General features: G+C 70.5%; 146 protein-coding genes, 3 tRNA genes and 3 pseudogenes. 78 read left to right on the plus strand and 74 right to left on the minus strand.

The genetic code is table 11. The features are described 5' to 3' along the window. Nucleotides 1–365: 365 nt before the first annotated feature. Nucleotides 366–479, plus strand: a pseudogene (locus ACIBW9_RS02795) (NAD(P)-dependent oxidoreductase); the annotation flags it as partial. 236 nt (nt 480–715) lie between these two features. On the opposite strand, the gene ACIBW9_RS02800 reads toward ACIBW9_RS02795, so the two are convergent. From ACIBW9_RS02800 to ACIBW9_RS02815, 4 genes are read right to left on the minus strand one after another with little or no spacing between them, the layout of a single operon-like run. Then, nucleotides 716–1,969: an MFS transporter gene (locus tag ACIBW9_RS02800; RefSeq protein ID WP_398950525.1), complete on the minus strand. Its 1,254-nt coding sequence runs from the start codon at nt 1,967–1,969 to the stop codon at nt 716–718. Then, complete coding sequence (locus ACIBW9_RS02805; protein ID WP_398950527.1) at nt 1,966–3,279, minus strand: GH1 family beta-glucosidase; 1,314 nt, start codon at nt 3,277–3,279, stop codon at nt 1,966–1,968. Before ACIBW9_RS02805 ends, ACIBW9_RS02800 begins: the two co-directional genes overlap by 4 nt. A gap of 58 nt (nt 3,280–3,337) precedes the next feature. Continuing rightward, the gene (locus ACIBW9_RS02810; RefSeq protein WP_398950529.1) at nt 3,338–3,604 is read right to left on the minus strand and encodes a protealysin inhibitor emfourin; all 267 of its coding nucleotides are present in this window, start codon (nt 3,602–3,604) and stop codon (nt 3,338–3,340) included. A 21-nt stretch (nt 3,605–3,625) separates the two neighbouring features. Next, nucleotides 3,626–4,693 (minus strand): M4 family metallopeptidase, encoded by a 1,068-nt coding sequence (locus ACIBW9_RS02815; RefSeq protein ID WP_398950531.1) that lies wholly within the window; start codon nt 4,691–4,693, stop codon nt 3,626–3,628. Nucleotides 4,694–5,013: 320 nt separating this feature from the next. Between ACIBW9_RS02815 and leuA the strand changes: the two genes are divergently transcribed. The 6 genes from leuA (at nt 5,014) to ACIBW9_RS02845 (ending at nt 13,123) form a co-directional block, all read left to right on the plus strand. Beyond that, a complete protein-coding gene (gene leuA, locus ACIBW9_RS02820) occupies nt 5,014–6,735 on the plus strand; it encodes a 2-isopropylmalate synthase (RefSeq protein ID WP_398950533.1) in 1,722 nt (573 codons plus the stop codon). A gap of 364 nt (nt 6,736–7,099) precedes the next feature. Beyond that, nucleotides 7,100–7,795, plus strand: a complete 696-nt coding sequence (locus ACIBW9_RS02825) for a TerB family tellurite resistance protein (RefSeq protein ID WP_398950535.1) — start codon at nt 7,100–7,102, stop codon at nt 7,793–7,795. A 159-nt stretch (nt 7,796–7,954) separates the two neighbouring features. Further along, nucleotides 7,955–10,036 carry an MMPL family transporter gene (locus ACIBW9_RS02830; RefSeq protein ID WP_398950537.1) on the plus strand — a complete coding sequence of 694 codons (2,082 nt, stop codon included), beginning with the start codon at nt 7,955–7,957 and terminating at the stop codon, nt 10,034–10,036. 56 nt (nt 10,037–10,092) lie between these two features. Then, complete coding sequence (locus ACIBW9_RS02835; protein ID WP_398952070.1) at nt 10,093–11,271, plus strand: sensor histidine kinase; 1,179 nt, start codon at nt 10,093–10,095, stop codon at nt 11,269–11,271. Continuing rightward, complete coding sequence (locus ACIBW9_RS02840; protein WP_398950538.1) at nt 11,268–11,930, plus strand: response regulator; 663 nt, start codon at nt 11,268–11,270, stop codon at nt 11,928–11,930. Before ACIBW9_RS02835 ends, ACIBW9_RS02840 begins: the two co-directional genes overlap by 4 nt. A gap of 2 nt (nt 11,931–11,932) precedes the next feature. Further along, on the plus strand, nt 11,933–13,123 hold the full coding sequence (locus ACIBW9_RS02845) for an exo-alpha-sialidase (RefSeq protein ID WP_398950540.1): 1,191 nt from the start codon (nt 11,933–11,935) through the stop codon (nt 13,121–13,123). Nucleotides 13,124–13,328: 205 nt separating this feature from the next. Here ACIBW9_RS02845 and ACIBW9_RS02850 read toward each other — a convergent pair whose 3' ends face one another. After that, nucleotides 13,329–14,264 (minus strand): dihydrodipicolinate synthase family protein, encoded by a 936-nt coding sequence (locus tag ACIBW9_RS02850; RefSeq protein ID WP_398950542.1) that lies wholly within the window; start codon nt 14,262–14,264, stop codon nt 13,329–13,331. 137 nt (nt 14,265–14,401) lie between these two features. Here ACIBW9_RS02850 and ACIBW9_RS02855 point away from each other — a divergent pair, with 137 nt between their 5' ends. Both ACIBW9_RS02855 and ACIBW9_RS02860 read left to right on the plus strand, forming a co-directional pair. After that, nucleotides 14,402–14,830: a protein phosphatase gene (locus ACIBW9_RS02855; protein WP_398950544.1), complete on the plus strand. Its 429-nt coding sequence runs from the start codon at nt 14,402–14,404 to the stop codon at nt 14,828–14,830. Nucleotides 14,831–14,929: 99 nt separating this feature from the next. Further along, nucleotides 14,930–16,072 (plus strand): abortive phage infection protein, encoded by a 1,143-nt coding sequence (locus tag ACIBW9_RS02860; RefSeq protein ID WP_398950546.1) that lies wholly within the window; start codon nt 14,930–14,932, stop codon nt 16,070–16,072. A 7-nt stretch (nt 16,073–16,079) separates the two neighbouring features. Here the strand turns inward: ACIBW9_RS02860 and ACIBW9_RS02865 are convergent, their stop codons facing one another. The 3 genes from ACIBW9_RS02865 to ACIBW9_RS02875 form a co-directional block, all read right to left on the minus strand. Further along, nucleotides 16,080–17,555, minus strand: a complete 1,476-nt coding sequence (locus ACIBW9_RS02865; protein ID WP_398950548.1) for an alpha/beta hydrolase — start codon at nt 17,553–17,555, stop codon at nt 16,080–16,082. A gap of 91 nt (nt 17,556–17,646) precedes the next feature. Continuing rightward, nucleotides 17,647–18,477, minus strand: a complete 831-nt coding sequence (locus tag ACIBW9_RS02870; RefSeq protein WP_398950550.1) for an ABC transporter permease — start codon at nt 18,475–18,477, stop codon at nt 17,647–17,649. Beyond that, nucleotides 18,474–19,388: an ABC transporter ATP-binding protein gene (locus ACIBW9_RS02875; protein WP_398950552.1), complete on the minus strand. Its 915-nt coding sequence runs from the start codon at nt 19,386–19,388 to the stop codon at nt 18,474–18,476. Before ACIBW9_RS02875 ends, ACIBW9_RS02870 begins: the two co-directional genes overlap by 4 nt. 134 nt (nt 19,389–19,522) lie before the next feature. Between ACIBW9_RS02875 and ACIBW9_RS02880 the strand changes: the two genes are divergently transcribed. Both ACIBW9_RS02880 and ACIBW9_RS02885 read left to right on the plus strand, forming a co-directional pair. After that, nucleotides 19,523–20,719 carry a sensor histidine kinase gene (locus ACIBW9_RS02880; protein ID WP_398950553.1) on the plus strand — a complete coding sequence of 399 codons (1,197 nt, stop codon included), beginning with the start codon at nt 19,523–19,525 and terminating at the stop codon, nt 20,717–20,719. Beyond that, nucleotides 20,716–21,378 (plus strand): response regulator, encoded by a 663-nt coding sequence (locus ACIBW9_RS02885; protein ID WP_398950555.1) that lies wholly within the window; start codon nt 20,716–20,718, stop codon nt 21,376–21,378. Before ACIBW9_RS02880 ends, ACIBW9_RS02885 begins: the two co-directional genes overlap by 4 nt. 37 nt (nt 21,379–21,415) lie before the next feature. Here the strand turns inward: ACIBW9_RS02885 and ACIBW9_RS02890 are convergent, their stop codons facing one another. Further along, nucleotides 21,416–21,916 (minus strand): GNAT family N-acetyltransferase, encoded by a 501-nt coding sequence (locus tag ACIBW9_RS02890; protein WP_398950558.1) that lies wholly within the window; start codon nt 21,914–21,916, stop codon nt 21,416–21,418. Nucleotides 21,917–22,192: 276 nt separating this feature from the next. Here ACIBW9_RS02890 and ACIBW9_RS02895 point away from each other — a divergent pair, with 276 nt between their 5' ends. From ACIBW9_RS02895 to ACIBW9_RS02940, 10 genes are all read left to right on the plus strand, one after another. Further along, on the plus strand, nt 22,193–22,987 hold the full coding sequence (locus tag ACIBW9_RS02895) for an SCO2525 family SAM-dependent methyltransferase (RefSeq protein WP_398950560.1): 795 nt from the start codon (nt 22,193–22,195) through the stop codon (nt 22,985–22,987). Nucleotides 22,988–23,056: 69 nt separating this feature from the next. After that, nucleotides 23,057–24,910, plus strand: a complete 1,854-nt coding sequence (locus ACIBW9_RS02900; protein ID WP_398950561.1) for an SCO2524 family protein — start codon at nt 23,057–23,059, stop codon at nt 24,908–24,910. A 4-nt stretch (nt 24,911–24,914) separates the two neighbouring features. Then, on the plus strand, nt 24,915–25,832 hold the full coding sequence (locus ACIBW9_RS02905; RefSeq protein WP_398950563.1) for an SCO2523 family variant P-loop protein: 918 nt from the start codon (nt 24,915–24,917) through the stop codon (nt 25,830–25,832). Next, on the plus strand, nt 25,829–26,815 hold the full coding sequence (locus tag ACIBW9_RS02910; protein ID WP_398950565.1) for an SCO2522 family protein: 987 nt from the start codon (nt 25,829–25,831) through the stop codon (nt 26,813–26,815). Before ACIBW9_RS02905 ends, ACIBW9_RS02910 begins: the two co-directional genes overlap by 4 nt. Before the next feature lies 1 nt (nt 26,816). After that, nucleotides 26,817–27,788 carry an SCO2521 family protein gene (locus ACIBW9_RS02915; RefSeq protein ID WP_398950567.1) on the plus strand — a complete coding sequence of 324 codons (972 nt, stop codon included), beginning with the start codon at nt 26,817–26,819 and terminating at the stop codon, nt 27,786–27,788. Nucleotides 27,789–27,825: 37 nt separating this feature from the next. Continuing rightward, on the plus strand, nt 27,826–28,860 hold the full coding sequence (locus ACIBW9_RS02920; protein WP_398950570.1) for a DUF6879 family protein: 1,035 nt from the start codon (nt 27,826–27,828) through the stop codon (nt 28,858–28,860). A gap of 371 nt (nt 28,861–29,231) precedes the next feature. Then, nucleotides 29,232–29,447, plus strand: coding sequence for a hypothetical protein (locus ACIBW9_RS02925; protein WP_030933991.1), 216 nt, complete (start codon nt 29,232–29,234; stop codon nt 29,445–29,447). Nucleotides 29,448–29,577: 130 nt separating this feature from the next. Beyond that, complete coding sequence (recO, locus tag ACIBW9_RS02930; RefSeq protein WP_344402374.1) at nt 29,578–30,324, plus strand: DNA repair protein RecO; 747 nt, start codon at nt 29,578–29,580, stop codon at nt 30,322–30,324. 23 nt (nt 30,325–30,347) lie between these two features. Further along, nucleotides 30,348–31,199, plus strand: coding sequence for an isoprenyl transferase (locus ACIBW9_RS02935; RefSeq protein WP_398950572.1), 852 nt, complete (start codon nt 30,348–30,350; stop codon nt 31,197–31,199). 44 nt (nt 31,200–31,243) lie between these two features. After that, nucleotides 31,244–31,777, plus strand: a complete 534-nt coding sequence (locus ACIBW9_RS02940; protein WP_398950574.1) for a YcxB family protein — start codon at nt 31,244–31,246, stop codon at nt 31,775–31,777. 3 nt (nt 31,778–31,780) lie between these two features. Here ACIBW9_RS02940 and ACIBW9_RS02945 read toward each other — a convergent pair whose 3' ends face one another. From ACIBW9_RS02945 to ACIBW9_RS02960, 4 genes are all read right to left on the minus strand, one after another. Next, on the minus strand, nt 31,781–32,197 hold the full coding sequence (locus ACIBW9_RS02945) for a Fur family transcriptional regulator (protein ID WP_398950576.1): 417 nt from the start codon (nt 32,195–32,197) through the stop codon (nt 31,781–31,783). A gap of 186 nt (nt 32,198–32,383) precedes the next feature. Beyond that, nucleotides 32,384–33,286, minus strand: a complete 903-nt coding sequence (locus ACIBW9_RS02950) for a metal ABC transporter permease (protein WP_398950578.1) — start codon at nt 33,284–33,286, stop codon at nt 32,384–32,386. A 10-nt stretch (nt 33,287–33,296) separates the two neighbouring features. Next, nucleotides 33,297–34,082: a metal ABC transporter ATP-binding protein gene (locus ACIBW9_RS02955; RefSeq protein WP_398950580.1), complete on the minus strand. Its 786-nt coding sequence runs from the start codon at nt 34,080–34,082 to the stop codon at nt 33,297–33,299. A gap of 17 nt (nt 34,083–34,099) precedes the next feature. Then, entirely contained in the window at nt 34,100–35,059 is a 960-nt protein-coding gene (locus tag ACIBW9_RS02960; RefSeq protein ID WP_398950582.1) for a metal ABC transporter substrate-binding protein, read from the minus strand. 149 nt (nt 35,060–35,208) lie between these two features. On the opposite strand from ACIBW9_RS02960, the gene ACIBW9_RS02965 reads away from it, so the two are divergent. Both ACIBW9_RS02965 and ACIBW9_RS02970 read left to right on the plus strand, forming a co-directional pair. Beyond that, nucleotides 35,209–36,591 carry a glycine--tRNA ligase gene (locus ACIBW9_RS02965; RefSeq protein ID WP_115908288.1) on the plus strand — a complete coding sequence of 461 codons (1,383 nt, stop codon included), beginning with the start codon at nt 35,209–35,211 and terminating at the stop codon, nt 36,589–36,591. Nucleotides 36,592–36,745: 154 nt separating this feature from the next. Then, nucleotides 36,746–37,357: a LysE family translocator gene (locus tag ACIBW9_RS02970; RefSeq protein WP_398950585.1), complete on the plus strand. Its 612-nt coding sequence runs from the start codon at nt 36,746–36,748 to the stop codon at nt 37,355–37,357. 22 nt (nt 37,358–37,379) lie between these two features. Here ACIBW9_RS02970 and ACIBW9_RS02975 read toward each other — a convergent pair whose 3' ends face one another. After that, on the minus strand, nt 37,380–38,423 hold the full coding sequence (locus ACIBW9_RS02975; protein WP_398950587.1) for a chitinase: 1,044 nt from the start codon (nt 38,421–38,423) through the stop codon (nt 37,380–37,382). 166 nt (nt 38,424–38,589) lie between these two features. On the opposite strand from ACIBW9_RS02975, the gene ACIBW9_RS02980 reads away from it, so the two are divergent. Next, on the plus strand, nt 38,590–39,612 hold the full coding sequence (locus ACIBW9_RS02980) for an aldo/keto reductase (protein WP_398950589.1): 1,023 nt from the start codon (nt 38,590–38,592) through the stop codon (nt 39,610–39,612). A gap of 25 nt (nt 39,613–39,637) precedes the next feature. Further along, nucleotides 39,638–40,228 (plus strand): TetR family transcriptional regulator, encoded by a 591-nt coding sequence (locus ACIBW9_RS02985; RefSeq protein ID WP_398950591.1) that lies wholly within the window; start codon nt 39,638–39,640, stop codon nt 40,226–40,228. A 188-nt stretch (nt 40,229–40,416) separates the two neighbouring features. Here the strand turns inward: ACIBW9_RS02985 and ACIBW9_RS02990 are convergent, their stop codons facing one another. The 3 genes from ACIBW9_RS02990 to ACIBW9_RS03000 form a co-directional block, all read right to left on the minus strand. Further along, nucleotides 40,417–41,550 carry a serine hydrolase domain-containing protein gene (locus ACIBW9_RS02990; protein WP_398950593.1) on the minus strand — a complete coding sequence of 378 codons (1,134 nt, stop codon included), beginning with the start codon at nt 41,548–41,550 and terminating at the stop codon, nt 40,417–40,419. 85 nt (nt 41,551–41,635) lie between these two features. Continuing rightward, entirely contained in the window at nt 41,636–41,851 is a 216-nt protein-coding gene (locus ACIBW9_RS02995) for a hypothetical protein (protein ID WP_398950595.1), read from the minus strand. 109 nt (nt 41,852–41,960) lie between these two features. Next, nucleotides 41,961–43,388, minus strand: coding sequence for an MFS transporter (locus ACIBW9_RS03000; protein ID WP_398950597.1), 1,428 nt, complete (start codon nt 43,386–43,388; stop codon nt 41,961–41,963). Nucleotides 43,389–43,489: 101 nt separating this feature from the next. Here ACIBW9_RS03000 and ACIBW9_RS03005 point away from each other — a divergent pair, with 101 nt between their 5' ends. Next, the gene (locus ACIBW9_RS03005; RefSeq protein WP_398950599.1) at nt 43,490–44,398 is read left to right on the plus strand and encodes a helix-turn-helix transcriptional regulator; all 909 of its coding nucleotides are present in this window, start codon (nt 43,490–43,492) and stop codon (nt 44,396–44,398) included. Between the two features lie 333 nt (nt 44,399–44,731). Here the strand turns inward: ACIBW9_RS03005 and ACIBW9_RS03010 are convergent, their stop codons facing one another. Continuing rightward, nucleotides 44,732–46,177 (minus strand): MFS transporter, encoded by a 1,446-nt coding sequence (locus ACIBW9_RS03010; protein ID WP_398950601.1) that lies wholly within the window; start codon nt 46,175–46,177, stop codon nt 44,732–44,734. Between the two features lie 123 nt (nt 46,178–46,300). On the opposite strand from ACIBW9_RS03010, the gene dusB reads away from it, so the two are divergent. Further along, nucleotides 46,301–47,467, plus strand: a complete 1,167-nt coding sequence (gene dusB, locus ACIBW9_RS03015; protein WP_398950603.1) for a tRNA dihydrouridine synthase DusB — start codon at nt 46,301–46,303, stop codon at nt 47,465–47,467. A 16-nt stretch (nt 47,468–47,483) separates the two neighbouring features. On the opposite strand, the gene ACIBW9_RS03020 is transcribed toward dusB, so the two are convergent. The 3 genes from ACIBW9_RS03020 to ACIBW9_RS03030 all read right to left on the minus strand — a co-directional run bounded on the left by ACIBW9_RS03020 (nt 47,484) and on the right by ACIBW9_RS03030 (nt 53,268). After that, entirely contained in the window at nt 47,484–49,202 is a 1,719-nt protein-coding gene (locus ACIBW9_RS03020) for a sulfatase-like hydrolase/transferase (RefSeq protein WP_398950605.1), read from the minus strand. Nucleotides 49,203–49,819: 617 nt separating this feature from the next. Then, complete coding sequence (locus ACIBW9_RS03025; protein WP_398950607.1) at nt 49,820–51,757, minus strand: glycogen debranching N-terminal domain-containing protein; 1,938 nt, start codon at nt 51,755–51,757, stop codon at nt 49,820–49,822. Next, complete coding sequence (locus tag ACIBW9_RS03030) at nt 51,754–53,268, minus strand: MGH1-like glycoside hydrolase domain-containing protein (RefSeq protein ID WP_398950609.1); 1,515 nt, start codon at nt 53,266–53,268, stop codon at nt 51,754–51,756. Before ACIBW9_RS03030 ends, ACIBW9_RS03025 begins: the two co-directional genes overlap by 4 nt. A gap of 120 nt (nt 53,269–53,388) precedes the next feature. Here ACIBW9_RS03030 and ACIBW9_RS03035 point away from each other — a divergent pair, with 120 nt between their 5' ends. Next, nucleotides 53,389–54,585, plus strand: a complete 1,197-nt coding sequence (locus ACIBW9_RS03035) for an ROK family protein (protein ID WP_398950611.1) — start codon at nt 53,389–53,391, stop codon at nt 54,583–54,585. A 417-nt stretch (nt 54,586–55,002) separates the two neighbouring features. Then, entirely contained in the window at nt 55,003–57,723 is a 2,721-nt protein-coding gene (gene ppdK, locus ACIBW9_RS03040; RefSeq protein WP_398950613.1) for a pyruvate, phosphate dikinase, read from the plus strand. 123 nt (nt 57,724–57,846) lie between these two features. Here the strand turns inward: ppdK and ACIBW9_RS03045 are convergent, their stop codons facing one another. Next, nucleotides 57,847–58,398 (minus strand): DUF4232 domain-containing protein, encoded by a 552-nt coding sequence (locus tag ACIBW9_RS03045; RefSeq protein WP_398950615.1) that lies wholly within the window; start codon nt 58,396–58,398, stop codon nt 57,847–57,849. A gap of 162 nt (nt 58,399–58,560) precedes the next feature. Here ACIBW9_RS03045 and ACIBW9_RS03050 point away from each other — a divergent pair, with 162 nt between their 5' ends. From ACIBW9_RS03050 to ACIBW9_RS03060, 3 genes are all read left to right on the plus strand, one after another. After that, nucleotides 58,561–59,487, plus strand: coding sequence for an oxidoreductase (locus tag ACIBW9_RS03050; protein ID WP_398950617.1), 927 nt, complete (start codon nt 58,561–58,563; stop codon nt 59,485–59,487). A 223-nt stretch (nt 59,488–59,710) separates the two neighbouring features. Then, nucleotides 59,711–61,045, plus strand: a complete 1,335-nt coding sequence (locus ACIBW9_RS03055; protein WP_398950619.1) for a S8 family peptidase — start codon at nt 59,711–59,713, stop codon at nt 61,043–61,045. Then, entirely contained in the window at nt 61,042–61,290 is a 249-nt protein-coding gene (locus ACIBW9_RS03060; RefSeq protein ID WP_398950621.1) for a hypothetical protein, read from the plus strand. Before ACIBW9_RS03055 ends, ACIBW9_RS03060 begins: the two co-directional genes overlap by 4 nt. 98 nt (nt 61,291–61,388) lie before the next feature. Here ACIBW9_RS03060 and nirD read toward each other — a convergent pair whose 3' ends face one another. The 3 genes from nirD to ACIBW9_RS03075 are packed head-to-tail and all read right to left on the minus strand — an operon-like array spanning nt 61,389 to nt 65,580. Continuing rightward, nucleotides 61,389–61,739, minus strand: coding sequence for a nitrite reductase small subunit NirD (gene nirD, locus ACIBW9_RS03065; RefSeq protein ID WP_398950623.1), 351 nt, complete (start codon nt 61,737–61,739; stop codon nt 61,389–61,391). After that, entirely contained in the window at nt 61,736–64,354 is a 2,619-nt protein-coding gene (nirB, locus tag ACIBW9_RS03070; protein WP_398950624.1) for a nitrite reductase large subunit NirB, read from the minus strand. Before nirB ends, nirD begins: the two co-directional genes overlap by 4 nt. Next, nucleotides 64,354–65,580 (minus strand): NAD(P)/FAD-dependent oxidoreductase, encoded by a 1,227-nt coding sequence (locus ACIBW9_RS03075; RefSeq protein ID WP_398950626.1) that lies wholly within the window; start codon nt 65,578–65,580, stop codon nt 64,354–64,356. Before ACIBW9_RS03075 ends, nirB begins: the two co-directional genes overlap by 1 nt. 253 nt (nt 65,581–65,833) lie before the next feature. Here ACIBW9_RS03075 and cpt point away from each other — a divergent pair, with 253 nt between their 5' ends. Further along, nucleotides 65,834–66,367, plus strand: coding sequence for a chloramphenicol phosphotransferase CPT (cpt, locus tag ACIBW9_RS03080; RefSeq protein ID WP_398950629.1), 534 nt, complete (start codon nt 65,834–65,836; stop codon nt 66,365–66,367). A 126-nt stretch (nt 66,368–66,493) separates the two neighbouring features. On the opposite strand, the gene ACIBW9_RS03085 is transcribed toward cpt, so the two are convergent. Both ACIBW9_RS03085 and ACIBW9_RS03090 read right to left on the minus strand, forming a co-directional pair. After that, entirely contained in the window at nt 66,494–67,117 is a 624-nt protein-coding gene (locus ACIBW9_RS03085; protein ID WP_398950631.1) for a class F sortase, read from the minus strand. A gap of 117 nt (nt 67,118–67,234) precedes the next feature. Then, a complete protein-coding gene (locus ACIBW9_RS03090; protein WP_398950633.1) occupies nt 67,235–67,759 on the minus strand; it encodes a hypothetical protein in 525 nt (174 codons plus the stop codon). Nucleotides 67,760–68,038: 279 nt separating this feature from the next. Here ACIBW9_RS03090 and ACIBW9_RS03095 point away from each other — a divergent pair, with 279 nt between their 5' ends. Continuing rightward, entirely contained in the window at nt 68,039–68,638 is a 600-nt protein-coding gene (locus tag ACIBW9_RS03095; protein WP_398950635.1) for an NADPH-dependent FMN reductase, read from the plus strand. A 119-nt stretch (nt 68,639–68,757) separates the two neighbouring features. Continuing rightward, a complete protein-coding gene (locus tag ACIBW9_RS03100; RefSeq protein ID WP_398950637.1) occupies nt 68,758–69,336 on the plus strand; it encodes a hypothetical protein in 579 nt (192 codons plus the stop codon). Between the two features lie 69 nt (nt 69,337–69,405). On the opposite strand, the gene ACIBW9_RS03105 is transcribed toward ACIBW9_RS03100, so the two are convergent. Next, the gene (locus ACIBW9_RS03105; RefSeq protein WP_398950639.1) at nt 69,406–71,058 is read right to left on the minus strand and encodes a M4 family metallopeptidase; all 1,653 of its coding nucleotides are present in this window, start codon (nt 71,056–71,058) and stop codon (nt 69,406–69,408) included. 162 nt (nt 71,059–71,220) lie between these two features. On the opposite strand from ACIBW9_RS03105, the gene ACIBW9_RS03110 reads away from it, so the two are divergent. Then, on the plus strand, nt 71,221–71,631 hold the full coding sequence (locus ACIBW9_RS03110; RefSeq protein ID WP_398950641.1) for a gamma-glutamylcyclotransferase family protein: 411 nt from the start codon (nt 71,221–71,223) through the stop codon (nt 71,629–71,631). Between the two features lie 15 nt (nt 71,632–71,646). On the opposite strand, the gene ACIBW9_RS03115 is transcribed toward ACIBW9_RS03110, so the two are convergent. Together ACIBW9_RS03115 and ACIBW9_RS03120 are read right to left on the minus strand one after the other, a co-directional pair. Next, complete coding sequence (locus tag ACIBW9_RS03115) at nt 71,647–73,746, minus strand: molybdopterin oxidoreductase family protein (protein ID WP_398950643.1); 2,100 nt, start codon at nt 73,744–73,746, stop codon at nt 71,647–71,649. Between the two features lie 102 nt (nt 73,747–73,848). Beyond that, the gene (locus tag ACIBW9_RS03120; protein ID WP_398950645.1) at nt 73,849–74,520 is read right to left on the minus strand and encodes a vancomycin high temperature exclusion protein; all 672 of its coding nucleotides are present in this window, start codon (nt 74,518–74,520) and stop codon (nt 73,849–73,851) included. Between the two features lie 211 nt (nt 74,521–74,731). Between ACIBW9_RS03120 and ACIBW9_RS03125 the strand changes: the two genes are divergently transcribed. The 5 genes from ACIBW9_RS03125 to ACIBW9_RS03145 all read left to right on the plus strand — a co-directional run bounded on the left by ACIBW9_RS03125 (nt 74,732) and on the right by ACIBW9_RS03145 (nt 81,859). Next, nucleotides 74,732–75,643 carry a sirohydrochlorin chelatase gene (locus ACIBW9_RS03125; RefSeq protein ID WP_398950647.1) on the plus strand — a complete coding sequence of 304 codons (912 nt, stop codon included), beginning with the start codon at nt 74,732–74,734 and terminating at the stop codon, nt 75,641–75,643. A gap of 61 nt (nt 75,644–75,704) precedes the next feature. After that, on the plus strand, nt 75,705–76,958 hold the full coding sequence (locus ACIBW9_RS03130) for a deoxyguanosinetriphosphate triphosphohydrolase (RefSeq protein WP_398950648.1): 1,254 nt from the start codon (nt 75,705–75,707) through the stop codon (nt 76,956–76,958). A 174-nt stretch (nt 76,959–77,132) separates the two neighbouring features. Further along, complete coding sequence (locus ACIBW9_RS03135) at nt 77,133–78,398, plus strand: NAD(P)/FAD-dependent oxidoreductase (RefSeq protein WP_398950650.1); 1,266 nt, start codon at nt 77,133–77,135, stop codon at nt 78,396–78,398. Nucleotides 78,399–78,549: 151 nt separating this feature from the next. Next, the gene (gene dnaG / locus ACIBW9_RS03140) at nt 78,550–80,454 is read left to right on the plus strand and encodes a DNA primase (RefSeq protein ID WP_398950652.1); all 1,905 of its coding nucleotides are present in this window, start codon (nt 78,550–78,552) and stop codon (nt 80,452–80,454) included. Nucleotides 80,455–80,557: 103 nt separating this feature from the next. Then, nucleotides 80,558–81,859, plus strand: coding sequence for an RNA polymerase sigma factor (locus ACIBW9_RS03145; RefSeq protein WP_398950654.1), 1,302 nt, complete (start codon nt 80,558–80,560; stop codon nt 81,857–81,859). A gap of 195 nt (nt 81,860–82,054) precedes the next feature. Here ACIBW9_RS03145 and ACIBW9_RS03150 read toward each other — a convergent pair whose 3' ends face one another. The 4 genes from ACIBW9_RS03150 to ACIBW9_RS03165 form a co-directional block, all read right to left on the minus strand. After that, the gene (locus ACIBW9_RS03150) at nt 82,055–83,986 is read right to left on the minus strand and encodes an ABC transporter ATP-binding protein (RefSeq protein ID WP_398950656.1); all 1,932 of its coding nucleotides are present in this window, start codon (nt 83,984–83,986) and stop codon (nt 82,055–82,057) included. Further along, complete coding sequence (locus ACIBW9_RS03155) at nt 83,986–85,719, minus strand: ABC transporter ATP-binding protein (RefSeq protein WP_398950658.1); 1,734 nt, start codon at nt 85,717–85,719, stop codon at nt 83,986–83,988. The genes ACIBW9_RS03150 and ACIBW9_RS03155 overlap by 1 nt, the downstream gene beginning before the upstream one ends. Nucleotides 85,720–85,833: 114 nt before the next feature. Next, on the minus strand, nt 85,834–87,276 hold the full coding sequence (locus ACIBW9_RS03160; protein WP_398950660.1) for an FGGY family carbohydrate kinase: 1,443 nt from the start codon (nt 87,274–87,276) through the stop codon (nt 85,834–85,836). A 78-nt stretch (nt 87,277–87,354) separates the two neighbouring features. Beyond that, nucleotides 87,355–87,660 carry a YtxH domain-containing protein gene (locus ACIBW9_RS03165; RefSeq protein WP_115908323.1) on the minus strand — a complete coding sequence of 102 codons (306 nt, stop codon included), beginning with the start codon at nt 87,658–87,660 and terminating at the stop codon, nt 87,355–87,357. A gap of 134 nt (nt 87,661–87,794) precedes the next feature. Between ACIBW9_RS03165 and ACIBW9_RS03170 the strand changes: the two genes are divergently transcribed. From ACIBW9_RS03170 to ACIBW9_RS03190, 5 genes are all read left to right on the plus strand, one after another. Next, a tRNA-Asn gene (locus tag ACIBW9_RS03170) sits at nt 87,795–87,867 on the plus strand. A 5-nt stretch (nt 87,868–87,872) separates the two neighbouring features. Next, nucleotides 87,873–87,945, plus strand: a tRNA-Asn gene (locus tag ACIBW9_RS03175). Between the two features lie 166 nt (nt 87,946–88,111). Further along, nucleotides 88,112–88,188: transfer RNA gene (locus ACIBW9_RS03180), tRNA-Ile, on the plus strand. Nucleotides 88,189–88,517: 329 nt separating this feature from the next. Then, nucleotides 88,518–88,751, plus strand: a complete 234-nt coding sequence (locus tag ACIBW9_RS03185; protein WP_020136336.1) for a type II toxin-antitoxin system VapB family antitoxin — start codon at nt 88,518–88,520, stop codon at nt 88,749–88,751. Next, nucleotides 88,748–89,155: a PIN domain nuclease gene (locus tag ACIBW9_RS03190; protein ID WP_398950662.1), complete on the plus strand. Its 408-nt coding sequence runs from the start codon at nt 88,748–88,750 to the stop codon at nt 89,153–89,155. Before ACIBW9_RS03185 ends, ACIBW9_RS03190 begins: the two co-directional genes overlap by 4 nt. Before the next feature lie 613 nt (nt 89,156–89,768). Here the strand turns inward: ACIBW9_RS03190 and ACIBW9_RS03195 are convergent. After that, nucleotides 89,769–90,038, minus strand: coding sequence for a transposase (locus ACIBW9_RS03195; protein ID WP_398950664.1), 270 nt, complete (start codon nt 90,036–90,038; stop codon nt 89,769–89,771). A gap of 665 nt (nt 90,039–90,703) precedes the next feature. Here ACIBW9_RS03195 and ACIBW9_RS03200 point away from each other — a divergent pair. After that, nucleotides 90,704–91,219 (plus strand): annotated as a pseudogene (locus tag ACIBW9_RS03200) (transposase); the annotation flags it as partial. Nucleotides 91,220–91,241: 22 nt separating this feature from the next. Continuing rightward, nucleotides 91,242–91,946, plus strand: coding sequence for a hypothetical protein (locus ACIBW9_RS03205; protein ID WP_398952141.1), 705 nt, complete (start codon nt 91,242–91,244; stop codon nt 91,944–91,946). 55 nt (nt 91,947–92,001) lie between these two features. Here ACIBW9_RS03205 and ACIBW9_RS03210 read toward each other — a convergent pair whose 3' ends face one another. Next, nucleotides 92,002–92,883 (minus strand): helix-turn-helix transcriptional regulator, encoded by an 882-nt coding sequence (locus ACIBW9_RS03210; protein WP_398950666.1) that lies wholly within the window; start codon nt 92,881–92,883, stop codon nt 92,002–92,004. A gap of 202 nt (nt 92,884–93,085) precedes the next feature. On the opposite strand from ACIBW9_RS03210, the gene ACIBW9_RS03215 reads away from it, so the two are divergent. The 4 genes from ACIBW9_RS03215 to ACIBW9_RS03230 are packed head-to-tail and all read left to right on the plus strand — an operon-like array spanning nt 93,086 to nt 96,906. Continuing rightward, nucleotides 93,086–94,522 (plus strand): MFS transporter, encoded by a 1,437-nt coding sequence (locus ACIBW9_RS03215; RefSeq protein WP_398950668.1) that lies wholly within the window; start codon nt 93,086–93,088, stop codon nt 94,520–94,522. Next, complete coding sequence (locus ACIBW9_RS03220; protein ID WP_398950670.1) at nt 94,512–95,405, plus strand: alpha/beta hydrolase; 894 nt, start codon at nt 94,512–94,514, stop codon at nt 95,403–95,405. Before ACIBW9_RS03215 ends, ACIBW9_RS03220 begins: the two co-directional genes overlap by 11 nt. Further along, complete coding sequence (locus tag ACIBW9_RS03225; RefSeq protein ID WP_398950672.1) at nt 95,402–95,923, plus strand: hypothetical protein; 522 nt, start codon at nt 95,402–95,404, stop codon at nt 95,921–95,923. Before ACIBW9_RS03220 ends, ACIBW9_RS03225 begins: the two co-directional genes overlap by 4 nt. Then, on the plus strand, nt 95,920–96,906 hold the full coding sequence (locus ACIBW9_RS03230; protein ID WP_398950674.1) for an MsnO8 family LLM class oxidoreductase: 987 nt from the start codon (nt 95,920–95,922) through the stop codon (nt 96,904–96,906). The genes ACIBW9_RS03225 and ACIBW9_RS03230 overlap by 4 nt, the downstream gene beginning before the upstream one ends. A gap of 144 nt (nt 96,907–97,050) precedes the next feature. Here ACIBW9_RS03230 and ACIBW9_RS03235 read toward each other — a convergent pair whose 3' ends face one another. Further along, nucleotides 97,051–97,476, minus strand: a complete 426-nt coding sequence (locus ACIBW9_RS03235) for a hypothetical protein (protein WP_398950676.1) — start codon at nt 97,474–97,476, stop codon at nt 97,051–97,053. Nucleotides 97,477–98,267: 791 nt separating this feature from the next. Continuing rightward, the gene (locus ACIBW9_RS03240; protein WP_398950678.1) at nt 98,268–99,257 is read right to left on the minus strand and encodes a helix-turn-helix domain-containing protein; all 990 of its coding nucleotides are present in this window, start codon (nt 99,255–99,257) and stop codon (nt 98,268–98,270) included. 246 nt (nt 99,258–99,503) lie between these two features. Between ACIBW9_RS03240 and ACIBW9_RS03245 the strand changes: the two genes are divergently transcribed. The 3 genes and pseudogenes from ACIBW9_RS03245 to ACIBW9_RS03255 form a co-directional block, all read left to right on the plus strand. Next, on the plus strand, nt 99,504–100,541 hold the full coding sequence (locus ACIBW9_RS03245; protein WP_398950680.1) for a phenylacetaldoxime dehydratase family protein: 1,038 nt from the start codon (nt 99,504–99,506) through the stop codon (nt 100,539–100,541). A 36-nt stretch (nt 100,542–100,577) separates the two neighbouring features. Next, nucleotides 100,578–101,597, plus strand: coding sequence for a carbon-nitrogen hydrolase family protein (locus ACIBW9_RS03250; protein ID WP_362671043.1), 1,020 nt, complete (start codon nt 100,578–100,580; stop codon nt 101,595–101,597). 227 nt (nt 101,598–101,824) lie between these two features. Further along, nucleotides 101,825–101,917 (plus strand): annotated as a pseudogene (locus tag ACIBW9_RS03255) (TetR family transcriptional regulator); the annotation flags it as partial. 173 nt (nt 101,918–102,090) lie between these two features. Here ACIBW9_RS03255 and ACIBW9_RS03260 read toward each other — a convergent pair. The 5 genes from ACIBW9_RS03260 to ACIBW9_RS03280 all read right to left on the minus strand — a co-directional run bounded on the left by ACIBW9_RS03260 (nt 102,091) and on the right by ACIBW9_RS03280 (nt 106,335). Further along, nucleotides 102,091–102,936, minus strand: coding sequence for an ABC transporter permease (locus tag ACIBW9_RS03260; protein WP_398950682.1), 846 nt, complete (start codon nt 102,934–102,936; stop codon nt 102,091–102,093). Then, nucleotides 102,933–103,712, minus strand: a complete 780-nt coding sequence (locus tag ACIBW9_RS03265; protein ID WP_398950684.1) for an ABC transporter permease — start codon at nt 103,710–103,712, stop codon at nt 102,933–102,935. The genes ACIBW9_RS03260 and ACIBW9_RS03265 overlap by 4 nt, the downstream gene beginning before the upstream one ends. Continuing rightward, nucleotides 103,709–104,581: an ABC transporter ATP-binding protein gene (locus tag ACIBW9_RS03270; protein WP_398950685.1), complete on the minus strand. Its 873-nt coding sequence runs from the start codon at nt 104,579–104,581 to the stop codon at nt 103,709–103,711. Before ACIBW9_RS03270 ends, ACIBW9_RS03265 begins: the two co-directional genes overlap by 4 nt. A gap of 80 nt (nt 104,582–104,661) precedes the next feature. After that, nucleotides 104,662–105,765 carry an ABC transporter substrate-binding protein gene (locus tag ACIBW9_RS03275; RefSeq protein WP_398950687.1) on the minus strand — a complete coding sequence of 368 codons (1,104 nt, stop codon included), beginning with the start codon at nt 105,763–105,765 and terminating at the stop codon, nt 104,662–104,664. A 132-nt stretch (nt 105,766–105,897) separates the two neighbouring features. Then, the gene (locus ACIBW9_RS03280) at nt 105,898–106,335 is read right to left on the minus strand and encodes a 2Fe-2S iron-sulfur cluster-binding protein (protein WP_398950689.1); all 438 of its coding nucleotides are present in this window, start codon (nt 106,333–106,335) and stop codon (nt 105,898–105,900) included. Nucleotides 106,336–106,698: 363 nt separating this feature from the next. On the opposite strand from ACIBW9_RS03280, the gene ACIBW9_RS03285 reads away from it, so the two are divergent. Continuing rightward, entirely contained in the window at nt 106,699–107,304 is a 606-nt protein-coding gene (locus tag ACIBW9_RS03285; RefSeq protein WP_398950691.1) for a TetR family transcriptional regulator, read from the plus strand. Between the two features lie 44 nt (nt 107,305–107,348). On the opposite strand, the gene ACIBW9_RS03290 is transcribed toward ACIBW9_RS03285, so the two are convergent. After that, nucleotides 107,349–108,188, minus strand: coding sequence for a TauD/TfdA family dioxygenase (locus tag ACIBW9_RS03290; RefSeq protein WP_398950693.1), 840 nt, complete (start codon nt 108,186–108,188; stop codon nt 107,349–107,351). 111 nt (nt 108,189–108,299) lie between these two features. Further along, the gene (locus ACIBW9_RS03295; RefSeq protein WP_398950696.1) at nt 108,300–108,968 is read right to left on the minus strand and encodes a TetR/AcrR family transcriptional regulator; all 669 of its coding nucleotides are present in this window, start codon (nt 108,966–108,968) and stop codon (nt 108,300–108,302) included. A 206-nt stretch (nt 108,969–109,174) separates the two neighbouring features. Here ACIBW9_RS03295 and ACIBW9_RS03300 point away from each other — a divergent pair, with 206 nt between their 5' ends. The 3 genes from ACIBW9_RS03300 (at nt 109,175) to ACIBW9_RS03310 (ending at nt 112,543) form a co-directional block, all read left to right on the plus strand. After that, entirely contained in the window at nt 109,175–109,762 is a 588-nt protein-coding gene (locus tag ACIBW9_RS03300) for an isochorismatase family protein (protein ID WP_398950698.1), read from the plus strand. Nucleotides 109,763–109,976: 214 nt separating this feature from the next. Continuing rightward, nucleotides 109,977–111,110, plus strand: coding sequence for a twin-arginine translocation signal domain-containing protein (locus tag ACIBW9_RS03305; RefSeq protein WP_398950699.1), 1,134 nt, complete (start codon nt 109,977–109,979; stop codon nt 111,108–111,110). 101 nt (nt 111,111–111,211) lie between these two features. Then, on the plus strand, nt 111,212–112,543 hold the full coding sequence (locus ACIBW9_RS03310) for a CynX/NimT family MFS transporter (RefSeq protein ID WP_398950701.1): 1,332 nt from the start codon (nt 111,212–111,214) through the stop codon (nt 112,541–112,543). 120 nt (nt 112,544–112,663) lie between these two features. Here the strand turns inward: ACIBW9_RS03310 and ACIBW9_RS03315 are convergent, their stop codons facing one another. Continuing rightward, nucleotides 112,664–113,146 (minus strand): hypothetical protein, encoded by a 483-nt coding sequence (locus ACIBW9_RS03315; protein ID WP_398950703.1) that lies wholly within the window; start codon nt 113,144–113,146, stop codon nt 112,664–112,666. A gap of 122 nt (nt 113,147–113,268) precedes the next feature. Between ACIBW9_RS03315 and ACIBW9_RS03320 the strand changes: the two genes are divergently transcribed. The 3 genes from ACIBW9_RS03320 to ACIBW9_RS03330 all read left to right on the plus strand — a co-directional run bounded on the left by ACIBW9_RS03320 (nt 113,269) and on the right by ACIBW9_RS03330 (nt 116,623). Then, nucleotides 113,269–114,144 carry a DUF6424 family protein gene (locus ACIBW9_RS03320; RefSeq protein ID WP_398950705.1) on the plus strand — a complete coding sequence of 292 codons (876 nt, stop codon included), beginning with the start codon at nt 113,269–113,271 and terminating at the stop codon, nt 114,142–114,144. A gap of 13 nt (nt 114,145–114,157) precedes the next feature. Then, entirely contained in the window at nt 114,158–115,273 is a 1,116-nt protein-coding gene (locus ACIBW9_RS03325; RefSeq protein WP_398950707.1) for a DUF2235 domain-containing protein, read from the plus strand. 396 nt (nt 115,274–115,669) lie between these two features. Further along, nucleotides 115,670–116,623 carry an anti-sigma factor RsbA family regulatory protein gene (locus ACIBW9_RS03330; RefSeq protein WP_398950709.1) on the plus strand — a complete coding sequence of 318 codons (954 nt, stop codon included), beginning with the start codon at nt 115,670–115,672 and terminating at the stop codon, nt 116,621–116,623. Between the two features lie 34 nt (nt 116,624–116,657). On the opposite strand, the gene ACIBW9_RS03335 is transcribed toward ACIBW9_RS03330, so the two are convergent. From ACIBW9_RS03335 to ACIBW9_RS03350, 4 genes are all read right to left on the minus strand, one after another. Continuing rightward, complete coding sequence (locus ACIBW9_RS03335; RefSeq protein ID WP_398950711.1) at nt 116,658–117,695, minus strand: rod shape-determining protein; 1,038 nt, start codon at nt 117,693–117,695, stop codon at nt 116,658–116,660. 394 nt (nt 117,696–118,089) lie between these two features. Further along, a complete protein-coding gene (locus ACIBW9_RS03340; RefSeq protein ID WP_398952072.1) occupies nt 118,090–119,484 on the minus strand; it encodes a carboxyl transferase domain-containing protein in 1,395 nt (464 codons plus the stop codon). Nucleotides 119,485–119,506: 22 nt separating this feature from the next. Continuing rightward, on the minus strand, nt 119,507–120,952 hold the full coding sequence (locus ACIBW9_RS03345; protein ID WP_398950713.1) for an acyl-CoA synthetase: 1,446 nt from the start codon (nt 120,950–120,952) through the stop codon (nt 119,507–119,509). A gap of 70 nt (nt 120,953–121,022) precedes the next feature. Next, on the minus strand, nt 121,023–122,078 hold the full coding sequence (locus ACIBW9_RS03350; protein ID WP_398950715.1) for a MerR family transcriptional regulator: 1,056 nt from the start codon (nt 122,076–122,078) through the stop codon (nt 121,023–121,025). A 141-nt stretch (nt 122,079–122,219) separates the two neighbouring features. On the opposite strand from ACIBW9_RS03350, the gene ACIBW9_RS03355 reads away from it, so the two are divergent. Continuing rightward, on the plus strand, nt 122,220–123,095 hold the full coding sequence (locus tag ACIBW9_RS03355) for a RimK family alpha-L-glutamate ligase (RefSeq protein ID WP_398952074.1): 876 nt from the start codon (nt 122,220–122,222) through the stop codon (nt 123,093–123,095). Here ACIBW9_RS03355 and ACIBW9_RS03360 read toward each other — a convergent pair. From ACIBW9_RS03360 to ACIBW9_RS03405, 10 genes are all read right to left on the minus strand, one after another. Next, the gene (locus tag ACIBW9_RS03360) at nt 123,058–123,687 is read right to left on the minus strand and encodes a hypothetical protein (RefSeq protein ID WP_398950717.1); all 630 of its coding nucleotides are present in this window, start codon (nt 123,685–123,687) and stop codon (nt 123,058–123,060) included. The two genes, ACIBW9_RS03355 and ACIBW9_RS03360, sit on opposite strands and share 38 nt — an antisense overlap. Continuing rightward, entirely contained in the window at nt 123,653–124,486 is an 834-nt protein-coding gene (locus tag ACIBW9_RS03365; RefSeq protein WP_398950719.1) for an FkbM family methyltransferase, read from the minus strand. Before ACIBW9_RS03365 ends, ACIBW9_RS03360 begins: the two co-directional genes overlap by 35 nt. After that, nucleotides 124,483–124,707, minus strand: a complete 225-nt coding sequence (locus tag ACIBW9_RS03370; protein ID WP_398950721.1) for a Trm112 family protein — start codon at nt 124,705–124,707, stop codon at nt 124,483–124,485. The genes ACIBW9_RS03365 and ACIBW9_RS03370 overlap by 4 nt, the downstream gene beginning before the upstream one ends. Beyond that, nucleotides 124,704–125,624, minus strand: coding sequence for a hypothetical protein (locus ACIBW9_RS03375; RefSeq protein WP_398952076.1), 921 nt, complete (start codon nt 125,622–125,624; stop codon nt 124,704–124,706). The genes ACIBW9_RS03370 and ACIBW9_RS03375 overlap by 4 nt, the downstream gene beginning before the upstream one ends. A 24-nt stretch (nt 125,625–125,648) precedes the next feature. Next, the gene (locus ACIBW9_RS03380) at nt 125,649–126,398 is read right to left on the minus strand and encodes a class I SAM-dependent methyltransferase (RefSeq protein WP_398950723.1); all 750 of its coding nucleotides are present in this window, start codon (nt 126,396–126,398) and stop codon (nt 125,649–125,651) included. Then, on the minus strand, nt 126,395–127,849 hold the full coding sequence (locus ACIBW9_RS03385) for a condensation protein (protein WP_398950725.1): 1,455 nt from the start codon (nt 127,847–127,849) through the stop codon (nt 126,395–126,397). Before ACIBW9_RS03385 ends, ACIBW9_RS03380 begins: the two co-directional genes overlap by 4 nt. After that, entirely contained in the window at nt 127,846–132,183 is a 4,338-nt protein-coding gene (locus ACIBW9_RS03390; RefSeq protein WP_398950727.1) for an alpha-(1->3)-arabinofuranosyltransferase, read from the minus strand. The genes ACIBW9_RS03385 and ACIBW9_RS03390 overlap by 4 nt, the downstream gene beginning before the upstream one ends. After that, nucleotides 132,180–132,983 (minus strand): class I SAM-dependent methyltransferase, encoded by an 804-nt coding sequence (locus ACIBW9_RS03395; protein WP_398950729.1) that lies wholly within the window; start codon nt 132,981–132,983, stop codon nt 132,180–132,182. The genes ACIBW9_RS03390 and ACIBW9_RS03395 overlap by 4 nt, the downstream gene beginning before the upstream one ends. A gap of 23 nt (nt 132,984–133,006) precedes the next feature. Further along, nucleotides 133,007–134,158 carry a glycosyltransferase family 4 protein gene (locus ACIBW9_RS03400; protein WP_398950731.1) on the minus strand — a complete coding sequence of 384 codons (1,152 nt, stop codon included), beginning with the start codon at nt 134,156–134,158 and terminating at the stop codon, nt 133,007–133,009. Nucleotides 134,159–134,364: 206 nt separating this feature from the next. Further along, the gene (locus ACIBW9_RS03405) at nt 134,365–135,339 is read right to left on the minus strand and encodes a DUF3068 domain-containing protein (RefSeq protein WP_398950733.1); all 975 of its coding nucleotides are present in this window, start codon (nt 135,337–135,339) and stop codon (nt 134,365–134,367) included. Between the two features lie 198 nt (nt 135,340–135,537). On the opposite strand from ACIBW9_RS03405, the gene ACIBW9_RS03410 reads away from it, so the two are divergent. Beyond that, entirely contained in the window at nt 135,538–135,690 is a 153-nt protein-coding gene (locus ACIBW9_RS03410; protein ID WP_389070201.1) for a hypothetical protein, read from the plus strand. Between the two features lie 3 nt (nt 135,691–135,693). Then, entirely contained in the window at nt 135,694–136,938 is a 1,245-nt protein-coding gene (locus ACIBW9_RS03415) for a helix-turn-helix domain-containing protein (RefSeq protein ID WP_398950735.1), read from the plus strand. Here ACIBW9_RS03415 and ACIBW9_RS03420 read toward each other — a convergent pair. Further along, the gene (locus ACIBW9_RS03420; protein ID WP_398950737.1) at nt 136,935–137,969 is read right to left on the minus strand and encodes an NAD-dependent epimerase/dehydratase family protein; all 1,035 of its coding nucleotides are present in this window, start codon (nt 137,967–137,969) and stop codon (nt 136,935–136,937) included. The two genes, ACIBW9_RS03415 and ACIBW9_RS03420, sit on opposite strands and share 4 nt — an antisense overlap. A 126-nt stretch (nt 137,970–138,095) precedes the next feature. Between ACIBW9_RS03420 and ACIBW9_RS03425 the strand changes: the two genes are divergently transcribed. Further along, the gene (locus ACIBW9_RS03425) at nt 138,096–138,869 is read left to right on the plus strand and encodes an IclR family transcriptional regulator (RefSeq protein ID WP_398950738.1); all 774 of its coding nucleotides are present in this window, start codon (nt 138,096–138,098) and stop codon (nt 138,867–138,869) included. Further along, nucleotides 138,866–139,711, plus strand: a complete 846-nt coding sequence (locus ACIBW9_RS03430; protein ID WP_398950740.1) for an SMP-30/gluconolactonase/LRE family protein — start codon at nt 138,866–138,868, stop codon at nt 139,709–139,711. Before ACIBW9_RS03425 ends, ACIBW9_RS03430 begins: the two co-directional genes overlap by 4 nt. On the opposite strand, the gene ACIBW9_RS03435 is transcribed toward ACIBW9_RS03430, so the two are convergent. From ACIBW9_RS03435 to ACIBW9_RS03445, 3 genes are read right to left on the minus strand one after another with little or no spacing between them, the layout of a single operon-like run. Then, the gene (locus ACIBW9_RS03435) at nt 139,701–141,104 is read right to left on the minus strand and encodes an NAD(P)/FAD-dependent oxidoreductase (protein ID WP_398950742.1); all 1,404 of its coding nucleotides are present in this window, start codon (nt 141,102–141,104) and stop codon (nt 139,701–139,703) included. The two genes, ACIBW9_RS03430 and ACIBW9_RS03435, sit on opposite strands and share 11 nt — an antisense overlap. Next, nucleotides 141,097–142,326 (minus strand): MAB_1171c family putative transporter, encoded by a 1,230-nt coding sequence (locus ACIBW9_RS03440; protein WP_398950744.1) that lies wholly within the window; start codon nt 142,324–142,326, stop codon nt 141,097–141,099. Before ACIBW9_RS03440 ends, ACIBW9_RS03435 begins: the two co-directional genes overlap by 8 nt. Beyond that, nucleotides 142,323–142,883 (minus strand): toxin-antitoxin system, toxin component family protein, encoded by a 561-nt coding sequence (locus ACIBW9_RS03445; RefSeq protein ID WP_398950746.1) that lies wholly within the window; start codon nt 142,881–142,883, stop codon nt 142,323–142,325. The genes ACIBW9_RS03440 and ACIBW9_RS03445 overlap by 4 nt, the downstream gene beginning before the upstream one ends. Nucleotides 142,884–143,067: 184 nt before the next feature. On the opposite strand from ACIBW9_RS03445, the gene ACIBW9_RS03450 reads away from it, so the two are divergent. Further along, nucleotides 143,068–144,582 carry an alpha-N-arabinofuranosidase gene (locus ACIBW9_RS03450; RefSeq protein WP_398950748.1) on the plus strand — a complete coding sequence of 505 codons (1,515 nt, stop codon included), beginning with the start codon at nt 143,068–143,070 and terminating at the stop codon, nt 144,580–144,582. Nucleotides 144,583–144,586: 4 nt separating this feature from the next. Here ACIBW9_RS03450 and ACIBW9_RS03455 read toward each other — a convergent pair whose 3' ends face one another. Beyond that, nucleotides 144,587–147,598 (minus strand): beta-galactosidase, encoded by a 3,012-nt coding sequence (locus tag ACIBW9_RS03455; RefSeq protein ID WP_398950750.1) that lies wholly within the window; start codon nt 147,596–147,598, stop codon nt 144,587–144,589. A 91-nt stretch (nt 147,599–147,689) separates the two neighbouring features. On the opposite strand from ACIBW9_RS03455, the gene ACIBW9_RS03460 reads away from it, so the two are divergent. Next, complete coding sequence (locus ACIBW9_RS03460; RefSeq protein ID WP_115908355.1) at nt 147,690–148,148, plus strand: Rrf2 family transcriptional regulator; 459 nt, start codon at nt 147,690–147,692, stop codon at nt 148,146–148,148. A gap of 4 nt (nt 148,149–148,152) precedes the next feature. Here the strand turns inward: ACIBW9_RS03460 and ACIBW9_RS03465 are convergent, their stop codons facing one another. After that, nucleotides 148,153–148,647: a DUF3515 family protein gene (locus ACIBW9_RS03465; protein WP_398950752.1), complete on the minus strand. Its 495-nt coding sequence runs from the start codon at nt 148,645–148,647 to the stop codon at nt 148,153–148,155. A gap of 117 nt (nt 148,648–148,764) precedes the next feature. Here ACIBW9_RS03465 and ACIBW9_RS03470 point away from each other — a divergent pair, with 117 nt between their 5' ends. From ACIBW9_RS03470 to ACIBW9_RS03480, 3 genes are all read left to right on the plus strand, one after another. Next, a complete protein-coding gene (locus tag ACIBW9_RS03470) occupies nt 148,765–149,232 on the plus strand; it encodes a hypothetical protein (RefSeq protein WP_398950754.1) in 468 nt (155 codons plus the stop codon). After that, a complete protein-coding gene (locus tag ACIBW9_RS03475) occupies nt 149,229–149,786 on the plus strand; it encodes a TlpA family protein disulfide reductase (protein ID WP_398950756.1) in 558 nt (185 codons plus the stop codon). Before ACIBW9_RS03470 ends, ACIBW9_RS03475 begins: the two co-directional genes overlap by 4 nt. A 160-nt stretch (nt 149,787–149,946) precedes the next feature. Continuing rightward, a complete protein-coding gene (locus tag ACIBW9_RS03480; protein ID WP_398950758.1) occupies nt 149,947–150,597 on the plus strand; it encodes a DUF4360 domain-containing protein in 651 nt (216 codons plus the stop codon). Between the two features lie 108 nt (nt 150,598–150,705). On the opposite strand, the gene ACIBW9_RS03485 is transcribed toward ACIBW9_RS03480, so the two are convergent. From ACIBW9_RS03485 to ACIBW9_RS03520, 8 genes are all read right to left on the minus strand, one after another. Further along, nucleotides 150,706–152,319: a pyridoxal phosphate-dependent aminotransferase gene (locus tag ACIBW9_RS03485; protein ID WP_398950761.1), complete on the minus strand. Its 1,614-nt coding sequence runs from the start codon at nt 152,317–152,319 to the stop codon at nt 150,706–150,708. Nucleotides 152,320–152,506: 187 nt separating this feature from the next. Further along, nucleotides 152,507–153,607, minus strand: coding sequence for an aldose epimerase family protein (locus tag ACIBW9_RS03490; RefSeq protein WP_398952078.1), 1,101 nt, complete (start codon nt 153,605–153,607; stop codon nt 152,507–152,509). Nucleotides 153,608–153,621: 14 nt separating this feature from the next. Continuing rightward, nucleotides 153,622–154,869 carry a multiple monosaccharide ABC transporter permease gene (gene mmsB, locus ACIBW9_RS03495; protein WP_398950763.1) on the minus strand — a complete coding sequence of 416 codons (1,248 nt, stop codon included), beginning with the start codon at nt 154,867–154,869 and terminating at the stop codon, nt 153,622–153,624. Then, nucleotides 154,866–156,416 (minus strand): multiple monosaccharide ABC transporter ATP-binding protein, encoded by a 1,551-nt coding sequence (gene mmsA, locus ACIBW9_RS03500; RefSeq protein ID WP_398950765.1) that lies wholly within the window; start codon nt 156,414–156,416, stop codon nt 154,866–154,868. The genes mmsB and mmsA overlap by 4 nt, the downstream gene beginning before the upstream one ends. An 85-nt stretch (nt 156,417–156,501) precedes the next feature. Then, nucleotides 156,502–157,611, minus strand: coding sequence for a multiple monosaccharide ABC transporter substrate-binding protein (gene chvE, locus ACIBW9_RS03505; RefSeq protein WP_398950767.1), 1,110 nt, complete (start codon nt 157,609–157,611; stop codon nt 156,502–156,504). 139 nt (nt 157,612–157,750) lie between these two features. After that, nucleotides 157,751–158,719, minus strand: a complete 969-nt coding sequence (locus tag ACIBW9_RS03510; protein WP_398950769.1) for a hypothetical protein — start codon at nt 158,717–158,719, stop codon at nt 157,751–157,753. A 109-nt stretch (nt 158,720–158,828) separates the two neighbouring features. Next, a complete protein-coding gene (locus ACIBW9_RS03515; RefSeq protein WP_398950772.1) occupies nt 158,829–159,836 on the minus strand; it encodes a zinc-binding dehydrogenase in 1,008 nt (335 codons plus the stop codon). Further along, on the minus strand, nt 159,833–160,996 hold the full coding sequence (locus tag ACIBW9_RS03520; RefSeq protein ID WP_389070147.1) for a mandelate racemase/muconate lactonizing enzyme family protein: 1,164 nt from the start codon (nt 160,994–160,996) through the stop codon (nt 159,833–159,835). The genes ACIBW9_RS03515 and ACIBW9_RS03520 overlap by 4 nt, the downstream gene beginning before the upstream one ends. 409 nt (nt 160,997–161,405) lie before the next feature. Here ACIBW9_RS03520 and ACIBW9_RS03525 point away from each other — a divergent pair, with 409 nt between their 5' ends. From ACIBW9_RS03525 to yjfF, 6 genes are all read left to right on the plus strand, one after another. Further along, on the plus strand, nt 161,406–162,050 hold the full coding sequence (locus tag ACIBW9_RS03525; protein ID WP_398950775.1) for a hypothetical protein: 645 nt from the start codon (nt 161,406–161,408) through the stop codon (nt 162,048–162,050). 1,109 nt (nt 162,051–163,159) lie between these two features. Next, complete coding sequence (locus tag ACIBW9_RS03530; RefSeq protein ID WP_398950777.1) at nt 163,160–164,206, plus strand: LacI family DNA-binding transcriptional regulator; 1,047 nt, start codon at nt 163,160–163,162, stop codon at nt 164,204–164,206. Nucleotides 164,207–164,341: 135 nt separating this feature from the next. Continuing rightward, nucleotides 164,342–165,349: an ABC transporter substrate-binding protein gene (locus ACIBW9_RS03535; protein WP_398950779.1), complete on the plus strand. Its 1,008-nt coding sequence runs from the start codon at nt 164,342–164,344 to the stop codon at nt 165,347–165,349. A 97-nt stretch (nt 165,350–165,446) separates the two neighbouring features. After that, on the plus strand, nt 165,447–166,985 hold the full coding sequence (locus tag ACIBW9_RS03540) for a sugar ABC transporter ATP-binding protein (RefSeq protein WP_398950781.1): 1,539 nt from the start codon (nt 165,447–165,449) through the stop codon (nt 166,983–166,985). Beyond that, a complete protein-coding gene (locus ACIBW9_RS03545; protein ID WP_398950783.1) occupies nt 166,982–168,091 on the plus strand; it encodes an ABC transporter permease in 1,110 nt (369 codons plus the stop codon). Before ACIBW9_RS03540 ends, ACIBW9_RS03545 begins: the two co-directional genes overlap by 4 nt. Further along, a complete protein-coding gene (yjfF, locus tag ACIBW9_RS03550) occupies nt 168,091–169,113 on the plus strand; it encodes a galactofuranose ABC transporter, permease protein YjfF (protein WP_398950785.1) in 1,023 nt (340 codons plus the stop codon). The genes ACIBW9_RS03545 and yjfF overlap by 1 nt, the downstream gene beginning before the upstream one ends. Nucleotides 169,114–169,269: the final 156 nt, after the last annotated feature.

The raw sequence follows: 169,269 nt of genomic DNA on the forward strand, positions 1-169,269 counted from the left end.
CACCGACCCCGACCCCTGGCTGGCGATCACCTCCACCGACCGCGTCCGCCGGGAGCTCGGCTATCGCCCGCTGTACCCCAGCGTCTATGCGGCCAGGGACGCCGGGGTCTTGTGAGGCTGCGCGAGTCGCGTCGGCGTGTCGGTCGATGTCTTTGATCCGCTGCGTGAGGGCCGCTCGGGCCGACCGACCCCGACCCCTGGCTGGCGATCACCTCCACCGACCGCATCCGCCGGGAGCTCGGCTATCGCCCGCTGTACCCCAGCGTCTATGCGGCCAGGGACGCCGGGGTCTTGTGAGGCGGCGTGAGTCGCGTCGGCGTGTCGGTCGATGTCTTTGATCCGCTGCGTGAGGGCCGCTCGGGCCGACCGACCCCGACCCCTGGCTGGCGATCACCTCCACCGACCGCGTCCGCCGGGAGCTCGGCTATCGCCCGCTGTACCCCAGCGTCTATGCGGCCAGGGACGCCGGGGTCTTGTGAGGCGGCGCGAGTCGCGTCGGCGTGTCGGTCGATGTCTTTGATCCGCTGCGTGAGGGCCGCTCGGGCCGACCGACCCCGACCCCTGGCTGGCGATCACCTCCACCGACCGCGTCCGCCGGGAGCTCGGCTATCGCCCGCTGTACCCCAGCGTCTATGCGGCCAGGGACGCCGGGGTCTTGTGAGGCGGCGCGAGTCGCGTCGGCGTGTCAGAAGCGCGCCGGATCGTCGGGGACGGTTCAGTCCACGCCTCTGATGCGGCCCACCAGCACCGCCCCCGCCAGCCCGATCACCGCAGACACCAGGTACAGCACCCGGTAGCCGCCGAGATAGGTCACGATCGGCGCGGCGAGGGCGGGGGCGGCCACCTGGGGGAGGGCGTTGGCCACGTTGATGACCCCCAGGTCCTTGCCGCGGTCCAGGGCCTTCGGCAGTACGTCCGTCATCAGCGCGAAGTCCACCGAGGTGAAGACGCCGAAGCCGACCCCGAGCACCGCCGCCGCGACGATCGCGCCCGGCCAGGTCTGCCAGCCGGCCAGCGCCGCCGTCGCCACCGCCATCAGCACCCCGGACCAGATCACGAACGGCTTGCGCCGCCCCACCCGGTCCGACCAGACCCCGCCCACGACGACCGTGGCGAGCAGTGTCACCCCGTTCACGGCCGTCAGGATCAGCACACCCTGGTCGGGGTCGCCGTAGTGCAGGCGGTCCCGCAGGTAGTAGAGCAGGTACAGCAGCACCAGCGCGTTGCTGAGGTTGATCAGGAAGCGGGTCAGCCACGCCCAGCCCAGGTCCGGATAGCGGCGCGGACTCAACCAGAACCCGGCGGCGAAGGACCGCCACGACCACTCCGGCCGGTCCGCCACCGCCAGCCGCAGGTCCTCGTAGCGCAGGACGTACGGCAGCACCCCCACCACCGTGAACACCGCGCACGCCGCATACCCGGCCCCGACGCCCCCGGCCATCGTCGCGAGCCCCGTCCCGCCGACCACACCCAGGATCTGCGCGGCGCCCAGCCAGCCGCCCACCGAGCCCCGCTGGAGCCGCGGCACCCGGTCCGGCACCGCGGCCGTCACCGCCGCGAACGCGGCGTTCAGCGTCAGCTGGACCAGACACCAGCCCGCCGTCATGGTCCACACCCCGCCCGCGCCCGCGAGCAGCAGCAACGACAGCGCGCCGCCCGCCGTGCCGGCCACGATCCACGGCGTACGGCGGCCCCGGCGGGACGTCGTCCGGTCCGAGAGGGCGCCGAAGAGCGGGTTGGCGACCAGGGACACCAACGCCCCCGCCCCCGTCACCCACGCCAGCATCGTCTCCTTGGACATGCCGGAGCCGGGCGCGAAGTCCTTCGCCTGGGAGGCCAGCAGGATCTGCAGGGGGCCGTACCAGCCCACCCAGATCGCCCCGTTGGCGAGCGAGAGGGCGGTCGTCCAGCCGCGGCCGACCCGTTCGACGGGCTCGGCGAGTGCCTCCACGGGCCGGGTGGCGGTCATCTCTGCGCCCGCAGCACATCCCGGAACCAGCCGTACGAGGACTTCGGTGTCCGCTGCTGCGTCGCGAAGTCGACGTGCACCAGGCCGAACCGGCGCTCGTACCCCTCCGCCCACTCGAAGTTGTCCAGCAGCGACCACACGAAGTACCCGCGCACGTCCACGCCCGCCTCGACGGCCTTGTGCAGGGCCCGGAGGTGGCCGTCCAGATAGGCGATCCGGTCCTGGTCGTCGACGCCGGGGTACGAGCAGCCGTTCTCGGTGATGACGACGGGCGGGAGGCGGTCGCCGTAGCGCTCGCGGAAGCCGGTGAGCAGCTCGGTCAGGCCTTCCGGGACCACGGGCCAGCCGAAGTCCGTCACCGGCACGCCCTCGATCTGCCGTACCGAGAAGGGGAGTTCGGCCGGGATGGTCAGCCCGCCGAACTCGATGTCCTCGCCCTGCGGGGCGCCCACCCGGGTCGGCGCGTAGTAGTTGACGCCGTACCAGTCGAGCGGTTCCGCGATGACCTTCAGGTCGGACTCGACATCGCCCGGCATCAGCTCGCCGATGCCCTCCGGGTACTGGCCGAGCAGCAGCGGATCGGCGAACAGGCGGTTCAGCAGCAGGTCGTAGAAGCCCGCCGCCTCCACGTCCGCGCTCTCCTCGGACGCCGGCCAGGTCGGCCCGTGCGAGTTGGCGATCCCGATGTCCGTGGCGCCGGACGCGCGCAGGGCCCGTACCGCCAGACCGTGGGCCAGCAGCTGGTGGTGGGCCACCGGCAGCGCGTCGAAGAGGAGCTGCTTGCCGGGTGCGTGCGCGCCCAGCGCGTGCCCCAGAAGCGTGTGTTCGGCGGGCTCGTTGAGGGTGATCCACTTCTTCACCCGGTCACCCAGCCGCTCGACGACGACGGACACGTACTCCGCGAAACGGGAGGCCGTGTCCCGCTCCAGCCAGTCCATCCCCAGCGGCAGGTCCCAGTGGAACAGGGTGGGCACCGGCCGTACGCCCGCGGCCAGCAGCTCGTCGACCAGACGGTCGTAGAAGTCGAGGCCGCCCGCCGAGCGCACCCGCGGCCAGGAGACCGAGAAGCGGTACGCGTCCACGCCGAGGCCGGCCAGGAGGGCCACGTCCTCGGGGTAGCGGTGGTAGTGGTCGCAGGCCACCGCCGCGGTCGAGCCGTCCTTGACCCGTCCCGGCTCGGCCGTGAAGGCGTCCCACACGGACGGCTCGCGCGCGTCGACGGCGCCCTCGATCTGGTGGGCCGAGGTCGACACGCCCCACACGAAGCCGGCCGGGAAGCGGGGTATCGGGTTGCCTGCATCAGAAGCCATGGGCGGGATCATCCTTACCGGCGGTAACGGAAGTCAACGCCCAGGCATGAACTGCCGGTTACGCCCCTTCCTTCAGCACCCGGCGGATCAGTTCGCGCTGCTCGTCCGTGAGCCGGGGATCGGCCGCGTACACCGTCTTCCCGTCCACCGTGATCTCGTAGCTGAAGCCGTCCGGCACCCCGAGGGGAGGCGTGCCCCGGCCGGACGCGAGCGCGCGTTCGGCCAGGGCCTGCCATTCCTGGGCGTCGGGCCGGCCCGAGGTGTCCACCTCGGCACGGCGCTCGATGCCCGCGAACCCACCCGTACGCCTCACCTGAATACGCATGGGTCCCTGTCTAGTACGCGGTCAGAGGATGCGCACCCCTACCTGTTCCCACGCCTTCTGCACGGCCTGCAGCTCCTCGCCCTCGTTGAAGCGGGCCTTCGCCGCCGCGACCGTGAGCTTCGCGAAGTCGTTGAACAGCGCCTGCGAGGACAGCTCGCCGCTGGTCAGGACGTCGTACCAGATCTGTCCCGCCTTCTCCCAGGCATGGCCGCCGAGCGCGGAGGCCACCAGGTAGAACGCGTGGTTGGGGATGCCGGAGTTGATGTGGACGCCGCCGTTGTCGCGGCCGGTGCGGACGTAGTCGTCCATGGTCGCCGGCTGCGGGTCCTTGCCGAGCACGTCGTCGTCGTACGCCGTGCCCGGTTCCTTCATGGAGCGCAGGGCCTTGCCGGTGACGCTCGGGGCGAGCAGCCCGGCGCCGATCAGCCAGTCGGCCTCGGCGGCGGTCTGGCCGAGCGTGTACTGCTTGATGAGCGAGCCGAACACGTCGGACATCGACTCGTTCAGGGCGCCCGGCTGGCCGTAGTAGGTGAGGTTCGCGGTGTGCTGGGTGACGCCGTGGGTCAGCTCGTGGCCGATGACGTCGATCGGGATGGTGAAGTCGAGGAAGATCTCGCCGTCACCGTCGCCGAACACCATCTGCTCGCCGTTCCAGAAGGCGTTGTTGTACTGCTCGTCGTAGTGGACGCTGGCGTCCAGGGGCAGGCCGTCGCCGTCGATCGAGTGGCGCTGGTAGGCCTTGAGGTAGAGGTCGAAGGTGGCGCCGAGACCCGCGTAGGCGCGGTTGACCGTGGCGTCCTTGACCGGGGCGGCACCTTCGGCGCGCACCTTCTTTCCGGGCAGGTCGGTCCTGTGCCCGGCGTCGTAGATGGTGCGCAGCGGCTGGTCCGCCGGTGCCTTCGCCGCCGGCGCGGCCGCGAGGCCGAACTCGGTGGTCACGCGGCGGCGGCCGCGCAGCTCGCTGTCGCGCATCAGGGTGCGGCGGGCGGGACCGGAGAGTGCGGGGTCGTCGTGCCGTGCCAGCTTGTCCAGGACGTGTGGCGGTACGACGGTGCAGAAGACGGGCTCGAAGCCCCCGTTGGTCGTCATGCCCGGCACCCTTGCACTGAGTCATTCCGGTGTCACTACCCGCAACCATGATTGGTGAAATATGCGGACAGGGAAGCGCACGCTCCGTGACGAAGTGGTATGGCGCACTTTTTGTCCCATTCATCCTTCGGGTCCCGCATACTGAAACGGCGCCCCGCATTCGAAGGGGCTCGGCTAGCATGCTGTGCATCATGCGTTTCGGGCTGCTTCTTCTTAGCTGCCGCGGCGAGGGCCTGTAGTCCAGGTCGACTCCCTCCCCGCGGAGCTTGGCGTTGCGTCGTCGGCCGTCCTTCCGGACACCCTGAGGAGCCCGAGTCATCATGGCGAACCGCCAGCAGCCCAGCACCATGCCGATCCACAAGTACGGACAGTACGAGCAGGTCGACATCCCCGACCGCACCTGGCCCGAGAAGCGGATCACCCAGGCCCCCCGTTGGCTGTCGACCGACCTGCGTGACGGCAACCAGGCCCTGATCGACCCGATGTCGCCCGAGCGCAAGCGCCGGATGTTCGACCAGCTGGTCACGATGGGCTACAAGGAGATCGAGGTCGGCTTCCCCGCCTCCGGCCAGACGGACTTCGACTTCGTACGGTCGATCATCGAAGAGCCCGGCGCCATCCCCGACGACGTGACCATCTCCGTACTGACCCAGGCCCGCGAGGACCTGATCGAGCGGACCGTCGAGTCACTGAAGGGCGCGAAGCGCGCCACCGTCCACCTGTACAACGCCACCGCGCCCGTCTTCCGCCGGGTCGTCTTCCGCGGCTCCAAGGACGACATCAAGCAGATCGCCGTCGACGGCACGCGCCTGGTCATGGAGTACGCCGAGAAGCTGCTGGGCCCCGAGACGGAGTTCGGCTACCAGTACAGCCCCGAGATCTTCACCGACACCGAACTGGACTTCGCGCTGGAGGTCTGCGAGGCGGTCATGGACGTCTGGCAGCCCGGCCCGGGCCGCGAGATCATCCTCAACCTGCCTGCCACGGTTGAGCGTTCGACTCCCTCCACGCACGCCGACCGCTTCGAGTGGATGGGCCGCAACCTGTCCCGCCGCGAGCACGTCTGCCTGTCGATCCACCCGCACAACGACCGCGGCACCGCCGTCGCCGCCGCCGAGCTGGCGCTGATGGCCGGTGCCGACCGCGTCGAGGGCTGTCTGTTCGGACAGGGCGAGCGCACCGGCAACGTCGACCTGGTCACCCTGGGCATGAACCTGTTCTCGCAGGGCGTCGACCCGCAGATCGACTTCTCCGACATCGACGAGATCCGCCGTGTGTGGGAGTACTGCAACCAGATGGAGGTCCACCCGCGCCACCCGTACGTGGGCGACCTGGTCTACACGTCCTTCTCCGGCTCCCACCAGGACGCCATCAAGAAGGGCTTCGACGCGATGGAGGCGGACGCGGCCGCCAAGGGCGTCACCGTCGACGACATCGAGTGGGCGGTCCCGTACCTGCCCATCGACCCGAAGGACGTCGGCCGCTCCTACGAGGCGGTCATCCGCGTCAACTCGCAGTCCGGCAAGGGCGGTATCGCCTACGTCCTGAAGAACGACCACAAGCTGGACCTGCCCCGCCGGATGCAGATCGAGTTCTCCAAGATCATCCAGGCGAAGACGGACGCTGAGGGCGGCGAGGTCACCGGCGGCGACATCTGGGCAGTCTTCCAGGACGAGTATCTGCCGAACCCCGAGAACCCCTGGGGCCGTATTCAGGTCAAGAACGGCCAGTCGACGACCGACACCGACGGCGTGGACACGCTGCGGGTCGAGGCGACGGTCGACGGCAAGGACACCGTGCTGACCGGGTCCGGCAACGGCCCGATCTCCGCCTTCTTCGACGCGCTGCAGAAGGTGGGCGTGGACGCCCGGCTGCTGGACTACCAGGAGCACACGATGAGCGAGGGCGCCTCCGCGCAGGCCGCCTCCTACATCGAATGCGCGATCGACGACAAGGTCCTGTGGGGAATCGGCATCGACGCGAACACAACGCGTGCGTCGCTGAAGGCGGTTGTCTCCGCCGTCAACCGAGCCGCCCGCTAGGACCTGGCCTCAAAGGTGACGTCGTCCGCCCGAAGGGCGGGCCGCGCGGCGTCTGGTGCGTGCAGATGCACGGCGGCGGAGGAGGTAGTCGACGCGGAGCGTCGGCGACTGACGACAACGCGGCAGATGTGCGTGCCAGGCGCCGTGCGGCAGGCGGCACCTTTGACGCCAGGTCCTCACCCTTCTGACCGGCCGTTTCGGGTCCCTGATCGCCGTATACGACGATCAGGGACCCGCCCCTTTCCGGCCACCTGTTCGTGGAGGTCACGGAAAGGTCTCTTCCGGGGTACTGACTGCGCCTCCCCGATGTGGCTAACATCACGGACACCGCGACGATGTTGCCGCGGTGTTAAGGAGGTGCGACGTGCTGCCAGTACGGGGACGAAACGGCCGAGCCGCCAGGCCTGCGCGCCTCCTGGGTACCCGCACCGCGTGGACACCCGTCGGGGACGGCGAGTTCTTCTGCCCGGGCTGCGGGGGCGACCGCAACTACCAGCGGCTGACCGGCCACCGCCGTTTCATCCTGCTGGGGGTGCCCGTGCTGCCGCGCGGCGAGACCGCGCCGGTCGTCGAATGCGCCGCCTGCCGCCGCCACTTCGGCACGGACGTCCTCGACCACCCCACCACCACCCGCTTCTCGGCGATGCTCCGCGACGCCGTCCACACCGTCGCACTCGCGGTGCTGGCCGCGGGCGGCACCTGTTCCCGTACGGCCCTGGAGGCCGCCGCGAGCGCGGTGCGCACGGCGGGCTTCGACGACTGCACCGAGGAGCAGCTGAACGCGCTCGTCGAGGCGCTGGCCGCGGACACCGGCCGCGTCTACGGCCAGTCCTGCGGAGCCGGGCTCGCCATAGAGCTGCACGAGGCCCTGGACCCGCTGGCCCCGCACCTCGCCCCGGTCGGCCGCGAATCGATCCTGCTGCAGGGCGCCCGCATCGCCCTCGCCGACGGCCCGTACACCCCCGCCGAACGCGACGTCCTGGCCACGGTGGGCGCGGCCCTGACCATCTGCTCGGACGACGTGACAAGGCTGCTGGCGGCGGCGCGTACGCCGTCCTGAGCCGTACGCCGCTCTCGCCGTTACTCCCGTGGGAGTAACGGCGCCGCCGGACCACCCCCGGCAGTACCCCCCAACTCGCCCTCACGCCCGACGAACCGCCCCCCGCGTGCCGGGAGTCTGGAACCGACCCAGACATCCCGGCCGGAGGGAGGCCCGTTCATGGGGGCCGCAAGGACAGGAACACGGGGACGGCGTGCCGTGCCGTGGGTGGTGCTCGGGCTGTGGCTGGCGGCGCTCGTACTCGCCGGGCCGTTCGCCGGGAAGTTCTCCGGCATCCAGCAGAACCGGGCCGTGGACTACCTGCCCGACAGCGCCGACTCCACCCAAGTGGCCCGCGTCCAGGACCGGTTGCCGGGCGGGCAGGCCACCGACCTGGTGCTCGTCTACCACCGCGACGGCGGCCTCACCGCCGCCGACCGGGAGAAGGCGGGTGCACAGGTCGCCGAGATCGGGCGCACGTACCAGCTCACCGGCGCCCCGAAGGCGGTCCCGTCCCGTGACGGCAGCACCCTCATGTACCCGGTCTCCAGCACCCGGCCCGGCCAGGACGACAAGGCGCGGGACGCCTTCGTCGACGGCGTGCGCGCGCTTGCGAACGGCGGCGCGGGGCTCAGCGTGGAGGTCGGCGGACCGGGCGGCCTGCAGACCGACATGAGCAAGGTGTTCGGCTCCATCGACGGCACCCTGCTCTACGCCACCCTCGGCGTCGTCACCGCCCTGCTGATCCTCATCTACCGCAGCCCGTTCCTGTGGCTGGTGCCGCTCGCGGTCGCCGGGGTCGCCGCGGGCATGGCGATGGCCGCCGCGTACGCACTGCACGGGGCGTTCGGCGTCACCGTGACCGGCCAGAGCGGCGGCGTGATGACGGTCCTGGTGCTCGGCGCCGGCACCGACTACGCCCTGCTGCTCATCTCCCGCTACCGCGAGGAACTACGACGCCACGAGCGCCCGTACGACGCCATGCGCGCGGCCCTGCGTGGCTGCGGCCCGGCGGTTCTCGCCTCCTCCGGCACCGTCGCGGCCGGACTGCTGTGCCTGCTCGCCGCCGACCTCAACAGCAGCCGTGGCATGGGGCCGGTCGGCATGGTGGGCGTGCTCGCCGCGCTCGTCGCGATGATCACCCTGCTGCCCGCCCTGCTGGTCCTCCTCGGCCGCCGCGTCTTCTGGCCGCTGATCCCGGCCCTCGGCAGCGAGCCCAAGGCACGGCGGTCGCTGTTCGCGGCGATGGGCGGCTCGGCCACGCGCCGCCCGGTCGTCGTACTCGCCGGCGGAGCGGTCCTGCTCGGGGCGCTCGCCCTCGGCGCGCTCCAGCTTCCCGGCACCCTCAAGCAGGAGGACTCCTTCACCTCCAAGCCCGAGTCCATCTCCGCGGGCCAGACCCTGGCCCGCGCCTACCCCGGCCACAGCAGCCAGCCCATCACCGTCATCGCCCCCATCGCCAAGGCCGAAGCCGTCCTGGCCAAGGCCCGCACCACCGAGGGGGTCGCCCAGGCGACGACCGGCCGCACCGGCTCCGGCTGGACGGAGATATCCGTCTACGCCACCGCGGCCCCCGAGTCGGAGGGCGAGACCCGCACCATCGAGGCCCTGCGCGCCGGGCTCGACGACACCTACGGCACCTACGTCGGCGGTCCCAGCGCCCAGCAGCTCGACCTGGCGGACAGTCAGGCCAGGGACCGGGATGTCGTCGTGCCACTGGTTCTCGCCGCCGTGTTCGTGATCCTCGTAGGCCTGCTGCGGAGCCTGATCGCACCGCTGATGCTGCTCGCCGCCGTGGTCGCGGTGTGGGGCGCGGCACTCGGGATCGGCGGTCTGGTGTTCGGGCCGGTGCTGGGCTTCGCCGGCACCGACTCGGGGCTCGGGTTGTTGTCCTTCGTCTTCCTGGTGGCGCTCGGCGTCGACTACGGCATCTTCCTCATGCACCGCATGCGCGAGGAGTCGGTCGCCGGTGCCGAGCCCGAGGCGGCGGCGCTCACCGCCCTGCGCACCACGGGCGGGGTCATCGCCTCCGCGGGTGTCGTACTGGCCGCGACCTTCGCGGTGCTCGGCACGCTGCCGCTGGTACCGCTGGTCGAGCTGGGGTTCGTGATCGCGGTGGGTGTGCTGCTGGACACCTTCCTCGTCCGGACGTACCTGGTGACGACGGCGAGCGTGCTGCTGGGGCGCCGGGTGTGGTGGCCGGGGCGGCTGTCGCGGGCGCCGGAGCCGGTGCGGGTGGAACGGCAGCCGGAGACAGTGTGAGGCTGAGCCCCGTGCAGCAGACGACAGCGACGGGAACCCGGCGGGGCGAGCGGATCATGGCGGTGGTCAACCGCGACCCCCGCACCGCCCCGCACGGCACCCGCAACGACGCGATCCTCGCCGTGGTCCTGGCCGCGGCGGGGGTGTGCCTGGCGCTGTTCACCGCCCCGCACGACCGCCCCGACGCGCTCGGCTGGACCCTGCTGCTCGCCGCACACGTGCCGATCGTCTGGCGCCGCCGCCATCCGCTGCTCGCGCTGGCGGCGGTGGTGGCGCTCGTCGCGCCGTACCACGCGCTGGACAACAACCACGGCGCGCCCGTGCCCGCCACCTGCGTCGCGCTGTACACGGTCGCCGTCACCGGCCGCCCGCTGCGGACCGTGCTGACCGCCGTCGCCGTCCTCGGTGTCACGGTGGCCGCGATGTTCGCCGTCGACTACCACCAGGGCCTCGAACTCCTGCGCGTCTCCGGCTGGGTCATCGCCACCCTCTTCTGCGGCGTCGACGTCCGTTTCTACCGCCAGTACGTGGCCGCGATCGTCGAACGCGCCGAGCGCGCCGAACGCACCCGCGAGGAGGAGGCCCGCCGCCGGGTCGCCGAGGAACGCCTGCGCATCGCCCGTGACCTGCACGACCTGCTCGCCCACACCATCACCCTCATCGGCGTGCAGACCTCGGTGGCCGCGCACGTCCTGGCCGCCGACCCCGAACGCCTGGACCGGGAGACGGTGGCGAAGGCTCTCGACGACATCGCCGAGACCTGCCGGACGGCACGGGGAGAGGTGCGCACGACGCTGGAGGTGCTCCGCGAGAACGACTCGGCGGAGGGCCGCGGCCCCCTCCCCGGCCTCGACGGCGTGCCCGATCTGGTGGAGACGGCACGGCTCGCGGGCGCGCGCGTCGAGCAGACGGTACGGGTGCAGGAGGCCCCGCCCGCCGTCGGCGCCGCCGCGTACCGCATCGTGCAGGAGGCGCTGACCAACGCGGTACGGCATGCGGGCCCCGAACCGGCCGTACGCGTCGACCTGTACGAGGACGAGGGCGCCCTGCACCTGGCCGTCACCGACGACGGCACCGGACCCACTCCCGGCGGCACACCCGGCTTCGGGCTGGTCGGCATGCGGGAGCGGGCCCGCAGCGTGGGTGGCACACTCGACGCCGGGCCGCGGGCGCAGGGCGGTTTCGAGGTCACCGCCGTACTGCCGCTGACGACCACGGGGGAAGAGAACGCATGACCATCCGCGTACTGCTCGCCGACGACCAGACCCTGGTACGGGCCGCGTTCGCCATGCTCGTCGAGTCGGCGCGGGACATGGAGGTCGTCGGACAGGCGGGCACCGGCAGGGAGGCCGTGGCGCTGGCCCGCGGCGAGCGCCCCGACCTGGTGGTGATGGACATCCGGATGCCGGACCTGGACGGCATCGAGGCGACCCGGCTGATCGCCGCCGACGAGGACCTGACGGGCGTACGGGTGCTGGTCCTCACCACCTACGACACCGACGAGAACATCGTGGAGGCGCTGCGCGCGGGGGCCTCCGGCTTCCTGGTGAAGGACACCCGCCCGGCCGAACTCCTGGACGCCATCCGTACGGTGGCCGCGGGCGAGGCGCTGCTGTCACCGGGGCCGACGGCACGGCTGATCGAGCGGTTCCTGCGCAGCCCGTCGGCGCCCGCGACCGGCGGGCCGGAATGCCTCTCCGGCCGGGAGCGGGAGGTGCTGACCCTGCTGGCGCGCGGGCTCAACAACACCGAGATCGGTGAGGCGTTGGGGCTGAGCCCGCTGACGGCGAAGACCCATGTCAGCCGGATCATGGGGAAGCTGGGGGCGCGGGACCGGGCGCAGCTGGTCATCGTGGCCTACGAGTCGGGACTGATCACTCCGGGCACCATCTGACGGTGACTTTCCTGAGCCGCACCCTCCTCGCAGCCACCGTGCTCCTCACCCCGCTCACGGCCCTCGCGCCGGCGCACGCGGCCGCCGGCTGCACGTCCTCCGTCCCCTTCGTCTCGGGCGAGGGCGGCTACGACACCTACCGCATCCCGGCGACGGTCACCACCGGTCGCGGCACGGTGCTGGCCTTCGCCGAGGGCCGGCACAACGGCGCCGGGGACACCGGGAACATCGACGTCGTCCTCAGACGCTCCGCCGACGGGGGCTGCACCTGGGGCCCGCTGCAGGTGGTGGCCGCCGGGAAGGGGGACACCCGGGGCAATCCCGCCCCCGTCCTCGACCCGCGCACCGGTGCGGTCGTCCTGTTGACCTCCTACAACAGCGGTGCGGTCACCGAGCGGCAGATAATGCGGGGCGAGGTCACGGCGGAGCAGAGTCGGCGGGTGTTCGTGCAGCGCAGCCGGGACGACGGGCGGCACTTCACTCCGCCGCGGGACATCACGGACGAGGTGAAGCCGCCGGGCTGGCGCTGGTACGCGACCGGGCCCGGCCACGCGGTCGCCTTGACCCGCGGCCCGCACGCCGGCCGCCTGGTCGTCCCCGCCAACCACTCCACGGCGCCGCCCGCCGGTTCGCCCGACACCGGGCAGGAGGCCGGGTACTACGGCGCGCACGCCATCTACAGCGACGACGGTGGGCTCAGCTGGCGGCTGGGCTTCGTGGGCTCCTCGTACGACGGTATGGACAACGCGAACGAGTCCACGGCTGCCCAACTCCCCGACGGGAGGCTGTACTTCAGCGCGCGGGACCAGAAGGGGGCGAGTGTCGGCAACCGGCTCGACGCGTACTCCGGTGACGGTGGGGAGTCGCTGGAGCGCCCGTACGCGGTACAGCCCACGCTGAACGACGTTCCGGTCGTCCAGGGGAGCGTCCTCCAACTCGCGGGTGGTAAAGCTCCGCCGTTGCTGTTCTCGGGGCCGTCCGTGCCGACCGCTCGGCGGGCGATGGCGGTGTGGCGGAGTGAGGACGGTGGGGGGACGTTCACCAAGGTGCTGACGGTGTCGGCGGTGCCGGCCGCGTACTCCGACCTGGTGCAGGTCGATCGGGGGACGGTGGGGCTGCTGTACGAGACGGGGGTCTCGGGACCGTACGAGACGATCGAGTTCCGCAGACTGCCGGTGTCCGCCCTCGGATAGCCATTCCTCGCCCCCGCCGCCCCTTCCCGTCCCGGGGGCCGGCCCCCGGGCCCCCGCTCCTCAAACGCCGGAGGGGCTGGATTCGGCTCAGCCACCTCAGCCCCTGCGGCGTTTGAGGACGAGGCCGTTCAGGCCGAAGCGGGGGTCTGGGGGCGGCAGCCCCCAGGGGACGGGAACGGGTAGGGGCGGCGGGGGCGAGAACCTCCTACAGGAGGCCCGCAGCCGCCAGGAACCTGCCGACCTGCCCCACCTCGTCGGGCGACAGCGGCACCTGGGGCTCCGCGGTCGCCGGGCAGTCGATCACACCTCGCAGGTGCAGCGCCGCCTTGAAGGCACCGAGGGCAGAGGAACTGCCACCCATACGGGAACGGTCTCCGGCCCGCACCATACCGAACAGGGCGCACAGCCGCTCCTGTTCGGCACGGGCCCCCTCCCAGTCCCCGGCCCGGCACAGCGCATCGAGGCGGACGTAACCGTGCGGGTCGACGTTGCCCAGCCCCGGCACCGCTCCGTCGGCGCCGAGGGCGAGGGCGGCGTCGACGACCAGCTCCGAGCCGGTCAGGACGCTGAAGCCACGGATGTCGGACCGGTTGCGCGCACCGCTCACGACCTCCCGGAAGCCTCCCAGATCACCGCTCGAGTCCTTGAGCCCCGCCAGCACGCCCTCACCGGCCAGATCGAGCACGACGTCCGCCGGCAGCTTCGTGTGCACGGCGACCGGAATGTCGTACGCGACCACCGGCACCGGCGACGCCGCCGCGATCAGCCGGTAGTGGCGGGCGATCTCCGCCGGATGCGTGCCCGCATAGAACGGCGCCGTCACCACCACCGCGTCCGCCCCGGCAGCCGTCACCGCCGCCACATGATCCAGCACCCTCGGCGTCGTCATGTCGATCGCGCCGGCCAGGACGGGCAGCTGTCCGGCCACATGAGCCACCACCGTCTCCACCACCAGCCTGCGCTGCCCGTCCCGCAGGAACGCCGCCTCCGACGACGACCCCAGCACGAACAGCCCGTGCACCCCGCCACCCACCAGGTGGTCGACCAGCCTGAGCAGTGAGGGGACGTCCACCTCGCGGTCCGGTGTCAGGGGTGTGCAGACGGGCGGGACAACACCGGTCAGCGGGGCGGGGAAGGTCATGAGGGCTCCGTGGGGGTGGTTCTGGCGTACAAGGTCCTGCGTCGACTGGTTCTCCTCCCCAGGATGGTGACAGCGGAAGCGGTGTCCCGCGAAGGACGCGGCCCACAAGTGCCCCGCAGCGCCCGTACGCTGATCCGATGACGGACACCTGGCATCCCGCGGACCCCGGTGTGCTGCGGCTCCCCTCGGGCCGACTGGTCCGCGGCCGCGGGCTACGGCGCCCCCTTGCCCCGGGGGCGCCCACGCCCTCGTACGCCCTCTACCTCCTCGGCGGACAGCCCCCACCCGTCCCCTGGGAGTCCACCTGGATCCGCTGGCCCGACTTCCGCCTCCCCACCGACCGCCCGGCCGCCCGCGCCGCGCTGACCGCCGCCTGGGAGCGGACGGCGACCGAACGCGTCGAGATCGCCTGCGGGGGCGGCCGCGGCCGAACGGGCACGGCACTGGCGTGTCTGGCGATCCTGGACGGCGTATCACCGGAGGAGGCGGTGGCCTATGTACGGCACAACTACGACCGGCACGCGGTGGAGACGCCGTGGCAGAGGCGGTACGTCCGGGGGTTCTGAACCGCTCGGTCAACCGACGCCGTACGTCATCCCTTGGTTGCCCGGCCGTAGACCATCGGCGGACGGCGGTGCGGGCGCGGCCTCTCCACAGTGAGAGGCATGGAGAAGACGAAGGGGATCAACCGGGCGCAGTTTCTGGCGGGGGCGGCGGCCCTCGGTCTGTCGGCGGCGGTGCTGCCGGCCGGCCCGGCCGCCGCCACCGGCCGCGGCCTGCGGCACCGCGGTGTCGTCTACACCGTCGGCGAGGGCGAGACACCAGGGACCGCGTGGAGTGCGGCCCGGATGCGCGGGGACATCCGCGTCATCCGCGACCGGCTGCACGCCGACGCCGTCGACGTCACCGGCGACGGCGTCGAACGCCTCACCGCCACCGCCGCCGAGGCCGCCGAACGGGGACTGCACCTGTGGCTCCAGCCGACCCTCGCGGACGCCCCGCAGCGCGACACCCTCGAGCACCTGGCCGAGTGCGGCCGGTTCGCGGAGCGGCTGCGGCGGCAGGGCGCGAGCGTCGACCTCAGCGTGGGCTGCGAGTTCTGGCTGCTGGTGCCCGGGATCGTGCCGGGGGAGACGGTCCTGGACCGCGTGCAGACCATGCTGAAGGGCAACTTCGACCCGGTGAAGATGCAGCGCCGCCTGGACCGGTTCACGGCGAGGGCGGCGGCCGTGGGCCGGTCCGTCTTCCGCGGCAGGCTGAGCTATGCCGCCGCTCAGGACGACAGGGTGGACTGGCGTCTCTTCGACATCGTGGGCATCGACTACTACTCGTACTTCCACCAACGCTCGGACTACGTACGGGAGTTGAGGAAATACCTGCGCTGGGGCAAACCCCTCGCCATCACCGAGTTCGGGACCTGCACCTACGTCGGCGCCCCGGAGGCGGGCGGCATGGGCTGGAACGTCGTCGACTACGACAAGAAGCCACAGGAGATCAAGGGCCACCTCGTCCGCAGTGAACACACCCAAGCCGACTATCTGACCGGCCTGCTGGACGTCTTCGAGTCGATGGGCCTGTACGCGGCGATGGCCTTCGAGTTCGTCACCCCGGACGCCCCGCACCGCACCGACGACCCGCGCTACGACCTCGACATGGCGAGCTACAGCATCACCAAGACCATCAAGGACCGCCCCGACGACCCCCGTTCGGGCTGGCACTGGGAGCCGAAGGAGGCGTTCCACGCGCTGGCACAGCGATATGGGCGGGCCTGCGCGAGCCACCGGCTGTCACCGGCTGCCCGGTGGTAGGGCGGGGTCAGCGGCAGTAGGTGTCGTGCCGCGGCCGCTTCCCCGTCGCCAGGAAGCGGGAGACGGTCTCGTCGCCGCACCGGGTGCCGTTGGCGAGGTAGGCCTCGTGGCCGGTCGAGTCGTTGGTGACCATGACGGCGCGCCGGCCGAAGGCCTCGCGCATCTTCCGGGCGCTGCTCAGCGGGGTGGCCACGTCGCGCGCGTCCTGGACGAGCAGGACGTTCGACGGCCCCCGGTCGCTGATCCGCACCGGTGCCTGCTTCGGCTGCCACGGCCAGGCGGCGCACACCATCGCGTTACGGGGCATGCCCGCCGTCAGCGGGTACTTGGTGCGGCTCTCGTCGACACCCTTCTGATACACGGCGGCCGACCGGGGCCAGGCGGCGTCGTTGCAGATGGTGGCGGCGCCGACCGCGGTGTAGTTCTGCATCACCTCGTCCGGCGGGGTCTGTGGCGCGGGCAGCGCCCCGCCCTTCTGCACGGCCATGATCAGCCGGGCTGCGGTGGGATAGTCGTCGGGGTCGTAGAGGCTGTTCAGCAGGGTCTGGCGCAGGACGTCGCCGTTCAGCTCCTCGGGGTTGGCGCCGGGCCAGGGGATCGGCTCGCGGTCCAGGCGAGCGGCGAGGCGCAGGAAGAGAGGGCGCACCTCGGCGGCCTTGGCGGCGAGGCGGTACTGGTTGCCGGGCCTGGACGCCCACGTGGCGAACTCGGGGAAGTTGTCCTCGACGCCGACCTCGTACGCCTGCAGCCAGGCGCGTTCGGCCCGGACGGGATCCGGGTTGCCGCTGCTGTCGAGCACGATCCGGTCGGTGCGCTGCGGGAAGAGCTGGGCGTAGACGGCCGCGACGTACGTCCCGTACGAGACCCCCCACGCGGAGAGCTTCCGGTCGCCGAGGGCGGCCCGGATCCGGTCGATGTCACGGGCGTTGTCGACGGTGCTGATGTGCCGCAGCAGCTCGCCGCCGTTGCGGGCGCAGGCGTCCGCCATGCGGCGGGCGGTGGCCATGTTCCGGTCGACGGATCCGTCGGGGCCGGGCCAGGGGCGCAGCGCGGTGACGGCGAGGTCACGGTGTTCGAGGCCGCAACTGACGGACGTGGAGGGCGCGTTGCCGCGTGGGGCGAACCCGATCAGGTCGTAGGCGTCCCGGACGCCCTGGGGCAGCTTCTGTCCCTTGCCCGAGGGGTCGTCCAGGCTGTCCCCGCCCGGCCCGCCGGGAACGAGCAGCAGCGCGCCACGGCGGGCGGACGGTTTCTCGGCGGGGATGCGCGAGACGGCGATGTCGATCGTGGGGCCGCCGGGGTGGCCGTAGTCCATGGGGACTTCGAGGGTCGCGCACTGCTGACGGGGGTCGAGGCCGCTGCCCGCGCACCTGGTCCATGTGAGCCGCTCCTGCGCGGCGGACGCGGTGAGGGGCGTGAGGGCACCGAAGACGATGCCGGAGGCGGCGGCGATGAGGACCGCGCTTTTCGTGATCTCCTTCATGGACACGAGACTCCCGGATGCGGCCTGCGCATCCCATCCGGTCAACTGCCTTGTCCAGAGGGGGGTTTACCCCCGGCCGTCGCCGGGTTTCTCATACGTCCCGCCGGTCCACGACCACCACCGCCACGACGGCCGCCACCGCCGCCCACACCGCGAACACGACCCACCCGCCCGTGACGGTCGCCGGATACTTCGGGACCAGCAGATAGCGGGACTGCCCGTACCCCACGTCCACGATCCGCTCCCAGGCGTTGAACGGAAAGGCGTGCCGGACCGACGCCGTCCAGTGGTAGCGGTCCGTGACGAAGGACGGCAGGAGCAGCAGGACGAACGTCGTCAGGACCATCGTCGTGGCGCTGTGCCGGATCACCGTGCCCAGCCCCAGGCCGGTCAGCGCACACACCGGGGCGAGCAGGGCCGACGCCACGACCACCCGCCAGGCGCCGGGATGGCCGAGCGGCACGCCCAGGCCCCGCCCGTCGAGGATGGCCTGCGAGGAAGCGTAGGAGGCGGCCGCGAGGAGCGCGCCGTACACCGTCATGACCGCCGTCAGCACGACCACCTTGGCGGCCATCAGCGCCCGTCGGTCCGGCACGGCGGTGAACGTCGTACGGATCAGGCCCGTCGCGTACTCGCCGACGACCGTGATCGCGCCGATGCTCGCGCACACCAGCACCAGGATCATGGCGGACCCCTGGGTGAAGGCGTCCCGCAGCGCCCAGTACACGAAGTCGTCGCGGATCGGCCCGCCGTAGTGCGGGTAGTTCACGTAGTCGGCGCGGGCCGCGTTCGCGTTGAAGCCGACGACGGCCAGAGCGCCGGAGCCGAAGGCCCAGTAGGTGGAGCGCAGGGAACGGAGTTTGATCCACTCGGCGGCGAGCAGGTCCGCGAAACGGGCGGCGGGCAGGGCGAGGGTGGTCATCGGGTCTCTCCAGCCGCGTACTCGACGCTGTCGGCGGTCAGTTCCATGAAGGCCGTCTCCAGGGAGGCCGCCTGTGTGGTCAACTCCCAGAGCAGGAAGCGGTGTTGGTGCGCCAGCTCACCGACCCGGACGGCGCTCACCCCGTCCACCTTCAGCGTCTCCTCGTCGTGCGGCGCCACCACCGCACCCGCCGACTCCAGTACGACGGCCAGGGCGCCCGCGTGCGGCGAGCGCACCGTCACCGTCGGCGCCGTACCCCGCGCGGCGAACTCGACGAGGCTCTCGGCCGCGATGAGCTCCCCGCGGCCGATGACGATCAGCTCGTCCGCGGTGTTCTCCATCTCGGACATCAGATGGCTGGAGACGAAGACGGTACGGCCCTCGTGCGCGAGCCTGCGGAACAGCCCCCGCACCCACAACACCCCTTCCGGATCCAGCCCGTTGAGCGGCTCGTCGAACAACAGCACCGGAGGATCCCCGAGCAGCGCGGCCGCGATGCCGAGCCGCTGCTTCATGCCCAGCGAGAAGGAGCCGACCCGGCGCCGGGCGGCGGCCTGGGTGAGTCCCACCTCGGCGAGCACCTCGTCCACCCGCGCCCGCGGGACGCGGTTGCTGCGGGCCAGCGCGTGCAGATGCGCCCGCGCACTGCGCCCGCCGTGCACGTCATGGGCGTCGAGCAGGGCGCCGACGTGCCGCAGCCCGCGCGGATGCCGGCGGAAGGAGTGCCCGCTGATCGTGGCGGTACCGGCGCTCGGCTCGATGAGCCCGAGCAGCATCCGCAGGGTCGTGGTCTTGCCCGCGCCGTTCGGGCCGAGGAAGCCCGTGACATGGCCGGGGCGGACGGTGAAGGACAGATCGCGTACGGCGGTCGTGGGGCCGTACCGCTTGGTGAGCTGCTCGACTTCGATCATGCCGACCACGGTGGCGCGCGCGACGGGCGCGGGGCATCGGCCGGGCGCTGACACTCGTACCGGACGGCTGTCGACCGTGGTTGTAAGCCCACGGGCCGATGACCGCGCCCCGCAGCCGCGCCTACGATCACCGCATGTCCGCCACCGCTGCTGAGCCGCCCCTGGTCAAACGTGTGCCGCCGGCCGGGTGGACGGCGATCGTGTGGGTCGCGAGCACGCTGTTCACGCTGCTGACGACGTTCCGGCTGCCCGGTGAGATGCAGCCGGAACACTGGCCGGCGGCCCAGTTGTACCGCTGGGACGGCCTGACGATCCTCGCGCTGTCGACCGTGATGGCGATCCAGGGCGGCAGGCTGCTGCACCGCAGGCCCCTGCTCGCGATCACCCTGACGATCGCGGCCGGGATCTTCGAGACGAGCACCCTCGGCGTCGGTGAGCTGCCGATGGCGCAGTACCTCACGACCATGGTGGCGCTGTACTTCGTGGTGGCCGCCCACCCACGGCGCACCGCGCTCATCGGGCTGGCCATGGCGATCGGCAGTCTGATCGTGTACATAGCCGTACGGCTGCTGCACAACTGGCCCGCCGGCACCTCCGCCGAACTGGCCGTCGCCCTGGTCACCGTGATCGTCTGGTTGCTCGGCAACTCGGCGCACCAGTCCCGCGTGCACGCCGAACGCCTCAGCGCCGAGCACGCGGCCCAGGCGGTCACCGCCGAACGGCTGCGCATCGCCCGCGAGATGCACGACACCGTCGCCCACAGCATCGGGATCATCGCCCTCCAGGCGGGCGCGGCCTCCCGGGTGGCGACGGCACATCCCGAGGCGGCCCTGGCGGCGATGCGGGCGGTGGAGAACGAGGGCCGCCAGACCCTGGCGGGCCTGCGCCGCATGCTGGTCGCACTGCGCGCGGCCGACACCGTGCAGGACCCGGACCTCGCCCCCGCGGGCCTGTCGGACGTCGACCGACTGGCGGCCACGACCACGGCGGCAGGCGTGCGGGTCGAGGTGCGCCGCCTCGGCGAGCCACGCCAACTCCCGCCCGACATCGACCTGTCCGCCTTCCGGATCATCCAGGAGTCGGTCACCAACGTCGTACGGCATGCGGGCACACGCGCGTGCCGGGTCGCCCTCGACTACCGTGAGGACGAACTCGCCCTGGAGATCACCGACGACGGCCTGGGGTGCGGCAGCTCGACCGACACCGGGTTCGGACTGGCCGGGATGCGTGAGCGGGTGGCCCTGCTGCACGGCGAGTTCTCGGCGGCCCCGCGCCCGGAGGGCGGCTTCCGCGTGACGGCCCGTCTGCCCCTCCCGGTGGCCGTCCGATGACCGCGGCCCCGAGGATCCGGGTCCTCCTCGTCGACGACCAGGAACTGATCCGCACCGCGCTGAGCATGGTCATGGCCGACATCGAGGACGTGGAGGTCGTCGGCGAGGCGGCGACGGGCAAGGACGCGGTGCGGCTGGCCGGCGAACTCGCCCCCGACGTGGTGGTGATGGACATCCGCATGCCGGGGATGGACGGCATCGAGGCGACCCGCCGCATCACGGAGACCCAGGCCGAGGTACGGGTGGTCGTCCTCACCACCTTCGACGACGACGCCTACGTGTACGGGGCGCTGCGCGCCGGTGCGGCGGGCTTCCTGGTCAAGGACATGGCGCTGGACGACATCATCGGCGCGGTACGGGTGGTGGCGGCAGGCGACGCCCTGATCGCCCCGAGCGTGACCCGTCGCCTGATCCAGGACTTCGCCTCCCGCCCCGAACAGACCGTCAAACGCCGGGAGTTGAAGGCCATAACGGACCGCGAACGCGAGGTCCTCACCCTGGTCGGCAGCGGCCTGTCCAACGCCGAGATAGCCGCCGAGCTGTGCATCAGCGTGGCCACGGCGAAGACGTACCTCACCCGCCTGCTCACCAAGCTGGACGCGCGGGACCGGGTCCAGCTGGTGATCATGGCCTACGAGGCGGGGCTGGTGTCCCCCTGATCCCCCTTCATCCCCCTCATCCCGTGATCCCGCTGTCTCACAGCCCCAACGTCATGATCAACCGGTCCTCCCCGGGCCCGAAATAGCCCTTGCGCACCCCGCCCTCGAACGTGAAGCCAAGGGACTGGTAGAGCGTGATCGCGGTCGCGTTCGTCGGTTCCACCGTCAGGCGGACCTGATGGACGCCCTCGGTGCGCAGCCGGCGTATCACCTCGAGCATCAGCCGGCGGCCCAGCCCGCGTCCGCGCAGTTCGGGGGTGACGGCGAGGCTCTTGATCCAGTTCACATAGCCGTCCGAGGTGGTGACGAACAGGACGTAGCCGTGCAGGCTCTGGCCGTCGTCGAGGACGAGGATGCGGTCGCCGTGGATGTCGTAGCTCTGGCGCAGCTCGAAGTAGTGGTACGGCTCCTCGGGGAAGGCCTCCCGGTCGACGCGGTGCAGTTCCGGCAGGTCGGCCTCGACGACGCCCCTCATGGTCAGGGGGCGGTCGATGCGGTCGGCCGTGGAAGGAAAACGTTTCTCTGGAAGAGCCGTCATACCGCCCCCTGCGGGTTGGGAGTCAAGGGTGCGTTGACACCCGTACGAGTGGTACGGGTGAGACGCCTGTTGTCTGCCTTTCTGGTGTGTTCGGCAGAGTTCCGACCATCTTGAGCGGGACAATCCGGCCGTTCAAGGCCGGATCAGGCCGCGCGAATGCATTCGCCACGGTGCGCCCCCAGTGCGCCCCGTCCTCCTGCCGGGGACATGACGTAATTCTCGGGACATTGACCGCAGGGGGATCCGGAGGGCCTCCGGTGTTGGTACCGTAGGTAAATGACCTTGAGATCGTCGGGGGATGCCCAGGTGAAGAATGCGGACGCGCCCTGGGACTCATTCGACCCGATCGCCTACGTTCGGCACAACTACCGCTTCTTACAGGCGGAGGACGAGGAGATCCTGCATATCATCCGAGGTCATTTCGGCGGTCATTTCCGGAAGCAGGGCGTCGGACCGGTTTACGGCATCGACGTGGGCGCCGGGGCGAATCTGTATCCCGCGCTCTCCATGCTGCCCTGGTGCGACGAGATCACCCTCTTCGAGCACTCGCTCGCGAACGTGGAGTACCTCGAGCGCCAGACACGCGGCTACGACGAGAACTGGGACCCGTTCTGGAACGCCCTGTGCGAGCACGAGGCGTACGGCTCCCTGTACTTGGACCCCCGTGAGCGGTTCAGCAAGGTCGTCAAGGTCGAGCAGGGCAACATCTTCGGGCTCGAGCGCTTCGGCGGGCGCTGGTCGGTCGGGACCATGTTCTTCGTCGCCGAGTCGATGACCACCTCTCAGCTGGAGTTCGACCTGGGAGTCGAGCGCTTCATGTGCGCTCTGGCCCCCGGAGCCCCCTTCGCCGCCGCCTTCATGGAACATTCGAAGGGCTATCACGCCGGGGAGGAGTTCTTCCCGGCCTGCGACGTGGGAGAACCCGAGGTGCGGGCGAGCCTCGCACCATTCGCGGGCGACTTCGAGGTGCACCGGCTCAAGTCTGCGGCAGGTGTGCGCGACGGGTATTCGGGAATGATCCTGGCCTACGGTTGGCGACGGAATACGGACGCAGGCATTCCGGCCGTCTAAAAAAATCTTCACAACAGAAAAGGGTCATTCCTCAAATGACGGCAGTGCGGCCTGTGTGAGGGGCATGGGATGCAGATCAAGCCACGCCAGCATTTGCTGGACATCTGGCAGGCCATCGCCCGCCACTCCTTCGAACGGGAGCAGTGGGCCTGGGGCGAGTGGGGCGGGCAGAGCAGCGTCGCCGACGCCGAGCGGCTGCTCTGCCTGCTGTACCCGGCCACGGAGATCCCCGCGTTCCGGCTGGACGACCCGGACACCACACAGGAGGACGTCCAGCAGGCCCTGAGGAAGGCCGGCGGGCGGCTCGACCTCCCGGCCAACCTCGTCAAGGCCACCTCCGACTTCATGCGCACCCACACCGGCGAGGACAAGAGGCCCACCTTCGCCGGGGGGTACTACTTCGGATCCCAGGACAAGGCCCAGGGGGAGCCCACCGAGGAACAGCGCCAGCTCGGCGTGGTCGACTCCTTCTCCATGTCGATCACCCTCTGCCTGGCCACTCTCGGCTTCCTCAAGGTCTACGAGACCAGGACCAGACGCAGCGACATCCAGGAGACGATCGCCGAGCTGCGTTCGGCCACCAGCAACCGGCTCACCGCCGCCATGGTGAGCCTGCTGCGCTCCTTCACCGTCAACGCCTTCGACGCCGACTCCACCCAGGGCCGCAACCTGGTCGAACTCCTCGGCCAGGGGCGGCTGTCGCAGCGGCAGGTACTGAACATGTACCAGAGCCGCTTCCGCGCGCTGCGCGCCGCGATCGTGGAGAGCCTCACCCTCGGCATCGACGTCCAGGCCGGTCTCAAGGACGAGAACCAGTTCTTCGAGTGCGGCTGGTCGTGGAGCCTGGTGAAGGACGCCCCCGAGGTCGAGACCGACGAACTCATCGGGCCGCAGCCCAAGGGCGCCGCCGACCCGGTGCCGTATCTCTACTTCACCGTGGTGGCGCTCGACGGCATCCAGGACCTCTTCTCCGACCGCACCCTCACCCTGGGCCTTCTCAACGCCGAACAGCAGAAGCTCGCCGAGGCGCTCCGGCTGCGCTGGGAGCTGACCCAGCAGTACTGGTCCGGCATCGCCCGCTTCGACCCCGAGCGCTGGCCCCTGGAGGACATCCCCTGGCGTACGACGGGACAGGAACTGGAGTCCGAGTACTTCTCCCTCTCCGTCGCCGCCATCCTCGTCCACGACCTGATGCGGCGCCGGGCCACTGACGACGACCTGGCCCGCACCGTCACCGTCATGGAACGCCTCGCCGAACGCGGCCGTATCACCAGCCGTATGACCCGCGACGACCGCACGGTCTTCGAGCTGCACAACGCGGGCGTCAAACTGCCCCTGCAGGGCAGCGAGCGGCTCGGTCCGCCGATGGTGTGGTCCCTGCACGACTTCTCGGCGCAGCTGCTGAAGCGGACCATCCAGCTGCGTGCGCTCTCCCGCAACCTCGACTCGCACGACCGGCTGCTCAGACTCGCCGAGGACGTCTTCGACCACATGTGGCGCCGCCGTATCCGCGAGGGCGAGGGCACCGGCCTGTGGGACTACGTGCACGCCGCCTATCCCGAGGCGGAGATCGTCACGCGCCGGGTGCCGGTGTCGTGGAACATCACCGAGCGGGTCGCCGAGGTGATGGTCCAGGTCCACCAGATGTACCGGCAGCCCCCGGTCCGCAGCCCCGAACTCACCGAGCTGGCAGGGGCGTTGCTCAGCGAGTCCGCCCATCTCCTGGGCAACGAACAGATGGAGCCCGCGCCCAGCGACGACGGCCGGCACGGCATGCAGCTCAGGAACATCGAGGTCAAGCTGCGCCGCGCCCGCAGTCTGCTGGACCAACAGCCCGGTACCGCCTACGCGTTGGCGCTCGATGTGCTGGGACAGCTCGACGCGCTCACCCGGGCTCGCGAAGCCGCGGCCCAGGGACGGTGACCGCGTGCTGATCTTCGCCGCCTCCGACAAGGGGGGCACGGGCCGCTCCGTCACCAGCGCCAACCTCGCCTACCACCGCGCGCTGGCCGGGGACGACGTGTGCTACCTGGACTTCGACTTCGGCTCGCCCACCGCCTCGGCCGTCTTCGACGTGGCCGACGCCCGCGCGGCCGTCGAGGACCGCGGCCTGCACTCCTATCTGATAGGGGAGGTCGGCGAGCCGGAGCGCATCGACGTCTGGGCCAGCACCGAGCACCAGGTGCTGCGCGACCCGCCGCCCGGCTGCGGCCGGCTGGTGCTGATGCCCGGCGACGTCAGCGGCGGCGAGTTCGCCACCACCGGCGACCACGTACGGCTCTGCGTCGACCTGCTGATGAAGCTGTACTACGAGTTCGACCTGGTCGTCGTGGACCTCAGCGCCGGCCGCTCCTATGCCGTCGACATGGCCCTGGAGGCCACCGCACAGCCCGAGATGCGGGAGATCACCGCCCGCTGGCTGGTCTTCCACCGCTGGACCCGCCAGCATGTGGCGGCCGCCGCCAGCCTGGTCTTCGGCGAGCGCGGCATCGTCGCCGGCGGTGTCGACCGCGGCCACGAGGAGGAGGCGCTGCGCGGCGCCATCCGCTTCGTCCGGGCCGCCGTACCCGATCCCGAGTCGCCGCTGTGGTCGCAGGTCTCGCCCACCCAGTCGGCGTGGATGCGCAAGACCGACAGCGACCTCAAGCAGCTCGCCTCCACGCACGGCATCGGCTACAGCCAGGTCCTCGGCTCCATTCCCCTCGAACCGGTCCTGCAGTGGCGTGAGCAGCTCATCACCGACGAGGACGTGCTGGACAGCCAGATCGCCAACATGGAGACCTGGCGGGCGCTGAACCAGCTGGCGGCCCGGCTCACCGACGACAAGTACTGGGAGCAGGCGTGACAGAGGCCGTCTTCCGGGAGACCACGGCGGAGCTCCGCACCCAGTCCGTGCCGCTGTCCCACCTCTCCCTGGAGCTGGGCCACCTCTACATGGAGGACTTCGAGGCGGGCCCCGAGCGACTGCGGGAGCACTTCGCCGAGGTACGGCTGTGGGTGGACGCGGCACGCGCCTCCGCCGCCCGCCGCACCGGCGGCAAGCGTCCCCGTATCAGCACCTGTTTCCTCGTCGACGACTACTTCACGCGCTTCTCCACCCCCGCCGAACTCGTCCCGCTGGTGCTCAAGGAGGCCGAGAAGGCCGGCCTGGTCATCGACTACCTGGCCCGCGAGTCGGGCTGCGCGGTCGCCGACCGGATCGAGCTCGCCGAGTCCGTCATGCACCGCCTGGTCGAGTCGCCGCCGCCGGGCAGCTACGGCTCCCGCCCTTCCGTCAGCCAGACCGGCTGGCTCGCCAACGGACAGCGCACCCCCACCACGAAGCGCGCCGCCCTGGGCGAGGTCAAGGGCTGGGAGCCGCCCCAGGAGACGGCGGCCCGCAACCACTCCGTCTTCATGGACGTCGAGCTGTGGTCCGAGAAGGACGGCCGGCGGCTGTGGTCCTGCCCGTTCCTGGCCGCCGTATGGCAGCTGGCCAGACTCGGACTCCTACGACACCTCGGTGAGCCGGTGCTCGTCCCGCGCCAGTGGAACGGCGAGGACTTCCCGCAGGACTGGGACCGGCTGCCGCCCCTGCTCCAGCTCAACCCGCAGGCCGCGGCCTTCAGCGCCTACCGCACCTGCACCCTGATGCCGAACCGCTTCCTGGCCGTCGAGGACGCCGTACGGCTCATCCTCGACCAGACGGAGGTCGACTCCGGGGCGCTCAGGCAGGTCGCCGAGCGCTCGGCCCGGGAGGGACTCGCGGTCCCGGCCGCGGTCGCCCAGCGCGCGACGTACGTCTTCTACGAGGAGCCCGTGGGCGCCCTCGCCGGCGAGGGGCCCTGACATGACGACGGCCCTCGGACAGCCCGCGCGCCCGGTCCTCGCCTGTGGCGAGGTGCGCACCTGTCTGCTGCCGTCCTTCCAGGCGCTGGACGGCAGGGCCGCCGCCCAGCTGCTCAGGCTGCGCGCCGACGAACCCGTCCGGGTCTCCGAGCGGCCCAACCTGTACGCCCTGTCCCCGGAGGTGCTGACCGGGGTGGACTGCCGGCTGCCCACCTCCAACGGCGCCAAGGTCCGGGCCGTCGGCACGGTGGCCACCCGCGTGGCGCTCACCGAGGGCCGGCTGCTGCAGTCCACCGCGTACTTCGGCGCACCGGCAACGGGTCCCGACGCGCGCCGCCCCTGGGGGCACTACCTGGTACGGCCCGGGGTGGTCGAGCCGTTCGGGAAGCTGCCCGAACAGGCCACCGCCGAAGGCGTGCTGCGCGGCGCCGGGCGCGGCGAACTCGACCTGGGGATGATCGCCGAGTCCCTGCTGACGCGGCTGCTGCGCCACCCGCTCCTCGATCGCAAGGTTCCCTTCAAGTCCCGCCGCACACACCTGCGTTGGGTCGCCCGCCGGACCCCGGCGGGCGAGCGGGCGGAACTGACGCGGTTCACCCTGGCCGAGAACGGGCTGCGGACCGTGGAGCTGCGGCTGCCGGAGGACACACCGGTCTCCGCGGCCGCGGGTCTGTGCGAGGACCTCGCGCTGCACGACTGGCTTTTGACGACGGTGGTGCACATGCTGGACAGCAGTCGGCTCGCCGCGGCGGACGGGCGGGCCGTGGTCCAGGCGCTGCGCCCGGCCGTCGACCATCTGCTGCATCTGTGGATGCCGCACGCGCAGGTGGACCGCTCGCTGGTCCACCTGTGGGAAGTGCTGGAGCGGGAACCGGGGTTCACACGCCAGTGGCAGAACCTGGTCCAGCGCATCCGGGACCAACTGGCCGTCCAGGCCATACCGCTGCTGCACCAGGCACTGAGCACGAGCTGAGGGGCGGCACCCACCACATACCCGACGGGGGAGAGACATGAGCGGAGCGACGTTAGGGCCCGGGGACAACGGAGCGGGGCCGCAGCGGCAGGGCATACCCAAGCTGTTCTGGAAGATCCTGATCACTGCGTCGGCGGCGGGCGGCGCCTTCCTGCTGACCATCCTGCTGAACGGCGACAACAACGACATCTGGCAGTGGGTGGCGTCCATCGTCCTCGGCAGTGCCACACTGATCGTCCAGTACCTCGTGGACTTCGGGGAGCGCCTCGAGGTGGTCGAGGAGAGCCAGCGCCACCACATCGACGACATGAAGCGGAGCCTGGCCAACCACCACGCGGAGATGCGCACCGCGGTCGAAAAGAGCTTCGCCAAGATCAACGAGGCGACAGAGCTGTTCAGCAAGGTCGACGGCTCCGTGCTGCGCTCCGAGGAGGTGACCCGGCTGGTCAAGGCGTACACGCAGGTCGGTGACGAGGCGCCAGGGATCGTCAAGAGCTTCGCCGAGGAGGAGCTGAAACGTCTCGCCGAGCTGATGGAGGACCTCATCAGCGGAAGAGCGGACTCCTCGTTCGAGAACCACGAGTGGCTGATCGACCTCGCCCTGTGCGTCAAGAAGACCCTCTACGCCACGAGCACCACCGTCGACCGGGACTTCTGGGCCAGCGAGCCCGCCAAGCGGTATCTCAACGCGCAGGAGAAGGCCATCAAGACCCGCGGTGTGGAGGTCCGGCGGCTGTTCCTGGTGGACGAGCCGGAGGAGGTCACCGAAGCCCTCGAACAACTCTGCGCGCGCCAGCGCAGGTACGGCATTGACGCGCGTATAGGCGTGCAGTCGCAGCTGGATCCGGGCGGCACGGTGATGGACTACATCATCTTCGACGGGGAGCTGTGCTACGAGACCCGGCCGGACAACCACGTCCGCCCCGACATGACGATGCTGAGGATGAAGCGGGAGCACGTCGAGGACCGCGTCAGCCAGTTCAACGAGCTGTGGGCGGCGACGGAGCCCGACCACGAGCCCGAGCCGGAACAGGGGACCGTCCGCCGCCGGCTGCGCCGGGTGGCCGACTGACTGCTTTTTTCATATAGGCGGCCAGTCGCGCGCCCCGCGCCCCGTCGAACTCCGTCAACCGCTCGAAAATACCGTCGGTTTTTGCAGGGCCTGGTCAATGCGCATCGCGATTTCGGGCTGAGGCTTTTCGAAAGGTCTGCTCGAACTCCCGGATTGCGAGCCGTGACGCGTGCAAAGCGTTGGCCACGGCCCAACCACCTCTCCCTGGCCTGCACTTGTGGAGAACAGACTCCAGCCGAGTGTAGGGGCAGCGGCCTGCGCCGGAGACGAAAAGCGTGAAACTCAAATGGAAAGGGGAGCACGCTGTAGGCGCAACGAACACGGTGCCCGCAATTATGAGTCGTGTTCGTTACGGTCGTTAAGGAGAGGAAATGAAACCGCCCGTCGGGACTCATGTCGTGGACACGCGAACTGGAAAGGTGGGAATCGTCATGGGGCACGAAGGGCCGTACGTGCAACTGAGACCGTACGGGGGCGGCAGGGAGTGGGACGCCGATCCCGCCGCCGTGCGCGGGGCCACCCAGGCGGAGCGGCTGAGCGCGGCGACCGCGTACGCCAACGCCCGCAGCCGGGGGGAAGTGCCTTGAGCAGGCAACCCGGCCCCCGGGGCACCCTCAGCCACCCCGGCCGTCCCCGCTGAGCCCGGCGGTACGCGAGAATGGACCTCATGAGTCTGTTCCGCGACGACGGCCGACCGGAACCCTTCGGGGGCCGGCGATGAGTCTGTTTCGCGATGACGGCATCGTGCTGCGGACCCAGAAGCTCGGGGAGGCGGACCGGATCATCACGCTGCTCACCCGGGGGCACGGCCGGGTGCGGGCCGTGGCACGTGGGGTGCGGCGCACCAAGTCCAAGTTCGGCGCCCGGCTCGAACCCTTCTCCCATGTCGACGTGCAGTTCTTCGCGCGCGGGAGTGAGCTGGTCGGGCGCGGGCTGCCGTTGTGCACGCAGAGCGAGACCATCGCGCCGTACGGCGGCGGGATCGTCGCCGACTACGCCCGCTACACCGCGGGGACCGCCATGCTGGAGACCGCCGAGCGGTTCACCGACCACGAGGGCGAGCCGGCGGTGCAGCAGTACCTGCTGCTGGTGGGCGCCCTGCGCACCCTCGCCCGCGGCGAGCACGCCCCGCACCTCGTCCTCGACGCCTTCCTGCTGCGCTCCCTCGCCGTCAACGGCTACGCCCCCACCTTCAGCGACTGCGCGAAGTGCGGAATGCCGGGGCCGAACCGGTTCTTCTCGGTGGCCTCCGGCGGAGCCGTCTGTGTCGACTGCCGGGTGCCCGGCAGCGTCGTACCCTCGCCGCAGACCCTGGAACTGCTGGGCGCGCTGCTTACGGGAGACTGGGAGACCGCGGACGCGTGCGAGCCGCGGTACGTCAGGGAGGGGAGCGGACTGGTGTCCGCCTATCTGCACTGGCATCTGGAACGCGGGCTGCGCTCGCTGCGTTACGTAGAGAAGTAAGCCGAAGAGGAGACGAGAAGCACATGGTCGTACGCGGGATCCTGGGACGCCAGCGCCGCGAGTACAGGGCACCGGAGCCGCACCCGTCCGGCGCCCGCGCGCCGAAGCTGCCGGGCGAGCTGGTCCCGAACCACGTGGCGATCGTCATGGACGGCAACGGGCGGTGGGCGAAGGAGCGCGGGCTGCCGCGCACCGAGGGCCACAAGGTGGGCGCCGAGCGCGTCCTGGACGTGCTGCAGGGCGCCGTCGAGATGGGCGTCGGCAACATCTCCCTGTACGCCTTCTCCACCGAGAACTGGAAGCGCTCGCCCGATGAGGTCCGCTTCCTCATGAACTTCAACCGGGACTTCATCCGCAAGACCCGCGACCAGCTCGACGAGCTGGGCATCCGGGTGCGCTGGGTGGGCCGGATGCCCAAGCTGTGGAAGTCGGTCGCCAAGGAGCTCCAGGTCGCGCAGGAGCAGACCAAGGACAATGACAGGCTCACGCTGTACTTCTGCATGAACTACGGCGGTCGCGCGGAGATCGCCGACGCCGCGCAGGCCCTGGCGGAGGACGTGAAGGCGGGGCGGCTCGACCCCGCCAAGGTCACCGAGAAGACCCTCGCCAAGTACCTCTACTACCCGGACATGCCGGACGTGGACCTGTTCCTGCGGCCGAGCGGCGAACAGCGCACCTCCAACTATCTGCTCTGGCAGAGCGCCTACGCCGAGATGGTCTTCCAGGACGTGCTGTGGCCGGACTTCGACCGCCGCGACCTGTGGCGGGCCTGCGTCGAGTTCGCCTCCCGCGACCGCCGCTTCGGCGGCGCCGTCCCGAACGAGGAACTGCTCGCCATGGAACGGGACATGCAGGGCGGCCCGGCCACCTCGTAGAGCGTTCATCTCCCGGCCGGAAAACGCCTGTACGATCCCGCCCCATGGTCATGGACATGGGGCGGGACGCCGAACAGGGCGTGGTGGAGCTGGCATATCAGCCGGTCGCGGGGGATTTCGCGGGGGCACTGCGGGAGCGCAAGCGGTTCAACCGGGCGGGGAAGCTGCAGAGGTGGGCGCTCGGCTTCATCGCCGTGGCCTTCCTCTTCGCGGTGGCGAGTGCGCTCGCCGGGGGACACGTCGACTGGTTTCCGCTGATCTACCTGCCGCTGGTCGTGGGTCTCCTGTTCCTCGTACCGCGGTTGCAGGCCCGTGCGTTCCTCAAGATCGCCGCTCGCAACGGCAGGTACCGTGCGACGGTGACGGACGCCGGGCTGACGACGACGACCGACAACAGCACGACGTCGGTCAAGTGGGCCGCGCAACCCCGCTATCGGGAGACCAAGGACGCCTTCGTCCTCTACAGCGACGACAAGAACGCGACCTGCTTCACGGTGCTGCCCAAGCGGGGCCTCGCGGACCCCGCGGACGCGGACCGGCTGCGGGAGATCCTCGACCGCAACCTGACCCGCGTCTGAGCGTCAGTTCCCGGCGGAGGCGCACTCCGCGCAGGTGCCGAAGATCTCCACCGTGTGCGCCACGTTGACGTACCCGTGCTCCGCCGCGATGGCCTCCGCCCACTTCTCCACCGCGGGACCCTCGACCTCGACCGCCTTGCCGCAGACGCGACACACGAGGTGGTGGTGGTGTTCACCGGTGGAGCAGCGGCGGTAGACGGACTCGCCGTCGGAGGTGCGCAGGACGTCGACCTCGCCGGCGTCGGCGAGGTTCTGGAGGGTGCGGTAGACGGTGGTCAGGCCGACCGAGTCCCCCTTGTGCTTGAGCATGTCGTGGAGCTCCTGCGCGCTGCGGAACTCGTCGACCTCGTCGAGCGCCGCCGCCACAGCGGCACGCTGCCGGGTGGCGCGGCCCTTCACGGGCGGTCCAGCGGTCGTCACCGGTTCCTCCTCTTTTCGGCTCGGTCGCCTGCGGGGCGCCTTGTGCCGGTGTCGAGACCGCGACCGTGCTCAGCCCTTCGGGCCTCCGCGCGCTCGCGCCCTCGACACCGGCGCGCCCCCTTCGGCTCCTCGCGCCTCCTACGTCTGCGCTTGCCGGGCCATTGTGCCAGCCCGGCCTGTGCGCAGTCAGACGCCGACCTTCCCCTCGGGGGCACGCGCGGCCGGAATTGCACACTCCGCCGGGTCGCCGGCGGGCTGGGCGGCTGCTGCGGCGCGGGCGCGGCGGCGGGCCAGCGGGGCCGCCAGCGCGGTCAGCGCCAGGAAGGCCGCGATGGTCAGCAGCACGATCGTCGCGCCGGGCGGCACGTCCTGGTAGTACGACGTGATCGTGCCGCCGATGGTCACGGACACCCCGATCGCCACCGCGATCGCGAAGGTCGCCGCAAAGCTGCGGCTCAACTGCTGTGCCGCCGCCACGGGCACCACCATCAGGGCACTCACCAGCAGCAGGCCCACCACCCGCATCGCGACCGTCACCGTCACCGCCGCCGTGACGGCGGTCAGGAGGTTCAGGGCACGCACCGGAAGGCCCGTCACCCGTGCGAACTCCTCGTCCTGGCTGACCGCGAAGAGCTGCCGGCGCAGACCGAGGGTGACCAGCACCACGAAGCCCGCGAGCAGGCAGATCGCCGTCACGTCCGACTCCGACACGGTCGACAGCGAGCCGAAGAGGTACGAGGTCAGGTTGGCGTTGGAGCCGCCCGGCGCGAGGTTGATGAACATCACGCCGCCGGCCATACCGCCGTAGAAGAGCATCGCGAGGGCGATGTCGCCGCGGGTGCGGCCGTACCAGCGGATCAGCTCCATCAGGACCGCGCCGAGCACGGAGGTGAGGGTCGCCATCCAGACCGGGGACGTGGAGAGCAGGAAGCCGAGGCCGACGCCGGTCATCGCCACATGGCCGATGCCGTCGCCCATCAGGGCCTGGCGGCGCTGCACGAGGTAGATGCCGATCGCCGGGGCGGTGATGCCGACGAGGACGGCGGCGAGCAGGGCCCGCTGCATGAAGGCGAAGTCGAGAAAGTCCATTACCGATCCATCAGCTCAGCAGGCCGGTGCGCACGGGCGTGTGTTCGTGGGGGTGTACGTGGTCGTGGCCGGGCAGCGCGTGCTGGCCGACGGCTCGCGGGGGCGGGCCGTCGTGCAGGACGCAGCCGTCGCGGAGCACCACCGCGCGGTCGATGAGGGGCTCCAGCGGCCCCAGTTCGTGCAGGACGAGCAGCACCGTCGTACCGGCCGTGACCTGCTCCCGCAGCGTCTGCGCGAGCACCTCCTGGCTGGCCAGGTCCACGCCCGCCATCGGCTCGTCCATGATCAGCAGCTCGGGTTCCGCGGCGAGCGCACGGGCGATCAGCACACGCTGGTGCTGGCCGCCGGAAAGGGCGTTCACCGAGTCCTTGGCCCTGTCGGCCATGCCGACCAGCTCCAGGGCCCGGCGTACGGCCGCGTGGTCCGCCTTGCGCAGCACGCCGAAGCGGGCCCGGGACAGCCGCCCCGACGACACGATCTCGGTGACGGTGGCCGGGACGCCGCCCGCGGCGGTCGTGCGCTGCGGCACGTACCCCACCCGCGCCCAGTCCCGGAACCGCCTGCGCTCCGTGCCGAACAGCTCGATCGCGCCGGCGCTCACCGGCACCTGGCCGATGATCGTGCGGATCGCGGTCGACTTGCCGGAGCCGTTGGCGCCGAGCAGCGCGACGACCTCACCGCGTGCCACGGTGAGGTCGATCCCGCGCAGGACGGGGCGCGAGCCCAGGTCGGCGCGGACCCCGCGCATCGCTATGACGGGTTCCGTGCCGGGTTCACCTGCAGCGCCCACGCCCATGTCGTCCTCCGTAAACGTCATTTGGATCCCAGGGCCGTCTGCAGCGCCTTGAGGTTGGCCTCCTGGACCGAGAAGTAGTCCTTGCCGCGGGACTTCGACGTGATGCCCTCGATCGGGTCGAGGACGTCCGTCTTCAGTCCGGCGTCGGCGGCGATGGTCTTCGCGGTCTTGTCGCTGACGAGCGTCTCGTAGAACACGGTCGTGACGCCGTCGGCCTTCGCCATCTTCTCAAGGTCCTTCACGCGGGCCGCGCTCGGCTCGGACTCGGGGTCGAGGCCGTTGATGGCCTCCTCGGTCAGGCCGTAGCGCTCGGCGAGGTAGCCGAAGGCGGCGTGCGTGGTGATGAAGACCTTGGACCTGGTCCCCGAAAGGCCGTCCTTGAACCGGGTGTTGAGCGCGTCGAGCTTCTTGACCAGGGCCGCGGTGTTCTTCCTGTAGTCGGCCGCGTGGCTCGGGTCGGCCTTCTCGAAGGCGGCGCCGACGCCCTCGGCGACCTGGGCGTACCTCACCGGGTCGAGCCAGATGTGGGGGTCGAGGCCGGCCAGTTCCTCGTTCTTGGAGCTGTCGTGGGAGGCCGCGTGGCCGCCGACCTCGTTGCCGTGCTTCTCCAGCGAGGTGAGGGCGCCGGCGTCGATCTTCGTCTTGACCTCGGACTGGGCCACCGCGTCGTCGACGGCGGGCTGGAGGTTCTTCAGGTAGAGCACCGCGTCGGACTCCTGGAGCTGCGCGGTCTGCCGGGCGCTGATCTCCAGGTCGTGCGGCTCCTGCCCGGGCTGGGTCAGGTTGGTGACGTGCACATGGTTCCCGCCGATCTGCTCGGCGAGGAACTCCAGCGGGTAGAACGACGCGACGACGTCGAACTTGCCGGTGTCGCCCGCGGCGGCGCTCTCACTGGAGCAGGCGGAGAGGGTGGTCAGGCCGAGGGCGGCGACCGCGGCCGTGGCCGCGGTGGATATGAGGCGTCGTCGTACGTTCATGACAGTCATTTTCAACAAATATGGAAACCGTTGTCAACAAACATCTGAGGGGCACCGATTTGATTGAGGGGGAGCCCCCGCCGGTACCCTGAAGCATTCGCTCTGAAGCGTCTCGCTTCCTCGCCCGTCGTCGTAATGAAGAGAGCACCGTGGCCGCCGACAAGATCGACACCATCGTCAGCCTGAGCAAGCGCCGTGGCTTCGTTTTCCCCTGTAGTGAGATCTACGGCGGCCAGCGCGCCGCCTGGGACTACGGACACCTGGGTGTCGAGCTCAAGGAGAACATCAAGCGCCAGTGGTGGCGCTACATGGTGACGTCGCGCGAGGAGGTCGTCGGTATCGACTCGTCCGTGATCCTGGCTCCCGAGGTCTGGGTGGCCTCCGGTCACGTCGCCACCTTCTCGGACCCGCTGACCGAGTGCACCTCCTGCCACAAGCGCTACCGCGCGGACCACCTGGAGGAGGCGTACGAGGAGAAGAAGGGCCGCCTCCCCGAGAACGGCCTCGCCGACATCAACTGCCCGAACTGCGGCACGAAGGGCCAGTTCACCGAGCCCAAGCAGTTCTCGGGTCTGCTCTCCACGCACCTCGGCCCGACCCAGGACTCCGGTTCCGTCGCGTACCTGCGCCCGGAGACCGCCCAGGGCATCTTCACCAACTTCGCCCTGACGCAGACCGCCGCGCGCAAGAAGCCGCCGTTCGGCATCGCGCAGATGGGCAAGTCCTTCCGCAACGAGATCACGCCCGGCAACTTCATCTTCCGCACCCGCGAGTTCGAGCAGATGGAGATGGAGTTCTTCGTCAAGCCGGGCGAGGACGAGAAGTGGCAGGAGTACTGGATGCAGGAGCGGTGGAACTGGTACACCGGCCTGGGTCTGCGTGAAGAGAACATGCGGTGGTACGAGCACCCGCAGGAGAAGCTCTCCCACTACTCCAAGCGCACCGCCGACATCGAGTACCGCTTCCAGTTCGGCGGCAGCGAGTGGGGCGAGCTGGAGGGCGTCGCCAACCGCACCGACTACGACCTCACCGCGCACTCCAAGGCCTCCGGCCAGGATCTCCACTTCTTCGACCAGGAGGCCGGCGAGCGCTACACCCCGTACGTCATCGAGCCCGCCGCCGGTGTCGGCCGCACCATGCTGGCCTTCCTGCTCGACGCCTACGTCGAGGACGAGGCGCCCAACGCCAAGGGCAAGATGGAGAAGCGCACGGTGCTGCGCCTGGACCACCGCCTCGCGCCCGTGAAGGTCGCGGTGCTGCCGCTGTCCCGCAACCCCGAGCTGTCCCCGAAGGCCAAGGGCCTCGCCCAGGCGCTGCGCCAGAACTGGAACATCGAGTTCGACGACGCCGGTGCCATCGGCCGCCGCTACCGCCGCCAGGACGAGATCGGTACCCCGTACTGCGTGACGGTCGACTTCGACACGCTGGACGACAATGCGGTGACGGTGCGTGAGCGTGACTCCATGAAGCAGGAGCGGGTGTCTCTCGACCAGATCGAGGGCTACCTGGCCGGGCGGCTCGTCGGCGCCTAGGTTTCCGGGGGCTGCCGCCCCCAGACCCGCGCTCTCGGCCCTTGAGGGCCTCGTCCTCACACGCCGGACGGGCTGAAGAGCTCCCGTAGTGGCCCCCGATACAGGTCTCGCATCGGCCCTGTATCGGGGGCCGCGGCGTTGCCAGGCTGGCGCCATGAGTCTCGCTTTTCTCCTCACCACCCTTGTCGTCGTCGCCACGCCCGGCACCGGCGTCGTCTACACCCTGGCCGCCGGGCTTTCGCACGGCCGTCACGCGAGTGTCGTCGCGGCCTTCGCCTGCACGCTCGGGATCGTGCCGCATGTGCTGGCCTCCGTCACCGGGCTCGCCGCGCTGCTCAACGCGAGCTCGGTGGCCTTCCAGGTCCTCAAGTACGCCGGTGTCGCCTACCTCCTCCACATGGCGTGGGCGACGGTGCGGGACAAGGAGGCGATCGTCGTGGACGAGGAGGCCGCCCCCGGCTCGGCGGGACGCGTGATCGTGCGGGGCGTGCTGATCAACATCCTCAACCCGAAGCTGACGATCTTCTTCTTCGCGTTCCTGCCGCAGTTCGTGGACCCGGGTGCGCCGCATGCGCTGCCGCGGATGCTCTGGCTGAGCGGCGTGTTCATGCTGGCGACGTTCGTCGTCTTTTCCGCGTACGGGATCCTCGCCGCGACGGTCCGCAGCCACGTCACCTCGCGGCCGCGGGTGATGACCTGGCTGCGGCGGGGGTTCGCGGGGTCGTTCGTGGCGCTGGGGGCCAAGTTGGCGCTGACTGCGCGGTAGTGGCTCCGGGGCGTGCCTGGGCTCAACGGCCCTGCAGTGCCTTCACGTTGTCGCCGAACGTCCAGTTCTTCGAGCCGTCCCAGTTGATCGACCAGGTCATCAGGCCCTTGAGTGCGGTGCCGTAGTGCTTCCAGGCCTGGGAGACGAGGGACGGCGACATGTAGCCGCCGCCGGCGCCCGGCTGGGCGGGGAGGCCGGGGGCCTGTTTGTCGTACGGCACCTTGATCGTCGTGCCCTGCACGACCAGGCCCTTGTTGAGGCAGTCGGTCTGGGCGACGAAACCCGCCACCGTGCCGGCCTGGTACGAGTCGCCCGAGCAGCCGTACATGCTGCCGTTGTAGTACTGCATGTTCAGCCACCACAGGCGGCCGTTGTCGGCGTACTTCTTGATGATCGGCAGGTACGCGCCCCAGATGGAGCCGTAGGTGATGCTGCCGCCGGTGACGTAGGCCGTCTCCGGGGCCATGGTGAGGCCGAAGTTCGACGGCATCCGGGACAGGATCCCGTCGATGATGCGGATCAGGTTGGCCTGGGAGGTGGAGAGCTGGGTGATGTTCCCGCTGCCCACCAGGCCCGTCTCGATGTCTATGTCGATGCCGTCGAAGTTGTACTTCTTCAGGATCGGGACGATCGTCGAGACGAACCTGTCGGCCACCGCGGACGAACTGAGGTCGATGCCGGCCGCCGCGCCGCCGATCGACAGCAGGATCGTCCGGCCGGACGCCTTCGCCGCGCACATCTCCGCGGGCGTCGCCACCTTCACACCCGAGTCCATGCCGTCCTCCCAGAGGGCCGTTCCGTCCGAACGGATCACCGGGAAGGCCGCGTTGATCACGTTGTAGCCGTGCGTGGCGATGCGGGAGTCGGTGATCGGGGTCCAGCCGAAGGGCGGGTGGACGCCGTTCGCGGAGCCGTCCCAGTTCTCCCAGTAGCCCTGGAGGACCTTTCCGGCGGGCCTCGACCTGACCGCGCAGGTGTCGGCGGCCGAGGCGGCGGGGGCGGGGAGCTGGGTGACGGCCGCGGTCGCGAGCGCGGTGGCGAGCAGGGCCAGGGTGCGGCGGAGCATCGGGCCTCCCGGTGGGGGATCGGTGAGGTGTCTTGAGGTGTCGTAGGCATGACAGTGCTCTGGTCCAGACCTCTCGTCAATAGGTCTGGACCAGCCTGAAGGTGAGAGGTGCCAGTTGGAATGACAGATATTGAAATCTGTCAGCTGTCATGTCAGGGTGGGATGCATGACGATGCGAACCCGAAACCTCGGAACCACCGGCCCCCAGGTCTCCGCCCTCGGCCTCGGCTGCATGGGCATGTCCGGCATGTACGGCGAGGCGGACCGCGCCGAGTCCATCGCCACCATCCACGCGGCCCTGGAAGCCGGCGTGACCCTGCTCGACACCGGCGACTTCTACGGCATGGGCCACAACGAACTGCTGATCAGCGAGGCCCTGCGCACCGCCCCGCCCGCCCTGCGGGAGAACGCGCTGCTCAGCGTGAAGTTCGGCGCCCAGCGTGGCCCGGACGGCGACTGGTACGGCTTCGACGGACGCCCGGCCGCCGTGAAGACCTCCGCCGCGTACTCCCTCCAGCGCCTCGGCGTCGACCACATCGACGTCTACCGCCCCGCCCGCCTCGACCCGGACGTGCCGATCGAGGAGACCGTCGGTGCCATCGCGGAACTGGTCGAGAAGGGGTACGTGCGCCACATCGGCCTCAGCGAGGTCGGCGCGGACACCATCCGCCGGGCCGCCGCCACCGCCCCGATCGCCGACCTCCAGATCGAGTACGCGCTGATCTCCCGGAGCCCCGAGCGGGAGATACTCCCCACCCTGAGCGAACTGGGCATCGCGGTCACCGCGTACGGCGTGCTCTCCCGCGGGCTGATCTCCGGCCATGTCACGGCCGGCCAGGGGTTCGCCGCGAACGACTTCCGCGCCCACTCGCCCCGCTTCCAGGGCGACAACCTCCAGCACAACCTCACGCTGGTCGAGTCGCTGCGCAAGATCGCCGAGCAGAAGGGCGTGTCCGTCGCGCAGATCGCCATCGCCTGGGTGCTGTCGCAGGGCCCGCGGCACCACACGGACATCGTGCCGCTGATCGGCGCCAAGACCCGCGAGCGGCTCGGCGAGGCGCTGGGCGCCCTGGACGTGAACCTGGACGCGGCAGACCTCGCCGCCGTCGAGGCCGCCGTACCGGCCGAAGCGGCGGCCGGGGAGCGGTACGCCCCCGCCCAGATGGCCATGCTCGACAGCGAGCGCTGATCACCGTGCCGGGTACCGTCTAGCCATGCCTGCCACCAGCGAGACCCTGACCGCCGAGCGCATCCTCGAGGCGACCGAGGAGGTGCTGCGCCGCCATGGCCCGGCCAAGGCCACCGTGGTCGACGTGGCCCGCGCGCTCGGCGTCAGCCACGGCAGCGTCTACCGCCACTTCCGTACGAAGGCGGCGCTGCGGGAGGCGGTGACCAAGCGGTGGCTGGACCGTGCGACCCAGGAGCTGGCGGGCATCGCCGCGGACGCGGAGCGGGATCCGGAGGCGCGGGTGCGGGAGTGGCTCGCGGCGCTCTTCGCGGCCAAGCGCCGCAAGGCGGGCGGGGATCCCGAGCTGTTCGCCACGTACTCGGTCCTGGCCGGTGAGGCGGGGGAGGTGGTCAGCGGGCATGTCGCCGAGCTGACCGGCCAGCTGACGCAGATCGTGCGGGCGGGGGTCGAAGCAGGGGTTTTCGCTGTCGCGGACCCGGTGACTGCCGCGCGCGCCCTGTTTCAGGCCACCGGTCGCTTCCATGACCCTGGTTACGCCAAGGAGTGGGAACGGCCCGGGGCGGAGGGGGAGTTCGAGGCGGTGGTGGATCTGTTGGTGCGGGGGCTGCGGCGCTGAGCGCCCTCCATGGCGGATGTGCCGTTGACGGGTCGTCGGTCGCCTGCGGGTTCGTTGCGGCTGGTCGCGCTCGCGCGGCGGAAGCCGTAAATTCAGTACAGCCCCGCGCCCCTTTGGGGCGCGGTTGCACCGGAGGGGACGTCGCTCGCCCTGCCTGGCGCCGCCCCCGCCTGAACCCCGGGCAGGCGTCAGCCTCGTGCCACGCACCGCCAGAAGTCCCGCATCACCGGTGTCGGTGTCGGGTTTGTCATCGACGCCTGGGTGAGCAGGATCGTGACCGTTCCCGTCGGCGGGATGATGTGGGCCGTCGTGCCGGTGCCGCCGACCCAGCCGTAGCGGCCGGGGACGTTCCAGGGGTCTGCGGGGGTGACGTCGACCTGGCCGCCGTAGCCCCAGCCCTGGCCCTCCAGGAAGAGGGGGACGGCGTCCCGCTGTGCGGCCGTGAGGTGGTTGGTGGTCATGCGGCTGACCGAGGTGGGGGAGAGGAGGCCTCCGCCGGAGTTCAGCAGCATGCGAGCGAAGGCGAGCCAGTCGTCGGCCGTGGAGACGAGGCCCCCGCCGCCCGAGTGGAAGCGCGGGACGCGGCTCCAGTCGCCGTCCGGGGCGTCCACCAGCTGGAGGGTGCCGTCCTCGGCCGGGGCGTACGACGAGGTGAAGCGGTGCCGTTTCGACGACGGGACCTCGAACGCCGTGTCGCGCATGCCCAGCGGTTCGAAGATCCGTTCCGCGAGGAATCCGGGGAGCGTACGGCCTGATGCCCGGGCGATCAGGATGCCCTGCAGATCGGACGAGGTGCCGTAGAGCCAGGCCTCTCCCGGCTGGTGGAGCATCGGCACCTGGGCGAGGAGGCGCAGCCAGGTGTCGTGGTCCGGCCAGCCCTGGAGGCTCCGGCCGTCCTTCTGGACCGTGAACAGGGACTGCACGGCGGGGAGCGAGAAGTCGGCGGGGAAGCCCCAGCCGGTGCGGGAGCTGAGCAGGTCCTCGACGGTGATCGGGCGGGCCGCCGGGACCACGTCCTCGACGGGCGCGCCGGGGGTGCGGACCACGACCGGTCCGGCCAGTTCCGGCAGCCACTCCTCGACGGGTGAGTCCAGGCCGAGCAGCCCGTCCTCCACCAGCATCAGCACCGCCGCCGCCGTGATCGGCTTGGTGATGGAGGCGATACGGAAGAGGGAGTCCCTGGCCATCGGGGCGGTGCCCTCGGTGTCCACCGAGCCGACGGTCACCACCTCGACGTCGTCGCCGCGGGCCACCAGGGCGACGGCGCCCGGCACGGAGCCGTCGTCGACGTGCCGTCGCAGGGTGTCGTACAGAGCGCTCATCGGTCGGCCTTCCGGTGGGGGCGGTCGTCCTGGGTACGACTGCCGGGACGGCGGAAAGTCATCGGGCCGCTCGCTCCCAGGAGCCCTACGCCTCCGACGCCCCCGCCGGATCCACCGTCGCCTGGTGCTCCTGGGCCAGATGCTCCTCCGCCTTCAGCCAGGGCAGGAACTGCGCGCCCTTGCGCCAGCCGCACGTGTCACATCTGATCGTGCGCTGCGCGCCCTTGCGCTGCACTCGGACGACGTGCTCGCGCCCGTGCTGGTCCCAGCGGCTCACCTTGCTCGTGTTGATCTCCAGCATGATGTCTCGCCTCCGGCACAGGAGTGTGCAGCAAGACCAACATCAACAGGGACTTCCGCACGGCGAGTTGACCAAGCCGTGGCCGATTCCACACAGGATCGCGCGGGCGTCAGCCGATGGTGCGCGGCAGGCGCAGGCTGAGCAGGCCGGTCAGGACCACGCAGCCCAACTGGGTCAGCAGCGTGGTGACCAGGGCGTCCCGCATGCCCAGCCCCGGGACCAGGGACAGGAAGAGGGTGCCCAGGGCCGCCACCCCGAGGGCCAGGGAGGACTGCTGGGTCGTCATCATCACGCCGCTGCCGACACCGGCCCTCGCGGGTTCCACCTCGGACAGCACCACCCGGAAGATGATGGGGAGTTGGAGCGCCTGACCGGCGCCGGCGAGAGCCGCTCCGGGGAGCAGTTCGACGAAGCCGAGGTCCGGCCAGGACCGCCAGGCGGCCAGCGCCATCAGGCCCACGCCCGCCCCCTGGAGCAGCGCACCGGCGGTCACCACCCGGGTGCCGTACCGGGCGACCAGCCGCGGCCCGGCGAGCGAGACGAAGAAGAAGACGACGGCCATCGGCGCGAGCGCCAGCCCCGCCGGGACGGGCCCGAGCCCCGCGCCCCGCTGCAGCGCCACCGCGACGACGAACATGAAGCCGCTGAAGCCGACGCCGAACGGCACGATCATCACCAGTCCGCGGCGCAGCGAGGTGAGGGCGAACAGGCTGGGCGGGACCAGCGGGGTTCGGCCCCGGCGGTCCGCCCGGCGCTCCACCGCGTAGAACGCCCCCGCGAGGAAGGGGAACGCCGCCAGCGACAGCCACGTCCACAGCGGCCAGCCCGCCGAACGGCCCTCGGTGAGCGGGGCCAGCAGCGCGAGGAGGGAGGCGGTGAGCAGGACGGTGCCGGGACCGTCGACCGGCTCCGGGTGCTGGGACCGGGTCTCCGGGACGGCACGGGCCGCGAGGACCAGGCCGGCGATCACCACGGGCACGTTCACCAGGAACACCGAGCGCCAGCCGGTGCCCGCGATGTCGGCGGCCACCAGGATCCCGCCGAGGATCTGCCCGGCCACCATGGACAGCCCGGCCGTGGCGCCGTACAGGCCCATGGCCTTCGCCCGCCGCTGTCCCGAGGTCGCCGCCTGGATGGTGGCGAGGACCTGCGGCAGCATCGCGGCGGACGCCGCGCCCTGTGCGACCCGAGCCGCGACCAGGGCCCAGGCGTTGGGGGCGAGCCCGCAGGCCAGCGAGGTCAGCCCGAAGGCCGCCACACCGCCGAGGAAGAGCCGCCGCCGCCCGAACAGATCGCCCAGGCGGCCGCCGAGGACGAGCAGCACGGCGTACGCGAGCCCGTACCCCGCGACGACGAGTTCGAGGACGGCCTCGCTCGCGTGCAGATCCCTGCCGATGGTCGGCAGGGCGACATTGACGATGAAGAAGTCGATGAGAGGAAGTGCCGCTGCCAGCAGCACGGTGAAGAGTCCGAGGCCGCCGAGCGAGGGTGGCGCGGTCGGCGGGCGGACGGTGCGTGTAGCGATGGTTTCGGTCACGCTCCTGAGCGTGCGCCCCCTCCCAGGCTGGTACCAGAGTCTCCTTATCCTGGTACAAGAACCACCTGGAAACAGTGTCCACGAGGCGGCAGGCTGGAGGCATGGCGACGATGACTCAGGTGACGACCCGGGAGACCGCGGCCCCGCGCTCGCACGGCACGGGCGCCGAGGTGCGGCGCCATGAGCTGGCGGCCTTCCTGCGCAGTCGCCGTGAGCGCATCACCCCGGAGGAGGTGGGGCTCCCGCGCGGCCGCCGGCGCCGTACGCCCGGTCTGCGCCGTGAGGAGGTCGCCCAGCTCTCCGCGGTCGGCGTCACCTGGTACACCTGGCTCGAACAGGGCCGTGACATCCAGGTCTCCGTCCAGGTCCTCGACGCCCTCGCCCGCACCCTGATGCTCGACGCCACCGAGCGCGCCCACCTCTTCCAGCTGGCCGGCGCGGTGGACCCGACCCCGGCCCTGATGTGCCCGTCGGTGACACCCGCGCTGCGGGCCATGCTGGAGCAGCTGGAGCCGTACCCCGCCAGCGTCCAGAACAGCCGGTACGACATCCTCGCCCACAACCGCACCCTCGGCCTGCTGCTGTGCGACCTGGAGGCGGTACCGTCCGAGGACCGCAACTGCATCCTGCTGTCCTACACGAACGAGGACTGGCGCAACTCGATCGTGCACCTGGAGGACACCCGCCGCCTGATGGCCGCCCGCCTGCGCGCCGCCATGGCCGGCCATCTCACCGAACCCGCCTGGAAGATGCTCCTCAAGCGCCTGCGCGAGTACCCGGAGTTCTGCGAGGCCTGGGAGCGCCACGAGGTGGTGGCCGCCCACAGCAGACGCAAGGAGTTCCTCAACCGCCTGGTGGGCCGGGTGGTCCTGGACCAGTCCGAACTGTGGCTGGGCCCGGAACTGGGCTCCCGGATGGTGACGTATGTCCCGGCGGACGAGGAGTCGAGACTGCGGCTGGAGAGGCTCCATGAGATTGCCCTCAAGAAGGGCACGACTCGACCGGCGTAGGTGCAACGGCTTTTTTAAAGGGCGCCGGGGCCGTTGCGACGCTTCCACGAGCGGTTCGGCTTGAGCGAGGGGCAGGATGAGCGCCCCGTGAGGGGCGCGGGGAACTGGCGTGGGTGGGGCGGCTTTCAAGGGGTGCGGGGAGGCTGGCGTGGCTGGAGCGGTCGTTAGGGGCGCGGGGGAAGTGGCGTGGGTGGAGCGTCTTTTAAGGAACGCGGGAAAGCCGGCGTGGCCGGAGCGGTCGTTAGGGGCGCGGGGAAACCGGCGTGGGTGCAGCGGCTTTCAAGGGGCGCGGGGAACTGCGCGACAAGCCCCCACTCACCCGCACCCGCCGAACTACGCACTGACCCCCGCGGCTTGGCGCACCTCAGCAGAGTCAAGCTGCGCAGCGGCGCGCTCAGCACTACGCCGAGCCCACCCCCCACTGCTCAGCGCCCCAAGGCCGAGCACGGCAACCCCACACCCCGTGAGAATCCACCACCCCGGCACGGAAGCCGAGACGAACACGTCCCTGTACGACGAGGCCCCCACACCGGAGGCCAGCACCGCCCCCACCACAGCGACGCCGAGCGTCTGCCCGAGCTGCCGGCTGGTGGACGCAACGGCGGCGGCAACCCCCGCCTGGGCGCGAGGCATCCCCGACACCGCGGTGTTGGTGATCGGCGCGTTCACGAACCCGAACCCGATGCCGAACAGCAGGTAGGCGACGAACAGCGTCACGTTCGACGTCTCGGCCTCGAACCCGGCGAACAGCACCCCGCTCGCCGTGATCGCCGCGCCGGCGACAAGCAGCGACAGCCGCGGCCCCCTGCTCCCCACCAACCGCCCGGACAGCGGTGCGCACACGAACGTCGGCACCGCCATCGGCAGCATCCACAGCCCCGCGTGCAGGGCGTCGTACCCACGCACGTTCTGCAGATACAGCGTCGACAGGAACAGGAACCCGCCCAGCGCGGCGAACGCGCTGATCGCGATCACCGTCGCCCCACTGAACGGCACCGACCGGAAGAACCGCAGGTCGATCAGCGGTTCGTCGCGACGGGGCTCGTACCAGAGCAGCCCCGCAAGTGCGGCCAGCGCGACCGCGACGAAGGGCAGCACGTAGTCCGCGCCCGAGTTCGGGGCCTCGATGATCGCGTACGTCAGGGAGCCGAACAGGGCGATCACCAGGAGCTGGCCGACCGGGTCGGGGCGGCGGGCCTTGGGCGCGCGGGACTCGGGAACGTAGCGCAGCGTCAGCAGCAGGGCCGCGAGCCCCACCGGCAGATTGACCCAGAAGATCGAGCGCCAGCCGACCGACTCCACCAGCAGCCCACCGGCCAGCGGACCGGCGGCCATGGAGATGCCGACGACACCTCCCCAGACGCCGATCGCACGGGCGCGCTCGGCCGGCTGCGTGAAGGTGTTGGTGATGATCGACATGGCGACCGGGTTGAGCATGGAACCGCCCACCGCCTGGATCATGCGGAAGGCGATGAGCGAGTCGAGGTTCGGGGCGAGGGAGCACAGCAGCGAGCCCGCGGTGAAGATGATCAGACCCGCCATGAAGACCCGCTTGCGGCCGATGCGGTCGGCCGTGGAGCCGGAGAGCATCAGCAGCGAGGCCAGGACCAGCGTGTACGCGTCGATGGTCCACTGCAGCCCGGCGGTGCTCGCGTGCAGTTCACGCTGCATCGACGGCAGGGCGACGTTCAGAGCGGTGACGTCGAGGCTCACGATCAGCAGGCTCATACAGCAGATCGCGAGGACCAGGAAGCGTCGGCGGTGGCTGAGCTCAGGCATGCGTGTCACTCTACGCTCGCATCGATAGTGTGTCTAACTAATAGTGCTGCTAACTAATGGCTGCTACATGATCGCGCCCCGACGGCTGCTACATGATCACTGCCGATGCGCGACAATGGGCCAATGCCCACGCCCGTGTCCCCGCTGCAGATCGGCCCGCACACCGTCGAGCCGCCCGTCGTCCTGGCCCCGATGGCCGGAATCACCAACGCACCCTTCCGCACCCTGTGCAGAGAGTTCAGCGGCGGCAAGGGCCTGTTCGTGAGCGAGATGATCACGACCCGGGCGCTGGTCGAGCGCAACGAGAAGACCATGCAGCTGATCCAGTTCGACGCGACGGAGAAGCCGCGCTCCATCCAGCTGTACGGCGTCGACCCGGCCACCGTCGGCAAGGCCGTCCGCATGATCGCGGAGGAGGACCTCGCCGACCACATCGACCTGAACTTCGGCTGCCCGGTCCCCAAGGTGACGCGCAAGGGCGGCGGCTCGGCCCTGCCCTACAAGCGCAACCTGCTGCGCGCCATCCTGCGCGAGGCGGTCTCCGGCGCGGGCGACCTCCCGGTCACGATGAAGATGCGCAAGGGCATCGACGACGACCACATCACCTTCCTCGACGCCGGCCGGATCGCCGTCGAGGAGGGCGTGACGGCCATCGCCCTGCACGGGCGCACCGCCGCCCAGCACTACGGCGGCACGGCGGACTGGGACGCGATCGCGCGGCTCAAGGAGCACGTGCCGGAGATTCCGGTGCTGGGCAACGGCGACATCTGGTCGGCCCAGGACGCGCTGCGGATGGTGCGGGAGACGGGCTGCGACGGGGTGGTCGTCGGCCGCGGCTGCCTGGGGCGTCCATGGCTGTTCGCGGACCTGGTGGCGGCCTTCGAGGGGCGTACGGATGCCCGTGCCGGAGGCACTGATGGATGCAGTGCGCGCCCCGCTCTCCGTGAGGTCGCCGACATCATGGTCCGGCACGCCACCCTCCTCGGCGAGTGGATCGGCGACGAGTCCAAGGGCGTCGTCGACTTCCGCAAGCACGTGGCCTGGTATCTGAAGGGCTTCGCGGTCGGCAGCGAGATGCGCAAGCGCCTCGCGATCACGTCGTCCCTCGCCGAACTCCGCGCGGGGCTCGACGAGTTGGACCTCGACCAGCCCTGGCCCGCCGGCGCCGACGGCCCCCGCGGCCGTACGTCCGGCAACAACCGGGTGGTCCTGCCGGACGGCTGGCTGAAGGACCCGTACGACTGCGCGGGGATCGGCGAGGACGCGGAGCTGGACACCTCCGGCGGCTGAGCCCCCGCCCTGCCCCTCAGTTCTTCTTCGGGTGCGGGGTCGAGCCGTATGCCATGAGGAACTTGTCGCGGAACGCGCTCATCTTCCAGACCGGGGCGTTGTGCGCCGGGCGCAGGCCGTCCGACCAGCCCCAGCTGTCGATCTTGTCGAGGACCTTGGGGTCCTTGGCGACGATCGAGATCGGCACGTCACGGCTGGCGTGGTTGCCGCTGACGCGGGCGATGGGCTGGTGGTCGCCGAGGAAGACCAGAACGGTGTTGTCGTTGCCGTAGCGCTCCAGCCACTCGGTGAGGGCGGTCACCGAGTACTGGACCGACTTGCCGTACTCCGCCTGGGACCTGGGCGAGCTGGCGATGATGTCGGACGGCTTGTTGCCTGCCTTCTGGATGGCCTTGAAGACCGAGCCGTCACCCAGGTCGTCCCAGGGGACCATCTTGGGGATCGGCGCCCACGGCTGGTGGCTGGAGGTCAGGATGACCAGCGACATGAGGGGCTTGCTGCGCTTCTTGGCGTGCTCCAGGTTCTGGAACTGCTGGAGTGCGTACTGGTCCGGCATGGTCGACCAGCTGAACTTCGGGCCCTTGTAGCCCATCTGGAAGGCGTTGCGGTAGGAGTCCAGGCCGTAGAACTTCGACTCCGGCCAGCTCTTCTGCACGCCCGGCATGATGCCGACCGTGTCCCAGTCGCCCGTCTTCTTGAACGCCTCGGTGAGGCTCATGTGGTCGCTCGCCATGAGCGTGCGGTAGCGCTGCTGGTTGCTGATCCACAGGCCCGACATGGTGGTGGAATGCCCGAGCCAGCTGCTGCCGCCGTAGGTCGCGGACGTCAGCCAGCCGCTCTTGGCGTGGAAGCCCGCCTTGGCGAGAGCCTTGGTGCGGGCGTCGAGCGTCTTGTCCACGCCGGGCGCCTCGACCGGGTCCTCGATGGCGCTGCGGCCGTAGCTCTCGATGAAGGTGAAGATCATGTCCTTGCCGCGCAGGTCCGGCACCAGCTGACCGGGCGGTGTGTTGCCGAACTCGTCGACCTTGGCGACCTTCTGGAACTCCGCCTCGTCCCGCAGGGTGTCCCGTACCCGGGCCGCCTGGACGGCGACTGCCCCGGCCGTACGGTCGGAGGCCAGCGGAACCCCGGCGATCTGCAGCCCCAGGGCGGAGCAGGTGACCCAGACGACGGCGGCGGCCAAGGTCCCCCGGGTCGCGATCTGTTTGTGCAGCGCGAGCAGGTTGCTGAGCCGCACCATCGCCAGCGCCATCACGCCGAGGACCACGAAGATGAGCACGAAGACCCCGATGGTCGCCCCGACCTCCACCGCCTTGCCCATCGAGTCCGCGATGTACGACTGCGCGTCGGGCAGCAGCTCCCAGTCCAGTACGACGTTGAAGGGCCGCCCCAGGTACTCCACGAACCCCATGTCCAGCAGGTTCAGGACCACCATCGCCCCGAGCGCCGCCCCCGACAGCGCCGCCACCACCAGCCTGGGCCGCCGCGGCAACGCCAGCGCGACGGCCGCCCCGATGATGGCCTCCACGGGTATCCGCGTGAGCCACCGTCCGGCCTCGAGCGTGGTCAGACGGTTCGGCAGCAGCAGCGCCCCGAGGACGAGCACGGCGGCGAGCACGGTGACCGCCCACCGGATGGTGCGTACGGCGGTCGGGTGGCGCTCCCGCCGGGCGGAGGGCGGCTCGACCTCGGGTGCCGTGCCTTCTATGACGTTCTCGACGGTGTCCGGCTGCACCCGAAGGTCCTTCCGCGCATGGCCCGTGACAAGGCGGCGGGCCACGCTGGGGAGGCACGCGGATCGGTCTCAGGACCCGCTTGGCCCGCCGCCCTTCCGTACGCAGTGCCACCCGGGCCTGTTCACGGGACCTCGGCAAACACCGGGCAAACGCCCGGTCAACGCCGCGGCCACGTCCGTTGAGGGATGCGCGGATCTGTCTTCAAGGGGCGTGGGGCTGTGTCGATGTGCGGCTCCGCCGCGTGGGCGCGACAAGCCCCCACGCACCCGCACTCGCCACACGACCCACGCAGCCCACCCCCTAGGCCCCGTCGTTTGGATCAGCTCGGCGTCGCGGGCCCTGGCACGCACTCCCCCACTGCCTCAAGGGCGTGGGGGGACCCTCAGCGGCGTTGTCGTCACTCTCCCCCACTCTCGAATTCGCTCGAGCGGGAGGGGCCCCCATCGCTCCGCGTCGCCCGCCGCGGCAGCGGCTGATGTCAGAGCCTCCTCCGCCTTGCAGCTGCACGCTCCCCCACTCTCGGCTTCGCTCGAGCGGGGGGACCCCTCATGACCCCGCTCGAGGCGGCTGCAAGGCGCGGTTCCCTACGGCCGACCTGATCCAAACGACAGGGCCTCTAGGCGCCCCCAACCGCCGTCAGCAAGGCAAGTGGCGCCGCCGCAGACCGAGACTCCCGCACACACGCGTGCGGATACGGCACAGGCTCCGCATGCGTATCCCGCCCGTACCCCGCTATCACCTCCGGCAGCCGATGCCCGGCTGCCGTAGCCGCGTCCACCAGCCCGTGCGCCACCGTCCGGGCTTCGTCATGCAGCCCGTACCGCGCCAGCCCCAGCGCGATCAGCGCGTTGTCGTGCGGCCACACCGACCCCCGGTGGTACGACAGCGGGTGATACGCCGCCTGGCCCGCGGCCAGCGTCCGTACACCCCACCCCGAGAAGAAGTCCGGCTCCAGCAGCCGCCGGCCCACCAGCTCCCCGTACTCCTTGTCCAGCAGCCCCGACCACAGCAGATGCCCGGCGTCCGAGGCGAGGGCGTCCACCTGGTTGCCCTCGCCGTCCAGAGCCAGCGCCGGGAAGGACCGGTCCGGCATCCAGAAGTCCCGCTGGAAACGGTCCCGCAGATCACCGGCCGCCTGCTCGAGCAGCGCCGCGTACACCTCGTCCTCCCAGACCGTGCGCGCGACCCAGGCCGTGCGGCGCAGCGCGTCGTAGGCGTACCCCTGGGCCCCGGCCGCCATCACGGCCCCGGTCGCCCGGGTCCCGTCGGCGGAGCAGATCGCGCCGGGGGAGTCCTTCCAGTTCTGGTTGGCGAGGCCGCCCTGGTCGGCGCGGTAGACGAGGTAGCCGCGGGATGTGAGCCCGCCGTGATCCAGCATCCAGCCGATCGCCGCCCGCGCGTGGGGCTCCAGCCGGCGCGCGAGAGCCAGGTCCCCGGTCTGCTCGACGTAGGCACCGAGCAGCACGAGGAACAGCGGCGTGGCGTCCACGGAGCCGTAGTAGCGCCCGTACGGCACCTGTCCGAAGTGCGCCAGCTCCCCGTGCCGTACCTCGTGCACGATCTTGCCGGGCTGGGACACCGAGTCCACGCCGGTCTCGGTCGCCTGGGTGGCGGCGAGGGCGGGCAACGTGGCGGCGGCGAGCTGCGGGCGGTAGGGGAGGGCGAAGAGGGAGGTGAGCAGGGCGTCGCGGCCCAGCAGGGTCAGGAACCAGGGGGCGCCGGCCGCCGGTACGCGCAGCTCCTCGCCGTCCGGGCCGGTCGCGGTGACCTGCAGCGAGGCCAGGTCCGCGAGTCCGCGTGCGCAGGCCGCCGCCAGCTCGGGCCAGCCGGTCGGGAAGGGCACGCCCTCCGCGAACTCGCCCTCCAGCGCGAGGAGTTGGGCGTTGGCGGCGGCGGGCGAGTCGGGGATACGGGGGCTCGGCACCGCTCCGTGCGGGCGGGCGGCCGCCCGCAGCGCCACCTCCGCGGTGCCGTGCGGCTCAAGTTCCAGTGTCCACACGAGGCGCCGGGCGCCCGTGCCCGTCTCCTCGACGCCGTCCGGGGCGGGTTCGGCCGTCACCGTCGTACAGGAACGCCATTCGCCGCGCTGGTAGCTGAACTCCACGCCGTCGTCGAGGACCTTGCGGGAGCGGACGGCGCCGATCTTGGTGTACGTGCGGTGGTCCGAACGCAGCTCGAACTGGTCGGTGAAGTCGGCGTCCGCGGTGACCGCGAGGCGGATCGTGGTCGGCACCGGGCGGTTGCTGGTCACCCGCAGGGACTCGACGAACGCGCTGTCGCCGACGGCCTGTTCGCGGAAGATCGTGTACGCGGGCGGCTCCTGGCGGCCGCCGCGCGGGACCAGGACACACCGTGCCGTGTCCCCGTCGGCGACCGGTGTGAGCGACTCCGGCACCGCGCCGTCGACCGTCAGCTGCCAGCGGCTCAGATGCCGGGCGTCGCGCACGAACAACCCGTCGGGGGAGCCCGATCCCCGCACGCCGCTGATGTCCCCGCCGTCGCCGACGGCCGCGAACGTCCCGCCGTGCACGAGCAGATGATGCCGGTCCGTCATGCCCGGTCGCCTCCCCTGACTTCCTCGTCGCTCCTGGCGTAGTCACTTCCGTCGCAGCGGCTTCCGCCGAAGTCGCTGCCGTCGACGTCACCTCTGCCGACGTCACCTGTGTCGAACGTGCCGATGCCCGTGCGGGACACGCCGTGTCCGGGGCGCTCGTGGAGCAGGTCCAGCGCGAGCGCGGCGGTCCAGCCGAACCCCCTCGCGCCGCACGCCTCGCCGGTGAACGGGTCCACGTACTCGGCGAACCCGGAGGCGCCGGCGATGTCCAGGACGGCCTCCCGCAGCGCGCCGGCCCGCGACTGCTCGCCGTGTGTGCGCAGCCCCCGTTCCAGCAGCCAGCTCGTGTTGAACCAGGCCGGGCCCCGCCAGTAGCGGTGCGGGTCGAAGGCCTCGCCGAGCAGGTCGTAGGAGGGCGCGAGGCGGGTCGTGTCGCCGAGGCCGAAGTGCGGGCCGCAGGCCGTGCGGACGAGGGCGGCGGCCGTCTCGCGCGGGAGCGTGGGCAGCAGGAGCGGGACCAGGCCCGAGACGCTCCGCTCCCGGATCAGCCGACCGCCGCGCACGTCCCGGCAGAAGAACATGCCCTCCGCCGGGTCCCAGAGCCTCTCCAGCAGCGCGCCCGTCAGCCGCTCCGCGCGCGCATGGCGGGCCGTGCCCGGCGCGCCCAGCTCGTGCGCGATCCGGGCCAGAGCGTGCTCGGAGGCGATGAGCAGGGCGTTGAAGGACGGGTCCTCGACCGCGAACTCGGCGCCGTGGTCGGCGTAACCGCGGTCCCGGTAGTCCGTCGCCAGCCGTACGTACCGCCCGTAGTCCAGATCCGTCGGCCGGTCCTCGGCGGCCCCGTGGTCGAGGTCGGCGCGGCGGAAGGAGCGGGCCGGGGCGGGGGTGATGCGGGCGAGGGGTGCGTCCCAGCAGGGGCTGTTGTCCATGCCCTGTTCCCAGGGGTGCACGACGGACGCCAGGCCGCCGCCGCCCAGGTCGCGCCGGTGCAGCAGATAGCGGTGCCAGGCGGCCAGCCGGGGATACATCCGGGTGAGGAAGCCGCGCGCACGGGACAGCCCCGGGTCGGCGCAGTGCACCAGCCATGCCGCCAGCGCGTGCACCGGTGGCTGCACGATGCCGGAGGTCTGTACGGTGCGCGGGGCGCCCGCAGCGCGCCCCGCGGTCGAGGAGCGCCAGAAGTCGGGGCTCGGGAAGTACGCGTCGAGGGGTACGGAGGGGTTGAAGACGATGTGCGGGATGCGCCCGTCCTCCCACTGGGCGGCCAGCAGCGTCTCCAGTTCCGTCTGGGCCCGTAACGGCGACAGGTGCCTGAGGCCGATCGCGATGAAGGCCGAGTCCCAGGACCACTGGTGGGGGTACAGGCTGCGCGAGGGGACCGTGGACGCTCCCGTCCAGTTGTCGGCCAGCACCCGGGCGGCCCTGACGTGCAGCGAACCCGGCTCCGCGGGCGGATCGTATGCAATGGGGTGCTGTGCGGCACGGTTGGTGAGTTGGGCAGTGCGATCCACTCGGGGCTCCCCGAAAGACGTGCGGTCGACCGGTTCGGTCGTGGCTACCGTAGAGTTACGTCTATTTAACACGCAAAACCCAGGATGTAATGCAAGCTTGAGAAACACAAGGGGGTGTGCATGACCGGACGGAGCCAGGCCAGCGCCGGAGATCTGCTCGAACTGGTGCGAAGCGGGCGTGCGACCACACGCGGCGCACTCCAGCAGGCCACCGGACTGTCCCGTGCCACCGTCGGCCAGCGCCTCGACCGGCTCTTCCGCGCGGGCTGGCTGCGCGAGGGCGCCGGCGGCCCCGTCGACTCGCCCCTCGGCGGCCGCCCCTCCATCACCCTGGAGTTCGACGACGAGCACGCCGTGGTCCTCGCCGCCGACCTCGACACCCGCCACGCCCGCGCCGCCGTCCTCACCCTGACCGGCGAGATCCTCGCCGAGCACTCCGGCACGCTGGTCATCGAGGACGGCCCGGACGCCGTACTCGGTGAACTCGGACGCTGGTTCGCCGAGTTGCTGGAGAAGGCCGGACAGCGGACGCAGTCGGTCTGCGGGATCGGACTCGCGGTGCCGGGGCCCGTCGACAGCGAGACCGGGCGGGTCGTGCAGCCGCCGATGATGCCGGGCTGGGACGGCTACGACATAAGAGGCCGCCTCGCCAGATCCTTCACCGAGCACACGGGCGCAGGTCCGGTGCCGGTGCTGGTGGACAACGACGCGAACCTCATGGCGTACGGCGAACAGCGCACGGGTCACCCCGACTGCTCGGCGTTCGTGCTGGTCAAGGTGTCGACCGGTATCGGCGCCGGGGTCGTGGTCGACGGCTCGATCTACCGCGGCATCGACGGAGGCGCCGGCGACATCGGACACATCCGGGTGGGCGCGGAGGCGCTGTGCCGGTGCGGCTCGTACGGCTGTCTGGCCGCCGTCGCGAGTGGTGGCGCCGTGGCGCGGAAGCTGGCGGAGGCCGGAGTCCCGGCGGCGTCCGGTTCGGATGTCCGCGATCTGCTGGCCGCCGGACACCCGGAGGCGGTCGGGCTCGCACGTGAGGCGGGGCGGCGGGTCGGGGACGTACTGGCGACCGTCGTCACGCTGCTCAACCCCGGGGTTCTGATGATCGCGGGGGATTTGGCCGGAACCGCATTCCTCACCGGTGTACGGGAGCTGCTGTACCAGCGGGCGCTGCCGCGCTCCACGGCCCATCTCGACGTCGTCACCTCGCGGCTCGGCGAGCGGGCCGGGCTGGTGGGGGCCGGTGCACTGGTCGTGGAGTACCTGTACGCGCCGGAGCGGGCGGAGGAACGGCTGCTGGCGATGGGTGTGTGACATCCACGTTCTGTCCCGGTTTCCGTCCCAGAACGCGTCCGCATGGTGAAATCCGGCGCTCTGTGGGAGCGTGATTCTTGCCACCCTTGATAAGGGTTGCGCTCAGATGAGCGGATCTTGAGCGACTGCACTTCTCCAAGGGGTGGCACTCGGTGCCACCCCTTGATCGTTCATCGATCGAAATCAGGCGTGCAGGATGTCCGCTCATCTGAGCGTAATACCGTGCTCATGGGCGGTCTTGCGTTCAAGAAGTGAAAACATCTGCCCGTCACCGCTTGCCAAGCTTTGACTTTCGATCCGCTGGCGGACGACTGGTTACGGGCGCATGACACGCGAGTAGACGTACCCAGACGCCTTTGATCTGGGTATGTTCCTCGCCGTCAGGGCAGCCACCGCGTCCTCGAGGGAGTCGAGACCGTGTCGGAAAACAAAGAACCCCATGGAGTGAAGTTCGTTTACGACTTCACCGAGGGAAACAAGGACCTCAAGGACCTCCTGGGTGGCAAGGGCGCGAACCTCGCCGAGATGACCAACCTGGGACTCCCCGTTCCTCCTGGCTTCACCATCACGACGGAAGCCTGCAAGGTCTACCTCGACAGCGGCGAGGAGCCGGCGGCACTGCGTGACGAGGTGAGTGCGCACCTCGACGCGCTGGAGCAGCGCATGGGCAAGAAGCTCGGCCAGGCCGACAACCCCCTGCTCGTCTCGGTCCGCTCCGGCGCGAAGTTCTCGATGCCCGGGATGATGGACACGGTCCTCAACATCGGGCTCTCCGACAAGTCCGTGAAGGGCCTCGCCGAGCAGGCCGGCGACGAGCGGTTCGCCTGGGACTCCTACCGGCGCCTCATCCAGATGTTCGGCAAGACGGTCCTCGGCGTCGAGGGCGACCTCTTCGAGGACGCGCTGGAGGCGGCGAAGGCGGCCAAGAAGGTCACCGTCGACACCGAGCTGGAGGCGGCCGACCTCAAGAAGCTGGTCACCAAGTTCAAGAAGATCGTCAAGACCGAGGCCGGCCGGGACTTCCCGCAGGACCCGCGCGAGCAGATGGACCTCGCCATCAAGGCGGTCTTCGACTCCTGGAACGGCGACCGCGCCAAGCTCTACCGCCGCCAGGAGCGCATCCCGCACGACCTGGGCACCGCCGTCAACGTCTGTTCCATGGTCTTCGGCAACCTCGGCCCGGACTCCGGCACCGGCGTCGCCTTCACCCGCGACCCCGCCTCCGGCCACCAGGGCGTCTACGGCGACTACCTGCAGAACGCGCAGGGCGAGGACGTGGTCGCGGGCATCCGCAACACCGTGCCGCTCGCGGAGCTGGAGCAGATCGACAAGAAGTCGTACGACCAGCTGATGCAGATCATGGAGACCCTGGAGAACCACTACAAGGATCTCTGCGACATCGAGTTCACCATCGAGCGCGGCCAGCTGTGGATGCTGCAGACCCGCGTCGGCAAGCGCACGGCGGGCGCCGCCTTCCGTATCGCCACACAGCTCGTGGACCAGGGGCTGATCGACGAGACCGAGGCCCTGCAGCGCGTCAACGGCGCCCAGCTCGCCCAGCTGATGTTCCCGAAGTTCGACGAGGACGCGAAGGTCGAGCAGGTCGGCCGGGGCATCGCCGCCTCCCCGGGTGCGGCGGTCGGCAAGGCCGTCTTCGACTCGTACACCGCGGTGAAGTGGTCGCGTTCCGGCGAGAAGGTCATCCTGGTCCGCCGGGAGACCAACCCCGACGACCTCGACGGCATGATCGCGGCCGAGGGCATCCTGACCTCGCGCGGCGGCAAGACCTCCCACGCGGCCGTCGTCGCGCGCGGCATGGGCAAGACCTGTGTCTGCGGCGCCGAGGAGCTGGAGGTCGACACCAAGCGGCGGCGGATGACCGTGCCCGGCGGGCACGTGGTGGAGGAGGGCGACCTCATCTCCATCGACGGCTCCAGCGGCAAGGTCTACCTGGGCGAGGTCCCGGTGGTGCCCTCCCCGGTCGTCGAGTACTTCGAGGGCCGGATGCACGCCGGCGCCAACGACGCCGACGAACTCGTCGAGGCCGTGCACCGGATCATGGCGTTCGCCGACCGCAAGCGCCGGCTGCGGGTGCGCGCCAACGCGGACAACGCCGAGGACGCGCTGCGCGCCCGCCGCTTCGGCGCCCAGGGCATCGGTCTGTGCCGCACCGAGCACATGTTCCTCGGTGACCGCCGTGAGCTGGTGGAGAAGCTGATCCTGGCCGACACGGACGCCGAGCGCGAGGAGTCGCTGAAGGAACTGCTGCCGCTGCAGAAGCAGGACTTCGTGGAGCTGTTCTCCGCGATGGACGGCCTGCCGGTGACGGTCCGCCTCCTGGACCCGCCGCTGCACGAGTTCCTGCCCGACATCACCGAGCTGTCGGTCCGGGTCGCCCTCGCCGAGGCCCGCAAGGACCCGCACGAGAACGAGCTGCGCCTGCTGCAGGCGGTCCACCGCCTGCACGAGCAGAACCCCATGCTGGGCCTGCGCGGCGTACGCCTGGGCCTGGTCATCCCCGGCCTGTTCACCATGCAGGTACGGGCGATCGCCGAGGCCGCGGCCGAGCGCAAGAACGCCAAGGGCGACCCGCGCGCCGAGATCATGATCCCGCTCGTCGGCACGGTGCAGGAGCTGGAGATCGTCCGCGAGGAGGCCGACCAGGTCATCGCGGAGGTCGAGGCGGCGACCGGCACCCAGCTCAAGCTGGCCATCGGCACCATGATCGAGCTCCCGCGCGCGGCCCTCACGGCCGGCCAGATCGCGGAGGCGGCGGAGTTCTTCTCCTTCGGCACCAACGACCTCACCCAGACGGTGTGGGGCTTCTCCCGGGACGACGTGGAGGCCTCGTTCTTCACCGCCTACCTGGAGAAGGGCATCTTCGGGGTGTCGCCCTTCGAGACGATCGACAAGGACGGCGTGGGCTCGCTGGTCGCCGCCGCGGTGAAGGCGGGCCGCCAGACCCGTCCCGACCTGAAGCTCGGCGTCTGCGGCGAGCACGGCGGTGACCCGGAGTCGGTCCACTTCTTCCACGAGGTGGGTCTCGACTACGTCTCCTGCTCGCCGTTCCGGATCCCGGTGGCCCGCCTGGAGGCGGGACGCGCCGCCACCCAGTCGGCGGGCAGCGACCACCGCTAGGCCTCACGGCCACGAAAACCCCGGAGCCGCCGCCCGTCCCCGACCCTCAATACCGATGGGCGGCGGCTCCGGATCACCAAGAGGGGCGGCACCTTGTGCGGAGGTGCCGCCCCTTCGGGCTGCTCAGAGGGCGCCCTGGGGGTTCACCGGGCCGACCTGGAAGAGGTGCGAGCAGATCGTCCAGGAGGCCGGGACGAGAACCGCCCGGAACGAGGCCGGTGGGTAGACCCGCAGATAGGTGCCGGTGCGCAGACAGGGCCCGCCGACGGGGCCGTTGGTCGTACGGATGACCGCCGAGACGGAGTGGGCGGGGGCGAGGACGACGGTGGCGAAGGGCCGGCCGCTGTGGGTGGCCGCCGGGCCGATCTGCCGGTGCGCCGGGTCCAGGACGCTGACGCCCGGATAGCCGCGCAGGGTGCAGCTCGTCGCACTGGTGTTGGTGAACCGGATCGGCCAGTACACCGAGCCCGCCGCGCCCTCCTTGCGGCCCATGGAGAGATAGAGGTCGCTCATGGCGCAGGTACGCGGGCCCTGTGCCGCTGTGGCCGCTGTGGCCGCCGTGGTCGTCGCCGGCGTCGCGCTCCATGCCGCTCCGGCGCCCGCGAGCCCCAGGAGGCCGGCGGACAGCAGGGCGGCTATGCCGCGTCCGGATCGTCGCTGAGAGTGAACAAACATGGCATATCCGCCTCCGTCGGGCGAAATGGGTGGATGTGTGCGTTCTGTTGGATGAGTGCCCAGCGGAAAAAGTTGTACCGGGCGGCCGACGAACCCCTCGGGCGACATGCCCGGACCCCTCTCCTACGCTGGGAAGCACCCGCACCCGGAGGGAGCCCGCCCATGCCCGGCTGGAACGAGAAGGCCGTCCCCGACCAGAGCGGGCGCATCGCCGTCGTCACCGGGGCCAACAGCGGGCTCGGCTACGTCGTCGCGCGGGAACTGGCGCGCAAGGGGGCGCGGGTGATCCTCGCGTGCCGGAGCGAGGTGCGGGGAAACGCGGCGGCGGACCGGATCGTTGCTGAAGTGCCGGGAGCGATCGCGGAGTTCGCGCGGCTGGACCTCGGTGACCTGGGCTCCGTACGGGAGTTCGCGGCCTCGTACCGCTACGACTACCTCGATCTGCTGGTCAACAACGCCGGGGTGATGGCGCTGCCGTACGGGACCACGGCGGACGGGTTCGAGACGCAGTTCGGGGTCAACCACCTCGGGCACTTCGCGCTCACCGGGCTGCTGCTGCCGACGCTGCTCGCCACCGCCGGCGCCCGCGTCGTGAGCGTCTCCAGCGAGATGCACGCGCTGGCCAACATCGACCTAGACGACCTCAACGGCGAGCGCCGCTACCGGCGTTGGATCGCCTACGCCCGCTCCAAGACCGCCAATCTGCTCTTCGTCCACGAGCTCGCGCGCCGGCTCGCGGCGCACGGCGCGGACGTGGTGGCGGCCGCGGCCCATCCCGGGTACGCGGCCACCAACCTGCAGGGTGCCGCGCCCCGCATGGAGGGGCGCAGGCTCCTCGGACGGGTGATGGAGCTCGGCAACCGGGTCTTCGCGCAGTCCGCGAAGGCCGGTGCGCTGCCCGTCCTGTACGCGGCCACGGCGCCGGAGGTGCGGCCGGACTCCTTCACCGGACCGTCGTTCATGATGTGGCGCGGGGCGCCCGCCCCGTCCTGGCGGGCGCCGTGGACGCTCAACGACGCGGCGGGCGAGCGGCTTTGGGCCGCGTCCGAGCGGCTCACCGGGGTGGCGTACGACGCGTTGAAGGGGTGACCGGGCACGTCCTGCGAGCCGTCGTGTTGCGGGCCTCCGTGCGCGATGCGACGGTGTACCGGGGGGCGATGCCGACGGCCTGGCGAAGGTAGTCCTTGCCGGTCACGGCAGTACGCGTCGATCCACGCGACCGATCCGCGCCCCCGTTGTCCGGCGCCGGCCCTGCGTGTCCCGACGTGTGTCCACGAACGGGGGGAGCAGCGCACAGAAAGCGGGAAATTCAATGGCGAACGGACCCATGGACAGGCGCGCCTTCGGCGAGCACCCCGATCGGCCCCACCCCCGATTCGAAGGCCAGGGAGCGGAGTACACCGGCCGGTACGTGGTGTTGCTCGACCAGAGCAACCAGGAGAGCGGGTTGAACGCGCTGCGTTCCTCCGCGGACATCGCGTCCGTCGAACGTGTCCGCGGAACCGACGTCGAGAACGTCTCCGAACTCCTCGAGCGCCCCGACGTCTCGGTGCACTTCGAGGAACTCGGCGCGGCCGTCGTCGAGGTGCGGCCCGAGCAGCGTCATGCGCTGGTGACCACCGCGGAGAGGGAGTCGTCGATCATCGCGGCGGAGCCGGAGCGCAAGGTGTACGCCTTCCCGATCACCGCCCCGACGCAGGCGCCGACCGAGTTCTACCCGGCCTACCGCAGCGACGAGGACGTGGTCGGTCGCCATTCCAGGGCCGAGATGGCCGCCGCCCAGGGCCCGGCCTGGGACGAGCAGCACTGCACCTGGGGCCTGCAGGCGATCCGGGCCCAGTTGTCCCAGCTGACCGGACGCGATGTGAAGATCGCCGTGCTGGACACCGGCGTGGACACCGACCATCCGGACTTCGCCGGCCGCATCGAGGCGACGGCCTCGTTCGTGCCCGGCGAGCCCGTCAGGGACGGCCACGGCCACGGCACGCACTGCATCGGCACCGCCGCCGGACCCGCCCATCCCCAGCAGGGACCCCGGTACGGCGTGGCCTGCGAGGCCCGGATCCTCGCGGGGAAGGTGCTCAACAACCAGGGCTCCGGCAGCGACGGCCAGATCCTGGCGGGCATGGCCTGGGCCGTGGCCCACGGCGCGAAGGTGATCTCCATGTCGCTGGGCTCCGGGGTGCAGCCGGGTGAGCTCTTCCCGCAGACGTACGAGAGGCTGGCCCAGCGCGCGCTGGAACGCGGGACGGTGATCGTCGCCGCCGCGGGCAACGACAGCCACCGCCCCACGGAGGTCATGCCCGTGGGCCGGCCGGCCAACTGCCCCTCCATCCTCGCGGTGGGGGCGCTGGACAAGGCGATCCGGACGTCGTTCTTCTCCAACGGCGCCATCAACGGGCAGGGCGGCGAGATCGACATCGCCGCGCCCGGCTGGCAGGTGTTCTCGGCCAAGCCCGGCGGCGGGCAGCAGGAGATGAGCGGTACCAGCATGGCCACCCCGCACGTGGCCGGTGTCCTGGCACTGCTCGCCCAGGCGAACCCCGACGCCTCCGCGAAGGAGCTGTGGAACGCCCTGAAGTCCGGTGCCTACCCGCTGATGCAGCCGAGCAAGGATGTCGGCGCGGGCCTCCTCCAGGCCCCGTGACCGACTCCTCCCACTCCGCTCCGGTCGGGGTCGTCCTCGCGGTCGACCCCGACCGGTTCGCGGAGGTCGTCGCGGCCCTGCGGCGGGCCGGTCTCACGGTCACGGGCGAGCAGCCGATCCTCGGCACGCTCTCCGGCACCGTCGCGGAGGACCGGATCCCCGCCCTGGAAGCCGTCGACGGCGTGGACGCCGTCGACCGCGAACTCACCGTCCAACTCCCGCCCCCGGACGAGCCGATCCAGTGACCCCGCCGATCAGGCCGTCGCCCCCGCTGTCCCCACCGATGCCGCGTCGTCGGAGGCCAGGGACAGGACGGCGGCGGCCAGAACCTCGGGGCGGGGGCCTACGCCGCCCGTACCTGGTACGTCGCGATCCGTACCGACTCGTCGTCCAGGCACTGCCCCGACCGCAGGTCGAACCGCTGCTTCAGCAGGGGCGAGGCGACGAACGGGCGGCCCTGGTGGGTGCCCGTCAGGCCGCGGGAGAGGACCGCCGCGCCGCCGAAGGGATCGCGGTTGTCGATGGCGTACAGCTCGCCGTTGCGGTCGCGGAACAGGGCGACCTGGCGGCCGTCGGGCAGCAGCGCGGCCACGCCGCGGCCGGGGAGCAGCTGGTTGAGTTCGCAGACCGTCAACCAGTCGTCGTCCAGCTGCAGTTCGACCTTCAGGTCGGTGGTCTCGGGTGCCAGGGTCATCGCTGGGCGCTTCCTTCCAGGAGGTCTTCAGAGGGGCGCATGCCGATGGACAGCAGCGGAAGGTCGGGCTTGATCTGGTCGCGCTCCGGGACGAAGCCCACGACCGGGTCGGGGGTGTCGGGCGCGTTCACGAAGGACACGAACCGGGCGAGCTTGTCCGGGTTGTTGATGGTGGTCGCCCACTCGTCCGCGTAGTTCGCCACATGGGCCGCCATCAGGGACTCCAGCTCCTCGCAGATGCCGAGGGAGTCCTCCACCACCACGTCGCGCACGTGGTCCAGGCCGCCGGGGATGCGCTCCAGCCAGGTCGAGGTGCGCTCCAGGCGGTCGGCGGTGCGGATGTAGAACATCAGGAAACGGTCGATCAGACGGACCAGCTCGGCGTCGGAGAGGTCCTGCGCGAGCAGGTCCGCGTGGCGCGGGGTGGCGCCGCCGTTGCCGCCGACGTACAGGTTCCAGCCGTTCGACGTGGCGATCACGCCGAAGTCCTTCGACTGGGCCTCGGCGCACTCGCGGGCGCAGCCGGAGACCGCCGACTTGAGCTTGTGCGGGGAGCGGAGCCCCCGGTAGCGCAGCTCCAGGTCGATCGCCATGCGGACGGAGTCCTGGACGCCGTAGCGGCACCAGGTCTGACCCACGCAGGACTTGACGGTGCGCAGGGCCTTTCCGTAGGCGTGGCCGGACTCGAAGCCGGCGTCCACCAACCGGGCCCAGATCAGCGGGAGCTGCTCGACCCGCGCGCCGAACATGTCGATCCGCTGACCACCGGTGATCTTCGTGTAGAGGCCGAAGTCGCGGGCGATCTCACCGATCACGATGAGGCCCTCGGGGGTGATCTCACCGCCGGGGATGCGCGGGACGACCGAGTACGAGCCGTTCTTCTGCAGGTTGGCGAGGAAGTGGTCGTTGCTGTCCTGCAGCGAGGCCTGCTCGCCGTCCAGGACATAGCCGCTCGCGCCGATCGCCGGGGCGAGGGAGGCGATGATCGAGGCGACGGCCGGCTTGCAGATCTCGCAGCCGTCGCCACCCCTCGCCTCGTCGCGGCCGTAGCGGTCCAGCAGGTCCTGGTAGGTGTTGATGCGCAGGGCGAGGACGATCTCGTAGAGCTCCTCGCGGGTCTGCGAGAAGCAGCCGCACAGGCCCTTGTCGACCTCGACGCCCGACGCCTCCAGCTCGGCCGTGACCAGCTGGCCCAGCACCTTGACACAACTGCCGCAGGTCGTACCGGCCTTGGTGCACTTCTTCACCTCGGGCACGGTGGTGCACTGGTGGTCGGTGACCGCGGCGCGGATGGTGCCCTTGCGGACGTTGTTGCAGGAGCAGATGATCGCGTCGTCCGGCAGCGCGGTCGGGCCGAGCTGCACCGACTCACCGGCGCCGGCGGGAAGCACCAGCGACTCGGGCGAGACCGGCGGCACCGAACCGGTGAAGGCCTTCAGCGTGCCGTAGGCCTCCGCGTCGCCGACCAGGATGCCGCCGAGCAGCGTGCCGTCCCGGCCGATGACCAGCTTCTTGTACAGGCCCGCGCGGGAGTCGGAGTAGACGACGTCCAGGCAGTCCTCGGTGGTGCCGTGCGCGTCACCGAAGGACGCCACGTCCACGCCGAGCAGCTTCAGCTTGGTGGACAGGTCGGCGCCGGTGAACGTCAATTGCTCGGTCTCGTCCTCGGCGATCGTCGCGGCAGCCGTCTCGGCCTGCTCGTAACCGGGGGCGACCAGGCCGTACACCCGGCCGTCGGAGGCCAGCGCGCACTCGCCGATCGCGAAGACGTGCGGGTCGGAGACCGTACGGCACTGCTCGTCGACGGTGATGCCGCCGCGCTCGCCGACGGTCAGGCCGCAGTCGCGGGCCAGATGGTCGCGGGGGCGGACACCGGCGGAGAACACCACCAGGTCGGTGGCGAGTTCGGAGCCGTCGGAGAGCTTCATGCCGGTGACCGCGCCGTCCTCGCCGACGACGATCTCCTGGGTGCCGACGCCCGTGTGGACGGTCAGGCCCATCTCCTCGATGGTGCGCAGCAGGGCCGCGCCGCCGCCCTCGTCGACCTGCACCGGCATCAGACGTGGCGCGAACTCCACGATGTGGGAGGTGAGTCCGAGACCCTTCAGCGCCCCCGCGGCCTCGAGTCCGAGCAGACCGCCGCCGACCACCGCACCGGTCGTCGCCTTCGTCTTCGCGTATTCCTCGATCGCGAGCAGGTCCTCGATCGTGCGGTAGACGAAACAGCCCTCGGCGTCCTTGCCCGGGACCGGCGGCACGAACGGGTACGAGCCGGTGGCCAGCACGAGGGTGTCGTACTCGAAGACCTGACCGGACTTCGCGGTCACCTTCTTCGCCTCACGGTCGACCGTCACCGCCGGGTCGCCGACGTACAGCTCGATGCCGTGGTCGTTGATGAACTCCATGTCGGTCATGGAGAGCTCCTCGGGCGTCTTGCCCGAGAAGTACGAGGTCAGCGCCACGCGGTCGTACGCGGGACGAGGCTCCTCGCACAGCACGACCACGCGGTGCGTGGCGGTCAGGCCGCGCGCGGCGAGCGCTTCGAGGAAGCGCTGGCCGACCATGCCATGGCCGACGAGCACGATCGTGGGGGTAGCCCCGCGAGTGGCGGACATCAGGAGCCTCCATCGTTGGTGAGCAGGTGGAGCAGAGGGGCACCGTCGGCGGGGAGCGGCTCTGCCCCCTCCCAGGCGCGGGCGAGTGCGCCGACGGTGCCGAGTTCGCCGACGAGGACCCCGCCGACCAGGCGGTCGCCGCGGACGACGACCTTGCGGTAGGTGCCACGAGTGGCGTCGGCCAGCTGGACGACGTCGTCGCCGGGCCGGGCCTCCGTCTCGCCGAACGCGGCGAGGTCGAGACTTCCCAGGGGAGCGTCGTGCCCGGCGAGCGTGAGCCGGGTCAGGGCACGGGTGCCGGTGTAGCGGGCGTTCGTGCGGCCGGACAGCAACTCGGCCAGGACCTCCGCCTGTTCGAGCGCCGGGGTGGCCAGCCCGTAGACCTCGCCGTCGTGCTGGACGCAGTCGCCGATGGCCCGGATGTGCGGGTCGGAGGTGCGCAGCTCGTCGTCGACGACGATCCCCTTGCGGACCTCGAGACCGGCGGTCTGCGCGAGGCCCACCCGGGGGTGCACCCCGCAGGCCAGCACCACCAGGTCCGCGTCGAGGGCGTATCCGTCGTGCATCTCGACCGAGCGGACCGCGCCGCCCACGCAGCGCACGTCGCGCACCCGGCACTCGGTGTGGATCTCGACGCCGAGGTCCTTCAGGTGCCGCTGCACGAGCTTCGAGGCGCTCGGGTCGAGCTGGTGCTCCATGAGCCGCTCGCCCTGCTGGGCGAGGACGACCTGGGCGCCGCGCCGGGCGAGCGCGCGGGCCGCGGAGACCCCGAGGAGCCCGCCGCCGATGACGACCGCCTTGACCCCCGGCCGTACGGCCTTCGAAAGACCCAGGCAGTCGTCCATGGTCCGGAACGCGTGCACGCCCTCGGGCAGCACATGGTCCGGCGTGAACAGTCCGCGCAGGGGCGGGAGCACCGGGTTGGAGCCGGTGGCCAGGACCAGCGTGTCGTATGCGATCTTCGAGCCGTCCGCGCACTCGACGGTCCGCTCGGCGCGGTCGATGCCGGTGACCCGGGCGCGGGTCAGCTCCGCGGGCGCCGGCAGCGCGATCACCTCGGGGCTGTACCGTCCCGCCAGCACCTCGGCGAGCAGCACCCTGTTGTACGGGCGGTGCTCCTCCTCGCCGATCAGCGTCACGGGCGTGCCGAGCTCACCGAGCCGCTGGGCGAGACGGACGCCCGCGAGCCCGGCGCCGATCACCACCACACGCGTATTCGAGGTCATGTCTAGGAGCGTGCGGTGCCGGTGTTACCCGGCAGCATCACATCTGTTTCCCGCGAGGAACGCTGCCCTCAGCTCAGGCCCGGCGGGAGTGTGAGGGTTCGGAGTGCACGTGGGGGGTGTGATGTGAGGTGGCGGCGGCCTCGGCGCTGCCGCCCGCCCGGTTCCGTGCAGGCACCATCGTCTACGACGCCCTGGTCACGGGCAGCCCGAAAACGGGTGGGGAGCGTTCCGCTCGTTCCTCTACGGTGGCCCGATGGCGACCCAGGTGATCGTGCTCAACGGTGGATCCAGCTCCGGCAAGTCGGGGATCGTGCGGTGTCTGCAGGCGGTGCTGCCGGAACCGTGGCTGGTCTTTGCGATCGACACCCTGGTCGACTCGATGCCCGCGTCCCTGCAGGCCTCGCTCGTCGCGCCGGACGGCGGGGTGAGCGTCGGGCCTGAGTTCCGGAGGCTGGAGACGGCATGGATGGAGGGCGTCGCGGCGACCGCCCGTGCGGGCGCCCCGGTCATCGTCGACGACGTGTTCCTCGGCGGTGGCGAGTCCCAGGACGGGTGGCGGAAGGCCCTGGCCGGTCTGGACGTCCTGTGGGTCGGCGTGCGCTGCGAGGCCGCGGTGGCCGCGGGCCGGGAGATCGCGCGGGGCGACCGGGTGCGGGGAATGGCCGGGCAGCAGGCGGAACCGGTCCACCGGGATGTGCAGTACGACATCGAGGTGGACACCACGCACACGGAGTCGCTGGACTGCGCGCGGACCATCGCGGCGGCGGTGCTCAACGGGTTGCGGTAGCCGGTCGGTCGCGGATGGGCCGAGGTCGAGGGGGACACCGCGCGCACGGGGTGCAGGAGTGCGTGCGGAGCGTCGCGGCGGCGGTGCTCAGCGGCAGTCGTCCTCAGCGGCTCGCGACAGCCCTCCTCAGCGGCTCCCGGTGAGGTGCGCGAACACCACCACGTTCCCCTCGTAGCCGGTCGACCGTGAATACCCCCCGCCGCAGGTGATCACCCGCAGCTCGGGGCGGTCCGCCGCGCCGTACACCTTCTCGTCGGGGAAGTGCTCGGCGTCGTACACCTCGACCGCGTCCACCGAGAAGAGCGCCGTGCTGCCGTCCCGCCGGTCCACCTCGATGCGGCTGCCCTTCTTCAGGGCGCCGAGGTCGTAGAAGACGGCGGGGCCGTCGGCGTTGTCGACATGGCCCGCGACGACGGCGGTCCCCTTCTCCCCGGGGGTGGTGCCGGCCTCGTACCAGCCCGCGAGGTTCCGCTTCGCGGCGGGCGGCACGCCGAGGCTGCCGGACGGGGTGAGCGCCAGGCCCATGAGCGGCGCGTCGACGTGGATCGACGGGATGCGGATGCGGTGGGGCGGGGACGGGGGCAGCGCGGGCGCGCCGCGCGGCTGGCCGCCGTGGCCGGTGCGGGCCGCCTGCGCGGGGGACGGCTGCGGCGGGGCGTGCGTCCCGGCGCCGCCCCCGAGCAGCCAGGCGCCGGAGCACAGGGCGACCACGGTGACGGTCCCTATCGCGCCGTTGCTGACTCTGCGCACGCGAGCCTCCTACCTGACTCGAGCGGTCGTACCCGGCCCCCTCCGAGCCGCGAGGGGCGTCGGACCCGGAGGGGGAGGGACTTGCGGTACCGGTGGACGGACAGCGGAGGGTGTCCGTCAGATCCCGTCGCCTCTCGCCCGGCGATGCAGGAGCCAGGTACCGCCCGCGGCGGCGACGGCGAGAGCCGTCACGCCGGCCGCGGTCTGCACGGGATCGGGGCCCAGGGCGCCGCCGACCCCCGTCCTCACACTTCCGCGGGGCTCCTGCCCGTGGACCGCCGTCAGGGTCACCACCAGGTCACCCGTGACCTGCCGGTCGCCCTCGGCGCACTGCGCGACGATCTCGTACGTCCCCGGCTGGGCGCTCGGCGGCACCCGGAACTGGCCGACCGCCTCGCCGTCGTGCGCACTCGGCGCCAGGGTGAAGACGCCGGCCCCCACCGCTCCGGCGTCGCCCGCCGCCGTGCCCTCCGTGCCGCACTCCGCGGTGTTCACCGTGATCTGGGTGCCCGGCACGGCCTGGGAGGGGAACACCTCCAGACCACCGCCGCCGTCGTCGTCGGCGTACGCGGGCGCGGCCACGAAGCCCGCGGCTGCGACGGCGAGGGCGGTACCGGTCAGCAGACGGGCGGTACGTCGCATCGATGCTCCTCCGAGCTCTCTTCGGTGTCCCCTGCCCTTCCGAGGTAAGTGCCAGCTGCCCGAGCGCGCTCCCTGAAGGTCTGTCAGAAATGCGGTGAATGGGTGTCAGATCCGTGCGCCTTACGGTCTCTCGGGCGGAATTTCAGCAGGTCACCGGCGTGCGACGAAGGCTCCATGGAACAGCACCCGATGGGCGCAGGGCGCACGTGTGAACGGGTGACCCGGAGCTCACGGCCTCGGCTTGACCTCAATCAAGGTCGAGGTACGAGGCTGGGCGGCATGCAGATCACAGACGCACCCCTCGATACCGAAGCCCCTCTCGCCGTCACCCTCGTCATCGGCAGCAATCGCCACGGCCGCTTCGGCCCCGTCGTCGCCGACTGGCTCCTGGACCGCATGCGCGACCGCGACGACCTGCTCCCCGAGGTCGTCGACGTGGCCGACGCGGACCTGCCCACGACCTTCGCCCCGACCTCCGAGGCGAGGGCGGCACGCTCCTCGGTCACCCCGAAACTCGCCGCCGCGGACGCCTTCGTCGTGCTCACCCCCGAGTACAACCACTCCTTCCCGGCAGGCCTCAAGAACCTCATCGACTGGCACTTCACCGAATGGCAGGCCAAGCCCGTCGCCCTCGCCTCCTACGGCGGCCTCTCGGGCGGCCTGCGCGCGGTGGAACACCTCCGCCAGGTCTTCGCCGAACTCCACGCGGTCACGATCCGCGACACGGTGTCCTTCCACAACGCGGGCGCGTCCTTCGAGGAGGGCCGCCTCAAGGACCCGCAGGGGCCGGAGGCGGCGGCGAAGGTGATGCTGGATCAGCTGGTGTGGTGGGGGAGGGGGTTGCGGGAGGCGCGGGTGAGGCGGCCGTACGGGGCATGAGACGCACGCAGCCTGCGGGCAGTCGTGAACATGGGTCCCCACAGGAGCCCCGGAGCGACGATGTGCCCCTTCGGCCCTCAGCTATGCTGCCCGCCGAAGATCGGGGAAATGAGGGGGACATGGCGAAGTTGACCGTTCGGCGCAGAGCCGCTCTGGCTGTCGCGGCCGGCATCGTCGGCACACTGCCCGGCACCGTCGACGCGGCTGCCCAGTCGGCGGTCGCCTCGACGGCTGTGTACGACTGCAGGTACGACGCGGTGTCGGTGTCCGATGCCGCGGGCTCGGTGGTTCCCGCCGCGCGCAAGACCGGCGTACCGCTCCACGCCCACCTGCGAGTCCACAACGCCGAGGCCGTGGCTCTGACCAAGGCCACCTACGTCTTCGCCATCGGCAACCTCACGAGCAACCGCGGGCCCGCCCCCGTCGTCCAGTGGCGCATCGGCAGCGGTCACTGGCACAAGATGGGCCTGCACTGGAACAACAGGACCAACGGCTCACTGCCGCTGTGGAACTCGGACACCCTGTCGCTGGGAACCATTCCCGCACGGGGCACCGTCACCACCGAGATCTCCGTGACGTTTCCCAAGAGGTCGGTCAAGGCCGTCTACTACGACTTCCTCGACATTCACAGCGGCATCTGCGGCCACACCCGGCTGGACTGGTACCAGGGTAACGGCTTTGAGTACTGGCCCTGGTGAGGAGAACGGCAGGACGGCCGCCCCGGTCGATCACCGAGGTGGCCGTCCGCGCGCTCACCGCACGGTCGATCAGTTGACGTTGACCGCGCTCCAGGCCGCCGCCACCGCGTTGTACTCCGTACTCCCCGCCCCGTACAGATCCTTCGCCGCGTTCAAGGTCGCCGTACGCGCACCCGCGTAGTTCGTCGACGACGTCATGTAGACCGTCAGCGCCCGGTACCAGATCTGGCCGAGCTTCTCCCGGCCGATGCCCGTCACCGTTTTGCCGTTGTACGTCGGGGAGTCGTAGCTGACACCGTTGATGGTCTTCGCGCCGCTGCCCTCCGCCAGGAGGTAGGCGAAGTGGTTGGCGACGCCCGAGGAGTAGTGGACGTCGAGATTGCCCACCGAGGAGCTCCAGTAGTCGGCCGACTTGCCGTCCTTGGAGGGCTTGTCCATGTAGCGCAGGGCGGCCTGGCCGAAGCCCGGCCGGACGATCTTCTCGCCGATCAGGTAGTCCCCGGGGTCGGAGGGGTTGTTGGCGTACCACTCCACCAGCGTGCCGAGGACGTCGGAGGTCGCCTCGTTGAGGCCGCCGGACTCGCCCGAGTACGTCAGGGCCGCCGTCTTGGAGGTGACGCCGTGCGTCATCTCGTGGCCGGCCACGTCCAGGCCGACCAGCGGGCCGAGGGCGGTGCCGTCACCGTCGCCGTAGGTCATGCAGAAGCAACTGTCGTCCCAGAAGGCGTTGTTGTACTTGTTGCCGTAGTGGACGCGGTTGTACGAGCCCTTGCCGTCGTTGGCGATGCCGTTGCGGCCGAAGGAGTTCTTGTAGAAGTCCCAGGTCATGTTGGTGCCGTACTGGGCGTCCACGGCGGCGGAGGCGCGGTCGGCGTCCGTGCCCGACCCCCAGTGGTTGTCCGTGTCCGTGAACACGGTCGACGGGGCACGGCTGACGCAGATGCTGGTCAGGAAACACAGGTCCGTCTGGTTCGCCGCGTCACCCGTGTACGTGCCGCCGCGCGTCGGGTCCTTGAGCTGGTACGTCGATCCCGACGCCGTCGTCTCCAGCGGCACCGTCCCGCTGTACAGCGACTTGCCGTCGCCCGTCGCCGTCTCGATGTCGTCCCAGGCGTCGATCTGACGGCCGGTGCGGGCGTCCGTGAGGACGGTGCGGGAGACCGGGTTGCCCAGGGAGTCCTTGGCCGCGACCCGCGTCCGCCACGCCAGCTTCGGCGTTCCGTGCAGTGCGTCGACGACCAGCTCCGGCCTGGCCGTGAGCTTCCTCAGGGTCTCGCCGAGGTTGACCGCGCGCAGGGCGTTCGCCGCGAGGTCGGCGGCCTTCGGGGCCGATATGGAGGGGACGATCGAGGCGAGGGATATCTTGCTCCGGGTCGCCCGGTTCGCGCTGCGATACGTTCCGTCCGAGGCCATGTGGACCACGAAGTCGCCGCCGAGCACCGGGAGTTGACGGTACGTCCGGTCGTAGCGCACATGCTGGGTGCCGTCCTTGTCGACGATCACGTCCCGCACCTTCGTGCCCTCCTCGGGGGTGAGTCCGAGGCTCGCGGCGTGTGCCAGGAGCGCCGATGCCGCGTTCGCGATCGCGCCCGCCCTGGTCGGTCGTTCATCGGCCACCGCGGCGGGGGAGAGGGCCGCTGCCAGCAGACTGGCGGTGGTGGCGGCCACGCCGAGGGCGGCGAGCCGACGGGAACCTCGGACGTCGATACGTATCCGGCTCATCGATCTCCTCGAGAAGGCGCCGAAGGGCGCGTGGGGGCGCGCGGGAGGCGTGGGGGGCGTGCGCAGGTGTTGACGACGATTTAAGGGGCCATGACACAGCGAGGTCCATAGCGCGTACTGGGAGGTATGGGAGGGGGAATGTGAGGAGAGAGAATCGTTTTTGTGAGACTCCCGTTCTTCGTCTACGGCACCCTCCTCCCCGGCGAGGTCAACCACGACCTGTTCCTGCGCGGTCGCACGGCGGCCGAGGAGCCGGCGCGGCTCAACGACGCGGCCCTGTACGACGGACCCGGATATCCGTACGCCGTCGAGGAGCGCGGCGGAGTGGTGTACGGGGAGCTCGTGACCGCAATGCCGGAGATGTACGAGGAGTTGCTCGTCGCCCTCGACCGGCTGGAGGAGTACGCCCCCGGGGATCCGCGCAACCTCTACGAGCGCGTCGAGCGCGAGGTGCTCCGCGAGAGCCGGAACACAGCCGTACGCGCCTGGGTGTACGTCGCCGCCCCCGCCGTCGCCGCACGTCTGCGCGCCCGCGGGAAGCCGATCGAGAGCGGGGACTGGCGGGTCAGATGAGTCCGTCGGCCCCGGCTACGACTGAACCGCCTCCAGCCGCACCGCACACGCCTTGAACTCCGGCATGCGTGAGGTCGGGTCGAGGGCGGGGTTGGTGAGCGTGTTGGCGCGGCCCTCGCCCGGCCAGTGGAACGGCATGAAGACCGTGTCCGGGCGGATCGAGGTGGTGATGCGGGCCGGTGCCACGGCCCGTCCCCGGCGGGAGACCACCGCCACCGGGTCGCCCTCCGCCGCCCCGAGCCGCGCGGCCAGCCGCGGGTGCAGCTCCACGAACGGCCCCGGCGCCGCGGCGTTCAGCTCGTCCACCCGGCGGGTCTGGGCGCCGGACTGGTACTGGGCGACGACCCGGCCGGTGGTCAGCAGCACCGGGTACTCGTCGTCCGGTTCCTCGGCGGAGGCCCGGTGCGAGACGGGGACGAAGCGGGCCCGGCCGTCCGGGGTGGCGAAACGGTCGAGGAAGAGGCGGGGGGTGCCGGGATGGCCCTCACTCCGGTCCTCACCCTGGCTTTCCGCACTCGGGCAGGGCCAGAACACCCCGTTCTCCTCCGCCAGCCGGCGGTAGGTGATCCCCGAGTAGTCGGCCGGCCCTCCCGAGCTGGCCCGCCGCAGCTCCTCGAAGACCTCCTCCGGGTCGGTCGGGAAGCCCTTCTCCACGCCGAGCCGGTCGGCCAGTTCGTGCATGACCTCCAGATCGCTGCGGACACCGTCGGGGGCGGTGATCGCGCGCCGCCGCAGCAGCACCCTGCCCTCCAGGTTGGTCGTGGTGCCGGTCTCCTCCGCCCACTGGGTGACGGGCAGCACGACGTCCGCCAGCGCCGCCGTCTCCGACAGGACGACATCGCAGACCGCCAGGAAGTCCAGCGACTTGATGCGCTCCTCGATGTGCGCGGCACGCGGCGCCGAGACGACCGGGTTGGACCCCATCAGCAGCAGGGACCTGATGTCCGTACCCAGGGCGTCCAGCAACTCGTACGCGCTGCGCCCCGGCCCGGGAAGCGAGTCCGGGTCCACGCCCCACACCTCGGCCACATGCCGCCGCGCCGCCGGGTCGTCCAGTTTGCGGTAGCCGGGCAACTGGTCGGCCTTCTGGCCGTGTTCGCGTCCGCCCTGTCCGTTGCCCTGCCCGGTCAGACAGCCGTACCCGGACAGCGGGCGGCCCGCGCGGCCGGTCGCCAGGCACAGGTTGATCCACGCGCCGACCGTGTCGGTGCCCTTGGACTGCTGCTCGGGGCCGCGCGCGGTCAGCACCATCGCGTTCTCCGGCTCGCAGAACATCCGTACCGCTTCCCGCAGTTGGGGAACGGACACCCCCGTGATCCGTTCCACGTACTCGGGCCAGTGCGCCATCGCCGCCGCCCGGGCGTCCTCCCAGCCGGCCGTGCGCTCGGCCACGTACTCCTCGTCCACCCGCCCCTCGGCCACCACCAGGTGCAGCAGGCCGAGCGCCAGCGCGAGATCCGTACCGGGCCTCGGCGCCAGATGCAGATCGGCCTGCTCGGCGGTCTTCGTGCGGCGCGGATCGACGACGATCAGCGTGCCGCCGTTCTCCTTCAGCTCATTGAAGAACCTGAGCGAGGGCGGCATGGTCTCCGCGAGGTTCGAGCCGACCAGGATCACACAGCCCGTCTTCGGGATGTCCTCCAGCGGGAACGGCAGCCCCCGGTCCAGGCCGAACGCCTTGGTGCCGGCCGCCGCGGCCGACGACATGCAGAACCGCCCGTTGTAGTCGATCTGCGAGGTGCCGAGCACCACCCGGGCGAACTTGCCGAGCGTGTACGCCTTCTCGTTGGTGAGGCCGCCGCCACCGAAGACGCCGACCGCGTCCGGGCCATGTTCCGTACGCGTCCGGCGCAGTTCCCCGGCGATACGGTCCAGTGCCTCGTCCCAGGTGGCGGGCACCAGAGTGCCCTCGGAGCGCACCAACGGGGAGGTCAGGCGCACCCGGGACGAGAGCACGGCCGGCGCGCTACGGCCCTTGCCGCACAGCGCGCCCCGGTTCACCGGGAAGTCCGCGCGCTCGCTCACCTCGACCGTGCCGTCCGGCGCGGGCGTCAGGTTCATCCCGCACTGCAGGGCGCAGTACGGGCAGTGCGTGGGCGTCGCGGAGATCTGCATGCCACTCAGCGTGCTTCGGCTGTGTTACATGCGGGACGGCTCCTTGTTACACGGGCGGCACGGCGACCTCCCGGCCGGCCGGGAGCGGCGGTGAGGCGCCCTTCACCGGGCGTCGGCGAGCGCCTTCGCGACCCCCGTCTCCTTCGGCCCGAGGAAGCGCGGGTCGGGGTGGAACACGGCGTCCAGGGCCGCCTTGCCGGCGGCGAAGATCTCACGCGTACCGCCGTAGTACCAGGTCGCGTCGTGCTTGGCGTCGACCCCGACGCCGTACGAGTCGACACCCGCCGCCTCGCACAGGGCGACCGCCCGCCGGATGTGGAAGCCCTGGCTGATGAGCACGGCCCGGTCGACCCCGAAGATCTTCTTGGCGCGGACACAGGAGTCCCAGGTGTCGAAGCCCGCGTAGTCGCTGACGATCCGCCCCTCCGGGACACCGTGCTTCTTCAGATACGTGCGCATGGCGTCGGGCTCGTCGTAGTCCTTGCGGCTGTTGTCGCCGGTGACGAGGACGACCTCGACCCGGCCCTCGCGGTACAGCTGCGCGGCCGCCTTCAGACGGTTCGCGAGGTATGGGGACGGCTCGCCGTTCCACAGGCCCGCACCGAAGACCACGGCGACCTCGGTGCGCGGCGCGTCGGCGGTCGTCCGCAGCCGGTCGCCCGTCGTGACGTACAACCAGGTCACGGGCAGCAGCGCCAGCACACACCCGGCCATCACGGCCTGCACCAGCCTCCGCTGCCCGGCACGCGTGCGTGGCAGGCGTGGTCTGCGCATCGGTCCCCCTCCTCCGGCTGCTTTTCGACAGTCAGAGACGTCCTGTCAGGCCGCGCGGTTCGTCACACGATACGTGACCAGGTTCACTCCGAGGCAGGAAACCGCAGGTCAGTCCCCCTCACACACCCCATGCACCCCACCGTGAACCGCCGGAAAACACCCGTCATTCCCGTGCAACGGGGCGGCAACCTCCGGCCGCCACCATCGGTCCATGACGGCGTCGAACCCTCCTCGCGACGAGTCCCCGACCGCCCACCTCGACAGTACGGCGCATCTCATGAACCGGATCAGCAGCCAGCTCGCCAGCCAGCTCAGCCTCGTCTCCCTGGACGGCAGGCGACGCCCGGCCGCGCCCGCACTGGTCGTCGTCGCGCACGGCAGCCGCGACCCGCGCGCCCTGAGCACCGTCCGTACGCTCCTGGACCGCATCCGCGAGCAGCGCCCCGGCCTCCCGGTCCACCTCGGCCACATCGAGCTGAACGACCCGCTGCTCCCCGACACCCTCGCGACCCTCGGCACCCGCGAGGCCGTCCTCGTCCCCCTGCTCCTCAGCCGCGGCTACCACATCAAGCGGGACATCCCCGAGATGGCCGCCGAGTCCGAGGTGCGCGCGCGCGTGGCCGGCGCCCTCGGCCCGCACCCCCTCCTGGTCGAAACCCTGCACGCCCGTCTGGTCGAGGCCGGCTGGGACACCCCCACGGACGAGACCGCCCGCCGCACCAGCGCGGTCGTCCTCGCCGCGGCAGGCTCCCGCGACCCGGAGTCCAAGATCGACACCAACCGCACGGCCCAGCTCCTGTCGGAACGCCTGGGCGTCCCGGTCGTCCCGGCCTACGCCACCACGGCCGCCCCCACGGTCCCGGACGCGATCCGTGCCCTGACTGAACGGGGCCGCGACCGAGTAGCCGTAGCCTCCTACTTCACCGCCCCCGGTCGCTTCGCCACGGAGTGCACGGAGGCGGCACCTTGGATCGCATCAGCTCCACTGGGCACACACCCCGCGATGGCAAAGCTGGTCCTGCACAGATACGACCAGGCACTGGCAACCCCGGTTGCGACAGCTGCCGCAAGGGGCGCGGGGAACTGCGCGACCAGCCACGAACTACCCGCAATCGCCATATAACGGCACCCGGCAGACGGACAGGCACACCCCAATTGTCACTGCCTGCGCTTACTGTCGAGACATGTCGTACGACGCGCAGTCAACAGAACGCTGGGCCCCTGAACCCGACAAACGCCCCGGCCGCACAGCCTTCCAACGCGACCGCGCCCGCATCCTGCACAGCTCAGCACTGCGCCGCCTGGCAGGCAAGACCCAGGTCGTCACCCCAGGAACCCGCAGCCAGGCATGGGACGCCAGTCCCAGAACCCGCCTCACCCACTCCCTGGAGTGCGCCCAGGTGGGCCGCGAACTGGGCGCAGCCCTCGGCTGCGACCCCGACCTGGTGGAAGCCGCCTGCCTCTCCCACGACCTCGGCCACCCCCCCTTCGGCCACAACGGCGAACAGGCCCTGAACGAATTCGCCGAGGACTGCGGCGGCTTCGAGGGCAACGCGCAGTCCCTGAGACTCCTCACCCGCATCGAACCCAAACGGTTCACCCCGGAAGGCTCCGTAGGCCTCAACCTCACCCGCGCCGCCCTGGACGCCGCCACCAAGTACCCCTGGTCCCGAGGCGCCCACCCCACCGACCCGGCCTCCCCCAAGTTCGGCGTCTACGAGGACGACCGCCCCGTCTTCGACTGGGTCCGCAAGGACGCCCCGGGCACCCGCACCACCTTCGAGGCGCAGGTCATGGACTGGTCCGACGACGTGGCGTACTCGGTGCACGACGTCGAGGACGGTCTGCACGCCGGCCACATCGACCCCAACTGCCTGCACGCGGAGCCCGAGCGCCGGGCGGTCTTCGCGGTCGCCGTCGGACGCTACGTCCCCGCCGGCACCGACCCGGCCGAACTCGCCGCCGCCCTGGACCGCCTCCAGGACCAGGAGTGGTGGCCGCACGGCTATGACGGCTCCGCGGTCGCCCAGGCCCGCCTCAAGGACGCCACCAGCCAGCTCATCGGCCGCTTCTGCCTCGCCGCCGAGACCGCCACGCGCGAGGCGTACGGCGCCGGCCGCCTCACCCGCTACGACGCCGAACTGGTCGTACCGCACGAGACACGGCTGGAATGCGCGGTCCTCAAGGCCGTGGCCGACCGGTACGTCATGCAGCGCGCCGAACAGGAGCTGCTGCGGGCGGACCAGCGGATCGTGGTCGCCGAGCTGGCCGAGGCGCTCACCGCCCGCGCCCCGGACGGCCTGGACCCCCAGTTCCGCGCCCTGTTCGACCAGGCGGGCGACGACCGCGCCCGCAAGCGGGTGATCGTCGACCAGATCGCCTCGCTCACCGACGCATCGGCGCGTTCGCTTCACGCGCGTCTGACGGGGCATCTGTGAGACTGACGGTACGCGGGGACGCCGAACGAGCCCGAATGTGACCCTCCGTGGCCTGATCGGGCCACTCCCTCTTCCCCCCTCACGCTCCGTGCGGGACGCTCGCATATGGCGGCACCCGCTGTGTGCTGTGCTTTCTGGGGGGACACCCCCAGACCCCCGGCTAGGAGGCATCAAGTGGTCGACGCGGATCAGACATTCGTCATCGTCGGAGGCGGTCTCGCCGGCGCGAAGGCGGCCGAGACGCTCCGAGCGGAGGGCTTCACCGGGCGCGTGATACTGATCTGCGACGAACGCGACCACCCGTACGAGCGCCCTCCCCTCTCCAAGGGCTATCTGCTCGGCAAGGAGGAGCGCGACAGCGTCTTCGTGCACGAGCCGGCCTGGTACGCGCAGAACGACATCGAGCTGCACCTCGGCGAGACCGTCGACGCCATCGACCGCGAGGCGAAGACCGTCCGCTTCGGCGAGGACGGCACCCTCGTCCGCTACGACAAGCTCCTGCTGGCGACGGGCGCGGAGCCGCGCCGCCTCGACATCCCCGGGACCGACCTGGCCGGCGTGCACCATCTGCGCCGCCTCGCGCACGCCGAGCGGCTCAAGCACGTGCTGACCGCCCTCGGCCGGGACAACGGGCACATCGTGATCGCCGGCGCCGGCTGGATCGGTCTTGAGGTGGCCGCGGCGGCCCGCGAGTACGGCGCCGAGGTCACCGTCGTCGAACCGGCGCAGACCCCGCTGCACGCCGTCCTCGGCCCCGAGCTCGGCAACCTCTTCGCCGAGCTGCACCGCGAGCACGGCGTCCGCTTCCACTTCGGCGCGCAGCTGACGGAGATCGTCGGCCAGGACGGCATGGTCCTCGCGGCCCGCACCGACGACGGCGAGGAGCATCCCGCGCACGACGTCCTCGCGGCGATCGGCGCGGCCCCCCGCGTCGGCCTCGCGGAAGCCGCCGGCCTGGAGATCGCCGACCGCGCACACGGCGGCGGCGTGGTGGTCGACGAGCGTCTGCGCACCTCCGACCCCGACATCTACGCGGCCGGCGACGTGGCGTCCTTCCCGCACACCCTCTTCGGCACCCACCTCCGCGTCGAGCACTGGGCCAACGCCCTCAACGGCGGCCCGGCGGCGGCCCGCGCGATGCTCGGCCTGGACGTCACCTACGACCGGGTGCCCTATTTCTTCTCCGACCAGTACGACCTGGGGATGGAGTACAGCGGGTGGGCGCCCGCGGGGTCGTACGACGAAGTGGTGATCCGGGGGGACGCGGGCAAGCGTCAGTTCATCTCCTTCTGGATCAAGGACGGCCGGGTGCTGGCCGGGATGAACGTGAACGTGTGGGACGTCACAGAGCCCATCCAGAAACTGATCCGCTCGAAGACACAGGTGGACACGGAGGCCCTGGCGGACCCGCACGTCGCTCTGGAGAGCCTGATCGCCTAGTCATCTGCCTGGTTCGGTCGTCTCGCGTGTGCGGGCCGTGTGGGGCTGGTCGCGCCCACGCGGCGGAGCCGCATGTCGACACAGGCCCGCGCCCCTTCGGGGCGCGACCAGCCGCCCCAGATGTGTCAGTCCGGCACCGTAGAATTCACGCGTGGCAGGACGGATCAACGACGAGGACGTGAAGGCGGTACGGGACGCGGTCCCGATCGACGCCGTGGTGTCCGAGTACCTCCAGCTGCGCAACGCGGGCGGTGGCAACCTCAAGGGCCTGTGCCCGTTCCACGACGAGAAGTCGCCGTCCTTCCAGGTCAGCCCGAGCAAGGGGCTCTTCCACTGCTTCGGCTGCCAGGAGGGCGGCGACACCATCACGTTCGTGATGAAGGTCGACCACCTCTCCTTCTCCGAGGCGGTCGAGCGCCTGGCCGGCCAGGCCGGCATCACCCTGCGCTACGAGGAGGGCGGCTACAACCCGTCCCACCAGCGCGGCGAGCGCATCCGCCTGGTCGAGGCCCACAAGATCGCCGCACAGTGGTACGCCGAACAGCTGGCGACCAGCCCGGAGGCCGACACCGGCCGCACGTTCCTCGCCGAGCGCGGCTTCGACCAGTCCGCCGCCGAGCACTTCTCCGTCGGCTACAGCCCCCAGGGCTGGGACCACCTCACCCGTTACCTCCGCGGCAAGGGCTTCACCGACAAGGAGCTGCTCCTGTCCGGCCTCTCCCAGGAGGGCCGCCGCGGCCCCATCGACCGCTTCCGCGGCCGCCTGATGTGGCCGATCCGCGACATCGGCGGCGACGTCGTCGGCTTCGGCGCCCGCAAGCTGTACGAGGCGGACAACGGGCCCAAGTACCTCAACACCCCCGACACGGCGATCTACAAGAAGTCCCAGGTCCTGTACGGCATCGACCTGGCGAAGAAGGACATCGCCAAGGCCAGCCGCGCGGTGGTGGTCGAGGGCTACACCGACGTGATGGCCTGCCACCTGGCCGGTGTCACGACCGCGATCGCGACCTGTGGCACGGCCTTCGGCGGCGAGCACATCAAGATCCTGCGCCGGCTGCTGATGGACAACGGCAGCGCACGGGTCATCTTCACCTTCGACGGTGACGCGGCCGGCCAGAAGGCGGCCCTGCGCGCGTTCGAGGACGACCAGAAGTTCGCCGCCGAAACGTACATCGCCATCGCCCCCGACGGCATGGACCCCTGCGAACTGCGCCTGGCGAAGGGCGACGAGGCGGTCGCCGACCTGGTCGAACCGCGTACGCCGCTGTTCGAGTTCGCGCTGCGCCAGATCGTCGTGCGCTACGACCTCGACACCCCGGCGGGCCGCGCGGCCGCCCTGGACGAGGCCGCTCCCATCGTCGCCCGCATCAAGAACAGCGGCGCCCAGCACGAGGTCGCCGTCCAGCTCGCCGGCATGCTCGGCATCCTCGACACCCAGTTCGTGGTCAAGCGGGTGGCGCAGCTCGCCCGTTGGGCCCGTGACCGAGGCGGCAAGGGCCCGGCGGCCCCGGCGCGTGGCCCCCAGTCGTACGAGGCCTCACCCCGCTCCTCGGGCCCGTCCGGCCCGGCGCTCAACCTCCGCAACCCCGTCTACGCCACCGAACGCGAACTCCTCAAACTCGCCCTCCAGCGCCCGGAGTTGGTCTCCCCGGCCTTCGACGCCTACGGCATCGACGAGTTCACCGCCGCGCCCTACGCCGCCGTACGCCAGGCGATCATGGAGGCGGGCGGCGCGGAGTACGGCGTCCAGGACGCCCAGGACTACCTCGTCCGGGTCCGGGAGGCCGCCCCCGACGACACGGTCCGTGCGATGGTCACGGAACTGGCCGTCGAGGCGATCATGCGCCGCACCGTGGACGAGAACTATGCGGGCGAGCAGCTCGTGACCGTCCGCCGCCGTGCCGTGGAGCGCCGCGTCCGTGACATCCAGAGCACCCTCACCCGCCTCGGCACCCATGGGGACCCGGCGCAACTGGCAGCCGTACAGAACGAGTTGTGGGTGCTCCAGCAGTACGACCAGGCGCTGCGCGAGCACGGCGCCGCAGCCCTGTGACCTCTTCGCGTACGCCGCGGTAACCGCGCGGTCACGGCACGATTGCAAAAAGTCACCGCACGCCCCTCGTGGCGGCGATGTGTCGTACTCCACACTGGGTCCGGTGCCTGAGTCCTCGGAGCGCGGCCGACCCGTCCCCCACGGGTCGCACAAGCCCGCGGTTCCGCTCATCGCGTACGGGACGGACAGCGGCGAGGCCGTCGACTCCGCTCCCGAAGCAGCGCTGCCGCACACCTCAGCAGCGATCATCCTGGAGGTCGCCCCCGTGCAGACCCAGACCCTCACCCAGACCGACACACGTACGGACGGCACGGAGCCGGACGCCGCGACCGACGTTCTCGTCGCGGTCCCCCCGCAGACCCGTGTCGCGCACCACCCCGAGGCGGAGCCCGAGAGCCCGCACGAGCCGGCCGAACCGCCCGCGGAGGAGCTGGAGGCCGCGGAGGACCCCGAGCCGGTGGCGCCGTCGCGTGCCCGCTCCGCCGACACCGGCGGCCCGTCCTCGGACCTGTTCCGCCAGTACCTGCGCGAGATCGGCCGTATCCCCCTGCTGACCGCGGCCGAGGAGGTCGAACTCGCCCGCCGTGTCGAGGCCGGCCTGTTCGCCGAGGAGAGGCTCAGCACCGCACCCGACCTGGACAGCCAGCTCGCCCTCGACCTGGACCGCCTGGTCGTCATGGGCCGGATGGCCAAGCGCCGCCTCATCGAGGCGAATCTGCGGCTCGTCGTGTCCGTGGCCAAGCGGTACGTCGGCCGCGGGCTGACCATGCTCGACCTCGTCCAGGAGGGAAACCTGGGGCTGATCAGGGCAGTTGAGAAGTTCGACTACGCCCGCGGGTACAAGTTCTCGACGTACGCGACCTGGTGGATCCGCCAGGCCATGTCCCGGGCCCTCGCCGACCAGGCCCGCACCATACGGGTCCCGGTCCACGTCGTCGAGCTGATCAACCGGGTCGTCCGCGTCCAGCGCCGCATGCTGCAGGAACGCGGCTACGAGCCCACCCCGGAAGAGGTCGCCGACCACCTCGACCTGCCGCCCGAGCGGGTCAGCGAGGTCCTGCGCCTGGCCCAGGAGCCCGTCTCCCTGCACGCCCCGGTGGGCGAGGAGGACGACGTGGCCCTCGGCGACCTCATCGAGGACGGCGACGCCACGTCCCCCGTGGAGTCGGCAGCCTTCCTGCTCCTGCGCGAGCACCTGGAGGCGGTCCTGTCCACGCTCGGCGAGCGCGAACGCAAGGTGGTCCAGCTCCGGTACGGCCTGGTCGACGGGCGCCCCCGCACGCTGGAGGAGATCGGCCGCATCTTCGGCGTGACCCGGGAACGCATCCGCCAGATCGAGTCGAAGACCCTGAACAAGCTCCGGGACCACGCATTCGCGGACCAACTGAGGGGCTATCTGGACTGACGCCGTCTGCGGGCCGGCGGGGCTGGTCGCGCCCACGCGGCGGAGTCGCAAATCGATGCAGCCCCGCGCCCCTCAAAAGCCGCCGTAGCTGCGGGCAGTCGTGCAGCTAGGGGCGGCACGGGTGGGCGCAGGCGGCACCCCGCGAGCGCGGGCAAGTGCACCCACCCGTCCCCAGCCCCAGCACCGGGCAACGGCTCAGTCGACCTCAGCCACCGCCTGCGCGAACTGCGCCTTGTACAACCGCGCATAGGCACCGTCCGCGGCCAGCAGCTCCGCATGCGCGCCCTGCTCCACGATCGCCCCGTTCTCCATCACCAGAATCGTGTCCGCGTCCCGGATCGTCGACAGCCGGTGCGCGATCACGAACGACGTACGCCCGTGCGCCAGCTTCGCCATCGCCTTCTGGATCAGCACCTCGGTCCGGGTGTCCACCGAAGAGGTCGCCTCGTCCAGCACCAGGATCGTCGGGTCCGACAGGAACGCCCGCGCGATGGTGATGAGCTGCTTCTCACCGGCGCTGACCCCCGTGCCCTCGTCGTCGATCACCGTGTCGTAGCCGTCGGGAAGCGTCCGGATGAACCGGTCCGCATGGGCCGCCCGCGCCGCCTCCTCGATCTCGCCGCGCGTGACCTCCCGCGAGGCGCCGTACGCGATGTTCTCCGCGATCGTGCCGCCGAACAGCCAGGTGTCCTGCAGCACCATGCCGATCCCGGCCCGCAGTTCGTCCCGGGACATCGTCGCGATGTCGACGCCGTCGAGGGTGATGCGCCCGCCGGAGACCTCGTAGAACCGCATGAGCAGATTGACCAGGGTGGTCTTGCCCGCTCCCGTCGGACCGACGATCGCGACCGTGTGCCCGGGTTCCGCCTTCAGGGACAGGTCCTCGATCAGCGGCTTGTCGGGGTCGTAGCGGAAGGAGATGTTCTCCAGCTCCACCCGCCCGCGCAGTTCCTCGGGCCGCTCGCCGCGCACCGGATCCGCCTCCTGCTCCTCCGCGTCCAGGAGTTCGAAGATCCGCTCGGCCGAGGCGACACCCGACTGCACCAGGTTCGCCATCGACGCGACCTGCGTCAGCGGCATCGAGAACTGCCGCGAGTACTGGATGAAGGCCTGGACGTCACCGATCGACAGCGCGCCGGACGCGACCCGAAGACCGCCGACCACCGCCACCAGCACATAGTTGAGGTTCGACACGAACATCATCAGCGGCTGCATGACCCCGCTGTTGAACTGCGCCTTGAAGCCGGCCTCGTACAGCGCGTCGTTCTGCTCGGCGAACTGCTTCGCCGACTCCTCCTGCCGCCCGAACACCTTCACCAGGGTGTGGCCGGTGTACATCTCCTCGATGTGGGCGTTCAGCTTGCCGGTGGTGCGCCACTGCTGCACGAAGTGCGGCTGCGACCGCTTGCCGACGCGCGTGGCGACGACGAACGACAGCGGCACGGTCACCAGCGCCACCAGCGCCAGCAGCCAGGACACCCAGAACATCATCGCCAGCACACCGATGATGGTCAGCAGCGAGTTGATGAGCTGGCCCATCGACTGCTGCAGCGTCTGCCCGATGTTGTCGATGTCGTTGGTCGCCCGCGACAGCACTTCCCCGCGCTGCCGCTGGTCGAAGTACGACAGCGGCAGCCGCGACAGCTTCGCCTGTACGTCCTCGCGCAGCCGGTACATGGTCCGGTTCACGGCCCGGTTCACCAGCCGGGTCGCCACCGCCATCAGCAGACCGGCGACGAGGAACGTGCCCAGCGCGAGCAGTAGTACGTCGCCCACCGCTCCGAAGTCGATGCCCTTGCCCGGGGTGAAGTCGGTGCTGCGGAGCATGTCGGCGACCTGGCCCTGCCCCCGCTGCCGCATGGAGTCGAGGACCTGCTCCTTGGTCGCCCCCGCCGGCATCTGCCGCCCGATGATCCCGGCGAAGACCAGGTCGGTGGCCTTGCCGAGGATCTTCGGACCGACCACGTTCAGACCGACGCTCACGACCACGCAGAGCAGCAGTACGCAGATCGTCAGCCGCTCCGGCTTGAACTGGGAGATCAGGCGTTTGCCCGACACCTTGAAGTCCATCGAACGGCTGTCGGGACCGCCGCCCTGGCCCATCATCCGCGCCATCGGCCCGGCCATCAGGCAGCCTCCGCTTCCGTCAGCTGGGAGAGCACGATCTCCCGGTAGGTCTCGTTGTCCGCCATCAGCTCGTGATGCCGGCCGGTCCCGACGACGCGTCCTTCGTCGAGTACGACGATCCGGTCCGCGTCCCGGATGGTCGCCACCCGCTGGGCGACGATCACGACGGTCGCCTCCGCGGTCTCCTGCGCGAGCGCCGCCCGCAGCGCCGCGTCGGTCGCGTAGTCGAGGGCGGAGAAGGAGTCGTCGAAGAGGTAGATCTCCGGGCGCTGCACCAGCGTCCGCGCGATCGCGAGCCGCTGCCGCTGACCGCCGGAGACATTGGTGCCGCCCTGGGCGATGGGGGAGTCGAGGCCGTTCTCCAGCCGCTCGACGAACTCCTTGGCCTGCGCCACCTCCAGCGCGTGCCACAGCTCCTCGTCGGTGGCGTCCGGATTGCCGTAGCGCAGATTGGTCGCCACGGTCCCCGCGAACAGGTACGGCTTCTGCGGCACCAGGCCGACCGTCCTGGCGAGCAGCTTCGGGTCGAGCTTCGCGACGTCCGTGCCGTCGACGAGCACCTCGCCGTCGGTCGCGTCGAACAGCCGCGGGACCAGCCCGAGCAGCGTGGACTTGCCGCTGCCGGTCGAGCCGATGACGGCGGTCACCTCACCGGGCCGCGCCACCATGTCGATGCCCTTGAGCACGGGCTCCTCGGCGCCCGGATAGCGGAACCCGGCACCCCGGATCTCCAGATGACCGTGCCGGCGCAGCTCCGTGACCGGCGCGACGGGCGGCACCACGCTCGACGAGGTCCCGAGGACCTCCTCGATCCGCTCGGCGCACACCTCCGCGCGCGGCACCATCATGAACATGAAGGTGGCCATCATCACGGACATCACGATCTGCATCAGATAGGCGAGGAAGGCGGTCAGGTCGCCGATCGCCATCCCGCCGCTGTCGATGCGGTGCGCGCCGAACCACACGACCGCGATCGAGGACAGGTTCACCACCGTCATCACGATCGGGAACATCAGCGCGAGCATGTTGCCGGTGGCCAGCTGCATCTCGGTGAGGTCGGTGTTCGCCTTACGGAAACGATCCTTCTCGTAGTCGTCCCGCACGAACGCCCGGATCACCCGGTTGCCGGTGATCTGCTCCCGCAGCACCCGGTTCACCGTGTCGAGCCGCATCTGCATGGCCCGGAACAGCGGCCGCAGCCGCCGCACGATCAGCGTCACACAGATGCCCAGCGTCGGCACCACCGCGACCAGCACCCCGGACAGCGGAACGTCGAGGCCGAGCGCCAGCACGATCCCGCCCACGCACATGATCGGCGCCGACACCATCAGCGTGAACGTCATCAGGGCCAGCATCTGGACCTGCTGTACGTCGTTGGTCGTACGGGTGATCAGCGAGGGCGCCCCGAACTGCCCGACCTCCCGCGCCGAGAAGGACTGCACCCGGTCGAACACCGCCGCCCGGACGTCCCGGCCGACCGCGGAGGCGGTCTTGGCGCCGTAGTACACGGCACCGATGTTGCACACGACCTGCATCAGCGAGATGCCGATCATCAGGGCGCCGAAGGAGAGGATGTAGCCGGTGTCACCCTTCACAACGCCGTTGTCGATGATGTGCGCGTTCAGCGTGGGCAGGTAGAGGGTGGCGCAGGTCTGCAGGAACTGCAGCAGCACCAGCAGGGCTATGGGTTTCTTGTAGGGCCTGAGATAGGTCCGCAGAAGTCGTATGAGCACGCTACGTCTCTCGGAGTCGGCGGCGGGGCGGGCTTGATGCCCCAGGCTCCTATCGTCGGACACTCCACCCGTGTTACCTCAACCGATTAAGCCGACAGCAGTGCTCCGTACGCCTTATGGGCGGAAAGCGCCTGGGTGTGTCTGTTCCCGGACCGAAACGAACTGCTGCCGTACCGCCTGACCCACCGCCAGCTCGTCCCCGGGCTCCAGCACCCGTCCGCTCGCGCCCTGCCAGACGGGCGGGTTGCGCGGATCGAGCGCGCCCTGCGAGACCCCGAGCGCCCAGGCGGCCTGCCGGGCCGCACCGATCGCCGCATAGTCCGCGGGCTGCGGCACGACGACCTGCGCCCCGAAGAGCATGGGCGCCGCCGCCTGCACGGCGGGCAGCTCGGCGGCCGCCCCCAGCAGGAAGACCCGCCGCACCTCGACACCCCGGCCGCGCAGCACGTCCAGCGCGTCCGCGAGCCCGCACAGCATGCCCTCGAACGCCGCCCGCGCCAGATGCTCCCCCTTCATCGACTCCCGCCGCAGCCCGGCGATCGACCCCGCCGTGTGCGGCAGGTTCGGCGTCCGCTCACCCTCCAGATAGGGCAGGAGTACGAGCCCATGGGCGCCGGGGGTCGACTTCATCGCCAGCTCGGACAGGCTCTCCAGATCGGGCAGTCCGAGCAGTTCGGCGGTCCCGCGCAGGGTCCGTACGGCGTTCAGCGTGGTGACGACCGGCAGATGCATACCGGTCGCGTCGGCGAGGGACGTGATCATCCCGGTGTTGTCCACCAGGGCCTCGGGGTGTACGGCCATGACCGACCCGGAGGCGCCGAGCGACACCACCGCGTCACCGAGCCCGATGCCGAGCCCGAAGGCGGCGGACATGGTCTCCCCGGTCCCCGCGGAGATCAGCAGTCCCTCGGGGGTCGTACCCGCGGCGTCCGCGGGGCCGATCACCTCCGGCAGCATCGCCTGGTGGCCGAGCGCCAGCTCGACGAGATCGGAGCGGTAGCTGCCGGTGGCCGCCGACCAGTAGCCGGTGCCTGAGGCGCCGCCCCGGTCGGTGGTCCTTCTGACCGGTCTGCCGAGCAGCTGCCACACCAGCCAGTCGTGTGCCTGCATCAGCATCGCGGTGCGCAGGGCGGCGTCGGGTTCGTTCTTGGCGAGCCAGCGCAGCTTGGTCACCGGCTGCGCGGCCTGCGGCACACACCCCACCGCCTGCGCCCAGGCCTCCCGGCCGCCGAGCGCGTCGATCAGATCGGCCGCCGCGACCTGCGCACGCTTGTCGCCGCCGACCAGCGCCGGACGCACCGTGCCGCCCTGCGCGTCCAGCGGCACGAGCGCGTTCTGCTGCGCCGACACGCCGATGGCCTGCACGCCCTCGAGGAGCCCGCCGCCGGCCGCTTCACCGAGGGACAGCAGCCAGGCCTGCGGGTCGACGTCGGCGGGGCGGTCGCCGTCCACCGGATGCGGGGCATACCCCTGCCTGAGCACGGTGCCCGTGTCCGTGTCGCAGACGACGATGCGAGTGAAATCGGGTGCACTGTCCAACCCGGCGACTATCCCCATGGCGAAAATTCTATGGGTCCTGCGCCACGGGGATGTGTGCGCTTCGCCGGGTGCGGGCGCGTCGTGGCAGGTGAACTGCTAGGTGTTGCTGGTACCCCAGTCGTCCTCGGCTGCGCCGTTGGTGTTGCGCTCCCGCAGGGAGCGGACCCGCTGGGCCACCGAGTCGGGGACGCGGTCGCCGACCTTGTCGCTCACCACGTGGTACGCCTTGCCGGCGAACTCGCGGCCCTGCTGCGCGGCCGACTCCGCGGTGTTGCGGACGGCCGGGTTCTGCGCGACCTGACGCGCCGACTTCTTCAGTTGCTCGTAGCGCTCGCGACCGGCACGTGTGCCGAGGACGTAACCCAGAGCCAGTCCGACGACGAACGTGAGCTTGTAGCGCATGGCGGGGCCACCCTTCCGTCCTGGGGGAGTACCGATTGGCGGAGCACCCCCCTGCTTGCGCTAATGTATGTGTCGCAGCGAGCGCCCGCCCTCTGGCGAATACCCAGGCAGGCACGTTCGATGCAACGAGGCATTCCTCCGTAGCTCAATTGGCAGAGCAGCCGGCTGTTAACCGGCAGGTTACTGGTTCGAGTCCAGTCGGGGGAGCTCGGTCCTCCGTAGCTCAATTGGCAGAGCAGCCGGCTGTTAACCGGCAGGTTACTGGTTCGAGTCCAGTCGGGGGAGCACAAGAAGAGGACCCCCTTGGGGTCCTTTTTCATGTGGGCGGGAACCGCGCAGGCGGCGGTGCAGTCTCCATGGGCGTGCGTAGCCGACCATCCGAAGCAGGAGATCGTATGAGCGGCTATGCTGCGGCAGACGGCGCGCACAAATGTGCGCGACACGCCGCCGTGGGGCGGTAGCTCAGCCGGTTAGAGCAGCGGACTCATAATCCGTCGGCCGTGGGTTCGAGTCCCACCCGCCCCACCACTCGCTACGCGGGAAGAAACCTTCTGACCAGCAACTTTACTGGCTGGCAAGTGAGTCGAGGGATGCTGGCGGCGCGTTGCAAGGCGCACTTCATGATCGGCAGGACAGATTCGGGACGTCGATTCCGGTCAAGTCGGACATGAGGCTCATGGGGTGATTCGCGCGAGGTGAGGCGCCCCCTTGCTGGCCGCCCTGGACTGGGGAACGGTTCGGATGGAAACGCCTCCACATCCTGCACGCCCCTTGAGTGGCCTGGCTGTGATCGGCGGCAGTATTCAATGTTGGCGATGTATCGTGGATGTGTACATCGTGGATGTTGGAGGTGTCCGGTGTCCGTCACGCAAATTGATCTCGACGACGAGGCGCTGGCCGAGGCCATGCGGCTCATGGGTGCCACGACGAAGAAGGAGACCGTCAACGCGGCTCTTCGGGACTACGTGGCACGGATCAAGAGGCTGGAGGCCGCAGAGAAGCTGGCCGCGCGAGGTGCGCGTGGCGAGTTCGAGCAGGCCGCAGCGGCGCATGACGCCGAGAAGCGTGCCCGACGCGAGGCCTTCGAGTGATTACGTACCTGGTGGACACCTCGGCTCTGTGGCACCTGTTCCGCACCCCAGGCGCGCTGCGCCCCTGGGAGGGACACATCGCCGCCGGGGTATTCCACCTCTGCGAGCCGACACGAGCCGAATTCCTCTACTCGGCGACCAGCCCGTCTCATCGAGATGAGCTGGCGGACGAACTGGACGCGCTCTGCCTGCTCTCTCCAGTTCCGAAGAACGCCTGGCGGTGGGTCGACACCGCCCAGTACAAGCTGACCCAGCGGGGCCAGCACCGGGCGGCTGGAGCGATTGACCTGCTGGTGTGCGCGACTGCTGTGCATCATGGGCACACTGTTCTCCACGTGGATAATGACTTCGTGACAGTTGCTGGAGTCCTCAAGGAAGTTCAGCAGCGAGACGCACGAGTCTGATCACCCTGCATGCGCGGGGCCCACGCCGAGACGAACATTCGCGGCAGCCTCAACGTGGACTTATTCCCGCGTGCGCGGGGCCGACGGCGGGTCGGGACACAAGGACAGGAACAGACTGACAAAGGCGAAGGGGCGCCGACATGCCCCGCCCCTTCTGACCTGCAAAAACGTCATGAATGAGCGTGGACGAGCAAGGGTCGCCAAGATCCTCAAAGGACTCATAATCCGTCGGCCGTGGGTTCGAGTCCCACCCGCCCCACTGTGCAGGTCTGTGAGCTGCGGAAACGTCTCAGCGGGCGTGCGGATTCAGGACTTTGGGAACCACAGAGCTGAATCCGCTGCTCGTGGGTTCGGGTCCGGTTCGGTTTGCGTCAGCTAGTGGTCGCCTGACCTGCATGTATGTGCGCTTACAGGTTGCTGATGAGACCAGTTCTGGTGGGTCGTGCTGCGGTGGTTCCATGAATTGAGGCCGTCCTGAGGCCGCTGGCAACGGGGACAGTGTTGTCGACGGGTCTGCGCTCCGGCCAGTGTCGGCGGTCTCTGAACCTGGGTTCTGGATCACCTTCCGTGCCGGAGTCACGGAGGGGCACCACGACCGCGATCATGGACGCCCTCACGCCGCGAGGAGGACTCGCTTGCGGAGCAGGTCGAAGTTGGCGCGGCCGAACATCTGCCGCTTGAGCGTCTTGATCTTGTTGTTGTGGCCTTCGACGGCGCCGGAGCTGTAAGGGAGGCCGAGCCCGGCGACGACGGTGACGAGGTCCTGGCCGAGGCCGATGACAAAGGCGTGCAGGGCGGGCAGGTCGTCGGCCTGGACGTGCTCGATCCATTGGTCCAGCTGCTGTCCTTGGCGGTTGTTCATCAACTCGGCGAAGGAACGCACGTGTTCGGTGGTGCGGTCGAGTTCGGGGCGGGCCTTGGCTGGTCATGGCCGTTCCGCACGGCCGGGCGGTGACCGCTCTCGTCCCGCTCACCGGGCAACTCGGCTATGTAAGCATTGACTTCCGTCTCCAGGGCGGCGGCCAATATCCGCCTCGCACCCTCGCGGACGATCTCGTCGATCAGGGAGCCGTTTGGCGTGGAACCGTCAGCATTGACTACCGTGAGTACGGGCATGGTGCCCTTCCCGACCGGCGCTGCGAACGTCGGCGTACTCGGTGACCTTTAATCGATCACTCGGGAAGGTACGCCCTTCGCATGCCACCCGAGCCCCGATCCACAGGTCTTGAGCATTGCTCGGGGTTGCTCCGCAGTCGGTCGTCCGCGCAGCCCGGGACGCGGATCAGAGGCGGTGCGGTGCAGCGGCCGCCTGGAGCCATCCGTGGTGGCGGTCGCCCAGGGCTCCGGGCAGATGAGCGTGGTGGTCGCGCCTCTGCTGCGGCGCAGGCCTCGCCCCCAGTGACTGGACGCCAGGGGAGTCGCAGAGCGTCATGAACCTCTAACCTGCAATTATCTCTCTTTGAGGCGCACGTCACAGCGGAGGCGTGAATGGGGGTGGTTGGCTGATCAACTGAATCTGACCGGAAGCGTAAAGGGGGAACGCTGGCCATGCATTTATCGCGCGCACAGCAGGTCCTGGCAGAGCCGGGCGCCCCGTCCGTTGACACCTTCGCGAAGAGGGTCTTCGGGTACCTACCACGAGCCGACCAGCGCCGATGGGCCCAGACCTATCTGAAAGGGCTGCTGCTCACCGACGGCAGGAAGTCGATGCGGCGGGTGGCGGAGTCCGTGTCCGGCTCGCCCACAGTCTGGTACTCGCTGCAGCAGTTCATCAACAGCAGTCCATGAAAGTGGGAACAGGCTCGTGACGCTCTGACACGGTGGATCGAAGAGCGGTCATCTGTGCGGGCCTTGACCATCACACCCGTCATCCTGCCCAAGCGCGGCGATCTGTCTGTGGGCGTGCACCAGCGATTCGACGCCTCTTGCGGGCGAACCATCAACTGCCAGCTTGCGGTTGGCCTCTTCCTGTCCTGCCCGGGGGCCAATTTTCCCGTCGACTGGCGACTCGTGCTTCCACGGCAGTGGATTGACGACCCCGGACTGCGCCAGCGTGCCCGCATACCCGCGTCCGCAGTGGAGGCACATGGTGGACCTGCTGGCCGACCCTGTCGGCAGCACCTCTTCACCGGACGTGCCGGTGGTGGCCGACATGAGCGACGCAACCGACCTCGTGAAGCTGACGGGCCTTCTGGGCGGCACCGGGCGCGACTTCCTCGTTGCTGTCAATCCCCGGCTGGTGTCTTCTCGTGAGGGCAAGGTGCCTGAACAACGCTCACCCGACCGCCTGCGGAGGACTCCACATGACAGACCTCGCCAGAGGACTGGTTTCGTGGCCGGCGACCGCCCGATCGGGCCGGACGTGCGGCGCCCGTGGAGTCAGCACACGGCCGCCGTCACGGGTTCCGACGGGAGGTTCCGGCAGGCCCAGATCCTGTCCACTCTGATGTGGCAGCCCGCTCGGAAGCCGCAGCAGGGGGGCGGTGACCAGCGGCCGTACAGGTTGTTCACCGAGCTCGCCGCGGACGGACGGCCGGGCTCTCGGTTCTGGCTCACCACCCTCGCCCATCACCGCTTGGACGAGCTCCTTGAGCTGACCCGCCTCTACGTCAGTTCCACAGTCACGGCTGACTGTATGGACGGTCGCTACGAGTTGCTGGACTTTGCTGGGCGTTCCTTCCCCGCCTGGCACCATCACATGACCATGGCGTCGGCGGCGTACGCCCATCTGCGCCTGGCAGACTCCGGGTATTCGTCCCTGTCATATCTGACCGGGCGGCGCGGCGCCTGAAAGGGCACCGGCCAAGAGGCGTTGTACCCTCCCGGCCGGTCAGCACGATCTGGCCTCACACCGCCGTGGAGGTGCTCTCGACCTCAGGCGCGGCTGCGCTGCCCAGCAGGCGCAGAGCCGCCTCAGAGGGCGAGCCCGGTTCGGCTGTGTAGGCGATCAGGCGCTGGCCGGACGAGCCGGGGATGACGAGGTTCTCGAAGCTCAGGTCCATAGTGCCGACCGACGGGTGACGCAGCTGCTTCACCCCCGAGGTGCAGGTGCGCACCGGATGGCGGGCCCAACGGGAGGCGAACTCGTCGCACTGAACGGTGAGTTGGCCGACCAGTTCGGTCAGCCGGCGGTCGTCGGGGTGTCGGCCGGCGATCAGCCGCAGCGAGGCGACCGCGAGCTGTGCCTCCTCGTGCCAGTCGGTGTACAGCGCGCGGTAGCGGTCATCCAGGAACAGCATCCGCGTCACGTTGGGCCGGGTACCCGGCGTCTCGGGGCTGTCCGCGGGCAGATGTGCGGCGAGCAGTGCGTGCCCCAGCCGGTTCCAGGCCAGTACGTCGTTGCGGCGGTCCAGGACCAGGGCTGGTACCTCGGACATGGCCGCCAGCAGCTGTCGTGCCGAGGGGCTGGCCTGCTCCGCGCGGGATGTGGCGGGGCGGGCAGGGGTGGCGGCGGGGCGGGCCAGGTCCTTCAGATGCGCGGTCTCGTCGTCGGTCAGCCGCAGGGTGCGCGCGATCGCGTCCAGCACTGAGTCCGAGGCGCTGAGCGCACGGCCCTGTTCGAGACGGGTGTAGTGGGTGATGCTGACCCCGGCGAGCATGGCCAGCTCCTCCCGGCGCAGCCCGCTGACCCGGCGGCGCGTCGGGTGCGGGGTGATGCCGACGTCCTCAGGACGCAGTGCGGCACGGCGGGACCTGAGGAAGTCTCCCAGTTCGGACGGAGCGTCCATCGATGCCTCCCGATCACTCCCCTCCATGATGCACGCCCACCGTGCCGGTCGTGAGCCATAAGGGTGGTCATGTGATGACCACCCTTGCGCTGACTGTGCGAGACAGGGTGCTGGCTGGGTTCCCGGGCCGAGACGAGTCTCTTTCCCAGCGGTGTGCACGACAGACGCACCGATGAAGCTCGAACGAAAGGGACTCGACGTCATGTCCGTCACTGATTCGGAGACGGCCGGTACGGCCGTAGGAACGGCCCCGGCCGTCCTCACTCCGCGCCTGCGGCTGGTGCTGGTGCTGCTGCTCGCGGCCCAGTTCATGCTGGCCGTGGACTTCTCCATCCTGAACGTGGCGCTGCCGGTGATCGGCAAGGGCCTGGGCTTCTCTCTGGCGCATCTGCAGTGGATCGGCACCGCGTTCGCCCTGTGCGCGGCGGGCTTCACCCTGCTCTTCGGCCGGGTCGCGGACCTCTTCGGCCGCCGCCGGCTCTTCCTCGGCGGTCTGGTGGTGCTGGGCGCGGCCTCGCTGGTCGGCGGTCTGGCTCAGAACCCGGAGGTGCTGATCACGGCCCGTGTCTTCCAGGGCCTCGCGACCGCCGCGGTGACCCCGGCCGGCCTCTCGCTCATGACGACCTCGTTCCCGGAGGGCCCGCTGCGGGAGAAGGCTCTCGGCCTCAACGGGGCGCTGATGTCCGCCGGGTTCACCACCGGCGCGATCCTCGGCGGCCTGCTGACCGACCTGCTCTCCTGGCGCTGGGCGTTCTTCATCAACGTGCCCGTCGCCCTCGCCGTCCTGATCGTCGCCCCGACGGTCATCAAGGAGTCCCGGCCCGACGAGCGCCCGAAGCTGGACGTGCCCGGCGCCGTCAGCGTCACCCTAGGTCTGCTGGCCATCGTCTTCGGCCTCACCCAGGCCGGTGAGCACGGCTGGGGCTCCACGAACGCCCTGCTGCCACTTGCGGCCGGTGTGCTGCTGCTGATCGTGTTCTGGGCCGTCGAGCGCAAGGTGAGCGCCCCGCTGGTGCCGCTCGGCGTGCTCGGCAAGCGTTCGGTGGCCTGGGGCAACGTCGCCGGTCTGATCGCCTTCCTCACCGAGACCTCCCTGGTCTTCCTTTTGACCCTCTACCTCCAGGAGGTGCTCGGCTTCTCCCCCCTGGCCGCCGGTCTGTCCTTCGGTGTGCTGGGCATCGGAACGGTCGTCGGCGGCTCGGTCGCCCCGAAGGTCATCGGGAAGATCGGCAGCAAGCAGACGCTGATCACCGGCGGCATCCTGCAGACTGTGTTCACGGCCGCCCTGCTCGGCCTCGGCGCCACTCACTCCTCGCTGTGGCTGCTGCTGGTCGCCACCTTCGCCGGCGGGGTGGGCAACATGCTCGTCATCGTCGGATTCATGGTCACCGCGACTTCCGGGCTGGCTGACCACGAACAGGGTTTGGCCACCGGGCTGGCAACAATGACCCAGCAGATCGGCATCACTATGGGCACGCCGATCATGAGCGCCATCGCCACCGCCGCGATGACCGGCACGGGAGCCTCGGCCATCCTCGGCGGACTGAAGACGGCCATCGCGGTCAACGCCGCCCTCGTTGTCCTCGGCGCCCTCACCAGCGCCGTGTTCCTGCGTGGTGCGCGGTCGAGTGCGCAGTAACTCACGACGGTACGAACCGCGCGCCGGTCTGGCCGCTCCGGACGAGGACAGGGCCGTACGTCCGGACGGCCTGCGGTCCGATGAGGTGCAGTGGCGGCCGGGCTGGCTGGACGCGGGGACCCATCGCATACCGGTACGGATCTACCGGCCCGCACCGCGGTCGTACGGCTGGCTGGTCTGGGCGCACGGCGGCAGCTGGCAGGCCGGGTCGGTCGAGCACTGGCACGGGCCCGTCACGGACCTCGCGAGGACCTCGGGGTGCACCGTGGTCAGCACCGGCTACCGACTGGCCCCCGGCTACCGGCACCCTGCCCAGCTGGAGGACGTGCTGACCGCGCTCTCCTGGGCTGGGGAACAGGCAGCGGACGGCGAGCCGCTGGCGGTCGGGGGCGACAGCGCAGGCGGCACCATCGCCGCCTGCGCGGCCCTCGCCCGCCGCGACCGCGACCAGCCGCTCGCCGCCCAGCTGCTGGCCTACCCACCACTGGACCCCGACTGCGCCGCGGCCTCCTACACCAGCGAGCGGGGCGCCTTTCCCTCAGCGGAGGACCTGCGGCTGGCCTGGGAGACGTACCGCGCCGGGGTGGAAACCGCCGTACGCGGCGGGACCTCGCTGTACAGCACCCCCCTGGCGGCAGAGCGGCTGGGCGGGCTGGCCCCGGCCGTACTCGCGGTCGGCGAGCTCGATCCCGTCCGGGACGACGTCACGGAGTACGCCCGGCTGCTGCGCGAGGCGGGCAACGCCGTACGGCTGAAGACCTTCCCCGGCACCCCGCACGCGGCCTTCCTCGTCGGCGGCGCCGGTGCGGGGAACCCGGGGATGAGGCGCTGGCTGGGCACGGCGCTGCGCGAGCAGCTGGAACTACGGAAGGAGACACCATGACCACCACACGGCCCGAGACGGGGCTGCCGCACATCGCGGCCTTGCTGCGCCACTTCGGAGACCTGCGCGACGGCACCCACGGCGAGGGCGGCGACACCGTGTCGCGCAGGGGCAAGGAACGGCACTTCGAGCAGGCCGTCCAACTGCTCCACCCGTACGCCGTCCAGGTGCTGGAGGAGTTCGACACCGCTTTGCTCCTCGGTACCGGCGAGGTGGCGGCGAGCGGGACCCAGCGCACCCAGGACCGGGGGCTCGGGGCGAGCTGGACGCTGTCGTGGCCCGAGCAGCGGGAGTCCGGGATCGCGCCGATCACCCTTCTCGCGTACTACGGCGGCGGCTTCCACCACCCGCATCTGCGGGGTGCGACCGTGCACGACTGGCCGCTGAACGTGTTCACGCCCGAGCAGGCGGCGGCCGAGGTGCCCACGCTGCGCGCGATCGCCACCGGTGACCTGCACAACCTGGTCTTCCAGCGGGACTACCGGATCGTGCCGGCGATCACGCGAGGCACACGATGAGCGGGGCAACGGCGCCGGCCCCGCGTTTGTCGGTGCTGGACCAGTCGCCCGTCGGCGCGGGCTTCTCACCGGCCGACTCACTGCGAGCGTCGGTCGAACTGGCCCAGGCCGCCGAGGAGTTGGGGCATGTCCGCTACTGGACCGCCGAACACCACGGCTCCCCGGGGTTCGCGGGCTGCGCCCCGGAGATCCTCGCTGCCATTCTGCTGGGGCACACCCGGCGGATGCGGGTCGGCACCGGCGGTGTGCTGCTGCCGCGGTACTCGCCGGCGAAGGTGGCCGAGGTCTTCTCGGTGCTGGCGTCGGTGTTCCCCGACCGGGTGGACCTGGGCCTGGGTCGCAGCGGCGGTCCCGCCCACGACTATCCGCAGCGAGTTCGGGCGGTGCGGGTGCTGCTGGGTCTGGACAGCGCCGATCCGCTCGCCGCGGGCGAGACGGGGCTGGTCCCACCCGTGCGGCCGCAGATGTGGCTGCTCGGTGCCGGGGCGAGTTCGGCGCTTCTGGCGGGCGAGTTGGGGACGGGGTACGCCTTCGCGCACTTCCTCGTGCCCGGGCCGGCCCGTGAGGCCCTCGCCTCCTACCGGGCGACGCTCGTCGAGCACGGCCGGGCGGGCCGCGGGGGCGTGCTCGCCGTACGCGTGGTCACGGCCGAGAGTGAGGAACAGGCCGAGGCACTGGCGCAGAGCGTGCTGCTGTGGCGGGCCCGCAAGGACCTGGGAGAGGACCTGCCGTTGCCCAGCGCCGAGGATGCGCGCAAGCACCGGTGGGATTCGCTGGAGGCCGAGCGAGCTGATGTCCGCCGGCGTTCCCTGGTGTGGGGGACGCCGGAGCAGGTGCGGGAGCGGTTGACCGACCTGGCGGCCGAGCACGGGGTCGACGAGATCATGGTGAACACGCTGACTTGTGCCCCAGAGGATCGGTTGCGGTCGCATGAGCTGCTGGCGGAGGCTTTCGCGGGGGATGTGCGGGCGGTGCGGGCGTAGGTAGGCCGTCGTTGGCTGCGGGTGCGTTGTGGCTGGTCGTGCCCACGCGGCGGAACCCCAAATCGATGCAGCCCCGCGCTCCTGAAGGGGCGCTCATGGAGGGGCCGGGGTACAGAAGCCCCGGCCCCCGACTTTCGTATGGACTCAGAGTGCCCGTAGCGATGTCGGCTGGGGTTCAGCCGGGGTCGGCGTGGTTGGCTCCGTCGTGCGGCGGCTTCGGCTGAAGCGGCGCATCGCGGGCATTTCCACGAAGCGGTACAGGAGCCAGCCGCCCAGTAGTGATGCGGTGAGGAAGCCGATGATGAGCAGGATCGACGCCGGTACCGAGTAGGTGGCGCCGTTCAGCAGGGAGCGAAGATAGAAGATCGTCACGCCTTGGACGAGGTAGAAACCGAAGGAGATCTCGCCCAGCCAGACCATTGGGCGGCTGCGCAGCCAGGTGTGGTGGCCGGCGACGTCGGATGCCGCCACCGAGGCGATCAGCGCGCCGATGGGGACGATTGTCACGGTGACGAACGTGTACTGGAAGGGCACCACGAAACCGGTGGCGTACCCCAGCGCGCACAGCACCAGCGACTTGCCGCAGCAGGCCGCTGTCCGTCACTGACCATCCACGATGGTGGAGGGCCGCGGCCGACCCGGCCGACACTGTTCGACCTGGAGGCGGCGCCCATCCAGTAGTGGGCCCGGGCCCGGCGCTTCCTCCCCCGGAAGCGGACCTGATGTGAAGTCCCTTGGATTCGCTAGTCCCTGAAACCAAGTCACATCGGGTGCCCAGCAAAGCCGAAAGGGAATCCGCTGCGCGCGAGTTCGAGGCCCGCTTCGAGCTGGCGGGATCCTCCCTGCGTCGCCGGCCTGGTCGTCTGTCGGGGCTCATTGAGGCCGAGTTGAGGCCGCAAGGACAGGAACAGCCCGACAAGGGTTGACTAGCTCTCACATGGATAACCTCATCTGACCTGCGAAAACGTCCAGGATAAGCGTTGATCGGCAAGGATCGCCAAGATCCTCAAAGGACTCATAATCCGTCGGCCGTGGGTTCGAGTCCCACCCGCCCCACTGTGCAGGTCTGTGAGCTGCGGAAACGTCTCAGCGGGCGTGCGGATTCAGGACTTTGGGCCAACGGACTGAATCCGCTGCTCGCCAGTTCAACGCCGTGGTCATCGGCGTTGGTTGGAAACGCTCTGCCCTGCACAGACGTATCAGCCCTCTGCTGGGGCAAGCTGTCGCACGTGGGGCTGGGCAAGCGGGCGGACGCCGAAGACGGGACGCTGATGGGACGCAGGTCATCGGAGCCCATCCGAGGCCACGCCTGACATTCACGATCGGCGAGTCGTCGCTCTCCTCGAGCAGCGGCACCTCGGTCATGTAGGCGAGGAAGGATCTCCCGAAAGGGCAGGAGCCCGGTCCGCCAGGGCCTGCCACTCCCGCGGGGACATCCCGTAGGCGGTACGGAACGCCCGGCTGAAGTGGGCCGCGCTGAGGAAACCCCACCGGTGTGCGACGGCGGCAACCGCGGGCCTGCTCCGACGTGGGCGGCCGAGTTCCCGGCGGCATTCCTCAAGACGACGACCACGGATCCATCCGCTCACCGTGGCTCCCTGCGCCTGGAAGAGGCGCTGCAGGTGGCGTACGGAGATGTGGTGGGCGGCGGCGATCGTCTCGGCCGAGAGGTCCGCGTCCGTGAGGTGGGCGTCGATGAAGGTGCGGATACGCAACAGCAGGGTGTGCTGGGCGGCGTCCGTTCCGGCAAGGTCGCGGCCGAGCTGTTCGGTGATGACGGTGCTGAGCAAATCCGTCACGTTGCGGGCCAGCAGTTCTGCGACCTCAGGACGGCAGGTCGCGGCCTCGGCGGTCAGCTTCGACAGGAACGGTGCGACCATTGAGGCCAGTCCCTGCTCGGGTCCGATTGTCACGCCGGTGATGCGCCGCAGGTCCGATTCCGGCAATCCGAGCGACTGCCGGGGCATCTGGAAGACCACCATCTCGAAACGGCTCGGAAAGTGCAGCGTGTACGGGCGGGTCGTGTCGTAGAAGGCGAACTGGCCCGGACTCAACGGGGCGCTCCGCTCATCCTGGACGACGACGCCGGGGCCACAGGTCTGCAGGCCCACGAGCATGTAGTCGTCGGAGGACTCCGCGATCAGGCGTCTGCTGCGCCGGACCAGCTCCCGGTCGGCGTCGACCGTGGAGATCTGCAGGCACCCGAGTCGCTCCGTGGTGACCGCTCCTGAGAAGGGCTCGTCCTTGGGAGCGGTGACGTCGAGTGGCACGAAAGTGCGCCACACCGCGTCGTGCCAGTAGGCCAGCCGCTCGCTGGGCGGTACGGAATCCGTGGAGAGGACGACGGCCACAACGCCTCCTCTGTCGCAGGTGCAGTGCCTGCACTGTAGCCAGGCGGACACCCGTGGCGCGTTACGCACGCGTATCGATGCTCCTGCGCGCAGATCCGGCCGCGGCGGAAGGCACGGCGTGTCACAGCGGAAGCCGCGATGCGTCGCAATCGGTCAAGTCGTCGGTCGCGAGCGGTCAAATCCGGCCACATGCCCGGCCTAGCCTCAGCCTCCATCCCGCCTGAACACCGGCCGTCGGAGGAGACCATGCCCAGAACCGGACCGCCCGGACACACTCCGCGCTTCCCCGCGTACAGCTCGCGTCTGCCGAAAGGCACGGACGCGTTCGTGTTCGCCCAGTACGCCTGCCAGGCGAGGGCGGCAGACCAGGCGGCGGAGGGGATCGCCGCGCTCGCGGAGCTGTTCACCGGAGCGCACCGGCCGGACGTACTGGACCGCGGATCATTCGTCGACAGCGCCGGCGCCCACAACGTGGTGTGGCTGGCCTACTGGTTCGATCCGCAGACGTACGACCGGTGGCAGCAGTCCGAGTCCGTGCGCTCGGCATGGGACCAGCTGCCCGCCGACGGCCCGGTCGGCCACTGGCGGGAGGTGTGCGTCATCCCGGCCGAGCGCAACGAGACCCTGCACACCCACCGCCGCGAGGACTACGCCACCAGCGGCCTGTCCCAGTACGAGGCGGTCGACCTGCCCGAAACCCCGGTGCACGACTACTGGGGCGCCGCCCGCGATCGCATCGATGCCTCGGCCGTCGAGGCGCTGGAGCCCGCACTGCCGGTGTTCGAGCCCCGGCCCGCCCAGGAAGACGAGACCCTCGGCCGGCGGCTCACCGTCGAGGTGCCCGGCAACGTCGCGCTGATCCGCACCGCGCAGGACTGGTCCGCCGGCACCCTGTACCGCGAGAAGTACCTGGCGGACGTCAAGCCGGTCAAGGACCGCGGGGTCGACTTCCTCGCCGCGAACCCCGACTCGGGCTGCATCGCGGCCCGCAACCTCGACGAGCAGTCACCCGACGGCTCACCACTGCAGCGCGCCTGCACCGTCGCCTGGTTCGCCTCGCTCGACCACCTCCTGACCTGGTGCCGCTCCCACCGCACCCACCTGGAGATCTACGCCAGCTTCTTCCAGATGGTCTCAGGCGGCGAAGGGCCCCTCGACGTCGCGTTCTGGCACGAGGTGTCGGTCCTGCCCGGCGGCTCAGTCACCACCGAGTACGTCAACTGCCATGCGAGAACAGGCTTCCTGCCGCTCGCCACCCACCACCACAGCACCGTCACCGCCTGACGACAGCCGGCACGGGCAAGGAAGAGGAGAGAACACATGGTCGACTACACGGGTGCCTTCAAAGCCGCCGCGATCCAGGCAGAGCCGGTGTGGCTGGACGCCGACGCCACGATCGAAAAGAGCATCGCCCTGATCGAAGAGGCCGCCAGGGCCGGAGCGCAGCTCATCGCCTTCCCCGAAACCTTCGTCCCCGGCTACCCGTGGTGGCTGTGGCTGGATTCCCCCGCCGCGGGTTTCGCCTTCTTCGGCCGCTATCACGAGAACTCGCTCACACTTGACGGGCCGCGCTTCGCACGCCTGCTGGATGCCGCACGCACCAACGCCATCGCCGTCGTCGCCGGCTTCAGCGAGCGCAGCGGTGGCAGCCTGTACATGGGTCAGGCGCTGATCTCCGCCGACGGCGAACTCGTCCACGCCCGCCGCAAGCTCAAGCCCACCCACGTCGAGCGCACCGTTTTCGGCGAGGGCGACGGCTCCGACCTGGCCGTCCACGACACCCCGCTGGGCCGCATCGGCGGGCTGTGCTGCTGGGAGCACCTGCAGCCGCTCACGAAGTACGCCATGTTCAGCCAGCACGAGCAGGTGCACGTGGCCGCCTGGCCCAGCTTCTCGGTCTACAAGGGGGCCGCCTACGCCCTCGGCCCCGAGGTCAACACGGCAGCCTCCCAGCTCTACGCCGTCGAAGGGCAGGTCTTCGTTCTCGCCCCCTGCGCGATCGTCGGCGACGCGGCCATCGACCTGTTCTGCGGTGACGACCCCGTCAAGCAGCAACTGCTGCAACGCGGCGGCGGCTTCGCCCGGATCTACGGCCCCGACGGCCGGCCCCTGGCCGATCCGCTACCGGAAGACGCCGAAGGCATCCTCTATGCCGACATCGACCTGTCCGCCATCGCCGTGGCCAAGGCAGCCGCCGACCCCGTTGGTCACTACTCCCGCCCCGATGTGACCCGACTCCTGCTGAACACGACCCCACGACGCCCGGTCGAGCAGACGGCCCCCCTCGCGGAGATCTTCCAGGAACCCTCCCTGCCGGAACCGGAGACGGCCCAGGCCTGACGGGGATCGCTGTCGGCGCGAGATCGGCACCGTCGCGGCTCGCGAGTCCCGTCCGACGATCACGCTCGCGAGCGGAAAACAACTCAGTGCTGCAGGGGCGCGGCTTCTCCTCAGGAGCGGCGCCGCTGTGCGTCGGAAGCCAGATCATCCCCTGCGGGCCAGTCCGAAGAAGGCAGCCCGACGGCATACCCCCTCGCCGTCCACGGGTCCGACTGGCGCCCACCGAGGTGCGCCGCAAGCTCATCGTCGAGGCGGCGGTCCCGCTGATCGCGGAGCGAGGCTACGCCTCGGTCGGGGTCCGGGACGTCGCCGCCGCGGTCGGGGTGTCCGTCGGCACGGTCACCTACTACTTCGGCAGCGTGCAGGAGATCCTCTCCGAGGCGATGGTGCTGCAGATCGAGCGGTACTACACGGGTCTGAGTGAGGCCGCGGACCGGGCCACCAGCGGGGCGGAGGGGCTGCGGCTGCTGTGGAGGCTGCAGGTCGGACGGGATCAGGTGCCCGGACGGATGTTGGGCGCGAAGCGGGCGAGGGTGACGGTCTCGATGGCCGCGATGATGTTGTACGCCAGTGCGGACACCGCGGTGAGGACCGCGACCGAGGCCCAGAGGTGGTCGTAGTCGAAGGTGGAGGAGTCCTTGAGCATGGCGTAGCCGAGGCCCTGCCCGGTGGAGAGCCATTCGGCGAGCAACGCGCCGATCAGGGCTCCGGGGACGCCGACACGGGCGCTGGCGAAGAACGCGGGGACCGCGCTGGGCAGCATGACCTTGCGGGCGACGGTCCAGTCACCGGCGCCGTACGCGCGGCACAGGTCGGCCGCCTGGCGGGACGCGGAGCGCAGGCCGAAGGTCATGGTGACCAGGGCGGGGAAGAAGACGACCAGGCCGCTGATGACGGTGGTGGCCAGCAGACCGCGGCCGAAGACGAGCGTGATGAGCGGGGTCATCGCCACCAGGGGCACCGACCGCAGGACGACCGCCATCGGCAGCAACGCCTGCTCGACGCTCCGGGACAGCACGAAGACGAGCGCCACCCCGACCGCCGCCGCCAGCCCGGCCACGAAGCCGGACCCGGCGTCGAGCAGCGTGCGGCCCAGACCGGAGGAGACCAGGGAACGGTGGGCGCCCGCGTCCGGGCCGGTGAACAGGTAGTGGAAGATGTCGACCGGTGACTTGGCCACCAGCGGGTCCAGGTCGTAGATCCGAAGGAAGACGATCCACAGGACGACGACGGCCGCCATCGTCACGATCACGTTCAGCAGCGGGCGCAGCACGCCCGCCACGAAGCGCACCACGGGGGCCGCGTCCGTCCTGGTCCCCGTCTCTGTCGCGGTGCTCATGCGCCTCCGCCTTCCACTGTCGTCGTGCGCGACCACGGCAGGGCGTAGCGGGCGACGAGCCCGACCACCCCGTACGCGACGCCTGCCACCGCGCCCGAGACCAGGGCGATGCCCCAGGTGCGGGGCACGTCGAGCTGCTGCTGGGCGATGGTCATGGCGATACCGAGGCCGCTGTCGACGCGGCCGAGGTACTCGCCGATGATCGCGCCGAGCAGCGCCGCCGGACCGGCGATCTTGAGTGCGGCCAGCGTGCTGGGCAGCGCGGCGATCACGCGGACCCGCAGCATCTGCTGCCAGCGGCCGCCGCCGTAGGCGCGTACCAGGTCGAGCGCGGCCGGATCGGCCGAGCGCAGCCCGAGCAGCGCGCCGATGAGGGTGGTGAAGAAGACCGACAGCCCGGCCATCGCCGACATCGGCTTGTCCCCGTCGAGGACGAGGGACAGGATCGGGCCGATCGCCACGATGGGCAGGCAGTACGAGGCCACCGCGATCTGCGTGATCACCCGCTCCAGCACGGGCACCAGCAGCACCAGAACCGCCAGACCCAGCGCCAGCCCGTTGCCGACCAGATAGCCGGTCAGGGCCTCGCCGAGGGTCTGCTCGACATGCGGGCCGTAGAAGGTCCAGCCGTCGTCGAACACGCTCGCCACGACCGCCCAGGGGGTGGGCACGCCGTCCCCGGTGCCGACGACCGTGGTGGACAGCAGCGACCACGCCCCGATCAGAGCCGCGATGCCGACGGCCCCGCCGGTCCAGGCGGAACGCCGCGCCCTCATGACGCCTCCACCGCGGGACCGGGAGCGTCGGCGGCGCTGTCGGCGGGCGTGTCGGCGCGGCCGAACAGGAGTTCCGACAACTGGTCGGCATACGCGTGGAATTCGGGCGAGCGCATCATCTCCGGTGTGCGGGGACGGGGCAGGTCGATGGTGACCTTCTCCACGATCCGGCCCGGACGGGGCGACATGACCGCGACGGTGTCGCTCAGCAGCACGGCCTCGTTGATGGAGTGCGTGACGAGCAGCGTGGTCACCGCGCGGGCCTGCCAGATGCGCTGGAGTTCGAGGTTGAGCCGCTGGCGGGTCATGTCGTCCAGCGCGCCGAAGGGTTCGTCCAGCAACAGCACCTCGGGGTCGACGACCAACGAGCGGGCGATGGCGACGCGTTGCCGCATGCCGCCGGAGAGCTGGGCGGGGCGGGCCTTCTCGAAGCCTTCGAGGCCGACCAGCTTGATGAGGTCGGAGATCGCCGCCGGGTCGGCCTTGATGCCGCTGATCTCCAGCGGGAGCCGGATGTTGGCGGCGACCGAGCGCCACGGCAGCAGCGCGGCGTCCTGGAAGGCTATGCCCAGGTGGTGCCGTTTGCGGGCCGCCTCCGGGTTCTCGCCGTGGACGAGGGCCGTACCGGAGGTGGGGCTGTCGAGCCCGGCGAGTATCCGCAGAACTGTCGACTTGCCGCAGCCCGACGGTCCCAGCAGCGCGAGGAACTGGCCCTCGGCCGTGTCCAGGTCGACGCCGGCCAGTGCGGGTACGCGCTGTCGGCCAAGCTTGAACTCCTTGCTCAGCCCGCGCAGGGACAGCCCGGTGCCGGTGTCGGCCGGCCCTCCGGAGTCGTCGGATGCTTCGGGAACGGCGGCTGCGGTACTCATCAGATGACCTCTGTGTGCGGTGCGGGTAGGGGAAGCCGGTACCGGCGGGCCGACGAGGCCGCACCGGTACCGTCGGAGCCTCAGATGAGGCTGGGGTCCTCCTTGTAGACCTCTTCGATGATCGAGAGGTCGAAGAGCTTGGCGGCGCTGAGGTCGAGGCCGCCGTACTTCAGCGTCTTGAGGTTCTCCTCGACCAGCTCCGGCGTGATCGTGAACAGGCCGTGCTTCTTGGTGTCGGCGCTCACCATCAGCTCGCTCTCGTCCTTGGACTCGAGGGTCTGCTCCTTGGTCGTCAGCCCGAGCCCCTTGCCGTACGTCTCGGCCGCGAGCTTCGCGCCGAGCGCCGGGTCGGCGATGTTCGCCTTCCAGCCCTTGATCTCCGCGCGCAGGAACGCCTTGAGCAGGTCGCGCTGCTTGTCGATGGTGTCCTGGCGGACGCAGTACGTCTCCGAGACCAGCGGGTAGCCGGTGTCGGCGAGCAGCATCGTCGCGACCTTGAAGCCCTTCAGACGCAGCGTGTTCGGCTCGTTCGTCACGAAGGAGAACCAGCCGTCCACGGTGCCCTGGGTCAGCGGCAGCGGGTCGAACTGCACCGGCACCTTCGTGATCTTCGACTCGTCCAGCCCGGTCGCCTTGATGTACGCGGCCCACACGGACTCGTTGCCCGCCTGGACACCGATCTTCTTGCCGTACATGTCCTGCGGCTTGGCGATCGGGGCCTTGGCCATCGACATGATGCAGAACGGGTTCTTCTGGTACTGCGCACCGATGATCTTCAGTGGCGCGCCCTTGGCGACGGCAGAGCCCGTGATGTCGGGGGCGCTGATCGCCACCAGCGCCTTCTTGGTGACGACGTCCGTCTCCATCGGCGTCGCGGACGGGCCGCCGCCGATCAGCGTGACCTTCGAGAAGCCCTCGTCCGTGTAGTAGCCCTTGCTGTCCGCGATGTAGCTGCCCGCGAACTCGACGTTCTTGATCCAGGACAGCCGAAGCGTCAGCTCACCGAAACTCTTGGAGCCGGAGGACGTGGGAGAGGCGGAGGACGACGAGTCCGAACCGCCGCACGCGGCGAGCAGCGGGCCGCCGAGCAGCACGGCACCGCCCAGTTGCAGTCCCCGCCTGAGGAAGAGACGGCGGTCGGTGGCGGCGAACGCTCTGTCGTCACTGTTCGTGCTGCTGGTCATGGCGCGCTTTCCTTTCACTGGCCGGGTCGGCACCGGCTGCTTGCGGATATGAGGAATGTGGGTGGGGCGAGGCCCGGACAGTGCCGGGCCGGTCTCCGTTCGGGCGGCTGACCTGGGATCAAAGACCCCGGGTCAGAGGCCGAGGAGGAGTTCGGGGCTACGGGCGCGGGAGCAGCAGATGGTGATCCGGCCGCCCGCCGCGCGCTCGTTGGGGGTCTGGACCTCGTCGCGGTGGTCGGGCTCACCGGCCAGGACGGGGGTGAGGCAGGCGCCGCAGATTCCCTGCTCGCAGGAGAGCTCGACCTCGACGCCGTGGGCGGTGAGGACCTCGGCGATGGTGCGGTCGGCGGGGACGCGATAGCCGGTGCCGGTGCTCGCGATCCGTACGGTGAATTCGGTGGCGTCTCCGGCTTTCGCTCCGTCTCCGTATCCGGCTCCGTCTCCTGTGAAGCGCGCACGCCAGTACGACGGCAGGGGACCAGCGCGCGGCGGAAGAGTGCGGCGTGAAGCCGATCCCGGCGCAGAGGCACCGTGGAACCGCAGACAGGGCAGGGCACCGGCCGCGGTCATCGGTTACGAGGTCAGTTGTGAGGGCCCTCGGACTCCGGATGTGAACCGTGCGCCACGCGTCCACGCGTCCAGGCCGACTGATGGGCACGGCACCGGAGGTCCGTGCTGCACGCGCTGACGAAGCTCATCGCGCATCCCTCCGTGCTCAGTGCCGACTTTCCGCCGCCGGACGACCAAGCCGAGACTGACGCACGGAGATTGCCCTGCCATTCCGTGTTGGTTACTTACGGATTCCATGCCCGGGTTTGGCCCGGGGCGCCGAAGTGAGCGCTGGTGAAGCGGTGAGGCGGAGGTCGGCGGAGCGACACCGGCGAGTCCCGAGCCGCTCGGTGACACCCATGAGCTGCGGGTATTGTGCCGGCCATGCCCGATACCCCGGCCCTGTCCGAACGTGGTCGCCTGTTGAGGCTGACCGCGGACTACGTCCTGGAGCACGGCGTCGCGGACTTGACCCTGCGCAAGCTCGGCAGCGCGATCGGCACGAACAACCGCATGCTGCTGTACTACTTCGGCTCCAAGGAGGAGCTGATCACGGCCGCGCTGACCGAGGCGAGCGGGCGCTTCCCGATTCTCAGCGAGGCGTTCGTCATCATGGACGACCAGCTGCGCCCGCTGCGCGAGCGGATCACCGCGGCCTGGGACGCAGTGGCGGCGGCCGAGAACCTGCCGTTCCACCGGACGTTCTTCGAGGTACTGGGCCTGGCCGCGCATCGACGCGGCCGGTTCGACAGCTTCCTGGGGTCGGTGGGCAGCGAGTGGCGCGAACACCTTGCGGCATCACTGGCCACCGGCGGCGTGCCGAAGGCCGCCGCGGACGATCTGGCCCGGGAACTGGTCGCGTTGTGGCGCGGCCTGCAACTGGACCTGATCACCTCGGGCGACCGGGCCGGGACCGATCGGGTGATCGCGTCCGCCGCCGAGTCGATCGCACGACGGGCGGCGACGGCCGCCGCCGCTCCTGGAACCTGATACACCGTGATTCCCCGTCACGTGTCCCTGGAATGACGAGATTTTCAGGATGCCATCGGGATCCGGGGGACGACAATGTCCAGCGGACCGTCCGGAACCGCGACCGCGTCCTGGCTCCAGCCCCAGATCGAACAGACCCTGCGCAGCGGGTCGCTGTACCCGTCCCTGCCGTGCAGCACCCGGTAGTTGTCGATGCAGATCATCTCACCCGGGCCCACCCGGAACATCGGCCCGCTGTCACGGGCCGCGACGACCGCGTCCTGCCAGGCGCGCACATACGTCCAGTGCTCCGACTCCAACGGGCCCTCGACCGGCGCGAGATAGGGATGATGACGGCCCTGGAAGCGGCCCGACGGGGTCTGCCGGACGATCGGCGAAAAGCCGCCCTGCGGGTAGTTGGGCTCGGAGTGGTCGATGTCGACGGTGCGGCAGAAATCGGCGAGCGCGGCGCTGCCGGGATCGGCGGCCAGCAGGTCCAGCAGCCGGGAGGTGTCGATCAGGAAGGAGTCGCCGCCGCTGGCCGCGGGCCGCTCGCACCACAGGAAGAGATGGTCGGGGGCGTAGTCACCGAAAGCGAAGCCGTCATTGTGGGCGACCATCCGCGCCTCGGTCGAGCCGCCGGCGTCGCGTTTGCGGCCGCGCCTGTCGGCGGGCTGCGCCTTCATCTTCATCGCCTCTACCCGGGCGCTCTCCTTCGTCGCCTCGAACTGAGTGCCGCAACGCACGGCCCGGTCCCCCATGATCGCGCGGCCCATCGCGACCGCCTTCTCCTCGTCCGCCAGCCCGGTCACCATGGCCGCGCCCTCGGCGGCGAGCACCTCTGCCGCCTCCTGTGGGCCGGTTACTTTGCGCGGGATGAAACTTGCGGAGCTGACGTCCGGCACAGCGCCTCCTGAGGTCCGCGGAACCGAGCCTGATTGAACCGACCGGTTCAATCAGAGTAGAAGCCTCATGTTTCACTGAAGTGACACTGCGTGCGTTGCTTGTTGCCGCCTTCAGGTGTCGAGGGCGCGGGCCACCTGCTCGATGGTGGTGCTGTCCACGGGCGCGGTACCGGTGAGCGTTCCGGCCAGTGCGCGGGCCAGAACGGTCGCGGCGCTGATCCGGGTGTCTTCCTGTTCGTCGCCGGTGACCTTTCCGATCACGGCGTCGCGCACCGCCTGCGAGATGTCCAGACTCCCGAAGAGTTCGGGGTAGGACAGCATCATCAGGCACACACCGACGTTGGCGGCCAGGATCGACTGTCCGGCCAGTTCGGGTGCCAGACGCAGTCTGCCGGCGTCGCCACAGCGCCTGAGGGCTTCGAGGAGGAGGCCCTGGGCCTCCTTGACCGCCTGCGGCTTGGGTTCGCCGTCGGGGGTGAACATCAGCCGGTACAGGTGCGGGTTGGCCAGGGCGAACGCGACGTGACTGTCCCATGCCGTACGCAGGTCCGCGACGGGGTCGGCCGTGAGAGGGTTCCGTCTCTTGTTGGCCAGGAAGCGTTCGAAGCCGACATCGGCCACCGCCGCGAGCAGTCCCTGCTTGTCCCCGAACTGGCGGTAGATCTCCGGGCCGCCCACCTTGGCGCGCTCGCAGATGGCACGTGTGGAGATGGCCGGCGCGTCACTCTCGGCGAGGAGCTGCGTGGTCGCTTCCAGGATGCGCTCTCGGGCCGTCGTCATGGGGACATGTTAACAGTGGCTGCTAGTTCCGCTTACATGCCTGACCTGGGGATTTGTGCCATGAACGCAGGGGAGTCTCGGCCTGATGACAGCAACGATTACGAAGTGTGTTAGCGTCGTTAACGACATGGGGCGGCCCGGCTGTGACGCGGGGCGATCACGCCTCATGGGATGACATCCGGCCCGACATACGAAGGTGGTTTCCCGTGGCTACGACGACCCTGCGCGAACTGAACGGCTTCGACGAGACCCCCGCCTCCCTGGCCGACTCCGTAGTGGTCCTGGTCGACTTCCAGAACACGTACACCGGTGGCGTCATGGAGCTGGACGGTCACGCCGAGGCCATCGCCGAGGGCAAGAAGCTCCTCACCGCCGCCCGCGAGGCCGGCACCCCCGTCATCCATGTCCAGGACCAGGGGTACGACGTGGACTCCGAGGGCGGAAGGATCATCGCTGACCTCGCCCCCGTGGACGGGGAGGGTCGCGTCATCAAGTCCGCCCCCAACGCCTTCCACAACACCGACCTGGCCCAGCAGATCGAGAAGACCGGCCGCAAGAACGTCATCCTGGCCGGGTTCATGAGCAACATGTGCATCCTGTTCACTGCCCAGGGCGCCTTCCTGAGCGGACTGCACCCGACTGTCGTCGCGAACGCCTGCGGCACCCGCAGCCTGTCCACACATGTCCGGGGCGGCGGCGCCGTCCTCACCGCGCAGCAGATCCACGACAGCGCCCTGGCGACGATCACGGAACTCTACGGAGTGGTGGTTTCCTCGGTCTCCGATCTGTCGTAATACCTTCCTGTATTTGCGCACAGGGCGTCCGGGCTTCGGCTCGGGCGCCTTTTTTGTTTCGACATCCGAAACCATTCCGTCCGGTTTATGCATTCATATAGCACCTATGTGTGATTCCTGTGTCATCAACTCCTATTTTCCAGCCAGTTGGGGCAGTAGCGTCTTTTTTCGTCGGGCGCGACAAAATAAGAATCGCAGCTGGGGGAAACAGCACGTGACCACCCGTAGGAACTTCATCGGCGCAGCGGGCACCGCCGCAGCGGCCACTCTCCTGACCGGCACCACATCACAGGCACACGCCACTGCTGCCGGAAACGGCGACGCAGCCGCCGACACCACGACCGCGAGGAACAACATCCTCCAGGTCGACACCGACATGCGCACCAACTACGACAAGCTGCGGGCCAACGTCCTCCAGCAACTCGGTCCGGTCATCGTCGTGGAAAACGGCATGCAGGGCGGTAAATACACCCTGGTCCACCAGGGCCGGCAGTTCATCGAAGAGCCGATCTCGCAGATCTTCCAGCTGGCGAAATCCATCGCCCACGTCCCGCTCGGCATCTTCTCCGTCATCGCACCGTCCCTGGACCCCAAAGTCCCGGCGGGACAGACCGACATGGACGCCCGCGACCTCCAACTGGTCGCCTACGCCGGACCCTCGAACACGGACTGGATCACCCCGCTGCAGGCATTCGGCACCGACCTCGACACCGCACGGCGCACGCTGGAGGACGCCGACCTCCCCTCCGGCCTGAAAACGTCCTGCGCCCACATCCTCGACGCCGGCCTGACCTACATCAACGAGATCACCCGGCGCCGTACCTTCGACATGCCCGGCTTCCAGAAGTTCACCGGGAAGATCGCCGACGACATCAAAACGAACATGTACTGGGCCGCGAAAGTCCAGATCGAAGCCGTCAAGGACCTGTTCGGGCGCTGGAAGGACAAGGTCGGCGCGGACGCCTGGCACGAGCTGTACGTCGTCGTCCTGTCGATGTGGACGACGTCCGAGCTGAACCAGAACTCCATCATCATCAAGCATCTGATGGACCAGGGCACGGCCGACAGCCACCTGATCGACCTCGTCTGCGAGGCGCCTTCCATCCCCAACGCGGTCCACGTCGCACTCGACAACCTCGCCCGCATCGTGATGGACAACATCGCCGCCGAAATGGTGTTCTCCAAGGACCAACAGCTGGCCGACGCCCTCAAGGGCAAGCCCGACCTGCTCAGCCAGGAAATCCTCACCCTTCTCGGCGACACGGATGCAACCGCGAACGCGGCGGCCCTCAACGCCTGCCCCTTCCACACCAAGACGAAGGCCAAGCAGGCCCTCATCAACGCCTGACCCACCCGCGCCGCGGGGACACCCCTGGCGGCCCGCAACACCAGCGGCTCCCCCTACCTGCTCAAGGGGGAGCCGCTGCCATGTCAACGGGGAAAAACTTCATGCGCACGTCGCCCACACTCCGCGCCGCCCGCATCTGGGCACTGGCCGGACTCATACTCCTGACCGTCAACCTGCGCGCCGCAATCACCTGCATCGCGCCCCTGCTCACCGACCTCCAACACACCTTCCACCTGGGCACCTTCACCACGAGCCTGCTGACCACGCTCCCTGTCCTGTGCCTCGGCATCTTCGCCGCCCTCGCACCACCCCTCAGCCGCCGCATCGGCACCGAAGGCGCCATCACCCTCGCCCTCGCCCTCATCACCACCGGGATCCTCCTGCGCACGATCCCCTCCGCACCGGCCCTGTTCGCCGGAACCGTGCTGGCCGGAGCCGGAATCGCCATCGGGAACGTCCTGCTCCCCGCAGTCGTCAAACAGCACTTCGCCCACCGCGTGGGTTCCCTCACCGGCCTCGCCATGACCCTGATGGCCGCCTCCGGCGCCGTCGCCGCCGGCCTCGCCGTCCCCCTCGACCGCACCGCAGGATGGCGCATCGCCCTCGCGGTATGGGCCATCCCCTCAGCCGCCGGAACCATCCTGTGGGGGCCCCTCGCACGCCCCGGAGACGGGAAACGCCGTAAACGCCCCCAGCGCACCCACGGACCCACCGTCAGCCGCTCCCCGCTCGCCTGGGCCGTCGCCGTCTTCCTCGGCCTGGTGTCACTGACGTTCTACGTCCTGGTGTCCTGGCTGCCCGAAATCCTGCGGAACACCGGCGTGCACCCGGCGCAGGCCGGAACGATGATGTCGGTGATGCTGCTCATCGGTATCCCCATGGGCTACCTCATCCCCGTCCTCGCCGTGCGCCTCGAAGACCAAAAACCCCTGGTCATCACCATCGCCATGGTGAAAATCAGCGCGCTCACCGGCATCCTCCTCGTCCCGGAAACCCCATGGCTGTGGGTGATCCTGCTCGGCCTCGCCACCGGCAGCGCCTTCCCCCTGGCCATCACCCTGCTCACCCTGCGCTCCCCGGACCCGCAGACAGCCGCACAGCTGTCGGGCATGGCCCAGACCAGCGGATACCTCCTCGCGGGCGCCGGGCCGCTGACGATCGGTCTCCTCCACAGTGCGAGCGGCGGCTGGACCCTTCCGCTGCTGCTCCTGCTCGGCGTGGTCGTACCGGAAGCAGCCGTGGGAATGAAAGCGGCACGAAACGGTTTCGTCGTCTCCGCCCCCGAAGTCCCACAGGACCGCGTCCGCATATTGGTCACGGTGTGCTGTGAAGCGGGGGCCCCGGTGGTGCCATTGCGCGTACGCTCGCGCCCAAGGAGGGCGCCATGGCCGGGCATGCGAAACCGATCAGGATGTGGTGGCTGGTCACGTTGACGGCTGTGACCATGGCGGTCATAGCGGTCGTACTCGTGCTCCAGGCCGACTCCGGCGAGGCGACCTCGCCCCGGCCGACCGATCCCCCCTCGGCCACCTCGTCCGTCCTGGGATAGGCAGTTATCGGCCCGCCTCCCCGCGCAGCCCGTCGCGCAGACGGCGCAGGTCGTCGGCGTGGCGGCCCAGGCCGTTGAGGCGCAGCCGGGCTGCCTCCGTACGGGGGTCGGGACGGAGCGTGAAGGCCAGGTCGAGGGATTCGCGCAGCATCCAGAGGTCGTAGGCGAGGAGCCGTGCCGCCCGGGCCTGCGCCTGCTGCAGGTCCGGCTCGGTGAGTTCGAGGTCCTGCAGTCGGGTGCGCAGGCGGTGCAGGGTGCCGCTCTGGCGGCTGCACATACGTGCCGTCCGGCGGGAGACGGCACCCGGTTCGCCGCAGGCGGCCACCGCCGCGTCGGCCGGTGTCTGGGCGGCCACCGCCTCGTCCAGAACGGCGACCAGGGCGAGCAACTGGGCCCGGCGCGAAGGACGGGCGGGGGCCGGGCGGTGGGCGAGCGACCGTGCGGCGCGCTGCCACCGGACGGCGCCCGGGGGTGTGCGGAGGCGCATGGCTCCAGTGTGCGCCGCGGACGCCGGGAGCCGGCAGGTCCAGCTGTTACGCAGAGCGAGAAATGTGACCTGGGAGGACGATGGGAACAGGAGTGCCGACAGGTCGACAGAAGGAGGCCGCCATGGCCAACGACCGATCCGTGACGGCGACGACGTCCGCTCCCTCCCTCACCTTCGGCAAGACCGAACGGGAGGACCACCCCTGGGAGATACAGCTCGTCAAGCACCAGGAACGCACCGAGTCCGCGGAGTTCCGCGCCGCGAAGACGGCCGTGAACAAGATCCTCCAGGAGCTGGGGAAGACCGAGCGGCCGTACGGGCCGGGGCCGTACGAGATGCACCACGGCGGCAGTCTCTGGGTGAAGACGGACGCCGGCTGGCGGATGTTCCGGGCCCGGGTTGGCATCGAGTGGAGCATGCAGTTCTGCGCCGACCCCGCGAAGGTCGACCGGCTGCGGCAGGAGGCCGCCGACCTCGTCGCCGCGTTCCCCGAGACCCTTCCCGCGCTGGAGGCCCTCGGCTACAAGCGCGCCCGCAAGCTGCTGGAAACCCCGATCACGGACGCCGAGGGCGTCGCGGCCTGGACCGACTCGCTGTTCAACGCCTGCGTGCCGCTGACCCGCGGGAACCACCAGGGGGTCCTGCCCAAGGCGGCCGGGGAGCACCACTACCCGTGGCCGATCAAGGGCGCCGACTACATCCGGTACGACGACTTCAACCTGTGGGTGACCCTGCCCGACGGCACCCACGCCGGCGTCGCCCCCGTAGCTCCCCGCGGCTCCGGCGACGGACGGCTGCGCATCGTCCACGCCCGGCACGGCACACCCGCCGGGGACGTCGTGGCCAAGGCGCAGCGGCGCCGTGTCATGGCCGTGCTCCCGGCGGACAGCCCGATGGCCCTCGAGGCGTTCCAGCAGCAGATCGCGCCCGGGGCGCGCACCGCGGCCGCCCGGCCGCGTTCCCGCGCCACGCGCGGCAGCACCCGCCGGGCCGGTTAGGCGGGCCGTGGTCATGCCGCGCAGGATCGTCGTCTGCCTGGACGGCTCGGGCAACCAGGTCGGCGCCCGCAACCCCACGAACGTGGTCAGGTTCTACGAGATGCTGGAGCCCGGCGACCCGTCGAGACAGCTGCTCTACTACGACCCCGGGGTCGGCACCATGTCGTCGGCCACCGCCCGCGGACCGCTGGGCCGCAGGCTCTCCAGGCTCGGCGGCCTCGCCTTCGGAACGGGACTGAAGACCAACCTCACCGAGGCGTACACGTACCTGATGCAGCACTGGCAGCCGGGGGACGCGGTGTACGTCTTCGGGTTCAGCCGTGGCGCCTACACGGCCCGTGCGCTGGTCGGGATGCTCAACAAGCCGGGGCTGATGCGGCCCGGCGCGGAGAACCTGGTGCCGTACGCGGTGGCGAAGTACGCCTTCAACCAGGACATCAACAAGAGCGAGCAGGAGGTCGCCCGTTTCTCGCACGCCTTCTGTCTGCGCACCGACGGCGAGCCGCTGTGGGAGCAGGTCAAGCGCAACGATCCCCGGCAGGTCTCGCACCACGCCCTGCCGGTGGCCTACCTGGGCGTCTGGGACACCGTGAAGGCGGCCGGCCTGCTCCGCCTCGGCAATCTGCGCTGGCCGTACACCCACTCCCTGCCCAACGCCGCCCGCATCCGGCACGCCGTCTCCCTCGACGAGTTGCGACGCCCCTACCGGGAGTTCCTCGTCAGGCCGCGCAGCCCCGGCCCCGACACGGACACCAGCACGGCGGAGGAGGTGTGGTTCGCCGGGGTGCACTCCGACGTCGGCGGCACCTTCGACCACGCCCCGGACGCACCCCTGCTCTCCACGATCACCCTCAAGTGGATCACGGACGGTGTCTGCGACGACCTGGACTTCCGGCCGGGTGCCTACGGTGCCGCGACCGCGGTGACCGAGGCCTTCGCCGACGCCCCCGTCCACCACAACGGCCGGGCGTGGATCCTCGTGGGCCGGCGCGCACGCCCCGTACCTCCCGAGGCGGTACTCCACTGGAGCGTCCGGCTGCGCCGGGAACGGGACCCCGGCTACCGACCGGACCTGGCCGGCCGCGAGCGCTGGGCCGATCCCGACTGGTTCAAACCAGCCCGCACATAGCGGGGCCAATGGGTCTCTAAGGGTCGTCCTCATCCCGCGGGAGTAGCGGATTCTGCCCCGGGTCGTGCTTCGGAGGCATGGCAGGTGTCTCCGTGGGCACGATGTGGCGAAGTGGCGCGCGGACCAGGCTGGTTCACGTAAGCCAGCCGGTCCGAGGAGGGCGTCATGAACCGTCAGACCCGCGTCCGTGTCAACCGCAGGCCCGCCACGCCCCGCGACACGACCATCGACCGCAGGACGCCGTCGGGGCGGATCCTGCCGTACTGATCGCACACCGACCAGCCCGCGGATCCCGGCAGGAGTGACAGCCGGCCTTTCGGGGTACGCGCCTGACGTCAAGGGAGCCGGTGGGGCAGGGGAGGCGGTGGTGAGCATGCACGTCGGGAGTGGTCGGCAGTGACCCCCGCCGACGAGGCAGGCCTCGCCCCCTTCGTGCACCCCGCGCTTCTCTACGGCGACGAGGACGAGTACCTCGCGGGCACCGTCCCCTTCGTCCGGGACGCCCTCGCGGCCGGCGAACCCGTCGCCGTGGCCGTGCCCGGGGAGCGCCTCCGGCTGATCCGGGACGCGCTGGGCGAGGACGGCGCCACCGTGCGGTTCCTGGACATGCGAAAGGCCGGGCGCAACCCCGGCCGGATCATCCCCGCGGTGCTGCGCGCCTTCGCGGACGCCCAGCCGAGCGGCACCCGCGTGAGCATCATCGGCGAACCGATCTGGGCCGGCCGTACCCCCTCCGAATACCCCGCCTGCGTCCAGCACGAGGCACTGATCAACGCGGCCTTCCGGGGCCGGAGCGCGACCATCCTGTGCCCGTACGACATCCAGCATCTCGACCCGCGGATCGTCGCGGACGCCTACGCCACCCACCCCACCCTCGTGCGCGGCGGCTCCGGACGGCAGGAGGACAGCCGGGCCTACGCCCCCGGGGACGTCGTGGCCCGCTACAACGAACCGCTGCCGCCCGTACCGGCCGTCCCGCCCTCCCTGTCCTTCCGCTTCGACCCGGACTCCCTCTCCGAGGCCCGCCATCTCGCCGTCGACGAGGCGGTACGCCTGGGCCTCGCGTCCCCGCGGGTCGAGGACCTGGCGCTGGCCATCGCCGAACTGGTCACCAACAGCGTGGTGCACGGGGGCGGTTCGGGTGAGCTAGGGGTGTGGGCCGAGGACGGGTACGTGGTGTGCGAGGTCCGCGACAAGGGCCACCTCAGCGATCCGCTGGCCGGCCGCAGACCGGTCCCGCGTGACCAGCCCGGCGGCCGTGGGCTCCTCATGGTCAACCTCCTCGCGGACCTGGTGCGCGTGCACACCGGCCCGGACGGCACCGCCGTGCGCTGCTGGTTCGCCCGTTGACCGGGCGCCCGACTCCTCGGCGTCCGTCCGGGGCTCAGATGACGGCCGGGCCGAGCATCAGCGGCTCGATCCTGCCCTCCAGCATGTAGCCCAGGCCCTGCACGGCACACACGTCGGGCCGTTCGGCGATGTGCACCGGCATACCGGTGGCCTGCCGCACCATCTCGTCCAGCCCCGGCAGCAGCGCGCTGCCGCCCACCAGCATGATCCCGCGGTCGACGAGGTCGGCGACCAGATCGGGCGGGCACTCCCGCAGCACCCGGCCGATGACGTCGACCACGGCGGTCAGCGGGGTCTCGATCGCCTCGCGCACGGCTGCGGTGTCGACCTGCACCGAGCGGACGAGACCGGTGACCACGTCCCGCCCCCGGATCACGGTGGACTTCGGCCCCTGGGCGGTGAGCCCTATGTCGGAGAGCGCCAGGTGCAGGGGGCGTACGGACTGGCTGGGGAGCATCAACTCGTGCTGATGGCGCAGGTGTTGGATGATCGCGTGGTCGACGGCGTCGCCGCCGACGGGAATGCGTTCGGAGCTCACGGTCGAGCCCAGTGAGAGCACCGCCACCTGGGTGGTCGCCGTCCCGCAGGCCATGATCATGGTGGCCTCGGGCTGCTGCACGGGCAGTCCGCACCCCACGGCGGCGGCGATGAGCGTGTCGACGAGCTCCACGCGCCGTGCGCCGAGCCCGACCAGCGTCTCGACGGCCGCCCGCCGGGCCAGCGGGTCGGCCTCGTGCGGGGTGCAGGCCGCGGCGCGCAGGAACGGCTTGCGGCGCAGGGCGCGGCGGAGTCTGTCGCCGAGCAGGCCCCGGAGCATGCGCTGCGCCATCTCGATGTCGACGACGGTGCCGCCGGACACCGGGCGCACCACACGGATGTGGCCCGGGGTGCGGCCCCTCATCCGCTCGGCGAAGTCACCCACCGCGATCAGGGCGCCGCTGCGGGTGTTCACGGCGGCGACGGACGGCTGGTCGACGACGAGGCCGACGCCCCTGACGTAGACACGGGTCCGGGCCGCCCCCAGGTCGACGGCGAAATGGCAGCGCCGCAACTGCTCCAGACTTGCGGTCATGCAGGGTCCTCCAGAAAAACGCAGACCGTGGGGCCGCCGGGCAGCGGGTCCCAATGGCATCGTGCGGTGCCGGAGGGGAGTGGCGCCTTTTGTGGGGGGCCGGTCGGGGCGCGGCCGAATGGGCGTTGTGCGGTTTACGTTCGTCGGTGCGGGATCCCTGGGCCTCGCCTTGATCCCTCAGCCGAATCGAGGTCGCGCGCAGTCGCCGGACTCCATCACCACGGTGTAGCCGGCGGGCTGCCGCCGCAGCTCGTACGCCGGCTCCTCCGGCCTGCCGCCGCGATCAGCCGTCACCGCACGGCCCGGGACGGCGTCCCGGCCTTGGGGACCGTCGGCCCAGAGGCAGGAGGCGATGACCCGGTGGCCGCCGGGACGGGCAGCCGCGGGCTGCCGGTCAGGGCCCGACGATGCCGCGGATCACCCCCAGCTCCACCAGGTCCTGCGGCCGGATGCGCAGCTGGCCGGCCGTGGCCTCGACCTCCTCGGCCGGCCGCTTGAGGATCGCGGCCGCCAGCTCCGGTGCGATCACCGAGAAGTAACTGTCCGGCGTGGCCCAGGTGTTGCCCGCCGCCGCCAGTGCCAGCGCGCCGCCGGAGCCGCCCTCGCCGATGACCAGGGTGGTGACCGGGACGCGGGCAGCCGCCACCGCGCCGAACAGCTCCGCGATCGCGGCGCCCGCGCCCTGCCGTTCCGCCTCCGCGTCGTTGGCCGCGCCCGGGGTGTCCACGAGGGTCAGCACGGGGATGCCGAGCCGGTCTGCGAGCCGTATGAGTCGGGTGGCCGTGCGGTAGCCCGCCGGGCGGGTGGGGGTGCCGGTCTGGGCGGCGTAGGCGACGGTGCGGTCCCCGGCTGTGCCGAAGCCGCAGAGGATGCCCTCTGTGTCGGTGCCGCCGCAGCGGTCGCCGTGGATCGCTGCGCGGTGGGTGAAGTAGGCGTCCAAGTAGGCCTGGGCGCGGGGGCGTTGGGGTGAGCGGGCGCGTTGGACTGCGTGCCAGCCGGTGGTGGGCAGCTTCTCAGTGCCGAGGGCGGATGGGAGCGGCGCTGCTCCGGGTGCCACGTTGGGTCGTATGGCGTCTGCGGCGCCGTTGTGGCTGCTCGCGCCGTTCCCCGCGCCCCTTCGGGGCGCTTCCCGAACCGCCGGGCTCGAAAGCAGCCGTAGCCACAACCCCAGCGTCCCCCGCAGCTCCGCCGGAGGCACCACCGCGTCCACCGCCCCCGCCGCCAGCTGCGCCTCTGCCGTGTACGCCGTCGGGTCCGCCTCCGGCGGTCGTACCCGGGAGCCGGCGAAGCCGACCTGGGCTGCCGGGAGGGCGAGGATCACGTCTGCGCCTGCGCCGAGGGTGGCCCAGCCGCCGCCCGTGGTGGGGTCCCTGAGGACGGCGATCTGGGGGAGTCCGGCCTCGCGGGTGAGCGCCGACTGGTGGGCCACGCGCTGGAGTTGGGTGAGGGCGAGCATGCCCTCCTGCATACGGCTGCCGCCCGTGGCGACCAGCGGCACGACCGGGAGGCGGTGCGCACGGGCGTGGCCGTAGGCGGCCTCCAGGCGGTCGCCGGTCCGCTCGCCGAGCGAGCCGCCGAGGAAGCCGAACTCGAAGGCGATCAGTACGGCTCGGGTGCCCGCGACGCTCGCCGTGCCGCACACGACCGATTCCGTCTCGCCGGTGCGTTCGACCGCGCGGGCGCGTGAGGCGTCGTAGCCCTGCCAGGCAAGGGGGCCGTCCGGCCCGGACTCCCTTGCGGGGTAAGGGAGTTCGGTGAAGGTCGCCGGGTCGGTGACCAGCGCGAGCATCTCGCGGGCGGAGAGGCGGGGCTCAGGCACGGTGCAGTGCCCGCTTCATGATCTTCCCCATGTCGTTGCGGGGCAGGCTCTCCAGGTAGTGGACCACGCGCGGGCGCTTGTGGGGGGCGAGGCGGCCCGCCACATGGTCCGCCAACTCCTCGGCTCCGGGGGGCGATTGGGGGTTCACCGGCACCACCCATGCCACGATCCGCTCGCCCAGATCCGCATCCGGCTCCCCGGTGACCGCCGCCTCCCGTACCCCCGCATGCTCAAGCAGCGCGTTCTCGATCTCACCGGCCCCGATCTTGTAACCCCCGCTCTTGATCAGGTCGGTGGCCTTGCGGCCGACGATCCGGACGTACCCGTCGGACTCGCGCACGGCCATGTCCCCTGTGCGGAAGAACCCGTCGGCGGTGAACGCGGCAGCCGTGGCGTCGGGCCGGTTCAGGTACTCGGTGAACAGATTCGGGCCGCGCACCTGGATCTCGCCGACGCTCTCGCCGTCGTACGACGTGATCGCCGTCCCGTCCTCCTCCACCAGCCGCAGCTCGACACCCGGCAGCGGCACGCCCACCGTGCCCGCGCGCGGCTCGCCGTCCGCCCGCACGCTGGTGTTCATGAGCGTCTCCGTCATGCCGTACCGCTCGATGACCCGCCGTCCGGTCGCGGCCGCGATGCGCTCGTGGTCGTGGACCGGGAGCGCGGCGGAACCGGAGACCAGCAGCCGTGCCCGCCCGAGGGCCTTCGCCAGCTCCGGCTCCTCGGACAGGGCCCCGGCGATCCGGTGGTACATCGTCGGCACCCCGAACAGCATGGTCGCGCCCTCGTTCAGCTCGCGGGCCACGCCCTCCGTGCTGAACCGCCCCAGGTGGCGGACGGAGCCGCCGCGCCTCAGCGGGCCGAGGATGCCCAGCACCAGCCCGTGCACATGGAACAGCGGCAGCCCGTGCACCAGTACGTCGTCACCGGTCCACTGCCAGGCGTCGGCGAGCGCGTCCAGCGTGGTGGCGATCGCCCGGCGGGGCAGGACGGCACCCTTGGGCGGCCCGGTGGTGCCGGAGGTGTAGACGACCAGGGCGGGGTCCTCGTCGTCGGGCAAGGGCGCGGGAGCGGGGCTCCCGGAGCCGGTCACGTCGACGTCGAGGCGCGGCAACTTCCCTACGGCAGAGGGAAGTTCGTCATCCGCGGCCGCGAGCACCACCGACGGCGCACTGTCGGACAGGATGTGCCCGAGCTCCTTCTCACCCGACTTCGGGTTGAGCGGTACGGCGGCCGCCCCCGCCCGCAAGGCCGCCACCACGGCCACCGCGGTCTCCAGCGCAGGCGTGGCCCAGACCGCGACCCGTCCGCCGCGCGGGAGCCGGGCCGCCAGGGCACCCGTCGCGACGGCGAGCTCGGCGTACGTCAGGGACCGGTCGCCGAAGCGCAGAGACACCCGCTCGCTCGGGCTCTCCAGGGCGGGAAAGAGAGAGGACACGCGATGCACTCCATCCGTCAGGGCAGGAACGACACCCTCGTTCCTACACCAGCCGCCCCGCGGAGGACGATCAGGAGGCCTCCCGCACCACGTCCGCCACCACACAGCTCACGTTGTCCGGGCCCCCGGCCTCGTTCGCCGCGTCCACCAGGGCCCCGACGGCCGCGTCCGGGGCGCCGGCGGAGAGCAGCTCCCGGATACGGGTGTCGGGAAGCACGGTGGGCAGCCCGTCGGAGCACAGGAGATAGCGGTCGCCGGGGGCGGCGTCGTGCAGCCGCAGGTCCGGGGTGCCGGTGCCGAGGGCCTTGAGCAGGAGGGTGCGCTGGGGATGGGCCGTGGCCTCCTCCTCGGTCAGGCGGCCCTCGTCGATCAGCGACTGGACCACCGTGTGGTCATGGGTGATGCGGAAGAGCTCGCCGTCGCGCAGCAGGTAGGCGCGGGAGTCGCCGATGTGGACGAGGGCGAGGCGGGAGCCCGTCCAGAGCAGGGCGGTGAGGGTCGTGCCGTTCGCGTCGGGGTCGTCCGTCGCGTCCCGGACCGCCTCGGTCGCGCCCTGCACGGCGTCCTCCAGCAGGTTGAGCACACTGCCCGCCGGCACCTCCTGAGTGTCCAGGAACCTGAGCGCCTCGACGGCCGCGCTGCTCGCGGGCGCACCGGCCGGCCCGAACCCGTCGGCGACGGCGAGCAGCCTCGCCCCCGCGTAGGCCGTGTCCTGGTTGGCGGGCCGCACCCGGCCGCGGTCGGAGTGGGCGAAGTAACGCAGTGCCAGCATGGTGGTGTCCTTCCTGGTTTCTTCCGTCAGGTGATCCACGAGGAACGCGGCGAGATCTCGCCGTACCGCCGTCTCGGCCTCCACCCGCGCCCAGTACGCGCGGATCTCCCGGGCGGCGGCCTCCGGTTCGAGGGCGCACACCTCCCGGATCCGGGCCAGCGGCATGCCCAGCCGCCGCAACCACGCCACCAGCCGGGCCTGCTCGAGCTGCCCGAGGGCGTAGTAGCGGTAGCCGGTGTACGGGTCGACCCGGGCGGGGCGCAGCAGTTCCAGCTCGTCGTAGAGGCGAAGAGCCTTCGGCGAGAGCCGGCAGGCCCGTGCGAACGCACCGATCGTGAGCATGTCCCTGCGCATCCGGCAGTCCTCCCCGTGTTCCTGTCACCGATGCTGCGGCTTCACCGAAGGGGAAGGTCAAACCGGTTGCTTCGGTTGCGGGGACAGCGGTTAGCCTGCGAAACGATCGACCGCCGTATGACGTACGAACTGGAGTCCGCCGTGCCCCGAGTCGCACTCGCCACCTACGACCCCGGCGCGCAGCCGAGCAAGGACCGCGACCTGCCCGTGCTGGTGCAGGCGCTGAGGGACGCCGGGGCCGAGGCGGCCGCCGTCCCGTGGGACGATCCCGACACCGACTGGAGCGGCTTCGACCTCGTCGTCATCCGGTCGACCTGGGACTACAGCTGGCGGGCGGACGAATTCGCGACGTGGGCCGAGAAGTGCGCCGCGGTCACCCGGCTGGCCAATCCGGCCGAGGTGGTGCGCTGGAACTCCGACAAGCGCTACCTCGGGGACCTCGCGGAGGCGGGAGTGCCCGTGGTCCCCAGCCGCTACCTCGCACCCGGGGACGCCCCCGACCTCCCCGACGACCACGAGTACGTCATCAAGCCGACCTCCGGCGCGGGCGCCCGGTACGCCGCCCGCTACACGCCTCACGACCACGACACGGCCGTACGGCACCTCGCGCGCATGCACGAGGAGGGGCTGACCGCGATCGTCCAGCCGTATCTGTCCGGCATCGACGTCAGCGGTGAGCGGGCCCTGCAGTTCTTCGGCGGCCGCTTCCTGCACGCCAGCCGGAAGGGCGCCGTACTGGCACCGGACACGGCGTACGACGCCACCAAGGTGGCCCACCCGGACCTGGCCCCGTGGACCCCGACCCCCGCCGAACTCGCCGTCGCCGAAGGCGCGTTGGCCGCCGTACCGGATGCCCCGGAGCTGCTGTACGCGCGTGTGGACCTGGTCGACGGGGCGGACGGGGAGCCGCGGCTGATGGAGCTGGAGCTGGTCGAGCCGAATCTGTTCCTCGGGCTGCATCCGGGGTCGGTGGCGGTGGTCAGGGACGCGATTCTGGCGACGGCGACCGGTCGCTGACCGCCACCCGCTGCAACAACCCCCAGGTGAACTCGGCGGCCACCTCCCGCCGCACCCCCTCCGCATCGGGTGCCGTGAACGCCAGGCCCCACCGCGTGGGCGCCGTGCCCTCCAGGGGCCGGGCGGGGGCGAAGGCGCGGGCTGCCTCGTCGACCGTGCAGGACCAGGGGATGAGGTCGTCGAGGGTGCGCAGGGTGGGGCCGGGAGTGCCCGGGGTGCGGATCAGCCATTCGTTCCAGACGGCGCCGTTCGGGGCGAGGAGGACCTCGAAGCGCAGGTCCGGCCAGAGGGGGACGGGCCAGAGCAGGGCCTCGCAGTCCAGGTCGCCGACCTTGCGGGTGATCGTCGACTCGGGGGCGCCGAGGATCGAGCGGTAGCGCGAGACGGCGGCGCGGGAACGCGGGGAGTGCAGCATCGCCTGCCAGCGCTTGTTGGCCTCCCTCATGTCGGCGATGGAGACGCCCAGTGCGCGGCGGGCGTCCTCCACCAGGTCCGGGTTGTGGTCGGCCATGCGGCGCAGCAGGACCAGCTGGAAGTCGAGGGGTGTGAAGGGGTGGCTAGCGGGGCGCTCGGCGGACGGCATGGGAACCATGGTGACCCACCGCGTCGGCGCCCGGACGGCGGCCGTCCGGGAGGAAGAGGACCGAGTTGACGTAGCGCGGGTGCTTGCGGAACGGCAGGACGCGGCCCAGCAGGCCCTGGGCCACGACGTGCGAGACGGTTGCCTGATGGGCCTCCAGGGGGAAGCGGGACAGCGGGGTCCAGGTGTCGCCGGGCAGCACCCAGCCCTCGTAGCGGAGGAGGGAGAGGTAGGTGACGACGGGGGCGATCGGCTGGATCCGGGACTCCAGTTCGACGAAGAGGGCCGGGCGGTCGCGGGCCAGCAGGCCCGTGGCACCGCGCAGGACCGCGAGCTCGTTCCCGTCCACGTCGATCTTGACGAAGCCGACGTCCCGCAGGCCGAGTTCGTCGAGGGTGACACAGGAGACGTGCAGGGCCCGGGCGTGGATGTCGCGGCGGACCAGCGAGGACACGCCCCGGTCGCCGGCGTCGTCCGGCGGGAGCCACAGCCGGGCGGTGCCGGGGCGGTCGGAGGCGGCGGCCTGGACGACACGGACGTTCGGCGGGGCGCCGTCGGTGAGCAGGCGGGCCAGATGGGGGACGGGTTCGACGGTCACCACCTGGCGGGCGCGGCCGGCCAGGCGCCGGGTCCATGGGCCGTACCAGCCGCCGACGTCCACGGCGGTGCCGCAGCCGGGCGGGCACAGGTCGGCGAGCCGGGCCAGCTCGGGCTCGAAGCGCGGGTAGACCGCCCGGGCGGCGGCGGCCACCACGCGGACGGGCAGGTGCGGGGCCAGCCGGGCGGCCAGGGTGCGGGGCGGGGTCGTCACTGGGCCATCCGCTTGAGCAGGGCCTCGTGCTCGTCGTCCGACACCTGCTCCCCGGACGACGGCAGCAGCTGCGGGATGCCGTCGACGATCGGGTAGCGGCGGTGCAGACGCGGGTTGTACAGGGCCTCGGGGACCGCCGGGCCGTCCGGCCGCACGAGGTGCAGCGGGCCCTTGTCGAGGGGGCACGCCAGGATCCGCAGCAGCGGGTCGTCGGGCTTCATGGAGGGGTCAACTCCTTGGTGGCTATGGGGGGTTGGGGAGGAGTTCCAGGCGCGGGCCGGTCGTGTCTGGGCATGGCCAGCAGGACGGAGACGGCGAGGACCGTGCCCGCGAGACGCAGGGCGAGCCGCAGCGGATCGTGCGGGAGCGCCTCGCCGAAGGAGAGGGTGCCGAGTACGGCCGTGTAGAGACAGGTCACCGTCGTGCACACCGGCACGATCAGCGAGGCCCGGCAGCGCTGCAGCGCGGCCTGCGACATCACCAGGCCGAACGCGCCGGTGAAGAGGAGGAGATACGGATACGGGGACCTGAGCAGGCCCACCACCGCACCGCCCAGCCCGCTCGACGTCAGACAGCTCGACACGCCCTTGATGGCGAGCGAGCTGACCCCGTACAGCACCCCGACGGCCACCCCGTACTCCACACCCGTCGTCGGAGCGCGGTGGCGGTGGCGGGTGCGTCGCTCCGCGGCGCCGTACAGCCACACACCGCCCGCCAGCGAGGGCACGCACACCAGCAGGATCAGCTGGTACGGGGCGCTGCGGCTGACCGTGTCCGAGCCCTCCTTGAGCGAGAGCACCACCATCAGCAGCGCGGCGAGGATCGCACCGAGCGCATACCGTTCCCGGCCGGTCGTCTCCTCGCCCAGCAGCCGGGCGGAGAGCAGGACGAGCAGCACCAGGCCGGAGACGAAGATGCCCTGGGCGGCGGCGATCGGCAGCGTCCGGTACACGACGAGCTGCGCCCCGAAACCGGAGGCGAGGGCGAGGGAACCGCCGATCCACAGCGGGCTGCCCAGCACCAGTCTCAGCAGCCGGGCGGGGTTGCGGATCGTCACCTCGGGCAGCGCGGTGAGCGCCCGTTTCTCCAGGACGAAACCGAGGCTGTACAGGGTGTTCGCCAGCAGTGCCGCGGCCACTCCCCACCACATGACGTGCCCCCTCTACGTCTTTGCCTTGCGCGCGTGCAGGAGAAGGATCGAGGCGAGGGAGGGTCTGGAGCAGGCCAGGCGGTCGAGGGGACGCAGGGGGCGGGGTACGCCGTGGAAGGGGGCGCCCTTGACGTCCACGATCTCGAAGCCGGACGCGGCGACGAACTCCCGCAGCGCCCGCGCGGTGTACAGCCGCAGATGTCCCACCACCTCCGTGCCCGGGCGGCCGTGGATCGCGCGCAGGCTGACCTCGGAGAAGACGGGCTGTACGCCGGCCAGCAGCAGGGCGCGGTTGTACCAGGCGGCCAGGTTCGGGGTGGAGAGCATCAGATGGCCGCCCGGGCGCAGGACGCGGCGGATCTCGTCGAGGGCGGCGTCCGGGTCGACCAGGTGCTCGATCACCTCGCTGAACAGCACGGCGTCGGCGGAGGCCGCCTTGAACGGGAGCCCGCCGTCGGTGAGTTCGCCCCGGATGGCGTACGACAGGTGGGTGCGGGCCCGTTTCAGGGCGTCCTGGGACCAGTCGACGCCGATGATGCGGTGGCCGGTCAGCAGCGGGGCCGCGGTGGCGGCCGCGGTGCCGTCGCCGCAGCCGATGTCGAGGATGGTGCGGGGTGTGCCCGCGGCCGCCGGGCCGAGGGCGGCGGCCAGCATCCGGGCCTGGCGGAGGCTGCGGGGGGTGCCGGAGGCGACCGGGACGGCGGGGTCCTCGTAGAAGTCGCGCAGCCCGGGGCGGTGCACGGGCGCGGTGGTCGCGTTCACGGGGTCACCTCCGTGGAGTGCAGATAGTGCTCGAAGAGATCGCGGAGGTGCGCGCCGTCGCCGTGGCTGAGCAGGGCGCGGGACCAGCGCAGGGCGAGGTGGAGGCGGCCCGCGGTGGAGGCGGTGGTGACGGTGAGGCCGCGGGGCATACGGGCCGGCGCCGAGAACCAGACCGCGTGCGCGCGGCCCGCCTCCTCGCCGAAGTCCAGGGGGTACGGGATGCGGCCGATGTTGCTGAGGAGCGTCGTCGACGTCCAGGGGGCGGCTGCTCTGCGCAGGCCCCGGGTGAGGGCGGCGCGCCAGGCCACGGGGGTGACGGGGGCGGTGAGGAGGGCTGCGCCGTGGCCGAGTTGGGGGCGGGGGAGGGATTTGAGGGCACGGGTGCGGGTTGCCGTGCGGCGCAGCAGGGCGGGCATGGCGGTGGGGTCGTGGGCCGCCAACTCCTCGGGGGCGAAGGGGACTTCGACCAGGCGGGTGCCGTTGCCTATCGGCATGGTGGCGTCTCGGGGGCGGTCGTCCACGGGCATGGTGATGCGGAGGGGGCGGGGGGGTGCGCCGTGTTCTCTGTTCCAGTGGGCGACGGTGAGGGCTGTGGTGACCATGAGCTGGTCGTTCACCGTGTAGGGGGAGCCCTTGGGGCGGTGGGGGAGGGGGAGTTCGGTGACGAGCATGCCGTTGCCGGGGGAGGGCTCGGGGGTGCCCTGGGCCACCCTGGCGGGTGGGGACCAATTGGAGGGGGTGTCTGTCGGGGGCTGGGGGGTGGTGTCGGGGGTGCGGGTGGGGGGTGGGGCGGGGGAGTTGTCCTTGCCGCTGTAGATCTCGGCGGCGGTGGCCAGGACTCGGAGGCAGGCGGGGCCGTCCAGGGCGGTGTGGTTGATGGTGAGGAAGAGGACGGTGCCGGTGCCGGTGCCTTGTCCGGTGCCGGTGCTTTTGCCGGCGAGGGGAGGGGGCGCTTGCCGGCGCTTGCCGGGTGCCGCTGTCTTTGGGACGGGAGCCGCCCTAGCGGCACGATTGCCCGCAGCTACGCCCACCGAGTCCGTCGCCTCGCTGCCCTCCGCCGGGCCCGCCCCCTCCACCACCTCCAGCCGTATCGGTGGTGACAACGTCAGCGGTGGTGCCGTCGTCAGGGCTCGGGTTCGGGCGGCCCGTAGTGCGGACGGGCCCGTCGGGGGGAAGGTCACGACCTCCGTGTCCGGCTCCGGCGTCAGTTCCCACTCGTAGCGGCGCCGGTACCAGGGGCCCGCGGCCTCGCGCATCAGGATGCGGGGATGGCGGTGGAGGGCCTCCGCAAATGACGCACGCAGGCGGTCGCGGTCCAGGCGGCCCGGTAGGTGGACCTCGATGTGGACCGTTTCCGGTTCCTCCTCCTGGAGGCAGTGCCGGGCGACCTCGTCGACGACGGGGAAGGGGATGCGGCCGTCGGCGCGGACGGCGTCTTCGAGTGCGGTCACGTGGGTTCGTCCCTCCCCGTGGGGGCTTTGGGCTGCTTGCGGAGCTGGAGCCGCGCGGTCGGCGGGTCGGGATCGGGCCCGCCGGGGCCGCGTGCCGAGACGGTCGGCCCGGAGTCCGGGGGCGGGGGCGGTGCGGTCTCGCCGCGGTGCCGCTGCGGCAGGGGGCGGGTCGGTGCCTCCGCACCCAGGACCGGCGGCAGCACCGCCGTCGAGCCCGGTCCCTCGTCGGGTTCCCGTACGCTCACCACACCGGCGAACAGCCCGATCAGCGCGAGCAGTTGGGCCGGGTGGCCGAAGGCGCCCTCACCGGCCCCCACGGGCTCCCCGGCCCCCGTGGCCGCCGCGATCCCGGCCCCCGCGAGGGCGGCGAACGCGACGGGCACGAGCAGCGCGTGCCGCCGGTACGCCAGCAGTGCCAGCGCCGGAACCAGCAGCGCGAGCCATCCGGCGATCAGCACGCCCACCACCGTCAGGGCCACCGTGCCGAGCCACAGCCCGGGAAGCGGCGGTACCGGCTGCGGCAGGTCGGGGTTGGGGGAGCGGCGGCGCCAGACCACCAGCCCGACCAGGACCGCCAGGCCCGCCGCGCCGCCGATCAGCCCGCCCTGGTAGGTCGTGGCGGGCTCGTACGACAGCTTGACGGTGCCGCCCGCGCCGGCCGGGATCCGCCAGCCCTGCTGCCAGCCGTCGAGGCGGACTGGGGTCAGCTCCTTGCCGCCCAGGGTGGCTTTCCAGCCGTCGTTGTAGTTCTCGTACGTCGTCAGATACGTGGCCGCACCGGAGCCGACCGTCACCTCGCGGCGGTCGCCCAGCCAGTCCCGTAGGGTCAACTGGCGCTCCACGGCGGTGGGTTCGGTGACCGTGCCGCGGGTCAGGGTCACGTCGGTGAGGGTGAGCGGTCCCGCGTCCCCGGACTCGACGCGGTGCGTACCGGCTGTCAGCTCCACCTCACCGTCGTTGCGGCCCTGCTGACAGAGCGTCACGTCGACAGTCCGGCGCTGCGTCAGGTCCCGTACCGTCCCCTTCGCACTGGTCTGGTACAGCTTGCCGTCCACCGCTACGTCCGGCCCCTGGCCGCACGGCAGCGAGAAGGCGCGGGAGCCGCTGGGCTGCGGGGTGCGGTACTGGTCGAGCGCCGGGATGTACGCCTCGCTCAGCCCCACCGGGAGCTGCAGGTCCTCGTCGGCGACGGGGTTGTGCAGGGTCAGGGGTGCCGTCTGGGTGATCGTGATGTCCAGGTGGTCGGTGGTGATCGGGTCGAAGCGGGCCACGCCGTTCTCGTCGACGCCGGCGATGGTCGCGCCGTCGGGGGAGCTGATGTCCACCTGCGTGGGACGGGTCGACAGGCCGCCCGCGGGCGCCAGCACGATCTCGCCCACCGGCTGTTTGCCGCTCCAGCTCAGATGGATCGTAGGCCGGTCCCCCGCGATCCACGCCGTGGTCAGATCGCCGTCGGTGAGGTTGCGCGCCGACAGGCCCGCGCCGAGGGACGCCGTGGAGTCGGCGGTGGCGACGATGCGGTTCTGCTGGTCGGGGGCGACCTCGTACAGCAGCTTGTCCAGCGCCTCGCCGCTGACCGGCACGGCGCCCGCCTTCACCTCGTACGTCCCCGCCGTGGCCGTGGTGAACCGCCGGTGCAGGCCGGCCTCGGTGCCGGTCGCGGAGAGGCCGGTGGGGTCGGGGGTGCGGTGCAGGGAGATCAGCGTGGCGGCGGCGTCGGAGTCGTCCGCGTCCGTGGGCAGCCGCAGCAGCCGGGTCACCTGGACGTGCGGGAGGGCGACCTCGGAGAAGCCCGCCCCCGTCAGACCCGAGCGGCGCTCCACCGAGTCGACGATCGTCAGCTTCATCCAACTGGTCGCGCCCGCGGGTGCCTTGATGCTCTGCGTCTGGCCGTTGGGCCGCAGGAAGCTGGTCCGGGACCCCTTCTCGGTCTCCACCCGCACCTTCGTCGCCGCAGACCGCACGCTCTGCTGCGGCAGCGGCGTCACCTTGAACGAGGACGGCATGTCGTACGAGCCGGTGAACGCGATGCGCAGCCACTGCCCGTCCGCCGAGCCGGGCGCGCCCTCCGCCCAGGCCGTGTCCGGGTTGCCGTCGAAGGCGTTCACCGGGTCGTACTGCGGGAGGTGGAAGAGCCAGTTGCCGCTGGAGGACGCCGTCACCGAGCGGGCGCCGCGCAACTGGGCCACCGTCTGGTGGTCGAGCCCCGTGGTCGGCAGGATCTGGTGCGGTTTCTTCCCCGCGTCCTGCACGGCGTCCGGCGCGTTCCGCTCGGAACTGGTGTACGTGTACGAGGTGTTGCCGCTGACCAGCCCGAACCGTGTGTCCGCGCGACGCAGCCCGTCGCCCACCACCTGGAGCGGCGGGGAGCCGAGCCCCGGGTGGTTGTCACCGGTCAGCACGGTCGCACGGCCGCGCAGCTCGGAGGCGAGCGGCAGCAGGGCCTCGGGCCCGCCGGAGACGACCGCGGTGTCGGAGACGGGCAGCAGATGGGCCTGCCCCGGCCGCGGGACGTCCTTGTCCGAGGGCTGGTAGATCTCGACCGCCCGCTGCCGCGGATACAGGCCCTCCACCTGCAGCGGCGCGTCATGGGCGATCCGGCCACCGGTCATGACCGGCCCGAACCCGGTCACCCGGACGTACCCCGACTGCTCCAGGGTCCGCTTCACCGTCGTGGTCGGCACGGAGCCGATCTGGTCGGGATCGAGGTCGTTGCGTACGACGACGTAGTGGATCCCCGCCCGGCTCAGGTAGTCGGCGAGCCCCGGCACATCGCTCCCGGAGGCCAGCGCGTCCTCCACCGCGTCCATGGCGCGCCGGTTGCCGGGGGTGCCGAAGGGGACGTAGTCCCTCTGTGCCCAGCGGGACTTGGCGAGGACGTCGAGGGGCTGGTCGATGGGGGAGCCCCAGGTGTAGATGCCGTGCGAGGTGGCCGGGACGACCAGGGCACGGGAGTCGGGGGAGTACTTCTCCAGCCAACCCGCCGTGGTCGTCCAGTACTTGGGAAGCTCCTGGAAGGACCCCGGGTTGAGGATCGAGCCGTTGAGATACGGCCACAGCAGCCCCGGCAGGATCAGCACCGCGGCGACCAGCGGGGCGAACCGGCGCCCGCGCACCGGCCGGGCACCCCGCGGCTCGGCCGCGATCCCCACCACATGCGCGAGCCCCAGCACCAGAGCCAGTGCCAGCCCTGTCTGGAACTTGTAGATGTTCCGGAAGGGAACGAGCCCGCCGTCAAGCCAGTCCTGCACGACCCCGTGGAAGGGTGCGCCGAACGCGCCGCCGTACCCGGCGAGCAGCACCAGAGCCGTGGAGATCACGGTCAGCACCAGCCACCGCCGCTCCGGCATGTCCCGTCTCGCGAGACCCGCGAGACCGAGCCCGGCGGCGAGTGCCGAACACACGACGACGACCACCGACGCGGCGACCGTCCACCCGGCCGGCAGCCAGGCCTGACCGAAGTGCAGATACGCGACCCAGTTGCCGGCCCCGCGCAGGGCCTCCGTCGCCGACATGGTGGCCGTCGTGGTCTGCGAGGTCTCCACGTACGGAAGGAAGTTCTCGCCGTAGACCCCGAGCATGAGCAGCGGTATCCACCACCAGGCGGTCGCCACGATCACCCCCGGCACCCACCAGGCGATCAGCTTGCGCTGCCGTGGCCCGGGCGGGCGGGAGAGCAGATACAGCCCGACCGGCAGCAGCGAGGCCAGGGTGGAGGCGCCGTTGACGCCGCCCATGAACGGGACGACCAGCGCCGAGCGCAGGGCGGCGATGCGGGCGCTGTACCGCTCGTTCGTCAGCGGCAGCAGCACCCAGGGCAGAAAGGCACCCGGCAGCGCGGCCGCGGACGTCGACCCGACGACGATGGTGAACACGGGCCACAGCGCATACGCGACCCCCGCGAGCAGCCGCGCCCCACTGCCGCCCACCCGCAGCCGCTCGGCCAGCCGCAGCGCACCCCAGAAGGCGACGGACACGATCAGCGACAGCCACAGCCGCTCCGCCAGCCACACGGGCAGATGCACGGCGTGGGCCAGCCCGTAGAACGGCAGCATCGGCCACAGATAGCCCGCGTACTGGTCCTGGATGCCTCCGAAACTGCCCTGGTCGTGCCAGAGCTGCCCCAGGCCGGAGAAGAAGGCGCCCGGGTCGACCGTCACCCCCAGCTTGGTGTCGAAGGTCTGTCGCCCCGGGTGCACCACCAGGAACAGCACCAGCATCACGGCCCAGAACCCCACGAGCCAGCGCCGCGACCGCGGGCCCTCCGGCGGGCCCGAGGTGGCCGCGGTGGTGGGGACGGCTGCCGGAGGAGGGGCCTGGACCGTGGTCGTCATGGGGGACACCGCCGGAGGATGAGGAGAAGGTTCCAGGTGGCCACCTCACGTATCCCCGGCGCTTTCACGACGGTCTCCGCGAGGAAGGGCCAGTAGCGGGAGCGCGCCGAGACGACCGTGACGTCGTCCCGGGCGCGCACCTGCCGCAGGGTGGCGCCGATGTGCACGGCGAAGAGGTTCTCGCCGAGGGTGTGCTTGGCGGGCTTCCCGGTCCGCCGCCGGTAGCGGGCACGGGCCCGCTCGGCCCCGAAGTAGTGCCACGGCGCCCACTCGTGACCGCCCCACGGGGAGAGCCAGTTGGTGAACGACACATAGATCAGCCCACCGGGCCGCGTCACCCGCGCGAGTTCACTGAGGAACGTCTGCGGATCGGCGACATGCTCCAACACATTGGACGAGAAGGTCACGTCCGCGACACCGTCCCGCAAGGGCAACAGATACCCGTCGGCGATCACGGCCCCGTCGGGCGGTTCTTCGCCGAGTTCCTGTACGTCGGGCTCGAAGAGGTAGGCATGGGCGCCTCGGTTACGGAACTCCTCGGTGAAGTAGCCCCCGCCCCCACCGACGTCCACGACAGTCCGCCCGGAGACGGGACCGTCGTAACTCTCTACTTGATCTGCAGCGTCACGGGCGAGGAGCGCGTAGCAGGCTGCGGGGTCGTCCTGTTCACGTCGGAAGGCGCGGAAAAGGGCGAGGGAGCGACGAAAGGAGGGGTCCTTGAAACTGCCGGGTACTGGAGCGCCCCGATAGGGGCGCGGGACTGTGTTGAATTTGCGGCTACCGCCGCGTGGGCGCGACAAGCCACGACGAACCCGCACCCGAGTCACGGAGCCCAGCTCCGCAGAGCCTCCGCAGCAACCGCCCGGAACTGCCTCACCGTCCGGTGCCACCGATACCGCGCCGCCCGGTCACGGGCAGCCTTGCCCATGAGCTCACGGCGGTGTCCGGACAACGCAAGCGTGCACCAGGCCGCCGCAAACGAAGACTCCCCGTGCGCCAGCACACCGGTCTCCCCGTCCACGACGGAATCCCGCAGCCCCGGCACATCAAAGGCAATGGTCGGCGTCTCCCGAGTCGCAGCCTCGGTGACGACCAGCCCCCATCCCTCCACCGCGGAGGGGTGCAGCAGCAACCAGGCCGCACACAACAGCCGGTGCTTCTCCGCCTCGGAGACATGCCCCACGAACTCCACGCCGGGCCCGGCAAGCTGCTCGAGCCGCCTCCGCTCGGGCCCGTCCCCGACGATGACGAGCCGGCCGCCGGTCACCGGCCGCACCCGCTCCCAGAGCCGCAGCAGCAGATCGATCCGCTTGTACTCGACAAGCCGGCCGACGGCCACGAACAACGGCTCGGCCGAGCGGTCGGCGAGCGGCCCGGGCTCCTCCACGCCGTTGTGCACGACACGGATCCGGTCCCGCGAGACACCGATCCCCCGCAGGGCATGCGCCGTGGAGGGAGAGACCGCGACCAGCAGGCTGCGATGCTGCGCCCCGGTCAGCGCCCACTGCTCGAGTCTTCGGCCGATCCGCGCGGCCGGCGCGAGGGGCCCGCCGAACCGCATCTTCCACAGATCGGTGTGCACATGGTTGACCAGGCACACGGTGGGCCCGTGGTGCCAGTAGGGCGCGAGGTACGGCATCCCGTTGCAGACCTCGACCAGCAGATCGGTCTCGCCGACCTGACGGGCGAAGGCGGAACGGGCACGCAGATAGTGGCCGAACTCGCCGCCGGCCGACACGACCCGGTAGTCCCGGAAGGCCGCGGGACCCCCGCAGATCAAGGTCACCTGGTGGCCGAGGCCGGTGAGGCCCTCGGCGAGCCGGTCGACCAGTAGCTCCGAGCCGCCGGCCGCCGGATTGCCGAGATCCCGGTGGGCGAGGAAAACGATTCGGCGCGGTTGTGGGGGAAGCGCCGGGGGGTGCTGCGGGGCCATGGAGTGCGTGGCGCGCAGCGAGGAAGGCACGTGCTGGGGCATGGGTGCTCCAACTCGTCTCAGGGTGCGGAACTCAGCAGTGGATTTCCGGACTTGCTGTGGGGGGACTGAGCTCTTCATGGGCGGGGGGTGTGGACACGTTGTGCTTGGGTGGGGTTGGACAGTTTTCGCCCAGCCGTTCGCCACGGCTACTCACCGGGGTGACAAATTTCCGCCTTATTAGAACTGACGTCATGTCACAACGTGAGCTAAGCCTGTGAAGTCCGGGGCGTCTCGGGTGAATCGGGACGCTTCCGTCCTCGTACCACCAAAACCGCACCCACCACCGCCAGTACGAATCCGGCCACAGCGGCGGTAATCGGCAACGTCTGCCCCACCATGAGCAACTGGCCACTCTCCTTCTTGGCCAGCTTCACCTGCGCCTTCTGGGTGGCGGTGGTGAACCCCAGCTTCCGGCTGTCCAGCAGCACCACCGCGTCCTTCCTGGCGCCCGTCGCCCGCAGCGTGCGCCGCGGGCCGACCTGGGCGTAGAGGACCCGGCCGGTGCGCTGGTCGACGACCAGCTCGATGCCGTGGTTGGAGTACCACTCCTCGGCCAGGACCTGCGGTTTGTTCTTCTGTCCGACGATGGTGCCGGGGACCAGCCGGGTCCCGATCTTCGACGGCGGGACGGTGCCGGTGAAGCGGTAGCCCCGGTACCCCTGGATCTTCTTGGTGCCGGAGTAATGCAGAGTGACGGTCAAACCAAGTGAGTTGTCCCACCACTGGTACGACTTCCGGTGCACGTCGAAGGGGAACTTCAGATAGGCGTCGCCCTCGAAGTACGGGTTCTCCTTGCAGCAGTGCACCGGCTGGTTGGTGTGGCGGTTCGTCACCCAGCGGTTGAGGAAGAACTCCAGCGCGTCGTGCGGATCGGCGGCCGGCAGCGACTTGTCCGTGTCGACCGTCGTCGTCACGTCCCACACCGCCCGCCCGCTCTTCTCGCTGTCCGCGACATTCCCGCGCACCTGCTGGGTGACCGTGATCCGCTGGTCGTGGACCGTCCGGATCTGGTCGGTGTCGAAGTAGCTTCCGGTGCCTTCGTAGACCGCGGTGGTGTCGATGTCGATCGGGTTCACGGCGGCCCGCGGTTCGACGTACCAGGCCAGCATCGGCGCCAGGACCAGCAAAAACGTGCCCAGTCCCAGCAGGATCAGCGAAAGGGGGGAGGCTGTACGGCGCATCCGGACACTCCAGGGGGAGGGATGACGGAGTTGGGGCCGCTCCGGCCCGCGACGCCTCACTGGCGGGAAGACGGGGCCTTGGGCCGGGAACCGTAGGCTGCTCTTGACGGGGTGTCAATGCTTGTCGAAACTGGGGCCGACAGGCAGGGGTGGGGCACCGGGGTGGGACGACCTCCGGACAGAGAGGCTGACCCTGCGATGTCCAGACTGCTCGCTGCCCTTCTCACCGTCGTGGCCGCCGCCGCACTCGCCGTGGGCGCCGCGCTCGGCATCGTCGCGCTGCTCGAGGCGACGCCCGCCCAGCCCAACACCCCCTTGATCACGTACGAGCAAGCCGGGCAAGGGAGTTGACCTGTGACGCCCGCCCACTCACCGGCCGTCACCACCCGCTCGGCCTGGCACGACGTCCCGCGTCTCCAGGTCCGCCGGTTCGCCGCCCTCGCCATGGCCGAGGCGCCCGCGCTCGCCGAGGAGATCCTGCGCGAGATCCGCCGCGAGTACCCGCACCTGCCCGTCGTCCTCGACGAGTCGGGCGAGCCGATGGCCTTGATCGGCATCCGCCGCGCCATCGAGGTCTTCGTCCAGCACCTGGAGCAGTCGGAGGGCCGCCCGACGGTCCCGCCGGGCGTCTTCCAGGAGTTCGGCCGCGGCGAGGGCCTGCACGGCCGCTCGCTCGACTCCCTGCAGGCCATCTACCGGATGGGCGTACGGCTTGCCTGGCGCCGTTTCGCCGAGATCGGCCAGCGGGTCGAGATCCCGCCGCCCGCGATGTACGAACTCGTCGACGCGGGTTACGAGTACCTGGACGGCCTGGTCGACCAGTCGGTGCGCGGCTATGCGGAGGCGGCGGCCAGGCAGGCCGGGGAGCGGCTGAGGCTGCAGCGGCGGCTGATGGAGCTGCTGCTCGCCGAGCACCACCGGGGCGACCCGGCCGACGCGCTGACCGAACGGGCCGCCCGGGTCGGCTGGACGCTGCCGCGCAAGGTCGCGGTCGGCGTGCTGCTGCGCCCGGCCCGCGAGGCGGTCGCGCCCGCCGTGGGGCAGGGCGTGCTGCTCGACATGGAGTACGAGCAGCCCCGCATGGTCGTCCCCGAACCCGACGCGGCCGGCCGCCCCGAACTGCTGCACCGGGCGCTGACCGGCTGGTCCGGGGCGATCGGGCCGCCCGTACCGCTGTCCGACGCGGGCAAGTCGCTGCGCTGGGCCGAGGCGGCCGTGCACCTGATGGAGCGGGGGCTGCTGCCCGCCGGGGACGTCCTGTACTGCACGGAGCACACCGAGGCCCTGGTCCTGCTCCAGCCCGAGGAACTCATCGACGACCTGGCGCTGCGCTGTCTGGCCCCCCTCGCGCACTGTGGTCCGGCGCACGGGCGGCGACTTGCTGAAACGTTACTGGCGTGGCTGGAGACGCGGGGCGGGGCCCCGGAGGTGGCCGCCCGGCTGGGCGTCCACCCCCAGACCGTCCGCTACCGCCTCCGCCAGATCCGCGAACTGTGGGGCGACGAGATCGACGACCCGGACCGCCGCTTCGAGCTGGAACTGGTGCTCAGGGCACAGCGGCTGAGGGGGGTGCTGGGGGAGGCCGGGGCCCGTGGCTAGGACCTTTGTGCGCGCCAGGCCTCGTAATGATCCAGAACGGTCTCCTCGATCGCCCGGTAGGAGATGCCCAGCTCCCGGACGCTACGGCTGTTGTCGATCTTGAACCGGATGCCGAGGTGCCCCCGGATGTAGTCCTGGGTGAGCCCGAAGGCGGGCCCGAGGATACGGACGGGCCAGTGCGGCAGGCGGGTCCGCGGCAGCCGCAGATCCCTCGGATACCGGGTGCGGATGATGCGCGCCATGTCGTGGAAGGACGTCATCGTCTCGGCCGCGAGGATGTAACGCCCCCGCGCCTCGGGCTGCTCGGCGGCGGCGATGTGCGCGTCGGCCACGTCTCTCACGTCGACCGTGGTGAAGCTGAAGTCGGGGGCGCCGTAGCAGAAGTACCCCTTGAAGAGCTCGTCGAGGAGGAAGAGACTGCCGGACTCGGAGGCGGGCGTGAGGGAGGGACCGAGCACCAGCCCCGGGTTGACGGCGACCATGCGCCACCGGTCCTGGGAGCGTTCGGCCTCCCAGGCGGCCTGCTCCGCCACGGTCTTGGCGTAGTGGTACGGATTGTTCTCGACGGTGCTGCTGGTGTTGAAGTACGCCTCGGTCAGGACCTGCCCCTCCATGTCCCGCACGTCCGCGTAGTCGCCGAATATCGCACCGACCGTGGACGTGAGGACAAGCCTGCGGACGCCGGACGTCCGCTCGATGCTCCCGATCACATTGCGGGTGCCGACGAGCGCGGGCTCGACGATGTCCCGCTGTCCGTCCTTGATCTTCTCCGGCATGCGAAAGGGCGAGGCGACATGAAAGACGACCTCGCACCCCTTCATCGCCTCGTCGAAGGCCCCGTCGGCCAGCAGATCGGCCTCGAACAGCTCCAGCCGACCGGGGAAGCGGTCCTGCAATGCGGTCAGGGGCGCGACCTTCGCCCTGTTCGCGACGCTGCGCACGGTGGTCCGTACCCGGTACCCGCGCTCCAGCAGCCTCCCCACCAGATGACAACCGACGAACCCACTGCCTCCGGTCACCAGCACGTCCACGCGCACTCCCATCATTCGGTCAGAACCATTGCCCGGGCAAACGCATATGCGTAGCCTGTGTTCGTCATGCCGATCGTCTGTTGAAATTTCGAACAGACCCTCAGACAACAAGGGAGGGGGCCGGTCGTGGGACGCCTTGTACCTGCCGTGACCCGGGCTCTCGACATTCTTGAGCTCTTCCTCGACGGGGACGGGACGCTCTCCGCCCCCGACATCGTGCGCAAGCTGCAGCTGCCGCGCACCACGGTGCACGAGCTGGTCACCACGCTCGCCGCCCGGTCGTACATCGTCCAGGTGCCCGGGCAGCCGGGACGCTACCGGCTCGGGGTGCGTCCGTACCAGCTCGGGAGCCGGTACGCCGAGCAGTTGGACCTCGCGGCCGAGGGGCAGCAGGTGGCCCGGTCCGTCGCCGAGACCTGTGACGAGACGGTGCACGTGGCGATCCTCGAGGGTACCGACGTCATCTACATCGCCAAGGTGGACTCCACCCATGCGGTGCGCATGGTGTCGGCGGCCGGCCGGCGGCTGCCGGCGCACTGCACGTCGGTGGGGAAGATGCTGCTGGCCTCCCTTCCGGAGCAGGAGCTCACCTCGCGGATCCCGGACGACGCCGAGCTGGTCGCCATGACTCCCAACAGCATCACCGAGCCGTCCGCCCTGCGCGAGGCCCTGGCGCAGATCCGTCAGCGCGGTCTCGCGGTGGAGAGCCGTGAGTCCAACCCGGATGTGAGCTGTGTGGCGGCGCCCGTGCGGGACCGCACGGGGCAGGTCGTGGCCGCTCTCTCGATCTCCGTGCCCATGATCCGCTGGAGCGACGAGCGCCGCGCCGAACTGGAGCAGCTCGCCGCCAAGGGCGCCGTCGAACTGTCGGAGCGCCTCGGCCACCGGACCGTCGTATGACGGCGTACGAGGTGGCGGTGCGCGCCGAGGCCACCCTGGGCGAGGGGCCGACCTGGGACGCGGCGGCCGGGCGGCTGATCTGGATCGACATCCTGGGCGCGCGCGTGAACACCTACGACCCGGTGACCGGCCGCCGTACGACCCGCGTCACCGACCAGCACGTGGGCGCGGCGAAGCCGAGGGCCGGCGGCGGGCTGGTGCTGAACCTCCGCGACGGAGTCGGCCTGGTCGATCCCGACGGCACCTTCCGCTGGCTGCACCGCGAGGTCGTCCCCGGCCGCCGTGCCAACGACGCCGCCGTCGCCCCCGACGGCTCCCTGTGGGCCGGCACCATGCGCTACGACGAGGCGGCGGGCGGCGGCACGCTGTCCCGTTTCACCGGGGACGGCTCGGTCGAGCTGGTCCTCGACGACGTGGCGGTGAGCAACGGCACCGGCTGGAGCCCCGACGGCCGCCTGATGTACTACATCGACTCGCCCACGCGGCAGATCGACGTCTTCCACCACGAGGACGGCCGGGTCACGGACCGCCGCCGGTTCGCGCAGATCGAGGACGGCGCCGGCTTCCCCGACGGGCTGACGGTGGACGCCGACGGCTGCGTATGGGTGGCGCTGTGGGACGGCGCGGCGGTACGCCGCTACACCCCCGACGGCGAACTGGACCGCGTGATCGAAATCCCCACCCCCCGCGTGACCGCCTGCGCCTTCGGCGGCCCCGACCTCACGGACCTGTACATCACCACGGCCCGGGTGGGCCTCACGGCACCCCACCCGGTGGCGGGTTCCCTGCTGGTCGTGCCCGGCGCCGGAAAGGGGCTGGAGCAACCGCCCTTCAGGGGCTGAGCCCCGCCGCCTTGCGCTCCCCGGCCGTCAACGGCGGCCCGCTCAACGCCGGTCTGAGCGGGCCGACGAGCGCGGCCAGCAGCACGGACGGTGTCAGCAGCACCTCCGCTCCCCGCTCCAACGACGTCACATCCGTGACCCGCGCGGCGATCCGCCCGTTGCCGGTGGCGGTGTACAGCAGCCGGCCGACGTACGCCGCCACCAGCCGGTCGCGCAGGGTGGGGCCGTTCTCGGTCGCTCCGGGATAGAACACGTCCATCCCCAGCGCCAGGTCCCAGGCCGCCGACGCCGGCCGCGCCACGGCCTTCTGGATCCGCCGGGCCAGGCCCGCCGAACCCCAGCCGTGCCGCCGTACCGTGTCGCGCAGGGCGACCGCGCTCTGGGCCGCGACCGACATCCCGTGCCCGTAGATCGGGTTGAGCGCGCACAGGGCGTCCCCGATCACGGCGAAGTTCTCGGGCCAGACCGGCATCCGCTCGTGGTGATGGCGGCGGTTGGCCGTCGTCCGCGTGTAGGCCACGTCGGTCAACGGCTCGGCGTGCGTGAGCAGTTCGGCGATCACGGGATGGCGCAGGTCCTCACGCGCGTACCGCAGGAAGTCCTCGGCCCCGGTGGGTGGTTCGGCGCCCCGGGAGCCGAAGAGCGTGACGATCCACCGTCCGTCCTCGACGGGCAGCAGCACGCCCCCGCGCCCGGGCTCTCCGGTGCGCGGGTCCGGCTGGACGTTGACGACCGGGAAGCCCTCCCGCGCCCCGGCAGGGGCCAGGAACACCCGGCTCGCGTACGCCACCCCGGAGTCGACCTCGCGCCGCTCGACCTCCGGCAGCCCGAGCTCCGTCAGCCAGTGCGCCGCGCGCGAGCCGCGTCCGGTGGCGTCGACGACCAGGTCGGCCCGCAGGGTCCGCTCGGCGCCGCCGGAACGGTGCGGCCGGATCCGTACGCCGGTCACCGCCGCGGCGCTGCCGACCGGCCCGAGCACCTCGGTGCCGTCGACGAGTTCGATGCGCTCGTCGGCGAGGACGGCCGCCCGCACCGTCGCATCCAGCAGATCCCGGCTGCACAGCAGCATGTGGTGCGACTCGGCCCACCGCCGGTACCAGCCGTACGGCGACAGCGCCACCATGTCCTCGGTCACCGGCAGCCGGTGCGCTCCGGCGGCGTGCAGCCGTGCGACGATGCCCGGCAGCAGCTCCTCCAGCGCGTGCGCCCCGCCCGACCACAGCTGGTGGACGTGCCGGGCCTGGGGGAGGCCCCTGCGGGGCTCGGGGCCGGCCGGCAGTACGTCGCGTTCCACGACGGTGACGTGGTCGGCGACGCCGGCCAGCGCGCGGGCGGCGAGCAGACCGGCGAGGGAGCCGCCGAGGACGATGGCGGTGGTGGGGCGTTCAGTCATGTACGGGCGCGTCCTGTGCCGGGGCGGCCGTGCGGGCACGGACCGCGTCGAGGTCGTCGGGCTTGCGGAGGGCTCGGGAGACGGCCCCGATCTCCTGCAGGAGAACGGTCGGGTCGGGGCCGCCGGTGTCGCACACGTCCGGGGCCCGGCTCCGACGGCCGACGGCGTCCTGGATGGTCACGGCGGCGGCCAGCGCCTTCGCCCGTCCGGGCGGGAAGCCGAGGGCGAGCGCGGCGTCGTACGAGCGCCTGCGCAGGTCCTCGTCGATGTGCCGGGCCAGCGGCAGGAGTACGTCGCGGATGAAGGTCTCGCGGCGGATCAGCCGCAGATCCGGGGATGCGCGCAGGACGAACGGCACGCCGGAGCCGTTGACGGACTTCATCAGCAGGTACAGCGGCCGCAGTTCGCGGTGGACCAGGCGCACCCGCCAGCGGTCGTGCAGAAACTGGCCGACGTGCGGGAGGATGAACCCCACCGCGATCAGGATGGCGGACAGACAGGCCACCGGCGGCGCGAGATCGGTGCTCAGCCAGTCCAGGTCGTGGCCCGTCCAGCGGGCGCCGACGGCGGTCAGCTTGGCGGCGTCGAAGATGAGGTTGAGGGCGTAGCCGACGCCCAGGCACACCAGCCCCCAGCGCAGCCAGGCGTCGAGCCCGTCGGTGCGTACCCAGTTCCAGATCAGCCGGGACGTGATGAGGACGGCCGTGCAGTGCGCGAGGAGATAGAGCAGGGTCTCCTCGCGCATGAACGGGGTGTTGGCGTAGTACGTGTCCAGGTCACGCACCCGCTCCACCGGCGCGTCGGCGAGGGCGAACAGCACCCACAGCGCGACGATCACGCCCGAGTAGGCCCAGATGACCAGGCGCATGGCGCGGCGGGTCCCGGTGGAGCGGTCGGACAGGCCGTTGCGCCAGGCGATGATCAGCAGCAGACAGGAACCGCAGAACGCGGTGAGCAGGGAGTACACCAGGGGCGCTGCGAAGTTCGGTACGCCCGTGATGCGGTTGACCCGTGCGATCGTCGCCGGAGCCGCGAAGACGAACACGGCGCAGGCGAGCAGCAGCAGCCCGCCGACCGAGCGCAGCAGCGGGTCCCGCCAGAGCCGGATGATGGTGGGCAGCTTGATCGCGAGCGCGGCGGTCAGGACGACGGTGGGGATCCAGAACGAGATGTACAGCTGGCCGAGGAGGCCGGAGGGGTCGAGCGCCAGCACCGTGCTCACCCCGTCCTCCCGCCGCTGCGGTAGCCCAGCGAACGCTGCACGGGTCCGGGCTCCGGATCCGGGCCCTGCCCCGTCAGCAGCGGCCGGAACTCGGCCGCGAGCCGGTGCCCGAAGTCGTCGGCCTCCGCCTCGTCGGCGACGCGGGAACCGTCGCGCGCGGCCACCGACAAGGCCATGGCGGTCCACTTGCGCCGGTCGGCCAGTGCCGCCCCCGCCACATGGTGATGGCTGTGCCCGGCGTGCAGATGCCACAACTCATGGCCGAGGATGACCAGTTGCTGCACCGCCTCGGCCCGGTCCTCGACGATCACCAGATCGAAGTCGGAGAACTCCACCCACAGCCCGGTGACTTCGATCTCGTCGGGAAACCGCTCGAAGCGCAGCTCCAGCGGCCGCCCGCCGCGCAGCACGCTCATCTCCTCGCACAGTGCCCGGCACAGCTCCCGCGCATCGGCCGGCGGGCGGGGTCTGGCCCGTATCGCCGCTCCGAGGCGGTCCGTCAGCTTCCGCATCCCGGACGCCCTCCGCGAGCGCCGCAGCCTGGCGGCGATGTCCATTGCTCCCCCCTTCTGACGCCTGCACGACAGGCCGTCCGAGCCTACGCCGTTGTTCAACCCCGAACCGTCTCCCTGGCCGAAAGTCCTGTCCGAACCATTGACTGGCAAACGCTTCCTCTCTACCGTCCCGTTCGAAGTTACGATCGAAATTCGAAATGCCGAACAGAGGCTTGGAAAGGCGCACATGCAGACCACGGCCCGCTTCACCCTCGACCCCGCCTTCACCGTCGGCACGGTCAACCCCCGTCTCTTCGGCTCGTTCGTGGAACACCTCGGCCGCTGCGTCTACACCGGCATCTTCGAACCGGGCCACCCCGCGGCGGACGAGGCCGGGCTCCGTCAGGACGTCCTGGACCTCGTCCGGGAACTGGGCGTCACCGCCATCCGCTACCCCGGCGGCAACTTCGTGTCGGGCTACAAGTGGGAGGACTCGGTCGGCCCGGCCGAGGACCGCCCCCGGCGCCTCGACCTCGCCTGGCGCTCGACGGAGACCAACCGCTTCGGCCTCTCCGAGTATGTCGCCTTCCTGAAGAAGATCGGCCCCCAGGCCGAGCCCATGATGGCCCTCAACCTCGGCACCCGCGGCGTCGCCGAGGCCCTCGAACTCCAGGAGTACGCCAACCACCCCGGCGGCACGGCCCTGTCCGACCTTCGCGCCGCGCACGGCGACAAGGACCCCTTCGGCATCAAGCTGTGGTGCCTGGGCAACGAGATGGACGGCCCCTGGCAGACCGGCCACAAGACCGCCCAGGAGTACGGCAGGACCGCCGCCGAGACCGCCCGCGCGATGCGCCAGATCGACCCGGGCGTCGAACTCGTCGCCTGCGGCTCCTCCAGCCAGTCCATGCCGACCTTCGCCGCCTGGGAGGCGACGGTCCTGGAGGAGACGTACGACCTCGTCGACTACGTCTCCCTGCACGCCTATTACCAGCCCGAGGACGGTGACGTCGACTCCTTCCTGGCCTCCGCCGTCGACATGGAGTCCTTCATCGAGAACGTGGTCGCCACCGCCGACCACATCGGTGCGAAGCTGAAGTCGAAGAAGAAGATCAACCTCTCCTTCGACGAGTGGAACGTCTGGTACATCTCCAAGTGGCACGAGATCGAGAACTCCGGCGCCCGGGACTGGGCGGAGGCCCCCCGCCTCCTGGAGGACAACTACAGCGTCCTGGACGCCGTGGTCTTCGGCTCGCTGCTCATCGCCCTGCTCCGGCACGCGGACCGCGTCACCGTCGCCTGTCTCGCCCAGCTCGTCAACGTCATCGCGCCGATCATGACCGAACCCGGTGGCCCGGCCTGGCGCCAGACCACGTTCTTCCCCTTCGCGCAGGCCTCGCGGTACGGCCGCGGCCAGGTCCTCGACGTCCGGGTCGACTCGCCGACGTACGAGACGAAGAAGTACGGCGAGACGGACCTTCTGCACGCCACCGCCGTGCGCGTGGAGGACGGCACCGTCACCGTCTTCGCCGTCAACCGCAGCCGCACCGAGGCGCTGCCGCTCGAAGTCGCCGTGAACGGCCTGGACCTGACGGAGGTCGTCGAGCACAGCGCCCTCGCCGACGGCGACCCGGACGCCCGCAACACCCTCGACGACCCCGAGCGGGTCGCCCCGCACGCGGTCGAGGGCACCGCCCTGCGGGACGGCACCCTCACCGCCGTACTGGAACCGCTGTCCTGGAACGTGATCAGGCTCGCCTAGGACCTCATGCCGACCGGCCGGGGGAGGCCACCGCTGGGGGTCCGGGGGTATCCCCTGGAAGGCTCAGGACCGGTACTCCTCCGGCCGCCGCGCCCAGCAAGGTCAGCCGTACGTCCGACGGTCCCGAAGGTGTGGTGCCGTCGGACAGGACGGCCAGGGCGAGTGTGTTGGCGCCACGTGTGCGCAGGATGCCGTTCGGCAGCGGGAAGGTGTGCTGAGGGCCCACGTCGTTGATGTACTGGCCCATGTTCCAGCCGTTCAGGAAGATCTGGACGCGGTAGGCGCGGGCCGGGTCGTCGTCGAGGACCAGCCCGACGGAGGCGTCGGTGCCGGCGTCGACCGCGAGCCGGAAGGACGTCCGGTACCAGGTCACCCCCTGCCGCCGGTCCGCCCGTGGCAGCCGCACCGGCTCCCAGCCGCCGTCGCCGTACCCCGGCAGATGCCAGCCGTTGCGCTCCCCGTACAGCCCGCCGTTGTTCTGCGGCCCGCGGACGGGGTCCGGTGCCGTCTCGCCCTGCAGTCGCCAGCTCAGCTGCGGGGCGGCCCCCGCGAAGGTGACCGCGGTCAGCCCGCGCGCCACCTTGTGCGTGTCCTCGGACTTGCCGTCCTGGTCGCGCTGCATACGGCGGACGAGGACCGACAGCACATGCGGCTCGTCCGTGCGCAGCTCCTCCGGTACGGAGAAGACCGCCCTGGCGGTCCAACTCCCCTTCCGTACCGTCTTGTTGTTCGGCACCGGCATCCGGTGCGTGCCCAGCGGCCGCCCGTCCAGCCAGGCCATCAGCAGCCCCTGGGTGCCGGTGCTGTAGGCGAGCGACACGGACTCGGCGCCGGTCGCGTCGGTGAAGCGCCCGCGGTACCAGACGTCGCCGTAGTGGAAGCCGTAGTCGTCGGCGAAGAGGACGGGCTGTCCGGCGGGGACCGGTGTGGTGCTGTGGGTGGTGGTCTTGTCGGCGGGTGTCCAGGAGGAGTCGTCGAAGGCGGGCGCCGACTCCGGGTTCTCCGTCTTCCGCCGCCAGCCATTGGTCAGCGCGGGCAGTGCGACCGCCCCGACACCGGCCAGCGGCTGTGCGGCACGCAGGCTGCCGGAGGCGGCCGCGTGTGCCTTCAACTCCCGTCCGTTCCAGGTGAGTTCGTGGATCCCGCGCGGCCCCCACACCTCCAGGTCCGCCGCCTCGATGGTGTCCCCGGTCAGCCGGACCGTCGTTGCGTCGACGGCCGCGGTCCGCAGCAGGGCGGGCCCGTACACGAGGACCGGGCCGGACGGGGTGTCGTGCGGCCACAGTCGTACGGAGGTCTCGTCGTCGGCGAGGAGCAGCAGGAGGGGGGTGGAGGTTCCGCCGCCGCTCACCAACACCCGTGTCAAACCGTCCAGTTGGGCTTCGATCCGCAACAGGCCGTCCGCGTACGCATGCTCGGCCTCCCCTTCCAGCACGGTGACCGCCGGCTCGCTCGCGCACTCCAGTGCGGTCACCGTGTCCTCTCCCGACCGCCCGGTGAGCACGGCGATCTGCTGTCTCCCGGCGGTGAGGGCCAGCATGGGCTGGGCGTTGGAGTAGCGCAGTTTCCGCCGCCCCAGCCTGATCCCGGCGGCCAGCAGCCGCGCGTCCTGCGCCGGGACCGCCACCGGGACGGGGAGCTCGGCGCCGTGCAGCGGAAGTTCGGAGGCGACCGGCAGCTCGCCGTCGTTGCGCAGGACGTACACATGGGCGCCGGTGTCGGGGTTGGTGAGGTGGTACACCTTCAGCCCCTCCGCCGCGGCGTCCGTCTCGACGTCCGCCGCGCGGTCCAGTTTGGCGAGGTCGGGGAAGTGCCGCAGCAGCTGCCCCAGTTGGTGCATCGGGATCAGCTTGGCGGTCGGCTGCCTGCCCTCGTCGATGGCCGCCCCGTAGTCGTACGAGGTGTAGACGACCGGCGCGGGCAGCCAGCCCCAGGAGGTGCCGCCGAAGGTCATGTAGACGCTGTGCAGGGTGATGCCGTTGGCGAGGTTGGTGAGGTAGAACCGCCGCTCGTACGCCGCGTCCCGCAGCCGCCGCGACTCCGCGTACCCCTTCCTGTCGAACCAGGCGCCGCCCCACGGATCGAACCAGCCACCCCCGAACTCCGGTACGAAACCGGGAGTTTGAGGGCTGGCGGTCGCGCCGCCCTTGACCCCGCCGGTCCCGAAGTGCCCCCAGTCGGGCGGGGTCAGGGTCGGCGAGGGATAGCCGTCGAAGCCGTACAGCCAGCGGCCCTGCTCGCCGCCCGTGTCGAAGGAGCCGGGGATCCAGTACCCGTTCCTGCCCTTGTCGTTGTGGAAGAGCGGCACGTCGATGCCGTCGGAGCGGACCTTGCGGTACAGATGGGCCATGTAGTCGCGGCCGGTGGGCTCGTCGACGTACGCGTCGTACTCGTTCTCGATCTGGTAGAGCAGGACCGTCCCGCCGCCCCTGGTGTACAGGTGCCGGGCGACGATGGCGTTCACCTGGGTCAGCCACTCGTCGACGTACGACAGATACGTCGGGTCGGCGGTCCGTGCCCGGCCCTCGGTGGCCGTCAGCCAGCCGGGGAAGCCGCCGCCGTCGATCTCGGCGTTGATGTAGGGGCCGGGGCGGAGGATGACGTAAAGGCCGGTCTCGCTCGCCGTCCGCAGGAACAGGTCCAGGTCGCGGATCCCCGTGAAGTCGTAGTGCCCGGGTTCGGGGGAGTGGTAGTTCCAGGACACATAGATGCTGACCGTGTTGTAGCCGTGGGCGCGCATCTTCTGCAGGATGTCGCGCCACAGGGACGGGCTCGGCAGCCGGAAGGGGTGCATCTCGCCCGACCAGACCACCAGCCGTCTGCCGTCGACGAGGAGCGAGTAGCGGTCGAAGCCGATCGTGTGCCGCCGCCCGTCCGCGCCCGGCGTGTCGGGCGGCGGCCCCGTGGGGGCGGTCTGGGCGGCGTAGGCGCAGGTCATGGCCCCGCTGCCGCCCAGTGCCAGACCGAGGGCCGTGGCGCCGGCGAGGGCGTTGAAGGTACGTCTGCTGAGCCCCAAGGGAGCCTCCCGTCGGGCCGGCCGGTCGGCGGCGCGTGTGAGGTCGTCGTGCGAGGTCATTGTGTACGGCCGCACCCAGCACAATGGTCGTATGAGGATCTCGGCACGGGCGGATTACGCGGTACGGGCGGTTCTTGAACTTGCGGTCCGGCAGGACGACGGGCCCGTGAAGGCGGAGGCCATCGCCGCCACGCAGGAGATCCCGCACAAGTTCCTGGAGGGGATCCTCGGCGATCTGCGGCGCGGCGGCATCGTCGACAGCCGGCGCGGCGGAGGCGGCGGCTACCGGCTGGCCCGCGAGGCCGCGCGGATCACGGTCGCGGATGTGATCCGGGCGGTCGACGGTCCGATCGTCTCCGTGCGCGGGGAGCGGCCCACGGGCCTGGAGTACACGGGGTCCGCGCAGCCGCTGCTGCCGCTGTGGATCGCGCTGCGCGCCAACGTCCGCCGCATCCTGGAGGGCGTCACCATCGCGGACATCGCGGCGGACGCCCTGCCGGAGCCGGTACGGGAGCTGGCGGCGGAGCCGGCGGCCTGGGAGAACCCGTAGCGGGTCAGCCGCGCTTGATGCAGTGGGCCGTCTGCCGGACGGAGGAGACGGTCCGGGAGAGGTCGATCAGGGCCGCGTCGGTCTGGCTCGAACCGTCGAAGACGACCTGGGTCGCCGGGTCGCGGCCGTAGGTGACGATCACCTTTCTGGTGTCGGTGGACTGCGCCAGGTCCATGATCCAGTCCACGCCGTCCACCGCGAAGCACGGGTCGCCGGTGACTCCCGGAGGCGTGACCCCGCAGCGCAGCACGATGTCCCGGTCCCCCCAGACGGCGATCCCGGGAAGGCTGCTCTCCCTGCGGGACAGGCCGCCGAGGGAGGCCGGGGCGCTGTCGGCGATGCGGTGGCAGTGCGGTGCGCCGGAGAACCTGGCGGGGCGTACGCCGGCGTCGGCATCGGGGTAGGCGAAGCTGTAGGCGGCGAGGGCGGCGCCGCCGACGAGGACGCAGGCGCTCAGGGCCAGGGTGAGGCGGGTCGGGCGCAGTCGTATGGACGGCATGGACAGAACGTTAGGACAGTCCGCCGCCTACCCCGGGCCGGGTCCCCGCAGCGCAGGGGCGCACAATGATCGTGTGGCGGGCCGCAGTTGGGGCCCGTCGGCGAAAGGGGGAGTGACGTGACTGTCACTTGGCGGGGCGCCGTCTCGTACGCGCTCACCGTCGTGGTCCTGTCCTGGCTCGTCGGAGCCGGGGTGGACCTGGCCTGGCAGGCCGCGCCCGGCGGGAGCGTCGGGGGCTGGGCCGAATTCTGGTGGAAGAACCCGTGGCACGCGGTCTTCGTGGGCGCCGCGACCGTCTCCCTGGTGCTGGCCCGGCGGCTGCTGGCGCCCCTGCCGCGCTGGCGCGTGACGCTGGTCGACGGGTCCGTCTACCTGGCGGCGCTGCTGCTCTGCTGGGGGGTGGCGGCGTGGGCCGAAGGCGACGGCGCACCGGCGGACTGGGCGTTCGTCATGGCGATCGTCGCGCTGTACACGCTCCAACTGCCCGCCGCGTGGCTGTTGTGCGTCTGGCGGTCGGGGAGCCTGGAGGTCGTCCTCAGCGGTACGGGGACGGACGAACTGCACGGGGGAGTGGCGGGCCGATGACGAAGACCCGACACAAGTACGCGCTGGTGGCTCTGGCCTGTGCGGCGGTCCTCGCCGGCTGTTCCTCACCTGCGCCGATCAGCGACACCAGCCCCGGGGATCCGCTGATCAGGACCTGGAAGGAGGGCGAGCGACCGGCCGTCCCGAACCTTTCCGGGCCCTCCCTGGAGGGTGACACGGTCAGCCTGTCCGACTACCGGGGCAAGGTCGTCCTCATCAACGGGTGGGCCTCCTACTGCCCTCCCTGCCGGGCGGAGGCACCCGAGCTCAAGAAGATCCAGCAGAAGTACGGCGCCCGCGGGCTGCGCGTACTGGGGCTCGACAACGACGGCGGCCGGGGCGCCGGTCTCGCCTTCCAGAAGCAGTACCGGCTGGACTACCCCTCCCTGCACGACCCGTCGGGCAAGCAGTTGTTGAGGCTGCCGCGGGGCGTGGTGACCACACAGGGGCTGCCGTTCACGATCGTCGTCGACTCGTCGGGGAAGGTGGCGGCGGTGCGGATGGGAGCGGTGACGGAAGCGAAGCTGGCGGACGTCATCGAGCCGCTGTTGTGAAATCCGCGTCTGTGAATGGCTTGAGTTCGCCCTGACGGGTTCGCGTGCGCCTCCCTACGATGCGATCGCCTCGCGCCTTCACAGGATCCCCATGGTTTCTTCAAAGGGCTCCGGGTGGGCCGGGGTGAGCCACCCCCCACTCACAGAACCGGAGAAGACCATGCCTGGTGCACTCCTTCTGGGCGGCGCGGTAGCCGCTCTGCTCACCACCGCGATACCCGCGCACAGCTCGTCCGGGGTGTTCGACAACCCGCCCCCGGACAAGATCGTCATCGATGTGGCGACCGTGAACGGCTCCGGCTGTCCCCAGGGCACCGCGGCCGTCGCCGTCTCCCCTGACAACACCGCCTTCACGGTGACCTACAGCCAGTACCTCGCCCAGGCCGGCGGCAACTCCGACCCCACGGCGTTCCGCAAGAACTGCCAGCTCAACCTGATCGTGCACGTCCCGCAGGGCTTCACCTACGCGATCGCCAGCGCCGACTACCGGGGCTTCCTCTCGCTCCAGCCCGGCGCGTCCGCGACGCAGAAGGCCTCGTACTACTTCCAGGGCTCCTCGAACACGGTGCCCAAGACCCACCCGTTCAGCGGCTCGTACAACGACGACTGGCAGGCCACCGACTCCACCGACTGGGCCCAACTGGTCTGGGCACCCTGCGGAGTTCAGCGCAACTTCAACATCAACACCGAGCTCAGAGTGAACGCGGGGACCGCGAACCCGGGCAAGGTCAGCTTCATGACCATGGACTCGACCGACGGCAACATCAGCACGGTGTACCACATGGCGTGGAAGGAGTGCCCGGCGTCCTGACGCTGTTTGTTCTACGCGCAGTTCCCCGCGCCCCTTCAGGGGCGCGGGGAACTGCGCGACAAGCCACGACGAGCCCGCACCCGGCTACGCACCGCACCCAGACGACGATCAGCCCGCCTGTCCCATGCCCGCGGCGTTCGGCCAGCTCTGGGCGTTCGGCCAGCCCGTGGCCGGGGCCGGGGTGAGGCCCGGGGCGGGACCGGTCGTACCCCGTACCTGCGCCGCCGTGAGGCCGCCGCGGGCCGGGACGCCCGGTGGGGTCGGGCCGGGGGCCGGGGCGGGCACCGGAGTGGGCATGGGTGCCGGGGCCGGCACCGGAGCGGGCGCCGGCACCGGCTGCTGCATCGGCGCCGGGACGGGCTGCATCGGCGCGGGGGCCGGGTAGCCGACCGGCTGGGGCCCCGCCTGGGCCACCGCCGGCATCGGGGCCTGCGCGGCCGCCGGCATCGGCATGGGCATCGGCGCCCCACCCCCCATCGAACCGCCGGAGGCCATCGCGGCGAGCGGCATGCCCGCCCCGTTGGTGGCGCTGACCAGGCGGTCCACGGCCGCCGTACCCGAGCTGTAGCTGGTCCCGGTGCCCAGCTCGGGTACGGCGGCTCCCCTCCTGGTCCCGTAGAGCACCTGTTCCAGGCCGGACACCAGGCGACGCACATCCACCTGGGGGCGCACCACGAGTCGCAGGAAGCGGCTGGACGAACCGATCTTGTTGCCGCACTCGCGGACCAGGATCCGGTGCTCGGTGAGCATCCGGTCCCGGACCACGGTGCCTTCGGCGCCCACGGGGAGGCGCACGAAGAGGAAGTTGCCCTGGGAGGGGTAGACCGTGAGGCCGGGGAGGGCCGAGAGCTGGCTTGCCATGTCCAGCCGGTCACGGCGCACCTGGTGCAGGCTCTGCGCGTACTCGGCGCCGTGCTCCTTGAGCATGAACACCACGTACTCGGCGAAGGAGTTGAGGTTCCACTTGGGGAGCATGGAGCGGACGCGTCCCGCGAGCGCCGGGTTGGCGACCAGGTAGCCGAAGCGTATGCCGTGCAGGCCGAAGTTCTTGCCGAGGCTGCGCAGCACGACGACGTTGGGGCGGATCATCGCCTCCTGGACGACCGACGGTTCGGCCTCGGCGTCCGCGAATTCGAGGAACGACTCGTCGATGACGATCAGGTCCAGATCGGCCATCGCGTCCATGAACTGCACGAGGGACTGCCGGGGCAGAAAGCCGCCGTCGGGGTTGTTCGGGTTGCAGACGACGGCGACGCGGGTGCCACGGGACCGGATGAACTCGGCGTACTTGCTGAGGTCCAGGGCGAAGCCGCTGGACTCCTGCAGCGGGAACATGTCGACCCGCTTGCCGGTCTCCATCGGCTGGTCGGTCCAGCGGCCGAAGGTGGGGACGGGGATGGCGAGGGACTCGCGGACCATCAGGTGGTCGATCCAGGTGATCAGCTCGGTCGAGCCGTTGCCCATCGCCACGCACTGCGGCGGCAGCTGCAGCAGGTTGCACAGCTCGGCGGTGATCGTGTCGGCGCTGCTCGGGTAGTACGTGACGATGTCGCGCAGCCGGGCCGACATCTCCTCGAACATGGCCGGGGTGGGGAAGTACGGATTACAGGGGATGCAGAAGTCCACGGGGCCGGTCCCGTCGCCGCCCTGCCGCGTCAGCGCCGCCATCGACGGGCTGTGTGCCGCGTCGCTGCGGAACAGCGAGGTGACGTTGTCGGCCATGGAACCTCCGTATGGGGCGGGCCCGGCAGGGACGACCGGGCCCGTCGCGTTTGGGTGGCCCGCGCGGGGGAGCACGGGCCGCCCTTAGATACGGGGGCAGGGGTGGCGTTGTTCAACGCATGTGAAAGAGGTGTGAGTTCGGGAACCGCCCGCACGCTTTCCACGTCCGGGCGCCTGAAAGGCAGCGCTACGCGCTGAACCTGTGCACCGTCCGGGTGCGATACGTCTCCCCCGGCCGCAGCACCGTGGACGGGAAGTGCGCATGGTTCGGCGAGTCCGGGAAGTGCTGCGTCTCCAGGCACAGCGCGTCACCCTGGCGGTACGTCCTGCCGCCCGTGCCGGTGAGCGTGCCGTCGAGGAAGTTGCCGGAGTAGAACTGCAGCCCCGGCTGGTCGGTGGCGATCTTCAGGGTGCGGCCGGAGCGCGGGTCGCGCAGGGTGGCGACGTGCTCGGGCTCGGACGTGACGCCCTTGTCCAGGACCCAGTTGTGGTCGTACCCCTTGGCCTGCACCTGCTGGACGTGGCCGGCGCGGATGTCGCGGCCGATCGGCTTGGTCTCGCGGAAGTCGAAGGGGGTGCCGGCCACGTCCGCCAGTTCGCCGGTCGGGATGAGGCCCGAGTCGGTGGGCGTGTAGCGGGACGCCGCGATCGTCAGCTCGTGGTCCTCGACGGTGCCGCTGCCCTCGCCGGCCAGGTTCCAGTAGACATGGCTGGTGAGGTTGACGACCGTGGCCTTGTCGGTGGTGGCCTCGTAGTCGATGATCCAGTCGCCGTGCCTGGTGAGGGTGTACGTCACCTTCGTCTCGAGGGTGCCCGGGTAGCCCATCTCGCCGTCGATGCTGGTGTGGCGCAGCACCAGGCCGACGTCTGAGCCCTCGGTGAACGGCTCGACGTCCCAGAGGTGCTTGTCGAAGCCGTGCTCACCGCCGTGCAGGCTGTTGCCGTCGTCGTTCACGGACAGCTGGTGGGTCTTGCCGTCCAGGGTGAACCGGCCCTTGGCCACGCGGTTGCCGTAGCGGCCGATCAGGGCGCCGAAGTACGGGGCCCCGGCCACGTAGTCGTCGATGTTGTCGAAGCCCAGGGAGACGTTTTTGTAGTGGCCGTTCCGGTCCGGGATCTCCAGACCCTGGACCACACCGCCCCAGTTCAGGACCTTCAGCCGGGTGCCGCCGTTCTCCAGCGACCAGCGGTGGACCTCCGTGCCGTCGGCGAGCTTGCCGAAGAGCGATTTCACCGGTCCTTCCTCTCCCTCCCAGGGGAAGGGCCCCGCCTGGTGGCGGGGCCCGATCCGGTCACTCCGGTCTACGAGCCGGACTTGCGCTTGTTCCACACGTCGAACCCGACCGCGGCCAGCAGGGCGAGGCCCTTGATGACCTGCTGCCAGTCGGTGCCGACGCTGAGGAGGTTCATGCCGTTGTTCAGCACGCCGAGGACGAGACCACCGATGATCGCGCCGAGGACGGTGCCGACACCGCCGCTCATGGACGCGCCACCGATGAACGACGAGGCGATCGCCTCGAGTTCGAAGTTCAGGCCCGCCTTCGGCGATGCCGCGTTCAGACGGGCGGCGACCACCAGACCCGCCAGGGCCGCGAGCACGCCCATGTTCAGGAAGACGAGGAAGGTGACCTTCTTGTCCTTGACGCCGGACAGCTTCGCCGCCGGCAGGTTGCCGCCGATCGCGTAGATGTGCCGGCCGAAGACCGCGTTGCGCATGACATAGCCGTAGCCGACCACCAGCACACCGAGGACGATCAGGATGATCGGGGCGCCCTGGTAGCTGGCGAGCAGCATCGTGACCGCGAGGACCGCGGCGGCGATGGCGACCAGCTTCAGCAGGAAGGCGTTGCGCGGCAGCACCTCCAGGGAGAACTCCTGCTCGCGCTTGCGGTCACGGACCTCCTGGTAGACCACGAAGGCCAGCAGGACGAAGCCCAGCAGCAGCGTGAGGTTGTGGTAGTTGGTGTTCGGGCCGACCTCGGGCAGGAAGCCGTTGCCGATCTTCTGCAGACCATTGGGGAACGGGCCGAGGGTCTGGCCCTGCAGGAAGATCTCCGTCAGACCGCGGAAGAGCAGCATGCCGGCGAGGGTGACGATGAACGACGGTATGCCGAAATACGCGATCAGGAACCCCTGCACCGCGCCCGCGGCGGCGCCCACCAGCAGGCACAGCACCAGGGCGAGGGGCCAGGCCACATGGTGGTTGACCGTCAGCACGGCCGCGAACGCGCCCACGAACGCCGTCAGCGAACCGACCGACAGGTCGATGTGGCCCGCGATGATCACCAGCATCATGCCGATCGCGAGGATCAGGATGTAGCTGTTCTGCAGCACCAGGTTGGAGACGTTGCGCGGCAGCAGCAGGTCGCCGCCGGTCCACACCTGGAACAGGACCACGATCAGGCCGAGCGCGATCAGCATGCCGTACTGGCGCATGTTGCGGCGCAGACCGCCCAGCATCAGCTGCAGCAGGTTCTCGCCGGAGGCCGACCCCCCGCTCTTCCCGGGCGGCGCCGAGGCCGGGACCTTGTCCGTCACATCCGTGCTCATCGGGTTACCTCTTTGTCCTTCGTCATCTGGCGCATCAGCACTTCCTGCGTGGCCTCGGCCCGCGGGACCTCACCCGTGAGCCGCCCGGCGGCCATGGTGTAGATGCGGTCGCACATTCCGAGCAGCTCCGGCAGCTCGGAGGAGATGAAGACGACCGCCTTGCCCTCCGCGGCCAGCTGGTCGATGACCGTGTAGATCTCGTACTTGGCGCCCACGTCGATGCCGCGCGTCGGCTCGTCCAGGATCAGCACCTCGGGACCCGCGAAGATCCACTTGCTGAGGACGACCTTCTGCTGGTTGCCGCCGGAGAGCCTGCCCACCGTCTCGAAGACGGTCGGCGCCTTGATGTTCATGGACTTGCGGAAGCGCTCGGAGACCTTCCGCTCCTCGTGCTCGTCGACCACACCGCGCTTCGCGACCTTGCCCAGGGCGGTCAGCGAGATGTTCCGGTTGATGTTGTCGATGAGGTTGAGGCCGTAGTGCTTGCGGTCCTCGGTGACGTACGCGATGCCGTGCTGGACCGCCTCCGGGACGGTCTTCGTACGGATCTCCTCGCCGTCCTTGAGGACCGTGCCGCCCGCGTACCGGCCGTAGCTGCGCCCGAAGACGCTCATGGCCAGCTCGGTGCGGCCCGCGCCCATCAGTCCCGCGATGCCGACGATCTCCCCGCGCCGCACGTGGATCGACACGTCGTCGACCACCTTGCGCTGCTGGTCGATCGGGTGGTGCACGGTCCAGTTGCGGATCTCCAGCGCGGGTGCCGCGTCCACTTCGCCCTCGTACGCGGTGCGTTCGGGGAAGCGGTGGTCGAGGTCGCGGCCGACCATGCCGGAGATGATGCGGTCCTCGGTGGTCTCCGCGGACTTCACATCGAGGGTCTCGATGGACCTGCCGTCGCGGATGATCGTCACCGAGTCGGCGACCCGCCGGATCTCGTTCAGCTTGTGGGAGATGATGATCGAGGTGATGCCCTGCTTCTTCAACTCCAGGATGAGATCCAGGAGTTTGCCGCTGTCCTCGTCGTTGAGAGCCGCGGTCGGCTCGTCGAGGATCAGCAGCTTCACCTTCTTGGACAGCGCCTTGGCGATCTCCACCAGCTGCTGCTTGCCCACGCCGATGTCGGCGATCCGGGTCTCCGGGTGGTCGGTCAGACCCACCCGGCGCAGCAGCTCCGTGGCGTGCTTGAGCGTCTCGTTCCAGTTGATGAACCCGCCCGAGGCGTGTTCGTTTCCGAGGAAGATGTTCTCCGCGATCGACAGGAACGGCACCAGAGCCAGCTCCTGATGGATGATCACGATGCCGCGCTGCTCGCTCGCCCGGATGTCCTTGAACTCGCAGGGTTCACCCTCGAAGAGGATCTCCCCCTCGTAGGTGCCGTGCGGATGGACGCCGGAGAGCACCTTCATCAAGGTGGACTTCCCGGCGCCGTTCTCGCCGCAGATGGCATGGACCTCGCCCTGACGGACGGTCAGCGTGACGTCCGACAGCGCTTTGACCCCGGGAAAGGTCTTGACGATCGAGCGCATTTCCAGGACGGGTCCCGCCATGGTGTGCCCTTTCAATCCGTAGGAACGGCCGGTCGAAGTGTCGACATGCGGCTTGGCCGCGTGGCCGACTTCACCGACAGGGGGACTACTTCAGCTGGTCCGCCGTGTAGTAGCCGGTGTCGACCAGTTCCTTCGTGTAGTTGGTCTTGTCGACGCTCACCGGCTGCAGCAGGTAGGCGGGGACGGTCTTGACACCGTTGCCATACGACTTGGTGTCGTTGATCTCGGGCTTCTTGCCGTTGAGGACGTCGTCGACCATGTCCGAGGCGACCTTGGCGAGCTTGCGGATGTCCTTGTAGACGGTCTGCGTCTGCTGGCCCGCGATGATCGACTTCACCGAGGCGAGCTCGGCGTCCTGGCCGGTGATGACGGGCAGCGGCTTGGCGGCCGAGCCGTAACCGTCCGACTTCAGGGCGGCGATGATGCCGATGGAGATGCCGTCGTACGGCGACAGGACCGCGTCGACCTTGCCGCTGGTGTACGTCGAGGTGAGGATGTCCTCCATGCGCTTCTGCGCGGTGGCGCCGTCCCAGCGCAGCGTGGTGACCTGGTTGAGCGCGGTCTGCTTGGACTTGACGACCAGCTGCTTCTTGTCGATGTACGGCTGGAGCACGCTCATCGCGCCGTTGAAGAAGTACTTGGTGTTGTTGTCGTCGTTGGAGCCGGCGAACAGCTCGATGTTGAACGGGCCCTTCTTGCCGCTGTCCAGGCCGAGCTTGTGCACGATGTACGAGCCCTGGAGCTTGCCGACCTTCTCGTTGTCGAACGAGGCGTAGTAGTCGACGTTCTTCGTGCCGAGGATCAGACGGTCGTAGGAGATCACCGGGATCTTGGCGTCCGCGGCCTGCTGCAGCACGTTGTTCAGGGACTTGTTGTCGATGGCCGCGATGATCAGGCCCTTGACACCCTGCGTGATCAGGTTCTCGATCTGCGAGACCTGCTGGTCGGGGTCGTCCTCGCCGTAGACCAGCTTGGTCTTGTAGCCCTTGGCCTGCAGGTCCTTGACGACGTTCTTGCCGTCGGCGATCCAGCGCTCGGAGGACTTGGTGGGCATCGCGATGCCGATGGTGCCGCCCTTGGCGCTGCCCTTGTCCTCCTTGCTGCCGCCCTCGCTGCTCTGGCCGCAGGCGGACAGGGTCAGGGCGAGGGACGCGGCTCCGGCGACGGCGGCGAGTGCGGCTCTGCGAGTGCGCATGGTCATCATCCTTGATGTGTGTGGGGCAGGCTCGGTCTGGCTGTGCAAGGACGCTTGGACGGCGGTGCGGGTAAGACCGAGGGGCGTGTGGGATTCTGTTTGACCCCGTCTTCTTCTGTGAAGGGGGTGTTGTTGAACGTTATACGGACGTGTCGAACCGCTTGAGCGTGCCGGGCAGCCGGGACCCCAGGGGTGCCATGTCGCCGTCGGCTCCGTGCCGTGCGAGCAGGTCGAGGGCCAGGCGGCCGCGCCGGACGCGTTCCTTGGCGGTGGCGAGGGTCAGGTCCCGCATGTGGTTGCCGTAGGGGTAGATGCCGGGCGCCTTGGACAGTCCGAACTTCAGGTACAGCGGTGCCCCGCGTCTGATCAGCTCGGCGACCTCGTACATCCGGACATATCCCCCCAGGTCGTCGGGGGCCTCGATGTACATGTCCATGGGGGCGGCGGAGATCCGCCGGATCTCGGTGAGGTGATCCAGCGTCAGGTCGCTGGGCACGTTGATGGAGTCGCCGCCCAGTTGCTCGTACACCGCGTACGCGGCCGGGTTGACGGGACCGATCAGCGCCGAGACCTTCAGGGTGGTGTCGGCCGGGATGATCCCGGCGACGCGGGCGCGGTGCAGCGTCCACAGCACGCCCTCGTCGGCGACCAGGAGGCACTTGACGCCCAACTCCGTGGCGCGGACGGCGTCTTCGACGCACCCGGCGACGGCGTCGTACCCGCGGGCGCGCAGACCGGCCCCCCGTGAGTCGGTGCGCGTGGAGCCGCCGATGTCCCAGGTGCCGCGCGGGCCGGTGAACAGGCAGAGTTCGATGTCTCGCTCGCCGGTCGCCTCGACCATCTCGGTGATCTCGGCGTCGGTCAGCATCCACACGCCGCTGCCCTGGCTGATCCGGTGGATCGGCACATCGAGCCGCGAGGCCTCCTTCAGGACGACGGCCAGCGCTTCGGGACCCTCGCACGAGGGGATCTCGGTGCGCCAGCGGCCGCCGCCCGGGAAGGAGTGGGGCGAGGCGTCGGCGGGGGAGAGGTCGGGCGCGCCCAGACCGAGGGCGGCGAGCGCCTGCTCGCCGGGTCGACGGGCTGCCGGGGCGGAAGCGTCGGTCACAAGGTGTCCTTTGTGTTCGAAATTTCGGACGAGGTTCGCGGCTCAAGTCGTGCGGGGGCTTGGGTGTACGCCGGTGCGGGTCGTCAGGTCCCCCCGCACCGGCGTACTGCTAGGGGCGAAGGAGGACCTTGCCGACCTTCGGATCACCGGACCCGACGAGCTCGATGGCCTGCGGGAACTCGGCGAGCGGCAGCTCGTGCGTGACCAGGGGCAGCGGGTCGAGCAACCCGGCCCCGAACACCCGCACGGTGTGCGCCCAGGCGTCCGGCGGCGCCCCGAAGACGGAGTGCACCTCCAGCTGCCGTACGACGAGATCCGTGGGGTCGAGCCCCTGCGCACCCGGCGCCGGGATCCCGGTGAGGACCAGGCGCCCGCCACGCCGCAGCAGAGCCGCGGAGGTCCGCGCGGCGTCGGCGGACCCGGCGGTCTCGATGACGACGTCGAAGTCGTCCGGGAGCGGCTCGTCCTTCGTACGGAAGTCGGTCGCGCCGTACTGCCGCGACAGCGTCTCGCGGTCCCGGCGGGTGCCGACGACCAGCAGCTCCACCGGCGAGACGGCCTTCAGGAACTGCACCGCGAACATCCCGAGGGTGCCGGTGCCGACCACGGCGACCTTCTCGCCCGGCTGCGCGTTCGCCTTGAGGGCGGCGGCCGCGATGCAGGCGGCCGGCTCCAGCAGGGCCGCCGCCGTCAGATCGGCGTCGTCGGGCAGCACGTGCAGCAGCCGCGCCGGGAGGGTCAGCGTGGGCGCCATCGCGCCCGGCTGGGTGAACCCGGTCTCCTCGTACCCGGCGCTGCACAGCGTGGTCTCACCCGCGTGGCAGCGGTCGCACACCTGGCAGTTCCGGAAGCCCTCGCCGACCACCTTGCGGCCGACCAGCGCCTCGGTGACCCCGGCGCCGACCCGCTCGACCGTGCCGGACCACTCGTGGCCGGGGGTGAGCGGGTAGCGCACGTACCCCTCGGGCCGGTTGCCCTGGAACACCTCCCGGTCGCTGCCACAGATGCCGCTCGCGTGCACCCGCACCAGCGCCTCGCCCGGACCGGGGTCGCGGGGGGTGTGCTCGGCCAGGTGGAACGCGCCCGGGGCGTCGACGACGACGGCGGCGGAACTCACTGGTCGCCCTTCGGGTTCCGCTTCTCCCAGCCCTCGGCCCACAGGTCGAAGTGCGCCCGCTGCTGGGGGAACTCGGCAGCGGCGTCCACGTCCAGCTCCACGCCCAGGCCGGGCGCGTCGGAGATGTGGAAGCAGCCGTCCTCGGGGTTCACCTGCGGCGCGCCCTTGATCACCTTCTTGATCTCGGCGTCCGCGAAGTCGTTGAAGTGCTCGAGGATCTTGAAGTTCGGGGAGGTGAAGCCGACCTGCAGGGAGGCGGCGGTGAGCACGGAGCCACCGACGTTGTGGGGGGCGACCAGCATGTAGTGGGTCTCGGCGGTCGCGGCGAGCTTGCGCGTCTCCCAGATGCCGCCGATGTGGCCGACGTCCGGCTGGATGATGTCGACGGCCTGGCTCTCGAAGAGCTCCCGGAACTCGATCCGGTCGTGGATGCGCTCGCCCGTGGCCACCGGCATGTCCACCTTCGCGGCGACCTTCTCCAGCGCCTTGAGGTTCTCCGGCGGCACCGGCTCCTCCAGCCAGGCGGGCTTGAAGGGCGCGAGCTCCTTGGCCAGCCGGACGGCGGTGGCGGGGGAGAAGCGGCCGTGCATCTCCAGCATCAGCTCGGACTCGGGGCCGATGGCGTCCCGGACGGCCTCGATCAGCGAGACCGCGTACATGGTCTGCTCGTGGTCGAGCTCGAAGTGCCCGGTGCCGAAGGGGTCGATCTTCAGCGCCCGGTAACCGCGCTCCATGACGCCCTGAGCGGCCTTGTGGTACGCCTCGGGCGTGCGCTCGGTGGTGTACCACCCGTTGGCGTAGGCCTTGACCTTGTCGGTGACCTTGCCGCCGAGCAGCTGCCACACCGGCACGCCGAGGGCCTTGCCCTTGATGTCCCAGCAGGCCATCTCGACGACGGCGATGCCGGACATCACGATCTCGCCGGCGCGGCCGTAGTCGCCGTACTTCATACGGCGGGTCAGGTCCTCGACGGCGAACGGGTCCGAGCCCAGAATGTGGTTCTGTTCGGCCTCTCTCAGGTATCCGATCAGCGCGTCGGTGTGGCCCAGCATGCGGGTCTCGCCCACACCCGTGATGCCTTCGTCGGTGTGCACCAGGACGTAGGTCAGGTTGCGCCACGGCGTACCGACCACGTGCGTGCTGATTCCAGTGATGCGCACGGAAGTTACCCTTCGGCTGTTCGAAATTTCGGCTCATGTTCGAAATGCTGGGCAGACAGTAAGGATGGTGTGAGCGAGGTGTCAATGGGTAGGACGGCCAACGGTTTCGCCAGTTTCGACGCCTCTTGCCCAGGTGGCCCCTCCCCGGTGTGTGCCAGTTCACTCGGGAGGTCGCGTCGATATGGCCGGTTTCCCACACAACCTTCACGGCCGTGCCTAGGAACGTGACCCTCCGGGAACTTAATCTTCCCGCGTCATGGACTATTGCCACCCGTGCCAACGGCACCTCAACGGCGCCCTTGCCTGTCCGGGGTGCGGGACACGCGTCGAGCAGATGCGCGTGTCCTGGGATGCCCATGAGCCGGAGCCCTACGATCACGCCGTCGCTCCCGAGGGCCATGATGCACCGGTGGCTCCCGACGACGGAGCCGCCCACCCCGAGGGTGAGGGTGAGGGCGGTCACGAAGACGAGAGCGACGAGCCGTACGGGCGCGCCGCGCGCCGCCGTGAGCGGGGCCGCGGGGGCCGTCGGGGTCCCGCCGTCGCGGCCGGTGCGACGGATGCGAGCCGCCGCGACCGCAAGGCCGCGCTGCACCGTCGGCGCCGCAAGCGCACGCTGCTCGTCGCCGCCGGGTTCGTCCTGGCAGCGGGTGGTCTGAGTCTGGCCGAACTCGGCATGGACGCACCGGTGTTCTCCTCGTCGCCCGATCCGTCCGCGGCCGGGGACGCGGCGTCCGAGGTCGACCACTCGACGGCGAAGCCGAGCGAGTCCGCAGGGCTCCGGGCCGGCGGGCGGGGTGCCCTTGACGGCAAGCCCTCGGCCTCCCCGGACACCTCCGCCTCGCCATCGGCGTCCAAGTCCGCCGACGACAAGGGCGACGCGTCCCCGACCCCCGGCAAACCGACCCGGTCGGCAGCCGCCCCCGGCTCCTCCGGCCCGACACCCCCGCCCGCCTCAGGCTCGACCCCGACCTCGGATCCGACAACCTCCAACCCGTCCCCGGACCCGTCGCCGTCGGAGACGTGCAAACGCTTCCTGTGGTGGTGCACGTGACTCTGTCGGCGGCTGTCAAATGCGCTTGCTGCGACCGCGTTTGAGGCACTACCGGACCCCGCCCGGCCGCTCCTCTCATGGCTTTATCGGCTCGACGCCCTGACTGCCTCGGGCCGGCCCCCGGCCCGCTCGGGCCCGTCATCGCGACCGTCGCCGTCGGAGCCGCGCAAACGCTTCCTGTGGTGGTGCACGTGACTCTGCCGGTGGCCGTCAAATGCGTTTGCTGCGACCGCGTTTGAGGCACTACCGGACCCCGCCCGGCCGCTCCTCTCATGGCTTCATCGGCTCGACGCCCTGACTGCCTCGGGCCGGCGCCCGGCCCGCTCGGGCCCGTCATCGCGACCGTCGCCGTCGGAGCCGCGCAAACGCTTCCTGTGATGCCGGCCGACCTCAAATCCCCCTGCTGCGACCGCGGTTTGAGGACCTGCGGGACCGGCCACCCGGCCGGTCCACTCCTGGCCTCCGTCGGCTCGATGCCCCGCCTGCCTCGGACTCGACGACCTCCGACCCGCCTCCGTGGCCGTCGCTGTCGCGGCCGTGCGCTGTGGTGGTGCGCGCGGCGCTGCTGGTCGGCGGCAACTGTGCCTGATGTGGTGGTGGTTGAGGAGCGCCTGAGCGGCTGCCTGGCCGTGTCTGTTCGGGCCTTCTGTGGCTTGACGTCCGCCCGTCTCGGGCTGGCTCCCTGGCCCGCCTCGGGCTCGTCCCCGCGGGCCGTCCCTGTCACTGTCGCGGGCGGGCGTGGCTTTGCTGTGGTGGTGTCTGCGGCGCTGCTGGTCGGGGTCAACTGTGCCCGATGTGGGGGCGGTTGAGGAAATGGATGTGTGGTCGCCCGGCCGGGCTGTTACGGGCGCGTTATTCAACCGTGACGGCCTTCCGCCTGCAGCCCTCTTGACCGGCGTGATTTGTTAGCGCTCACAATGACCTCCGCATTCACCGGTCAGCGTCCAACGTCAGCGTGGGAGATATGAGCGTCGTGCCCGTAGTGTCCCGACCAGTCGATCCCGCCAGTGCTGTTGGGCCTTGCCGGAGGCCTGTGTGAAGCCGCCGGGCGGGACCGTCCGCCCATCGCGTGTGCTTTGCCGGCAGACGAGCGCCAAGGAGGTGCGGTCGTGACCAACGCGCAGCTTCGGCCGCCCACCATGGCCGATGTGGCACGCCTGGCGGGCGTGTCCCACCAAACGGTGTCCCGCGTACTGGGGAACCATCCCAACGTGCGGGACGAGACACGGGCCAGGGTGCTGCGTGTGATCGAGGAGACGGGCTACCGCCGCAACTCCTCCGCACGGGCCCTGGTGACCCGGCGCACCCGGACGCTGGGGGTGGTGGCCTCCGACACCACCCTCTACGGACCGGCCAGCACCCTGTTCGCGCTGGAGGAGGCGGCGCGGGCCGAGGGATACCTCGTCTCGACGGTCACGTTGCGCAAGCTGACCGTGGAGACGCTGTCCGAGGCCCTGGACCACCTCAGCGAGGGTGGGGTGGAAGGCGTGGTCGCGATCGCGCCGCAGCGGTCCGCGGTGGTCGCCCTGGCCGAACTGCGCTGCCCCTTCCCGGTGGTGGTCGTGGGCAGCGGTCCGGGCGTGGAGATCCCCAGTGTCAGCGTGGACCAGCACCTCGGAGCCGAGCTGGCCACCGGCCACCTGCTGGCCGCCGGTCACCGCAACGTCTGGCACCTCGCCGGGCCGGAGGAGTGGCAGGAGGCGGCCGACCGGGCGGCCGGCTGGCGGGCGACCCTCGAAGCGGCGGGGGCGGAGCCGCCCATGCTGCTGCGCGGGGACTGGAGTCCGCTGTCGGGCTACCGCGCCGGTCAGGAACTGGCCGGCTGGGTGGGCCGGGGGCTGACCGCCGTCTTCGTCGCCAACGATCAGATGGCGCTGGGGGTGTTGCGGGCGCTGCGCGAGGCCGGGGTCCGGACCCCCCAGGACGTGGCGGTGGTGGGCTTCGACGACATCCCGGAGTCGGAGTACTTCGCACCTCCCCTCACCACCGTCCGGCAGGACTTCTCGACGGTGGGAAAGCGCGGCATCGCGATGCTCCTGGAGCTGATCGAGGGGCGGCCGTCCGCCACCGCCCGCAGGATCGCCATCGAGCCCCAACTGGTCGTCCGGGCCAGTACTTTCCCGCCCGCCGTCCAACCGGAGGGCGTACCTCTCTGACGTACCGACCAACCACACACGCGGTTCCGTGTGGCCGAAATACCGAACAATGATCGACAGGCTGGACGTAGCGCGGCCGGTCCCATCGAGTGCCGGCGGGCCCGTCCCAGGGCCGGCTCTTCAAAGGAGAAGAACATGCTCAACAGAAGGAACTTCCTCACCGCGGCGGTCGGCGTGGCAGCCGCGGGTGGACTGGCGGCCTGCGCCAAGAAGGACGACTCCGGTTCCGGCTCCGGCTCCGGAGGCGGCGGCAAGGCCATCACGCTCGGCTTCTCCCAGGTCGGCGCGGAGAGCGGCTGGCGCGCAGCGAACACCACCTCGGTGAAGTCCGCGGCCAAGGACGCGGGCATCAACCTCAAGTTCTCCGACGCCCAGCAGAAGCAGGAGAACCAGATCTCCGCGATCCGCAGCTACATCGCGCAGAAGGTGGACGTCATCGCCTTCTCGCCGGTGGTCGTCACCGGCTGGGACGCGGTGCTCAAGGAGGCCAAGGCCGCGAAGATCCCGGTGGTCCTCACCGACCGCTCGGTGGAGACCTCCGACAGCTCCCTGTACGTCACCCTGGTCGGCTCCGACTTCACCGACGAGGGCCGGCGCGCGGCACGGATGCTGGAGAAGGTCATCGCCAAGGCCGGTCTCAAGGGCCCGGTGAAGATCGCCCAGCTGGAGGGCACCACCGGCGCCGCCCCCGCGATCGAGCGCGGCAAGGGCTTCAAGGAGATCATGGACGCCGAGCACAAGTCCGACTGGAAGATCGTCGCCAGTCAGAGCGGTGACTTCACCCGGGCCGGCGGCAAGCAGGTCATGGCGGCCTTCCTGCAGTCCCACTCGGACATCAACGTGCTCTTCGCGCACAACGACGACATGGCCATCGGTGCCATCCAGTCGATCGAGGCGGCCGGCAAGAAGCCCGGCAAGGACATCCTGATCGTCTCCGTCGACGGCGTCCACGACGGCTTCGTCGCCATGTCCCAGGGCAAGATCAACGCCATCGTCGAGTGCAACCCCCTGCTCGGCCCCCAGCTGATGGAGGTCGTGAAGAAGGTCCACGAAGGCCAGAAGGTCGAGCGCTGGATCAAGACCAAGGAGGGCGACTACATGCAGGACCAGGCCAAGGCCGCGCTCCCGACCCGGAAGTACTGACCCACCGCACCCACCGGCAGGGAGCCCCCGGCCGACCGAGCCATCGGTCCGACGGGGCTCCCTGCGGGAGTGAACCGATCCCACAAGGAGCGCTGCCATGGCAGAGCCGCGGCCCGTGCTGGAAATGACGGGCATAGTCAAAGAGTTCCCGGGGGTACGGGCTCTGTCGGACGTCGACTTCCGGCTCTTCCCCGGCGAGATCCACGCCCTGATGGGCGAGAACGGCGCGGGCAAGTCCACCCTGATCAAGGTGCTGACGGGGGTCTACTCCCTGGACGGCGGCACCATCACCCTGGACGGCAGGTCCGTGCGGTTCGGCAGCCCGCTGCAGGCGCAGCAGGCCGGCATCAGCACGGTGTACCAGGAGGTGAACCTCTGCCCCAACCTGTCGGTGGCGGAGAACATCTTCATCGGACGCGAGCCGACCCGCATGGGCCGTATCCAGTGGAAGCGGATGCGCAGGGAGGCGGCGGAGCTGGTGGACCGGCTCGGCCTCGACATCGACGTGACCGCGCCCCTGTCCTCGTACCCGCTGGCCGTGCAGCAACTGGTCGCGATCGTCCGGTCGGTGGGCACCGGGGACAGCGACGGCCAGGGCTCGGGCACCAAGGTGCTGGTCCTGGACGAGCCGACGTCCAGCCTCGACCGTGACGAGGTCCAGGAGCTGTTCCGCCTGATGCGGCGGCTCAAGGACGAGGGCGTGGCGATCCTGTTCGTCTCGCACTTCCTCGACCAGATCTACGAGATCTGCGACCGCATGACCGTCCTGCGCAACGGCACGCTCGTCGGCGAGCACATGGTCGCCGACCTCGACCAGGTCGGGCTGATCCAGCTGATGATCGGCAAGGCCCTGGACCAGCTGGAGGAACTGCACGACCAGCAGTTGCGCTCCGACGTCGGCGAGACGCTGCTGAAGGCGGAGGGCCTCGGCAGGGCCGGCGGTATCGCCCCCTTCGACCTGGAGATCAAGAAGGGCGAGGTGCTCGGACTCGCCGGCCTGCTGGGATCGGGCCGGACCGAACTGGCCCGGCTGCTCTTCGGCGCCGACCAGCCGGACAGCGGCAAGGTGACCATCGGCGGCAAGCAGGTCTCGATGAGCGCCCCGAACGCCGCGATCGGCGCCGGTGTCGCCTTCTGCTCCGAGAACCGCAAGACCGAGGGCCTGGTGCCCGACCTGACGGTGCGGGAGAACATCATCCTGGCCCTGCAGGCATCCCGGGGCTGGACGCGGCCCATCCCGGTCGCCCAGCGCGACGAACTCGTCGCCAAGTACATCAAGGCGCTGGACATCCGGCCCGCCAACCCCGAGGCCAGGGTCGGCCAGCTCAGCGGCGGCAACCAGCAGAAGGTGCTGCTCGCCCGCTGGCTGATCACCCAGCCGAAGCTGCTGATCCTGGACGAGCCGACGCGTGGCATCGACGTCGGCGCCAAGGCGGAGATCCAGAAACTCGTGGTCTCGCTCTCCGAGGAGGGCATGTCCGTGCTGTACATCGCGGCCGAGCTGGAGGAGGTACTCCGGCTCAGTCACACCATCGGAGTGCTGCGCGACCGCCGGCTGGTGGCGCAGCTCGCCAACGGGCCGGAGATCACCAGCAGCCGGATCATGGAGACCATCGCGAGCGGAGAACACCAGTGAGCACCAACTCCCGATGGCGAGCACTGACACACCACCACCTGTTCTGGCCGGTCGCGGTCCTTGTCTTCCTGCTGCTCGTCAACGTGCCCTTCACCCCTGACTTCTTCTCGGTCAAGATGACGGACGGCCACCTCTACGGCAGCCTCGTCTCGATCGTGCTCTTCGGCTCGCCCCTCATCCTCGTGGCGGTCGGCATGACCGTGGTCATCGCCACCGGCGGCATCGACCTCTCCGTCGGCGCCGTGGTCGCCATCACCGGGGCACTCGCCTGCTCCTACATCAGCCACCAGGCCGACCAGAACGCCCTGTCCGGGGTGCTGCTCGCCATGGGTCTCGGCCTGCTGGCCGCGGTCGTCTGCGGCCTGTGGAACGGCTTCCTGGTCGCCAGGATGGGCATCCAGCCGATCATCGCCACGCTGATCATCATGGTCGCCGGACGCGGTGTCGCCCAGCTGATCACCGACGGCCAGATCATCACCATCGACAGCGACCCGTACAAGCTGATCGGCGGCGGCTACTGGCTGACCCTGCCGTTCTCCATCTTCGTGGTGGCCGTGGTCGTCGCCGTCACCGTGGTGCTGACCCGCCGCACGGCGCTGGGCCTGCTGATCGAGTCGGTGGGCGGCAACGCCGAGGCCAGCCGCCTCGTGGGCATCAGGTCCCGGCGCATCAAGATCATGGTGTACGTGTTCTGCGCGCTGTGCGCCGCCATCGCGGGCCTGATGATCAGCTCCAACACCTCGGCGGCGGACGGCAACAACGCCGGTCTGTGGATCGAGCTCGACGCGATCCTCGCGGTGGTGATCGGCGGCACCTCGCTGCTGGGCGGCCGGTTCTCCATCGGCGGCACTGTGGTCGGCGCCCTTGTCATCCAGACCCTGACGACCACGATCTACACCATCGGTGTGCCGACCCAGACCACCCTGGTCTTCAAGGCCGTCGTCGTCATCGTCGTCTGCCTGCTCCAGTCCCAGAAGTTCCGCGCCAAGGTCTTCGGTGCCAAGCCCGGCGCCCGGTTCGGCGCGAAGGGCGGCGCCAAGCCGGCCGCGGCCGAGACGGACACCGCCGCGGCGACCGACGCCGCTCCGAAGATGGAGGTGTCGTGATGAGCGCGACCACCCAGAGCCCCACGGCCGCGGACAGCCGCACCCCGTCCAAGGCCCAGCGTCTGCTGGGCGACCGGCGCCTGCCCGTCGCGGCGACGGCCCTGCTCTTCCTCGTGATGTACGGGGTGGGCCTGGGCCGGTACCAGTACTACGGGTTCGACGAACCCCAGGTCTTCCTGAACCTGTTCATCGACAACAGCTACCTGCTGGTCGCCGCCGTCGGTGCCACCTTCGTCATCCTGTCCGGCGGCATCGACCTGTCCGTCGGCTCGGTGATCGGCTTCACCACGATGCTGACGGCCTGGCTGGTGGAGCGCGAGGGGCTGCCCCTCCTGGTGGTGATCCCCATCGCGCTGGCCGCCGGGGCCTTCGGCGGCTTCCTGATGGGTTATGTGATCCACAACTTCGAGATCCAGCCCTTCATCGTGACCCTCGCCGGCCTCTTCCTCTTCCGCGGCCTGTGCCTCGTCATCAGCAAGGAGTCGATCTCCATCAGCGACTCCTCGGTGAGCAGCATGGCCTCGGCGCAGGTGTCGCTGGGGATGGGGTTCCTGTCGATCGGCGCGGTCGTCGCGCTGGTCGTCCTCGCCGTGGCTTTCTACGTCCTGCACTACACCCGCTTCGGGCGGCGCGTGTACGCCATCGGCGGCAACGAGCAGTCGGCCCTGCTGATGGGTCTCCCGCAGGGCGGTACGAAGATCGCCGTGTACACGGTGAGCGGCTTCTGCTCGGCGCTCGCCGGTCTGTTGTTCACCCTCTACATCCAGTCTGGTGACCCGCTGCACGCGACCGGCATGGAACTGGACGCGATCGCCGCGGTCGTCATCGGCGGCACGCTGCTGACGGGCGGTTCCGGCTATGTGGTGGGCACCCTGTTCGGGGTGCTGGTGCTGGGCCTGATCAAGAGCATCATCCAGTTCGAGGGCACGCTCAGCTCCTGGTGGACGAAGATCGCCACCGGCGTGCTGCTGTGCGCCTTCATCCTGGTCCAGCGCGTGATGACGGCCCGCAAGAAGACATGACGCCCCGTGGCAGGAGCTGAGCCGCCCGGCCGCTCCCGCATCGAAGAGGGGGGGGGGGGGGGGGGGGGGGGGGGGGGGGGGGCGGGGGGGGGGGGGGGGGGCGGGGGGGGGGGGGGGGGGTGGGGGGGGGGGGGGGGGGGGGCGCCGCACGACCCC

This window comes from Streptomyces sp. NPDC049541, from assembly GCF_044465725.1.
In the GTDB taxonomy this organism is placed as follows: domain Bacteria; phylum Actinomycetota; class Actinomycetes; order Streptomycetales; family Streptomycetaceae; genus Streptomyces.

Excerpts from the sequence above, each read along its gene's own strand:
- ACIBW9_RS02885 (WP_398950555.1), top strand. The coding sequence starts at position 20,716 with ATGACCGCGGCCCCGAGGATCCGGGTCCTCCTCGTCGACGACCAGGAA.
- ACIBW9_RS03225 (WP_398950672.1), top strand. The coding sequence starts at position 95,402 with ATGACCACCACACGGCCCGAGACGGGGCTGCCGCACATCGCGGCCTTG.
- ACIBW9_RS03045 (WP_398950615.1), bottom strand. The coding sequence starts at position 58,398 with ATGTTTGTTCACTCTCAGCGACGATCCGGACGCGGCATAGCCGCCCTG.
- ACIBW9_RS03295 (WP_398950696.1), bottom strand. The coding sequence starts at position 108,968 with ATGACGACGGCCCGAGAGCGCATCCTGGAAGCGACCACGCAGCTCCTC.
- leuA (WP_398950533.1), top strand. The coding sequence starts at position 5,014 with ATGGCGAACCGCCAGCAGCCCAGCACCATGCCGATCCACAAGTACGGA.
- ACIBW9_RS03460 (WP_115908355.1), top strand. The coding sequence starts at position 147,690 with ATGAGGATCTCGGCACGGGCGGATTACGCGGTACGGGCGGTTCTTGAA.
- ACIBW9_RS03320 (WP_398950705.1), top strand. The coding sequence starts at position 113,269 with ATGGCCAACGACCGATCCGTGACGGCGACGACGTCCGCTCCCTCCCTC.
- ACIBW9_RS03435 (WP_398950742.1), bottom strand. The coding sequence starts at position 141,104 with ATGACTGAACGCCCCACCACCGCCATCGTCCTCGGCGGCTCCCTCGCC.
- ACIBW9_RS03055 (WP_398950619.1), top strand. The coding sequence starts at position 59,711 with ATGGCGAACGGACCCATGGACAGGCGCGCCTTCGGCGAGCACCCCGAT.
- ACIBW9_RS03350 (WP_398950715.1), bottom strand. The coding sequence starts at position 122,078 with ATGCGCAGGGACATGCTCACGATCGGTGCGTTCGCACGGGCCTGCCGG.
- mmsA (WP_398950765.1), bottom strand. The coding sequence starts at position 156,416 with ATGGCGGGACCCGTCCTGGAAATGCGCTCGATCGTCAAGACCTTTCCC.
- ACIBW9_RS02880 (WP_398950553.1), top strand. The coding sequence starts at position 19,523 with ATGTCCGCCACCGCTGCTGAGCCGCCCCTGGTCAAACGTGTGCCGCCG.
- ACIBW9_RS03475 (WP_398950756.1), top strand. The coding sequence starts at position 149,229 with ATGACGAAGACCCGACACAAGTACGCGCTGGTGGCTCTGGCCTGTGCG.
- ACIBW9_RS03540 (WP_398950781.1), top strand. The coding sequence starts at position 165,447 with ATGGCAGAGCCGCGGCCCGTGCTGGAAATGACGGGCATAGTCAAAGAG.
- ACIBW9_RS03105 (WP_398950639.1), bottom strand. The coding sequence starts at position 71,058 with ATGAGCCGGATACGTATCGACGTCCGAGGTTCCCGTCGGCTCGCCGCC.
- ACIBW9_RS02865 (WP_398950548.1), bottom strand. The coding sequence starts at position 17,555 with ATGAAGGAGATCACGAAAAGCGCGGTCCTCATCGCCGCCGCCTCCGGC.
- ACIBW9_RS03035 (WP_398950611.1), top strand. The coding sequence starts at position 53,389 with ATGACCGGACGGAGCCAGGCCAGCGCCGGAGATCTGCTCGAACTGGTG.
- ACIBW9_RS02915 (WP_398950567.1), top strand. The coding sequence starts at position 26,817 with ATGACGACGGCCCTCGGACAGCCCGCGCGCCCGGTCCTCGCCTGTGGC.
- ACIBW9_RS03465 (WP_398950752.1), bottom strand. The coding sequence starts at position 148,647 with ATGCCGTCCATACGACTGCGCCCGACCCGCCTCACCCTGGCCCTGAGC.
- ACIBW9_RS03165 (WP_115908323.1), bottom strand. The coding sequence starts at position 87,660 with ATGCGCTACAAGCTCACGTTCGTCGTCGGACTGGCTCTGGGTTACGTC.
- recO (WP_344402374.1), top strand. The coding sequence starts at position 29,578 with ATGAGTCTGTTTCGCGATGACGGCATCGTGCTGCGGACCCAGAAGCTC.
- ACIBW9_RS03215 (WP_398950668.1), top strand. The coding sequence starts at position 93,086 with ATGTCCGTCACTGATTCGGAGACGGCCGGTACGGCCGTAGGAACGGCC.
- ACIBW9_RS02890 (WP_398950558.1), bottom strand. The coding sequence starts at position 21,916 with ATGACGGCTCTTCCAGAGAAACGTTTTCCTTCCACGGCCGACCGCATC.
- ACIBW9_RS03245 (WP_398950680.1), top strand. The coding sequence starts at position 99,504 with ATGCCCAGAACCGGACCGCCCGGACACACTCCGCGCTTCCCCGCGTAC.
- ACIBW9_RS03005 (WP_398950599.1), top strand. The coding sequence starts at position 43,490 with ATGGCGACGATGACTCAGGTGACGACCCGGGAGACCGCGGCCCCGCGC.
- ACIBW9_RS03325 (WP_398950707.1), top strand. The coding sequence starts at position 114,158 with ATGCCGCGCAGGATCGTCGTCTGCCTGGACGGCTCGGGCAACCAGGTC.
- ACIBW9_RS03340 (WP_398952072.1), bottom strand. The coding sequence starts at position 119,484 with ATGCTCGCGCTGGTCACCGACCCGGCGACCTTCACCGAACTCCCTTAC.
- ACIBW9_RS02975 (WP_398950587.1), bottom strand. The coding sequence starts at position 38,423 with ATGCTCCGCCGCACCCTGGCCCTGCTCGCCACCGCGCTCGCGACCGCG.
- ACIBW9_RS02895 (WP_398950560.1), top strand. The coding sequence starts at position 22,193 with ATGACCTTGAGATCGTCGGGGGATGCCCAGGTGAAGAATGCGGACGCG.
- ACIBW9_RS03130 (WP_398950648.1), top strand. The coding sequence starts at position 75,705 with ATGTCGTACGACGCGCAGTCAACAGAACGCTGGGCCCCTGAACCCGAC.
- ACIBW9_RS03025 (WP_398950607.1), bottom strand. The coding sequence starts at position 51,757 with ATGACGGACCGGCATCATCTGCTCGTGCACGGCGGGACGTTCGCGGCC.
- ACIBW9_RS03370 (WP_398950721.1), bottom strand. The coding sequence starts at position 124,707 with ATGAAGCCCGACGACCCGCTGCTGCGGATCCTGGCGTGCCCCCTCGAC.
- ACIBW9_RS03010 (WP_398950601.1), bottom strand. The coding sequence starts at position 46,177 with ATGCCTGAGCTCAGCCACCGCCGACGCTTCCTGGTCCTCGCGATCTGC.
- ACIBW9_RS02925 (WP_030933991.1), top strand. The coding sequence starts at position 29,232 with ATGAAACCGCCCGTCGGGACTCATGTCGTGGACACGCGAACTGGAAAG.
- ACIBW9_RS02980 (WP_398950589.1), top strand. The coding sequence starts at position 38,590 with ATGACGATGCGAACCCGAAACCTCGGAACCACCGGCCCCCAGGTCTCC.
- ACIBW9_RS03430 (WP_398950740.1), top strand. The coding sequence starts at position 138,866 with ATGACGGCGTACGAGGTGGCGGTGCGCGCCGAGGCCACCCTGGGCGAG.
- ACIBW9_RS02815 (WP_398950531.1), bottom strand. The coding sequence starts at position 4,693 with ATGACGACCAACGGGGGCTTCGAGCCCGTCTTCTGCACCGTCGTACCG.
- ACIBW9_RS02835 (WP_398952070.1), top strand. The coding sequence starts at position 10,093 with ATGGCGGTGGTCAACCGCGACCCCCGCACCGCCCCGCACGGCACCCGC.
- ACIBW9_RS02985 (WP_398950591.1), top strand. The coding sequence starts at position 39,638 with ATGCCTGCCACCAGCGAGACCCTGACCGCCGAGCGCATCCTCGAGGCG.
- ACIBW9_RS03100 (WP_398950637.1), top strand. The coding sequence starts at position 68,758 with ATGGCGAAGTTGACCGTTCGGCGCAGAGCCGCTCTGGCTGTCGCGGCC.
- ACIBW9_RS03265 (WP_398950684.1), bottom strand. The coding sequence starts at position 103,712 with ATGAGGGCGCGGCGTTCCGCCTGGACCGGCGGGGCCGTCGGCATCGCG.
- cpt (WP_398950629.1), top strand. The coding sequence starts at position 65,834 with ATGGCGACCCAGGTGATCGTGCTCAACGGTGGATCCAGCTCCGGCAAG.
- ACIBW9_RS03125 (WP_398950647.1), top strand. The coding sequence starts at position 74,732 with ATGACGGCGTCGAACCCTCCTCGCGACGAGTCCCCGACCGCCCACCTC.
- ACIBW9_RS02995 (WP_398950595.1), bottom strand. The coding sequence starts at position 41,851 with ATGCTGGAGATCAACACGAGCAAGGTGAGCCGCTGGGACCAGCACGGG.
- ACIBW9_RS02870 (WP_398950550.1), bottom strand. The coding sequence starts at position 18,477 with ATGACCACCCTCGCCCTGCCCGCCGCCCGTTTCGCGGACCTGCTCGCC.
- ACIBW9_RS02875 (WP_398950552.1), bottom strand. The coding sequence starts at position 19,388 with ATGATCGAAGTCGAGCAGCTCACCAAGCGGTACGGCCCCACGACCGCC.
- ACIBW9_RS03260 (WP_398950682.1), bottom strand. The coding sequence starts at position 102,936 with ATGAGCACCGCGACAGAGACGGGGACCAGGACGGACGCGGCCCCCGTG.
- ACIBW9_RS03205 (WP_398952141.1), top strand. The coding sequence starts at position 91,242 with ATGGTGGACCTGCTGGCCGACCCTGTCGGCAGCACCTCTTCACCGGAC.
- ACIBW9_RS03115 (WP_398950643.1), bottom strand. The coding sequence starts at position 73,746 with ATGCAGATCTCCGCGACGCCCACGCACTGCCCGTACTGCGCCCTGCAG.
- ACIBW9_RS03390 (WP_398950727.1), bottom strand. The coding sequence starts at position 132,183 with ATGACGACCACGGTCCAGGCCCCTCCTCCGGCAGCCGTCCCCACCACC.
- ACIBW9_RS02805 (WP_398950527.1), bottom strand. The coding sequence starts at position 3,279 with ATGGCTTCTGATGCAGGCAACCCGATACCCCGCTTCCCGGCCGGCTTC.
- ACIBW9_RS02970 (WP_398950585.1), top strand. The coding sequence starts at position 36,746 with ATGAGTCTCGCTTTTCTCCTCACCACCCTTGTCGTCGTCGCCACGCCC.
- ACIBW9_RS02840 (WP_398950538.1), top strand. The coding sequence starts at position 11,268 with ATGACCATCCGCGTACTGCTCGCCGACGACCAGACCCTGGTACGGGCC.
- ACIBW9_RS02855 (WP_398950544.1), top strand. The coding sequence starts at position 14,402 with ATGACGGACACCTGGCATCCCGCGGACCCCGGTGTGCTGCGGCTCCCC.
- ACIBW9_RS02990 (WP_398950593.1), bottom strand. The coding sequence starts at position 41,550 with ATGAGCGCTCTGTACGACACCCTGCGACGGCACGTCGACGACGGCTCC.
- ACIBW9_RS03160 (WP_398950660.1), bottom strand. The coding sequence starts at position 87,276 with ATGGGGATAGTCGCCGGGTTGGACAGTGCACCCGATTTCACTCGCATC.
- mmsB (WP_398950763.1), bottom strand. The coding sequence starts at position 154,869 with ATGAGCACGGATGTGACGGACAAGGTCCCGGCCTCGGCGCCGCCCGGG.
- ACIBW9_RS03250 (WP_362671043.1), top strand. The coding sequence starts at position 100,578 with ATGGTCGACTACACGGGTGCCTTCAAAGCCGCCGCGATCCAGGCAGAG.
- ACIBW9_RS03090 (WP_398950633.1), bottom strand. The coding sequence starts at position 67,759 with ATGCGACGTACCGCCCGTCTGCTGACCGGTACCGCCCTCGCCGTCGCA.
- ACIBW9_RS03360 (WP_398950717.1), bottom strand. The coding sequence starts at position 123,687 with ATGGTTCCCATGCCGTCCGCCGAGCGCCCCGCTAGCCACCCCTTCACA.
- ACIBW9_RS02950 (WP_398950578.1), bottom strand. The coding sequence starts at position 33,286 with ATGGACTTTCTCGACTTCGCCTTCATGCAGCGGGCCCTGCTCGCCGCC.
- ACIBW9_RS02860 (WP_398950546.1), top strand. The coding sequence starts at position 14,930 with ATGGAGAAGACGAAGGGGATCAACCGGGCGCAGTTTCTGGCGGGGGCG.
- ACIBW9_RS03335 (WP_398950711.1), bottom strand. The coding sequence starts at position 117,695 with ATGACCGCAAGTCTGGAGCAGTTGCGGCGCTGCCATTTCGCCGTCGAC.
- nirB (WP_398950624.1), bottom strand. The coding sequence starts at position 64,354 with ATGTCCGCCACTCGCGGGGCTACCCCCACGATCGTGCTCGTCGGCCAT.
- ACIBW9_RS03310 (WP_398950701.1), top strand. The coding sequence starts at position 111,212 with ATGCGCACGTCGCCCACACTCCGCGCCGCCCGCATCTGGGCACTGGCC.
- ACIBW9_RS03280 (WP_398950689.1), bottom strand. The coding sequence starts at position 106,335 with ATGACCGCGGCCGGTGCCCTGCCCTGTCTGCGGTTCCACGGTGCCTCT.
- ACIBW9_RS03400 (WP_398950731.1), bottom strand. The coding sequence starts at position 134,158 with ATGCCCCAGCACGTGCCTTCCTCGCTGCGCGCCACGCACTCCATGGCC.
- ACIBW9_RS03315 (WP_398950703.1), bottom strand. The coding sequence starts at position 113,146 with ATGCGCCTCCGCACACCCCCGGGCGCCGTCCGGTGGCAGCGCGCCGCA.
- ACIBW9_RS03410 (WP_389070201.1), top strand. The coding sequence starts at position 135,538 with ATGTCCAGACTGCTCGCTGCCCTTCTCACCGTCGTGGCCGCCGCCGCA.
- ACIBW9_RS03450 (WP_398950748.1), top strand. The coding sequence starts at position 143,068 with ATGCAGACCACGGCCCGCTTCACCCTCGACCCCGCCTTCACCGTCGGC.
- ACIBW9_RS02960 (WP_398950582.1), bottom strand. The coding sequence starts at position 35,059 with ATGAACGTACGACGACGCCTCATATCCACCGCGGCCACGGCCGCGGTC.
- chvE (WP_398950767.1), bottom strand. The coding sequence starts at position 157,611 with ATGCGCACTCGCAGAGCCGCACTCGCCGCCGTCGCCGGAGCCGCGTCC.
- dusB (WP_398950603.1), top strand. The coding sequence starts at position 46,301 with ATGCCCACGCCCGTGTCCCCGCTGCAGATCGGCCCGCACACCGTCGAG.
- ACIBW9_RS02935 (WP_398950572.1), top strand. The coding sequence starts at position 30,348 with ATGGTCGTACGCGGGATCCTGGGACGCCAGCGCCGCGAGTACAGGGCA.
- nirD (WP_398950623.1), bottom strand. The coding sequence starts at position 61,739 with ATGACCCTGGCACCCGAGACCACCGACCTGAAGGTCGAACTGCAGCTG.
- ACIBW9_RS03485 (WP_398950761.1), bottom strand. The coding sequence starts at position 152,319 with ATGGCCGACAACGTCACCTCGCTGTTCCGCAGCGACGCGGCACACAGC.
- ACIBW9_RS02900 (WP_398950561.1), top strand. The coding sequence starts at position 23,057 with ATGCAGATCAAGCCACGCCAGCATTTGCTGGACATCTGGCAGGCCATC.
- ACIBW9_RS03270 (WP_398950685.1), bottom strand. The coding sequence starts at position 104,581 with ATGAGTACCGCAGCCGCCGTTCCCGAAGCATCCGACGACTCCGGAGGG.
- ACIBW9_RS03535 (WP_398950779.1), top strand. The coding sequence starts at position 164,342 with ATGCTCAACAGAAGGAACTTCCTCACCGCGGCGGTCGGCGTGGCAGCC.
- ACIBW9_RS03075 (WP_398950626.1), bottom strand. The coding sequence starts at position 65,580 with ATGACCTCGAATACGCGTGTGGTGGTGATCGGCGCCGGGCTCGCGGGC.
- ACIBW9_RS03445 (WP_398950746.1), bottom strand. The coding sequence starts at position 142,883 with ATGGACATCGCCGCCAGGCTGCGGCGCTCGCGGAGGGCGTCCGGGATG.
- ACIBW9_RS03120 (WP_398950645.1), bottom strand. The coding sequence starts at position 74,520 with ATGCGCAGACCACGCCTGCCACGCACGCGTGCCGGGCAGCGGAGGCTG.
- ACIBW9_RS03480 (WP_398950758.1), top strand. The coding sequence starts at position 149,947 with ATGCCTGGTGCACTCCTTCTGGGCGGCGCGGTAGCCGCTCTGCTCACC.
- ACIBW9_RS02850 (WP_398950542.1), bottom strand. The coding sequence starts at position 14,264 with ATGACCTTCCCCGCCCCGCTGACCGGTGTTGTCCCGCCCGTCTGCACA.
- ACIBW9_RS02830 (WP_398950537.1), top strand. The coding sequence starts at position 7,955 with ATGGGGGCCGCAAGGACAGGAACACGGGGACGGCGTGCCGTGCCGTGG.
- ACIBW9_RS03285 (WP_398950691.1), top strand. The coding sequence starts at position 106,699 with ATGCCCGATACCCCGGCCCTGTCCGAACGTGGTCGCCTGTTGAGGCTG.
- ACIBW9_RS02920 (WP_398950570.1), top strand. The coding sequence starts at position 27,826 with ATGAGCGGAGCGACGTTAGGGCCCGGGGACAACGGAGCGGGGCCGCAG.
- ACIBW9_RS02955 (WP_398950580.1), bottom strand. The coding sequence starts at position 34,082 with ATGGGCGTGGGCGCTGCAGGTGAACCCGGCACGGAACCCGTCATAGCG.
- ACIBW9_RS02800 (WP_398950525.1), bottom strand. The coding sequence starts at position 1,969 with ATGACCGCCACCCGGCCCGTGGAGGCACTCGCCGAGCCCGTCGAACGG.
- ACIBW9_RS03210 (WP_398950666.1), bottom strand. The coding sequence starts at position 92,883 with ATGGACGCTCCGTCCGAACTGGGAGACTTCCTCAGGTCCCGCCGTGCC.
- ACIBW9_RS03230 (WP_398950674.1), top strand. The coding sequence starts at position 95,920 with ATGAGCGGGGCAACGGCGCCGGCCCCGCGTTTGTCGGTGCTGGACCAG.
- ACIBW9_RS03405 (WP_398950733.1), bottom strand. The coding sequence starts at position 135,339 with ATGCGCCGTACAGCCTCCCCCCTTTCGCTGATCCTGCTGGGACTGGGC.
- ACIBW9_RS03150 (WP_398950656.1), bottom strand. The coding sequence starts at position 83,986 with ATGGCCGGGCCGATGGCGCGGATGATGGGCCAGGGCGGCGGTCCCGAC.
- ACIBW9_RS03050 (WP_398950617.1), top strand. The coding sequence starts at position 58,561 with ATGCCCGGCTGGAACGAGAAGGCCGTCCCCGACCAGAGCGGGCGCATC.
- yjfF (WP_398950785.1), top strand. The coding sequence starts at position 168,091 with ATGAGCGCGACCACCCAGAGCCCCACGGCCGCGGACAGCCGCACCCCG.
- ACIBW9_RS02940 (WP_398950574.1), top strand. The coding sequence starts at position 31,244 with ATGGTCATGGACATGGGGCGGGACGCCGAACAGGGCGTGGTGGAGCTG.
- ACIBW9_RS02810 (WP_398950529.1), bottom strand. The coding sequence starts at position 3,604 with ATGCGTATTCAGGTGAGGCGTACGGGTGGGTTCGCGGGCATCGAGCGC.
- ACIBW9_RS03275 (WP_398950687.1), bottom strand. The coding sequence starts at position 105,765 with ATGACCAGCAGCACGAACAGTGACGACAGAGCGTTCGCCGCCACCGAC.
- ACIBW9_RS03095 (WP_398950635.1), top strand. The coding sequence starts at position 68,039 with ATGCAGATCACAGACGCACCCCTCGATACCGAAGCCCCTCTCGCCGTC.